The 230,686-nt window shown below is 40.3% G+C and carries 172 protein-coding genes, 5 tRNA genes and 5 rRNA genes (2 of these 182 cut by a window edge); 82 read left to right on the forward strand and 100 right to left on the reverse strand.

Annotated features, from left to right (window positions below; translation table 11 throughout):
* The 9 genes from H6541_00935 to H6541_00975 all read left to right on the forward strand — a co-directional run.
* Positions 1-151: ribosomal RNA gene (locus tag H6541_00935) — 23S ribosomal RNA — on the forward strand (it extends 2,750 nt beyond the left edge of the window).
* 103 nt (positions 152-254) lie between these two features.
* Positions 255-366 (forward strand): 5S ribosomal RNA (gene rrf, locus H6541_00940).
* A 1,896-nt stretch (positions 367-2,262) separates the two neighbouring features.
* Positions 2,263-3,792 (forward strand): 16S ribosomal RNA (locus tag H6541_00945).
* Between the two features lie 142 nt (positions 3,793-3,934).
* A tRNA-Ile gene (locus H6541_00950) sits at positions 3,935-4,008 on the forward strand.
* A gap of 25 nt (positions 4,009-4,033) precedes the next feature.
* Positions 4,034-4,110: transfer RNA gene (locus H6541_00955), tRNA-Ala, on the forward strand.
* A 204-nt stretch (positions 4,111-4,314) separates the two neighbouring features.
* A tRNA-Ser gene (locus tag H6541_00960) sits at positions 4,315-4,388 on the forward strand.
* 152 nt (positions 4,389-4,540) lie between these two features.
* Positions 4,541-7,441 (forward strand): 23S ribosomal RNA (locus H6541_00965).
* Positions 7,442-7,544: 103 nt separating this feature from the next.
* A 5S ribosomal RNA gene (rrf, locus tag H6541_00970) occupies positions 7,545-7,656 on the forward strand.
* Together the 16S, 23S and 5S rRNA genes with 3 tRNA genes alongside form the textbook arrangement of a ribosomal RNA operon.
* A gap of 176 nt (positions 7,657-7,832) precedes the next feature.
* The gene (locus H6541_00975) at positions 7,833-8,447 is read left to right on the forward strand and encodes a hypothetical protein (protein MCB9014335.1); all 615 of its coding nucleotides are present in this window, start codon (positions 7,833-7,835) and stop codon (positions 8,445-8,447) included.
* A gap of 20 nt (positions 8,448-8,467) precedes the next feature.
* Here the strand turns inward: H6541_00975 and H6541_00980 are convergent, their stop codons facing one another.
* A complete protein-coding gene (locus H6541_00980) occupies positions 8,468-9,235 on the reverse strand; it encodes a DeoR/GlpR transcriptional regulator (protein ID MCB9014336.1) in 768 nt (255 codons plus the stop codon).
* Between the two features lie 287 nt (positions 9,236-9,522).
* On the opposite strand from H6541_00980, the gene H6541_00985 reads away from it, so the two are divergent.
* The 5 genes from H6541_00985 to H6541_01005 all read left to right on the forward strand — a co-directional run bounded on the left by H6541_00985 (position 9,523) and on the right by H6541_01005 (position 16,307).
* On the forward strand, positions 9,523-11,088 hold the full coding sequence (locus H6541_00985; GenBank protein MCB9014337.1) for a glycerol-3-phosphate dehydrogenase/oxidase: 1,566 nt from the start codon (positions 9,523-9,525) through the stop codon (positions 11,086-11,088).
* Between the two features lie 259 nt (positions 11,089-11,347).
* Positions 11,348-12,700 (forward strand): glycerol-3-phosphate transporter, encoded by a 1,353-nt coding sequence (gene glpT, locus H6541_00990; GenBank protein ID MCB9014338.1) that lies wholly within the window; start codon positions 11,348-11,350, stop codon positions 12,698-12,700.
* Between the two features lie 6 nt (positions 12,701-12,706).
* Positions 12,707-14,008, forward strand: coding sequence for a glycerophosphodiester phosphodiesterase (locus tag H6541_00995; GenBank protein ID MCB9014339.1), 1,302 nt, complete (start codon positions 12,707-12,709; stop codon positions 14,006-14,008).
* Between the two features lie 29 nt (positions 14,009-14,037).
* Positions 14,038-15,375, forward strand: a complete 1,338-nt coding sequence (locus H6541_01000; protein MCB9014340.1) for a hypothetical protein — start codon at positions 14,038-14,040, stop codon at positions 15,373-15,375.
* A gap of 239 nt (positions 15,376-15,614) precedes the next feature.
* Positions 15,615-16,307, forward strand: a complete 693-nt coding sequence (locus tag H6541_01005; GenBank protein ID MCB9014341.1) for a hypothetical protein — start codon at positions 15,615-15,617, stop codon at positions 16,305-16,307.
* 130 nt (positions 16,308-16,437) lie between these two features.
* On the opposite strand, the gene H6541_01010 is transcribed toward H6541_01005, so the two are convergent.
* Positions 16,438-17,157, reverse strand: coding sequence for a YebC/PmpR family DNA-binding transcriptional regulator (locus H6541_01010; protein MCB9014342.1), 720 nt, complete (start codon positions 17,155-17,157; stop codon positions 16,438-16,440).
* 268 nt (positions 17,158-17,425) lie between these two features.
* Between H6541_01010 and H6541_01015 the strand changes: the two genes are divergently transcribed.
* A complete protein-coding gene (locus H6541_01015; GenBank protein MCB9014343.1) occupies positions 17,426-18,562 on the forward strand; it encodes an amidohydrolase in 1,137 nt (378 codons plus the stop codon).
* A 393-nt stretch (positions 18,563-18,955) separates the two neighbouring features.
* Positions 18,956-20,173 carry a glycosyltransferase family 4 protein gene (locus H6541_01020; protein ID MCB9014344.1) on the forward strand — a complete coding sequence of 406 codons (1,218 nt, stop codon included), beginning with the start codon at positions 18,956-18,958 and terminating at the stop codon, positions 20,171-20,173.
* 107 nt (positions 20,174-20,280) lie between these two features.
* Here the strand turns inward: H6541_01020 and H6541_01025 are convergent, their stop codons facing one another.
* From H6541_01025 to H6541_01040, 4 genes are all read right to left on the reverse strand, one after another.
* Positions 20,281-21,030, reverse strand: a complete 750-nt coding sequence (locus H6541_01025; protein ID MCB9014345.1) for a queuosine precursor transporter — start codon at positions 21,028-21,030, stop codon at positions 20,281-20,283.
* Between the two features lie 322 nt (positions 21,031-21,352).
* Entirely contained in the window at positions 21,353-23,443 is a 2,091-nt protein-coding gene (locus tag H6541_01030) for an Omp28-related outer membrane protein (protein MCB9014346.1), read from the reverse strand.
* Positions 23,444-23,715: 272 nt separating this feature from the next.
* Positions 23,716-24,096, reverse strand: a complete 381-nt coding sequence (locus tag H6541_01035) for a hypothetical protein (GenBank protein ID MCB9014347.1) — start codon at positions 24,094-24,096, stop codon at positions 23,716-23,718.
* A gap of 79 nt (positions 24,097-24,175) precedes the next feature.
* The gene (locus tag H6541_01040; GenBank protein ID MCB9014348.1) at positions 24,176-25,411 is read right to left on the reverse strand and encodes a competence/damage-inducible protein A; all 1,236 of its coding nucleotides are present in this window, start codon (positions 25,409-25,411) and stop codon (positions 24,176-24,178) included.
* A gap of 368 nt (positions 25,412-25,779) precedes the next feature.
* Between H6541_01040 and H6541_01045 the strand changes: the two genes are divergently transcribed.
* From H6541_01045 to H6541_01065, 5 genes are all read left to right on the forward strand, one after another.
* Entirely contained in the window at positions 25,780-26,316 is a 537-nt protein-coding gene (locus H6541_01045; protein ID MCB9014349.1) for a sigma-70 family RNA polymerase sigma factor, read from the forward strand.
* Positions 26,280-27,614: an outer membrane beta-barrel protein gene (locus H6541_01050; protein MCB9014350.1), complete on the forward strand. Its 1,335-nt coding sequence runs from the start codon at positions 26,280-26,282 to the stop codon at positions 27,612-27,614. The genes H6541_01045 and H6541_01050 overlap by 37 nt, the downstream gene beginning before the upstream one ends.
* Positions 27,615-27,691: 77 nt before the next feature.
* A complete protein-coding gene (locus H6541_01055; protein ID MCB9014351.1) occupies positions 27,692-28,984 on the forward strand; it encodes a hypothetical protein in 1,293 nt (430 codons plus the stop codon).
* Between the two features lie 14 nt (positions 28,985-28,998).
* Positions 28,999-29,754 (forward strand): hypothetical protein, encoded by a 756-nt coding sequence (locus tag H6541_01060; GenBank protein MCB9014352.1) that lies wholly within the window; start codon positions 28,999-29,001, stop codon positions 29,752-29,754.
* Positions 29,755-29,789: 35 nt separating this feature from the next.
* Complete coding sequence (locus tag H6541_01065; GenBank protein MCB9014353.1) at positions 29,790-30,236, forward strand: hypothetical protein; 447 nt, start codon at positions 29,790-29,792, stop codon at positions 30,234-30,236.
* Between the two features lie 42 nt (positions 30,237-30,278).
* On the opposite strand, the gene H6541_01070 is transcribed toward H6541_01065, so the two are convergent.
* Positions 30,279-31,151, reverse strand: coding sequence for a universal stress protein (locus tag H6541_01070; protein MCB9014354.1), 873 nt, complete (start codon positions 31,149-31,151; stop codon positions 30,279-30,281).
* A gap of 79 nt (positions 31,152-31,230) precedes the next feature.
* Between H6541_01070 and H6541_01075 the strand changes: the two genes are divergently transcribed.
* The gene (locus H6541_01075; protein ID MCB9014355.1) at positions 31,231-32,112 is read left to right on the forward strand and encodes a nucleoside phosphorylase; all 882 of its coding nucleotides are present in this window, start codon (positions 31,231-31,233) and stop codon (positions 32,110-32,112) included.
* Positions 32,113-32,232: 120 nt separating this feature from the next.
* Positions 32,233-33,108, forward strand: coding sequence for a hypothetical protein (locus H6541_01080; protein MCB9014356.1), 876 nt, complete (start codon positions 32,233-32,235; stop codon positions 33,106-33,108).
* 117 nt (positions 33,109-33,225) lie between these two features.
* On the opposite strand, the gene H6541_01085 is transcribed toward H6541_01080, so the two are convergent.
* Complete coding sequence (locus tag H6541_01085) at positions 33,226-34,179, reverse strand: phosphoribosylaminoimidazolesuccinocarboxamide synthase (GenBank protein ID MCB9014357.1); 954 nt, start codon at positions 34,177-34,179, stop codon at positions 33,226-33,228.
* Positions 34,180-34,217: 38 nt separating this feature from the next.
* Complete coding sequence (locus H6541_01090) at positions 34,218-35,936, reverse strand: alpha-glucosidase C-terminal domain-containing protein (GenBank protein ID MCB9014358.1); 1,719 nt, start codon at positions 35,934-35,936, stop codon at positions 34,218-34,220.
* A 187-nt stretch (positions 35,937-36,123) separates the two neighbouring features.
* On the opposite strand from H6541_01090, the gene H6541_01095 reads away from it, so the two are divergent.
* The 3 genes from H6541_01095 (at position 36,124) to H6541_01105 (ending at position 40,278) form a co-directional block, all read left to right on the forward strand.
* On the forward strand, positions 36,124-37,308 hold the full coding sequence (locus H6541_01095; protein MCB9014359.1) for a PDZ domain-containing protein: 1,185 nt from the start codon (positions 36,124-36,126) through the stop codon (positions 37,306-37,308).
* Positions 37,309-37,504: 196 nt separating this feature from the next.
* Positions 37,505-39,388 (forward strand): glycoside hydrolase family 13 protein, encoded by a 1,884-nt coding sequence (locus H6541_01100; protein ID MCB9014360.1) that lies wholly within the window; start codon positions 37,505-37,507, stop codon positions 39,386-39,388.
* A gap of 122 nt (positions 39,389-39,510) precedes the next feature.
* On the forward strand, positions 39,511-40,278 hold the full coding sequence (locus H6541_01105; GenBank protein ID MCB9014361.1) for a glycoside hydrolase family 25 protein: 768 nt from the start codon (positions 39,511-39,513) through the stop codon (positions 40,276-40,278).
* 52 nt (positions 40,279-40,330) lie between these two features.
* On the opposite strand, the gene H6541_01110 is transcribed toward H6541_01105, so the two are convergent.
* Both H6541_01110 and H6541_01115 read right to left on the reverse strand, forming a co-directional pair.
* Positions 40,331-42,247, reverse strand: coding sequence for a sigma 54-interacting transcriptional regulator (locus tag H6541_01110; GenBank protein ID MCB9014362.1), 1,917 nt, complete (start codon positions 42,245-42,247; stop codon positions 40,331-40,333).
* Between the two features lie 45 nt (positions 42,248-42,292).
* A complete protein-coding gene (locus H6541_01115; GenBank protein MCB9014363.1) occupies positions 42,293-43,471 on the reverse strand; it encodes a putative C-S lyase in 1,179 nt (392 codons plus the stop codon).
* A gap of 366 nt (positions 43,472-43,837) precedes the next feature.
* Here H6541_01115 and H6541_01120 point away from each other — a divergent pair, with 366 nt between their 5' ends.
* Both H6541_01120 and H6541_01125 read left to right on the forward strand, forming a co-directional pair.
* The gene (locus H6541_01120) at positions 43,838-45,391 is read left to right on the forward strand and encodes a hypothetical protein (protein MCB9014364.1); all 1,554 of its coding nucleotides are present in this window, start codon (positions 43,838-43,840) and stop codon (positions 45,389-45,391) included.
* A gap of 38 nt (positions 45,392-45,429) precedes the next feature.
* A complete protein-coding gene (locus H6541_01125; GenBank protein MCB9014365.1) occupies positions 45,430-48,402 on the forward strand; it encodes a DEAD/DEAH box helicase in 2,973 nt (990 codons plus the stop codon).
* 222 nt (positions 48,403-48,624) lie between these two features.
* Here H6541_01125 and H6541_01130 read toward each other — a convergent pair whose 3' ends face one another.
* Positions 48,625-49,809 (reverse strand): HD domain-containing protein, encoded by a 1,185-nt coding sequence (locus H6541_01130; protein ID MCB9014366.1) that lies wholly within the window; start codon positions 49,807-49,809, stop codon positions 48,625-48,627.
* 153 nt (positions 49,810-49,962) lie between these two features.
* Here H6541_01130 and H6541_01135 point away from each other — a divergent pair, with 153 nt between their 5' ends.
* The 5 genes from H6541_01135 to rlmF all read left to right on the forward strand — a co-directional run bounded on the left by H6541_01135 (position 49,963) and on the right by rlmF (position 56,676).
* Positions 49,963-51,012, forward strand: coding sequence for a hypothetical protein (locus H6541_01135; GenBank protein ID MCB9014367.1), 1,050 nt, complete (start codon positions 49,963-49,965; stop codon positions 51,010-51,012).
* Positions 51,013-51,022: 10 nt separating this feature from the next.
* The gene (locus H6541_01140) at positions 51,023-52,627 is read left to right on the forward strand and encodes an ankyrin repeat domain-containing protein (protein MCB9014368.1); all 1,605 of its coding nucleotides are present in this window, start codon (positions 51,023-51,025) and stop codon (positions 52,625-52,627) included.
* A gap of 221 nt (positions 52,628-52,848) precedes the next feature.
* Positions 52,849-53,397 (forward strand): hypothetical protein, encoded by a 549-nt coding sequence (locus tag H6541_01145; GenBank protein MCB9014369.1) that lies wholly within the window; start codon positions 52,849-52,851, stop codon positions 53,395-53,397.
* Positions 53,398-54,047: 650 nt separating this feature from the next.
* Positions 54,048-55,436, forward strand: a complete 1,389-nt coding sequence (gene dgt, locus H6541_01150; GenBank protein MCB9014370.1) for a dNTP triphosphohydrolase — start codon at positions 54,048-54,050, stop codon at positions 55,434-55,436.
* 244 nt (positions 55,437-55,680) lie between these two features.
* Positions 55,681-56,676 (forward strand): 23S rRNA (adenine(1618)-N(6))-methyltransferase RlmF, encoded by a 996-nt coding sequence (gene rlmF / locus H6541_01155; protein ID MCB9014371.1) that lies wholly within the window; start codon positions 55,681-55,683, stop codon positions 56,674-56,676.
* 22 nt (positions 56,677-56,698) lie between these two features.
* On the opposite strand, the gene H6541_01160 is transcribed toward rlmF, so the two are convergent.
* The gene (locus H6541_01160; GenBank protein MCB9014372.1) at positions 56,699-57,613 is read right to left on the reverse strand and encodes a glutaminase; all 915 of its coding nucleotides are present in this window, start codon (positions 57,611-57,613) and stop codon (positions 56,699-56,701) included.
* A gap of 174 nt (positions 57,614-57,787) precedes the next feature.
* On the opposite strand from H6541_01160, the gene H6541_01165 reads away from it, so the two are divergent.
* Complete coding sequence (locus H6541_01165) at positions 57,788-60,781, forward strand: response regulator (GenBank protein MCB9014373.1); 2,994 nt, start codon at positions 57,788-57,790, stop codon at positions 60,779-60,781.
* 69 nt (positions 60,782-60,850) lie between these two features.
* On the opposite strand, the gene H6541_01170 is transcribed toward H6541_01165, so the two are convergent.
* The 9 genes from H6541_01170 to H6541_01210 form a co-directional block, all read right to left on the reverse strand.
* A complete protein-coding gene (locus H6541_01170; protein ID MCB9014374.1) occupies positions 60,851-61,669 on the reverse strand; it encodes a phosphate ABC transporter ATP-binding protein in 819 nt (272 codons plus the stop codon).
* Positions 61,670-61,674: 5 nt separating this feature from the next.
* A complete protein-coding gene (pstA, locus tag H6541_01175; GenBank protein MCB9014375.1) occupies positions 61,675-62,529 on the reverse strand; it encodes a phosphate ABC transporter permease PstA in 855 nt (284 codons plus the stop codon).
* Positions 62,526-63,368: a phosphate ABC transporter permease subunit PstC gene (pstC, locus tag H6541_01180; protein ID MCB9014376.1), complete on the reverse strand. Its 843-nt coding sequence runs from the start codon at positions 63,366-63,368 to the stop codon at positions 62,526-62,528. The genes pstA and pstC overlap by 4 nt, the downstream gene beginning before the upstream one ends.
* 48 nt (positions 63,369-63,416) lie before the next feature.
* Positions 63,417-64,355 carry a substrate-binding domain-containing protein gene (locus H6541_01185; GenBank protein MCB9014377.1) on the reverse strand — a complete coding sequence of 313 codons (939 nt, stop codon included), beginning with the start codon at positions 64,353-64,355 and terminating at the stop codon, positions 63,417-63,419.
* A 17-nt stretch (positions 64,356-64,372) separates the two neighbouring features.
* On the reverse strand, positions 64,373-65,650 hold the full coding sequence (locus tag H6541_01190; GenBank protein ID MCB9014378.1) for an alginate export family protein: 1,278 nt from the start codon (positions 65,648-65,650) through the stop codon (positions 64,373-64,375).
* Between the two features lie 118 nt (positions 65,651-65,768).
* On the reverse strand, positions 65,769-66,410 hold the full coding sequence (locus tag H6541_01195; GenBank protein MCB9014379.1) for a response regulator transcription factor: 642 nt from the start codon (positions 66,408-66,410) through the stop codon (positions 65,769-65,771).
* A gap of 41 nt (positions 66,411-66,451) precedes the next feature.
* Positions 66,452-67,408 carry a sensor histidine kinase gene (locus H6541_01200; protein MCB9014380.1) on the reverse strand — a complete coding sequence of 319 codons (957 nt, stop codon included), beginning with the start codon at positions 67,406-67,408 and terminating at the stop codon, positions 66,452-66,454.
* A gap of 218 nt (positions 67,409-67,626) precedes the next feature.
* The gene (gene aspA, locus H6541_01205) at positions 67,627-69,492 is read right to left on the reverse strand and encodes an aspartate ammonia-lyase (protein ID MCB9014381.1); all 1,866 of its coding nucleotides are present in this window, start codon (positions 69,490-69,492) and stop codon (positions 67,627-67,629) included.
* A gap of 190 nt (positions 69,493-69,682) precedes the next feature.
* The gene (locus tag H6541_01210) at positions 69,683-71,389 is read right to left on the reverse strand and encodes a tetratricopeptide repeat protein (GenBank protein MCB9014382.1); all 1,707 of its coding nucleotides are present in this window, start codon (positions 71,387-71,389) and stop codon (positions 69,683-69,685) included.
* Positions 71,390-71,608: 219 nt separating this feature from the next.
* Between H6541_01210 and H6541_01215 the strand changes: the two genes are divergently transcribed.
* The 3 genes from H6541_01215 (at position 71,609) to H6541_01225 (ending at position 74,192) form a co-directional block, all read left to right on the forward strand.
* On the forward strand, positions 71,609-72,160 hold the full coding sequence (locus tag H6541_01215) for a hypothetical protein (protein MCB9014383.1): 552 nt from the start codon (positions 71,609-71,611) through the stop codon (positions 72,158-72,160).
* Positions 72,161-72,294: 134 nt separating this feature from the next.
* Positions 72,295-73,524, forward strand: a complete 1,230-nt coding sequence (locus H6541_01220) for an insulinase family protein (GenBank protein MCB9014384.1) — start codon at positions 72,295-72,297, stop codon at positions 73,522-73,524.
* Positions 73,524-74,192, forward strand: a complete 669-nt coding sequence (locus H6541_01225; protein ID MCB9014385.1) for an O-methyltransferase — start codon at positions 73,524-73,526, stop codon at positions 74,190-74,192. Before H6541_01220 ends, H6541_01225 begins: the two co-directional genes overlap by 1 nt.
* 80 nt (positions 74,193-74,272) lie before the next feature.
* Here H6541_01225 and H6541_01230 read toward each other — a convergent pair whose 3' ends face one another.
* Together H6541_01230 and purE are read right to left on the reverse strand one after the other, a co-directional pair.
* Entirely contained in the window at positions 74,273-75,097 is an 825-nt protein-coding gene (locus H6541_01230; GenBank protein MCB9014386.1) for a universal stress protein, read from the reverse strand.
* Positions 75,098-75,245: 148 nt separating this feature from the next.
* Entirely contained in the window at positions 75,246-75,749 is a 504-nt protein-coding gene (gene purE / locus H6541_01235) for a 5-(carboxyamino)imidazole ribonucleotide mutase (protein MCB9014387.1), read from the reverse strand.
* 148 nt (positions 75,750-75,897) lie between these two features.
* Here purE and hpt point away from each other — a divergent pair, with 148 nt between their 5' ends.
* From hpt to H6541_01255, 4 genes are all read left to right on the forward strand, one after another.
* Positions 75,898-76,437: a hypoxanthine phosphoribosyltransferase gene (gene hpt, locus H6541_01240; GenBank protein MCB9014388.1), complete on the forward strand. Its 540-nt coding sequence runs from the start codon at positions 75,898-75,900 to the stop codon at positions 76,435-76,437.
* 49 nt (positions 76,438-76,486) lie between these two features.
* Complete coding sequence (locus H6541_01245; GenBank protein ID MCB9014389.1) at positions 76,487-77,656, forward strand: adenylate kinase; 1,170 nt, start codon at positions 76,487-76,489, stop codon at positions 77,654-77,656.
* Positions 77,657-77,743: 87 nt separating this feature from the next.
* A complete protein-coding gene (obgE, locus tag H6541_01250; GenBank protein ID MCB9014390.1) occupies positions 77,744-78,742 on the forward strand; it encodes a GTPase ObgE in 999 nt (332 codons plus the stop codon).
* A 12-nt stretch (positions 78,743-78,754) separates the two neighbouring features.
* A complete protein-coding gene (locus tag H6541_01255; protein MCB9014391.1) occupies positions 78,755-79,315 on the forward strand; it encodes a phosphatase PAP2 family protein in 561 nt (186 codons plus the stop codon).
* 54 nt (positions 79,316-79,369) lie between these two features.
* On the opposite strand, the gene H6541_01260 is transcribed toward H6541_01255, so the two are convergent.
* The 5 genes from H6541_01260 to panB all read right to left on the reverse strand — a co-directional run bounded on the left by H6541_01260 (position 79,370) and on the right by panB (position 85,106).
* On the reverse strand, positions 79,370-79,834 hold the full coding sequence (locus H6541_01260) for a pyridoxamine 5'-phosphate oxidase family protein (protein ID MCB9014392.1): 465 nt from the start codon (positions 79,832-79,834) through the stop codon (positions 79,370-79,372).
* Positions 79,835-80,029: 195 nt separating this feature from the next.
* On the reverse strand, positions 80,030-80,386 hold the full coding sequence (locus H6541_01265; protein MCB9014393.1) for a phage holin family protein: 357 nt from the start codon (positions 80,384-80,386) through the stop codon (positions 80,030-80,032).
* 179 nt (positions 80,387-80,565) lie between these two features.
* Positions 80,566-83,385 (reverse strand): hypothetical protein, encoded by a 2,820-nt coding sequence (locus H6541_01270; GenBank protein ID MCB9014394.1) that lies wholly within the window; start codon positions 83,383-83,385, stop codon positions 80,566-80,568.
* A 76-nt stretch (positions 83,386-83,461) separates the two neighbouring features.
* The gene (locus H6541_01275) at positions 83,462-84,133 is read right to left on the reverse strand and encodes an RNA pseudouridine synthase (protein MCB9014395.1); all 672 of its coding nucleotides are present in this window, start codon (positions 84,131-84,133) and stop codon (positions 83,462-83,464) included.
* Between the two features lie 145 nt (positions 84,134-84,278).
* Positions 84,279-85,106: a 3-methyl-2-oxobutanoate hydroxymethyltransferase gene (panB, locus tag H6541_01280; protein MCB9014396.1), complete on the reverse strand. Its 828-nt coding sequence runs from the start codon at positions 85,104-85,106 to the stop codon at positions 84,279-84,281.
* A 288-nt stretch (positions 85,107-85,394) separates the two neighbouring features.
* Between panB and H6541_01285 the strand changes: the two genes are divergently transcribed.
* From H6541_01285 to H6541_01295, 3 genes are all read left to right on the forward strand, one after another.
* Positions 85,395-86,441, forward strand: a complete 1,047-nt coding sequence (locus tag H6541_01285; GenBank protein MCB9014397.1) for a DUF4249 family protein — start codon at positions 85,395-85,397, stop codon at positions 86,439-86,441.
* Between the two features lie 234 nt (positions 86,442-86,675).
* Positions 86,676-88,592, forward strand: coding sequence for a molecular chaperone DnaK (gene dnaK / locus H6541_01290; GenBank protein MCB9014398.1), 1,917 nt, complete (start codon positions 86,676-86,678; stop codon positions 88,590-88,592).
* 130 nt (positions 88,593-88,722) lie between these two features.
* The gene (locus tag H6541_01295) at positions 88,723-90,276 is read left to right on the forward strand and encodes a hypothetical protein (GenBank protein ID MCB9014399.1); all 1,554 of its coding nucleotides are present in this window, start codon (positions 88,723-88,725) and stop codon (positions 90,274-90,276) included.
* Positions 90,277-90,653: 377 nt separating this feature from the next.
* Here H6541_01295 and H6541_01300 read toward each other — a convergent pair whose 3' ends face one another.
* Together H6541_01300 and H6541_01305 are read right to left on the reverse strand one after the other, a co-directional pair.
* Complete coding sequence (locus H6541_01300; protein MCB9014400.1) at positions 90,654-93,131, reverse strand: outer membrane beta-barrel protein; 2,478 nt, start codon at positions 93,129-93,131, stop codon at positions 90,654-90,656.
* A gap of 343 nt (positions 93,132-93,474) precedes the next feature.
* Complete coding sequence (locus H6541_01305; GenBank protein ID MCB9014401.1) at positions 93,475-94,014, reverse strand: RNA methyltransferase; 540 nt, start codon at positions 94,012-94,014, stop codon at positions 93,475-93,477.
* A gap of 168 nt (positions 94,015-94,182) precedes the next feature.
* On the opposite strand from H6541_01305, the gene mutS reads away from it, so the two are divergent.
* From mutS to H6541_01340, 7 genes are all read left to right on the forward strand, one after another.
* A complete protein-coding gene (mutS, locus tag H6541_01310) occupies positions 94,183-96,774 on the forward strand; it encodes a DNA mismatch repair protein MutS (GenBank protein ID MCB9014402.1) in 2,592 nt (863 codons plus the stop codon).
* 54 nt (positions 96,775-96,828) lie between these two features.
* Positions 96,829-96,901, forward strand: a tRNA-Gly gene (locus H6541_01315).
* Positions 96,902-96,940: 39 nt separating this feature from the next.
* Positions 96,941-97,025, forward strand: a tRNA-Leu gene (locus H6541_01320).
* Between the two features lie 416 nt (positions 97,026-97,441).
* Positions 97,442-98,071 carry a hypothetical protein gene (locus tag H6541_01325; protein ID MCB9014403.1) on the forward strand — a complete coding sequence of 210 codons (630 nt, stop codon included), beginning with the start codon at positions 97,442-97,444 and terminating at the stop codon, positions 98,069-98,071.
* Between the two features lie 6 nt (positions 98,072-98,077).
* Positions 98,078-98,659 carry a hypothetical protein gene (locus H6541_01330; protein ID MCB9014404.1) on the forward strand — a complete coding sequence of 194 codons (582 nt, stop codon included), beginning with the start codon at positions 98,078-98,080 and terminating at the stop codon, positions 98,657-98,659.
* A 110-nt stretch (positions 98,660-98,769) separates the two neighbouring features.
* Positions 98,770-99,600, forward strand: a complete 831-nt coding sequence (locus H6541_01335; protein MCB9014405.1) for a hypothetical protein — start codon at positions 98,770-98,772, stop codon at positions 99,598-99,600.
* Positions 99,593-102,247: a leucine-rich repeat domain-containing protein gene (locus H6541_01340; protein ID MCB9014406.1), complete on the forward strand. Its 2,655-nt coding sequence runs from the start codon at positions 99,593-99,595 to the stop codon at positions 102,245-102,247. Before H6541_01335 ends, H6541_01340 begins: the two co-directional genes overlap by 8 nt.
* 3 nt (positions 102,248-102,250) lie before the next feature.
* Here the strand turns inward: H6541_01340 and H6541_01345 are convergent, their stop codons facing one another.
* The 3 genes from H6541_01345 to H6541_01355 are packed head-to-tail and all read right to left on the reverse strand — an operon-like array spanning position 102,251 to position 104,684.
* Positions 102,251-102,817 (reverse strand): hypothetical protein, encoded by a 567-nt coding sequence (locus H6541_01345; protein ID MCB9014407.1) that lies wholly within the window; start codon positions 102,815-102,817, stop codon positions 102,251-102,253.
* A 45-nt stretch (positions 102,818-102,862) separates the two neighbouring features.
* Positions 102,863-103,912: an ABC transporter ATP-binding protein gene (locus H6541_01350; protein ID MCB9014408.1), complete on the reverse strand. Its 1,050-nt coding sequence runs from the start codon at positions 103,910-103,912 to the stop codon at positions 102,863-102,865.
* A complete protein-coding gene (locus tag H6541_01355; protein ID MCB9014409.1) occupies positions 103,899-104,684 on the reverse strand; it encodes an ABC transporter permease in 786 nt (261 codons plus the stop codon). The genes H6541_01350 and H6541_01355 overlap by 14 nt, the downstream gene beginning before the upstream one ends.
* Before the next feature lie 185 nt (positions 104,685-104,869).
* Between H6541_01355 and gmd the strand changes: the two genes are divergently transcribed.
* Positions 104,870-105,988: a GDP-mannose 4,6-dehydratase gene (gmd, locus tag H6541_01360; GenBank protein MCB9014410.1), complete on the forward strand. Its 1,119-nt coding sequence runs from the start codon at positions 104,870-104,872 to the stop codon at positions 105,986-105,988.
* 26 nt (positions 105,989-106,014) lie between these two features.
* Positions 106,015-107,124, forward strand: coding sequence for a GDP-L-fucose synthase (locus tag H6541_01365; protein MCB9014411.1), 1,110 nt, complete (start codon positions 106,015-106,017; stop codon positions 107,122-107,124).
* A 183-nt stretch (positions 107,125-107,307) separates the two neighbouring features.
* Here the strand turns inward: H6541_01365 and H6541_01370 are convergent, their stop codons facing one another.
* The 15 genes from H6541_01370 to H6541_01440 form a co-directional block, all read right to left on the reverse strand.
* Positions 107,308-112,938 carry a cadherin domain-containing protein gene (locus tag H6541_01370; protein ID MCB9014412.1) on the reverse strand — a complete coding sequence of 1,877 codons (5,631 nt, stop codon included), beginning with the start codon at positions 112,936-112,938 and terminating at the stop codon, positions 107,308-107,310.
* Positions 112,939-113,340: 402 nt separating this feature from the next.
* Positions 113,341-117,423 carry a cadherin domain-containing protein gene (locus H6541_01375; GenBank protein MCB9014413.1) on the reverse strand — a complete coding sequence of 1,361 codons (4,083 nt, stop codon included), beginning with the start codon at positions 117,421-117,423 and terminating at the stop codon, positions 113,341-113,343.
* A gap of 441 nt (positions 117,424-117,864) precedes the next feature.
* Positions 117,865-120,330 carry a polysaccharide biosynthesis tyrosine autokinase gene (locus H6541_01380; protein ID MCB9014414.1) on the reverse strand — a complete coding sequence of 822 codons (2,466 nt, stop codon included), beginning with the start codon at positions 120,328-120,330 and terminating at the stop codon, positions 117,865-117,867.
* Positions 120,331-120,338: 8 nt separating this feature from the next.
* Positions 120,339-121,103: a polysaccharide biosynthesis/export family protein gene (locus H6541_01385; protein MCB9014415.1), complete on the reverse strand. Its 765-nt coding sequence runs from the start codon at positions 121,101-121,103 to the stop codon at positions 120,339-120,341.
* 151 nt (positions 121,104-121,254) lie between these two features.
* Complete coding sequence (locus H6541_01390; protein ID MCB9014416.1) at positions 121,255-122,661, reverse strand: sugar transferase; 1,407 nt, start codon at positions 122,659-122,661, stop codon at positions 121,255-121,257.
* Between the two features lie 383 nt (positions 122,662-123,044).
* Positions 123,045-123,932, reverse strand: coding sequence for a glycosyltransferase (locus H6541_01395; GenBank protein ID MCB9014417.1), 888 nt, complete (start codon positions 123,930-123,932; stop codon positions 123,045-123,047).
* 177 nt (positions 123,933-124,109) lie between these two features.
* A complete protein-coding gene (locus H6541_01400; protein ID MCB9014418.1) occupies positions 124,110-124,859 on the reverse strand; it encodes a WecB/TagA/CpsF family glycosyltransferase in 750 nt (249 codons plus the stop codon).
* A complete protein-coding gene (locus H6541_01405; protein ID MCB9014419.1) occupies positions 124,856-125,767 on the reverse strand; it encodes a glycosyltransferase in 912 nt (303 codons plus the stop codon). Before H6541_01405 ends, H6541_01400 begins: the two co-directional genes overlap by 4 nt.
* Complete coding sequence (locus H6541_01410; GenBank protein MCB9014420.1) at positions 125,764-126,822, reverse strand: glycosyltransferase; 1,059 nt, start codon at positions 126,820-126,822, stop codon at positions 125,764-125,766. The genes H6541_01405 and H6541_01410 overlap by 4 nt, the downstream gene beginning before the upstream one ends.
* Positions 126,823-126,840: 18 nt before the next feature.
* Complete coding sequence (locus H6541_01415) at positions 126,841-127,731, reverse strand: glycosyltransferase family 2 protein (GenBank protein ID MCB9014421.1); 891 nt, start codon at positions 127,729-127,731, stop codon at positions 126,841-126,843.
* A gap of 9 nt (positions 127,732-127,740) precedes the next feature.
* On the reverse strand, positions 127,741-128,502 hold the full coding sequence (locus H6541_01420) for a hypothetical protein (protein ID MCB9014422.1): 762 nt from the start codon (positions 128,500-128,502) through the stop codon (positions 127,741-127,743).
* Positions 128,503-128,714: 212 nt separating this feature from the next.
* Positions 128,715-129,875 (reverse strand): glycosyltransferase family 4 protein, encoded by a 1,161-nt coding sequence (locus H6541_01425; GenBank protein ID MCB9014423.1) that lies wholly within the window; start codon positions 129,873-129,875, stop codon positions 128,715-128,717.
* A gap of 122 nt (positions 129,876-129,997) precedes the next feature.
* Entirely contained in the window at positions 129,998-131,227 is a 1,230-nt protein-coding gene (locus H6541_01430) for a hypothetical protein (protein ID MCB9014424.1), read from the reverse strand.
* Between the two features lie 223 nt (positions 131,228-131,450).
* The gene (locus H6541_01435) at positions 131,451-132,884 is read right to left on the reverse strand and encodes a hypothetical protein (protein MCB9014425.1); all 1,434 of its coding nucleotides are present in this window, start codon (positions 132,882-132,884) and stop codon (positions 131,451-131,453) included.
* On the reverse strand, positions 132,881-134,098 hold the full coding sequence (locus H6541_01440) for a glycosyltransferase family 4 protein (protein ID MCB9014426.1): 1,218 nt from the start codon (positions 134,096-134,098) through the stop codon (positions 132,881-132,883). The genes H6541_01435 and H6541_01440 overlap by 4 nt, the downstream gene beginning before the upstream one ends.
* Before the next feature lie 538 nt (positions 134,099-134,636).
* Between H6541_01440 and H6541_01445 the strand changes: the two genes are divergently transcribed.
* The 3 genes from H6541_01445 (at position 134,637) to H6541_01455 (ending at position 138,566) form a co-directional block, all read left to right on the forward strand.
* Positions 134,637-135,050 carry a hypothetical protein gene (locus tag H6541_01445; protein MCB9014427.1) on the forward strand — a complete coding sequence of 138 codons (414 nt, stop codon included), beginning with the start codon at positions 134,637-134,639 and terminating at the stop codon, positions 135,048-135,050.
* 187 nt (positions 135,051-135,237) lie between these two features.
* Positions 135,238-137,106 carry a carbamoyltransferase gene (locus H6541_01450; protein ID MCB9014428.1) on the forward strand — a complete coding sequence of 623 codons (1,869 nt, stop codon included), beginning with the start codon at positions 135,238-135,240 and terminating at the stop codon, positions 137,104-137,106.
* A gap of 5 nt (positions 137,107-137,111) precedes the next feature.
* Positions 137,112-138,566 carry a hypothetical protein gene (locus H6541_01455; protein MCB9014429.1) on the forward strand — a complete coding sequence of 485 codons (1,455 nt, stop codon included), beginning with the start codon at positions 137,112-137,114 and terminating at the stop codon, positions 138,564-138,566.
* A 55-nt stretch (positions 138,567-138,621) separates the two neighbouring features.
* Here the strand turns inward: H6541_01455 and H6541_01460 are convergent, their stop codons facing one another.
* The 8 genes from H6541_01460 to H6541_01495 form a co-directional block, all read right to left on the reverse strand.
* Positions 138,622-139,665, reverse strand: coding sequence for a GNAT family N-acetyltransferase (locus H6541_01460; protein MCB9014430.1), 1,044 nt, complete (start codon positions 139,663-139,665; stop codon positions 138,622-138,624).
* Between the two features lie 4 nt (positions 139,666-139,669).
* Positions 139,670-140,764 carry a DegT/DnrJ/EryC1/StrS family aminotransferase gene (locus H6541_01465; GenBank protein MCB9014431.1) on the reverse strand — a complete coding sequence of 365 codons (1,095 nt, stop codon included), beginning with the start codon at positions 140,762-140,764 and terminating at the stop codon, positions 139,670-139,672.
* A gap of 259 nt (positions 140,765-141,023) precedes the next feature.
* The gene (locus H6541_01470; GenBank protein ID MCB9014432.1) at positions 141,024-142,388 is read right to left on the reverse strand and encodes an oligosaccharide flippase family protein; all 1,365 of its coding nucleotides are present in this window, start codon (positions 142,386-142,388) and stop codon (positions 141,024-141,026) included.
* 159 nt (positions 142,389-142,547) lie between these two features.
* Positions 142,548-144,116, reverse strand: a complete 1,569-nt coding sequence (locus tag H6541_01475) for an aldehyde dehydrogenase family protein (protein MCB9014433.1) — start codon at positions 144,114-144,116, stop codon at positions 142,548-142,550.
* Between the two features lie 287 nt (positions 144,117-144,403).
* Entirely contained in the window at positions 144,404-145,372 is a 969-nt protein-coding gene (gene wtpA / locus H6541_01480; GenBank protein ID MCB9014434.1) for a tungstate ABC transporter substrate-binding protein WtpA, read from the reverse strand.
* Positions 145,356-145,739 (reverse strand): LysR family transcriptional regulator, encoded by a 384-nt coding sequence (locus tag H6541_01485; protein MCB9014435.1) that lies wholly within the window; start codon positions 145,737-145,739, stop codon positions 145,356-145,358. Before H6541_01485 ends, wtpA begins: the two co-directional genes overlap by 17 nt.
* A gap of 71 nt (positions 145,740-145,810) precedes the next feature.
* Complete coding sequence (locus tag H6541_01490; protein MCB9014436.1) at positions 145,811-146,092, reverse strand: pyrimidine/purine nucleoside phosphorylase; 282 nt, start codon at positions 146,090-146,092, stop codon at positions 145,811-145,813.
* Positions 146,093-146,166: 74 nt separating this feature from the next.
* Positions 146,167-146,919 (reverse strand): (S)-benzoin forming benzil reductase, encoded by a 753-nt coding sequence (locus H6541_01495; protein MCB9014437.1) that lies wholly within the window; start codon positions 146,917-146,919, stop codon positions 146,167-146,169.
* Positions 146,920-147,198: 279 nt separating this feature from the next.
* On the opposite strand from H6541_01495, the gene pruA reads away from it, so the two are divergent.
* Positions 147,199-148,839 carry an L-glutamate gamma-semialdehyde dehydrogenase gene (gene pruA / locus H6541_01500; GenBank protein MCB9014438.1) on the forward strand — a complete coding sequence of 547 codons (1,641 nt, stop codon included), beginning with the start codon at positions 147,199-147,201 and terminating at the stop codon, positions 148,837-148,839.
* A gap of 119 nt (positions 148,840-148,958) precedes the next feature.
* On the opposite strand, the gene H6541_01505 is transcribed toward pruA, so the two are convergent.
* Positions 148,959-151,112 carry an aldehyde:ferredoxin oxidoreductase gene (locus tag H6541_01505; protein MCB9014439.1) on the reverse strand — a complete coding sequence of 718 codons (2,154 nt, stop codon included), beginning with the start codon at positions 151,110-151,112 and terminating at the stop codon, positions 148,959-148,961.
* A gap of 274 nt (positions 151,113-151,386) precedes the next feature.
* On the opposite strand from H6541_01505, the gene thiF reads away from it, so the two are divergent.
* Positions 151,387-151,995, forward strand: coding sequence for a sulfur carrier protein ThiS adenylyltransferase ThiF (gene thiF, locus H6541_01510; GenBank protein MCB9014440.1), 609 nt, complete (start codon positions 151,387-151,389; stop codon positions 151,993-151,995).
* Positions 151,996-152,007: 12 nt separating this feature from the next.
* Complete coding sequence (thiS, locus tag H6541_01515; GenBank protein ID MCB9014441.1) at positions 152,008-152,214, forward strand: sulfur carrier protein ThiS; 207 nt, start codon at positions 152,008-152,010, stop codon at positions 152,212-152,214.
* A gap of 8 nt (positions 152,215-152,222) precedes the next feature.
* On the opposite strand, the gene H6541_01520 is transcribed toward thiS, so the two are convergent.
* The 5 genes from H6541_01520 to H6541_01540 form a co-directional block, all read right to left on the reverse strand.
* Positions 152,223-153,509 carry a bifunctional folylpolyglutamate synthase/dihydrofolate synthase gene (locus tag H6541_01520; GenBank protein MCB9014442.1) on the reverse strand — a complete coding sequence of 429 codons (1,287 nt, stop codon included), beginning with the start codon at positions 153,507-153,509 and terminating at the stop codon, positions 152,223-152,225.
* Positions 153,510-153,520: 11 nt separating this feature from the next.
* On the reverse strand, positions 153,521-154,306 hold the full coding sequence (locus H6541_01525; protein ID MCB9014443.1) for an energy transducer TonB: 786 nt from the start codon (positions 154,304-154,306) through the stop codon (positions 153,521-153,523).
* 58 nt (positions 154,307-154,364) lie between these two features.
* Positions 154,365-154,778, reverse strand: coding sequence for a biopolymer transporter ExbD (locus H6541_01530; GenBank protein ID MCB9014444.1), 414 nt, complete (start codon positions 154,776-154,778; stop codon positions 154,365-154,367).
* Between the two features lie 37 nt (positions 154,779-154,815).
* Positions 154,816-155,538, reverse strand: coding sequence for a MotA/TolQ/ExbB proton channel family protein (locus tag H6541_01535; protein ID MCB9014445.1), 723 nt, complete (start codon positions 155,536-155,538; stop codon positions 154,816-154,818).
* 410 nt (positions 155,539-155,948) lie between these two features.
* Complete coding sequence (locus H6541_01540; protein ID MCB9014446.1) at positions 155,949-156,311, reverse strand: hypothetical protein; 363 nt, start codon at positions 156,309-156,311, stop codon at positions 155,949-155,951.
* Positions 156,312-156,583: 272 nt separating this feature from the next.
* On the opposite strand from H6541_01540, the gene H6541_01545 reads away from it, so the two are divergent.
* From H6541_01545 to H6541_01570, 6 genes are all read left to right on the forward strand, one after another.
* Positions 156,584-157,156 carry an RNA polymerase sigma factor gene (locus H6541_01545; protein MCB9014447.1) on the forward strand — a complete coding sequence of 191 codons (573 nt, stop codon included), beginning with the start codon at positions 156,584-156,586 and terminating at the stop codon, positions 157,154-157,156.
* 53 nt (positions 157,157-157,209) lie between these two features.
* Complete coding sequence (locus H6541_01550) at positions 157,210-157,710, forward strand: hypothetical protein (protein ID MCB9014448.1); 501 nt, start codon at positions 157,210-157,212, stop codon at positions 157,708-157,710.
* Positions 157,707-158,249, forward strand: a complete 543-nt coding sequence (locus tag H6541_01555; protein MCB9014449.1) for a hypothetical protein — start codon at positions 157,707-157,709, stop codon at positions 158,247-158,249. Before H6541_01550 ends, H6541_01555 begins: the two co-directional genes overlap by 4 nt.
* Before the next feature lie 39 nt (positions 158,250-158,288).
* Positions 158,289-158,831: a Spy/CpxP family protein refolding chaperone gene (locus tag H6541_01560; GenBank protein ID MCB9014450.1), complete on the forward strand. Its 543-nt coding sequence runs from the start codon at positions 158,289-158,291 to the stop codon at positions 158,829-158,831.
* A gap of 282 nt (positions 158,832-159,113) precedes the next feature.
* Positions 159,114-160,115 carry an NADP-dependent oxidoreductase gene (locus tag H6541_01565; GenBank protein ID MCB9014451.1) on the forward strand — a complete coding sequence of 334 codons (1,002 nt, stop codon included), beginning with the start codon at positions 159,114-159,116 and terminating at the stop codon, positions 160,113-160,115.
* An 88-nt stretch (positions 160,116-160,203) separates the two neighbouring features.
* Positions 160,204-161,364 (forward strand): iron-containing alcohol dehydrogenase, encoded by a 1,161-nt coding sequence (locus tag H6541_01570; GenBank protein ID MCB9014452.1) that lies wholly within the window; start codon positions 160,204-160,206, stop codon positions 161,362-161,364.
* 159 nt (positions 161,365-161,523) lie between these two features.
* Here H6541_01570 and H6541_01575 read toward each other — a convergent pair whose 3' ends face one another.
* Positions 161,524-162,726, reverse strand: a complete 1,203-nt coding sequence (locus H6541_01575; protein MCB9014453.1) for an MFS transporter — start codon at positions 162,724-162,726, stop codon at positions 161,524-161,526.
* 196 nt (positions 162,727-162,922) lie between these two features.
* Here H6541_01575 and H6541_01580 point away from each other — a divergent pair, with 196 nt between their 5' ends.
* On the forward strand, positions 162,923-165,514 hold the full coding sequence (locus tag H6541_01580; GenBank protein MCB9014454.1) for a response regulator: 2,592 nt from the start codon (positions 162,923-162,925) through the stop codon (positions 165,512-165,514).
* 79 nt (positions 165,515-165,593) lie between these two features.
* On the opposite strand, the gene H6541_01585 is transcribed toward H6541_01580, so the two are convergent.
* Positions 165,594-166,955, reverse strand: coding sequence for a sigma-54-dependent Fis family transcriptional regulator (locus H6541_01585; protein ID MCB9014455.1), 1,362 nt, complete (start codon positions 166,953-166,955; stop codon positions 165,594-165,596).
* 265 nt (positions 166,956-167,220) lie between these two features.
* Between H6541_01585 and H6541_01590 the strand changes: the two genes are divergently transcribed.
* Entirely contained in the window at positions 167,221-169,812 is a 2,592-nt protein-coding gene (locus tag H6541_01590) for a glycoside hydrolase family 2 protein (protein ID MCB9014456.1), read from the forward strand.
* Between the two features lie 26 nt (positions 169,813-169,838).
* Here H6541_01590 and H6541_01595 read toward each other — a convergent pair whose 3' ends face one another.
* Complete coding sequence (locus tag H6541_01595) at positions 169,839-171,296, reverse strand: T9SS type A sorting domain-containing protein (protein ID MCB9014457.1); 1,458 nt, start codon at positions 171,294-171,296, stop codon at positions 169,839-169,841.
* A gap of 239 nt (positions 171,297-171,535) precedes the next feature.
* Between H6541_01595 and H6541_01600 the strand changes: the two genes are divergently transcribed.
* Entirely contained in the window at positions 171,536-171,994 is a 459-nt protein-coding gene (locus H6541_01600; protein MCB9014458.1) for a hypothetical protein, read from the forward strand.
* An 89-nt stretch (positions 171,995-172,083) separates the two neighbouring features.
* On the opposite strand, the gene H6541_01605 is transcribed toward H6541_01600, so the two are convergent.
* Entirely contained in the window at positions 172,084-173,493 is a 1,410-nt protein-coding gene (locus tag H6541_01605) for a HAMP domain-containing histidine kinase (GenBank protein MCB9014459.1), read from the reverse strand.
* A 404-nt stretch (positions 173,494-173,897) separates the two neighbouring features.
* Between H6541_01605 and H6541_01610 the strand changes: the two genes are divergently transcribed.
* Positions 173,898-174,902: a fatty acid desaturase gene (locus tag H6541_01610; GenBank protein ID MCB9014460.1), complete on the forward strand. Its 1,005-nt coding sequence runs from the start codon at positions 173,898-173,900 to the stop codon at positions 174,900-174,902.
* Between the two features lie 40 nt (positions 174,903-174,942).
* Here H6541_01610 and H6541_01615 read toward each other — a convergent pair whose 3' ends face one another.
* Genes H6541_01615 through H6541_01635 form a run of 5 tightly spaced genes read right to left on the reverse strand, consistent with a single transcriptional unit; the run spans position 174,943 to position 183,210 of the window.
* Positions 174,943-176,559 carry a hypothetical protein gene (locus tag H6541_01615; GenBank protein ID MCB9014461.1) on the reverse strand — a complete coding sequence of 539 codons (1,617 nt, stop codon included), beginning with the start codon at positions 176,557-176,559 and terminating at the stop codon, positions 174,943-174,945.
* 10 nt (positions 176,560-176,569) lie between these two features.
* On the reverse strand, positions 176,570-179,425 hold the full coding sequence (locus H6541_01620) for a hypothetical protein (protein ID MCB9014462.1): 2,856 nt from the start codon (positions 179,423-179,425) through the stop codon (positions 176,570-176,572).
* On the reverse strand, positions 179,407-180,996 hold the full coding sequence (locus H6541_01625; GenBank protein ID MCB9014463.1) for a cytochrome C: 1,590 nt from the start codon (positions 180,994-180,996) through the stop codon (positions 179,407-179,409). Before H6541_01625 ends, H6541_01620 begins: the two co-directional genes overlap by 19 nt.
* Positions 180,997-181,006: 10 nt before the next feature.
* Entirely contained in the window at positions 181,007-182,341 is a 1,335-nt protein-coding gene (locus H6541_01630; GenBank protein MCB9014464.1) for an NAD(P)-binding domain-containing protein, read from the reverse strand.
* Between the two features lie 2 nt (positions 182,342-182,343).
* On the reverse strand, positions 182,344-183,210 hold the full coding sequence (locus tag H6541_01635) for a hypothetical protein (GenBank protein ID MCB9014465.1): 867 nt from the start codon (positions 183,208-183,210) through the stop codon (positions 182,344-182,346).
* Between the two features lie 376 nt (positions 183,211-183,586).
* Between H6541_01635 and H6541_01640 the strand changes: the two genes are divergently transcribed.
* On the forward strand, positions 183,587-185,626 hold the full coding sequence (locus H6541_01640) for a M13 family metallopeptidase (protein ID MCB9014466.1): 2,040 nt from the start codon (positions 183,587-183,589) through the stop codon (positions 185,624-185,626).
* A 213-nt stretch (positions 185,627-185,839) separates the two neighbouring features.
* On the opposite strand, the gene H6541_01645 is transcribed toward H6541_01640, so the two are convergent.
* The 14 genes from H6541_01645 to H6541_01710 form a co-directional block, all read right to left on the reverse strand.
* Positions 185,840-186,679: a GntR family transcriptional regulator gene (locus H6541_01645; GenBank protein ID MCB9014467.1), complete on the reverse strand. Its 840-nt coding sequence runs from the start codon at positions 186,677-186,679 to the stop codon at positions 185,840-185,842.
* Between the two features lie 264 nt (positions 186,680-186,943).
* Complete coding sequence (locus H6541_01650; protein MCB9014468.1) at positions 186,944-187,825, reverse strand: hypothetical protein; 882 nt, start codon at positions 187,823-187,825, stop codon at positions 186,944-186,946.
* 3 nt (positions 187,826-187,828) lie between these two features.
* Entirely contained in the window at positions 187,829-188,464 is a 636-nt protein-coding gene (locus H6541_01655; GenBank protein ID MCB9014469.1) for a DUF5034 domain-containing protein, read from the reverse strand.
* Between the two features lie 37 nt (positions 188,465-188,501).
* On the reverse strand, positions 188,502-189,098 hold the full coding sequence (locus H6541_01660) for a hypothetical protein (GenBank protein MCB9014470.1): 597 nt from the start codon (positions 189,096-189,098) through the stop codon (positions 188,502-188,504).
* A gap of 49 nt (positions 189,099-189,147) precedes the next feature.
* Positions 189,148-190,512 (reverse strand): DNA repair protein RadA, encoded by a 1,365-nt coding sequence (gene radA / locus H6541_01665; protein MCB9014471.1) that lies wholly within the window; start codon positions 190,510-190,512, stop codon positions 189,148-189,150.
* Between the two features lie 83 nt (positions 190,513-190,595).
* Positions 190,596-191,087, reverse strand: coding sequence for a D-glycero-beta-D-manno-heptose 1-phosphate adenylyltransferase (rfaE2, locus tag H6541_01670; protein ID MCB9014472.1), 492 nt, complete (start codon positions 191,085-191,087; stop codon positions 190,596-190,598).
* Positions 191,035-192,093, reverse strand: a complete 1,059-nt coding sequence (locus H6541_01675; protein MCB9014473.1) for a flippase-like domain-containing protein — start codon at positions 192,091-192,093, stop codon at positions 191,035-191,037. Before H6541_01675 ends, rfaE2 begins: the two co-directional genes overlap by 53 nt.
* A 6-nt stretch (positions 192,094-192,099) precedes the next feature.
* The gene (locus H6541_01680; protein MCB9014474.1) at positions 192,100-192,447 is read right to left on the reverse strand and encodes an aspartate 1-decarboxylase; all 348 of its coding nucleotides are present in this window, start codon (positions 192,445-192,447) and stop codon (positions 192,100-192,102) included.
* 16 nt (positions 192,448-192,463) lie between these two features.
* Positions 192,464-193,303, reverse strand: a complete 840-nt coding sequence (locus H6541_01685) for a pantoate--beta-alanine ligase (protein ID MCB9014475.1) — start codon at positions 193,301-193,303, stop codon at positions 192,464-192,466.
* Between the two features lie 24 nt (positions 193,304-193,327).
* Positions 193,328-193,858 carry a thioredoxin family protein gene (locus H6541_01690; GenBank protein ID MCB9014476.1) on the reverse strand — a complete coding sequence of 177 codons (531 nt, stop codon included), beginning with the start codon at positions 193,856-193,858 and terminating at the stop codon, positions 193,328-193,330.
* A 136-nt stretch (positions 193,859-193,994) separates the two neighbouring features.
* Complete coding sequence (locus H6541_01695) at positions 193,995-195,230, reverse strand: ammonium transporter (GenBank protein ID MCB9014477.1); 1,236 nt, start codon at positions 195,228-195,230, stop codon at positions 193,995-193,997.
* 45 nt (positions 195,231-195,275) lie between these two features.
* Entirely contained in the window at positions 195,276-196,031 is a 756-nt protein-coding gene (locus H6541_01700) for a hypothetical protein (protein ID MCB9014478.1), read from the reverse strand.
* A gap of 181 nt (positions 196,032-196,212) precedes the next feature.
* Complete coding sequence (locus H6541_01705; protein MCB9014479.1) at positions 196,213-196,866, reverse strand: response regulator transcription factor; 654 nt, start codon at positions 196,864-196,866, stop codon at positions 196,213-196,215.
* Positions 196,863-198,623 carry a HAMP domain-containing protein gene (locus H6541_01710; GenBank protein MCB9014480.1) on the reverse strand — a complete coding sequence of 587 codons (1,761 nt, stop codon included), beginning with the start codon at positions 198,621-198,623 and terminating at the stop codon, positions 196,863-196,865. Before H6541_01710 ends, H6541_01705 begins: the two co-directional genes overlap by 4 nt.
* 344 nt (positions 198,624-198,967) lie before the next feature.
* On the opposite strand from H6541_01710, the gene H6541_01715 reads away from it, so the two are divergent.
* The 3 genes from H6541_01715 (at position 198,968) to H6541_01725 (ending at position 201,938) form a co-directional block, all read left to right on the forward strand.
* On the forward strand, positions 198,968-199,474 hold the full coding sequence (locus tag H6541_01715) for a flavodoxin (GenBank protein ID MCB9014481.1): 507 nt from the start codon (positions 198,968-198,970) through the stop codon (positions 199,472-199,474).
* 246 nt (positions 199,475-199,720) lie between these two features.
* Positions 199,721-201,508 (forward strand): M20/M25/M40 family metallo-hydrolase, encoded by a 1,788-nt coding sequence (locus tag H6541_01720; protein ID MCB9014482.1) that lies wholly within the window; start codon positions 199,721-199,723, stop codon positions 201,506-201,508.
* Between the two features lie 31 nt (positions 201,509-201,539).
* Positions 201,540-201,938 (forward strand): GtrA family protein, encoded by a 399-nt coding sequence (locus H6541_01725; GenBank protein MCB9014483.1) that lies wholly within the window; start codon positions 201,540-201,542, stop codon positions 201,936-201,938.
* 8 nt (positions 201,939-201,946) lie between these two features.
* Here H6541_01725 and H6541_01730 read toward each other — a convergent pair whose 3' ends face one another.
* The 8 genes from H6541_01730 to H6541_01765 form a co-directional block, all read right to left on the reverse strand.
* Positions 201,947-202,813 carry a ChaN family lipoprotein gene (locus H6541_01730; protein MCB9014484.1) on the reverse strand — a complete coding sequence of 289 codons (867 nt, stop codon included), beginning with the start codon at positions 202,811-202,813 and terminating at the stop codon, positions 201,947-201,949.
* Positions 202,814-202,961: 148 nt separating this feature from the next.
* Complete coding sequence (gene cdd / locus H6541_01735; GenBank protein ID MCB9014485.1) at positions 202,962-203,456, reverse strand: cytidine deaminase; 495 nt, start codon at positions 203,454-203,456, stop codon at positions 202,962-202,964.
* Positions 203,457-203,514: 58 nt separating this feature from the next.
* Positions 203,515-205,182: an O-antigen ligase family protein gene (locus H6541_01740; protein MCB9014486.1), complete on the reverse strand. Its 1,668-nt coding sequence runs from the start codon at positions 205,180-205,182 to the stop codon at positions 203,515-203,517.
* Positions 205,183-205,198: 16 nt separating this feature from the next.
* Positions 205,199-206,842 (reverse strand): S41 family peptidase, encoded by a 1,644-nt coding sequence (locus H6541_01745; GenBank protein ID MCB9014487.1) that lies wholly within the window; start codon positions 206,840-206,842, stop codon positions 205,199-205,201.
* 61 nt (positions 206,843-206,903) lie between these two features.
* A complete protein-coding gene (gene yidD / locus H6541_01750; protein MCB9014488.1) occupies positions 206,904-207,125 on the reverse strand; it encodes a membrane protein insertion efficiency factor YidD in 222 nt (73 codons plus the stop codon).
* Positions 207,106-207,489, reverse strand: a complete 384-nt coding sequence (rnpA, locus tag H6541_01755; GenBank protein ID MCB9014489.1) for a ribonuclease P protein component — start codon at positions 207,487-207,489, stop codon at positions 207,106-207,108. The genes yidD and rnpA overlap by 20 nt, the downstream gene beginning before the upstream one ends.
* Positions 207,490-207,540: 51 nt before the next feature.
* Entirely contained in the window at positions 207,541-208,296 is a 756-nt protein-coding gene (locus H6541_01760; GenBank protein MCB9014490.1) for a uroporphyrinogen-III synthase, read from the reverse strand.
* 65 nt (positions 208,297-208,361) lie between these two features.
* Entirely contained in the window at positions 208,362-209,288 is a 927-nt protein-coding gene (locus tag H6541_01765) for a DUF4271 domain-containing protein (protein MCB9014491.1), read from the reverse strand.
* 421 nt (positions 209,289-209,709) lie between these two features.
* Between H6541_01765 and pta the strand changes: the two genes are divergently transcribed.
* The 3 genes from pta to H6541_01780 are packed head-to-tail and all read left to right on the forward strand — an operon-like array spanning position 209,710 to position 212,952.
* The gene (pta, locus tag H6541_01770; protein MCB9014492.1) at positions 209,710-210,711 is read left to right on the forward strand and encodes a phosphate acetyltransferase; all 1,002 of its coding nucleotides are present in this window, start codon (positions 209,710-209,712) and stop codon (positions 210,709-210,711) included.
* Positions 210,712-210,747: 36 nt separating this feature from the next.
* Positions 210,748-211,716, forward strand: a complete 969-nt coding sequence (locus H6541_01775; protein MCB9014493.1) for a 3-hydroxyacyl-CoA dehydrogenase family protein — start codon at positions 210,748-210,750, stop codon at positions 211,714-211,716.
* 33 nt (positions 211,717-211,749) lie between these two features.
* Entirely contained in the window at positions 211,750-212,952 is a 1,203-nt protein-coding gene (locus H6541_01780; protein ID MCB9014494.1) for an acetate kinase, read from the forward strand.
* A 61-nt stretch (positions 212,953-213,013) separates the two neighbouring features.
* On the opposite strand, the gene H6541_01785 is transcribed toward H6541_01780, so the two are convergent.
* The 4 genes from H6541_01785 to H6541_01800 form a co-directional block, all read right to left on the reverse strand.
* Positions 213,014-213,757 carry a YebC/PmpR family DNA-binding transcriptional regulator gene (locus H6541_01785; protein MCB9014495.1) on the reverse strand — a complete coding sequence of 248 codons (744 nt, stop codon included), beginning with the start codon at positions 213,755-213,757 and terminating at the stop codon, positions 213,014-213,016.
* Between the two features lie 157 nt (positions 213,758-213,914).
* Positions 213,915-215,468 (reverse strand): DUF2807 domain-containing protein, encoded by a 1,554-nt coding sequence (locus H6541_01790; protein ID MCB9014496.1) that lies wholly within the window; start codon positions 215,466-215,468, stop codon positions 213,915-213,917.
* 275 nt (positions 215,469-215,743) lie between these two features.
* Entirely contained in the window at positions 215,744-216,901 is a 1,158-nt protein-coding gene (locus tag H6541_01795; GenBank protein ID MCB9014497.1) for a hypothetical protein, read from the reverse strand.
* Between the two features lie 23 nt (positions 216,902-216,924).
* Positions 216,925-217,410 (reverse strand): RNA polymerase sigma factor, encoded by a 486-nt coding sequence (locus H6541_01800; protein ID MCB9014498.1) that lies wholly within the window; start codon positions 217,408-217,410, stop codon positions 216,925-216,927.
* 166 nt (positions 217,411-217,576) lie between these two features.
* Here H6541_01800 and H6541_01805 point away from each other — a divergent pair, with 166 nt between their 5' ends.
* Positions 217,577-219,121 carry a PAS domain-containing sensor histidine kinase gene (locus tag H6541_01805; GenBank protein ID MCB9014499.1) on the forward strand — a complete coding sequence of 515 codons (1,545 nt, stop codon included), beginning with the start codon at positions 217,577-217,579 and terminating at the stop codon, positions 219,119-219,121.
* 28 nt (positions 219,122-219,149) lie between these two features.
* Positions 219,150-220,271 (forward strand): response regulator, encoded by a 1,122-nt coding sequence (locus tag H6541_01810; protein MCB9014500.1) that lies wholly within the window; start codon positions 219,150-219,152, stop codon positions 220,269-220,271.
* 21 nt (positions 220,272-220,292) lie between these two features.
* Here the strand turns inward: H6541_01810 and lepA are convergent, their stop codons facing one another.
* A complete protein-coding gene (lepA, locus tag H6541_01815; protein MCB9014501.1) occupies positions 220,293-222,080 on the reverse strand; it encodes an elongation factor 4 in 1,788 nt (595 codons plus the stop codon).
* Between the two features lie 269 nt (positions 222,081-222,349).
* On the opposite strand from lepA, the gene gap reads away from it, so the two are divergent.
* On the forward strand, positions 222,350-223,345 hold the full coding sequence (gene gap / locus H6541_01820) for a type I glyceraldehyde-3-phosphate dehydrogenase (protein MCB9014502.1): 996 nt from the start codon (positions 222,350-222,352) through the stop codon (positions 223,343-223,345).
* A gap of 72 nt (positions 223,346-223,417) precedes the next feature.
* Here the strand turns inward: gap and H6541_01825 are convergent, their stop codons facing one another.
* Positions 223,418-226,102, reverse strand: a complete 2,685-nt coding sequence (locus H6541_01825; protein MCB9014503.1) for a gliding motility-associated C-terminal domain-containing protein — start codon at positions 226,100-226,102, stop codon at positions 223,418-223,420.
* Between the two features lie 264 nt (positions 226,103-226,366).
* On the opposite strand from H6541_01825, the gene H6541_01830 reads away from it, so the two are divergent.
* From H6541_01830 to H6541_01840, 3 genes are all read left to right on the forward strand, one after another.
* Positions 226,367-228,601: a bifunctional (p)ppGpp synthetase/guanosine-3',5'-bis(diphosphate) 3'-pyrophosphohydrolase gene (locus H6541_01830; protein ID MCB9014504.1), complete on the forward strand. Its 2,235-nt coding sequence runs from the start codon at positions 226,367-226,369 to the stop codon at positions 228,599-228,601.
* A 189-nt stretch (positions 228,602-228,790) separates the two neighbouring features.
* Positions 228,791-229,291 (forward strand): transcriptional repressor, encoded by a 501-nt coding sequence (locus H6541_01835; protein MCB9014505.1) that lies wholly within the window; start codon positions 228,791-228,793, stop codon positions 229,289-229,291.
* A gap of 164 nt (positions 229,292-229,455) precedes the next feature.
* Positions 229,456-230,686 carry the 5' portion of an adenylosuccinate synthase gene (locus H6541_01840; GenBank protein ID MCB9014506.1) on the forward strand. The gene runs 65 nt beyond the window's last position, so only the first 1,231 of its 1,296 coding nucleotides appear in the window; its start codon is at positions 229,456-229,458; its stop codon lies off the right edge, out of view.

The raw sequence follows: 230,686 nt of genomic DNA on the forward strand, positions 1-230,686 counted from the left end.
AGATAAGCGCTGAAAGCATCTAAGTGCGAAACTCAGCTCAAGATGAGACTTCTTTTAAGGGTCGTTGTAGACTACAACGTTGATAGGTCACAGGTGTAAAGGCAGTAATGTCAAAGCCGAGTGATACTAATTACCCGTAGACTTTCTTAAGTACAAACGCTTTCACATTCGTTTGTTTTCATAATCGGATTTCTTCTTCCTTTAACATGTCGAATCATGGGCTTATACCCCTTGATTTAAAATACGCAAAGCATTAAGGTGACTTTAGCGGTGGTGTCCACCTCTTCCCATTCCGAACAGAGAAGTTAAGCCCACCAGCGCCGATGGTACTGCCATTCCAGGTGGGAGAGTAGGTCGTCGCCAAACTTTTACTTAAAGGCTATCCATTTTGGATAGCCTTTTTTGTTATCCGGTATTCTCTTATGATTATTCTATAGTTCTGTATTAAAATGTAGCCTCTCCAGGTTAAACAAATGTTTTGCCTTCATTTCCCTTCTTTTTTAGATTCCTTCTTAATCTGTTGTTCAGATTTTGTTATTATCATTCTTTGACCTATTTGATGGTTGATGAAATTATTATTTTTTTTGTTTTTTTATCCGTATTTGAATAAAAGCAATGCTGGTATTATTTGAATAAAAGCATTGAGCAAAATAATTTTAATACCTGGTGTAAGTATTTCAATATGCATAGATTCCTGATGCTCTACGTTTATTTGATTAGACTTGTAACTCTTTTTTACTTAATACTGAATTTTACAAAAGGGGATTGTTGTTTGAACATAATATATTGGATAGAAATATTGTATATCTGCAAAAGCAGATAATAAGATAGCTGCAAGAAAATATTTTACAATTTTGCGCTTGAGATCTATCATTGGTTTCAAAGACATTGTCGTTAAATTATGCACTAGCGGCTGTAGTATTCAAACGTTCTGAATTATTATCTGTAATCTTTAAGATGATCAAAATTTTAACCATCGAAGGTAAGCTTCATTTTGTTTGATGTTAAAGCATTCGTATGTACTGACATAATAGAAAGGTATAGTTTATGCTACGTTTTTCCTCTCCTGCATATGGAAATAGATGAAATTAATTGAAAAAGGTTTCATATACCGGAAACTCTGGTTCTCATCAAGTGCCCCCATAAGTTAGAAAAGTAGAATAATTGGAACAACTCTTAGATAAGAAAGAACTCGAGAACCAGTATTATGGTTTGCTATTGGATTACAGTATGCCATTGCCTGAATATAAAATATTAAACTGCTCGTTCTTCCTGAGTTAAATCGAAAAACTGCGCTTAAACCATAGAGAAAATTTGCCAACAGTGTTATTTATCATGATATGGCAGGTAAAAAAGATGTAAATTTTATAAAGAGTGGCATTACCTATAGCAATAAAATTAATCCCTATTCAATTGGAATTATTTTGACCTGTATTTTATTAACTGTAATGAAGCTCATGCATTTGATTAACATTTTATATTTTCAACCTAGTTCATCTAAATCCAGACTTAATTATGTAGTCTCAATAAAAGAAATTAAGTAAAGGTTCCCGATTTTGGCTGTTTGAGGAGCAATTATAATGAATAAATAGCAGTTGAGTTTCCCTTAATGAGACAAGTTGGACAAATGTGGCGTCAAATTTTTGCTTTGTTTTCACGAAGAGATTAAGATATGGGAGCAGAAAATTCAAGAAAAATCAATTAATGATAGGGTGAAAACGTGCTTGTCTTGAATAAACCGAGGTTTGGCAAACAGATGTGTTAAAAATTGATATAGTTGATAAACAGTGTATTGCTAAAAATGGCGTGGAATGAGTTTGGAGATATAACAGACGCTTAAAAAAAAAGATTAAATTTTATAGAAGTTATAAAGTGTTGGTAAATAGGCAGAATGGTTTGCGATTGAGGGGTAAAATGGAATAAAACTAAAAAATGATTTGGATGTAAAGAAAAAGGGTGTACTTTTGCACTCCCGTTCAACGCAAGAACTTTGAAGGAAAAGCGAAGGGACGGGTTCAGGTCTTTGAGAGAAACGTTGAGAAAAAATAATTTTCAAAAAATGTTGCAGAATTAAAAAAAGTAATTAATTTTGCAGCCCCAAACGCAGGGAATGAAAGAGTGGGAAAGCGGGGTTAAGAAAGAAGATTTGAAATAAAGACGAGTTCTTTGAACTATTGAAGCAAAACGAAAATAAGCAGCAATGCGATTTATTATGTGAATAATAAATTGGAATTAAATCTTGAGAACATTTAACTTTTCTATTACAATGGAGAGTTTGATCCTGGCTCAGGATGAACGCTAGCGGCAGGCTTAATACATGCAAGTCGAACGGGATTCGAGGTAGCAATACTTTGATGAGAGTGGCGCACGGGTGCGTAACGCGTATGCAACCTACCTTTAACAGGGAGATAGCCCCGAGAAATCGGGATTAATATTCCATAACATTGCAGTGTGGCATCACACAGCAATTAAAGCTCCGGCGGTTAAAGATGGGCATGCGTGACATTAGCTAGTTGGTGAGGTAACGGCTCACCAAGGCAACGATGTCTAGGGGTCCTGAGAGGGTTATCCCCCACACTGGTACTGAGACACGGACCAGACTCCTACGGGAGGCAGCAGTAAGGAATATTGGTCAATGGGCGCAAGCCTGAACCAGCCATGCCGCGTGCAGGAAGACGGCCCTATGGGTTGTAAACTGCTTTTGTCAGGGAATAAACCTATCTACGTGTAGATAGCTGAAGGTACCTGAAGAATAAGCATCGGCTAACTCCGTGCCAGCAGCCGCGGTAATACGGAGGATGCAAGCGTTATCCGGATTCATTGGGTTTAAAGGGTGCGCAGGCTGATTATTAAGTCAGGGGTGAAATCTCTCGGCTCAACCGAGAAACTGCCTTTGATACTGATAGTCTAGAGTATAGTTGAAGTTGGCGGAATGTGTCATGTAGCGGTGAAATGCTTAGATATGACACAGAACACCGATCGCGAAGGCAGCTAGCTAAGCTATAACTGACGCTCATGCACGAAAGCGTGGGGATCAAACAGGATTAGATACCCTGGTAGTCCACGCTGTAAACGATGATTACTCGATGTTGGCGATACACAGTCAGCGTCTAAGCGAAAGCAATAAGTAATCCACCTGGGGAGTACGATCGCAAGATTGAAACTCAAAGGAATTGACGGGGGCCCGCACAAGCGGAGGAGCATGTGGTTTAATTCGATGATACGCGAGGAACCTTACCTGGGCTAGAACGTAGAGAGACTATAGGAGAAATCTTATATCCCTTCGGGGCTGTCTACGAGGTGCTGCATGGTTGTCGTCAGCTCGTGCCGTGAGGTGTCGGGTTAAGTCCCATAACGAGCGCAACCCCTATCTTTAGTTGCCAACAGGTCAAGCTGGGGACTCTAAAGAAACTGCCTACGCAAGTAGTGAGGAAGGCGGGGATGACGTCAAATCAGCACGGCCCTTACGTCCAGGGCTACACACGTGCTACAATGGCCGATACAGAGGGCAGCTACCTGGTGACAGGATGCAAATCTCCAAAGTCGGTCTCAGTTCGGATCGGAGTCTGCAACCCGACTCCGTGAAGTTGGATTCGCTAGTAATCGCGCATCAGCCATGGCGCGGTGAATACGTTCCCGGGCCTTGTACACACCGCCCGTCAAGCCATGGAAGTTGGGGGGACCTAAAGTCGATAACCGCAAGGAGTCGCCTAGGGTAAAACCAATGACTGGGGCTAAGTCGTAACAAGGTAGCCGTACCGGAAGGTGTGGCTGGAATACCTCCTTTCTAGAGTAGATTTAATCACTTCGGTTAACCGGAGTCATTGCTTGCTTATTTGTTTGCTTCATAACTTACAGGATATATACCTTGAAGGATTACGCGTGAGGGCTCTATCCCTTAACACACTGAGGAATAGGACACTATGCAATACATAGTCCCGTAGCTCAGTTGGTTAGAGCACTACACTGATAATGTAGGGGTCCGCAGTTCAAATCTGCGCGGGACTACATCACAAAAGAAGAATCACTTCGAGGGGAATTAGCTCAGCTGGCTAGAGCACCTGCCTTGCACGCAGGGGGTCATCGGTTCGAATCCGTTATTCTCCACCATAATTTTTGGTTTTGCTAAAGAATCAGAGATTAGACAAGTTCTTAAAATATTGAATAGTTGAAATAGCTCACAAGATGTGGTTTCGACAAAAAAAGGAGTATCATCGGTTCGTCCCGATAGCTATCGGGACCGTTATTCTCCACCATAATTTTTGGTTTTGCTAAAGAATCAGAGATTATACAAGTTCTTAAAAATAAAGAATAGTTAAATTAGCTCAGAGGCAGAGCGGTTTCCTGGAATAGGGAACAGGGACAAGGTTCGATACCTGTATTTGGCGCAAAAGTTCTTAATCGGGCAACTGCATTAAGACAAAAAGTTCTTTGACATGTTGGAAGAAGAGAAACTATTATGGAGATGAGCCGATGTAAAAACGTCGGGAGTAATCTTCAGGTAGAAGAGTACAATCGAGTACAAATTTGAATAAAATAATTAAGAAAGTTAATAAGGGCGCAGGGTGGATGCCTTGGCTCTCAGAGGCGAAGAAGGACGTGATAAGCTGCGAAAAGCTTCGGGGAGGTGCAAATAACCTTTGATCCGGAGATATCCGAATGGGGCAACCCGGTACGTTGAAGACGTATCATCCCGATTAATCGGGAAGCAAACGCGGTGAACTGAAACATCTAAGTAACCGCAGGAGAAGAAAACAAAAGTGATTCCCTAAGTAGTGGCGAGCGAACGGGGAACAGCCCAAACCTAAGATGTTACGGCATATTAGGGGTTGTAGGACTGCAATAGTTGACGAATAATTTGTAGCAGAATCGCACTGGAAAGTGCAACCATAGGGGGTGATAGTCCCGTAGGCGAAACGAATTATTTACACGAGCAGTATCCTGAGTACCGCGGGACCGGAGAAATCCTGTGGGAATCTGGCAGCACCATCTGCCAAGGCTAAATACTCCTGAGAGACCGATAGCGAACCAGTACTGTGAAGGAAAGGTGAAAAGAACCGCGAACAGCGGAGTGAAATAGAACCTGAAACCGTGCGCCTACAAACGGTCAGAGTCCCGAATTTTCGGGATGATGGCGTGCCTTTTGCATAATGAGCCTACGAGTTACTCCTCTCTGGCAAGGTTAAATGCGTTGACGCATGGAGCCGCAGCGAAAGCGAGTCTGAATAGGGCGCGAAGTCAGAGGGGGTAGACGCGAAACTTTGTGATCTACCCATGATCAGGTTGAAGGTCCGGTAACACGGACTGAAGGACCGAACCAGTTGACGTTGAAAAGTCTTTGGATGAATTGTGGGTAGGGGTGAAAGGCTAATCAAACTGAGAGATAGCTCGTACTCCCCGAAATGCCTTTAGGGGCAGCCTCGAGGTTGAGTATCATAGAGGTAGAGCTACTGATAGGATGCGGGGGCTTCATCGCCTACCAACTCCTGACAAACTCCGAATGCTATGATATATACTCGGGAGTGAGGCGTTGGGTGCTAAGGTCCAGCGCCGAGAGGGAAAGAACCCAGACCATCAGTTAAGGTCCCCAAATGTATGCTAAGTTGATCTAACGAGGTTCGATTGCATTGACAGCTAGGATGTTGGCTTGGAAGCAGCCATTCATTTAAAGAGTGCGTAACAGCTCACTAGTCGAGCGATCGGGCGTGGATGATAATCGGGCATAAAGTATACTACCGAAACTGTGGATTTACGCTAAAAGCGTATCTGGTAGGGGAGCATTCCAGTCTGCACAGAAGGTGTGTCGTAAGGCATGCTGGAGCGTCTGGAAAAGCAAATGTAGGCATAAGTAACGATAATGAGGGTGGGAAACCCTCACACCGAAAGACCAAGGTTTCCTGATCAACGCTAATCGGATCAGGGTTAGTCGGGACCTAAGGCGAAGCCGAATGGCGTAGTCGATGGACAACATGTTAATATTCATGTACCGGCAATAACTGCGATGGGGTGACGGAGTAGTGAAAGGCATGCGTACTGACGGAATAGTACGTTAAAGGGTGTAGATAAATGCACAGCAGGCAAATCCGCTGAGCATGTCGAACCTGATAGTACCGCGAGACTTCGGTCAAGCGGATAATTGCCCTAAACAGACTTCCAGGAAAAACCTCTAAGCATCAGGTTATTGGCGCCCGTACCGGAAACCGACACAGGTGGTCGAGGAGAGTATCCAAAGGTGCTCGAGTGAATCATAGTTAAGGAACTAGGCAAATTAGTCCTGTAACTTCGGGAGAAAGGACGCCTCAGCAATGAGGCCGCAGAGAAATGGCCCAGGCGACTGTTTATCAAAAACACATGGCTTTGCTAAATCGAAAGATGACGTATAAGGCCTGACACCTGCCCGGTGCTGGAAGGTTAAGAGGAGATGTCATTCGCAAGGAGAAGCATTGAATTGAAGCCCCAGTAAACGGCGGCCGTAACTATAACGGTCCTAAGGTAGCGAAATTCCTTGTCGGGTAAGTTCCGACCTGCACGAATGGTGTAACGATCTGGGCACTGTCTCAACTATGAGCTCGGTGAAATTGTAGTTCCGGTGAAGATGCCGGATACCCGCAACGGGACGGAAAGACCCCGTGAACCTTCACTATAGCTTAACATTGACATTGAATAAACGATGTGTAGGATAGGTGGGAGATTGTGAAGCGGCTTCGCCAGGAGTCGTGGAATCAACCTTGAAATACCACCCTTTGTTTATTCGATGCCTAATCCCGCGCATGCGGGAGACATTGTTTGGTGGGTAGTTTGACTGGGGTGGTCGCCTCCAAAAGAGTAACGGAGGCTTTCAAAGGTACCCTCAGCACGCTTGGTAACCGTGCGTAGAGTGCAATGGCATAAGGGTGCTTGACTGTGAGACCTACAAGTCGATCAGGTAGGAAACTAGGACATAGTGATCCGGTGGTTCCGTATGGAAGGGCCATCGCTCAAAGGATAAAAGGTACTCCGGGGATAACAGGCTGATCACTCCCAAGAGCTCACATCGACGGAGTGGTTTGGCACCTCGATGTCGGCTCGTCACATCCTGGGGCTGGAGAAGGTCCCAAGGGTTCGGCTGTTCGCCGATTAAAGTGGCACGTGAGCTGGGTTCAGAACGTCGCGAGACAGTTCGGTCCCTATCTGTTGTGGGCGTTAGAAGTTTGAGAGCACCTGACTCTAGTACGAGAGGACCGAGTCGGACATACCTCTTGTGTACCTGTTGTTGCGCCAGCTGCATCGCAGGGTAGCCACGTATGGACGAGATAAGCGCTGAAAGCATCTAAGTGCGAAACTCAGCTCAAGATGAGACTTCTTTTAAGGGTCGTTGTAGACTACAACGTTGATAGGTCACAGGTGTAAAGGCAGTAATGTCAAAGCCGAGTGATACTAATTACCCGTAGACTTTCTTAAGTACAAACGCTTTCACATTCGTTTGTTTTCATAATCGGATTTCTTCTTCCTTTAACATGTCGAATCATGGGCTTATACCCCTTGATTTAAAATACGCAAAGCATTAAGGTGACTTTAGCGGTGGTGTCCACCTCTTCCCATTCCGAACAGAGAAGTTAAGCCCACCAGCGCCGATGGTACTGCCATTCCAGGTGGGAGAGTAGGTCGTCGCCAAACTTTTACTTAAAGGCTATCCATTTTGGATAGCCTTTTTTGTTTATTTAAGTATCCTTAATGACTGCATCCAATCTGCTTTTATTTTATATTGGATATTTTGGAATCTCTTTTACATTGACTTTTGCAGTCGAAAAGATTATCTTTGGATAACATATTTACAATTAATATCTTTATTTATGGCTGGTTTACCTTTCCCTCAGTTTCTGAAAAGATATGGTATTACACTTCTTTTTGCAAGTGATCCCGGTGTTGTCCCTGGTGCCATTATTGAAAAAAGAAAGCGTGGATATTTTTGCGCTGGTAAACTCGAGCAAATTTTTAAAGATCCTCCTCCTGCATGGGATACAGAACTTCAACCTGCAAATCTCGTTTATGGAAGTGTCGAACGAAGTTTAAGCCTTTCAGGCAAGGCTAGTATGGATGAGTTTGGAATTAGTGTCGGAGGGGGACTCAGTAAAGCTCGTTCTGTTAATTTTCTTATTTCCGGTGTCAAATGCAGGGTGTTTAAACACCAATCTAAAATTTTGCTTATTCCGCGTCTTCAGGAGTTGCGCAGATCCAATAAGGATTTATGGAAATTAATTAATAATAATACGATTGCTGACTATACGTATTATGCAACAGAAGTGACGGTTGATTTTGAGGTGGAAGGTGCTGTTGATTTGAAGACTGAAATAGAAAATCAAATTGTCGTAACTGGCGATGCTTCGGTTGAGTGGAAATCAAAATCAAAATTTGTAATTTCAAACAATGACCAAATCCCATTTGGATTTTCTGGTTGGACTGTTTAAGAAAAACTTTGGAATGGCCGTTAAACGATAATTACTTCCACTCCTTTTTCCTCAAGAATTCTTAAAATACCTTTATCTGCTCCATTGTCAGTAATAATTATATCCACCTGATCAATATCACATATTTTTCCGAATCCTTTGCGATTTATTTTAGTTGAATCAGCCAGCACAATAATTTTTTGTGAAGCATGAATCATGCTCTTATTCAGTGAGGCTTCCATTGCATTTGTGGTAGTTAAACCATACTCAGGATCAATCCCATCAACCCCTATAAATAGTTTGTTAACAGAGTAGCCTTCAAGCATTTTTTCAGCCATAGGACCAACGACTGAAGAAGAGCTTTTGCGAACCATCCCCCCTAACTGAATAATTTCTATCCCAGTATAATTGGTTAAAACCTGGGAAGCAATGAGTGAAGCTGATATAACTGTTACATTCTGAACAGATTTTAATTGCCTGGCCAACTCATTGATCGTGGTTCCTGAAGCTAAAATTATATTGTCATAATCTTCAACCATTGATGCTGCTCTCAATGCAATGTGCTTTTTTTGATCAGCCATAATTTTTTCTTTTTCATTAACGTGCCTATCCGTTACGTAGGGATTTTGTACCGTTGCACTCCCGTGAGAACGAAAAAGAAGGTTTTTTTCTTCAAGTAGTTTCAAATCCTTTCGTATTGTTACCGCTGAAACATCTAGCTCTTTACTGAGGTCACTAACATTTACATACCCCTTTTCGGTTAACTTATTAAGGATTAGTTGATGGCGTTCGGTTATATTTAATGACATAAACGTTGAATTTGGTTTCACAAAGATATCTAAATTGAGGAGAATGAATGCTAAATTTTGATTTTTCTCTTCTTTTTTCACTCTCTGTCGTAGGTAATTTACTTAAATTATACTAGGGCGTTGGCTGTAATGTCGTGAAAAACAGGTTAATAGAATTTTTTTGATGTTTTTCTATTTCTTTTTGTTTCGAAAACTTGCTTTTTAAGTTTTGAATGTTTTATATTTGCGCTTTCGATTGCTTTTGAAGTGACCGATATTAGTTTCGCTGTAATTGAAAAATAAAATAAATGGAAAGAAATAGAATGATTGAATTAATGAAAAATCAGACTGATGGTTATGATTTTATCATTATAGGTGGAGGTGCAACGGGAATCGGAATTGCGCTTGAGACAATATCCCGTGGCTATAAGACATTGTTGGTTGAAAAGTCAGATTTTACCAAATCAACTTCAAGTAAAAGTACGAAACTGGTTCACGGAGGTGTGCGTTATTTGGCGCAGGGCGATATTGCATTGGTGAGGGAAGCCTGTGTTGAAAGAGGTCGGTTATTAAAAAATGCCCCACATTTGGTTAAAAATCAGTCATTTATTATTCCAACTTCTGGTTTATTTGATGAATTGATGTATACAGTGGGTTTGACATTTTATGATCTTTTAGCCGGGAAATACAGCCTTGGCAGATCATTACACATCTCAAAACGCAGAACTCTGCAAAGAATCCCTACGCTGAACCCAAAGAAATTATCTGCCGGCGTTATTTATCATGATGGTCAGTTTGATGATTCGCGGTTAGCTGTGAATGTTTTACAAACAGCTGCTGCCTTGGGCGCGCACTTAATGAATTATATGGAAGTCGAAGCTCTTACTAAAGATGATGCCGGGAAAATCAACGGTGTTCGTTTGCATGATGTAGAGTCAAATGAAAATTATTTAATCAAAGGGAGGGCTGTTATTAATGCAACCGGCGTTTTTGCTGATGAGGTTATGCAAATGGATAAGCCGGAGATGAAGAAGATTATTCGTCCAAGCCAGGGTGTGCATATTGTGTTGGATAAAAGTTTTTTGCCTGGTAACGATGCTATCATGATTCCCAAAACTGATGACGGCAGGGTGCTATTTGCAGTTCCATGGCACAATAAAGTGGTAGTGGGTACTACTGATACTCCATTAAATGAAGCTTCACTCGAACCGGTTGCACTTGAGGATGAAATTAACTTTATTCTGAATACTACCGGACGTTATCTTACAAAAGCGCCCGCAAGAAAAGATGTGTTGAGCATTTTTGCCGGACTTCGCCCTCTGGCAGCGCCCAAAGGTGATAGTAAAAAAACAAAGGAAATTTCGCGTAGCCACAAGATTTACATTTCAGACTCAGACTTATTTACTATGATAGGTGGCAAATGGACCACTTTCAGGAGAATGGCTGAAGACATGGTAAAGAAGGTTGAGGAAGTAAAATCGTGGAAGAAAACGCATTCAAAAACAAGAACCATGAAAATTCATGGTTACATGAAAAAGATTGATTTGACGGATCCACTTTACTTCTATGGAACCGATCGTGAAATGTTGATAAACCTCGGGAAGAATGAACCGGGAATAAGTGGAGTCATTAGCGAGAAACTGGGACTATATAAAGCACAGGTAATTTGGGCTGTGAGAAATGAAATGGCCCGATCTGTTGAAGATGTGCTGTCGCGCAGGACCCGTTGTTTGTTGCTTGATTCACGCGAAAGTGTTGCCATAGCCCCGGTTGTTGCTGAATTAATGGCTATAGAGCTTCAAAAAGATACAGCTTGGGTTAATTCGCAAGTTCAAAGCTTTAAAGAAGTGGCTGCAAATTATATGCTTAATTAACGCCTGGCTAATATTAAAAAATCTTTAAAAGTTTTTTAAGGATTTGAAGTTTTACCAATGCATATTTGCAGCTCTAAAAAAATGAATTGTCGGGAAGGATGTTAAGGTGAATAAATTGGGAGGGAAAAACCGGGAAATCCCTCTTATTTGAATGGAAAGATTGATTTTCTTCAACGGAAAAGTCATCCTGACTTCAAGGGGAGGGATTAAATACTTTAACACTTGATTTGTAATAACGCAATTAACAATTACTAAAACTATGATCTCATTTTTAAAACCGGCTCCTCACAAGCCCCTGATTGACGACAAGAGTGTTATTGACAAAGAATATTCTAAGCAGCGATTAAAGGTTTTTATAGGAATCTTTATTGGTTATGCCGGATATTATCTTGTTCGAAAGAATATTTCATTAGCAGCCCCTCATCTGCTCGAGCTGGGTTATGATAAAGGTCAGGTAGGTATTGCCATGTCGGGTGTGGCTATCGCTTATGGATTAAGTAAGTTCATCATGGGCGGTGTTTCTGACAGAAGTAATGCAAAATATTTCTTGCCATTGGGCCTGATTTTGTCAGCTTTAACCACTTTTTTTATGGGCACTGCTGTAGGGCTCTCCTCTTTGGCCATTATGTTTGCACTTCAGTTGCTGAATGGATGGTTTCAGGGTATGGGATGGCCTCCCAGTGGCAGAATTATGACCCACTGGTTTTCTATTCGTGAACGGGGGACGAAAATGGCATTTTGGAATGTGGCCCATAATGTTGGAGGCGGTTTGATTGGCCCGCTTGCCACGCTGGGTATCTTGATATATGGAGCATGGCAATTTGGTGTGTTTGTATTTCCTGCTATTATTGCCATACTTATCGCTTTAGTTGCCTTTCTTTTAATTACTGATACCCCTCAAAGTGTTGGACTGCCTTCAATTGAGGCTTATAAGAATGATTATCCAAAGAATTATTCCGAGGAATTTGAAAAGGAACTTTCAGCCAAAGAGATATTTTTCAAGTATGTGTTGAATAATAAGGTTCTTTGGTATGTCGCATTTGCCAATGCTTTTGTATACATGGTCAGGTATGGTGTGCTGGATTGGTCTCCTACTTATCTGAAAGAAGTTAAGGGATATTCTATCAGTGAAGTTGGCTGGGCTTATTTTGCTTACGAATGGGCTGCTATTCCTGGTACTATAGTTTGCGGATATATTAGCGATAAGCTCTTCAAGGGGAGAAGAACAGAGACCACAATTCTCTTTATGCTGCTGGTACTGATATCTGTGATTGTTTATTGGAAAAACCCTCCCGGACATGTATTGGTCGATAATCTGGCCTTAATCTCGATTGGATTCTTTATTTATGGCCCTGTTATGCTTATTGGCGTGCATGCGCTTGACCTGGTACCCAAAAAAGCGGCTGGTACAGCGGCAGGTCTGACTGGGCTCTTTGGATATCTGATTGGAACTTCACTGCTTGCGAATATTGTAATGGGCTATGTTGTTGAGAAATACGGGTGGAATGGTGGATTCTACCTGCTGATTGCCTCAGCTGTACTGTCGATTATTCTGATTTTGTTTACACGTAATGCCGAATTGAAAATAAAAAGTAACCAAACACTAAATTAATCAACTATGAGAAGGAAAGCTTCAGTTTTGTGCGCTGCTTTATTCAGTGCATTCATGATTTCCTCGTGCGAAACAGACAATTTTGCTGATGACACGCAGGATTACAAAAATGTTAAAGTTTCAGAATTAACTCCTGCCATGCAAACTGTCAGGGATTATGTTCCGGTAAATTCAGTTATTGCTCACCGTGGTTCAACTTTTTGGGTTCCGGAAGAAACCGAGGCTGCATTCAGATGGGCCAGAAATATTGGTGCTGACTACATGGAAGCAGACCTTCAGATTACCAAAGACGGCGTTATTCTTGCACTTCATGACTACGAACTTAAACGTACAACTGATATTGAGAATATTTTCCCTGACAGGGAATACTTGCCTGCCAGTTCTTTTACCTACGAAGAATTGATGCAGCTGGATGCTGGTTCATGGTTTAATGATGCAAAACCAGAACAGGCCCGTGAGTCTTTTTCATCGCAGAAACAATATATCTCTACATTGGAAGATATGATTATGATTGCACAGGGAATGAGAATAAAACGCGATCCTGTTACTCAGGAAAGGATTTATACAAAAGTAGAAAATGCTGACGGAACTGTAAAATATACTTTTGAATATGAGCCAGATCCGATGGATAATGGTAACAGGCCTGGTATTTATATTGAAACAAAAGAACCTTGGGTTAATCCTGGAATCGAGCAGGCTTTATATACAGAGTTGGATCGCCTTGGCTGGAATATTATGACACAGCCTGAGACCAGTACCGAACAATTTTACACTGATGGAGCCGGCATGAAAAAAGTGAATGTTGGCAATACAAACGGAAAAGTGATTATTCAAACTTTCTCACTCGAAAGTCTGCGTATTCTCAATAGTATTTTTGCCGGTAAAATCCCTACTTGTTTCCTGCTGTGGTTAGGTAATGGGCCAACAGATATGCCAACCGATGATCCAAGAACTTATGCAGAATTTATCAATTTTGGTCTTGAAAACAATGCAGTTTTCATGGGACCAAGTATTGCCGGAGCTCCCAATAAATATCCTGAACTTCTTAAACCCTGGCAGTCAGAACTTATTCACAAATCAGGTGCTGCAATTCATGCTTACTCTTTTGACACCAGAGAGCAAATGGGTCAGTATTATGGTGAGTATTTCTACAACAATACCGGTTCTTCTATTCCTAACAGACCATTGGTTGATGGAATGTTTACAAACCGCTCTGAAATGACACTGAATTTCTATAAAGAACAGGGTGTTAGACCGGTAGGCGCAGAAGGAACTGCTCTGGAAATCCTTACACAACTTGGTTATTGATTAAGTTTCAACTCTAAAAACAATTGAAAATGAAAAAGTTTTCTCACTATATTATTTTGTTGGTATTCCTTTTAAGCCCGGCCTTTATGATGGCTCAGGAATCCGATGCCGGAAAAACCATTGTTAATAACAACGATCTGAAAATTTCTGTTGGTGCGCGTGTTTCAATGGATGGTGCTGTTTATCTGCAGGATTATACTCCTTTAAAATCGGGGGCTTCTATTTCTGATGCCCGAATTCGTTTAACCATTGTTCAGGGTAAATGGGATGCTTATTATGACATTGATTTTGGTAAAGGTGTTCTGACTCAGAAAAATGCGTTTGTACGCTATAATTTTACTGATGAAAATTCTTTAAGATTGGGTTATGCTGCTGAGCCTTTTTCAATCAGCTACAATACCAGCCAGTCAGATATTCATTTCATCTCAAGATCAACTCCGGTGAATGTTCTTGCTCCCGGCAGAGCTTTAGGTGTTACTTTTAAACATGCTGGGAATAAGCTTTTTGCAGAAGCTGGAGTTTATTCTGAAAATCTCTATAATAACCAACACGAAGGCGATCAGGGATTTTCCGCATCAGGCCGCTTCTTATATCGTGCAGTTCAAAACGAAGATATGAATGTTCATGTTGGTCTGATGGGCCGATACAAAAAAATCGGAACAGGCTATGTTGAAGGTACTCCTGAAATTTTTGTAAGAAATATGCACATGGGTGCTCCACTGGAAACTACAGTTGATAGAAGTGTGCAGTTTATAGGAACTGATGTAAAATGGGCAAGCGAAGAAATAAAATATGGTTTTGAGCTTCTTGCTGTTGGTAAAAAGACTTTTGTTCAAGGAGAGTTTATTGGTTCACACATTGTTCGTGACAGGCCAGACCAGTTGTTATTTGAAAACCAGCTTGGCGGATACTGGAGTTGGACAACTCTAAAAAGCTGGCTCAACGGTAACCCATCTCTGACAAATCTTGATTTTTACGGAGGTTATGTTGAATTTGGTTACTTACTGAAAGGGTCTTCCTATAAATATGATAAAAAGAATGCTCTTCTCGGAAGACTCAGAGATCATAATGCTCTTGAGCTTGTCGGACGTTACAGCTTTACTTCATTGAATGACATTGCTGAGGGAGACTTCTTCTGGAAAGGCCAAAACAGGTTCTTCCCCGAATCTACTGGTATTACTGATTATCCACCTGTTTCCACTAGTCTGGCCGGAGGTATTGTTCAAACAATTACTGTTGGTGCTAACTACGATTTTACCCCTAACACAAGACTAATGCTTCACTATACCCATACGCTTATTGACAGCTACTATTTTGATGATGAAAGTGTTGGCATGTTGCAAATGAGACTCCAATACAGATTTTAAAGGTGGTTTAATGTGTGTTTAATTGGTGTTCAAGTGGTACCCCATCGGGGTGCCACTTTTTTTTATTTTGATTAAAGAGTAGTTTTAAGCTCATTATAAGGAATGAATGAAATGATGATTATGCAAGGGGGTGTTGCTCATTTCAATTAAGCATGAAGTTCATAATGCTTTTTTAGGAACAGTCTATACTTTACATATGCTATAACTTAAATTTGTACTTTAGCAGCAAATGTGTATCCATGAGACATCTGTTTTTTCTTTTAGTATTTTTACTGAATGGCCATTTCCTGTTTGCTCAGACTTCACAGCTGCAGTTCTTGCTGCAATCGGGTGTTAGTGTTCCATTGTCAGATTTTGCTGGAACCAATCTGGAAACCGGAAGTTTTGCACTTCCCGGGTTCTCAGGGGCAGCAGAAGTTAAATATGTGCGGAATAATCATTGGGGCATTCTCATTCAGGGTGGTTTAAGCTTAAATCCCATTGATGTTGGATATCTGGGTTATCAAAAAGTGCAGGCAGACCCTTTTCTTGATGATGTTTATATACGGAGCGATCCATTTAAAATAATACATCTGGTTGCTGGCCCATCCTATTTAAAGCGTATCGGTAAGCCTTTTCTGCTGGAAGGGCAATTGATGGCGGGTGTCTTTTTTGCTTCTACTCCGTATCAGCTCTACAAGGCTGAATATGCTTTGATTGGTCCGGTTAATTTTGAAATTACAGCGTCAAGGGATAATTGTTTTGCCTATGGGGCTGGCTTGCGTCTGATATATGAGTTTAATACTCAATACCAGTTCGGAGTTGCAACACAGTATATGCAGTCAAGGGCTGAATTTGGTTTTCTTACTGATCAGGGAATTCGTACTGATGTAAGAAATATCAGCCAATGGACAAGTTCATTTACTTTGATTCTTAAATTGTACCCAAAATGATTATTCAAACTAAGCAATAATATTAAGAGCCGATATTTTGTGATAAATAAAAAAACCTTCCGTTTTTTCTGCGGAAGGTTTCTTTTGATGATAATATTATAATAGACAAAAACTGCCCGATGCCGGCGTTTTATTCTGCTGAGCGCATATTGTGAAAAACATTTGTAATATCGTCGTCGTCATCCATACGTTCCAGCATTTTGTCAACATCGGCCTGTTGTTCAGGCGTCAGTGTTTTAGTGTCGTTGGGAATGCGCTCAAATGCAAAGGTTTTTATTTCAAAACCATTGTCTTCCAGGTACTTCTGTATAGGGCCGAAGTTTGTGAATTCAGCGTAAATCATAATCTCGCCTTCATCAACAAAGACCTCTTCAACACCATAATCAATCATTTCAAGTTCCAGATCTTCGGTGTTAATTCCTTCTTTCATAGCGACTTTGAATGAGCATTTACGCTCAAATAAAAAGTCAAGCATCCCCATGGTTCCCAGGCTTCCGCCATTTCTTACAAAATAACTTCTGACATTGGCAACTGTACGGGTTGGGTTATCGGTAGCTGTTTCAACTACAACTGCCACACCGTGAGGTGCATAGCCTTCATAAACAACTTCTTTATAGTCTGAGGAGTCTTTTGAAATAGCACGCTTGATGGCACGTTCAACATTTTCCTTAGGCATATTTTCGCTTCTGGCATTTTGTATGAGCAGGCGAAGTCTTGGGTTTAGAGCAGGATCAGGACCGCCTGATTTTACAGCGATTTCAATGTCTTTTCCTAATCGGGTGAATACTCTGGCCATATTGCCCCAGCGTTTCATTTTTCTTGCTTTGCGAAATTCAAATGCTCTTCCCATTGAACGATATTTTCTGAAGGATTAATTTAATGTTGATTTTAATAATTCAATCAACTGCAAAATTAACAGGATTCCATGAATAATGAAGAATCAATCGCTGAAATTGCTGTTTCAGGAAGGTATTAAACGACCTGAATCACTTTTCGAAAATTTCCGGCTTGTTAAATGGGTGTTAACCAGTGTTGTATGGTTGTTTTGCTAATGTTGTTTTTTTTGCTTCTGCTTTATGGCAATCTGATAAGTATCTTTGTCAAAAAAAAATATCAGCATGGAAGATGCTTTATTTGACTTTCGACGTGAATTGCATCAGTTTCCTGAATTGTCAGGGATGGAAGTGCAAACAGCCCGAAGAATAATAAATTACTTGAAGCCCTGCGCACCGGATTTATTAATTGAAGAGGTTGGTGGTCATGGGGTTATGGCTGTTTTTGATAGTGGGCGCAAAGGTCCTGAGGTGCTTTTTAGAGCTGATATGGATAGTTTGCCAATCCATGAGTCAGGATTGATGAGACACAGTTCAAAAAACGATGGAGTTTCACATAAGTGTGGGCATGACGGACATACAGCCATTCTTGCTGGCTTAGCCCATTTTATCTCAGAACATCGACCTGTTAAAGGTAAGGTATTGCTTCTGTTTCAGCCGGCTGAAGAAACTGGTATGGGAGCACGGGCGGTATTAAACGATATGAAATTTGCTCCTTTTTCACCCGATTATAGTTTTGCCCTTCATAATTTGCCAGGATACCCTGAGAATGCAGTAATAATTCGTACTGGTACTTTTGCTGCTGCATCGCGAGGTTTGATTATTAAACTTAAAGGCCGGACTTCACATGCATGTGAACCGGAAAAGGGGAGGAGTCCTGCTGCAGTTATGGCTCATTTGATGAGTGCATTACCCCGTTTGGCCGGTGATGGGGCTTCCAGAGATTACCAGGACTTTATTTTGCTGACACTCATTTATGCAAGTCTGGGAACTCCGGCTTTTGGAACAACCCCCGGTGAAGCAACCCTTATGGCAACACTCCGCGCTTATCTGGATTCTGATATGGAATCATTAACGGCAGAAGCTGTGGCTTTGGTCAAACGCCTGGCTAAAGAAAGTCAACTTGATTCTGAAATCAGTTTTACAGAGGAGTTTCCGGCAACAATGAATCATCAGGATGCTGTAGACTATGTCCTTCATGCGGCTGCTGACCTTAACCTTGAGATTATTGAGGCTGGGCTCCCTTTTCGCTGGTCAGAGGATTTTGCTCATTTCGCAGGCAAATCCAAAGCGGCTCTTTTTGGTATTGGTGCTGGCGTTGAGCATCCCTCACTGCATCACCCTGATTATGATTTTCCTGATAACATCTTAAAGACAGGGGTGAATTTATGGAAATCTGTTTATCAAAAACTCAACCTGTAAGGCTTAATTCAGGATTTTTACAAACCAATCAGCTGCCTCAATTTGTTATAGGGCTGCTATATGTTTTTCTGATTGTAATTTTTGCCTTTTTTACACCTGCAATGGTTTGTGCTTGTCAACCCAAGTGGTATTTGTAAACTTTTATACAGCTGTCTTGCTGATTTTCAGAGTTGTTGTAATTGTTTCGGATAGTGAACAATCATTCACCTGAATTGTTTGCTTTAAGTTAAACCGATAAAAAATCAGCGCATTATTTTCGTGTTACGTTGTCGTTTCTGACAATTTTTTGGTGGTCATTTTACTTACATTACAGTATGATTGGCATTCTGAAAAAGGAGATGCTGGTGCAAGTGTTTTAAATTTTCAAATCTAAACCAATAGAGCACAGGTAAGATGAGGTTAATCATCAATACTGTTAATATTCGCGTAGGAGGAATGTTACAGGTCGCACTTTCGTTTATTGATGAGCTTCGGGAGATTCCTGGGAATGAATATCACGTATTCCTTTCTCCGGAAGTAGAACGCCAGGTCAGAAAAGATAAGTTTCCGCCAAATTTCAGGTTTTATAGTTTTATTCAGTATTCAGGATATTCAGCTCGCCTGATGCGCAAATGGATGAGTTTTAAAAAACTCAGAAGAATGAAACTTTTAGAAAAAATGATTAAGCCTGAGGTTGTTTTTTCAGTGTTTGGGCCTACTTACTGGAAGCCGGGAGTGCCTCATGTGGCTGGCTTTGCTACGCCCCAATATATTTATCCTGAATCTCCTTACTTCAGACAAGTGCCTTTTTCTCAACGAATAAAATATACTCTTTTTGACAGGTTGAGATTGCTGTTGATGATGCGTAATATTGATTTTTTAATAGCTGAAACCGTTGAAGTCAAGCAAAGGCTTACAACATATCTGCGGGTTGATGCAAAAAGGGTTTTTCATGTTTCTAATACTTTAAATAGCATTTATTTTCAGCCGGAAAAATGGGCCTACAGGGCAAAGTTGCCTCCCCGTGAGCCGAATGAACTTAGACTGGTTACAATCTCAGCAAACCATTTATTTAAAAATCTGAAAATTATCAATGAAGTGATAAATCAGATAAGAATACTCCGACCTAAACTTAATGTCAGGTTTGTTTTAACTATACATCGGCGTGAATTTAAAAATCTGGGGACAAACCGAAAATATGTATATTTTACCAACAGATTAAATGTTAATGAATGCCCCTATCTTTATTCGCAGTGTGATTTCATGTTTTTGCCTTCCTTACTTGAGTGTTTTTCTGCCTCTTATCCTGAAGCTATGAAAATGGGCCTTCCTATTTTGACTTCAGATTTGAATTTTGCCAGAGAAATATGCGGGGATTCGGCTTTGTACTTTAACCCGGTTGATGCCCGCGATATTGCAGCCAAAATAATTTTTTTGTATGATAATCCAGAGCTACAGAGGAAAATGACAGCTGAGGGTTTTAAAAAATTACCTCAATTTGGAAATTCTCACGAAAGAGCTGTAAAATATCTGGATGTAGCGCAAATGGCGTCTAAAAGTTCGGCCATGCAAACCCGGGGCTTGCATAATTCTGTTATACTGCCTGCTTTACCTGATGGCGCTGCTTTTTAATTTTACAGCATATGATGTTTAAAGTTCTGCAGAAGCAGTGTCAGCGGGCTTTTGATTGAATATGTTTTGTTGTTAGAAGGCGAGCAGAATGCTTGTTTATGACGTGATTACGCTGATTTGCCAAGATATCGATCGATGATCCAGTGAGCTATGTAAATTAGCGGTGTGAGTAAGATGGCAAGTGCGACTTTATAAGTATATTGTACTAATCCCACCTGAAAAACCTGTTGCAGGCTCCAATTTCCAAGCATAAAAAATGCGATAAACAGGATTACAAAACTATCAATCAGTTGTGACACGATAGTGGAGCCGGTTGCTCTTAGCCAAAGCCGTTTGTGGCCGGTCAATCGTTTCAGATAGTGAAAGGTATAGGCATCGATAAGCTGACTTACCAGGAAAGCGGTGAGCGAGCCTGCAATAATACCCATGCCGGCCCTGAATATGCTGCTGTATGCAAAATTGATGTCAAAAGCATTGCCTGCAGGATCTGTGTTATTGAGGTCAAGCCAGAATTGTGCAGGAGGGAGTTCTGTGCCGGCTAATATTACCAGAAACGACCAGGCTATCATTCCGGCGGTTATAAAGCTGATTTTTCGAACGCCTTCTCTTCCAAAATATTCATTGATGAGGTCGGAAATAAGAAATACAAAAGGCCAGATTACAACACCCACACTCAGGTTGAAATCCAGTTTTTGGCCTCCCCAAAATGGTATTTGAGCGGGCATAAACCCAAGTAATTTTTCGAATGAAAAAATTTTAACGCCGGCAAATTCGGCCACCATTGCATTGGTGAGGAAAATGGCTGAAAGAATCAGGTAAAGCTGTTGTTTCTTTGCTGAGGATTGGTTTGTGTTCATCCGAAAAAATGAAGGGGTGCTAATTTTCTTTAAACAAGCTCATGACTGTAAAGTTCAGAAATCATCTGGTTTTAATTGCAAAGTATGAGATGAAATACCAGACGCCAGAGTCGTTGTGTTAATTTATGATGATATTACAAATTCAGGGAAAGTTTGTGATTATCACATATAAAAAATCGGGCAGTGTAAACTGCTGTTTTTTTATTTTGGCTGAGAAAAGGGAGGAGATTTCCCCTCAAAACCGGGGTGTCATATGATTTTGTAGTTAAGCAAAAAAAAGGTGGCCTTTAAAGCCACCTTTTTCAATTTATCTGTAAATTAATTACTTAATAACTGTAAGCTTGCGGGCTTCCGAAACTTTGTTTCCAGCTACAATGCGGTAAGAGTACAACCCGGAAGAGAGATTACTCAAATCGATGCGTTGAAGCAGGGTTTTGCCAATTTCCTGTTGTAAGACCATATTTCCACTCAGGTTGTAAATTTCGAGTAAACCACCTGCAGCAGCTTCAGTTACTTTAATGTAAGTAAAATCACTTGCCGGGTTTGGATAGTTCTGTCCATTCATCAAAGTGTTAACAGCGGCATCGTATTCAACGCCTGTCATTTCATTGGTGAGCCACTCGTGAGTGAGGCTTATAATTTGATTTCTTACAGCGACATCGCTCAACATCTCAAGACCTACGCCGAAATAAACCGAACGGTAATTGGTTGCATTATACTTTACAGCGGCTCCCAGTGATGTGGTGTTGTAATTAAAAATAATGTCAGCACCTGTCCCTGCGGTAATTACATCCGGATACATATTTCCGCCATAAACGTCAACAATGTTAGTTTGAGCTACAGTTCCATAAATCGGATCTTCGGTGTTGGCGTTCAGTTTGTTGTTGGCGGTGGAACCGTCATTTGTAAAACCAGCATTCAGGTAATTGGTGTAAAAGCCGCGGGTAATTGCATTGCCATTCGAGCCGCTGGCTCCGCTCATGATATCCCATCCGATGTCTTGTCCGCCAATAAAAAGGCTGTGACCGGCATCCATAAAGTCCATTACAGCTTCGGCCTGATCATCAGTAAGTGTAGGGAATGTCCAGGCAATGTTTAACCAGATGGTAAATACATCCTGAAAAGCATTTGCATTGATCATGTCGCGCATCACATTGGCGTTTGTAACAGCATAAGAAGTAATGCCGGAAGCTGCGAGTCCGTCAAGGTAAACTCCCTGATGAGTTGTAGCTTCGGGTCCTCCGGTTGCATTAACAACCAAATCTGTAACCCCTGCGATGGCCATTACCCTGTAATATTTTTCAGGAGCGCCGGGATAGTTGGCAGATCTCATTTTTAAAACATACCCGGGAAATCCTGCGCTTTCTCCTGCTAAAACTTTAATACTAATGTTTTTGGGAGTGCCTTTGGTAAGGTCAATAGTTGCAGCACTGGTGTATTCTTCGCCATCAATGATGAATGAAGCTGACCAGTCGGCTGGCGCATTTTCAGCCTCCAGGGTGAAATTAAATGGCTCGGATCCTTCTATTCCGCTGGTAGCCTCCACATTGAATATGTTTTCAAAGCCCTGATAACCGCGTTGAATGTAAGGCTCTTCTGAAGCTATACTGCCAATGTACATATTTGACCCGCCGATGGCATCAACCTCGTCGCCAGTATATATTTCCTGGTGATCTTTGGTGACAAAAACCACGACTTTCATATTGGGCACAACGGCCGGTACATTGTTGATGGCATCGGGAACAACATATGAATATGAGCGGGTTACCAGCGTTCCGGCTGTAGTAGTTGTAACTTCATCGCCCCATTGACCTGTAATCATATGGCGCAGCATGTGCATGTGAAGGTAATTGTTTCCTGCACCTCCATTTGTTTGAGGACCGTAAATGCTGTCCTGAATCAACGCAACATTTATAAAATTGGATGCGGTTGGAGCATCGGCAGTGTAATATAACTCTACCTGTACGGTTATACGGCGTGTTAAAGGGTCGAAAGTTGATGCAATGCCAACATTCACAGGAGAATTTTGTGTAATTATCTGTCCAACAGCACCTGACCATGAGCCACGTCCCAGTGCTGTATTGGATCCGGAAAATACATGGCGGTTTACTGTTCCTGAAGGATAACCGGTTAAACCTGTCTGACCTGCAATGGCATCGCCAAAGCTGGTGCGATAATCAGGTTCACTGCCCGAAGGGACCGCAAAAGAGCCCTGATGAATGGCTATAACAAAGGCCCTGCCTGGATTGGCCTCTAAAATTGATTTTGCTATGGCATGGCCGTCAGGGCAATACTGGCAGTGTATGCCTGTAAATTCTTCTAAAACTGCATTCTTTAACATGGGCTCGGTGCTTACAAGTACCTGAGCTGAAAGTCCGATGCTTAAACAAATGCCAAGAAAGAAAAGAGTCATTTTTTTTCATTTCAATTGTCGTTTTTGGTGATTAATAGGATTGATTATTGTGTGCAGATGCAAATGTGCAAAAAATATAGAGAAATATTGAAAAGAAGAGTTGTGTTTTGAAATTTTATTAAAAATTAGGTTCGTTGTTTTACTATTAAGTGTACCAAATAATGCCCGGATTGATTGAATTTGGTGCAGGATAATTGATTATGCTGTCATTGATTTGACAATCGGAAAGGTAATGTATGGTTACCCAAATAATTATTGTTCTTTCCGGGAGGTTAATGCAATGCAACAATTACAGCGCCGGTAATATAGGCAACGACCCACCATATGTACGCATACCTGGAGTAAAGATGTAGTTTGGAAGTTACCTGAACAGGGCCGTTGGCTGATAGTTTAAGTTTCCATAATAAAATGGCGTCAATCAACATTGCAGCCAAAGCCAGGTAGCCAATAACTCCATGGAAGGTGATAAAAGAATTGGCCGAACCAATAATCATACATGCAGTGGCGGTGATATCCAGTATAACTCCGGCAGTCAGAAATGTCAATACAAAAGGGGTAACAATTTTTCTTCTCTGTTCGGTGATAATAGCAACCGAATAAAAAACAAGGGCGAGGTTTACAATAATAACCCCGGCAGTCAGGATTGGATTCATGGGAAAAATTTTGATTATTTAGCCCAAAAATACAAATTGTTTGACCTTACTCAACTAAATATTCACATATGGGGATAAATTATTGTTTAATTTGTTTCATGAGCATATCGAGCGCTGCAAGTGCGGCCCTGCGAATATTCCGGCCACGATGTTCGCCGAAGGTAAATTTTTTTGTTTCAGCTCCATTGGGTGAAAGTACACAAATCCATGTTGTGCCTACAGGTTTCTCTTCTGTGCCTCCATCGGGGCCTGCAATGCCTGAAACAGCAATGGCACATTTAACATGAAACAGTTTAATGAGGCCTGCAGCCATTTCAAAAACAGTTTCTTCGCTAACGGCTCCTTTTCTGCTAATGGTGTCAGAAGAAACGCCAAGGATATTTTCTTTGATTTCGTTTGAATAGGCTACCACTGACCCTTTAAAATATGATGAGCTTCCGGCTATGCTGGTAAGCAGGTGTGCAATGTACCCTCCGGTGCAACTTTCGGCAGTTGCAAGTGTGTAATTTTGTTGCTTCAAATAATTTCCCACAACAGCCTCAAGTGTATCCTCATTTTCACCAAAAATATATTCAGGAATTAGTTCGTAGAGTTTGTCAATTTGAAATTCAACCTCTTTTTCCAATTTTGCTTTGTCTTGCCCTGATGCGCTGAGTCTTAGCCTTACAATACCCGGCTGTGGAAGATAGGCCAACTTGATAAAGTGAGGCAGATTGTTTTCCCAGTTTTCAATTTTAGCGGCCAGAAATGATTCACCGACGCCTTGTGTCAGAATTGTACGATGTACCAGGGCGATTTCACTGAAGTGCTGCAGGCGGGGCAGGATTTGTTCTGTCATCAGCGCTTTCATCTCAAAAGGGACTCCGGGGACTGAAACAAAAATTTTCCCGTTTTTATTAAACCACATACCGGGGGCGGTGCCATTCACATTCAGCAATGGGGTGCAACTTTCAGGGACCTCAGCCTGCGCCCTGTTGACTGGTGTCATTTTAAAGCGCCTGAGGTCAAATAACCTTGTTATATTATCGTATGATTCCTGATGAAAGACCAATTTGGTGTTAAAATACTCACAGAGGGTGGCTTTGGTAATATCGTCGCGTGTTGGGCCTAAGCCTCCTGACATAATAATAATATCTGCACGTGTTTCTGCATCCCTCAGTGTGTTGAGAATGTGCTCGCGATTGTCTGAAATGCTGGTTATTTGAGCAACTTTTATGCCCGAAAGATTAAGTTGTTCGGCCATCCAGGCTGAATTGGTATCAATTACCTGTCCAATCAGAAGTTCATCGCCTATTGTTATGATTTCAGCTTTCATCAGAGATTTGGGGTGAGATTATAGTTAATTGTGTCTTTTTGTAAGCAAAGTCGGATGTTCAATGATGGAACAAATTTAGGCCAATTATGTATTAAGTGTTCTTTAATTCTCTGTAAAATATTGAATGTTTCGCAACGATACGGACTATGAAAATTATGCACTATTAAGGGGATGTATCAGATGTTAGCTTTTTGATGAGGTGTATTGATGTGCAGGTTTTAAAGGATATAATGGAACGTGCTGCAGGAATTTTATTTACATTCGTGCATGTTTCTATAATTTGCAAGATTTTGTAAAAAATTATGCAACCATTTGATAGCCCCTGCATCTTAACCTAGTTCCGGACTTAACAGCGCTTCTGATTATTAATGGATGAAAAGCAACTTCTGAAAGATTGTCTTAATGGCAATGTACATGCACAGAAGCGTTTGTACGAAATGTATTCCCGAAAAATGTTCGGGGTATGTCTTCGTTATGCTGCTGACCCTGGTATGGCCGAAGATTTTTTACAGGAGGGCTTTATAAAGGTGTTTTCAAGGTTGCATAGTTTTAAGTTCCAAGGGTCGTTTGAAGGATGGGTCAGGCGCATAATGATTAATACTTCACTGGAAATGCTCAGAAAGCATGATGTGTTGAGATATAGCCAGGGAATTGACAGTTCAATGCCTTTGCAGGATGATGCGACAGATGATAATGAAGCAATGGAGATTGATTCCGAAACATTATTTAGCGTTTTTCAGGAGATGCCTCCTGGTTTCAGAACCGTGTTTAATCTTTATGCAATAGAGGATTATTCACACAAGGAAATTGGAGCTATGTTGAAAATCAGCGAGGGAACGTCTAAATCTCAGTATGCCAGGGCAAGATTATGGCTTCAGAAAAGATTAGCGGAAATAAAGCTATGAATGGATCTCACAAACATAATGATGATATTAAAGACTTTGTAAAATCAAGTCTTTCACAGTTCGAAGCCGAGCCGCCTGCTGATTTGTGGGATAAAATTGAACTCCGGATGCGAAGGCGCAGAAGAATTGTTTTTTATAGAATATCGGCCATTGCCGCCTCTGTATTGTTGCTATTCTCGCTTGGTTTTTTGTTTGTTCCCCGTTATTTTGCTGATTTGAATCAACCATCTGTGGGTGCTCTTCAAAAAACAGATTCTGGTCATGTGCAAAAAATTCTTTCAAATTTGCCATCTGCTAATCTGAAAAAAGAAGATGATCGTTTTGTTGAAGAAGGCTTATCGCTTGTTGTAACACCTGGTCAGCATCATTTGCGGCCTTTGACTCCTGAAACAAACAAGCATTCGGAACCCATTGAGTCAAAAAAGAATGAATCATTTTTGCTGTCAGGTGAAAACCAGGAGATTCAGCACATTCAACTTTCAGGCAATGATGCCACAAATGATTCAATTGAATTAATGGCTGACAAAACGGAAGTCATTCCTGAAAAGAATCAGGCCATCCAACTTCTTATTACCGATGGTAAAGGGAGTTTGATTTTGGATTCACCTGCTGACAAAAAGAAAATTATTTCAAAATGGTCAATGGCAGTGGGTTATGGAACCACTTCTTCAATTGAATTAGCTCAAAAAGCTACGGAAATGAGCTCGCCTGCAGGTAATTATACATTTGATGCATTTTCATCGGAACTTGCCAATGAAACGCTTTATTTTGAAGAGGTTGAGGCCACAACTCATCAATCGCCTGTTACATTTGGCGTTATGTTAAGCAGGAGATGGGGAGGGAAATGGAATGTTGAAACCGGGCTTGTTTACACACAGTTGGGCTATATGGTAAAAACACGCGAATTCAGCAACTCTTACCGCGAATATCACAACGAGTTATACTATTTGGGAATTCCGATAGGTGTCAGGTTGAGCATTTTAGATCGAAAAAGGTATGGTATTTTTGCCTCTCAATCTTTGATTTTTGAAAAGGGGATGGCTGGCCGGACCTCTATCCAAACCTACACAAACAATGTGATTTCTTCTACCGAAAATGATTATCTGGGTATCAGAGGTGTGCAAATATCTTCCTTGTCGGGGCTGGGAGCCGAGATTAAATTTGGGGGAAATCTGTCGGTTTATGGCCAAACCGGGGTACAGATATTCTTTTTGAACAGAACTCAGCCTTATAATATTCGCAGCGCCCGCATGGCATGGCCTTCATTTCAGGCGGGCCTGAGAATCCAATTAGATTAATCCTGATTATTTTTCACCCGGGAGTGCAACCATTCAAGGGGTTCTTCATCTTTCTTTTGATTTTAAAACCAAAACACATGAAAGCAAACTATTTTTCTGTGGCAGGATTATTTTTTCTGTTATGCATGGCTGTTTCGTTCAGCTCTTGTCAGGATAAAACATTTGAGGAGGTTACCTATACGGCCAATGTGCCTGTTTACATGGGCTTTGATGAATTCAGAAGTGCAGTAAAAAGGACTTCGCCTCACGAGCTTGTTCATCCGGGAAAAATATACTTTAAGGATAATTATTTATTTATTAATGAATATCACGAAGGTGTTCATGTAATTGATAACAGTAATCCTGCATCCCCACAGGCAGTTGCATTTATTGAAATTCCAGGGAATGTTGATATTGCTATTCGCAACCATACACTTTTTGCTGATAGTTTTATCGATCTGGTTGCTATCGATATTGCCGATCCGAATAATCCGGTTGAAGTCGACAGAGTGGAAAATGCATTTCCAAATGTTCTACCTCCGGTTGATTACTCATTGCCGGTTTATGGGCTTGACTTTGAAAAGGGGGTTGTAATCGGATGGGAAACCAAAGATGTGACAGAAGTTATTGAAAAGGGAGCTGACTATAACCGTGAAATCCTTTATTACGATGGGTTGGGGGTTCCTGCTATTGGTAACAATGAAGTTAGCATCGGGCCTTCTGCTTCAGGAATCAGCGGCTCAATGGCGCGTTTTACGCTCAACAGTGATTATTTGTATGCTGTTCATAATAATACGCTTAAAGTTTTCAACATTGCTGCAACTCCGGGCATTGTTACCGGACAGCCAGTGTCTCTTGATCGGCAGGTTGAGACAATTTTTCCTTACAATAATAAATTATTTTTGGGAACCACCACCGGAATGATGGTTTATGATTTAAGTTCACCTGCTACTCCTGCTTTTGTTTCGGTTTTTACACATATTAACTCGTGCGATCCGGTAGTGGTTGAAGGAAATCTGGCTTATGTTACACTCAGGTCGGGTACGCAATGTAACGGTTTTACAAATCAACTGGATGTAATTGATATTTCTTCAGTTTCAAATCCATTTCTGATAAAGTCTTATCCATTGTTTAACCCTCATGGACTTGGAATTGATAATCATATTCTATTTATCTGCGATGGCGATGCAGGTTTGAAAATATATGATGCAACCGACCCTTTGAATATTCATATGAATCAGATTGCTCATTTCCCGGATATTAAAACGTATGATGTGATCCCATACAACGGCTTACTGATGATGGTAGGCAGCGATGGTTTGTATCAATATGATTATTCCGATTTGGCAAATATTTCACTTATTAGCCGGATTCCGGTAGTTCAGCCATGATAATAATGACTAAAATGAGTTTTATCAGAAGTCCAAGGCAATTGTTATTTTTAACTGTGTTTCTGGCGTTGTTGCCTGTTACCCATCTTTGGGCTCAGCACAAAAATCGTGATGCAGTTTATCTCCGGCAAGGCTCTGTTGTAACCGGTGTTCTTACCATGTACGATAGCATTCAGGGTATTAGTATTACAAACAAATGCGGGATTTGGAAATTTAGCTTTGCCGAGGTTGACAGTGTGAAGCTATTTGCCCGTGTTCAAAACGCAACCTGGTCAAAATCCGGTTATTATAACCTGAGTTCGGTTGGCTTGTTGTTTGGCGAAGGTTCTGATGGGTATAAGCCTTATGTTTCACTTACCATGGTTAATGGTTGGCAGTTTAATCAGCATTTGTATGCAGGAGCCGGAATTGGCTATGAATTTTACGAATGGGGTGTAATGCCTTTATTTGCTGATGTAAAGTATATTTTGAACTCCAACCCTGTAACTCCGGTGTTTTCATGCAGAGTCGGATATGGTTTTCCGCTTTCAAAAAGTAACAATAATTCTGATTTTTATGAGCCCGCAGGTAAGACCTTTGGCGGCGTTTTGCTGAATCCTGAAGTGGGAATAGGTATTCCAATAGGGCAAAATGCGTTGCTTATCAGTTTAGGGTATCACTATCAGGAACTGTCTTATGAAGAGCAATTATACCAATGGTCTTATTATCAATCAAAGCGGGTTTATACCCATTTTAACCGTATTTCGTTAAGATTGGGGTTTGTTTTTTAGGTGATATGAAAGTAAATAATTCAAAAAGAACTCAAATGAAATCAGATACCTTTAAAATTCTGTTACTCCCGTTGATTTTGATTTTTGCCATTGTTTCCTGTTCAAAGAAATCAGAAGAAACGTTTGAAAATAAGATAAATGGCAAGTGGGAACTGGTAAGAATGACCGGTTCATTTGAAAATACAGAAACGGCAGGTGCTGATATGGAATGGAATGAGACTTACACTTTTAATGCCAACGGCACATTTGCCAAAACCAGAACAGCAGCGGGCGTGCAATCATCAGCAACAGGAAAATATTCATTATTCACTGATGCTCAGGGAGTGCATTATGTGCAGTTGGAATATGATAGCGCCAGTCCATTGGTTGGAGGCTGTTACTCTGATGTGAATGAGGAGTTATATTTTACGGCCGATCATTTGCTTTCAAGCACCTGGCGCAATTGTGATGGTCCTGGCCTTGATTACAGGAAAATAGAATGAGAAAGACTTGATGCGTCTTCAGGAAGGGTTTTCTATAAGCAATTATCCGTTGTCGTTGTGGCTTTCCTTGGGTATAACTGACATTACCGGTATTTCTGACAATCGGATGAATTCCTGAGCATGAGAGCCTATGAAAAACTCAACCAGTGAAGATTCCTGTTGAGTCATTACAACAATTAAATCAATGTCTTTTTCATTACAGGCATAGTCGAGAATGGCAGGAACCGATGTTTTAGCTCCTGAAGGAGTTTCAATCATTTGAGTGAAGCATTTCAGACCAGCCAATTCAATGGTATTTTTTACATGCGACATCTGTAATTCAAGTTTTGACCGGATTTCAGGATTGTGTGTTGACCACAGGGCTGAGACTGCTTTGATTTGTGCATCGTAAATTTTTGCCATTTTTATAGCCATTCCAATTTTTTGCCTGGTTTCTTTTGTCAAATCAAGTGGCAAAAGTATGGCCCGGCAGCCATTGTAATGATTGGTGCCGCCCACTGTAATTACAGGGCAGCCTGCCATTCTTATTACACGCGAAGTGTTACGCCCTACCATGGGTTTGGTATTGTCAATCAAGGAGTCTTTGCTGCGTGTTCCCATTACAATAAAATCGGCCATAAGCTCATCAGCCACCTCAACAATGGTTGAAAAAGTACGTCCTTGCTGGATGCGGATGTCAGTGTTTATCCCGCTTTTAAATGAAATTTTTGCAGCTACAGTTTCAAGCTCCTCACTTATTTTTTCAAGTAATTCTTCATCCTGATGTTCCTTAAATAAGGCTGAAACAAAACCCGGGAGCTCATGCACGTAAAGCAGGGTTACGTTACTGTGTGTCTTTTGAGCCAGATGAATGGCCTGATCAAGAGCCCGGACTGACTGTGAATTGAAATCATAAGGCACAAGAATATTCTTCATATCACGTTTATTAATACTTACCTTTGTTGTCTAATGGTATTTATTGATGTCTGAATATATTAACAATTAAGAATAGATTATGTCACGAATTGGTGAATCGGAATTGATTTTAAATCCTGATGGAAGTATTTATCACCTGAAGCTTAGACCTTCTGAACTGGCTGATAATATTATTGTAGTAGGCGACCCTGGTCGTGTTCCTGCAATTTCGAAATATTTTGATCGGATTGAAACTGAGCGTCAGAATCGCGAAATTGTAACCCATACTGGTTATATCGGAAACAAAAGAGTTACCGTGCTTTCTACAGGCATGGGTACAGATAACATTGACATTGTTTTGAATGAGCTGGATGCGCTGGCAAATATTGATCTTGAAAAACGGGAAGCCAGGCCGGTACATAAAAGCCTGAATATTGTCAGGCTGGGAACTTCAGGGGCTCTTCAGGCAGGTATACCTGTCGACTCTGTGGTTGCATCTACACATGGAATCGGACTTGATGGTATGTTATATTATTATCAGGGACTGGCGAATGTTATGGAACGCGATATAACCGAGGCATTTATTACCCAAACAGGTTGGCCTGCTTTTTTCCCTCGTCCTTATGCGGTTGCATGCAGTCCATTGTTACTAGCTCACTTTGCCCGTGAATTTCATCAGGGAATGACAGCTACTGCTCCTGGTTTTTACGGACCGCAAGGCAGGGTGCTCCGGCTGGCAACTACACATCCTGATATTAATGGAGCTATTGGCAGTTTTAATTTTAATGGACACCAAATTGCCAATTTTGAGATGGAAACATCAGCTTTGTATGGGCTAAGTAAAATGCTTGGCCACAATGCGCTAACTGTTTGTGCTATCGTAGCCAACAGGGTGGATAAAACCTTTAGCAAAGATTATCATCCGGCAATTGAGTCTTTGATAAAACATGTTCTTGAAAAAATGGAAACACTTCCTGAATAATTTTTGAACAGTAAAACAGGCATCTGTTCTCATTTTGAACGAAACTTCAGCTTCATATGTTGAAAAGTAATGGCTTAAATTAAGCTTTTATTGTCGATATTTGTGTTGTAATCAGGTTTTATGACCATATTCGCAAAATATGACCCACAGCTTGAAGCGCTGATCAGTTTGCTTGATGAACCGGATCCGGGCGCTTTTTCCAAAATCCGGAATCAAATTTTTGCTTACGGTACCAGTGCTGTGCCTGTACTTGAATCGGCATGGGAGCATACGTTTGATCATATGTTGCAGCAGCGAATCGAAGAAATTATTCACAATATTCAGTATGACCAGCTGTTTCTTGACCTGACCCAATGGACACACTACGGGAATGATGATTTGCTTGAAGGATATTTGTTGTTTACAAAATATCAGTATCAAAGCATAGATATTGAAGCCCTCAGGCTCCAAATTCATGTCATTTGCCGCGATATTTGGCTTGAGCTGAACGACAATCTTACTGCACTGGAAAAAGTAAAGGTGCTGAATCACATTATTTTTGATCTTCATAAATTCCAGTTGCCGTTGCGACAAACCACGGAACCACGCTATTTGTTTTTGAATAATTTACTTGATTCGCATACGGGGTACGCTATTTCAATCGGGATACTTTATACTTTGCTTGCTCAAAGGCTTGATTTGCCTGTTAAAGGTATTGTTTTACCGGGCGAACGGTATATCATGGCATGGTACGATCAGGCTGGTATCCGTCAGGGAAAACCAGAAAGAGCGATGTTTTATATCAATCCTGAAAACAGGGGAGGTGTTTTTACCCGTAACGAAATTATAGCTTTGTTCAGAAAACTTAAGATCTCTCCCGATGAGTCATATTTTAAGCCATTTAGCTCGGTAAGGATAGTTGATAAGCTGTTCGAACTGTTATTGTATCTTCGAACTGCAGTTGGTGATGAGAGTCACAATAGCGAAATTGAACATTTGCGTTCAGCATTAAGTTAGCTTGATGGCTTTTTTACCTGAAGGCTGAATTTCAGAAATGGTTGGATGATTTGAAAAAGAAAAGGGCGGTTGAATATTTACATTCAGCCGCCCTCTGTTTTTATAACTTTTTTCAGGTTACCTGTAATATGCAGTTATAAATTTCAAAATATTGTTCTCGACTCTTGCCGGAACATTTGAAATGTCAGCACGATCAAAAGGAGTACCGGTAATGCTTTCAAAAAGCTCAATATATCGCTCTGAAACCTGGTTCACAAATAAATCGGTCATTTCAGGCATTGCCTGTCCTTCCTTTCCCTGGAAATTATTGGCAATCAACCATTCTCTGACAAATTCCTTTGAAAGCTGTTTTTGAGCTTCTCCGGAAGCCTGGCGACGCTCATATCCTTCAAGGTAGAAATAGCGTGATGAGTCAGGAGTGTGGATTTCATCAATCAGGAAGATTTCCTCTCCATCTTTTCCAAATTCATATTTTGTGTCAACCAGAATCAGGCCCATATTTGCGGCCATTTCAGACCCTCTTTGGAAAAGTTTTCTGGTATAATCTTCCAGTTTCAGGTATTCTTCCTCGGTCACAAGTCCGGTTCTCAGGATTTCTTCGCGGGAAATATCTTCGTCGTGACCAACGCTGGCTTTAGTAGTTGGTGTAATGATGGGTTCTGGGAAACGGTCGTTTTCTTTCATTCCATCGGGCATGCTGATGCCGCAAATGGTGCGTTTCCCTTCTTTATATTCTCTCCAGGCATGTCCTGAAAGGTATCCACGGATGACCATCTCCACCTTGAAAGGCTCACAAAGCCTGCCAACCGTAACCATTGGATCAGGAGTGGCAATTTTCCAGTTAGGAACAATGTCGCTTGTAGCGTCAAGAAATTTTGCCGCTATCTGATTCAGAACCTGTCCTTTATAAGGGATTGCGCGGGGTAATACAACATCAAAGGCTGAAATTCTGTCGGTTGTAACCATAATGAGCAGTTCATCTTTGATTTTGTAAACATCACGTACTTTCCCGATATAAAGATCCGTTTGTCCGGGAAGGTTGAAATCGGTTTTTGTGATTGCATTTGTCATGGGTGATATTTTGGTTGATTGATAATTAAAAAGAAAAATCAGGCTTCAAGCCAGACAAAGCCGAATGGAGGCAAAGTTATGGGTGCTTCAACCGGCTTTCCATTAAACAGATTAACGTAGTCAATGTTTGGATCGTCTATGGCATTTATTGTAACTTGTTTGTCTGAAAGATTGTTGAGTATCAGCACTCTCTGTCCGGGCATTGATCTGAAAAAGGCAAGCACAGGTTTTTGATTGCTGGTTCTGTCAGCTATTTCAAACTGCGCCCACTGACTGTCGCCACGACCAAAAACCGGCCATTGATTGCGAATGCTCAGCAGGTTTTTTAAAGTTTTATTAACCTGAGATGTCAATGAATCAGGATTGGCAAGTTCAGCTTCAATGGCATCCCAGTTAAGCGGGCCTCTTACAAAATAGCGGGTATCATCTTTGCCGGTTTCCTTTTTGAAGTTTTCGTAGAACGATTCGTCGTTTAGCCTGGCAAATTCATCACCATAGTATATAATGGGAGTTCCCGGCAGGGTAAGCATAATGCTGTATGCCAATGCAATTTTTTGCGGGTTTCGGTCAAGCAGTTCTGAAATTCTGGCTGAAATCCCTTCGCCAACCCTGAAATCCCATCGGGGATCTTTGCAGTAATGGCCGTGTATGATGGCCCTGTCTTCCGGGGTAACCATTTCAAGTGTTAATTCGTCGTGTAGCCTCAGGAAAGTAAACCATTGGTTATCGCTTGCAATCCGGGGCGTTATAGACGGATGTAAAATTTCATGAACAGGGCTGGCATCCTGAATGGCCAGTGATTTGAAAATCATGGGCATAAGAGGAAAATGATAACCTGCATGACATTCGTCTCCATCGCCAAAATATTTGACAACTTCATGAGGAGGCTGGCAGGCTTCAGCAAGCAATAAGGTATTAGGCCTTACATATTCTAAAACAGCCCTGAAAATTTTTATAATTGTATGGGTTTGAGGCAGGTTTTCGCAGTCGGTGCCATCTTCTTTCCAGATATATGGAATAGCATCGGCCCTGAAACCATCAAGCCCCTGACTTAACCAGAACAATAATATTCTTGAAATTTCAATTAAAACATCAGGGTTCTTGTAGTTTAAGTCAGGCTGAAACTCAAAAAATCTGTGAAAGAAATAGTAATCACCATCTTTTTCCCAATTACTCGGACACATGCCCTTAAACAGCAGGCGGGTCTCTTTATATTTATTGGTGTCTTTGTTCCAGATATAATAATTGCGGAAAGGATTATCAGGCCCTTTTCTTGATTCAACAAACCATGGATGCTCTTCTGAAGTATGATTCATGGCAATATCAAAAATAACACGTATCCCATGTTTGTGTGCTTCGTCCAGAAAGTCGCGGAAAGCTTTTTGTTTTACTTCCATGCTGGTTTCAGCTGGTAATCCAAGCAGTTCGGCTCTGATATTCCGGTAGTCTCTGATGTCGAAACCGGCATCACGCATAGGTGAGTCCAGGATGGGAAGTAACCACAGGCAGGTAATGCCCAGTTCTTTCAGATGGTCAAGTTTTTGTATTAATCCACTGAAGTTACCAGCATAAAAATCGACATAAAGTGAATAAACAACAGCATCTTTATACCAGCCTTCTGGTTCGGGGCTAAATTTATTCTGATTACGTGCATTTTCGAGTTCGTTCAGAAATTCTTCAAGCTTTTTAACACTTTGTTCTGCAGGGTATAATTCTTGCCAGGCATTTCTGATTCTTTCTAATGGGTTGATATTCATGGTTTAATGGTTTGGTGTGCATAGAAGGGTGTTCTATGCAAATTTAATTTTTATTGTACTTTATCTGAAGCCCAGCAATTGTTTTTTATCTTCGTTGTATGAATTTCTTGTAACAATCGATTGCATGAGGGCATTGTATCAGATATTTTTATTCCGTTGTGCGTTTCTGATGGTAATATTAGGGTCGATGACTGTATCAGCCTCTGCTCAATACAACTATTTTGACCTTCCTTTTAATAAAAATAAGTCCACGTTGGACTTTGAGAATTTTGATAACATAGTTATTGTTAAGGCTGTGTTTAATGATTCTATTCCTGTCAGGCTTATTCTTGATAGTGGGGTTGAGGGATTGATTATTACAGATATGAATCTTGTTGGCCAACTTGCGGGCCGTTGTATCCGTAATTTCAGGATTTCAGCTCCCGGCACAATTGAAATTCTTGAAGCTTGTGTTACCAGCCCGGTTAAAGTTAAAATAAAGGGCTTAAATTCTGCGCTTACCAATCTTATTTTGCTCAACGAAGACTATTTTTCACTCGAAGGTTATATCGGAACCAAGGTTGATGGTCTTATCGGGCTTGAGAAGTTCAGAAATCTTGTTGTAACAACAAACTACGATAGGAACGTACTTACTTTTACCAGGCCTTCACATTATAAAATTCCGGCCAAAGCTGAAGTTATTCCTATAAGCATTAGCAGGGGCAAACCGCATATGACAGCCCGAGTAGAGCTTGACAATTTGTCGATTATTGATGTGTGGCTAATGATAGATTCCGGAGCCAATCATCCGTTACTGCTTGAAAATGAAAGCCTGGGCGGATACAAACCCGCCAAATCTATTGAAGCAATTATTGGGAAAGGACTTGCCGGAAACATGAAAGGTTCTTTTGCAAGGACTGGTTGGCTGATGATGGGCAATTACAGACTTGACAATGTATTAACTTCATTTACTGATGACTACTTGCCCGGAGGTGCAGGTCTTAGGCTTAATAGAAATGGGACGCTTGGTGCCGGAGCTTTAGCCAGGTTTAAAGTTACCTTTGATTATTCCAATGAGCATATGATACTGCAAAAGGGAGGTAAATTTCGCGATCCTTTTGAATACAATATGAGTGGGATAACTCTTCGGTCAATGGGGGCAATGTTTAATGTGTTTGAAATCAGCGAAGTAATCCCCGGCTCTCCTGCCGACGATGCCGGAATTAAAGCTGGTGATATACTGGTAGGGATTGATGGTCACTTTACCTTTAATATGAATCTGGGGGAAATTAACCGGAAATTAAGTGCAGGTGAAGGGGTTAAAGTTAACTTACTGCTAAGTCGCAATGGCAAATCGCTTGACTTCAGGTTAAAACTCAGAAAATTGATATAGCCCTATAAGGTCTGGATGAATGCAGTTCATACAGGCAACTACCGTAAAAGGCTTTTTTCTTATCCTGATTATCTGTTTTGCAGTTGCTCGTCAAGTATTCATTTCGAGCCATTCTCACTTGTATTTTTTTGTACTTTTGATGTCAGAATCGTTATTTTAGTAAGTTGCTAACAATTAATTAATAAGCTGTTTATTTATGCAAAACGCTCGCTCAACAAATATTCAAAAGTCCATCGTTTGGATTTTTCTATGTATTTTTTTACTTGGTCCTGCACTGGTTAAGGCTCAGAATTCAGCCGAATTGCGCGTTGAGCCACCATTTTGGTGGGCAGGCATGAACAATAATAAAGTTCAATTATTGGTGCATGGAAAGAACATTGCAGGGTTAAGAGCAGAAATCAATTATCCTGGAGTGTCTGTTCAGGAGCAGATTTTGGTTGAAAATCCTAATTATATTTTTTTGAACTTGTTGCTCGATAAGTCGGTTCAACCGGGGGCTTTTAACCTTGAGCTTACGGCCAAAGGGAAAACAGTTTATTCGTACAGGTATGAAATCAAGCAACGCTCAGAAGGTTCTGCCGGGCGTAAAGGTTTTACTGCTTCAGATGTGGTTTATTTGCTAATGCCAGATCGTTTTGCCAATGGAAATCCTGATAATGACAATATGCCGGGGATGATTGAGAAAGCCGATCGCTCCAACCCTTTGGGCAGGCATGGGGGCGATGTTTCAGGAATCAGGAAACATCTGGATTATTTAAAAGATTTGGGCGTTACTGCACTGTGGATAAATCCACTGCTGGAAAACAACAACAAGGCTTTAACTTATCACGGTTATGCCATTACTGATTTTTACAAAATTGATGCACGTTATGGAACCAATGATGATTATGTTGCCTTGGTAAATGAGGCGCATCAGAAAAACATGAAAATCATCATGGATATGGTCTTCAACCATTGTGGTATCAATCATTGGTTTATCAACGATTTACCTATGAAAAACTGGATTCATCAGTTTCCTGAATATACCCGCTCTAACTTCAGAGCTGAATCCCTGACAGATCCTCATGCATCTGAAGCCGATAAAACACTTATGTTGCAGGGTTGGTTTGATACCAATATGCCTGACCTTGACCAGCGCAATGCATTGTTGAAAGAGTACCTGATTCAAAATAGTATCTGGTGGATTGAATTTGCCGGTCTTGATGGTATTCGCCTTGATACGCAACCCTATCCCTACAAGGAGATGATGACCGAATGGTCAGAAAGGGTATTTGACGAATATCCTGACTTTAGCCTGGTAGGCGAAGCCTGGTTGCAAAAAGAATCAATGACAGCCTATTATCAGAAAGATGCAATAGTAGGCGATGGTTATAATTCGGGAGTGCCTTCTGTTACTGATTTTCCATTGAGTAATGCTATGTCTCAGGCTTTTACCGAAAATGAAGGCTGGTCGGAAGGAATGGCCCGATTGTATTATGTGTTGTCGCAGGATTTTTTATACCACGATCCCTACTCAAACCTTATTTTTCTCGATAACCATGACCTGAACAGGTATTTTAACTCTATTGGAAAAGATTTGCCTGCTCTTAAAATGGCTCTGACGTTCTTATTGACTACCCGTGGAATTCCTCAGATTTATTATGGTACTGAATTGTTAATGGATGGAAATATCGGTGTGAATCATGGAGAAGTCAGAAAAGACTTTCCGGGTGGCTGGCCGGCTGATACCATCAATGCTTTTACCCGGGCAGGAAGGACAGACCTGCAGAATGAGGCATTCGATTATATGCAAAAACTGTTGCAATGGCGTAAAAATAACAAGGCTGTTACACAGGGAACGCTTAAACATTTTGTACCAGAAAACGGGGTTTATGTTTATTTTAGAACTGCCGGTGAGCAAACTGTTATGGTTGTAATTAACCGGAACACCCAGGAGCAGACGCTTGCCACCCGGCGATTTGCTGAGTGCATGAGTGGTTATTCTGCTGGATTTGATGTTTTAAATGGTCGAACAGTAAGTTTAAGCACTGAAATAAAGCTACAGCCCCGTTCGGCCATCGTTCTGGAGCTGCGAAAGTAACAGGTGCGATTTTCCTTTTTTCTTTTCAGTCGCCATGCATGCGGCTTTGTTGAATTTTATTAACTTCTGCCAAATTGATACCAAAGCCAAGAAAAAAAAGCAGGAAAAAAGTTTCAATCAAGTTGCTACTGTTTGCCGGGTTGTTTCTGATTTTGGCTATTGCTGCCGGTCCTTCTGTTTATCGTTATTTGTTTACCCTTTATAAAAGCGGATTTTCATTTTCGGAGGCTGAGCAATATCATAATCTTAAGAACTTCGGAGTGCCTGTTCCTGCTGGCTATGAGGTTCATGGTGTTGATGTTTCTCATCATCAGGGGCGCATCAACTGGGCCGAAGTTGATACAATGAATGTGAATGGCATTACCATCGATTTTGCTTTTTTAAAAGCTACGGAAGGTATCACAAGGCAGGACAGGGAATTTGCCAGAAACTGGAAAAAAACAAAAGACGCTGGTATTCTCAGAGGTGCCTATCATTTTTTTCATCCAACACGGGATGCTGCTGAACAAGCTAAAAATTTCATAAATCAGGTAAAACTGGAGCCGGGTGATTTGCCTCCCGTTCTTGACATTGAAGTGAGTAACCGCAGGTCAAAAAAGGTCATCGTGGATGGCGCTCTTAAATGGTGCCAACTGATTGAGGAACACTATGGAATAAAACCAATTATTTATACAAGCCCGGGGTTCTACAATAAATATCTTGCCGATGATTTTGAAGATTACCCCTTGTGGATTGCTCATTATTATAAAGAAAAGCCTAGTATAAGTCATCGCAAATGGCAATTCTGGCAACATACCGATAAGGCAAAAATTAATGGCATTACCGGTGGTGTGGATTTAAATGTTTTTGTTGGCAGCTTGTCAAAACTCAAAAAATTGTGTGTCGATTAGAAATTTCCTGCTAAAACAAAGAAGAGTTTTTGTTTAACAGTTGTTCTATTCATTAAACAGGCGTAATGCCATGCCTTTTCATTTTCTCATACAGCGCATTTCTGCTGATACCGAGAGCTTTGGCAGTGTGGCTGATGTTGTTGGTGTATATGGTAAGTGCTTGTTCAATAGCATTCTTTTCGGTAATTGCCAGGCTTGAAACAACATTTGATTTGCTTGTCTCCCTTTCAACCGGAGAATGATTACCCGAAGTTTGCATGGAGAAAGAGTTGGGGTCAAAGGAAAGATCTCCGCCCAGGTTTACAAATTTTTCAATAAAATTTTCAAGTTCTCTGATGTTGCCTGGCCAGTTATAGTGAGTTAATTCAATAAACAATTGTTTTCCGATTTCAGGAACAGCTTTTTTAAGTTTAACTGATTTCAGATGCAGAAAGTACTGGATTAAAATGGGGATGTCTTCTCGCCGTTCACGAAGAGCCTGAATGTGTATAGGAATGACGCTTAGTCTGTAAAAAAGATCGCTTCTGAAATTTCCCTTTTCAATTTCTTCTTTCAGGTTCTTATTTGTTGCTGCAATAATGCGTACATCAACAGGTATTTGCTTGTTTCCGCCAACCCGGGTAATGGCTCCTTCCTGAATGGCTCGGAGCAGTTTCACCTGCATCTCAACAGGCATTTCACCAATTTCATCTAAAAAAAGAGTGCCTCCATGAGCCAGTTCAAATTTGCCCGGACGCCCGCCTTTATTAGCTCCGGTAAAAGCTCCTTCGTCATATCCAAACAGTTCACTTTCAATAAGAGAAGGCGAGATAGCACCACAGTTGAGAGCAACAAAACCATTGTCAGCACGGCTGCTGTAATTGTGCATGGCCTGGGCAATAACTTCTTTGCCGGTTCCGCTTTCGCCGGTAATCAAAACTGTTGAAGGGCTGTCTGCCACTGTTCGGGCATATTCGGCCACGCGTTTCAGTTCGTCACTTTCTCCTATTAAATCTTCAAATGTGTAACGGGCATTCATGCCCATATATTTGTTTACTATCTTGTACACACGTTTCATCTCCCGGAAGCTGATAACCATTCCGTCAATGCGGCCATCGGGTAGTGTAATCGGATAGGCATTCATGCTAAAATCCTCTTTGCCTGCGGATGTTTTCAGGTTAATGTCTTCATCCATGACAATCCGGTTTGAACTGACCATGTTGAGGTATTTTTGCCATTCAGGCAGAATGACCGAAAATTTTATCCCCGGCAGGCTGTCGTTAGGCTGTTTAAGTAGTTTGTGAGCCATCTTATTGGCTGAACGAATATATCCTGAATCGTCAAGCGAAATTACGGCCAGTGACAGGCTGTCCATAACAGTGTTTATAAATCTGACCGATTCTTTCAGCCTTTGTTCATTGAGCTTGTTTTGAAGTTCATTTTCGATGGATGTAACTGCTGCTACAACAAGTCCCAATGTATGCGGGTGGACAAGTTCGCTGCTTCCGGTCAGGTTGACAGTGCCAATTATCTGGCCGTCTTCATTGTGAATGGGAGCAGCAGAGCATGTCCATTGGTGGTAAGCGTTGATAAAATGTTCGGAAGATGAAAGCTGAACAGGAGCATTTTCGCTGATGGCCACTCCCATGGCATTGGTGCCGATACTTTTTTCGTTCATAAAGGCGCCAACCACCATGTTTAGTTTTGCGGCAGCTTTTACAGGTGTTTCATCTCCTGTAATACGCAGGATACAACCTTCGTAGTTGGTAAGTACTGCAATAAATCCTGAGCCATCCAGAAATTTGTACAGGAGGTCGAGAAACGGGCCTGCTACTTCAATCAGATGCTGGCTTTCTCTCAACACTGCCTCGCGCGCTTCTCCCTGAAGTATTTGAGATGGATAAACCTGTTCTTTGTTTATACCGAACTTTCTGCTTCGCTCATGCGATTCGCGGATAATATCTTCCTGTTTCCGGTTTTTGCGTGCCATAAACGGCTTATTTTTTTACAAAAATAGGCAAAATTGCAAAAAGTGTCATTTTTCTGAGCAGTTAAATGCCGTTTTAAGCTGTTCAAGCGCCTGAGTAAGGGTTGCACGAGGGCAGGCGAGATTTATCCGCATAAAACCTTCCCCGCCAATGCCAAATTGAACGCCTTCGTTCAGGCCGAGTCTGGCTTCTTCGATCATAAACTTTTTCAATTCCTTGTCATTCATGCCGGTGCTGCTGAAATCCATCCAGGCCATATAGGTTGCTTCCGGACGAATTACTTTGATGCCGGGAAGATGTTTTTGTGTGAAATTGATAAGTGTATTGATATTGCCATCAATATAATCGAGCAGTTGTTCAAGCCACGCATCGCCATGTGTATAGGCAGCCGTGGAAGCCACCGTCCCAAAAATATTGCCCATGTCGATGTGCAGGGCGTCAAGTATTTTCCGGAACTTTTTCATTAGCTGAGGGTTGCTGATGATAACCGATGATGTTGCCATTCCGGCAATATTAAATGTTTTGCTGGGCGCATTCATGGTGATGGTTCGGGCTGCAATTTCAGGAGAAATGGATGCCAGAACAGTGTGTTGATAACCTCGGTTTACCAAATCACTGTGAATTTCATCTGAAATTATCAGCACATTGTATTTAAGACAGATGTCGGCCATTTTTTTGAGTTCGCCGGCTGTCCATGCATTGCCGCCCGGATTATGAGGATTGCTTATAATAAGCATTCTGGCTCCATCGCGACAAAGCTCTTCCAGGTTTTCATAATCCATTCGGTATCGGCCGTTGTCCATGATTAACGGATTGAATACCAGCTTTCGCCTGTGTTTTTTTACAGCATCAAAAAACGGGAAGTATACAGGCGGCTGAACAATAATTTTTTCTCGTTGCCGGGTAAATGCAAGCACAGCCATGTTTACAGCGGGGACGATCCCTGGCGAAAAAGCAATCCAATCTTGTTGAATTTTCCAGTTGTGGCGGCGTTTTATCCATTCAATCAATGAAGTGTAATAGCTTTCAGGACGGATGGAGTACCCCAGAATTTCATGTTTGGCACGTTCCCGAATGGCTTCCATAATAAAATCAGGCGTGCGGAAATCCATATCGGCAACCCACATGGGAATCAAATTTTTATCGCCAAAAAACAATTGCCTTAAATCGTATTTTACACATGAAGTGTTGCTGCGGTCAATAATTTCATCAAAGTTATATGTCATGATCTAGTAGCTGATTGATTCAAATGTTAAAATGGATAGTTTCCTGTTCCATGGCTCACAAAATTAGTTATTCGTTTGCTCAATCATGATTTATTCCGAAATTTCATATTTTTATTATTGGGCTTGTCATGCGGTTGCCGGCTCATTGCTTTGATTTTTTTTATCTTTACCGGTGATCAAAAAATGTAAATTTCGGATTAACTTATTCATTCACTGCCTCAAATTGTCGGGCAGGCCAGTTTATGGTTGTCTTTTTGGTTCTAAATCAATACCTGGTAATTTATAAAAGTTGAAATGTCGATAAAAAATAGATTGTTTTCGGGTATAAACAGCCTTTGTTTATTTCTATTTGTGTTTTTGTTTCCAATGAACTTGAATGCACAAAAAACATGGAGTTATGCAATTGGATTTGAGGAAATTCATATTCCTGGTTTGCCCGGATTACATTCTTATGCTTATGCACAACATAATGGTAAATGGCTGGTTGTGGGCGGCCGAAAAGATGGTATTCATGCGCGGCAACCATTTAATGCTTTCCCTGAGTCGCAAGGCAATGCCGATATTTATGTGATTGATGTGGCCTCAAGGCAATTTTGGGTTGCTCCTTTAAATGTATTGCCAGCCGGAATTTTTGAACAGTTGCAATCAACCAACATTAATTTTTATCAGGATAGCGATACACTTTATCTTATAGGAGGTTATGGGTTTTCACAAACAGCCGGAGGCTATATCACTTTCCCGAACCTTACTTCCATACAAGTTTCATCTGTTGTTAACGCTGTAATCAATGGTTTGCCATTCAATAACTATTTTAAGCAAATGGCTGATAGTGTTTTTGCTGTGACCGGCGGAGGATTGGGCAAAATAGGGGATAGCTTTGTACTGGCTGGTGGTCAGCGGTTTAATGGCCGTTATAACCCAATGGGACATCCCAGTTACGTTCAGAAATATACCAATCAGGTGAGCTTTTTTGAGCTTAATAATCATAATGCGCTGCCCGGTTTCAGCAATTATTCAGCATTGGCCGATCCGATACATTTGCGGCGTCGCGACTATAACCTGCTTCCCCGCATTTTCCCTGATGGAACAAAAGGATATATTATTTCGTCAGGTGTTTTTCAGGTTAATGCTGATTTGCCTTTTTTTCATCCTGTCGAAATTACAAATAGTGCCATTAAACCCAGAACAGACTTTAATCAATACCTGAGCAATTACCATACAGCAAAAGCCAGCTTTTTTAACTCAGGCAGTCATGAAATGAATTATTTGTTTTTTGGAGGCATAGGTTATTACTTTTATCGAAATGACACTTTGTATCAGGATAGCCTTTTGCCTTTTGTAAATACGATAAGCCGCTTAAACTGTAAGGCTGATGGTTCGTTCCAGGAGTTTCAGTTGCCTTTTGAGATGCCTGATTTTAATACAACGGGTGCTGAGTTTATATTAAACCATGATTTGCCTCACACCGAACGCGATATCATTTTGCTTGACGAAATACAGGCTGATACCTGCATTGCCGGATATGTGTTAGGTGGTATTGGCAGCCCGCTTTCAAATCCTTTTAGTTTTAACCAAACCAGCGAAACCAGCGCGAGTGAAGTTATTTATGCTGTAAAACTTTATAGAAACGATTCTGTGGATGAGCAGGAGATCAAAGGCGATAATCCTTATGCATGTGCATTGAAATATGATGTTGAGAACAACATAGTTACTGCTCTTTTTGAGCTGAGAGATGTTGTGCCGGTTAACTATTTTGTGTCAACTGAAGCCGGGATAATCATTGATGAAGGCGAGTTACATAATCTTACCTCCGGGAGAAATGAGCATGAATTTACTGCCATGATGGGGCCGAAAATGCTCATGATTACCCTGGTTTTTGATCACCGGTTTTTCGTTACAAACCAATTGATGATTAAATAGAACGATATAGTTACTTTTTTGCTGAATTACTTTTTTGTATGGTTGAAGATGATGTGCTGGTTGGAATTCTCAAGACAGCAATTCCGTTTGGATTTACTATTTATCCCTATGTGTGCGTTCAGAATAAGGCCGGTTATTATACTGTAAAAGAACGACTTACTTCTCAAAGTAAGGATTTTCCTGTGCAATTTAAAGCGATAGCAGAGGAAATGGTAGCATTATCAGAGTCTATTGAGCCTCAGAAACTGGTTTCAACATTTTCAAAGAAAGCTGTTTCACCAGCAGTTTTTTTTGAAAAGGTGGATAAGAAACTGAAAGAAGAGGTTATCCGGACTAAGGTTGATAAAGCGCTGTTTCGGATGATTAGTTTAATGCAAGAGCATCAACTGCAGTTGTTTGACAGCAGGCAAATGCCCAATCTTTATACCGAAGATCAGATACATATTTACCAGGAAGTAGCTGAAGCACGATTGAAATTCAAACAGACTGAAAATGGGACACTTTACACGTTCGAAGCTTTTTTAAAAGGTCATCAGGTAAACCTTCAGCATCCCTCAAATATCATTCTTACCCGTGAACCTTGCCTGTATATTTCAAACAACCGGTTATTTGCATTTGATGAAAGTATCAATGGAAAGTTACTGCTGCCTTTTCTGTCAAAAGAGTTTATTGAAATACCCAAGCGCATGGAAGCGCAGTATTTTGGTACATTTATTAAGAAGATTGTAAATCGGTGTCAGATTGAAGCTGAAGGCTTCAGTATTTTCGAAAGTGATATTTTGCCCCAGGCCCGGTTGTTGCTTGAGAACGACTGGCAGGGAAAAACAGGTTTGATACTCATGTTTGGCTATGGTGAAAAGCAATTATTGGCCAATTATCCTCAACAGGTTATTACTGAGCTTAGTTCTGATAAAAAGGGTTTTGTGTTTCATCGCCTTCATCGCAAGTCTGCAGTGGAGAAACAAAAGATTGAATTTTTAAAGTCGCTTGGTCTTCTGCAGTTTGAGTCTGTTTTCAGGTTGAATTCAGCAGGCGGGCCTGCGACCATTTTTGACACGGTAAATTGGATTATACAAAACAGGCAAATACTTGCCGTGCATGGGTTTGAGATTATTCAGCCGGGAGAAGAGAAATACTGCTTTGAGCCTGTTTCTTTCAAAGCATCGTTGCAAACAGATAATGACTGGTACGATTTAAATGCTATTGTTCAGACAGGTGCTTTTTCTATTCCTTTTTATAAATTCAGAGAACATATTTTATCAAACCGCAAGGCTTATCTATTGCCCGATGGCGCATATTTTGTAATACCCGATACATGGTTTTCGCGTTATCGTGAAGTAATGCTTTTTGCAAGGATACGAAATGAAAAACTGAGTCTTCAAAAACATCATTACCGATTGTTGCGCGGGTTTAATTTTCCGGAAATTGATGATTTGATTTCCAATGAAACCCTTCAGGAATCATTCACCCTTCCTCCGCTTCAAAATGTGAGTTTGCGCCCCTACCAGATATATGGTTTTGGATGGATGAAAAGGCTTGGTCGTCAGGGTTTTGGATGTTTGCTTGCTGATGATATGGGTTTGGGTAAAACACTCCAGATTATTGCATTACTGGTTTCGTATTATGAGCCATGGATGGACAAAAACTCATGTGATGATATTCTTTTGCCTGCTCAATCAAAAGGAAATGGAACGCAGCTTGATTTGTTTGGCGGGCAGCAGCCAGCCGGTTTTCATGTTATTGTTCCAAAACCGCAGGTGAAAGTGTCTTCAGAAAAACATCCATGCAGCCTGGTGGTGATGCCGGCTTCATTGATTCATAATTGGAGATATGAAATTATGCGTTTTGCGCCCGGACTTAAAGTGTATGTGCACACCGGAGCCGGCCGAAAGCTTTCGGCTGATGTACTCAAGCGAAACAATATAATATTGACAACTTATGGCACTTTGCGCAACGATATCGGTTTTCTTGAGGGTTATAAGTTTGGATATGTTATTCTTGACGAAAGTCAGAACATTAAGAATGCGCTCTCAAAAACGGCCACAGCAGCTTTCAGGTTGAATGCTTATTTCAGGGTTGCGTTAACAGGTACACCTGTTGAAAACAGCCTGACCGATCTCTGGTCACAAATGGATTTTCTGAATCGGGGGTTGCTGGGAAGTCTTCACGATTTTACCAATCACTATGCTGCTGTTCTGGCTGATAATCCTGAGCATGAAATTGGGGCTGATTTATTGAAAATAATTGAACCATTTTTATTGCGCCGAACCAAGGAAGAGGTTGCTGCCGACCTGCCGCCGGTATCTGAAACCGTTAGTTTTTGCAACATGGACGACGGACAACAGAAAATGTATGAACGTGAAAAATCAAAAATACGCAATTACTTCCTCTCAGGAGGTGATGATATCAATGTTGAGAATCCTTCCGTTATGGTTTTGAGGGCTTTGATGCAACTGAGGCAGATTGCTAATCACCCCAAACTTGTAGATGCATCGCTCAACACGGGCAGTGGTAAATTTGATGAAGTAACCGAAAAGCTTCAAACGGTTTTGGCCGAAAATCACAGGATTCTTGTTTTTTCCTCATTTGTAAAACACTTAAAACTGATTGAAACCTGGTGCAACGATATGGGTATTCGTTATGCATTGCTCACGGGCAGCACTCATAAGCGTGAAAAAGTAGTAAATGAATTTAAAGCTGATAAAAGTATCCGTTTGTTTCTTATATCATTAAAGGCAGGCGGAGTAGGGCTTAATCTGGCTGAAGCCGGTTATGTTTTTATACTCGACCCATGGTGGAATCCGGCAGCTGAAATGCAGGCTGTCAGCCGGGCGCATCGTATAGGCCAGGACAAAAACGTGTTTGTTTACCGTTTTATTACCAAGGATACAGTTGAAGAGAAAATATTACGTCTGCAGGAACGGAAAACCAGTCTGGCGCAGGCTTTTGTTAAAGCTAACAGTGCTCTTTCCGGACTGAGTGCCAGCGAAGTAATGGAGATGTTCGAGTAATTTTTTTATAGTACTGTGTTGAAGTTTGGAATGGTTGCATGCTTACAGTGTCTCATTCTGAAGAGTCTGTAAAGAGTGGCGTAAATTCTTTCGTTTTCTATGTCTGAGACCTGGAATTGGTTAAAACATAGCAGTAGTTTTTCCTGCTGACCATAAAAGTGCAAAAAGGTAAAGCACTCAAGCATTTCAGCCGTTTGATTGAAGTGTACGAACCACTGCGACCTATGCAGTCGCATTCATAAAAACAAGGTTTGCCAGAAAAACAATGACTGTAATTATGATGCCAATCATAAATACATTGTAGGCGATTTTAACGAGCCTGAATTTTTTTGCCAGAATTTTTCCCAACGAATACTGGTTCTTTATCATGGTGGAATAAAGATGCTCATCGTCTTTAAACATATTTTTTAAGGCTTTATGATACTCTTCGTATTCCATATCGATAAAGTTTCCGAAGAAAATCAAATCAACATTGTTATTGCGCAGGTCTTCTTCAGTAAATTTTGTTTTCACAATATTGGGCCGGGTTGATAAAATAGCAATGATAATGGTGATTAAACAAATAACCAGAAATACAAGAATTGGCAGAATATCTGATGCCATGTTGCCAATATTACCAGCCAGCATCGTGATGATAATTGATATTATAATGGCATTTACTGAAATGAGGATATTGGATTTGTTGTCTGCAATTGAGTTCAGATTGATTTGATTGCGGGCGGTCAAACGGAATAAGGTTTCAACTCCTCTCGAATAATTAACGCTCTTTTTTTCCGTAGTCTCCTTTTTAATTTCAAGCATCTTTCTTCGTTTCATTCTTTCTGAAAGCCGTTTTGAAGCTGATTCTTTTAATGGTTGAAGAATCGTCTTCCCATATTCAGTAAAATAGGTGTGGTTTGCCAGAAATTCTAAACATTTTTTTTCATGCCCCTGGCGTCGGGCCATATCTGGTTGCTGAAGAGCGGTTTCTTCAATCAGTAAATCAAATTGTTCAATGGCACTTTCAGTGGCAATATACATCATGTCCGCGTCACAAAGTACCTCAGCTACTTTATCTGTTGGTTGCTGAGGTGTTTGCGTTGATCTGATAGTTGCTGAAATATATTCACTTGTTTCTTTGTCGATGCCATTTTCAGATAAAAACGATTCAGCAATCTTTACACTTTCCTCTTTGTTTGTATGATATGAATTGACGTATCCCACGTCATGAAACAATGAACAAATTTTGAGAGTGTTCATCTCGTCAGTAGTAAAGCCGGCATGGTTGCCGATTATTTCGGCATATTTTTTTACGAGCTGGGCATGGTTGAAATTATGAAAGATGATCTTTTCAGAAAGTTTTTCAGCCATTATTGACGAAATGTAATTTTCTGCTTCAGTTATCAGAAGTTCATTAATTTTCCCCATATTGCAAAGAAGTTTTATGGTCAAAAATAATAAAAATAAGTTCAGTAAAGAGGGCTTTTATATTTTTGAACAGTTCATTTTCAACTTTTTAGCCAGCTAACGGTTAATATTATGTTCATCATTCAAATAAGAACTAGTTTAAGGGGTTTGTTTATGAATAAAACTTTAGGTTTAATTGTGTTAGCCGGCTTTGTTTGCTTTGGCAATATAAAAGCTCAGCAAGAGAAGACAGGGCAAGCTATGATGCTGTTTCAGTCTGATGAAATACTGAACCTGAGGTTAGAAGCTGATTTTAAAACCGTATTTTCGGTGAAGGATGATTCTACTTACTTTCCTGCAGAAATTACGCTAACCGATAATGCAGGATTTACGCGTAAGATGGATGTTAAGATACGGACCCGTGGAAAAACCCGCCGTGAAAACGATGTCTGCCGTTTTACCCCGCTTCGTGTTCAGTTTCCCAAAAAGGAGACCGCCAACACGCCTTTTGAGGGGCAAAGGGCTATTAAACTTGTAACCCATTGTAATAAGCCTGATTTTAATGAACAAAACACAATAATCGAATATTTAATTTACCGCGCCTTTAATATATTGACCGATAGCTCTTTCAGGGTGCGACCAGCAATTATCGATTACATTTATACTGACAAGAAAGCTGATTCAATCAGAAAATTTGCCTTTTTTATCGAACGTGAAAAGCATCTGGCAGAGCGGCTGCATGCAGTTGAAATCGAGGAAAAAAAGATAAATCCATTCCGGTTGAATCCTTTCCATACCTGCTTGATGGATATGTTTCAATACATGATTGGCAATACAGATTATTCAACTTATGAATTACACAATATTATCCTAATCAGTGATTCATCACGCAGTTTACCTCCCGTGGCTGTACCCTATGATTTTGACTGGAGTGGTTTGATATCGGCTGTTTATGCAGTTCCTCATCCATTAATTCATACTGAAAAAGTAACAGAAAGGGTTTACCGGGGATTTAAAAAACAACCTGAAGTCATTCTTTATGCTATTCATCAGTTTAAGACCAGAAAACAGGAGATTTATCAATTGTTTGAAAATTTTGAAATGCTTGATGGTGACAGAAAAAAGCAAATAATCAGTTATCTGGATGAGTTTTATGATATTATAAATAATGACCGGCTGATTAAAATGGAATTTATTGATCGTGCAAGGGTGTTGCACAACTAAGTTCAGGAAGATGAAACAGGTTGTTGCCGGAATATGGATAGTTTTTTTGCTGTTTTGCGTCACAAGTTTGGCATTGGGGATGGAAAAGGATGAAAAATATGCAATCAAAGCCATTAAAGAGGGGAATGTAGAGCTGTTGCAGCTCTACCTGAAAACCCATTCAGACCCGAATTGTGTGTTTAGCAACGGTAAAACCGGTTTGTTTTATGCCATTGTTTTCGATCAGTTTGTAATCAGCGAGTTTTTGCTCAAAAACGGAGCCGACCCGAATTTTTTGTCAGGGGCGCATTCAACGCTTATTTGGGCGGTAAAATACCGGCGCAGCAGAATTTTAAGATTGCTGATTGAATACGGGGCTGATGTAAATAAGTCTGATGGCAAACGCAATACTCCGTTGATTTATGCTGCAGAATTTGACAATCCTGAGATTTGTAAAATTCTTATTGACAGAGGCGCTAATCCGCTGCATGAAAATTTAAAAGGGAAAAAAGCCAGCGATTTTGCGTTCCTTTCCGGTTTATCTCCCTTGTATAACTACCTGCTTTTAATGGAGAAGAAAAAGAAAATGGAGGTGTCCGTTCCTTCCATGCAGGATGGGCCTTATATTTTTTGGGAAAACAGTTCACGTCTTGTTTTGACTTATTATGAACGCATTCAGCCCCAAAACCTAACCCGCCTTATTGAGAAAACCATTGAAACAGGAATTACAGATACAGTCGCCGATGGAATAGGATGGGACTCTAATACATACCCGTTACGACATGCATATTCGGCAAATCCATGGAATATAAAAACTTCCGGCGATATTTTTGTTATTGGCGATATCCATGGCCAGTACAAGGCCCTTCTTCATCTTTTGATTAATAATAAAATAGTTGATTCGGATAAAAACTGGATTTTTGGAAATGGTCAGCTTGTTTTATTGGGTGATATTTTCGACAGAGGGGAAATGGTTACTGAAACATTATGGTTCTTGTATATGTTGGAAATTCAGGCCCGTAAGGCTGGAGGTAATGTGCATGTTTTGCTTGGTAATCATGAAATTATGGCCTTAATAGGTGATCATCGGTATTTGAATTATAAATACAGTTATTTTACTGATTATATGCAGATGTATTATTTTCAGCTATATGAGAAAAATACTGTGCTGGGCAAATGGTTGCGCAAACAAAATGTTGTGGCGAGGATTAATGATTACTTGTTTCTGCATGCCGGAATTTCGCCCCGGTTCAAAGCCTTGGGCATTGCTGTTTCAGAGGTAAACACAATCGTTCAAAACTATTTAAATTCCGATTATTTGATAAAATCCGGGAGCCCTGAAGAGGCTGTACTGGGCTCTTTTGGTCCACAATGGTACAGAGGGTATATGAATCCGGAAGGCGCTGATAATGAGTTGACTCAGGGTTTTGTTGATAATTATTTAAGCACAAATGGGCTGAAGAGAATGGTTTTAGGGCATAATGAACAAGTGATGATCAATACTTCCTTTGACGGGAAGATAATTTCAGCTGATGTGGAAATCCGTGAAGACGGTAAAACAGCCCAGGGATTGCTTATCTCAGGCGACAACTTATTCAGATGTTTGTCAGATGGCACCCGGGTTCCTGTTGAGTAATTTATTTCGGAAAAGTTTTTGTAATGCTTAAATGTTTAACCCTGTGTTTACATTTTCCAGGGGTCGCCTCTATTTCTGTCCTTAATTAGTGCTCAGTTTTTTCTTTTTCTATCCGGTTTGTTTAATCCGATTTAACATCATTTAATCTAATTTTCATTTAGTTAACATTTGCGGGTTAGTGGTTAGACTAATTTTAATCTGATAATCTCAAAATTTAACAAATGGAAAAAAATTACTCACTTTTAGCAGCTGTGCTGTTGTTGGTCACGGCAAGCAACCTTAGCGCACAGATTGATTCAGCGCAATCATCGAAAAAAAACCAATCCTGTCAGCAATTTAGCAAAGGGAGCAGTCAGATTGGTCTTGAACATCTTGGGGTTCACTATGCATATGGCAGAGTTTATGGAACCATAGGCCTTCGCTATGGCTATTTTATAGCCGACAACAATCTTCTGTTTATGAATGCAGGTATTGATTCATACGATACATTCTACAGAAAGTACAGATTAGGGCTAAATTACAGACATTATTTCATGTCTGGTATGGCTAAACCTTTTGTGCAGGCCGGATTAAGCAGCATTTGGGAAGATTATAAATATCAGAATACCGGCGAATTTCAGCACAGTTTTCGTAAATCGATTGAAGGGAATATTGGCGGGGGAGTGTCATTCCAAATCAGGAGGTTTGGATTTGAGGCAGGTATGCAGCTTCGCATCAATGGTGATAATACCAGTTTGGCTCCAAAGGTGGGTGTATCTTTTACATTTTGACGGGTTATTGTAAAGGTCGAATTTAGTTTTAGGCGTAGCCTCCAGAAATGCTCGTTCTTTTGAAACCCATCATTAATGTATGGTTGTATAATTTATGCTATGGGTGAACGTTGAATAATCCCAGGGCTGAGAACAAACCCGGCGTTTATCTAATTGGAGAAATTAAACCTCGAAAGTAAAAAAGCGTGATTAAGTACATCCTTTCCATATTTTAAAGGGAGGGATTGCCTTCTTATTATTTTCGTGTCTGGGTGGTGCTTAAATGTTAGACCCACGTTTATTTATTAAACATTTCCAGATTGGTTAAGGATAAACCCAATGAGTTAAAATATATGAACCCCGGGCTCCAATTTAAAGAGATGTATCTTAGCATCTTGGAAAACTATTTATCGAATGAATGACCTGCTTGCAAGCTGGTTTTATTTTGATTTGCTGTTGCGTATTGCCTTATATTGAATCTGTTATGGTAAATCTGCATGATAAATGCCATGAGAGATGATGAGATGATTGGAACGGGTACTTTGATATATTTACTTAACCTCTTTTATTTTCGTTTTATTAATCCCGATTCAATCTGACAGAAATCATCCTGAATGCTTATTTTCGTGCGTCGTTAGCCAATCAAAACTAACGCAGATTTTAGCAGCATGATGAACTGGATAAATTGCTTTTCGGACGACAGGTATGGTAAAAACAGCACCGATAAAGGTATTCGCTCTGAGTTTGAGATTGATTGGGACCGTATAATATTTTCAAGCCCGTTTCGCCGTCTTCAAAATAAAACACAGGTATTTCCTTTGCCTGAAGAGGTTTTTGTGCATAACAGGCTGACTCATTCGCTCGAAGTGGCCAGTGTTGGCCGGTCATTAGGGGCGATTGTAGGGCAGGGGCTGGTTGATCAATGTGCAGAAATTCAGTATCATAAAGAAGCCGGAGATTTTTACCGGAATGATCTGAAGCATGTGATTGCAGCATCCTGTTTGTCGCATGATATGGGAAATCCGGCTTTTGGCCATTCAGGAGAAGACGCCATCTCTAAATATTTCCGCGACAGGGTTTCTGACAAAACAGCCGATTTGGACTTCCGAAATCTGTTTAATGATGCCGAATGGAGCGATTTGACCAACTTTGAAGGCAATGCCAACGCTTTGCGCGTGCTCACCAAACAACCTTTTGGCCGGCTCCCGGGTGGGTTCCGGTTAACATACAGCACCCTGGGAGCTATGCTTAAATATCCTTGCGAATCGTTGGCATCTGTTAAAAAGGGGCCTATTCATCGTAAAAAATATGGCTTTTTTGATATTGACAGGCCGGTTTTTTTGGACATTGCTCAAAAGTTAAATATGATTCCTGAACATGACGGCTCGCTTTTGACATTTAAAAGGCATCCTTTTGTTTTTTTGGTGGAGGCTGCTGATGATATTTGCTATAATGTGATTGATTATGAGGATGCACATCGCCTGAAAATATTATCTTATGATGAGGTGGAAAAACCTTTGCTCGCAATTATTGAGAATTCTGAAAAAGAGCTGATTGATAAAACCAAGGATAATCTGAAGGCCCTGAAAAATGATAAAAATGAAGCAGTTGCCTACCTCAGGGCAAAATCAATCAATTGTCTTACCCGTAAATGTGCTGATTCATTCCTGCAGCATCAGGATAAAATTATTCAGGGGCAGTTTAACCAATCATTGATTGATTCTTTGACTGATATTTCTGAAATACTGAGCGAAATAAGTGCAAATTCTGTCAGTCGGATTTACAATCATGAGTCGGTAGTGCGTATTGAACTTGCCGGTTTTCACATTATGTCGGGACTGATTGAGGATTTTGTGGAATCTGCCCTGATAGAGAAAACCAAACGCACTAAGCGACACATCAAAACCTTGAATCTGCTTTCATCACAATATAGATTTGAAGAATCTGCCACGCCTTATGTGAAAGTGATGCATATTATCGATTTTGTTTCCGGTATGACCGATTTATACGCTTTAAAACTTTATCGGAATCTGAGAGGAATTGAAATGCCCCACATTTAGCTGTTTGACCATATTTGTCGCTATAATTGATTGAGTGCAATTCATGGTATTGTTAAATTATTTGATTTGTTTTGAACTGAATGTTGGTTTAATGCACTGAGAATTATAACAATATTGATATCTCTTTTTACTGTCAGGCTATTTACATGATAAGTCCCTTATCTTTGCAGCCAATCAAATTTGTTTTCCGGTAACATTTTTCGTCAGGTTTATTATCGGAACAAATCTCCTCAACCCATTTACTATGTCAGCCCCCAAAAAGGTTCATCCTGTTGTAAAAGACAGACTCCATCCGCTAAACAAACACCGTGCGCGATACGATTTTAAGGTATTGACCGAAGCCTTACCAGAGCTGGCTTCTTTTGTAACCATGAATGTTTATAACGATGAATCCGTTGATTTTTCAAACCCTGAAGCTGTAAAAGCACTGAATAAAGCACTTTTAAAATACTATTATGGTATAAATTACTGGGATATTCCCGAAGGATATCTTTGCCCGCCTATTCCGGGCCGGGCCGATTATATTCATCATATTGCCGGGTTTTTGCGAAGTAAAAATTATGGTAAATTGCCTTCGGGTAGCCATTTTGTTTGTTTCGATATTGGTGTTGGCGCAAATTGTGTTTATCCGCTTATCGGGCATCAGGAATATGGCTGGTCTTTTATTGGCTCTGATATTGATGCAGTTGCCATTGAGTCTGCACAAAAGATTGTTGATATGAATCCCGGCCTTTCTGAAAATATTTCCATCAGGTTACAGCCAGATAGCAGAGAAAAATTCTTCAGGATTATTCAAAAAGATGAATTGGTGGATTTAACGGTGTGTAATCCGCCTTTTCATGCCTCAATGGCAGAAGCGCAAGCCGGAAGTATTCGAAAAGTTACCAATCTGAAGCTGACAAAATCGGGGGAGGCTTTGCTTAATTTTGGAGGCAGGCATCACGAGTTGCTTTGCGAAGGAGGTGAAAGCAGGTTTATAGGTGATATGATTAAGCAAAGCAGGCAGTTTGCCGAGTCTTGTTTGTGGTTCTCAACATTGGTATCAAAGCAATCCAACCTTAAAGGTGTTTATGGCGCTTTGGGTAAAATTGGTGCGGTTGAAATTAAAACCATCCCTATGGGGCAGGGAAATAAGTCAAGCCGGATGGTTGCGTGGACGCTTCAATCTGCTGCACAACAGAAGAAATGGATGGATTTGCGCTGGAATTCCAATCATCATGTGAGTACGAGCGATCATTAAGTTTGTAATTTCAGGCGTACGACTAAAAAATAGACCTGGCAGTATAGGTTGTAAACAATTCAAGAGCCATCATTCCGGCAAGTGAATTTCCTGCATGATTTAGGCCCGGTGACCAAACAGCAAGCGTTAATTCGCCCGGCATAATGGCTACAATTCCACCGCCTACGCCGCTTTTTCCGGGAAGTCCAACACGGTAGGCAAACTCACCGCATTCGTCGTATAATCCACAAGTTTGCATCAATGCGTTTATACGTTTTGCCTGTCTTGAGTCGCAAATGGTCCGACCACTTTCGGGATCTTTTCCGCCATTGGCCAGAAAAAGAAATGAACGGGCCAGATCCACGCAATTCATACTTAATGCACACTGATGGAAGTATACGTCAAGCACTTCGTCAACCTGGTGATGAATGTTGCCATAGCTTTTTAAAAAATTGGCCAGGGCGGCATTCCTGTGCCCGGTTTCTTTTTCTGAAAAAGCTACTTCATTGTCGTAATTTATAGTTGAATTGCCCGAACAATTTCTGACAAAATCCAACAGATCGTCTAATGCGCAATGGCCGTTTCGGATGATACAGTCGGTAATTACCAATGCACCTGCATTGATAAAGGGGTTTCTGGGGAGTCCGTTCTCATATTCAAGTTGTACCAGCGAATTAAACGGATTGCCTGATGCTTCCCTGCCAACTCTTTTCCACAATTCATCGCCCAGTAAATCCATAGCCATTGCAAGGGTAAATACCTTTGAAATACTTTGAATGCTAAAATTTTCCCGGGCATCGCCTACAGTAAATATGTCGCCTTGAGTGGTGATAACTGCCATCCCAAACTTCCGGGGAGAAACCCTGCCAAGCGCCGGAATATATGAAGCAACTCTGCCATGTGACAACAATGGCGCCACTTCTTTATTTATCCGCTCAATAATTTTCTGATATTCCATAAACAATTGGGTGTCTGAAGTGCATCAAAAATAGCCATAAGTCTTGGGCTAATTTTCGGTATTTGAAATTAAGTTTGATTGAGTGCAAACTACCTTGGTTTTGCGATGTTTCATTAAACCTAACCATGCAAAATTACAGGAATATTCTATTTTTGTGCTTACAACTAATATGTCATGATAAATTCTCCCTACGCACTCCTTTCGAAAAAATTTCATTTTGATGATACGGCTTTTACCAGCCTGATGAAAAAGCGAATCTATAATGTATTGCTGATTGCCAGCAATTACGATAGTTTTGTTCTGGAAGGCGATGGCCGCATTGATGAACAAATATTTAATGAATATGTGTCGCTCAGTTTGCGGTATCCACCCCAGTTTATTCAGGTGTCGTCAGAAAAAGATGCTTTGGTTGCCATTGAAAATCAACATATAGATTTGATAATAACCATGCTTAGCATGGGTAAAAGTGACAGTTTCGATTCAGCACGAAGGCTTAAGGAACTTTATCCCTCAATTCCGATTGTGGTGCTTACTTCCTTCTCGCGCGAAGTAACTATGACAATTGCCAAGGCCGATTTGTCAGCCATCGATTATGTTTTTTGCTGGTTAGGAAATGCCGATATCTTGTTGGCCATCATTAAACTGATTGAGGATAAAATGAATGCCGAGCATGATATGAAAGAAGTTGGTGTTCAGGCGATTTTACTTGTGGAAGATTCTATCAGGTTTTATTCCAGCTATTTACCCAATATTTACAAGATTATCTTTAAACAGTCGAAGGCCTTTATGACCGAAGGTATCAACGAGCATCAAATGATGTTGCGTATGCGCGGTCGGCCTAAAATTTTGCTGGCTAACAATTATGAACAGGCTGTTGGCTATTACGAAAAGTATAAAAATAACCTCATCGGGATTATAACCGATACTTCATATCCGCGTAATGGGAAAGAAGATAAAATGGCCGGAATTCGCCTGATTGAAAAGATTAAAAAGGAGGATGCGTTTATTCCTTTACTGATGCAGTCGTCAGATATTTCGAATCAGGCATTGGCGCGCGAAAGGCGTGTTGGTTTTATTCACAAGCACTCCCAATCGCTCTCTCTTGAACTGCGCAACTTTATTATACAATATTTTGCGTTTGGCGATTTTGTTTTTATTGATCCTGAAACCAGGCTGGAAGTGGCACGGGCAGCCGACCTGAAGGCTCTTCAGCAGCGTATTTTTGAAATTCCTGACGACTCACTGGCTTATCATGTTTACAGGAATCATATATCAAAGTGGTTGTATGCCAGGGCATTGTTTCCGTTAGCAGAGCTGTTTCGCGATTTGCGACCCGGCGATTTTCAGGATTTGGACGAAATCCGCAGATTCATTTTTGATGCCATCGCCACTTTCAGGCTCAATAAAGCCAGAGGTATTATTGCTGAATTTAACCGCGAAAGTTTCGACGAATACCTGAGTTTTACCAGGGTAGGTCAGGGATCTATTGGCGGAAAAGCCCGTGGACTGGCCTTTCTCGATTCCATGATAAAGCGTAACAGGCTTTTGAATCATTGGCCCGATGTAATTGTAACAATTCCGCGTACGGTAGTGCTTGGCGCCGATATTTTTGATGAGTTTATGGAGGAAAACAGCCTTTATAAGCTGGCTTTATCGGGTGTAAGCGATGAAGAAATTCTGGATAGTTTTGTGGCAGCCCGCTTGCCGTTCAGACTGCATGAAGATTTGTATACTTTTATCAGCGTGGTAAAAAAACCGATAGCTGTACGCTCATCCAGCCTGCTCGAAGATTCATATTACCAGCCATTTGCGGGGATTTATTCAACCTACATGGTGCCGAATTTTGTAAATGATGAGCGCCTGACTATCGAAAATCTGAGCAATGCCATTAAAAGTGTTTATGCTTCGGCATTTTTTAAAGATTCCAAAGCATACATGAAGGCCACTTCCAATGTGATTGATGAGGAGAAAATGGCTATTGTGCTTCAGGAAGTTACCGGAACTCCTTATGGCGAAAAATTTTATCCAACGCTTTCAGGAGTGGCCCGTTCTATTAATTTTTATCCCATTTTGCCTGAAAAACCCGAAGATGGAATTGCCAATATCGCTCTTGGGCTGGGCAAATATATTGTTGATGGAGGACTTACACTGCGCTTTTCACCTAAATATCCACGCAAGGTGTTGCAATTGTCAACGCCTGAACTGGCATTGCGTGAAACCCAAAAGCATTTTTATGCGCTCGATTTAAGGCCTGGCAGCTTTACCCCTGCAGTTGATGATGCATGTAATTTGCTGAAAATGAATATTTCAGAAGCTGAAAAAGATGGCTCGCTTAAGCATGCTGCATCTACTTTTGACTATGAAAGCCATATGCTCAGAGAAGGAATGATGGGCGAAGGCAAACGGATTATTACCTTCTCTAATATCTTGTCTCACAATGTGTTTCCTCTGTCTGACATTCTTGCTACTTTATTGGAAACCGGACAGCGAGAGATGAGCAAACCCGTTGAAATTGAGTTTGCTGTTGACTTGAATCAGCCCAAAGGACTGCCTGCCATTTTTAATGTATTGCAAATCAGGCCTATTGTGGATAATCGTGAGGCAATTGAGGCTCATTTGGAAGATGTAAAGGAAAAAGATACTATTATTTATGCCCATTCTGCCCTGGGTAATGGTATTGTTCGTGATATTTATGATTTTGTGTATGTAAAACCTGAATCTTTTAATCCTGCTTCAAATCTCGAAACAGCCATCAGGGTTGGTGAATTGAATGAAAAATTTCTAGCAGAAAATAAGAATTATGTTCTTGTCGGCCCCGGCCGGTGGGGAAGCAGTGATCCTTGGTTAGGAATACCGGTTAAATGGCCTCAGATTTCAGCCGCCCGTGTTATCATCGAATCTGGTCTTGAGCATTATCGGATTGATCCCAGCCAGGGTACACATTTCTTTCAGAACCTTACCTCTTTCAGGGTGGGCTATTTTACCATCAATCCGTTTATTGATGATGGCTTCTATGACCTTGATTTTCTTGCAAAACAGCCGGTCGTATATGAAGATGAGCTGATCAGGCATATTAGGTTTCAAAATCCCATAGAGATTATGATTGATGGTAAGAAAAACCTGGGGGTTGTGATGAAGCCCGCAAATGATATTGAAAAAGGCGGATAATTGAACACGATTGCTTAAGACATGTGTTGTTTTTTGCTTTTATCAGGCCTTTTGCTACTGATGATGATATTAATTCCCATCAACCAGATAGGCCCTGAGTTTATCTGTTTGAGGATTGTTGAAAAGTTCGTCAGGACTTCCCTGCTCAATAATTTCGCCGTCATACATAAAAATAACATGGTCGGCCAGGCGTATAGCCTGCCGCAGTACGTGGGTAACCAAAACTATGGTGTAATGTTTTTTGAGCTCTTTGAATAGGTTTTCGATGATTTTACTTGAAATAGGATCGAGTGCAGAAGTTGGCTCGTCTGCTAGTATTATACTGGGTTTTACAGCTAATCCCCGCGCCAGACACAGCCTTTGCTGCTGACCGATGGAAAGGCTTGTGGCCGGTGCATTCAGCCTGTGCTTCACTTCTTCCCAAAGGCCTACTTCGCGCAGGTGTTTCTCAACACTGAATTCAATCAGTTTTTTGTCACGAATCCCTTTCAATTTAAGGCCGTAAGCCACATTTTTATAAATAGAAACTGGTAAAGGATAAGGGCGTTGCGAAAGTAAACCCATTTTCTGTCTGATAGCTGGTGTATGGGTTGTGGTATTCAGGATGTTATCTTTTTCAATATAGATATTGCCTGTAACAATTAACTCTTTATAAAGGTCGGTTAACTTGTTCATGCACTTGAGAAGCGTGGTTTTACCACAACCTGAAGGCCCGAGCAGGACAGTGATTTTATTACGAGGTATCTCTATGTTAACATTTTTAAGAATGTGATGATTTCTGGCATGAACATTCAGATGCTGAATCTTCAGAATCGGACAGGTATTTACAGCAGGGTTTATGTTTGTTGCTATTTCCCTGATAAGGGTTTCAGTTTCTGGTTCGGGCATGTTCATTATTTTAAATTGGTTCTTGAATATCGTTTTGAAAGGAAACGTGCTCCAAGGCTGATTATTAATATGATAGCTGTTAAGATTACAGCTGAGGCAAAGGCCCTTTCTCTTACTTCCGGAATGGGGGAGCCTAACTGAAAAAAAATAGCCAGGGGTAAGGTTGCTGCTGGTTCATCGAGGGTAACCGGCACATTATCAGTGTATCCGGCAGTAAAGAGGACCGAGGCTGCATCGCCAATGCCTCTTCCAAACGAGAGCAGGATAGCTGTAATGAAACCCGAAAAGCCTTGTTTGAATATGACATTGAATGCTGTTTCGGTGCGTGTTGAGCCCAGTGCCAGCGATGCTTCGTGCAGTCCTTTGGGAATTGTGCATAATACTTCATCAAAGGTGCGGACCATAATTGGTGAGATTAAAAGTGCAACTGTGATAATGCCAGCCAGCAACGAAGCATTCATGCCAAAGAACAGCATGAGTGCGAATCCAAAAGCTCCGTAAACAATGGAAGGTATGCCCCACAAGGCGTCAAGAAAGTAGCGGATGGTGTTTTGTGTGCGCTTGTGCCTGATGAGTTGTACATTGAGGTAAAGCGCAGCAGGCAAACCAATGGAAACAGCAATCAGAGTAGCTCCAACAGCGATGTAAAGTGAACCCATGATTGCATTCAGAACTCCGCCTTCACCACCGTAGTAATAACCTCCCTTGGGCGTTTTCAATATCATGTCGAAGTTAAGGGCATGAAAGCCTTTCACAAAAATAACGAGGATAATAAAAGCCAGAACGACTATAAGCGAGTAAGTCATAAACGCTGAAAGAAAAACAAAAAATCTTTCTTCTATGATTTTAATATGCCTCATTGCCTTTTGGTTTTATGTATCAGATATCTGAAAATAAGGTTAAACGCCAGGATAATTACCAGCAGCAAAAATGCTGCAAACATCAAGGCGGCATCGTACATGGGAATAGAGAGCATTTCTCCGTAGTTATTGGCAATTAATGCCGGAAGAGGATAGGCAGCATCTAATGGATTAATGGATACCTTAACCAGATTGCCCACAACCATCATCACTGCGATAGTCTCGCCAAATGCTTTGGCTATTCCCAGCCCGTAAGCTGAAATAATGCCCGGGTAGTTTCCCCTGATGACTACATGTTTCACTGATTCCCATTGGGTTGCGCCCATTGACAGGGCTGCTTCTTTTAATCCGGACGGGACAGTGTTAAAAACTTCAATCAGCATATTTAAAGTGTAAGGAATACACATAACCGCCAGAACAATGCCTCCGGAAAGGATTGAATAGCCTGATGAAGTCGTGTTGAACAACGGAGAAATATAATCGCTTACCAGAGGAACAATGATTAAAATTCCCCAAACTCCATATATAACTGAAGGAAGCCCGGCTAGTACATCAATTACCGGATGCATCACTTTTATCAGTTGTTTGGATGAGAATTGTGTGAGGTAAATAGCTGCCAGCAAACACACTGGCGCTGTAAAGAGGAATGATAATACAGTTACATAAAGCGAGCCAGCAATAAATGGCCAGAATCCGAATGCTCCTTTTGAAGGAGCCCATTGCGATGAAAATACCAGATGAATAAAACTATGCTGGTCAAACAAAGGAGCTGCTTTCAAATAAAGTCCGGTGCCAATTATCAGGGGAAGCAATAGTATGGTTATCATGGATGTAATCATCCATATACCGGTAATTTTATCAAAAAGCAGCCTTCTGATTTGCATGTGTTACTTTATTTTGTTCAGGTAGTTGTTGATTTTCTCCTGGTCAATGGGCACATAACCAGCCTCTTTTACAAATTTTTGTCCATCGGTGAGCACCCATTGTATAAAGTCGAGGGTTGCTTGTTTCTGAGGCTTCCCCTTTGAAACAAAATACAGTTCGCGCGCTGGTGGCGATGGGTAAACTCCATCAGCAATTGCTTTAAGTACACCATCAAAAGTTTCATAAAAATCTTCTTCTGGATCTATTTTTCCGTTGCCATTGATGTCAATGGGGATGATTTCCATACCCGGACGTTTTTTCCCGGTATTGATGTCGTAGGCAAAAATGGTGTTGTTAAAGCCGACCCCCAGTTTATCCTGGGCTACAGCATCGGCAAGGCCAGGGTCGCCGTAAATGCCTATCCCAAGTAAGTCTTCCTGCTTTCCGCCAAGGTATTTAGCCCAGGTTTCAGCAGCACCGCAAGCATCCGAACGGGTGTAAATGACAATTTTTTCATCCTGATCTTTTTGCAATAACTGACCCCAGCTTTTTACATTTCCATCAATAAAAATGGATTTAAAATCTTCTTTTGATAATCCTTTTTGTTTGATGTCGTTCAAAAAAGGATTCTGAACATTAATGGTTGGCACAACTGCATCAATCGTTAGGCCAACCCACCATACACCCTGGTTGATTTCTTCCTGTGATATTTCTCTTGAGAACATTCCCAAATCAACTGTTCCAGCCAAAGCATCAGCCATGCCTTTGCCGGCGCCGCCTCCCGATACGTTAAACCTGATTTCAGGATGAATTTTCTGATATTCTTCAGTCCATTTTACAGCCAGCGGATATAAGGCAAAAGCGCCTGAAAGACTGATGGTACTGTCCTTTTTTTTCTGTGAAGCACAGGATGAAAACATGATAGCTGCTGTTACGAAGCCGATGAAAAATGCTTTTTTCATATCATTGGTTTTATGGGTCAGTTAGGTTTGTTTTGCTTGAAAATATTCGGGGTTATGGTTAGTTGCAAGTAAAAAAACTGAGAAAATTTGTTATCCGGCACATTCTGAATTGTTTTCAGCGTTTGAGTCGGTAAAAAGAAACAATAACCGCTTTCAAGATCGCCCCATTCATTGAATTTGTATTTGAGAATCAGATCATTTTCAACGCCGAGTCCTTTGTCATTTGGTGTTGCCGGGTTGGTTTGAGCAAGTGCAAAACTGTGAAGCGTATTTCTTATGCTTGTTTTCTTTGAAAATTTGTAATCGAGCCACAGGTAATAATCAGCCAACCCGCCTTGTTTTGTATGAGTGGTAAAAGTTCTGAAATAATCAATGAAGCCAAAAAAACGGTGTCGGTTGCCATAAAGCGGATCGAAAAGTTTGTCGGTTTTGTCGGTTGTAATTGTTTGGTTATTTCCCGAGAGATAGCCTAACCCAATTCCAGTCGTAAATTCTCCTGTTTTGTAACTGGCATCCGCGTCTATCAGATATGCACTTACATGATTGCCTTTCTGGCTGCGGCCATACTGATAATAGGCATTAGCCCATACGTTGAGTTGTTTGGTTTTATACTCAGCGTAAAACCCGGTAGTATGCCGGAAATGAAGAGAAGAGGTGGTGTCGGTTTTGGTTATACCAGATGAAATATGTAAAAGAGACAGGTTTAGCCTGTCGTTTATTTTTTTGTTGAGCCAGAAAAAATTGAGATTTTTGATTCTGGACGAGGGGTACAGATTTTCTGACAGCGATTCTGCCATTGTATTCCAAACGATTCCGGTATGCAAATTCCAATGGTTGAGGTTTAATTTCATTACCAGTGCGTCATAGGCTATTCCATTTTGGTTCCAGTTGCGGTCGCCCAATAGTCGCCGGCTATCGTATACCAGCTGCTGACGGCCAGCCGAAATCCAGCCTGCATTTCCGATTTTTAATTCTGCATAAGCTTCAAGCAGATCGAGCGATGGGTTATCGCCAACGCCAGTTGAGTTGAGCGTAGTTTGGTCGCCCCATAACCTCACATCCTGGGGGGTTAGTTTTATTTTCAGATAATTATTCTCAAAGCTAAATGAAAGCCTGGTTCTCTGAGAAATCAAGGCAGTAGGGGATGAGCCTGCCGCAGCCAGTTTCTGATAGCCATCGCGTAATTCAAAGCGATTGCGTAATTGAGCATCGATACTGAATTGAGCATTACCATGTTGCACAAACAAAACAGTGAACAGCACAATTGAAATCAGATTTACGGAAAAGTGTTTCATCAATGGTGATTTTTTCAGAACAAAACTATAACCATTGATGGTGCTGAAAAACAGCTTTTAAACGTAAGTCTGGCTTACGTCTTTAGGCGCATGAATACGTTTTAATACTTAGCGTGGATTAAACTTCTACAATGCCGTTTCTGATGGCAAACATTACCAGGCCGGCAGTATTTTTTGAATCAGTTTTTAGTAGAAGGTTTTCGCGGTGTTTGTCAACGGTGCGTTTGCTGATGCGCAATATGTCTGCAATTTCCTGATTGGATAATCCCTGGCAAATGCGATAAAGAACTTCGAGTTCGCGTTCTGATAATTCTCCGGCTTTAACTGGCTTAGGTTTCCGGCTAATATTTTTTAATATACTGTCGAGGATTTCAGGTGAAAAGTAATTGTGACCAGAGATAACATTCCTTATGCAATCTTCCACATCCTGAATGCCTGAATTTTTCAGAATAAACCCTTTTGCTCCGGCATTGATCATGCGGGTGTAATAATCTTCTTCGGCATACATTGAAAGTGCAATAATTCTCAGATCCGGATTGAGTTCAATGGCTTTTATCGTTGTTTCTATTCCGTCAATTCCGGGCATATTGATGTCCATAAATACCAATCCGGGTTGTACCTGTGGTAGCATAGCTAAAAAATCACCTCCGCCAGAAGCTTCGTAAACCTTGCTGATGTATGGCAGGTTGCCTAACAACAGGCTAAGGCCTTCTCTGAAAAGTTTGTGATCATCGACCAAAAATACCGGAAATGCTTCCATACCTGAGTGGGGTTTTGTCATAGTGATTTGACTGATATGTTTTATCTTGAACCGGCTTTTAAATTTATAATGACATTGACCCTTACTCCTTCATTTTGTTTGGTGTAAATTTCAAAAGTGCCATTTAAGGACTTTATCCTCGATTTAATGTTTGAGAATCCCATCCCCTTGTCGCTGTATTCAGCCACTTCAATATCAAAACCAATTCCATCGTCGAGGTAATCCAGCGCAATTGTTTGCGCATCTGTCATCAACGATATAAAAACATTTTTGGCTTCCGAGTGCTTTAACGAATTAGATATCAACTCACAGATGACGCGGTATAGTATAACTTCAATATTATATGCAAATCGCTGATTGTCAATGTTGGTGTCAAAATTAATCCTTAAATTGCCGGTATAGGGGAGTTTTGAAATAAATGATTTGACGGCTTTTTTTAGTCCGAAACTATTTAGAATGTGAGGGCTCAGATTATTAGAAATTTCTTTGAGTGAAGTAATCGATTCATCTATCAGTTTACCGGCATTCGCCATCACTTTTTCATTTATCTCTCCATTATTGTCGCGACAAGCTGAAATGGCCATTTTAACTGAAGAAAGCAGGGGGCCGAGGCCGTCGTGCAGCTCTTTTGCAAAATTAAGTCTTTCGTTTTCCTCTGTTCGCACAATGGCCGAAAGTACTCTTGATTCATTTTCCTTGCGCAATTCTTCCATTCTTTTCTGAATATTGAAGATGCGTTTAATGAAAATCAGGCTGCCTAGCATGAGAATGGAAATCAAAACGCCTGTCCATGTACTAAGGAGTCCGGTTATCAGTTTGCTGTGTGAATCCATTAGCTGGAAAAACTCAAAAACCCTGCGGATGGCCATCAGTAAAAACGCAATAGAAATAAGCCACCAGGCTATATTTGTTTTGGTTCGGCGGGTGAGCGAAAGGGCAATAATGGCTGCTCCGAACTGCAATATAATGGATATAATCAGCGCGATTTTAATGGGCATGATCTGCTGTTTTTGCAAATTTAACAAATGCCTCCCCAATGGCAATAAAAGTGATGGGTTATTTGAAAAGTATTATTGCTGAAGGTAAAGCTTTTGTATCAATGGAAATAAAGGAGTGGCGGGTTGTTTTTCTCTTGATTAGATATATCACGATTGGCATAAAACTTACAGGGCAGGCTCGATTTGAGTCCTGCCCTGTAAGTTTTTTTATTCAATGATTAATTCATTTTTGTCATAATTCGGGGTGCAATCATGTTTTTCGGGTCAAGAATCTCATCAAGCTGCTCTTTGGTCAGTAGTTTATGTTCCAGTACCAGATCGTACACTCTTTTACCCCCCTCAAGGGCTTCTTTGGCCAATTTGGTTGAAGCTTCATATCCTATTACTGGATTTAATGCAGTAACCAGGCCAATGCTGTTGTACACCATTTCGCGGCACACCTGCTCGTTGGCTGTAATGCCCTTGATACAACGATGGTTAAGTGTGTTCATGCCATTTTTAAGCATTTCTATTGACTCGAAAAGGCTGTAAACAATGATAGGTTCCATTACATTCAGCTCGAGCTGTCCGGCTTCAGCGGCCATGGTCACCGTGAGGTCATTGCCAATTACTTTAAAGGCAATCTGGTTCACAACCTCGGGAATTACCGGATTTACTTTACCCGGCATAATGGTACTTCCGGGTTGCATGGGAGGCAGATTGATTTCATTCAATCCGGCTCTGGGGCCTGATGACAACAAACGAAGATCATTGGAAATTTTGGAAAGTTTAACAGCCAGACGTTTAACGGCTGATGAATACATAATAAAGGCTCCTGTGTCTTGTGTAGCTTCTACCAGGTTAGTGGCCAGTACTACTGGTTTTCCTGTAATTTCTTTCAGATGCTCAATAACAATTCCGCTGTAGCGGGGATCGGCACAAATTCCCGTGCCGATGGCAGTGCCACCCATATTTACTTCCAGAAATAACTCAACATTCTGATTCAACCGCTGAATTTCTTCTGATAGCATTACTGCATATGCTTCAAATTCCTGACCCAGGGTCATAGGCACTGCATCCTGTAACTGGGTACGACCCATTTTTATTACAGGAGCAAACTCTTTGGCTTTGAAATTAAATGAAGCAATCAGTTCACTTAAAACGGTAACCAGTTTCTCATTGCTTCGCAGCAGGGCAATTTTTATTGCAGTAGGATAGGCGTCGTTGGTAGATTGTGAGAGGTTTACATGGTTGTTCGGATGACAATATTCATATTGGCCCTTTTCATAACCCATAATTTCAAGCGCGCGGTTTGCAATAACTTCGTTGGCATTCATGTTTGTAGAAGTGCCCGCACCACCCTGAATCATATCTACAACAAAATGGAATGAAAATTTACCGTTGATGATTTCATTGCAGGCTGCAACAATAGCATCTTTTAAAGGTTTGTCAAGTAAACCAAGGTCATAATTGGCTTTGGCTGCAGCCAGTTTTACCATGGCCAGCGACTCAGCAAATACTGGATAAAAGTTAAGTTGAACTCCTGATATGTTGAAGTTTTCCAGCGCCCTTAATGTTTGTATTCCATAATAGTATTCATACGGAACTTCCCTGAATCCGAGCAAGTCATGCTCAGTCCGGGTGCGTCCTGACTCATATTGTGCTGCCGAACTTACCATACGGGCATTGGCATGGCGCATACGACGTGAAATAACCCTTGAAATATTTGAAAATATTTTGAGTGCTATCGGGCCGTTTTGCTCAAAAAACGCTTTGGGTAATTCTAATACCGTGGTTTTTTGTTTAACACGTGCACTTGTGCTGTGTGGTGAGTCTTCGGTGAGCGAGCCTTCACCTAAAAAATCATAACGACTGAAGTAGCTTAATCTTGTTTCGGCGCCAAATGGTGATTTCTTGAATAGCTCAACTTCTCCTTCGTAAATAATGTAAATGACTTCACGCGGACTGTTTTCATAAAACAGGTATTCCCCCGTTTTAAATACTTTTTCTTCAACAGCGGTAGCCACTGTTGTTAATTCCTGTGTGCTGAGGCCTTTAAAAAGCTCAATGTCAGCAATGAATTTGTTTACTTCTTTGGTTTCCATTTTGTGTAATTTATAGTGTTTGTAGTGGCATTGGTATTACTAATTCCTGTTAAAGTTTTTTTGATTTAAAATTTTCTCCAGGTTTTCGTTTTTGTTTTTTTGTTGGTAAAAATTTAAAGTTGTTATAATGAAAGTGCAAAAGAGCACGGGTATTTTGTTGAACATACATTCACGATTTCATGGCTTTGCTTTAGAGTGATGGTCTGCCGGGTTCAGTTTTTCCGAAATCAGGCATTATATTTTTATGACAATATTGCGTAATGGCATCACCGGCAGGTTTAAATTTTAGTTTGTAGGCCATAGTCCAGTCTTCACAGGCTAAATCTGATTTACCAGTCTGGTAATAGGCTACACCCCGGTTGTAATAAGCTTCGGCATAATCAGACTTTATCTTTAGTGCATCATTGAAATCGTGTATGGCACTTAAAGGATTACCGGCTTTTGCTTTAAGAATGCCGCGGTTGTTGAGTGCCAGCAGATAGCGCTGGTTGCGGCTGAGTGCAAGATCGTAGTATTTCAGGGCTTCTTCAGCACGATTGGCTGCGTCGTAGTAGTTGGCCAGATAAAAATATCCATGAGCCATATCGGCATCTGACCGGCGCTTTTCTATAACATCAGTAAGTAATGTGGGTGTGTCTTTCCATGTTTTGACACGCTTGAAAGTAGCCACACTTAGCAGGCCCGTTATAAGCAACAATGATACAATCAGCATCTTACGGTTGTTTCGTTCAATGCTTTCTTTCAAATCATAAATGTTGCTTACTAAACGTCCGGCAATCATAAACAAACCAATATATGGAATGTAGGAGTACCGATCGGCTGTAATAAATATTCGCGACCAGAAAAGTGGCAAAACTATGGCAATGCTTGCCAGAAAAAATAAAATGCCTGTAATGAATTCTCTGCGGTTTTTGCCTGAAAACCACACGGCAGCGATTAACCCCAACGGTACAATTGCGGCACTGTAAACATAGTTTGGGAGATTCCCATTTACTATTTCAGGAAATGCATAAATGGCTGATAAATTGGTTGGAATAACTGATTTGATAAGGTAAAACGAAATGCCATAAATCACCAGAAAAATGCGCTCAATCCAATTGTAATCATGCTCCAGTACGGTAATATGACCAAATGAAGATGCTGCCTTTATAGCAATTAAGCCAAAAATGAGTGAAAAAATCAGGAAGGGTATTTTTTCAAATATTATTCTGAAACTGAATTTACGGCCTTTATAAAAATCCATCAAAAGTAAAATCAGCGGAAAGCTAACAGCCATTGATTTAGAGAATAGCGACAAAAGTGCAAACCCTAATGACAGCATATAGTATTTGTTTTTAAAACCTTCGTCCAAATATTTATCCCATGCCAACAGGCCTGACAGGAAAAAAAAGGAATAAAGTCCTGAACTTCTGGTTGATATCCAGGCTACAGCCTCAACATGCATGGGGTGAATAGCGAATAAAAGCGCAACAACTGTGGCAGGAATAACTCCCTTCATCCAACGCTTCATAAGCTTATAAACCAGCAATGTATTTATAAGATGCAGAAGGATATTGGTTAAGATGTAAGGCCATGCTGTATCTCCAGCCATTTTGTAATTCATGGCAAAACTTAATACAGCCAGGGGCTGGTACATTCCCAGATGAAAATCTGAAAATATGGCAGCTGTCTGAATAGGGCCGTTGCCGCTTACAACCTGGTTTGACAAGTATTCTCCATCGTCCCACCCAATCAGAAATTGATTCGACAATGCGCCTGAATAAATCAGAAAAGTGAAAAACAAAAGTAATCCGATAGTAAATTTCTCAGCCGAAATACTTAGATTTCCTGGCAAGTATAGGTGTACTTGTCCGGTTTTTAATTTCTCTGTTTTGATATACTTGAACGAGCCAGCCATATGTAATTCGCTGTAGGTTAAACGGGCTTAATGATACTGCAAAGTTATAAGTTTACTTGTGATCCGAGATGATACCGGTATTTGTTTTCTTTGTGTTTGTTTTATTTATGCTTGTTGCGAATTTTAGTGCCAATTTTTTTCTTTTCTAACCAAACGGCCATTTCTATTTGTAATTTTGAGCTGACTTTGTCATAATCATGAACCAACCCGAAATAACAGATGACGAAAAATGCATTCATTTCATTAGCAGCAGCATTGTCCTTACTTATCATTACTTCATGCGGAAATAATAAGGGTAAATTGCTGACAGATCGTATTCAGTACGATGTTACAATTAAAACACCAGATGTGGATTTGGAGTGGTTTGTACAGAATCTGGAAGGGCCCAAACGTGAAAAACTGGTTCAGGCCATTATCAATACGGCAAATTCAGGCAAACTGAAGATGTATGATGTGATGACCAATAAACCAATGACTCCTGCTGAGTTGAAAGAGCGGAGCACACGCAAGGAGCTGATAACTCTGCAACGTGCCTATGCTCCGTATGAAGATTATGATTCTATTGTTAGTACTGAGCTGCAGCTTTCAGATATTACAAGGGTGAGATTTCTGGAAGAGTGGTATTTGAATGAGAAAAATGGTTTGATAACCAAAAAGGTTATTGCCATTTGTCCTTTGGTTGAAAGTTATACAGAAACCGGTGAATTGCGTGGCTACAATCCGCTTTTCTGGCTCTCTTTTGAAAAAAACTTCCCGCTCGAAGCCAAGTGATTTTCTTTGTGAAATCAATTTTATTTTGTCTTGTCATGTAAATCGGGTAATCAATTATTCGTTTTGCCTGATTTAAATGTTCTGATTTTTCGCCTGTTAATTTTAACTAATTTTGCAACCCTTAATTCTGGCGGATGCAATATCTATTTCATACTCTTCCCAATGGCATACGAATCGTTCATCGTCATTCCGACATGTTGGTCGGGCATATGGCCGTAATGATCAATACTGGATCCCGGGATGAAAACCCAGGAGAAGAGGGACTGGCTCATTTTATTGAGCATGTGATTTTTAAAGGTACCACCAAGCGCCGGCTTCATCAGGTATTGGGCCATCTCGAAAATATTGGTGCAGACCTCAATGCTTATACTACCAAGGAAGAAACATGCATTCATGCTTCTTTTCTCAATACTTTTTACCCGCGTGCCATTGACCTTTTTGCCGATATTCTTTTCAATTCTACATTTCCTGAAAAAGAAATTGCCAAAGAAAAGGATGTGGTACTCGACGAAATTAATTCCTATAAAGATTCACCTTCAGAATTGATTTTTGATGAGTTTGAGGAAATGCTATTCAGTGGCCACCCGCTGGGGCGTTCAATTCTGGGCTCCCCCTCTTCAGTGAAACGAATCAGCCGCAAACGCATTATCTCATTCCTGTCCAATCATTACCACACCGACCAGATTGTAATCAGTTCAGTAGGCAATATTCCTTTCAAACGTCTGATTAAACTTATAACAGCTTCATTCGGGCAGGTTCCTGAAAATCTCCGGACACAACCACGGGTTAATTTTTCCCCCTTGCCGGCACAGCAGATTGTTCAGCCCCGGCGGGTGTTTCAAACCCATTGCATTCTGGGAAACCATGCCTTTAGTTATGCCGATTCACGGCGTACGGCATTGGCTTTGTTAAACAATATGCTGGGTGGCCCGGCCATGAACTCGAGGCTGAGTATGGCCCTGCGTGAGCGCAACGGTATTGCCTATAATATTGAATCAGTTTATACGCCCTATGCTGAAACAGGTTCTTTTATGGTATATCTGGGAATTGATAATGGATCGCTTGACAAGGCAGTGGCTATTGTGCACAAGGAATTAAAGAAATTTAAAGATAAAAGCTTGGGCGTGCTTCAGTTACATACTGCCAGACAACAGTTTATTGGGCAATTGGCTATTTCATTTGAGTCAAACCTGAATGATGCTCTTTCAATGGCCAAAAGTGTGCTCGTTTACGATACAGTCGATACTCATGATGTACTGATTTCAAAAATCAACGCAATTTCAGCCGCTCAGCTTCAGGAGGTCGCTTGTGCAATTTTCGATACCAATCAACTGAGTATGCTGGTGTATCAAAAACGAAAATGATGAAAGAACTTTTTGAACGTCCGCAGTATCAGACAACTACGCCTGCTTACGAACAGTATGCTGTTGAGCATACATCTCCTGAAACGGATTTAATGCAGCAACTGATACGCGAAACCCATCTTGCGGTGACTACACCCGGTATGCTGTCAGGGCTTTTGCAGGGAAGGTTACTTCAAATGTTGAGTCATATGATTCAGCCTGAATTGATTCTTGAAGTTGGGACTTTTACGGGTTATTCGGCCATTTATCTGGCCTCAGGACTTGCTCCGGGCGGAAAACTGCATACCGTTGATAACAATCCTGAAGTTGCTCATATAGCAAAAAAATACATCAGCGAATCAGGTTATGAAGACCGAATTGTTACTCATCAGGGAGATGCCATGCAAGTAATACCAACTCTTCAAGGTCCTTTTGACCTGGTTTTCATTGATGCCGATAAAGAAAACTACTTAAATTATTACCTCACTGTTTTGCCAATGGTGCGTAAGGGCGGTTTTATTCTGACTGATAATGTTCTTTGGTATGGCAAGGTGTTGAATGAAAATGCCCTTACAGATAAAGAAACCCGTGGAATAGTTGCTTTTAACAGTTTTATAAAGGAAGATACATCAGTTGAGCACCTTCTGCTTCCGGTAAGAGATGGCTTGATGATGGTCAGGAAAAAGTAAGTGCTATTCAGCCTATTGCCTGAAATGATTATCAGTGCTTTAAAAAGTCTTGTGCATACTGAAGCCGGTTATTCTGCTTGTCAGATGTTTTTTAACCCGCTGTGACATAAAACCGGAATGGCTGAAAGGTTGTTAATCAGGGTTTCTTTGTCGGCCTGAGCCAGATAGTAGTGTTCTTCTGATTTAACTGACATAATTGAGATAAGACCAGCGCCGGTTTCTTTTGCATATTCCGCCGTTTGGCGGGCAAACCCGATTGAAATTACTCGAAGGTCATCAATAACGCGTTTGAAAGAGATGGAGTTTTCAGTAAAAATTTTCTCTGCTAAAGCAATGTTTTCCTTTATTTCATCAGAAATGGCTTCACCTTTTAATGCGACCGAATAAATGTGCACTTCGGCTTTATAGAGCTTGGCCAAGTCAGCAGTGGATTTGATGAGAATGTCAAAGTTTTTGTGCCCTCCAACCGGAAAAACTATTGGACTAAAGTGGTGATTTTGGCATTGTTCCTGCACAATCAGGCAGGGAATAGAGATTTTTCGTACGAGTTTGAGAATGTCAGCTCCAAATAATTTTTGCCTGAGGCCTTTGACACCATGTGTGCCGATGACCAAAATAAAATTCTCTCTGGAATTGGCAATCAAAGGAATTTCATCAAAAATGCTTCCCTCCTTTAAGATAAAGTCGCTGTCAATTCCATGAGAGGCAATGCTTTTCGCTAAAACATTCAATTTGTCTTCAATTGCCAGCGGGGTTTCATCTATATCCCCCTGCGTGTTGTTTTCGAGGAGGTGTAATAGCCGGATTGAACACATTGACTTTTGAGCGATGCTTATGGCCTGTAAAATTGCTTGATCTGAAGCTGGGGTAAAATCTACAGGTACTATAATTTTTTTCGATTCCATTTTTCTGTCTTTTAGTTGAAATCCGGTTAGTCATAACTGTAATTTATCGCGACTTCAGTTTTTTACCTTAAAAAAGAGAAGCATCATTATGGTTGAAAAAGCATGACATTTAATGTTAGCTTAATCAATTGTTGAATACCAGCAGGTGTCAGACCCTGAATTCGTATTTAACAGTACTTAACTCTTCATTGGCTTTAACAATCTTGGTCTTCAACTCTTCTTTAAAGCTGAGGAGTTTATTGTAAAGCTCTTCATCGCCTGTAGCCAGCATCTGAACAGCCAGAATACCTGCATTGCGGGCGCCATTGATAGCTACGGTGGCTACCGGGATTCCGGGAGGCATTTGTACCATGGCCAGCAGGGAGTCAAGACCATCAAGTGAAGCTTTGATTGGTACTGCAATTACCGGTACTGCAGTCATGGCAGCAATTACTCCTGCCAGATGTGCAGCCATACCGGCTCCGGCAATAATAACTCTGATGCCTTTTTTATGGGCTGATTTGCTGAAAGCTTCAACTTCATCAGGCGTCCGGTGTGCCGATAATGCATTGATTTCGAATGGAATTTTAAATTCGTTCAGAATCTCAGCAGCCTCTTTCATTACCGGTAGGTCAGAAGTGCTGCCCATAATAATACTTACTTTTGGTGTCATATTTTTATTGTTTTCTGCAAAATAAACAAAAACAAGCCTTACTTGTTTCCACTATTTGTTATGAAATAAAGCTTTTTATAACTTATCGGCGATATATTTTGCTATAAAGGTATTTGTCGTATTTTTGAAGATTATTAAAAAGCCCGGGATGAAAAACAGAGTAAAAGTAAAAGACAAAGAATTTGAAGTATTTATCAAGGCAGAAGATATTGATAAAGCAGTGGCCAAAGTTGCCCAGGGAATAAATGCCGACCTTAAAGGCCGTGTGCCCCTTTTTCTTGTTGTTTTGAATGGTGCATTTATGTTTGCATCTGATTTGATGAAGAAAGTTGAAATTGAAAATAATATTTCATTTGTAAAACTTTCATCCTACACAGGAACACGAAGCTCTCAGGTGGTGAACGAACTTATCGGGCTGAACGAAGTTGTGAAAGGAAGAACAGTGGTTATTATTGAAGATATAATTGATACAGGCTTAACCATGCGCCGTATGCTCGATATTCTTCACAATCAGGAAGCTGCAGATGTAAAAATTGCAACGCTTTTTTATAAACCAGAAGCCTTTAAATCTGATTATAGTATTGATTATGTAGGTATTGAAATTCAAAATGATTTCATTTTGGGCTATGGCCTCGATTATGATGGCTTTGCCCGAAACCTGCCTGATATCTATAAAATTGTTGAATAGAAGGCCGATGTTTTTAAATCAATCTGAAACATAATATAACTTTTCGTTTATGCTCAATATTGCACTTTTTGGCCCTCCTGGAGCCGGTAAAGGTACTCAGTCGGCGCTGTTGATCGAAAAATATAAACTTGCCTACATCTCTACCGGAGATTTGTTGCGTCAGGAAATTGCGGAGGAATCAGAGCTTGGTAAAAAGGCAAAAGATATTATTGGCCGTGGTCAGCTTGTTTCTGATGAGCTCATTGTGCAACTTATTGAGAAAAGAATTATTATGAGCAATGATACTAACGGGATTCTGTTCGACGGATTTCCGCGTACACTTGTTCAGGCATATATTCTTGAAGGACTTCTCTTGAAACTAAACACTTCGCTGGCTTGCATGTTGAGTCTTGAAGTGCCCCGCGAAGAGTTGATTACCCGTTTGCTTGAAAGAGGAAAAGTGTCGGGCCGCAGTGATGATACAGCTGAAGTTATTCAATTCAGGCTGCAGGAGTATGAAAATAAAACCAAACCAGTTGCTGAGTTTTATCGTTTTCGCGATAAATATATTCCCATTCATGGCGTTGGGTTAATTCCTGAAGTTTTCGGGAGATTGACAGAGTCTATTAACCGTACACTTCAGAATGTTTGGTTTAATCTTGTTCTCACAGGAGCTCCGGGCTCAGGTAAAGGTACTCAGGGCCGGCTTTTAGCTAAAAAATATGATCTCTATTATATCTCCACCGGTTCTTTACTGCGCCGTGAAATAAAAGCAGGGTCGGAAATCGGCTTGAAAGTGAAAGACTTTATGGAGAGTGGGGGGCTTGTTTCTGATGAAATCGTTATTCAGCTCATCGAACGCGAAATTCAACAGCATAACACGGTTAAGGGATTCGTTTTTAAAGGTTTCCCGCGTACAATTGTTCAGGCATATATTCTTGACGGACTGTTGAGAAGGCTTGACTCTTCTGTTTCTTATTGTATTGAATTAAATGCTTCAACCCTTGAATCGATAAAACGTTTAAGTGCGCGGGCAAAAACACCTCAGGCCCGGTTATACGATATGAATACCGATGTAATCGTGCACCGATTGGAGGAATATACTGAAAAAACAATGCCGGTCGCTGACTTTTACAGCAAGCAACAAAAGTTCTCAACCATTGATGCTGTTGGGGATCAGGAACACGTATTCAACAGGTTATGTACCAAGGTGGAAGAAGCTATGCGTATACTGAGGTAGTTCGTTTTTCGCCCTTTAAATTATGCAGCCGGCTGGTCCGGCTGTTTTTATTATCTTTGCAGCCCGGTAAAATCCGGCAAATCAGCCATGTCATCATCAAATTTTGTAGATTACGTCAAATTGAACCTGCGTTCCGGTAAAGGAGGAGCCGGTTCTGCTCATCTTTTACGAACCCGGGGTAACGCTAAAGGCGGCCCTGACGGAGGCGACGGAGGAAGGGGAGGGCATATCATCATTAGAGGGAATGCCCAGCACTGGACTTTGCTCCATCTGAAATATACCAAACACATTAAAGCCAGCGATGGCGTTAGTGGAGGAAATAACAGACGAACCGGCGCAGAAGGGGAAGATGTCTATATTGATGTGCCTCTTGGAACTGTGGTTAAAGATCCGGAAACCATGGAGCAACTGGCCGAGATAACTAAGGATGGTGAAACATGTATCATTGTGCCGGGCGGCCGCGGCGGACTTGGTAATGATCATTTTAAATCTTCTACTTTTCAAACACCTCGTTTTGCCCAACCCGGCGAACCTGGTATGGAAGTCTGGCGTATTCTTGAATTAAAAGTTTTAGCAGATGTCGGACTTGTAGGCTTCCCTAATGCCGGAAAATCAACCCTCTTATCTGTAGTTTCTGCTGCAAAACCTGAAATCGCTGATTACCCATTTACTACACTCAGGCCAAATCTGGGCATCGTCGCTTATCGCAATGATCTTTCCTTTGTCATGGCTGATATTCCCGGTATTATTGAAGGCGCCTCTGAAGGACGTGGACTTGGCCTTAGATTCCTCCGCCATATTGAGCGTAATTCAGTTTTGTTGTTTATGATTCCTTCCACTTCTCCTAATATTCGCAAAGAATACCAAATCCTGTTAAACGAACTGGAACAGTTTAATCCTGAGTTGATTGATAAAGCAAGGGTGCTGGCGATAACTAAATGCGATTTACTGCCTGAAGAAGAGCTTAAAAAACTGAAAAAGAGAAAGATGCCTGATATTCCTGTGGTATTTATTTCTTCACAAACCGGGCTTGGGGTTGTTCAACTTAAAGATGAGGTCTGGAAAGCACTGCATGGTGAGTTCTAATCTGCTACACAAATGATAGAATGGATTATTCAGTTTGATCAGCATCTGTTCCTCCGGCTCAATGGCCTGCATTCGCCTTTTTTTGATTTTTTTATGTTCTGGATGAGCGATAAGTTTATCTGGATTCCTTTGTATGCCTGGCTTTTATTTTTGATGATAAAAGAAAACCGTAATAAAGCCTGGCTGGTAGTTTTGATGATTGTTTTGTTGGTTTTACTCACTGATCAGTTATCAGTGAGGCTTTTTAAAGATGTTTTTCATCGTTTGAGGCCTTGCCATGAGCCTGCTTTGGAAGGAATGGTTCGCACGCTATTTGGCCATTGTGGAGGGCAGTATGGGTTTATTTCATCACACGCCTGCAACACAGCCGGTATTGCTGTATTTGCAGGGTTAATGTTGAGGTCCCGAAAGTGGTTACTCCCGCTTTTGCTGAGCTGGTCGATTACAATCTCCTACAGCCGTATTTACCTCGGTGTTCATTATCCGGGTGATGTTATTACTGGTATGTTGTTTGGAGCTGCCCTGGGGTATTTGATTTATCGTCTCTTTATTCTGATCAAGAAAAAATGGTGAACAAATCTTCTCCTTCTTTTACCCGAAGCAAGGTTTGAGTTGTTTTCTGATTCGCTAGTAGCCGAAAGCTTTAGCTTCAATCTTTGTGGCCTCTATTTTCATTACAGTAACATTCTTCACTGACGGTTCGCTGTATGAAAAGTCGTCGCGTTGCGTGTATTGCTTCATAATCAGGTTCAGAATGCTGATTTTTTCATCATAGTCTTCCACAAATTCAACCCTTCCTCTTATCAGTACACTTTTGTACCGCATGCCATAACTGCAGGCTACATTTTCTGATTGCTTGTAAAGTTCGTGCGAGTTGCTGAAGGTAATGCACACGTTGGGATTGGCTTTTAAAATTTCAATCTTCTTACCTGCAGGTGCAGAATGCAGATAAACAGTGTTGTTTTTATAACCAAAGTTAAATGGCAGTGTGTAGGGCAGGTTATCCTGGTCAACCATGCCAACATTGCATACTTCACAGGATTGTATGATTTCTTCAATGGCTGAAATCAGGGTGATCATTCTACTTTTCATAAATCATCTTATTTTTCTACGAAAGTACAAATTGGTTAAATACCTTGTCATATTTTTGATGGATTGAGCGAATTTCCTCGCATGTTTTAATGGAAGTAAAATCAAATATTGCGCTTCATCAATTTGAAAGGCGTTGTAAATAAGGGGAATAGAGTTTACTTTAGCAGTAAACTATGGTGGGTGTACTTGGATGTTTTATGCTTTTGGCTGAGAATCTGATGCTACCATTGAACTTAATACAGTATTGACTGCAGAAAGAATAATGCTAAAAATTAATGCATACCAGAAGTTTTCTACATAAAAGCCATTAAGCAGATTGGATGCCATCATGATGATTGTTGCGTTGATAACCAGCAGAAAGAATCCAAACGTAAGCAATGTAACGGGTATGGTAAATATGATAAGTAAGGGCTTTACTATTGTGTTTAAGAAAGCTATAAGCAAAGCAGTTGAAAATGCTGAAAAAAATGATTCAAGTTCAACCCCTGGAAGTATGTATGACGTAATAATAACTGAACATGTTGAGATAAACATTCGCAGGATAAATCGCATAAAGAATTGATTAGATGATTTTTCAGTAATGATATTAGCTAAGTTAGCAGGTTTTGTATTTGCAAAATAAGCCAAACAGTATTTTATTTTTAATTCGATACAATGTAATGCCTGTATTGGCATTATTTTTTAAGATAATTTTTAAAGGGACCCCTTGTTTTTTGTTGTTAAAGCAAGGGTTAGTATTGGTATAAATTCATCGAGAAAAGTAGTTCAAAAGCTGTTTGTTTACTGTTTAGCAAATACATTGTTCTGATTCCAAGGCTTACGGGTGTGCTTAAGCCTAATAAATGTATATCGGAAGTCAGATCTGCTCCTGCAGAATTATAATACGTTGTTTTGCCTGAAGATAAGGCACTGGTGAAGTCATAAAATGCAGCAGCTCTGATGCGTTTGATAAACAGAAGCCCTCCCAGGTGTCTGTCAGGGTAAAATAGCGGTAGCCTGTAAATGGCTTTCAGGCTGCTCACTTTATCGGCATTGGGAATTATGAGATATCCCCTGCTTACACTAATAATATTGGCAAACCTGTAGGTTTCGGGATTTGATTGCTGAAAACCGGAATATATTTGAAATGAGTGATTGGCTGCCAATCCGGGAAGATACACCTGAGCTGCAACAGCTGCAATATTTCCGGCTTTTATCTGGCCGAAAGGTGTATGCCTGTATTTTAATTCTAAATTAAATCCCTTTTGTGGAGCCAAATCGCGATAAGCCTGCCTTTTATAGTGGTAAAAAAATGTCCGGTAGGTTAAACCGGATAAGTCTCCTTTTGTAAATTCTATGGGTGTTGACACGTCATGTTCCAGATGTGTTAGATTATGTGATATCTCGGCAAACAGACCTGTGCTATATGGCCCTCGTGATAAATTAAGCGATTGCGAAATGCTGAAATCAAAGTTGGTTTCATTCCAGGTGAAACGCCTTGGGGTTTCATTTTGCTCATTGGTCATTGATGCCCTTTTCCCGGTTGAGAACTTAGCACTGAAAACAGGGAACCAACCTTTCCATGTGATCTCGCTGCGTATCATCCCTTCCTTTTCATCCATATTATAATCATATCCGGCTGATATGCTCAATGTACTTAGTAAATTCTGACTCATTACAGAAATGCCCGGCCTTACAGTTTCTCCCCCAATGTCAACAAAAACGGGTGCCCAGCTGTGAATGCCAAACAGATTCAGCCCTTTTTTATAAGTTTTCGCTTTATAGGGAGAGGTGGTAATTGAGTCGGGGAATGAAAAATGGTTTTCTTGCTCAGAAAGTATTTCGGCCAGAGGGAATTCCGGCGCTTTTTCAGGCTCATATGCAAATTCGTTGCTTTTTGTCAGATCAACGTTGGCAATCCTGTACCCATCTGCAGTGTAGGTTGCGTATAGCATTTGATGCTGAGCAATGGAGGCCTGTGTTGCACCAAATGGCTCATTTGTGCAAACAAAAAGTGATTTTGTAGCCGGGTTGAGTTTAAAAATCTGACTTTTCCCCGAAAATGTACCTGAGAAAAATATCAGGTCATCTGCAAATGCGGGATTACTTATTTCTGAATAGGAAAAAGGAGTAAGAAAGTGGATGTCTGTCTTTCCCGGGCTTGCACAGGCCAGTGCTTTTCCTTTGTTGCCGGTTAGTATAAAAATTATTTGCTTTCCATCGGGCGACCACTGCAACGATGCAGCAAACAACCCGGCTGGAAAAGGAATGCTTTCTGTTTTCTGGTCAGATTTTATGATCTTAAGGTAACTTTCGCCAAGGGTTCCGATTGTAATTACGGCGATGTCTTTCCCGTTCGGAGCTGCTACAGGTGAAAAATTTCTGTCGGAAGTTTTTAGTTTGCGAAGTTCGCCCGTTGTGGGGTTAAGCATGATGATAGTGGTAAAGCCGACTGTTTCCCATCTTACATGCGGGCGGTTTTCTATCCAGGCAAGCCATCCGCCACTGTATGAAATTCTGTCGTCAGGCATATAACCAGGCGTATATATAATTTGTTCCCGGCCTTTTTTATCAATACTTACGATGCGGGGTATGTCTTTATATGATGTTTTCAGGGCAACAATCAATGTATCGTTGATGAAATGTGGATGGTTGTAATTTGTATAATTATCGGGCTCATGCAGCAATTTTATCTGATGGCTTTCTGTTGCCTGCCCTTTATGCCATAAGCTGTCAAGATAAACCATGCTTTCGAGGTAAATCCCTTTTTTGTTTAAACCGGATACTTTTTTAAGCCCGTTATTAAATGGGGTTATTGTATAAGGACGCCGGGCTGTAAAATTCAGTGCGGTATTCCAGAGATTATTTCCGTATTTTTTTCTGGCTGCTGCTACAATGTGATATCCTGTAATGTATATGTCCGGCACGAAGTCTTTGTATGAACCCAGGCTTGCTTTCGCATAACTGTATGTTCCTTTTTCTTTTAACTGAGCGCGCAAAGGCATTTCAAATGCAGGTACTCTGCCTCGCCCTGATTTTCCCAATGCAGTTTCTGCTACAACTGCATCACCTTCAATAAACCATGAGGGAACAAAAAGGCCTGTTGAAACAACAACAGCCTGTTCTCCAAAGACTATTCCCAGGCTTTTGGTGATGCCCTGGTTTAATTTTGATAGCTGAGCAATGTGCCTGTATTCATGCAGGGCTAATTGTTCAATCCATGGTTGCGGATATAAGTCCTGTGGGGGTGTTGTAAGAAATTCTATTCGTCTTGGAGCCCATATTGAATAAGCATTTGAAACTTCACTTTCGGTGTGAAATATCAAAGGCGTTTTACGCACATTTGCCTGTAAACCAGAGGAAACTTTGTTCCTTGCATACTCAAATAAAACTGCAGCTTTCTGGGCTTCCGGTTCGTAATGTGACGGGAAAATCAATCTGAATCCGGGTGTTTCAATCTGTTTCCATTGATGGGATGCCCTGGCCTGACCTATATCGTAATATTGAGCCTTCGCCTGAGGCAATGACAGAAATGCCAGAAGAAGTATTATTAATTTTATGGGTTGTTTCACGGTGTAAGGTTAGAATCTAATCATCAAACAAGATTCATTCGGTTTTGTCTCAACCACATTTATTTTTTTGTACGTTTTACAGATTGAAATACAGCCATTCAGGTTTGTCAGGAACAGGAGCTGTTATAATTGTACTTTGTTTTGTAACCGGATGGATAAATTCCAGCCTTCGGGCGTGTAAACTGATAGAGCCATCCTCGTTTGATCGGGCCGCGCCATATTTGAGGTCACCTTTTATATGGCATCCTATGGCCGAGAGCTGAGCCCTGATTTGATGATGGCGTCCGGTTATCAGATTTACTTCAAGCAAAAAGTAAGTTTTTCCTGAGCCAATCAGTTTGTAATGTAATTCAGCCCTTTTTGCACCTGATGTCCCTTCTTTAACTTTATAGGACTTGTTCTGTTGCTCGTTTTTTTTTAAAAAATGAATCAGAATTCCTTCTTCCCTTTCGGGTCTTTTGTCAACTATTGCCCAGTATGTTTTGCTAATCTCACGTTCTTTAACCATTTGCGTGAGGCGGGTAAGTGCCTTTGATGTTCTGGCAAAAATAACAGCTCCACTCACAGGGCGATCGAGTCGGTGAACCAATCCCAGAAAGACCTCGCCCGGCTTATTGTATTTGTTCTTAATATATGCCTTTAATGTTTCAGTGAGAGGGATGTCTCCCGTTTTATCGCCTTGCACAATATCTCCGGGCCTCTTGTTTACAATCAGAATGTGGTTGTCTTCAAACAATATTTCGGGCATGTTTTCCATAGGAAAATGCTGATTTATTACAGAATATGATTACTGTCAGAAAAATACTGTCTATATGACAGCCCAACTAAGTGATGGCTTTTGATGAAAACAGCTGATTTGGCCTGAATCTGAATAACCCAGGCCTGTCACTTTTTCAATACTGTTCTCTTTCATTCGGAAAGTCAACAGTTTTTACATCTTTGATATAGGCTTTTACTGAACCTTGAATTTCTTCGCTCAGATTGTGATATCTTCTGAGAAACCGCGGAGAAAATTCCTGCGTTATGCCGAGCATATCGTGCAAAACCAGCACTTGTCCGTCAACTTCTGAGCCAGCTCCGATTCCGATAATGGGAATTTTAATTTCGCTGGTAACCTGAGCTGCAAGTTTGGCGGGTATTTTCTCCAAAACAATGCCAAAGCAGCCTGCCTTTTCAAGCAAATGAGCATCTTCAACCAGCTTTCTGGCTTCATTCTCTTCAGTAGCCCTGACTACATAGGTGCCAAATTTATGAATTGATTGCGGTGTTAAGCCAAGATGACCCATAATTGGAATTCCTGCGGAAAGAATGCGATCTACTGATTCAAGGATTTCACGGCCTCCTTCTAATTTTACAGCATCTGCTCCTGATTCCTTCATGATTCTGATGGCCGAACTCAAAGCCTCTTTTGAATTGCCCTGATAAGTGCCAAAAGGCATGTCGGCAATTACCAAAGCCCGTTTTACCCCCCGAATCACGGATGTGGCATGGTAAATCATTTCATTCAGCGTTATCGGAAGCGTAGACGTGTGCCCGGCCATCACATTTGAAGCAGAATCGCCAACGAGAATCACATCAATCCCTGCCTTGTCAATTAGTCTGGCCATGGAATAATCGTAGGCAGTTAGCATGGCAATTTTCTCATTCTTCAACTTCATTTCCTGCAACACATGGGTGGTTACTTTTGTAACATTCGAGAATTTTGATACCTGGGAATCCATCAGCGCTGGTTTTTAATTTAGATTAGTGAAAATTCATTCGCCTGTAGTCCAGAATGCTGATCTTTAAAAAAAATCAGTCAGTCTGTCCGTTTTTATTTTGCAAAACTACAAAAGAAATCGGGATACAGGCCATGAGGCTGTTGCAGGTATGCCACTAAAAGCTTTAGTATTGTATAAAAATATACAAATGCTGGAATTGAAGTCTTTGATTTTGTATGATTGAATGCTTAATTACATTAATTTTGCTTTTCTGATTACTGTATTTATTAACTGCCAATGCTATTGTCAATGAAACGAAGATTCTTTCAGTTACTGGTTGCTGTATTCCTAACCGGTTGTTTTGTTTCTTGTGAAACAGATTTTGATGTAACCGGTGAGTGGAAAGATATTACTGTAGTTTATGGGCTGATTAGTCAAAATGATTCGGTTCATTACCTGAAAATAAATAAAGCTTTTCTTGGTGATGGTAATGCACTTACTTACGCTCAGATTGCTGACTCCAGCAGTTATGGCGATAATCTGGAAGTCGTTGTTACCGAAAAAGGGTTGAATGGCAGTTTCCGATCATTTACATTCGATACAACTTCTGTATATAATAAGGAAGCAGGGCTGTTTTATTATCCCGGTCAACTTGTTTATAAAGGAGAATTTAAAGTTCCTTCAAATCTTTCTGATAACGATTATACCTATACCGTTACCATTACGAATAAACTCACAGGTAAGGTGGTGTCAGCCGATACGAAACTTGTTAAAAATTTTACTGTGGAAACTCCCCGTCCCGGTCAGCAGAGTATTAATTTTACGATGGAAAGTAACCAGAGAATAAAATGGAACTCTGCCAAAGACGGAAAGAGATATAATGTGGCCATTCGATTCTGGTTTGATGAGGATTTGAAGCAAAGTACTGATACACTTCACAGGTATATTGACTGGGAATTCAGTTCTGTAAAATCAAGTTCAATACAGGGTGGTGAACCTTTGGAAATCGTTTATACTCCGGGTAACTTCTTTAACGTATGCAAAAACTTAATCCCATATAAGGATGGCGATGCGCTGAGTGAAGACAATGTGCAGGCAAGGCTTGTCAACCGGATTGAGTTTCTTTTCTCTGTTGCCGGTGATGAATTGAATACTTATATGGAAGTAAATGAGCCTTCATCTGGCATTGTTCAGGAAAAGCCTGAATATTCGAATATTACAAACGGAATAGGCCTGTTTTCCTGCCGGTATACAAAAACAACCGAAACCTCTGCCGTGAAAATGAAGGTAGGCCCCTCTACCGAAGAGCGGTTGATGAATGAAGGCCTGAAGTTCGTTAAAAAAATAGGCAATTAAACTTCTGCATTGCCTTTTTAGTCATTTGCTGACGAAATGTCAGAAAAAATGTCATAAAGCCATAAAGGACCGATAATTATTTATCGGTCTTTTGTTTTTGTATAACATTGAATAACAAGGGTATAGATGAATTTAGGGTGAGAAGTGCCTGTCTTTTGTGTCGCATTGGCAAGCTTGGCATAATCCTTGAAAACAGGCATGAAACAAAAAGATAATTTTAAAAATTCAGATAAAATGGGTAAAATAATTGGAATTGACCTTGGTACAACAAATTCGTGTGTAGCCGTAATGGAGGGGAATGAACCGGTGGTAATCCCCAATAGCGAAGGACGCCGCACAACTCCATCTATTGTTGCGTTTACCGACAATGGCGAACGTAAAGTGGGAGATCCTGCTAAAAGGCAGGCTATCACCAATCCTGAACGTACGGTATTTTCTATCAAACGTTTTATGGGCGAAACATTTGACAGAGTTACCAAAGAAACCGGACGTGTTCCTTACAAGGTTGTAAAAGGTGACAATAATACATCAAGAGTTAAAATTGACGACAGACTTTATACACCTCAGGAAATTTCAGCAATGGTTCTTCAAAAAATGAAGAAAACCGCCGAAGATTATCTTGGACAAACAGTGAGTGAAGCCGTTATTACTGTTCCTGCCTATTTCAGTGATTCACAGCGTCAGGCTACCAAAGAAGCCGGTGAAATTGCTGGTTTAACAGTTAAGCGCATTATTAATGAACCTACTGCAGCCGCTCTTGCCTATGGCTTAGACAAAAAAAATCACGATATCAAAGTTGCAGTATTTGACCTTGGCGGCGGAACCTTCGACATTTCAATTCTTGAACTTGGTGAAGGCGTTTTTGAAGTTAAATCAACCAACGGTGATACACACCTGGGAGGTGATGATTTTGACCATAAAATTATTGACTGGCTTGCCGATGAGTTTAAGAATGATGAAGGAATTGACCTTCGCAAGGACTCAATGGCATTACAGCGCTTGAAAGAAGCAGCTGAGAAAGCTAAAATTGAACTGTCAAGTTCAACTTCTACTGAAATCAACCTGCCTTACATTATGCCGGTTGACGGAATTCCCAAACATCTTGTTCGTACGCTTACACGTGCTAAATTTGAACAAATTAATGATCAATTGATTCGTTCAACAATTGATCCTTGCCGTCAGGCATTGAAAGATGCCGGTTTGAAGGTTTCTGATATTGACGAGGTGATTTTAGTAGGAGGTTCAACCCGTATTCCTGCAATTCAGAAAATTGTTGAAGAGTTTTTTGGAAAAACACCTTCTAAAGGGGTTAATCCTGATGAAGTGGTGGCTGTTGGTGCTGCTATTCAGGGAGGCGTTCTTACTGGTGAAGTAAAGGATGTGTTGCTGCTTGACGTCACACCTCTGTCTTTGGGTATCGAAACAATGGGTGGAGTCATGACCCGCCTCATCGAATCAAACACCACCATTCCTACAAGAAAATCTGAAGTATTTTCAACTGCCAGCGATAATCAGCCTTCTGTTGAAATTCATGTTTTACAGGGTGAGCGCCCAATGGCACGCGACAATAAGAGTATTGGCCGCTTCCATCTTGATGGTATTCCTCCTGCACCAAGAGGTGTGCCCCAGATTGAAGTAACTTTTGACATTGATGCCAACGGTATTCTTAATGTTTCAGCAAAAGATAAAGGAACTGGCAAATCCCAGCAGATCCATATTGAAGCTTCATCCGGACTGTCAGACGATGAAATTAAAAGAATGAAAGATGAAGCTGAAGCAAATGCTGAATCTGATCGCAGGGCAAAAGAAGAAGTGGATAAGCTCAATAGTGCTGATACAATGATTTTTCAAACTGAAAAACAGTTGAAAGAATATGGCGACAAGCTTCCTGCTGATAAAAAAATGCCTATCGAAAAAGCATTCAACGATTTGAAAGAAGCACATAAAAACAAAGACTTTGCCGGAATTGATGCTTCATTGGCAGCGTTAAATACTGCATGGCAGGCAGCCAGCGAAGAGATGTATAAAGCTACTCAGGCGCAGGAAGGACAACCCGGCGCCGGACCAGATGCTACAAACGCTCAAGAATCAACAGGCAAAAGTCAGTCTGATTCTGAAGTTACCGACGTAGATTTTGAAGAAGTAAAGTAAGCTTCTGTATTATTAATTAATTTGCATGAAATTTGCATAAAAAAGCAGGCCGGACAGCCTGCTTTTTTATTTTTAGTTCTTTTCAGGCTTTTGATAATTCGTAAATTTACATTTTACTTAAGATAGTATTATGAAACGCAATTTCTCTTCATTTATACTTTCAATCTTGTTTTCTGTTACTTGTTTTTACTCATTTGCACAGGACAGAAAACCTATAAGACTTGAAATCCCTGTAAAGGACGATACCGAAATATATAAAGTCGTACCCTGTAGCAATAATGGGCTCATGATTATTTACCTGAGCTCTGATTCTGACGAAGCTGGTAATATGCTTTGGATTACAGCTATGCTTGATGTAAACCTCAAGGAAATTTGGCGAAAAAGTTACCCTTTGCCAAAGGGATTTGTTCTTGAAGATGCTCTCTATGCCAATAATCATCTAATAGCATTTTTTCACCTCGTTAGAGGCGGAGACGAAAATAATTTCCGCATTCTGGATGTAATGATTAATGAGGCTTCATTAGTAGAAGCCAGATATACTATACCTGAAAGATCAGGACTTTCTCACTTTAGCATCAGTAAAAATTTTGCATTAGCCGGTTTAAACAATAAAAATAACGAATCGCTGCTGTTGCGTTATGACTTTAACCGGAAGGATATCGTATCTATTAACCCGGGCATTGATGGAAAAGTGATCATCGAATCTTTGAATATTGACAAGGAAACAGGCCTTACAACCCTGATTTTACGTACAACCGGTAGTTCGGCCAAAAAACGTTCTTATTTTCTGGTCAAATTAAACAGCAATGGGGGCAAAGTGAGCGATCTGGCTTTAAGTAAATTCGATGATAACAATATGATCAACACGGCCTTTGCTTATAGTATTGATGCTAATACTGAACTGGTTATTGGCTCCTATGGCCGTACAAACCGAACCAGGGTCATTGATGGTTATGAATCGATAGGGGTTGCTTCTACAGGTTTTTTCTCTGTATTGATTAAAGACAACCAGGAGGTGAATTCAGGATTTTATGATTTTACCAACTTTCAGAATTTTTACAGATATCTGAGGCGCCCGTCTGATTTAAGCATCAGACGTGGCTCAAACAGAGCCGAGCGAACAAATTCAGTGTCTGTTGACCATGATTTGCTCACACACGAAATCTTTCAATGGAAAAATGACTATGTATTTGTAGCTGAAGCATATTATCCTGAATATCGGACAGTTACTACTATGGTGTATGACTATTATGGCCGCCCTTATCCGTCTACCTACTCTGTATTTGAAGGATACAGGTATCTTACTACTTTTATAGCCGGATTTGATTCAACAGGAGCCATCAGGTGGAATAACGATCTGGAACTTCGCAATATCCTTTCGCAAAATCTAAAGCCCCGCGTAATAGCCTGGGAAGACTCTGACGGGTTGGTGCTATCATATACTAACGATGGCAAAATTGCCTCGAAGCTAATCGATGGAGGAACTTCCATTGACAATATTTCATATACTGATATTGCTACGCTGAGTCCGCGGGATAGAGTTTATAGTGATTCAAACAGCTCGCTTGAGTTTTGGTATAATAATTACTTCCTGGTTTATGGGTATCAGAATCTGCGAAATAGTTACCAAAATGATCGTAATAACAAGAATATTTTCTACATAAATAAAATCGCCTTCCGCTAAGGCGGCGTATCGCTTCTTTGAATCTCATAGAGATGTGAAAGTATGCGCTGTTACATAATGCGAATAAGGGTATTTTAGTAAAACGACAATTTATTGTACTTCAGAATAAATAATTGGTCATAGTTTTAGTGCTTTGCCAGTGACTTTTGCTATGGGATTGTACTCAAACTCACTTTAAAACCTACAGGTTGTATTTCAGTTTAAAATGTCAGCCATGTATGTTTTTTTGTAGCAACAATTCAGCCTACTTGCAGGAATTCTATTTCAAATAATTTTATACAATGTCAAGTCTTCTTTTAAACAGAATGCTTTTTAAGAAGATGACATAAATAAAAAAGGCCGGCAATTTGCCGGCCTTTTTTATTTATGTGAAGTGATTACTTAACGAGGTTCATAAATTCTGCATTGCTGAAGAATTTAATGAATTCTCTGTCTTCAGCAGCCTGAACCTTCAGTGAAGGATCTTTTTCAATTGCTTTAGTCAGATTTTCGATAAGCATTTTAGCGTCTGCGTTGCGAGCACCGGCTACTGCCATCAGATAGTAGTTGTGTGCTGATTCAGGAGCGCATTTTAAAGAAGCTGAAGCGTCTGAGTATTTACCTGTCATAATCTGGGCAAGAGCAACGTTTGAGTTGCATTTTTTGCCACTCATCAGGCTCAGCGCTTTGTCATAATGGTTCATGCCCAATTCAACGATGCCCATATTATAGTTAACATCTGCACCAAGACCTTTAGCTTTTTCATACTGAACTTTAGCGCCTTTGTAATCAGCTTTCTTAGAAGCAAGAGCTCCAAGGTTGTTTACAACTTCTTTATTGTTTGGAGTTAACTGATCGGCTTTCATCAGGTGTGATGAAGCTTCTCCAAGCTGTCCGGCTTCAAGCTCAAGAACTGCTGCATTGTTGAATGCTTTGTAATTGTTGGCAAATTGAGTTGTGCCAGCTTTGTAGATGCGCAGTTTGGTAGCGTTATCGTTGGTAAGAGTAGCAGCATAAAGCAGTTCCTCGTTGGTAAGTTTTGATGGATCGCTGATGGCAAGCGCTGCAATCTCTTCGTCGGTCTTTTTAGGCTCAAAACAGTTTACCTTGATTTCAACCCTGCGGAGTGGAGGAAGAATTTCGTCTTCGATTTCTTTATAAACAACGGCCATATTGCGAATTTCCTGCTCACGTTTAGTAACATCGCTTTGTGAGTTTACAACATTCATAATGATGCGTTTGTCACCGATGTTTGAAGCTTCAACAGCTTGCATAAATCCGTTCCAGTCTTCGCCATTGGCATATGAATTAAATTTGATAGCCTGCTCTGGATTAGGAATGTTGATAACGGCATTTTTCTCTTTAGCCATTTTTTTGAACATATCAACAACCTGTTTCTTTCCGGTTTGGGCACGGCGTTCTGACAGTCCCTGGTTGAAACTTTCTTCTCCTTCTGGTGAAGCCCATGCATTGATATCAATATCGCGGATTGTGTATCCTTGTTTGATAAAACCTTTTAACTCCTCAATTTTCTCCTTAACCATATTGCTTCTGTTAAGCGGAAGATTCCAGTTGAGGTTGTGAAGATTAACCTGGAAGTAAATCTTGGCATCTTTGCTGATAATTGTTTCTTTCTGATAACCATGATCTGCAATCATCAGAGCTTCGTCATGATGAATACGAGTGCCAGTAATGATAACACCATCGGCTAATTTGCGTTCAGGAAGGTCAATTACAGTGTATTTGGCTCCGATTTCTTCCGGAGTTGCATTTAAAGCAACAGGTTCTTTTGGTGAATAAAGTGATGGAGAAACAACCAAATCAGATGCATTCATTCCTGGTTCGTAAGGAATGCAATCAACGTAAGTATATGAACCTCCGGTTTTGTAGTTGATAACAATACCATCGCCATTAACTTCTTCGCCCTGGAAATTTACAGCTTTAAGTTTGCGGGTTGTTCCGGCATACTTAATTTCAGGCTGGAAATTCATAGCTGCTTTTTTAGCAAAATATTTTTCAGGGAAAATAACTTTAACATTTACACAAACGGTGTCACCTTTCTTAACTAAAGGATCAGGAGTGGTTTCATATTTAACCAAACCGTAGTTCTTTTCCATCGATTTTAGGTTGGCACTTGGTTTGAATTTATAAGTCACACCAAGCATCAGAGTAGCATAAGCATCATTCTTTTCAGATTCAATAACGTCCATATCATCTTTGAATGTGAAACGCTCGTTGAATTCCAGGTTCAGATCCCATTTTTCAGCAAGGCGCATATTAACACCAGCACCAACCGGAAGGCCGAATGCAGTGTGAGCACTTGTTTCAAATGGAGCTTCAGCTGAAGGGCCAAAACGGTCAAGAATCATGTCATCTGAAAAATCATCAGTTCCCTGAGTGTTGTAAAGAATTGATGAGTAAGTTGAATAAACAGCTCCGGTAAACACATAGAAGTTTAAGAAGCGCTCAGGCTTGTATCCAAACAGAAGGTTGGTGAGACTGGCAGTCAGGTTTAACTGACCATCCCAAACGCTGGACGACATTCTCAGTTCAGCGGGTACTTCAATTGGATTTTCGCGGGTACTGACAACCCATCCGTTGTTAAAAGTACCACGAACTCCAAAAACCGGGCTAAACTGATAACCTAAGCCAATTCCATAAAAGAAGTTGGTTTTTTTGTTCAAAAAATCGTCATTGTTAACATCACCGTAAAATTGTGACAAACCTCCACTTGCCTGCAGGAAAAAATGTTTGTCAAATGATGATTTTGTTGCCGTTTTATCTTGTCCTGATTCCTGACCTGTAACAAGCACAGGAGAAATACCTAACATCAGAATCAACAGCAGCAGAATCGATTGGTAGCTTACCTTTTTCATAATGGTTAATTTAAGTTATCAGTTTTTGTTGTTAATATTCAATTACTTGGTCAGATCAAAAAGTTTTGACAAATATAGGGCAGTTTTCCTTTATTTCAAACTAAATGCCTTGAAAATTGCCTGTTTGCAAATCTTTTATAACGAGAATTCCATTTTTGATTATTTTTTGATTTTTGCCTTAATAACGCTTATTGTTTCAGATTGTTTGGTGTAGTGCCCTGAATTTGTTACAGACATCGATTTTTGCATCATTAATGATTTTTGTTCAAATAATGATTGGAGGTATGTTCGCGATTGTAAAGGCCTGGTATACAAGAGTATAAAAGGCTAATAGTTTGAGGCTTTACAGTTTAATGTCTTTTAATTTGCGGTAAAAGGTCCAGAGAACTATTCCTGCAGCAACGGATACATTTAATGAATGTTTTGTCCCTTCCTGTGGAATTTCAAGGCAATAATCTGAGGAATCAATGACATCGTCATCTACACCATGAACTTCATTTCCATAGATTAGTGCGTATTTTTTTTGTAAATCTGGAATAAAATCGTCAAGTGCTATGCTTCCTTCGGCCTGTTCAATGCTGATGACAGTGAAATTTTGTGCTTTAAGTGCCTGTATAGCTTCCATGGTCGATTCAAAATGTTCCCATTTGACTGATTCGGTGGCCCCAAGTGCTGTTTTCTGAATTTCGCGGTTAGGCGGAGTGGCTGTTATCCCGCATAAGTATATTGCTTCCAGTCTGAAGGCGTCTGCCGTGCGGAAAACTGAGCCTATATTGTGCTGACTTCTGATATTATCAAGCACAATAATCACTGGTATCTTTTCGGCTTCCTTAAATTCGTTGACTGTTAGTCTCTTAATTTCATTTGTGGCTAATTTCTTCATGCTTTTTATGGCTGCAGGTATTTTTTGCAAAGGTAATAAGCCCTGACAAAAATCATTTTTTAAATGTTGATTTAATGTAATCTGCCTATTTTTGTTTTTTTACAATCAATAGATAATACAACATTGGCAAAAGAAAAAAAAAGCGATGCGGTAGCTGAAACACCGCTGATGAAGCAATATAATTCAATAAAGGCCAAATATCCTGATGCGCTTTTACTGTTCAGGGTGGGCGATTTTTATGAAACCTTCGGGCAGGATGCTGTTCGTACTTCAGAAATTTTGGGAATTGTACTGACACGCAGGGCCAATGGAGCTGCAGCCTATATCGAACTTGCAGGGTTTCCGCATCATGCGCTCGATACCTATCTTCCCAAACTTGTCAGGGCTGGTCTTCGGGTGGCTATTTGCGATCAGTTGGAGGATCCTAAGCTTACCAAAAAAATTGTTAAACGTGGCGTTACTGAACTCGTAACTCCGGGTGTATCATACAATGATAAAGTACTTGAGAATAAGCAGAATAATTTTCTTGCAAGTTTGCATTTACTGCCAAAATCAAGTGGTATTGCTTTTCTCGATATTTCAACCGGGGAGTTTTTGGTAGCTCAGGGAAATAATGATTATATTGATAAACTCCTGCAAACATTCAGGCCAAGTGAAATAATTGTTCAAAAGTCGAAACGCAAAGAGTTTTACAGCCTGTTTGGTGAAAAGTTCTATACCAATACGTTTGAAGACTGGGTGTTTACTTTTGATTTTGGGCATGATATGCTGCTTAAACATTTCAATACCACATCTCTCAAAGGATTTGGAATCAGTGAAATGAATAATGCCATAATTGCAGCCGGGGCTGCTCTGCATTACCTTGCCGAAACTGCTCATGATAAAGTAGGGCATATTTCCCAGATTTCGCGCATTGAGGAAGACCTGTATGTCTGGTTGGATAAATTTACCATTCGAAATCTTGAAATTCTTCATTCGCCCAATGAGGAAGCCACAACCCTGATTGGAATTTTGGACCAAACCATCTCGCCCATGGGTTCACGGTTGATGCGCCGATGGCTGGTCTTGCCTTTAAAGGAAAAGCAGCCTGTAAATGAAAGGCTTGATGCTGTTGAATTTTTTGTAAACCAACCAGCTGCATCTGAAAGCCTGAAACAGCAAATCAGGTTAATGGGCGATCTCGAACGTATTATTTCTAAAGTGGCTGTTGGAAGAATTAATCCGCGGGAAGTAGTGCAATTGCGCAGGGCGATGCTGGCGCTGGCCCCTGTAAAGGAGATATGCAGCTCTTCGCCCATTGTCTCATTGCAGCAAATGGCTGATCAGATAAACCTTTGCACCCTTATGACAGACAAAATAGGCAGGGAGCTGAATGCGGATCCTCCTGTAGCTGTTAATAAAGGCAATGTTATTGCTGCAGGAATATCCGATGAACTTGATGAGTTGCGCGATTTGGCTCATTCCGGTAAGGATTATCTTCTCAGATTACAGCAGCGCGAGTCAGAGCGAACGGGAATCCCTTCTTTGAAGATTGCTTACAACAATGTTTTCGGATATTATCTCGAAGTAACCAATACGCACAAAGATAAAGTTCCACCTGAGTGGGAAAGAAAGCAAACCCTTGTTAATTGTGAAAGATACATCACTGCCGAGCTCAAATCATATGAGGAAAAGATTTTAAATGCAGAAGGCAGAATGCTTGAGCTGGAAACAAAGTTATATAATGATTTGATTCTTAGTTTAAATGATTATATAAGCCCTGTTCAGGTAAATGCCCTGGTTGTTGCCCGGCTCGATTGTTTACTTTCATTTGCAGAAGTATCATTAACCAATAAATACAACCGTCCTGAAATCAATGAAGGATACGAGCTGAATATTGTTGGTGGCAGACATCCGGTGATTGAAAAAAATCTGGCCGTCGGTGAGCAGTATATTTCAAATGATGTATTTCTTGATGATCAATCACAGCAGATTATGATGATAACCGGGCCCAATATGTCAGGAAAATCTGCACTTCTGCGGCAAACTGCGCTCATTGTCCTGATGGCACAGGCAGGTTGTTTTGTTCCTGCAGAATCGGCACAGATTGGATTGGTTGATAAGATATTTACCAGGGTAGGAGCATCTGACAATATTTCATCAGGAGAATCCACCTTCATGGTTGAAATGAACGAAACTGCCAGTATTCTTAACAATATCTCAAATCGAAGCCTTATATTGCTTGATGAAATCGGCCGGGGTACAAGTACCTATGATGGCATCAGCATCGCCTGGGCTATTGCTGAATTTCTGCACAAACATCCGCTTTTCAGGCCCAAAGTTTTGTTTGCCACGCATTACCATGAGCTAAACGAGATGGCTAATGGCCTTCAGCGTATCAAAAATTACCATATTTCGGTGAAAGAGGTTGGCAATAAAGTTATTTTTATGCGTAAGCTTCAGCCCGGAGGGAGTGAACATAGTTTCGGAATTCATGTGGCAAAAATGGCCGGAATGCCCCAAAGCGTGCTGGAGCGTGCACACGAAATGCTGGATACACTTGAGAAATCTCATGGCGAAGGCCAATTGCAAAGCAAGCAAAACAAGAGAAAATCAACAAAAGGAACCGGAGATCCTTACCAGCTGAGTTTTATTCAGCTAAATGATCCTCTTTTAGAGCAAATCAGAGAGGATATCCTAGATACTGATATTAATACACTTACGCCGGTTGAGGCGCTGATGAAGCTAAACGAAATAAAAAATCTTTTAAAAAAATCGTAAAATTGTTTGGTGTTTTAAAATCAGGTCGTATATTTGCAGCCGCTAAAGCGATAAGCGAAAGTAGCTCAGTTGGTAGAGCATGACCTTGCCAAGGTCAGGGTCGCGGGTTCGAGTCCCGTCTTTCGCTCGAACCCCGGTTAAACGGGGTTTTTTTTTAACAAAGGCCGCCCGAGTGGTGGAATTGGTAGACACGAAGGACTTAAAATCCTTTGGCCATCGCGGCCGTGCCGGTTCGAGTCCGGCCTCGGGTACGTTGATTAACATAAAAAGGTGATTCTCAAGGATGTGGGAATTGCCTTTTTTAATTTTACCAATTACTGTTGGACGATTCAATTCCTGTTTGATAGGTAAAGCTATTTGGTACGAACTTTAAATTGCAACCATTACAATTTAAATAAGTGAATTTCGCTGATGGAAAATAGTACTCTGTTGACTGCCATTTAAACATTAAATGATTTCTGAATTATTTGTTTGAATGCTTTACTTTTGTAAAAAGCATTATATGTGTTGAACGCATAATGTTGTTATGACATATTTTTCTTATTTCAGGTTTTAGCACACTTTTTGATAAGATTTGCAGTTATTAATCAAAATAATCTCCACAATTATGATGAAAATTAGGTTCGGAAATTTAGCTTGTATTCAAGGCAGGTTAAAATTTGCAGTGATGATGCTGCTGGTTGTTTCTTTGGGAACTGGTTTGAGTTCCTGTAATAGTCAGAAAAAGCTGGCAAAAAAGAAGGCTGAGCAAGAGCTGGCAGATAAAACAGCTAAAGCTAAAGCTGACTTGCTGGCAATTATCAACGACGAAGGCAGGATGACACTGGAAGAAAAAGAGTTTAAACTGGCCTCAGTTAAAAGAATGAATCTTGACAATGCCGAAATTAATGATCTTATATCTCAGGCTGAAGCAAAAATTTCAGCTGAAAGAGCTGCTCTTGACAAAAAAAGAGAAGAAGAACGCTTGCAAAAGGAAAGGGAAGCCAAAGAACGTGAATTGAGAGAAGGTGGCCCTTATAAGGCTATTGAAACCTCATTTTCTGCCATTGCCAATGCAGGCGATGTGAGCACTGCCAATATGAAAATACGCGAAGCCCTGCTTGGATTTGCCAATGAGGATGTACCTGTATTGATTCTTATCAGCAGCGATGGAGATATTAAGGACTACGACAGGCCCACTACCATCAAAAAATATCTGGAATTTATCAAAGACCAGAAAAAGTCGCCCAATAAAGTGCTGAATGCTGTTTTGGATGCAAATGGGAAAATCAAAGAATTGGAATTAATTAAAAAATAGGGAGTTATGACAAAATTTAAAATATTTCTTTCTGCACTGGTACTGTTGGTTTCAACAACCGGATTGTTGGCTCAGAATGAAATCAGTCCTTCGCGCAAGCTGGCGATTGATTCACTGGCCCTTGAAAAAGTTCGTGATCTTAGTAAATATATCAGCATTATTGGCAATAAAGATACTCCCTGGTCAGAAGCCAACAGGGTTATTGAACGGACACTTGAACTGTTTGCTGATGGTGCTTTGATGGGCGTTTCCAGCATTAACCGTGAGGAAGTAAATTACTATGGTGTTCGCGAGTATCTGGAACGGCTCATGGCCCTGAACTATGATAAAGTCACTATCCAATGGTATAATATTCAGTATATCAGCGATCTTGAACGTCAGCCTGATGGCAGGTATGTGGGAGTAATCACCATTTACCAGCGTTTTGAAGGAACAACAAAAGAGGGCTTGAAATATGTGGATGTTACGAAAAAAGATGTGACAGTGTATGTTGAACGTAAAACAACCCAGATTTCAGGGCGGATTATCGGTTTCTGGGATGTAATGCTTGGCGATATTAGAGTTACTGAAACCAAACCTGGTCTTTAACGAAATTATAATCTGAATCTGGCTGTATCCTGTTTATTAACAATAGGGTACAGCCTGATTTTGTAATATTGAAATGGCGAATTGTTGTAAAAAGACTAACTTTTTAATTCATGAAGTATATTCAATGGTTTCTTTTACTGGTTTTGGTTCAGGTAGTTACACAACTTCCTGCACAATCATTCAATTCGTTGCTCGGCGATGAGAGTATTCTTTATGCCCAAACCAAGCAGGTTAATCAGTTTTTTCGACGATTTAACGGAGAGGAAAGCACAAAGGGCGACCGTTTTAACCCCGGCGACAAGGATTATAGAAATGCAGATCTAAGAAAGAAATATTTAAATATTCTTTTTGACAATCAGAATGCTTCCATCACCGACCCTTTGAAAGATCAGTTTATAGGAGCAGTTATAGGAGCAGGAAATCCTGTGTTTCTTGATTTCCATGGCGGACAATGGTTTGCCGAAGTTGCTACTACATTTATATATCAGGGTAAAGAAGAGGCGGTTACACTTTACATGAAGCTTGAGCAGGAAAACCTTGGTTACAAATGGGTCATTTCCAATGTGTATTTCCGGCCGTTCCATCAAATGTTCAATGTTCATTCCAATGATGATTCTAGGTTTCTGCATCCTCTCAGCCATGAGCTGGATTTTATGAACCTTGTAAGGGTTTTTAAAGAAAAGGATTATGTTGAACAATATACCGATAAGGATTATCAGCCCGATTATCTTACTTTGTTTTTATATGAGTTCAAAAAAGGAAGCCTGAAGTTCAAAATGGTGAATACCGTGAAATTTCACTTTTTTCAGATTCCGGGATGGTATTTTGAATTATCTGACTTTAACCGGTCAGGAACGAACTCTGGCTGGTTAATTTCAGGATTGTTAAAGTTAAAAGAAAACGATAAGGAACTTTTGCTAAAATATCTGTATCATGAATAAATCTATACGCCATATACTCATTTTCTCGCTTTTTGTTCTGGTTTCGATTCCGGGTTATACACAAACTTCGGGCTCAAAAACTGCTGCAGCTGAAAAACAGCCTGTTTCCAGTGATGATATGGAAGCTTATCAAAAGCAGGCTGCTCAAATGGTTTCATTTATGGAGTTTGCTTTTAATACCATTGGCAGCAGTAAGACTGAATACAAGGAGAAAGATATCATTATTAACCAGTCATATCTGAAATTTTTTAAAGATTCAAAAGTGCAGGTTGAGGATGACCTGGCTGAACAACGCGATGTTGTTACCAATAAGGATATTCAGGCTTATTTGAAGGATATTGACTTCTTTTTTAAAGATGTGAAATTTAAATTTACCATTGAAGAAATTTCACAGGAGATGAGCGAGAGTGGTAATGTTTTTTTTAAAGTTAAAACGAGCAGAAATCTGAATGGAATTACTTTAGATGGAAATGTGGTTAACAATAACCAACCCCGTTTTATTGAAATTAATCTGGACGAAGCAAACCGGGCACTCAAAATTGCCAGTATATATACTACAAAAGGCGGTGAGGAACAGGAGTTAATGTCATGGTGGAATAATCTTGACACCGGATGGCGTAATTTTCTGGCTGATAATGTGGTTGTCGCAGATAGTATTCCTTTGAAGGATGTTTTATCCTTTGGTGCTGATTATTTGATGAAGGCAAATGGGTTAATTCATCCGGAAGATTCAACACTGGCGGCTGATACTGTTAAAGTGCCCGGCTCAGTTATGTTTGCTGAAATCAGACGGATTTTAAGAACTGAGCAGATTGATTTATCCGGAATCAAGGATATTTTTGGGCTTGAGCCACTCAGCGCATTCCCGTCATTAAAACGATTGAACATTACTGGTGCTAAAGTTTCGGAATTGGATCCTGTCAGAAATTTATCAAAACTTGAAACCCTTATTGCTTCTGGCAGCATGATAAGTTCTTTAGCGCCTCTTAATTATACTACAAGTATCCGTTATCTTGACATTTCAGAAACGTTCGTCAATGATTTGTCTCCGGTTGGCAATTTTCATCAGCTTGAATTTTTGAATATCTCAGGGATACCCGCTGACAACCCTGAGCCGTTGTCAAACCTTGAAATGCTGCATGAATTCAGGATGAATAATGTTTCATTCAGATCTCTTGATTTTTTGAAAAATCTGGTGAGCCTTGAAGCACTTGAAATGTCGGGAACTGCTTTTGCAGATATGAAAGAGGTGAGCAATCTGAAAAACCTTAAACGGATAAAACTGGAGAGAACCTATATCACCAATATCAGTCCTCTTGCTTTACTGGCCGATTTGCAATATGTTTATATGGATAATTCACCAGTTAGTGATTTAATGCCTTTGGTTAATATTCCTTCGTTGAAAATAGTTTACTGTGATAAAACGATGGTGAATAAGACTGCGGTTTTGGCTTTTATGAAGCAAAAACCCGGCGTGAAAGTTATTTTTGAATCTGAAGAGCTGATTGCCTGGTGGGAAAAATTGCCCTCAGAATGGAAACAAGTTTTTGGTAAGCTGGTTGAATTAAGCCCGATTCCTGAAAAGGAACAGTTGCATGAAGTGATTTATCAAAAGAAAATTGACCTAACAGGTATTGCTGGTATTCAGGATTTTGTGCCTCTCAGGAAATTGTCATCACTTGAGGTTTTACTGGCGCAGGGTACCGGAGTTCGTGAAGTAATGCCCCTGAAAGATCTTGTGAACCTTCAGGTCCTTAATCTGCAGTCTACCAAAATTGTAGATATTTCGCCATTGACGTCACTTTCAGGTTTGAGAGAGCTCAATCTGTCGGGTACGCTGGTGGCCGATATTTCACCAGTTGGGGGTTTGCGCGATTTGCAAATGCTGGCTATTGATAATTGCCCGGTATTATCACTAAGCCCGGTTTTGAATCTGAAAAGACTTGAAATTCTTTATGCTGATGGTGTGGGCGCTGTTGCTGGAGTGATTGAACAGATAAGAGATAGTATTCCGGAAGCCCTGATTGTATATCAAACTGAAGCATTGACAACCTGGTGGAATAGTCTTACCAATGGTTGGAAGGCTGTATTTAATCAATTGGAAGCTGTTTCAGCTGAACCTGACAGGGTGCAATTGCATCGGTTGTCGTCTTTGCGAAAAATAAATCTGAGTGAGAGTCGCGATATTACTGATATTGGCCCGTTACGTATGCTTATCTGGCTTGAATCAGTAGATATTTCCCGATTGCCTGTAACCGGAATTATGCCGCTCTCATCTCATAAGAGAATCAGGGAGTTTAACTGCTCCAATACCCCGGTTGAGGACTTAAAACCATTGGCATTGAATGTTGGTTTGCAATCACTGTATTGTTCCAATACGCAAATTAACGATTTGGATGTTCTTGAAAAATTTACTGATTTAAAAGTTTTGGATATTTCCGGCACCCAGGTAACCAGACTAAACGCATTGTCGTCGTGCCGTAAATTAAGACAATTAGATTGCTACAATACCAGAATCAGCAATATCAAGGCTCTTGATGACCTTGTGGAACTCACGACATTGCGCATTTACAATACGAGGGTTTCATCGCGTAACATTGAAAAATTCAAGGTGGCAAATCCTAACGTAGAAGTCGTATTTTATTGATGATTAAGTCTTTAACTTCCAGGTTTGACCGTTCCAGATAATAGCCTCTGTTTCTTGGGCTGTATTTTCTTTTTCCTGGTGCATCGTGATAGTCAAATCGGCTAAAGCTTCCAACTGGCTGAAACCTGGCTTGATAAATGCCGGATTATAATGTTTCAGCAAAACAAGTAATCCTGGTTTAACTACAGCTCTTAGGCTTCTCGATTCGCAGATGATAGGGCTATGGTCCGATTTGAGTGAGAGGAAATTTTTAAAGGCTTCGTCCAGATACTGCTCTGTTGTTTGAATGTAAAAAACTCTTTTGGCTCCTGCAGCCAGCATCCGGCATGTGTCTTTGTCTCCCTGGAAGTTTGTTTCTTCGTAAATCGTGAATTTTGCTTCGTTAATAACATCCTCATGCCGCCCGTGATATTCTTCCTCTCCGCGGCGTATGCTTGTAACCTTCAGCCCGGTTATGGAATGTTCTTTAGCATATTTTTCTATTAACCTGACAGCGAGGCTGGTTTTACCGGTGTTTCTTGACGATCCGCCAATGATGAGCAGCTCTGGCAGCGAATATATTGGATTCATGATTTGTGAAGCTTTTTGAGGAATTTTCAGTTGAAAATTAGCCTGTTATGTAATGACATCAATGGCTGAGGCTTTAAAGCAAGCCCATATTTCCATGCCTTGTTTAATGGCCATCTTTTCAAGCGATTCTCTTGTAATTCTTGCATAAATATCAATACCTGCTTTTATACAGACTTCAAATCCTTCCCTTGAAGGATTGATACTTGCAATTTTCCCTTTAAAATTGTTAATGGTGCTGATTTCGGGTTTGTTGAGCGAGATAACTACATATTTACTTCTGATGAGAATGCTTGCCGGCCCTTGTTTATATGTGTCATCTAGCTTGAGTTGAATGTTTGTTTTTGAGTGGTAGTCGTTTAAAATATGGGCAATGTTACCTTCTATTTCAGCCTTATAAAAGTTATGTTCGCCGGTAAATCCTGCTGCAAAGCCTGATTTGGGGCTGTTTATTATTTCGTGCGGTGCGCCGTTTTGTATCAGCGAGCCATTCTCGATAACAGCTATTCTTGTTGCTAATGCAAAAGCCTCTTCAAAGTCGTGCGTAACATGAAGAATTGGAAGGCCAGATTTGTTAAGCTCTCTTAAAACTCCCCTTAACTCTGATTTAAGGGGTGTGTCAATAGCCGATAAGGGCTCATCAAGCAGCAACATGACAGGATCAGAGGCCAGCGCCCTGGCAAGCGCAAGTCTTTGAAGTTCGCCTCCTGATAATGTTTGGGTGCTTTGATTCAGCAGGTGGTCTATTTTCATCTGACCGGCTAATTGTGCTACCTTTTGGTTTCTTTGATTTTTGGGCAAATGGTAAATCGGATAGGCAATATTTTGACTAACATTAAGGTGTGGAAAAATAGCTGGTGATTGAAAAATAAGTCCGGTTTTCCTTTTATCAACGGGCAGTTCGGTAATGTCTTTGCCATTAAGTAAAATTTGACCGCTATCGGGTTTTACCAAGCCGGCAATTAATTCAAGTAATACCGATTTGCCTGCACCTGAAGCTCCCAGCAATATAAAATAATCCTCTGCCTCAATGCGAAGATGAATGTCTTTCAACATAAAACGGCCAAATGATTTATTCAGGTGCTTAATTTCTAGCATTGTCAGGATCTTTAGAGAGAAGTCGCATCAGGAGAAATAATAAAACAGAAATGACAATAAAGATAACTGCCACTGGCCGGGCATATTGCAATCCAAATGAGCTGAATCGTTCAAAAATGAGCACAGGCGCTATCATTGGGTGGTAGGCAATAATAACAACAGCTCCGAATTCACTCATGCCTCTGGCAAACATCATAACACTGCCGGTAATAATGTGTCGCATAGCCAGCGGCACCGAAATACTGATAAATACTCTGAATGGTTTTGCGCCAAGGTTAAGTGCTGCTTTCTCAAGCCTTTCCGGTACGTTGGCAAATCCATCAATGGCAGAATGAATGAAAAACGGCAGACTTACAAAAGCCATGGCAATTACAATTCCAGCGGGATGTCCAATAAAGCTAAAGCCCAAACTATCAGCCGCTTTGCCAACCATTGTGTCGCGCGATATAACACCAAGCAGAGCTATGCCAGCTGCCGTATGCGGAATGACTATCGGCAAGTCAATGATTCCCAGGATCAATCTCTTGAATATAAATTTTTTTCTGGCAAGAAGCCAGGCAAAAGGCAAGGACAAGATCGCAAATATAAGAGTGGCAGCAATGGAGGTGAAAAGAGTTAACCAAATGCTGTTTATGACCTCGGGGCTGATAATTGACTCTTTTATCTCTGAAAATGAAGTAGAAAAAAAGAGTCCTGCCAGTGGCGCGGCAATAAATAATAAAATGAGCCCGCCAAAAAGGTTGGTAATCAGATGAAAAGTCCTGTATCGCATCCGGCGAAGTTAATAAATACGGTTTTATTTTTGCAAAAGTAATATTTTAAGCTAACTGTAGTCACAGTGTTTCGGATAGCTTTAAGCCTCAGATTTGGATATTATTTGCGGGGAGGCCAAACCATTGTTGAAGTTTTTTGTTTTTTTATAACTTTGTTGGTAATTGTCATCTAATAAAATTATATATGTCGCAAAAAGTAGCACTTATTACAGGTGTAACCGGGCAAGACGGAGCCTATCTTGCTGAATTTCTATTGCTAAAGGGTTATATTGTTCATGGTTTAAAACGGCGTAGTTCTTTATTTAATACTGACAGAATTGATCACCTGTACCAGGATCCGCATATTGAAAACCGTAATTTTATTCTTCACTACGGCGATATGACAGATTCCTCAAATCTGATTAGGATAGTTCAGGAAGTACAACCTGATGAGATATATAATCTTGCAGCCATGTCGCATGTTAAAGTGAGTTTTGACTCGCCTGAATATGTTGCAGATGCAGATGGAATTGGTACTTTGCGACTGCTGGAAGCCGTGAGGCTGCTGGGTCTGGGAAATAAAACCAGAATTTATCAGGCTTCAACCAGTGAGTTATATGGTTTGGTACAGGAAGTTCCGCAAAGTGAGAAGACTCCTTTTTATCCGCGTAGCCCATATGCTGTGGCAAAATTATATGCATACTGGATTACGGTGAATTATCGGGAAGCTTACGGGATTTTTGCTTCCAATGGTATTTTGTTTAATCATGAATCTCCAATCAGAGGCGAAACTTTTGTAACCCGCAAGATAACCAGGGCTGTTGCTCGCATAGCATTGGGCATGCAGGATAAGCTTTTTCTGGGAAATCTTTCGGCAAGACGCGACTGGGGGCATGCCAAAGACTATGTAAAAGCAATGTATCTGATACTTCAACAGGACAAGCCTGATGATTTTGTCATTGCCACCGGTGTGACTACCGAAGTTCGTGAATTTGTAAAAATGGCTTTTCAACAAGTTGGGATTGAACTTGATTTTATTGGTGAAGGAGTAAACGAAAAGGCTGTGGTTAAATCATGCATGAATCCTGAATTTAATTTGCCTGTTGGAAAAGAAGTTTTGGCTGTTGACCCATCTTATTTCAGACCCACAGAAGTGGAATTGCTGATAGGAGATCCATCCAAATCAAAATCAGTTTTGGGCTGGGAACCCGAATATGATTTGAAAGGGCTGGTTAAAGATATGATGGAAGGAGACTTGCAGCTGATGAAAAAAGATAAATACCTTCAGGATGGAGGTTACAATACATTGAGTTATTTCGAATAGATTATTACGATTATTAAAACAACCTGATGAATAAAGAAAGTAAAATCTACATTGCAGGGCACCGGGGCCTTGTGGGTAGTGCAATTGTCAGAAATCTCAAGTTAAAGGGATACCACAATCTGCTTCTGCGCTCGCATGCAGAGCTTGATTTGGTTGATCAAAAGGCCGTTGCGGAGTTTTTCAGGCAGGAAAAGCCTGAATATGTTTTTCTTGCTGCAGCTAAAGTTGGAGGCATTATGGCCAATAATACCTACCGGGCTCAGTTTATTTATGAGAACCTGCAGATTCAAAATAATGTTATTCACCAATCTTATGTGAATAATGTGCACAAGCTGCTTTTTTTGGGAAGCAGTTGCGTTTATCCTAAAAATGCACCTCAACCCATAAGTGAGGATTCATTGCTCGGAAGTGAGCTTGAATATACCAATGAGCCCTATGCCATTGCAAAAATTGCAGGAATGAAAATGTGTGAATCATATAACCTGCAATTCGGTACTAATTATATTTCAGTAATGCCCACTAATCTTTACGGGTATAATGATAATTATCATCTTGAAAATTCTCATGTTCTTCCTGCACTAATCCGGAAAATGCACTTAAGCCATTGTCTTGAGTCTGGCGATTTTAATGCTATCAGGGCTGATTTTTCAAAATATCGTGCCGATGGTGTAACCGGCAATTCTTCAGATGAGGAAATAATTCTTTATCTTAATAAAAAAGGAATATTTCAACATGTGTCAGATGCAAATCCTTCGGTTAAACTTGAACTTTGGGGAAGCGGCTCACCTTTGCGCGAATTTTTATGGAGTGATGATATGGCCGATGCATGTGTTTTTATTCTGGAAAACTATAATTTCTCGGATCTTGTTTCAGGTAAAGAACTGAATCCGAAATCTGAAATCCGTAATACCCATATCAACATTGGGTCTGGCCTTGAAATAACTATTCATGACCTGGCCTATCTGGTTAAAGATGTGGTCGGATTTAAGGGTGAGATTGTATTTGATAAATTAAAACCTGATGGAACTCCCCGTAAACTGCTGAATGTTTCAAAACTCAATAATCTGGGCTGGACTAGTAAAATGAGCCTTGCTGAAGGGATAAAAATGGTCTACAAGCATTATATAGGCGAATAAACATTTTTTTTATCCTTTACGCTATTTATTAAGCTCTGTTGTTAGATCAGCAGAGTTTTTTAATTTTTGGTGTCATTTCCCCGAATGGGAGGGAAGCTGCAGCTCAATTCTGTTATTTCACAAAAAAAGGGCTGACCCCGTGTGTCAGCCCTTAACCGAATAATCATCGGCGCTGGTTTTGAATTATTGTTTAATTAATTTAGTCGTTTTGGTATTTGTGCCATCACTGATTCTTAACAAATACATGCCAGTGTTCATGTTACTTAAATCAATGGCCTGTTTAAGGTTGCTTTGTTCAGAAGTTTCAGAGAATACTACTCTTCCCGATAAATCGAAAACTTTAATTTCAGCCGGGTTGGTCAAACTGCTAAATTCAACTGTGAACTGACCATTTGACGATGGATTGGGATAAACATTATACTGAATTATAGCTGCATCGTTTTCTTCAGCTGCTATTTCATTTTCACCATCTTTTTTCTTTACAACTCTTATGGTCATTGTGCCATCTGAATAGCGGGTTGGGCTTCCATTGTCATACACCCTGATTCTAAGATAAAATACAGGATTGGTGGCTGGATTAATAGCACCTGCATTGTTAACCGTGATAATACCTGTAGCTGCATCTACTCTGAATGCACTGCTGGTGTTGCCTCCTGCAATGGAATAGCTGAGCGTTTGTCCTGCGTCAGGGTCATTTGCTATTACTTGGCCAACAAAGGTTCCAACTCTTGAGCGTTGAATTACGTTGAAGGTTGAGTTGGTAACAACCGGAACTTCATTGACATCTGATAATTGTATGGTTATTATGGCATCTGTATAGAGATGCTCAGGGCTGTTGTCAGTAGCGCGGATGGTCAGTATAATAACCGGGTTGGATTCATAGTCAAGAAGGTCAGAGTTAATTACTGATATTCCGCCATTGTAAAGCGCTACAGAAAAGGCATTGCTGATGCTGCTTTCTATAAGCGAAAATGTAACTCTTTGGTTGATGTCAGGATCTGTTGCTTCAACTCTTCCGGGAGATGAGCCAACAGGGCTGTTTTCTGCCATCGAGAACGATTGATTGGCAAATTCAGGGGCTTCGTTTATGTCCTGAATGTTTATAACGATTAATGCAGATGCAGAGCCCGCCGGTGTACCATTGTCAGTAACATTTACAGTTAGGTTGAATTGTGTTACACTTTCAAAATCAAGTAATTGATTGTTGATTACGCTAAGTTTGCCTTGCTGATTGAGAGAGAAAACGCCTTGCTCATTTCCTGCTGTAATATTCCAGCTCATGGTTTGCCCGAAGTCAGGATCTGTTGCAATCAGCTGTCCAACCAATGAACCGTTGGGAGTGTTTTCAAAAATGGTAAATGTTTGGTTGTCAATAGACGGGGCTGAATTTCCTGAATTGAGTGTAATATTTACCTGAGCACTGGATGAAAGCGAGGGGGTTCCATTGTCCTGCACTGTTACAGTTAATGCAAAAACAGGTGTGGTTTCCGGATTAAGAGCCTCACTATTGGCTACTGAAAGTAATCCTGTTGCCGGATTTATAACAAAAGCCCCATTATCGTTTCCGGATGTGATTGAAAATGCGAGATTCTGATTAAAGTCAGGATCTGATGCTGCTATAATGGCTACTTCAGTTCCGTTGGATGCAAAGGCTTGTAAATCAATGTTTAAATTGTTGATGACGGGCGATTCGTTAATGTCATTTAGCTGGATGTTTACCACGTTTTGTGTGTACAATGAAGGAGTTCCATTGTCACTTACTTTTACCGTCAAGTCATATTGGCCACAGTTTTCAAAGCAAACAAACCCATTAACACTGATTTTACCAGTTGATGGTTCAATTATAAATGCGTTGTTGGTGTTTCCGGCCATTATACTGAAATTAAGCAACTGTCCTGCATCCTGATCTTCTGCACTTACATATCCCACCATTGTCCCCGCTGAAACATGCTCATTAACGGAAAGCGTTTGATTTGCAGGGAGCTCCGGATTTTCATTCAAATCATTCAGTGTAACTGTTATGATGGCTGAAGCTGATTCAGATGGCGTGCCATTATCAGTAACATATATTTCCAGATTAAAAATGGCATTGGTTTCAAAATCAAGCATGCTGGCATTAGCAACAGAAAGCAATCCCCCGATTCCGATCTGGAATGCATTTCCGGTGTTTCCTGAGTGGATAGCATAGGTTAATATTTGTCCTGGATCAGGGTCAGAGGCTACTACCTGGCCTATGATATATCCATTGGCAGGATTCTCATCTGTCTGATAAGTTTGATTGGCGATTTCAGGTTGTGAGTTTACAGGATGAATGACGATTGATACCTGGGCCAATGACGAAAGTGAAGGATTGCCGTTGTCCTGTACTTTTATAGTAAGTTCAAATAGTGGGTGAGTAATATAGTTAACAGCACTGCTATTTGAAACTGTCAAAATGCCGGTTGCAGGCTCAATGCTGAATGCGTTACTTAAATTTCCACTTTCAATTGAATAAGAGAGCATCTGATTAAAGTCAGGATCACTGGCTAAAATTGTACCTACAATGGTGCCAGCTGCTGCATAACTTTCCACTTCAAACATTTGATTTGATATCAGCGGATTTTCGTTCACATCGGTAATCATTACCACAAATGTTTGTTCACTCCATAAAGCAGGAGACGCATTGTCAGAAACACGAACCACTAAAGCGTATTGTGGGCAGGTTTCAAAGCATACATTACCTGAAACCGATAGTACTCCTGATGATGCTGAAATAGAGAAAGCATTGCCGGTATTTCCGCCTACGATACTGAAAACTAATGATTGTCCGGAGTCAGGGTCGGTTGCTGAAACAATACCCACCTGTGTGCCTTCACTTACATGCTCAGCAACTGAAAATGAAGGGTTGCCAGTAAAGACCGGTGCTTCATTTACGTCTGAAACTGAGATAGTTATTAAAGCAATGGCAGATAAGGATGGTGTACCGTTATCGGTCACTTCAACCGAAAGTTGAAAACTCTGAATTGACTCGTAATTCAGGATTTCTGGGTTGGCAATGGTCAATAATCCTGTAGAACTAACTTGAAAGGCTTCGCCTGTGTTGCCAGCGGTAATTGCGAAGTCAAGCATTTGTCCCGGATCAGGGTCGCTGGCAGATATCTGTCCTACAACCGTATTTAAAAGGCTGTTTTCGTTAATGCTAAACGATTGGTTTTGAATTTGAGGGGCATTGTTTACTTCGCCCACATTTATAGTTACAGAGGCATAAGAGGCAAGTTGAGGTGCGCCGTTGTCCTGTACTTTAACAGTGAGGATAAACTGTGGATGAATCAGATAGTTTACTGCTGAGCTGTTTGCCACAGTTATATTACCATTGGCTGCATCAATGAAAAAAGCGCCACTGATATTGCCATCAGTAAATGAATAACTGAGAGCCTGATTAAAATCAGGATCTTCAGCGAGTACTGTTCCGACAAATGTTCCGTTGGGAGAGTTGCTTTCAACGCCGAATGATTGATCGGCTATCACAGGGTTTTCATTGATGTCAGTTAAATGAATTGCTACAGTTTTTTCATCCCATAAAACGGGCGAACCATTGTCAGTAGCTCTGATGGTGAGGGTGTAGCTGCTGCAGCTTTCAAAGCAAATAAATCCATTTACTGAAATCATTCCGGTGGATGGTGCAATGGCAAATGCATTATTTGTATTGCCGGAAATAATTGAAAATGTCAGCGATTGTCCTGCATCCTGATCTGTGGCAGCAACGATTCCCGTTTGTGTACCTGCAGGCGAATGCTCATTGATTAAAAAGGATTGACCGGCTGTAATAACGGGTGCTTCATTCTGGTTAAGAATGTTGATTTGAGCATTGGCTGTTGACATCAGGGAGGGCGAACCGTTGTCGGTTACCCTTATGCTTAAGGTAATGCTTTGAACAGCCTCGTAATTAAGCGCCTGCGAATTGCTTACACTTATGGTTCCATTCGTTGCATGAATCGTAAAAGCATTGTTAAGGTTTCCCGAAACGATTGAGAAGCTTAAATTTTGGCCCTGGTCAGGATCAGTTGCACTCATGGTGCCTGCAATAGTTCCTGCTGCTGCATTTTCGTTAACAGTGAATGTTTGCGCGTTGATTACCGGTGCTTCATTAACATTTGAAAGGTTGATAGTTATGTTTGCCGAAGCTGAAAGGTTACCAACGCCATTGTCCTGAACTCTGATAACCAATTGAAATACCGGAGTTAATTCGAAATTCAGAGCTGCGGGGTTTGCAACGCTTAATGCCCCTGATGAAGCATGAATTGAAAAGGCATTATTGGTATTTCCGCTTACAATGGAAAAACTCAGTGTTTGATTGGGATCGGGGTCCGAAGCTATTACATTTCCGACCAAGGCTCCTGCCTGGCTGTTTTCGGCAATGCCAAAGGTTTGATCAGATATTACCGGTGGTAAATTTGAGCTGCCACTTTCAATTTTCTCAAATGCGCCTATTTCAGGGATATTTCCTTGCGGAACAGGATTGCCATCCATATCTTCAAGCATGATGGTCGAGGTGCCGTGATTGATACAGGGCGAATTGCTTTGTAACCTGAAATTTCCATTAGGGGCATCAATAAAAAGTGGATTTCCTATAACCGAGTTGTTGCCGCCCTGCCCCGATGAGTAACAGTTATTGGTTTCTGACAAGGCATAGGGATAGTATTTGTAAATGGCAACATCTCCGGACTGAGAATAAAAGAATGTATTGTTTTTTACATTGATGTTGGCGCCTTTTATGTGGGTTCTGATGTTGTAAAAAGTATTATTGATAATCATACATACACTGGAGCTGTTGAGTGTGTTAACACCCACAGGAAGGTTTTTAAAAACATTGCCCAGTACCCGCAAGTTTGTTGAATGATTGTAAAGGCCATCCAGCTCTCCTTGAACAGTATTGTGTTCAACAAGGATGTTGTCACCGGTTCCGATGTAAATTCCGGCGCCTCCGTCAGGTGCAAGCAAAGGAGTGGTAATTGTATTATGGGTAATTCTTCCTGTGGCGGTGTTAGGTGCTGTGCTGTTTACAATAATCGCAAATTTGTTGCCTGAATTTGACCTGTCGATGGTATTGTTGTGAATGATAAAATTATTGCAGTTTCCAAGCAGCTGAATTCCGTCTCCGGCAGCTTGTGACTGCGATTGGCCAACATAATACCAGTTCATATTCACATCATGAATGTTACAGTTGGATATTTCAACATTGGTTACATCCTGAATAAAAACACCATCATCTGCTGTGGTGTGAATTTCAGTATTCAGTAAGCTTAACTTGTCAAAACCTGCTGTAGCCCTGAACCCCCATTGCGAGTTGCGTAAGATACAGTTGTCTATGGTGTTGTTGTAGCTGGTACTGCCTGCAAAATATACACAAGTGGTGGCATCGCCCGATGAGGCAATTTCCATATCGCGTACGGTACAGTTTTGAGTAAATCCCAAATCAACAACCTTGTTGCCACTACCACCGGTTGAGTAAAACAATGGCCTGGCGCCTTCACCGTAAGCTCCGATAGTAATGTTTGATTTTTGATAAAGAAATAGTTTTCCAGAGGTTACAAATGTTGTTCCTCTCTTTTGAAGATAAGTGTTTCCATTGGCAAATGATACCTGACTCCAGGAGCTGTATGGGTTACTTACTGTACCATTCTGAGGTGATCCTGAGAAGGAAGGGTCAATGTAAAAAGTTGTCTGGGAAACAACTGTTAATTGAACTACCAGAATTAATATTGCAATACCGGCAGCACGAAGTCCTGTAAAACCATTAAATTTTCTGGCTTTAAAAAAAAGTGAACTTTTCATCTTTCTTTTCTGTTAGTTGAAATTTTTACTTGGTTGAGTAGTTGTAGTGTTTCACTCCTCATTTTAAGATTTTCGCCCGGGTTTTTAATCCGAACTGAATCATAGTTTTATCAAAAAAAATCTAAAAAGTAATTTGGAAATTTTGACTTTTCTTTTCTTTAGAATGAATATTGATAAATTGTGGTTAGCCAGGCTGAATTAAAAATGAAGTTTTAAAATGGTGTAAAACAATAAGTTGAGATAATTATGTAATTTTGTAACTAAGTAAATGGTATGAAAGTGTATGTTGGTGTAAATGACAATATAAATGTTGTAAACGTGTATAAAACATAAAAAAAATAAAAAAAGCGGCTGCTCTGTAATCGCAGCCGCAAAAGGAAAACATATAAAAGGGAGGTCGATCTAGTTCTTTATAACCTTATGTGTAAACGAACTGTTTGGTGAGGAAATTTTCAAAAAATAAGTTCCTTTTGGTTGACCCGATAAATCAATTGTGTTGGAAGTTGCTGTTTGAAATTTCATGAGGCTAATCATTTTCCCTGAAATGTCAAATACCTGAAGGCTATATGAATCAGTAAGCTGTTCTGCATCAATATGGAAAATTCCGTCAGGAGAAGGGTTGGGGAAAATTTTCAGATTTTCAGGTTGGATGTTTTCAATCGCCATGGTTACTCCCGATCCCGTATTTTCGTCTGAAATAACAGCTATTTTCAGGTTTACAGTGCCTGAGTATTCATCATTTTCATGGTCTGTTACGCTGATAATAAGCGTAAACTCCGGATTTTCAGAAATATTTAAAGCTGCACTGTTATTTACCGATACGACTCCTGTTGATGTGTTGATGTTAAATGCATCAGCTGTATTCCCCTCAATAATGCTGTATGTCAGGTTTTGATTTAAATTGATGGGTTCAATCCGGTAAATTTCTGTATTTACTGGAGTAAATTCTGCAATACTGATACTTCCTGGGCTTATGAAGGGTGATTCATTTACATTTGTCAGATTAACGGTTATTGTTGCATCACTGTATAAGTGCTGAGAACTGTTGTCGGTTGCCCTTACCCTTAGGTTAAACACAGGATTTGTCTCAAAATCAAGCGCTGCTGAGTTTTTTACTCCCAGACTTCCTGTATAGGCTGCCAGCTCAAAAGCATTATTGGTATTGCCTGATATTATCTTAAAGGTTACGGATTGACCAGCGTCGGGATCAGTTGCATTCACATAGCCAACCCTCGCCCCGTTAAACAGGTTTTCAGGGATTGTAAAGCTCTGGTTTGCAATTTCAGGAGCTTCATTTACATCCGTTAATTTTATTGTTACAGTAGCCTGTGACCATAAATTTCCGGAACCGTTATCTGTAACTCTTACTATAAGTCCAAATGATTGTGTTACTTCAAAATTCAATGCTGTCGAATTATTTACACTTAATCTGCCATTGGAGGTGTTGATGGCAAATGCATTGCTGATGTTTCCTGCCACTATACTGTATGATAGCGTTTGTCCCTGATTGGGATCTGAAGCCAATACTGTTCCTATGAAAGACCCATTGGATTTGTTTTCAGCTGTAATGAAACTTTGATTTGTTATTACCGGTGGCTGATTTGACTGTGAGCTTACAATTATTGTAATTGTAGCCTGGGCATAAAGAGCTGGATTTCCATTATCCGTTACTCTTACTGTTATGTTATAACTACCGGGGTTGAGGGCCCCTGAATTGGCAACTGTCATTTTGCCATTTGTAGTATTTAATGCAAATATGTTGCTATTATTGCCAGCAGTAATTGAATACCTCAGCGTTTGTCCATTGTCAGGGTCTGAGGCAAGCACTGTTCCTATGAATGTTCCATTAGGCAGGTTTGCAGTAGTATTGAATGTTTGATTTGCAATTACAGGAGGCTGATTGCCGGTTGGCTCAACTGTAATTGTGACAATGGCTTGTGAAAATAGCGCCGGAATACCGTTGTCAGTTACACGGACGGTGAGATTGAAATTCCCCGGACTCATGTAGCCTGAATTGGCAACCGTTAATTTTCCGCTTGTGGAATTGAGTGAAAATGTGTTGTTTGTATTTCCTGAAATGATTGAAAATGTTAATGTTTGATTTTCATCAGGGTCTTTTGCAGCAATATTTCCAATAACTGTCCCATTTGAAGCATAGGCTGTTGCAGTAAATGTCTGGTTGTCAATAAGTGGGGCTTGGTTTCCTTGTTGTGAAACTACAATTGTTATTGTTGCCTGTGCATAAAGTGCCGGACTGCCATTGTCTGTCGCTCTTACTGTCAGATAGAAATTTCCAGGGGTTAGCGCACCTGAATTGGCCACAGTTAACCGTCCGGTTGAGGCGTTAAGCAGAAAAACATTGCTGGTATTTCCTGATATTATTGAATATGAAAGAGATTGACCGGCATCGGGGTCTGTAGCAACAACGGTTCCAACCACTGTTCCATTGGGTGCATATCCCTGAACTCCAAAAGTTTGGTTAGCAATTACAGGCGATTGGTTGCCTTGTTGCGTTACTGTTACTGTAACATTTGCCTGAGCGTAGAGTGCCGGTGTGCCGCTATCGGTAGCTCTTACAGTTAATGAGAATGTTCCCGGGTTTAATGCAGCAGAGTTTGATACACTTAATTTGCCATTAGACGCATTCACGGAAAATGCATTGTTCGTGTTGCCTGCCATTATTGCAAATGAGATGGTTTGGTTGAGGTCAGGATCGCTAGCAATGATTGTTCCCACTATTGTGCCATTTGTTGTGTTCTGGATAACCGAAAAAGATTGATTTTGAATAACGGGTGTTTCATTGACGTTATTGAGTGATACAGTAACCGTAGCCTGGGAAGACAGGTTGCCAGCCCCATTATCAGTTACTCTGATGGTAAGAGAGAATGAAGAAATACTTTCAAAATTTAATGCCGCACTGTTAGCTACGGATAATTGACCGTTGACTGTATTTAAAGTGAAAGCATTGTTGGTGTTGCCTGAAATTAAAGTAAAAGCAAGTGTTTGGCCTGCATCAGGATCAGAAGCTGTTACTGTTCCAACAGCAGTACCAGACTGACTGTTCTCATTGATTGAGAAAGTCTGATTGTTGATGACTGGTGGGTTATTGCTTGTTTGTCCTCCTGAATACTCAAACGCACCCATGTCCGGTGCATTTCCCTGCGGCAATGAAATATTGTCCATGTCATACTGCATTGGAGTGGCTGAACCATGGTTAATGCAGGGTGAAGTGCTTTGTAGTCTGAAATTTCCTGCAGATGCATTGATAAACATGGGGTTTCCAACAATTGAATTATTCCCGGGCTGGCCACTTGAATAGCAATTGGTGTTTTCTGTTAAAATGTAAGGGTAGTATTTGTAAATAGCCACATCGCCGGTTTGGGTAAGATTAAAAATATTATTGACGACATGAATGTTGGCTCCTTTTATTTGAGTTCTTACATTGTGAAATGTATTGTTTGCAATGTAAATAGTTGAAGTGCTGTTTAATGAATTAACCCCAACCGGCAGGTTTTGAAAAACATTTCCAAGAATTTTTAAACCCGGAGTGTGATTGTATATACCATCAAGCTCCCCTTGTATGGTGTTGTGCTCAACTAAGATGTTATTTCCTGCACCCAGATATATTCCTGCCCCGCCATCACCTTCAGATAATGGAGTGGTGACGATATTATGAGTTATAACCCCTGTGGCATTATTGGGAGTGTCACTGTTGACAATAATACTGAATTTGTTTCCCGAATTGGAGCGGTTGATTATGTTGTTGTGAATGATGAAGTTGTTGCAATTGCCCAACAATTGAATACCATCGCCGGCTGCCTGAGATTGCGAATGGCCAACATAATACCAGTTCATGTTTACATCATGAATGTTGCAATTTGAAATTTCAACATTGGTCACATCCTGAATGAAAACTCCGTCATCTGAAATGGTGTGTATTTCAGTATTGGTAAGTTTAATTTTATCAAACCCTGAAGTTGCTCTGAACCCCCACTGACAGTTTCGAAGTATACAATTATCAATGGTGTTGTTGTAACTACTTGCTCCTGCTATAAGAATGCAGGTAGTGGCGTTGCCCGTTGAGGCAATTTCAAGATCTGAAACTGTGCAATTTTGTGAGAACCCGATGTCTACCACTTTAGTACCAGATCCCCCCGAACTGATAATAATGGGTCTGGCTCCGCTGCCATAAGCCCCAATCGTAATGTTTGATTTCTGATAAACAAATATTTTTCCTGAAGTTGTGTAGGTCGTTCCTCGTTTTTGCAGGTATGTATTACCATTGGCAAAGCTTACCTGGGCCCATGAGCTGTAGGGCGTTTGAATATTGCCGTTTTGTGTAGTTCCTGAGTATCCCGGGTCAATGTAAACCGTGGCACTAAATAGCAGTGATGTGTAAAAAACTACAAGGAACAAGGTTAAAACTATAAATCTCAATTTAACTTTGTATTCATTCTTCATTGAGTTAGCAGTTCTGTCGTTCATTTTAATTGTTTTTTTATTAATCCCCGATTGTTGCAAATTGATGTGTCATGAAGCGCCCTTTTTTATTGTTGGCATTTTCCCAGATAGATAGTCAGGCCAAAATTCAACGATTGTTCATGGATACTCAGAATGCATTGATTTTTTGTCGGTATCAAAATGTGTTGATGATTTCATACCGGTCACATATGCTTATTGAAAATTGTGCCATTGGTATCCTCTTTTTTCAAAAATTGGTCTTCTCTAAACTTAAGGCAGATGTACAGGCGGGCAGGGTAACGAATTGAGCTAATCAGGTGCTTAAATAGATTTAGTAATTTAAAATTAGTCTTAATAGGATAGAGGATTTTCGGGTCAAATCATTCCCCGTATTGGGGAATTTGTCTACATAAAAAAAGCCTTACTCAATTGAGAAGGCTTTTATAAAAACACAGATGAAGTTATCTATTTTTTTGTTGACTTGCTTTTTTTCTTGTTTTGGCTTTTGCGGAAAAAATCAAGAAATGATTTTTGATTTTCCTCGTTATAATAAGTGTATTCATAACCATAATCATACATCATTCCCCTGGCTTTTACGTCGTTGATTACAACACTCACATGTTTGATGTTTTTTTGTTGCATTTGTTTGGTGTTATTCAGGAAAGCTTCTTTGTGCGTGTATCCTTGCCTGACAACATAAATGTTAACATCAGAGTATTTCATCAGCAGGTAAGCATCAGATACTACTCCAACAGGAGGTGAATCGATAATGATGTAATCGTAAATTTCCTTGAGTTCGGCAAATACTTCATCGGTTCGCTCTGAAGCTATTAATTCAAGCGGGTTAGGTGGTACAGGCCCTGCTGAAATATAGTCCAGGTTCTGAATGTGCGTTGGTTGTATGATATTGGGAATGGCAGCCTTGTTAATGAGCGTTGTGCTCATGCCTGTCTTGTTCGATAAGTTGAAATCCTGATACAGTTTCGGTCTTCGTAAATCAAATCCTATTAAGAGTGTCTTTTTCCCAAATAAGGCAAAAACTGAAGCTAAATTCTGGGAAACAAATGATTTACCTTCGCCACTGTATGAAGATGTTACCAGAATAACCTGTTTGTCAATACCTTTTGTGTAAAACTGTAAATTGGTTCTTATACTTCGGAATGATTCAGATATTGGAGAGTTAGCGGCATCGGATATGACAATTTTTTGCTTGCTCTCGTTGTGAAATACATGACCAAGTATAGGGAAATTTGTTAGTGATTCTACTTCCTTTTTACTTGAAATTTTCATGTTCATAAAGTCCATTATCAGAATAATGATAAACGGAATAGCAAGTGCAGCAAGTAAAGCAATGATGTAGTTGAGTTTTTTCTTGGGAAAAACAATGCTACTGGTCACGTGCCTGGCCGGATCTATGACTTCGTAATCAGGAGCATTAGAGGCGCGGGCTATCTGAGCTTCAGAACGCTTCTGCAAAAGGTAAGTGTAAATGGCGTCGTTAAGCTTAAATTTTCTTTCAATGCCAAATAGTTGTCGTTCAGTCGATGGTAACCTCGACATCTCACTGGATATCTTGGCTGTCCTGTTTTCAATGTCCTGAAGTGCAATATTTGTAGTGGCCCTATTGTTGGTTATATTCTCCTGAATGGTCTTTTTTAAGTTGGCAATCTGAATCTCAATATTGTTCAGAAACAGATTTTTGGTGTTGCCCCTGTTGAGCAAATTTGTTCTTTCTGAATTTAAAGTGATCAGTTGCGATATCAATTGATTTAAAAGTGGCTCCTGAATTCCCATTGAAGAGGGGGCAATCAAATCAGACATGTCGCGGTTTTTATCAAAATATTCGCTGATATAATCATAATATTTTTTTTGCATGATAAGTATAGCGCGCTGATTTTCAAGTTCATTCATCTTTTCAAATGATTTTTGCCCTTGGAAACTTAAGTCCATTACCCTGTTTGATGTTCTGAAATTCTGCAGTTTGCTTTCGGCATAGGTGAGCGAGTCAGATACTTCAGTTATCTGGCTGTCAATAAACTTAACCGTATTGATAGCTATCCGGTTTTTCTTTTCCAGATTTCGCTCAAGATAGGCGTTTGATAGTGTATTCAAAAAGTCCGTTATTTTATACCTGTTGTCACCTACCATTGATATTTCAACCAATGATGATGTTTTTGAGGTGTTCACTGCAGAAATAGAGCGGAGGTATTGTAGCGTAAGGTCGTTAAGATTATTGAAGGCAAAATAGGCTTTTTGGTCTTTCCATTCGTTTATGGCGTTGTTGTTGGCCAAATGAACTTTAAAACTGTAATTTTTACCCTTTATTTCTTCTCCGAATTTATAGATGCCTTTGATTCTGAATGTGTCAGCTAAAAATATGACATCCTCCTGCAAATAGTCGTATATGGGTACATTCAGACCAAAAGCGTCTATCATTATTTCCTTGTCATTCAGTATTCTGAAGTTAAAAGGAAAGTTAATCGGTTGAACACTGGATTTGTCAATACTTATTTTTATGGGAGGGTTGGGGTATATTTCTTTATCGCGGCGAAAAAATTCATACTTAAGAAGATTCCCATATTTGTAGTCTTCCTGGTAAATGCTGCTTTCAAGGTTAAGCTCAACTATAGCATCATTGATTAAAGTAAATGAATTCAGAACTCCAAGTTCGTTCTCAATATTCTTGTTGCCTGCAAACATGCCAAAACCCTTCATGATATCCTGCGATGTCAGAAATGAGTTTTTCTCGTCGTCGTTAAGCAGGAGCACAGTTTGGTTTCTGAAAATTGTGGTTGCTGTTTTGTTAAACAGATAAGCTGCACCCAAAACAAGAACAGCAGAAATTACAAACCAGTATTTATATCTTATTAATTTAAATATCAGGTCTTTGTAGTCTGTTTTTTGCTGAAATATTTCCTCTGATTTTTTCATGGTGTTATTTATCTGAAAAAGTACAAGATGGTTACAAGAGTTGTGGCTGTTGCCAGTAGTGTGGAATATGTGAAAGTGCGCAGGTTTCTGAATTTGGTTTTGATAGGTTCTACAATAACTATATCGTTAGGCTGGAGATAAAAAAAGTCTGTTTCTACAATGTTTTTATCGGTTAAATCTACTGAATAATACTGGATTATTCCATTTTTCTCTCTCACCAGGGTAATCTTGCTTTTGTCGCCGTAATCTGTTATACCCCCGGCAAATCCAATGGCCTGAAATATGTTAAGCTGGTCTTTAAAAAACGGAAATTCTCCCTGGTTTTTCACTTCTCCCAATACGGTGATGTTGCTGTTGACAAATTTGATTGTGATGGATGTGTTGCTCAGATACTGGCTAAGCTCCTTCTCAATTTTTTCTTTGGCTTCCTTGAGGGTTAAATTGTTGACATTAATTTCTCCGACAAAAGGGAAGTCAATATTTCCCTGCTCGTTAACCGTATAGCTAATCAGGTTAATGTTAAGCCCGCCCGTGAGGTTGCTTTCATTGCTGAATATTCTGGCCGTGGCTTCTTCTATGCTCAGCACTTTAATGTAAAGATTGTCGAAAGGCTGAATTCGTTTAATGGGCCGGGCGTGGTTGTACTCCGATTTAAGGATGGTTGTTGTTTCGTCCTGAACATATTTCAGTTTTTCCTGAGGCACGCATGAACCCAATGTGAGCATGGCAAGCATAAATATCAGGAGTGAACGGGATTTGATACTGTTATTCATCTTTTTACTTAAATTAAATTTGTTTGAACTCTTGTCTGATTGCTCAGTATTTTTTTTAACTGTTTGGCGTTTTGATGTTTATTGGTAAAGATAAAAAATATTGTTAATGACTGAAAAACAAGTGTTTATTGGTTTGTTGCAAGGGCTTGTTTTACTGTCCTGAGCCTCTGACAACCGTTTGAACGGTTTTAATTAAAAGTAAGATATCCATTTTAAAAGACCATGAGTCGATATACTGAAGGTCGAGTTTCATCCACTCTTCAAATGAAATGTTATTTCTATTGGGCGCAATTTGCCAGATACATGTTATGCCAGGACGCATGGAAAGTCGTCTGAGCTGCCAGCGTTCATATTGTTTTACCTCTTTGGGCAGTGGTGGCCGGGGTCCAACCAGCGACATGTCGCCTTTGAGTACGTTAAAGAACTGTGGAACTTCATCAAGCCCTGTTTTTCTCATAAAACGCCCGATGGCAGTTACTCTGGGGTCATTCTTAATTTTAAAAACCGGGCCATCCATTTCGTTTTGCGCTTCAAGCAATTCCCTGAGCTTTTCAGCGTCCTGAACCATTGTTCTGAACTTGTAAATGTTAAATTCACGTCCCCTGAGTCCGATGCGCTTTTGCTTAAAAATTACCGGGCCTTTTGATGTTAATTTTATGATGGCTGCCAAAATCAATAACACGGGTGACCATATCAGCAAAATAAAAAAGGCAGCAATTAAATCAACTACAAATTTCCATTGATGAGCAACCCTGTTGGCTGGTGTGTTCATGAATGACAAAAAAGGGACATCATCAAAATAACTTAAAAAGGTTTTGGTAGCCGACATGTGGAAAAATGACGACTGCATCCTGAAAATTACCCCAATTTCTTCACAGGCGTAAACCATTTTCTTGATCTCTTCCTGATTTATGTCGTTGCGGCAGTACAAAACTTCATCCACTACATGAAATTTGATGAGGCATGGCAGACTTTTGGTTTGTTGTATCACTTTAACCCTGCTCCCAAATACTTCTGAAATTAATTCGGAATCCGAAATAATGGCCATTATTCTGAATCCCCATTCTTTATGGAGGTAAAGTCTTTCAATGAAGTCTACACAGTTTTGGTCTGCTATCAGTATAATATTACGCGTGTTCATCCCCTTGTCAAGGAGATTTTTATGGTAGCGGTATGAAAGCATGATGATGATATTCAACAGCACAAAATCAATTACAGCAAATGCAATTAAAACTGCACTGTTTATCTGTTTTAGATTCAGCAATATCATCAGCAATGCGAGAAATCCGGTGCCGGTGGCTACAAACAGCAAGCTCTCAATCAAAATGACGATTGAGTCTTTGGCCCTGTAAAATTTGGTGAGATTGGTTTGGTAAACGCCCAGGTACCACAGAGGGATGATAAACATGCCCAATGTTAAATACTGGCTGTTGTATGAAACTGCCCCGCTAAAGTATATGCGAATAAACTGAAATGCTCCGATAAAAGCAAATACTGAAACTATCGTTATGATAATTCCAAATATTCGGCTTCCTAAATCTTCGCGTTCGCTTATCATTAGTTGAGGTCTGTTTTTAGATTAATGTCAGGGCATACAGACTGTAACTTGTTTAGTCGTAGTTTTTAACAATTACAAACAAGCATTGTTTAATTTTTTTTGATTAAAATCAATACGGGTATGTTGCTAATGCTGCCATTCAGAAATTTCTGAGTTTCCTTTTGGGCCAAGAGGTGGTTTGCGTTCATTTCTCTTTCTGATTTAAAAGAGGTGTGAATCTTTCCTTTTGCCTTACAATCAATTGAATACATTCAAATGTAAACTTTTTCTATATAGCATTGACTGATTTATTGCTATTGACAATTATTTTTTTACCCATAAAAAGAAGGCATTATTACTGACTAGCTAAACTTAGCAAGTCTTATGTAAAATGGCAGTAAAAGTTATAGAGTGAATGGTAGATTTCTGGCATTCCAGCGGCCATTATCATAGTAGATATTTTTGTATGCGGCGGCTGCAAAGGTTTTTGGAATAAAGTAATTACTTATCATTTTAGAAACGGGATATTCATGAAGAAAAGAGTTGCCAACTAAACGATTGACAAACCTGAGCTTTTTGTAATTATGAATGATATCAGATGAACATTTAGTTTTCATGATATTGATGGCTGTGTCCATTTCGTTAATACAGGTATCATAGTAGTTTTTTGCCCGATTTTCTGAGTGAAATCTGTACCCACTTAAAATGCAGTCTACTGAGTATAGTTCGCTGTGTAAAAAGAATCTTGTCCATAGTTCTCCGTCAACCATGAATTTGTAGTCTTCATTGATAAATCCACCGCTTTTTTCCCAGAGACTCCGGCGCCAGAAAACAGATTCTTGTTGGATCCAGCCATATTTTCCTAGCAAAAAATCATAAATATTTTTTGGCACACGCGAAGCGTTTGTCATTGCTCCATTTTCATTCCACCACGAATTAAAGCCAACAATCCATTCAACTTCAGGAAAAAGGTTGAAGATTTCAGCTACCACATTTAATGACCAGGGTGTTAGCTTATCGTCACTGTTAATCCAACCCATTATTTCTCCGCTGGTTTTTGAGAAACCTTTATTGATTGCATTCCCGTGGCCTGTATCTTTTTCACTTGTCCAATAATGCAGCCTGTCTTCGTGTTTTTTAATGATATCTGCCGAACCATCAGTGCTTCCGCCATCAATAATTACATATTCAAGATTAGAATAATTCTGATCCAATACTGAATGAATGGTATCGTCAAGAAATCTTGACTGATTAAAAGATGGCGTAACGATGGAGATTTTTGGAAGACCCATTATGTATTGTTTCAGTTCGGAGAAAACAAAAACAGTGCCGCTTGTGAATTGTTCATTATTTGCATGCTATTTAAAGATATTGGGAACAATCATTGAAAATAAAGAACCTGCAAGATGGCCATAGTTAGGTTTAGTGTTGTTCTCCTTGTTAAGCAATTCTTTGATGCTGAGAAAAAGTTAGTGCCGATCCCGGCTTTTGCTCAATGAGAATTTCAGAATATTTGCAAAAAACACAAAGTTTCCGATAAAATACCTGTTAAAGAGCCGGGCTGGCTCATGAAGAAATCTGTAAAACCATTCAAGACCAGAGGTTTGCATCCACCTGGGAGCTCTTTTGATGTTGCCTGACATAAAATCAATAATGGCACCACCTGCAACTGCCAGTTTTACGTCAGGCAGTTTATGGATATGCTCACTTATCCACAATTCCTGCATGGGAACACCCATTCCCAAAATCAGCAAACCAGCCTTACTTTGCCTGATCGAATCAATGATTTCGGATTCCTGATTTTGATTAAAATATCCATCGCTATAACCAACAACAAGCTTGCTTTTTGCCCGATTGTTTATTTTTTCAGCAGCTATGGATGCTATCCCCGGTTTAGCTCCAAGCAGATAAACACTTGTAGAAATTGAATGAGCCTGGTCAATTAATTTAGGAATAAAATCAGTACCATTCATATTTTCTTTAAAACGGATACCTGCAAACCAACTTGCTATTTTCATGCCAATACCATCGTTCAGAAGCAGGTCGGCCTGTTGTAATGAATTGTAATATTGCTTGTTGCGGACTGCAATATTAAAACAATGGGCATTTATAAAAAAGAGGGTGCTGCTTTTAGGCCCTTTAAGCAAGGTTGAGCAGGTTTCAAGCGCCTCCCGGGTATTAAGCAAATCAATGTGGACGAAGTAGAATTTCTGTTTCATGCTTTTCCTGATTGTGATGTGTTTGAAAAAAGCTGGAAAATAAAGAAATTTCTGTTTTTTAATCGTTGACTGAAACTTTGCCACATAAGCTTGCGCAGTAATTTTTGCTGATTATGGTTAACCGTTTTGGGCATTTTTTTTAGTTTGCCTTCAAAATATCCTGAAAGATAAAACCACGATCCTGTGATAAAAGGCGGTTTAACCAAATCGTGCAGAACTTTAAGTGTTAAATAGCTCCAGCTATATCCAAGCTTATAAGCTCCCAGTCCCTGCCTTTTTCTGCCTTTTTTAGATGAAAATCTGCCAATGGGCCTGTTTTGTTCGTAGTTGATATCTCTGAAAGCTGCAGTCGAGAATCCTTTTTCAATAGCCAGCAAGTTATCGGCGCAATCCCACCCGAGGTCTTTGGGAAAATTTTCAGATGATTCAAGAAATTTCCTGTTATATATTTTGAAATCGCCGTTCGTATGCCATTCTGGACTGATAATGAAAACTTTACGGTCATTTTCAATCGCAAATGGAGTCCCGGATACAATCCCAAAGTTGTCGGACTTGACTTTAAGGGCAATGGCCTCCATAAACTGCGGGCCAAACCGAATATCAGCATCCATTTTTACAATGAAGTCGTATTCAATGTTCTGACTGTCTATCAGCGATTTGCCCTTTAGAAATAGTTTTACAATTTTTCCGCCAAGCACGTAGGTTGTTTCACTCTGCTCATTAAAATAATATTGAATCAATGACGATTTAGCCATGTAATGTTCGATTACACTGCGCATTTGATCAGTTGAACCGTCATCAAGTACAAGCACACTTTCAGGAAGCAGGGTTTGGCTCAGAATAGAGTCAATGGTAACTGAAATGCCTTCAGCTTCGTTTTTTGCAGGAATAACAATTACATATTTCATGGCTTTTTTTTTGAAGATATGGCGTTGGGGGAATTCAGATGATGGTGGAATGCCCGGGCGAAATTGTCCCAGCTATAGCGGGTGATAAAGCTGGTAAAAATGTCATTTGAAACCGAGGGAGCATTGGTTTTTTCATTTATGATACTGATAAGTTCAGGATACGAACTGAAGGTTTTTACAATACCTTCCTTTTCAAGGTCCGAAAATGCTCCTGTGCAGGGGCCTACCGAAAAACCGCCCTGTGCGATTGTGTCCATTAATACACCCGAACTTAAAACATATTTACTTTCGTAAGTAAAAAGTATTATCGACGATTGATTAATTAATTCAGACAACTCAGACTGTGTCGCAAAACGGTTTTCAATGATAATCTTGTCGTTGGCATATTTCATTATAACATCTGCATAATCAGGGGAGTAAATCTTGCCAATAATGTGTATGGCATATTTGTTCTCCAATTTTTGCTCATACAAATAGGCCAGAAATTTATCAATAGCTTTGTGCTCTGCTATGGTCCCCCATATCAGTATGTCAATTGTGGGTTGATTGTTTTTTTTGAGATTCATCCGGTTTTTAACAGGATGTGGGAAATACATTACTTTATGACCCATTCCCGGAGCTATGGTTTCAATATAAGTGATTCCTTCGGTGGAGTGGGTGATCATTTTATCAGTTTTTAAAGGGAGAAGCCTGAAAAACAGGTTTTTCATAAATTGCCCCCTGTTATTGTGCGATTCTTTATTATGAACTGTCCAGATTACTTTTTTGCCGGAGAGTTTGTAGGCATAAAGCAGCAGAATAAATAATGCAGATTGAAGTGTTCCGAATCGTTTATCGGGCAGGTTTTCAATCCAGTTCAGGAAAAGTATATCGGTGCGGCGAAAGTAAAAAAGCATGTTTAATATGCCTTTGTTTGTTTTGTCGCCAGCATTTAAAAAGTGGAAGTAATTTCCAAAAGCCTGCACCAAATCGTCAATATAAGGATTGTATAACTCTTTGTTTACCCTTATTTTGGTATTTGGATAGATGTAAGCATTTAATTTTTTTTCTCCCATGTTTGATTGCTGAATTTATTAATGCTGCTTTTTTATTTTGAACAGGCCTAGTAATTTCCATTTCAGGAAACCGCCGATGTATTTCGAATATTTCAACAGCAGTGCACGATATGCTTTAATGGATTGAGCGTGTAATTTGTAAAATTTCAGTTCCTTCTTTACATTGTAGTTTGAACGGATACTGATGAGGGATTCGTAAAGTTTACTCCAATGCCCGTTGTGCATTAATCCTGAACTGCTTTTGTCGTTCCATATTTTCAGATTTGGATGAACTACTATATTAAATCCGGCATAAAGGGCTCTGAGCGTGTAGTCACTATCGCCGTGATATTGTGGAAAATCAGTTTCATTCAGCAGCCCTGTTTTGTTAAAAATTTCCCGGCTGATAATGGTGCCCATTCCAGGGAGCCAGTCGGCACTGAATGGTTTGCAGTATTCTTCTGAATCAGGCTGGTTAAGGCCAAACATGTCCTTATCACCATTTATTCTGTTGAAGAAACCTCCCATTGACCAGATGATATTCTCTTTGCCGGAAATATATATTTTTGAACCAAGAACAGTATGTGGCCCATATAGTTTTGTAAGAAGTTCAACCTGTTCCATATAGTCGCTGGCACAAATAATGTCGTTATTCCACCAGATGACATAGGTGCTGTACAGTTGCCTGAAAGCATATTCCATTCCTTTATTGATGGAGCCGCTCCACCAAAGATTCCCATTGCCTTTTAACAAATGAACCCATGGAAAATCGGCGGATATGCGCGTGCTGGTTTCGTCAGACGAACCATCATCCACCACAATAATGTCAAATTTTGAATTAAAGGGCTGCAGATTCAACAAACACTTTTCAGTAAAGCTGTATTTATTGAAAACAGGAATGATAAATGCCGCTTTTTCTGAGTTATCCATAAGCAGGGGTTATTGGGGGATTTCAGGAATTTTAAATTCAGCTTTTAGTTGGTTGTCAGGTGTTTTACCGGGTGTAAGCCATCGCAGGATGTGTCTTTTAAAGCCAGTGGAGCCAGCCATGTAATTTTCACCTGTGTTAATCACATACATGGCTCCTCTGAAAGGAAGCGGCTTGAGTATTTTTCCCGCTTCCTGAAATTTCGTAAGCCATTCGTTATGACCGTGATCAAACAGGTATCGGTTTTCTCTTTTATAACCGTTAAATTCCCATGTTTGAGGTAATTCGGATGGTTTAAAGTGTATGATATAACTGGTACCGCAAACTCTGTAGAATTTTGGAGCTTTCTTTGCCAGATTTTTATCGTAATGAAACTCATAGCCATTCTCAAAATACCAACCGTCATTATTGTTATTGGCTTCCTGGTGAACAAATGCGGCCAGCCGGTTGCTAATCAGATCGTCAGCATCAGTGAACATTACATATCCACCCTGGTATTGCTGCATTTCCTTCATCATCAGGCGCTTTTTGTAATATTTGTCAATCATTTGTTCTTCTGACGTAACAGGGGCTGGATAATCAACCTGAAATACACTTACCCTGCTTGCAAATTCGCTGCTGATATCAGGTTTTTCGTGACAGGCTATCATTACTTTAAATTCAGCACTTGTTTGATTAAAAACTGACGCAAGTGTTAAATTCAGCAGATGCTGAATCTTGGGCCAGTCAGAAGTGGTTTGGGCTGAACGGAGAGGAATGAGAAAATGAATCATATGTTTTGCAGGTTAAAATAATTTTTTGCTCTGTTTAAATAAGCTTTTACGCTGTGCTCTGTGCTGTCAACATAAACACATGAAGCCTGCTGTTGTTTGAATTTTCTTGATGATTAGTCAATATGCTGCTATAGCAACCCTGTTTTATTTTGGTTTTGCATCTGCAAATTAAACGTGCGTGTGTGGGTGAATTCAGGATGCCTGGTGGTGGGTTAGGAGCTTGTTTCTTTTTTCAGCAAGGTTTCAAACTCTTTCATCATAGCTTTTCCGGTTACATCCCAGTTTAAACGCGTGGCAAATTCACGATAAGATGACTGAGCCAGTTGTTCGTATTTTGATCGGTTTGAAAATGTTGTTTTGATATAATCGGCATATTCATCAACCGGGGCATCTAACGGAAATCGTTTGCCATTTACATCGTTTTTTATCAGAGTAGGAATTCCTCCTGTTTCTGTTGTGATGCAGGGAAGCCCATAGGAGTTAGATTCGGCAAAAACCATGGGTGTGCAGTCGGCTTGTGTTGGTAAAATAAGGAAATGGCTGTTTTTAAGCAGATGGTCGAGTTTTTGACGGCCCTCTTCAGTTGCTTTACTTACAAAGCCATGGTAATTTACAAATGAAGGGATGGTTTCCAAAGGAAGATTTTTAATGCCTACAATGTGAAGTTCTACTGGAAACCCTTGTTCATGAAGTCTTTGAGCAATCTTTAACGATAAGGCCCCGCCTTTTCTTATCCAGTCAACACCCATAAATAACAAAGTGCATTTTTCGGTACTTCGTCCGCTGATGTATTTCTGAACGCTATCTGCATCATTCGTATTCTCTATGTTTGTACCAAAAGTAATGACCTTGACTTTTTCAGGATTGGCATGGTACAATTCAATGGCTGATTGTGCTGCCCAATCTGATGAATAAAACAGCAAAGACGCATTGTTGATGGCATTTTGTTCCAGTTTTTCAGCGTTTTTATAAGAACTTATCCACAGGTTGCTGAACTTCTCGTAGTATCCGACCATTGGTCTGAAAGTGGCGTCAGTGTAAATAACCATCGGAATTTTTGTCTTCACATAGCCCAGTGCAGCAGCGCCCGGACTAAACACTATATCTGGCTTCAATTCTGCCAGTCGGGCTTCAATTTGCCGGGCATAGTTTTTTGCAACACCTGGCTGTCGGTCGGGGAGATAGTTTTTACCGAAAAGTTTTTTCAGTATTTTTCCCTTAAGGCGGTGATATAGATTGTTTTGGGTTTTTAATGACCCGATATACACTAAATCAGCGCCTTGCCTTATTAAAGATTTTGAAAGAAACAAGCCGGTCCCTGACCAGTTGTGAACATCTGAGGCGTCATAAATTGTTACATAGGCAATCTTCATAGAAAATAGCGTTTTATCAGTAAATGAAAAAAACAGCAAAATGTTCAATCCATGACGGCTTATAACATTCAGCAGTGCTGATTTATATTTGATTGAAGATTGTTAACAGGAACCCCGGAAGATTATGGAACTCCTTCTGTTGAAATTTCTTCTTCTGTTTCTTCTTCCTCATCGGTTTCTTTAAATTGTTGATCATGTTTGTGCACATCAATAAAGTAGAAAACAAAGCATAGGGCTACTATTGAATCGCTGGTGCCAAAAGCACTTGAGCCTGTAAACAGCGTAAGCAACATGCTGATGAAAAGGTATTTTAAGAAGGTATATTCAGAGCCGAGTTTGCTTTTAAGTACTGAAATAAAGGTGGCTATAATTGTCAGAACCATCAGGATTCCAAATCGGGAATATTCACCGATGAGGCCTACATCTGATTGGTAAAAACCTAAATAGTCCTTATAAGACTGAACCAGAACGCCATAATTTGAATTTTGACTGCTCACTCCGTTTCCAACTATATAGGCAAACCGATTGGGATTAAAAGTTGTAAGGAAAAACGTGGCTGAGCGAACACGGATGTCGTCATCTGATTGACTGCCCTGCTCTTTGGTAACTGCAAAGAGTTGCATGAAAATATCCTGAAATATAAAAAAGACAGGAATAAAACTGAGTAATACCAGCGTTACCAGAAGGAACTTAGATTTAATCTCTTTATTAAGTAAAATAAAAGCTATGGTGAGAAGTGCTATTGTAAAAAGGACTTGCCGTGTACCCATTAAAACAAATATGGATAAAAATAGCATCAGAATGCCCAGGTAAAAGAATTTGTATTCTTCAAAAAACTTTTTGAGCGAATAAAAATAGGTAATGATAATGTAAGAGAACCCGGGTAGAAATATGCGCAAAGTCCCCCTGTCTTCACTTATTCTAACATTAAAAAGTACATTTGGGTAAGCAAAAAATTGAACAATGTAGAAAAAAGCATGAATGATGGAAATGGCAATTATAAGATGAATAATAAACCGGGTTGGAATTTTAAGGGCGTGAAGCGTAAAATAAAACAAGTAATAATACATAAATCGTTGAGCTACCAGCGTAATCTTAAAGCTCTGCCCGTGCCCCTGATACGCCATGAACATGCTAAGAAATACCGCTATGAATATGGCATATACATGATATCTGAAATTTAGTATAAAGCCTTCTCCTTTGTCATATATAAGAGAAAGAACAATCGTTAATATCATCAAACCTATTCCTGAAAGCTCAATTAACTTCACCAGGCTGTCACCCAGATAAACAAAGTTAAAATAGCTGAGTGAGGCAAGTGCTATGTATATAACAATCAGCTTCTTAAACATAAATTTAAAATAGAGGATGGATGTTTGGTGTCATTGAGTTCGGTAAGAATTAAGTTGTGAAGTTAAGCAATTATTAAAACTTCAGGCCTTCACTTGTTTTAATTTATTCCAATGGGAAATGGTCAGTTGTGTTTGTTGCATTTTATACATTTTATTTGTGGTTGATTCATTCAGTTCTGGAGACTTAAAGTTTCAAACGCTTATTTGTGAGGTTAGCCTGCAGTTACTTGCGCAATGTTGCTTTTTTGATTAAAAATGTAAATCCAAAAGTATTTACATCTTTAAGGTAACGGGTTAAAGGCCAGTCAAGTAACCTTAATGAGAGGTAAACCGGATACCAGTTGTTGAAAGACAACTGAACAACAAACTGCACCAGTACTATTCCCAATATTCCCCACACGGGCATAGCCATAAAGCCCATCACCAGAATTAATACTCCGCTGATCAATGTGGGCCATAAAAAAGGAACTTCATTGGTCGAAATATAAAGGTTGGAATGAAATCCGGCATGCATTTCGGCGAGCACAGTAATACTCATGATAAAAAGAATAAGAGGCGGTACCAGTCTGGTTTCAACATTTAGTACATTTAAAAGCTGATTTCCGCTTAATCCGAATACCAGGAGTGCAAAAGCAAGAATAAACAAGCTGGAAAAAATGTATTCTGAGGTTTTCAGCTTTAAGACTATATTATTCTTTTGGGCAGTAAGATTGTAAATTTTCGGTACGTTGGCATAGAAGGGAGCCTGCGAAATGTTTCTGATAAAGTTTACTATACGCTGGGTAAAAAGAAAACTCGCAATCATTGCCGGATTGTTGCCCTGAGAAATAATGATTGAGTTGCCATAATTTATCATATAGTTTCCCCAGAAAATACCTCCCAGTTTCCAGGTTGATGACCAGATTACCCTGAATATGGGACGGTCAAAAACAGGTTTATTGTCAATTTTGTAACCATTGTTGCTAAACCAGGATCTTACAAAGTTTCTGACTATAAGGAATCTGACAACGGTTTCAAACAGCATATAGGCCATTAATGCAGCAATTCCGGCATTGGCAATCAGCAAAATGATAAAAACAGTAATTTTTATTCCGCCAATTAAACTGTTAATTCCACCCAGTTCTGCAACATAGTCAAGCCCTTGCATAAAAGAGGAGTACCTGATAGTGAGAAGCAGAAAGTATGCATTGGCCATAAGTAAGGCATATGAAATCCACAGATATTGCCTGTGGCCGGCCATGTCCATAATGTTCCAGATGAGAGCCACTCCTGCCGTAAGTAAAAGCACAATTAGTATAATGCTGATAATCATATAAATGCGGCCCGATGTTTTCAGCAGGACTACAAGTTGATTGTAATTGATTTTTTTATCAATGATTGATTCTTTGGCCAGGTAATCTTCCTCGTTTTCCGGAAGTGTGTCGGCGCCTGCTTTAAAATACGATACTGCTCTGATAAGTGTGGGACCAAAACCCGAATCGGCAAGTGTAGCCAGCCCGATAAGCGTTGTGACCAATAGCCAGAATGAGACATCAACTGAATCAAATTTGATGAGAATTAATGGAAGAACAAAAATGCCACTGCCCAGCTGTGTCAGGTATGACATCCAGGTCATCATTACCGGGTTTTTAATGAAAGATAATAAAGTACGCTTCATTGAATTGGTTTGGCAGAAATTGCTTGTCTGTAAGCGAAGATGAATTCTTTCTGGTAATTATTTACGGTGAGTGATTGAATTCGTTTGATGCTGTTAGCCTTGTTTTTCTCCAAAAAATCGTCATTGTTCAATGCCTCCCTGATAAGCTCAGCAATTCTTGATTTGTCCAGAGGATCAAACATAAAATCATTACATCCGATTGTGTCAGGCAATGAGGTTACATTTGAACAAATAACAGGTGTGCCATAGCGCATAGCCTCTATTAATGGCCCCGACCCTGCCTCATAAAGTGTTGGTATAACTACCAGTTTAGCAATTCTGTACAGACCTTTTAAGTCGGCATCAGGAACAACTCCTGTGAATTTAACCTGGTCATTTAGTCCCATTTTTTCAACTTTTTCTTCGAGTTTGGAGTAAAAGCTGGTTTTATGCCCGGTAGAAACCCAAAATATTTTTTTGCCTTCCTGTTTCAAAAGGAGCAGAGCTTCAAGTACTGATATGTGATTTTTATGCTCCCAGGTTGCAGCGGGTGTAAGGATAAATGTTTCCGGAATCTGATATTTTTCTCTGAGCTCTTCAGCAGGCGTTTCAGGTGTGTCGGCGGCCCAGTCTTCATCAATGGGCACCGGACAAACTGTAACCTTGTTCTTAACACTCTCAAAATATTTCAACAAATCATTTTTTACATGATTGTACGATACTATTACATGTTCGGCTTCTGAAATACTGATGTAGTAATTAATTGATTTGTAAATTCTTTCAAGCGGTGTAAAGAACTCGGGGAAGTGAAATTGCTGTACATCATGCATTGAAATGATTACAGGGAAATGAAGACGGTATGCCGGAGCGTGTTGTTTAGGAACATGTAGAAAATCAATTTTGAATTTGTTCAGATATTGTCGTTCAGGACTTAAAAATTTGTAAAGTAACAGGGGAAACTCACTTTTATGTTTTTTTAAATAATACCGTGTTAAATAAAACTCGGCCAATTTTCGCCTGAATTTTTTAATCCTGCCATCAGGATTGTAAATTGCACTTTTAACCTTGGGGTTGTCAATATATGTCTTCAAATCATCAATTTGACCTGCTGAATGAAACAGCACTACCTGCTTGATTTCTTCGCATTTTATAAGCATTCTAAGTAAATATAAAGCATATTGGTATATTCCACCTTCTTTTTGGTCAATTTTTGTTATGTAAAAGCCAACTACCATATATTTATTTTTTAAGTGTCAGATTTTTGTCCTTCAGGGGGGCGTTTATAATATATTTTCAGGTGATTGCTCTGTTTGTTATATTTCATGTTATTAATGCAAAACAAGGACTATTGTTCATTTTTAATCAAAATAATTATTTCAGTAAGTACAACAATAATTAGCACAATTTATGAATTTTTTAATGTAGTAACGTACTCTTTCTGAACAGTGAATGAATAAAACTCATCGCTGGAGGTGAATTGTGGTAAATGTTGTCATGCATTTATTAATGAAGTTTAACCGATGGTATCATGCAAATATATTACTGATTGCTTTATTTGATAAGGCTTCTTGTTGGATTTAAGTTGCTGAATATACAATTTGTTACTATGTAGAATTTTTTATTACTGTACATTAATGCTGGCTTTGAACATTTTAATTCATGGGCTTGTTAATTGGCAGATGATAAAACGTCTGCCGGGTTTTTATGGCCGTCCGGAGTGGTTTAACAGAAAATCAGTTGGTTTAATTTTTTAATTTTTGAAATAAGCGAATTATGTCAAAATCTAAAAACGGAAGTATTAAGGCGTTTGCTGCCAATATTACAAAAGAGCAATCTAAGGATACCGGACTTGCCATGATGTTGATTTTGCTGCTTGCAGGATTTTTGACAGGAAATATACTTTTCTATAAACTGTCATTACCTGTTTTACTTGTGGTTATGATCTTTCCCGGATGGTTTTACCCGTTGGCAATAGTTTGGTTTGGTTTTTCCCATCTTTTGGGAACTTTTATGTCACAACTGATTTTGTCGGTTGTTTTCACGTTCATTGTTGTACCGGTTGCATTAGTCAGAAGAGCTTTTGGCTACGATTCTCTTAAACTCAGGCAGTTTAAGAAAGGTACTGGCACTGTTATGAAAATTCGCAATCATCTTTTTGCTGCTTCAGATATCGAAAAACCTTACTAACCGAAAAATTTGTATTATGGAATTTATCAAAGACCTGTGGTCATTTTTACGAGTCAGAAAAAAATTCTGGCTTCTTCCTGTAATATTGGTTTTACTATTGTTTGGAGTTTTGATTGTTTTAACCAGTGGTTCTGCAATTGCTCCTTTTATTTACACTCTTTTTTAAATCAGTGCAAAACTAGTTTCTATGTCAGAAGCAATTTTAGGAATTTCTGCCTATTATCACGATAGTGCAGCAGCTATAATCATCGATGGGAAAATCATTGCGGCTGCCCACGAAGAGCGCTTTACCCGTAAAAAGCATGATCCCGGGTTTCCTTATCATGCGGCCAGGTATGTTATGGATGAAGCGGGCATTTCATATAACGATTTAAAAGCTGTGGCATTTTATGATAAGCCCTATATTAAATTTGAGCGTTTGCTTGAAACTTATCATGCATTTGCGCCTAAGGGATTGTTGAGTTTTAAATCGGCTATTCCTGTCTGGATTAAAGAGAAACTCTTTATGAAGGATATGCTTAATAAGGAACTTGACCGTTTAGGCAGAACCAAAGGCCACAAAGTGCCGGTTTTGTTCCCAGAACATCATTTATCGCATGCTGCCAGTGCTTTTTATCCTTCACCATTTGACGATGCAGCCATTCTTACACTCGATGGAGTTGGAGAGTGGGCCACTGCCATAATTGGACATGGAAAAGGGAAAAATATTGAGATATTGCGTGAACTTCATTTCCCGCACTCTATTGGATTGCTTTATTCTGCATTTACTTACTACTGTGGGTTTAAAGTTAATAGCGGTGAATACAAATTAATGGGCCTGGCTCCTTATGGCAATCCTGATTCGTCTGAAACGCACGAGTTTAAAAGAATTATTCTTGACAAACTTGTTGACATCAGAGAGGATGGTTCTGTTTTACTCAATATGGAGTATTTTGATTATGCCACAGGGCTTACAATGACCAATAACCGTAAATGGGAAGCTTTATTTGGTATACCACCGCGCCCTGAAGAAGTGCTGTTAACACAGCCATATATGAATATGGCACTGGCTATTCAGCAGGTAACTGAGGAAGTTATGATAAAAATGGCCAATACAGCCAAAGAGCTTACCGGAAGTAAAAATCTGGTTATGGCCGGAGGTGTGGCGCTCAATAGTGTGGCCAACGGGAAACTATTGGCCAGTGGTTTATTTGACGATGTATGGGTTCAGCCTGCCTCTGGTGATGCGGGTGGTGCTCTTGGAGCTGCACTGGCTGCCTGGCACATATGGGCTGGCAAGGAGAGAACGCCCGAAACCGATCCTGATGCTATGCAGGGCGCATACCTGGGCCCCGAATTTTCAGGCCTCGATATTGAACGCACTGCCCGTAAATACAATGCGAAATTTGAGCATTACGAAAATTTTGATGAATTATCAGCCAGAGTTGCCGGGCATATTGCCGATGGGAAAGTTATTGGCTGGTTTCAGGGCCGAATGGAGTATGGCCCGCGTGCTCTTGGCAACCGGTCGATTATTGGTGATGCCAGAAGCCCTGATATGCAGAAGAAAATGAATCTGAAAATTAAATACCGTGAAGGGTTCAGACCATTTGCCCCCACTGTGCTTGAAGAAGATGTTTCAGCATTCTTTGAACTCGACAGACCTTCGCCATACATGTTGCTTGTCGTTCCGGTAGTTGAAAGCCGCCGCATTCCGCTTCCTGAAGGCTATCACAATCAGAATCTCTCTGAGAGGCTGTATTTTTTAAGATCTGATGTGCCTGCAATTACACATGTTGACTACTCTGCACGTTTGCAAAGTGTTTCCAAAAAAGTGAATCCACGCTACTGGCAGGTTATTAACGATTTTAAAAAACAAACCGGATACGGCATTATCGTTAATACCAGTTTTAATGTCAGAGGTGAACCCATTGTTTGTACTCCTGATGATGGCTACCGCTGCTTTATGAGAACTGAAATTGACTATCTGGTTATGGGTAATTATATTTTTGATAAAAAGCAGCAACAGGATCTCAGAAATGATGTTAACTGGAAAGAAGAGTTTAAACTAGATTGATTCTGATGGAAAATAAAAACAATTCCCGGATATATATTGTGGCCGGCTCATTATTTGTGGCCATAGGTCTCATTGTTAATCCTTTTGTGCTTCAATTTGTCAGAGGGGGGGCTTTTTCAACTTCAGTGCTGGTCGTCTTATTGATGATCAGTCTGCTGATGGTTGTTTCCGGTATTGTTCTTATTCGGAAAAAGAACGGGTTTTTGTCATGGGCAGGTAAAAAATACCATGATATGGCTGTGATTGTGTTTAATATGATTGTTCTTTTCCTGGTCATTAATGCAGTGGCAGCTTTCTTTGTTAAAAAAACGCAGGAAATAAAGGCAGACACCTCCTATTTTTATGCTCCTCAGGATTTACTCATTGATTCTATCGGCTTTTTAAGAAATATTTATCCGGACAAGTCCGATGAGGATATCAAAGAGTTGCTTCTTCTTACCAGCCCCTATGCTAATCATCCGGTTTTAGAATATATGGAGCGTGTGCAGGAGTCAAAACATTATAATGTTGGTTATGAGGGAGTAAGATTTGATCAGGAAGTTACGCCTCGAAATGTCAGGGAGAAAATCAATGGGGCAGTTTGGGTCTTCGGGGGATCTACCACATTTGGACAAGGTGTAAGCGATAATGAAACTATTACTGCCTTTCTCAATAAAATTGACTCATCCGGAACATACATCAATTTTGGTGTACATGCATATCACCAGTCCAATGAAATTGATAAAATGCTCCTTCTGTTGCGCAAAGGCTACCAGCCCTCTGCAGTTGTTTTTATTGACGGATTAAATGATTTAATCCGTATGGTTGAAACCAATTTTCACCCTCTTGAAACTCCAGCTTTAGCTAAAAGTGCCTATACCAGCGACTACAATATAGCCACTCGCGTAAAAGAAACCTCTTTTCTTCGAAAGCTGCCCGTTGTAAAATTGCTTTGGTCTGTTTTAAATGAAAATGACGAAAATAATGTAGCGACAGAAGTTTCATGGACGAGATATGACAATGTGTATGATGCTGAAAATCTATACAATAAAGATCCCAAAAACCATTTTGCACAAATGTTGCTCCGAAGTCCGTATAATGAAGTCGATTCTGCCGGTTTAAATTATATGGTTTGGAAACTCGATGAAATGTACAAGGCAAATAACCAGTTTCTGAAAAAAATAAGCGAGGCATATGGGTTTAAAGCATTTGTGTTTTACCAGCCGTTGGGAGTTTTATCTGACAATAATCCTTTCTGGAAAAACCATGCTGCCCGTAAAGAAACACCATTATTCCGTAATTTTAATGCTGTCGCCCCTGTAATTCAATCATATATTAGAGAGGGGAGATATGATTTATTCTATGATATTTCAGATGTGCAGCGTATCTGTCCTGATTGTTATGTTGATCTTACTCATTACAATCCTCAGTTGAACAAGCTGATTGCTGATTCTATTTATCAGAAGCTGCAAAATAAATAGCCTTCAAATAACAGCTTCATTCATTAATAGTTGTGACTTTCGGGCTTGGTGTCTGTTAGCAGGTTTGCCTGTATTTTAAAAAGAAATGTTTATACTTGTCGACCAGCTCAGGGTATCTGATTGACCATTGCCTGATGAGTTCATGGTAAATTTCATGGTTATGGACTTTTTTTCCGGCCATAACATCTTTATAAATATTGCTGTACTTACTTTTAAACCTGAACAAACTGTCGTCTTCTCTGGTTGAAGTGCCTCCTCCAATAGTAAGTATAGATTTTCCCATGCTAATTGATTGGTTTATAGCTCCCTGATATAAAAGGTCATTAATACGATAACTTTGATAGGAAATGTCGCTTCCTGCCAGATGCATTGTACCTTTGTCGCCATAATGCATAAATAAATTACTGGCTACAATTTTGTCCTCAAATACAATATGAATCAGTAAAGCATGGTCTGATAATAAATTCTTAACGCTGTAAAAATACTCTTTATCGAAAAGGTAATAAGCATCCATATTTAATCGTTCGGCGGTCAATTCATATAGCCTGATGAATTCATCTATATGGTCCATCTTATTGTCAACGAATATTTTAAGATCATTTTTAAGCGCTTTGGCAATATTTTGTCGGGCTTGCTTGTCAGGAATGGTATAACCGGGTACGGTGGGAACATAAACGTTACGGCGCACAGGAAAGTAACTTGCATCACGCCTGAAATGGTTGAGAAGCGGGTGCTCCCGAATAAACTCAGCCACTACATTTTGCTCTTCAAACCACTTATCAACAGCTCTGTTAAATTGTGCTGCAACGGATTCGGGAATATCACATGAACTGGTAATAACACCTCCATAACCGTAAGCACTCTGCACGTCATAATAGTTGTTATGCAGCGAATATTCTTTAATCTGATGCATGAAAAACGGGTAAACAAAATAATACCCGTCAATTTCAGCAACAATGCATTTAGGAGTGGCTTGCTCGTGCTTTTGCCAGCTTAAATACCATTGGGGCAGGAAGTTTATATCACTGTTTTTTGCCGGTATGTGTGACAAGCCGTCAGTCCATCCTGAATCAAGTGCGTCAAAGACTTCAAAATTCATGCAGTTATTTTTGAAGGTATGTCCTGATTAAATTGCAGATTTCCTCAACATTTTCCCGTGTAAGGTCTGGGTAGCTGGGTAGATTTATTCCACGCCATCCCAGACTTTCGGCGACCTTAAACTGACTGTAATTGTTGCTGTACATCGGCATTGTATGAACCGGGTGAAAGGCTGGTCTTGTTTCAACGCCATTGTCTCTCAGGAAGTTTCGCAACTCAACCTGCTCCTCGTTGGATTCAGTCAGAATTGAATACATCCAGTAGGTGTGAACTACATCTCCAACAGGATGGTGAGGAGTGACAGGCAAACCGCTGAGCAATTCATTATACCATTGCGCAATTTGCATTTTTTTGGCAATCAGCTCATCGGCCCGTTCTAGTTGTGCCAACCCAATAGCAGCTGCTATATTGGTCATGCGATAATTAAAACCTACAACTTCATGCCAGTATTCACGATATCTGGCAAGACCTTGACCTTTATAAAGATACGCGCGGTCGAAAATGGTTTTATTATTGGTTACAACCATGCCGCCCTCTCCTGTAGTGATGGTCTTATTTCCGAAAAAGCTGAAAATGCTGACATCGCCGAATGAACCGGTGTATCTTCCCTTATATTTTGAGCCAAAGGCTTCAGCCGCATCTTCGATAAGAAACAGGTCGTGTTCCCTGGCAATTTCTTGTAAAGTATCCATTTCGCATGGATGGCCATAGATATGCACAGCCATTATTGCCTTTGTTCTTGGGGTGATTTTTTTAATTACATCTGAAGGATCAATTTGCCATGTGTCGGGCAATGAATCTACAAATACCGGCTTGGCACCACAGTAAACAATCGCATTGGCTGATGCTACATAAGTAAATGTTGGCACAATTACTTCGTCATCGTGTCCGATTCCTAAGGCTACAAGTGCAAGATGAAGCGCCACAGTTGCATTACACGTACCTGTTGCATACTCAACTCCAATGTATTTGGCAAAGTCATTCTCAAATTGTTTGACATATTTCCCTTGCCACGATAACCAATTGGTGTCGAGACAATCGTTTACATAGAGTTTTTCATTTCCTTTCAGTGAAGGCTGATAAACGGGGTATTTGTACATGAGCTTGAGTTTCCGGTTATTATTGATGCTTTAAACAAATAATATTCTAAATGGTTTCCCTTCTTCAGGTTCTTTTGACAATTTTTGCAGTATCTTATCTGCGCACGTTCAGAAGATTATCAAAAGATGTCAAAGTTTAGCGCTTTTTTCTGCTGATTTAATTCAATCATTGTCTTTTGCTCTCATCCCGGTTCGGTAAATTCAAGCTAAAAACAAGGACATTAAGTAAATTCCTCGTTAATTCTGGATGATTTTTAATTTATTTTCCCCAAATTCCCTTGTCATTTTTATGAATAATCTTAAAATACTGAATGGGGGCAAGTATACTTCCGGGGAAAAGGCAAACACAGGTGGCCAGGATAACACCAGCAGTTCCGAGACCTAAATTTTTCGCAAAATAGATGGAAACCGGAATATTTACTGCTGCTGCAATGATTGAGCTATACAACTGAAGCCTGATTTTTCCGGTTCCGTTTATAAAGTAAACATAAACGTTATTCCATGTGCTGATAAGGATAAACAGTCCCATAAAGATGGTTAGTAAAATCGGTATCTCTATCTCATCTCCAACCCAAATATGATAAAACGGGCCGGAAATCAGAATCATCAATATAACACCGGCTAAAATCAGTAACCAGAATTTGGTAAGTTTTGTGGTAATATTTCTTATCCAGGGAATGTCATTTTTAACATAAGCCTGTGTATATGCCGACCATAAAGGGTTCATGATAATGGCAAATACCATGGTGATTGAGTTAAAGTACTTATAAGCAATGTTGTATGCCGGTACATGTTCAGGGCCAAGGGCCTGGGTTATAATCATGTTATCGGTGGCAAAAATGATCAACACTGCAATTTGAATGATAAAAAACTGAATCCCGATACCGGTAAGTTCTTTAAACTGGCTCATTTTAACATAAGAAAGTGCAGGCCGGTAATCTTTGTAATCTCTGCCAAAAAAGATAACAGAAGCGACTACCAGCACCAGTACAGGTGTTGCAGTTACAGCAAGTGCCAGGTACATGAGTGAGCCTTGCGTAGTCAGTGTTAAAATATAAATGACAATGAGCGACAGTACATTAGATATTGGGTCAAATGTATTGCTGATGGCCGGGCGTTGATCGGCTGTAATAATGACGGCTAATAGCTTAAGTACGAATCTTACTATAAATAGAGTGAAAACATAAACAATCAGTGTTTGAAGATTTTGCGCGTTTTCTAAAGGAACATTAAATATTGTGTTCCAGTTTACGAAAAAACTAGCTGCAATAAAGATGACCCATATGGTTCCAAATATAATGGTGAGCCCAAAGTATGTTGTACTAACATATGAACGTGCCAGCTCTTTATTGTTCAATGCCAGTGCTTCAGCAAATTTATTGCGGAGCCCGTTGCCTAATCCGATATCAAAAAAGCCAAACCAGGCAACCACTGAACTCAAAGTTAACCAGATGCCATAATCGGTAGCTCCCAGATAATGAAGAGTTAATGGAACAAGCAGAAAACTAATAATAATGCTTCCTCCTTTAATAAAGAAGGAATAGAGAATATTCCTTTTAATGTTTTGACTGCGTTCGTGCCCCCTGTTGAGTATTTCATTAAGCCAGCTAACGGGGTTTTTCATATGACAGGTTTAGAGACTTTAAAGTATTGGCTGTTAATGCGCAATTAACGCTCCGAAGGCCTGAATTGTTCAGCAATTTACAACTTCAGGAACAATAAAAAAATGGCCGGAAAAGAGTGTGAAATTATCTTTTCCGGCCATGCTGATTGCTGAAATAGCTTAATTGCGGCTGAACGCCTCAAACTTTAAGCCTTGTGCAAGCGGCAGTTCTTTTGAGAAATTAATAGTGTTCGTTTGTCTCCGCATATATGCTTTCCATGCGTCGGAGCCTGATTCGCGCCCGCCTCCGGTTTCTTTCTCGCCCCCGAAGGCTCCGCCTATTTCAGCCCCATTGGTTGCTATGTTAACATTGGCTATTCCACAATCAGACCCTTCATGCGAGAGGAAATATTCGGTTTCAAGCATATTTCTTGAAAAAATAGATGATGAGAGTCCCTGCGGAACATCATTGTGCAACTCAATCGCTTCCTCCATTGTTTTATACCTGATAAGGTAAACTATTGGAGCAAAGGTTTCTTCCTGAACGATAGTATAATGGTTTTCAACTTCTGCAATACATGGTATTACATAACAGCCTGATTCATAGCCTTCGCCTGAAAGAACCTGGCCTCCGTATGCAATTTTACCACCTTCTTCCAAAACCCTTTTCTGAGCATCCTGAAAAGCTTTTACAGCACTTCGATCGACTAATGGTCCAACTACAGTTGAAGGATTAAGCGGATGCCCTATCTTCAGAAACTGATATGCATCAATCAACCTTTTGCGAAATGAATCATAAATGCTGTCATGTATCAGCAACCTGCGAGTTGAAGTACATCTTTGACCTGCTGTAGCTACTGCACCAAAAAGACTGCCATTAAGTGCCATATCCAGATCGGCATGCTCTGAAATAACAATTGCATTGTTTCCTCCCAGTTCCAAAATGGTTCGTCCAAGACGTCCGGCTACAATTTGAGCTACATGCTTACCCACACGTGTTGAGCCAGTTACCGAGATCAAAGGGATGCGCTTGTCAGCCAGAAAATCATCACCAATGTATTTTGAACTGCCAGCAACAAGATTCAATACACCCTCAGGTACATGATTGTCAACTAAAACCTGCTCAATAATTTTGTGAACGGCAACAGCACTCAGCATTACCTTTGATGATGGTTTCCAAACTACTACATCGCCGCTGACGAGTGCCAGCATGGCATTCCAGGCCCAAACGGCCACCGGAAAGTTGAAAGCAGATATAACGCCCACCACTCCTAAAGGATGGTATTGATCATACATGCGGTGGCGTTCGCGCTCTGAATGCATGGTTGACCCATATAATTGACGCGAGAGTCCCACCGCAAAATCTGCAATGTCAATCATTTCCTGGACTTCACCAAGTCCTTCCTGATAAACTTTGCCCATTTCGTAGGATACCAAACGACCCAAAGGTTCTTTAAATTCGCGTAAGCGGTTGCCAATTTGTCGTACTATTTCACCTCGCTTCGGGGCCGGTATCATTCGCCATGTTTTGAATGCTACGGTTGCCTTTTGCATGATGAGTTCATAATCATCCATTGTTGCCTGCTGTACCGAGGCAATTAGTTTGCCATCAGCAGGAGAGTAGGAGTGCAACAACTCTCCCTTTGTATGATGCCAGTTTGTTCCTGATGTCGCACCATTATTGATAGCTTCTATTTTTAAACTTGCCAGAATCTCTTCTATTCTGTGCGTTTCATTGTGTTTTGTCATTAGAAATTTAAGTTTGACATAGAACAATATAACTATCTAAATGTTTGGCGTCTGTCTTGTTTCAAGTGTTAAAATTGTCTAAATCAGGCCTTCACCATTCATGTGAGGATATTTGTAATCAGTTGGAGGTGTAAATGTTTCTTTAATGGTTCGGGGGCTGGTCCAACGCAATAAATTGAGGTAGCTGCCTGATTTGTGATTGGAGCCTGAAGATATGGCTCCTTCACGGAGTTTCCGGCCTGCAACTGCCCCTGATGGCTTATTATTGAAAATAGATGGAGTTTTTTTTAATCAGGTTCTTTTAATTCATCCGGGAGCATTTCAGGATGTGTAACAACGGGTGGATCAAGGATGGGTTGTCCCATCTTCTTCATGATGTTTTTGCCTTCATGAATGATAAAGCGGATAAAGGCTTTGGCTGCCGGGAGATTTTTGCTGTTTTTGGGTATGGTAAGCCCGTAAACCATGGCTTCTCCTTTTTGATGAATGGTTTCGCCCGGTTTGTTCCCGGCAACATCTGTTGAAACAGTGTGGTAGAAATCAGCAAGAGATGGGTTTTTCAGATTGATGCTGTCAGGTAGTGTCAGAAAAGACAAATGATGCTGAATGGCCACCGATTTATAGATAAAGATATAATCGAGTGTGCCCGATTCGAGTAATGCGAGCAGATCAACTTCCTTGGGACGGATAAAACGCACATCTTTTTCAAGAAAATTCTTCGTAAGCCCCGGGTTATGATAATATTGTTCTGCAAGTTTTAAAGAGAGAATGGTGCGGTATCCGCAAGGATCGGAGTTGGGGTCGGAGCGACCATATGTTATTTCAGGCAGCAATAATAAATTGTACCAGTTGTCTTTGTTTATTTCACTGGATTTGCGCGATTGTGGCCGATACACGAGTGCCATTTCATTGCCAGCAAATTTCATGTTCCAGCTTGCATATTCAGGAATCATCAGTTTGTCAATCAGGCTATAATCGGCCGATGCCAATATGTCGCAGTTTCTGTTGAGGTCAGTAATTTTTCTGATACTTGCCAGGCTGCCGGCAGATTCAGATTTTATTGTGACTTCCGGGTATTTCAATGCAAAAGAATCTGCCATTGCTTTGAATGGCACCGAAAGACTTCCGGCATGAAAAATGATGAGATCGCCGGAAATCTGATTTTGGCTGATTTTTTGTTTAGAATTACAGGACGCTGCTACAAGCAGTGTAAGTAATCCGAAAAGAAAGAAGATACGTTTAGTTGTTGTTTCCATTAACGGTTAGTTCAGAAATAAGAGCTTTGAAATGTTCCTGCATCAATAAATCCATTTTTTCATGGAAATGGTCAAATGCAGTTATTAACCGGTGCCCTTCGATTGTAAGACTGGTGCTGCCTCCATCAGCTCCTCCCCGGTTTTTTTCAAGCAAGCAGAAGCCCAGCCGCTGCTCAATTTTTTTCAAATCATTCCATGTCCGGCGGTAAGTAATGCCAAGTTTTTCGCAGGCAGCTGTCAAAGACCCCGTTTCGTCAATAGCTTTCAAAATTTTCCATTTGCCATCGCCAAGCAATCCGGCTCCGTTTTCGTCGGTAAACCATATTTTGTAATGCAAACGGAGGTTTTCGTATTTTTCTTTGTCCATAATTGCGTTATGATGCAATATTCATATCGTTTATTTGAAAAAAATAGCAGTTTGAGCTGCTATTTATTAAATTACCTGTACAGGCAGCAATATGATGTATCGCCTGTTACTTTTACATTAAACTTCACATTTGCCTGCACAATAAATGTTTCGAATGGTTTAAAGGTGTTCCACTCTGTTTCGCCGGGAAGCAGCACTTCCATTTCGCCGGATGTTACTGTCATGTATTCAATTGTAGAGGTGCCAAATTCATACTCACCGGCAGCCATTACCCCAACTGTTGCAGGGCCTTCAGTTGTTGAGAATGCAATAGACTTAACTTTTCCGTCAAAATATTCGTTAGTTTTAAACATGATGTGTTGGTTTGTGTTTTTTTCGCAAAGCTAAAGAATTTTGGCGGTACGAAAAATGGGCATTGACATTTGATTTAAATATTTCTCAGGTCAACTATCTGCCCTGACTCCGGAGTATCAGCGCAGGCGATCTGAATAATCTTTTCAGCCACTTCAGCCGGATTACTTAACAGGTTGTCGTTGTAAAGCTTTTCAAATTTACCTCTTTTTATAAAATCTTCCTTTTTGCTTTGTCTAATTTGAGCCTGCATGTTTGTGTTTACAATTCCAGGGGCCACTGAAATAATTCTGACAGGATATTCAGCATGTTTTTGTTCGAGTGCTGTTGTTTTTGTGAACATATCAAGACCTGCTTTTGAACTGCAGTAAGGGCCCCAGCCTTCGTATGGCGAATTGGCTGCACCTGAACTAATGTTAATTACATTTTTTGCAACGGGAAAATCTCTGGTATGTTTGATAAATTCGTTGGTGATGAGCATCGGAGCGAGCAAATTTACGTGCAGATGTTGCGCTAATGCTTCAGGGCTATAATTTCCGGCAAATGTCATAGGTTCAAGGATTCCGGCATTGTTGATGAGTGAGATTTCTGTAATGTTCTGCCGGGCTATTTTGTCAAAAATATCTTTTATTAGTTGAGGAATTTGTAAATGGTTTCCTAGATCCGTTTCAAAATACCACATCCTTATTTCAAGCGACAAAGCCAAATCTGTCAGTGATTCATTTACTCTTCTGGAGATGCAGAATACCGCATGGCCTTCAAGGATAAGTTTGCGTGCCAAAGCTTCGCCAATACCCGATGAAGTGCCGGTAACGATAAAGTATTTCATATAGCAGTTTTTATATTAAACACCGTCCCGAATGAAGTGTTTGTTTAGTGAGGCGCTATTTGTTATGAGCTTAATGGCCATGCAGGTTGTGGTTGTATTCTTATTTTATACCAATAAGACAGTTTATTGATATTTTTAATGCTCAAATAACTGAAACAATGAGCCCCAGACCTTTTTTTAGGCTAATTTGTTTTTACCGGATTGTTTTTTGAACAAACAATTTTCGCAGATGTTTAGCAGGCAATAATTTACCATTCATATTTTAATTTATTTCACCACATGAACAACGCTATATTTGTTTTCGATTATCCGGAAAATGAACCGGTAAAATCATATTCACCTGGTAGTCGCGACCGGAAAGATTTGCAAACAGAACTTGATACTTTATCGGCTGTTGAGGCTGATATTCCGTTAATTATCGGAGGGAAGGAAGTGAGGACAGGTGATACTGAGAAGATCATTATGCCCCATGATCATCAACATGTGCTGGGGCATTATCACAAAGCAGGCCCTGCCGAAGTAAAAATGGCTATTGAAGCTTCACAGAAAGCGCACAAGGAATGGGAATCATTCTCATGGGTTGAGCGCTTGTCAGTTACCCTAAAAATTGCAGAGCTGATTTCGAAAAAATACAGAGCCAGGCTAAATGCTTCTACTATGTTAGGGCAAAGTAAAAATGCTTATCAGGCTGAAATTGACAGTGCCTGCGAAACTGTTGATTTCCTTCGTTTTAATGCACATTACATTTCTGATATCTACAATGAGCAACCCCACTCTGATGCCGGAATAATAAATCGTATTGAATACCGGCCGATTGAAGGGTTTATTTTTTCGCTTACGCCGTTTAATTTTACTGCCATTGCATCCAATCTCAATATGTCGCCGGTTGTCATGGGAAATACAGTGCTATGGAAGCCAGCATCCACATCTATCCTTTCTAATTATGTATTGATGGATATTTTTAAAGAAGCCGGATTGCCCGATGGAGTGGTGAACTTTATTCCTGGTTCAGGTTCTGTAATTGGTAATGCCGTTTTTTCTGACAGGAATTTTGCCGGATTGCATTTTACCGGTTCGAATATAACATTTAACCGATTGTGGCAATTGGCGGCAAAAAATCTGCATAATTATAAATCCTATCCTAAAATTGTAGGGGAAACCGGTGGCAAGGACTTCATTCTGGTGCATGCATCAGCCAATGTTGATGAAGTGGCAACAGCTATGGTAAGGGGTTCATTTGAATATCAGGGTCAGAAATGCTCAGCAGCTTCACGTGCTTATATTCCGCGTTCGTTATGGCCATCTGTTCGCGAAAGAGTGGGAGATATGCTTTCGCAGGTTACCATTGGCGATGTGCGTGATTTCAGCAATTTTATGAATGCCGTTATTGACGAGGCTTCATTTGATAATATAATGAATTACATTGGAATAGCCCAAAATTCATCGGATGCTGAAATTATTTTTGGTGGGAAAGGGGATAAATCAAAGGGCTTTTTCATAGAACCAACGGTTATTCTTACCACCAATCCTCATTTTATTTCCATGGAGGAAGAAATTTTCGGCCCGGTTCTTACGGTGTTTGTTTATGACGATAAGGATTATGATGATACAGTGAAGCTGGTGGATGAAACATCGCCTTATGCACTTACCGGAGCAATATTTGCCCACGATCGTCATGTGCTGGATAAAACCAGTCAGGCATTGAAATATGCTGCCGGAAATTTATATTATAATGACAAACCAACCGGAGCAGTTGTCGGACAACAGCCTTTTGGAGGATCACGTCAATCAGGGACCAATGATAAGGCAGGCAGCCACTTGAACCTGCTTCGTTGGACAAGTCCGCGAACTATCAAGGAAACCCTGCTACCACCAACCGATTTTAAATATCCGTTTATGAAGGAAGACCGCTGTCATTGATATTTATAATGTTGAGTGATGCTCTTTGGCTATTGGTTTTTGAATAGCTGAAATAAATATCCGATGAGGTTTACAATAAAAAAGCCCCTTCAAGGGGCTTTTTTATTGTAAAAATATGATTACTGAAGAGGAGTTACAACTTCGAGTAATTCCGGAAGATCCATTCCGAGGCTTTTCAAATGCTCAATTGTAGGAACTCCGTTTTTGTTCCAGCCCCTGCGGAAGTACACAGCGTCGAGCAATTGTTCATACCTGTCTTCGCGGTATTTTCGGGTGGCGTCCATTTTTTCTTCAAGTGTCATTTTCAGTGGGTCCAGTCCCAGGTTTTCAACCAGTTGTTTGTCATAACGTTCCTGTCTCGACAAGTATTCTTCCTGTGTTACAGGCCCGGCTGCACGGTATGGCTGAGCATCATGTATGCGTAATCCATAACCACGGCGGATATTGAAGATGCGTTGGAAATTATAAACTCTTTCAGATTGACGGATGATTTCATGTTTGTCGATCTTGTTGCCGGTCACTGCATTATAGATGGTAACATAGTTGTCAACATGTTCAGGCACTTTAGCGGGTTCATCGCTGAGAGCATTGCTTTCGGGTTCTACATCGTTCCATGGCAGTTTGCACAATCCCTGAAGCCCGAACCAGGTGCGGAACATTGGGAAATAGTGCAGCGCTTCGGCTTTCTTTTCAAACGTAGGAATCTGGTTGTTAACCATATCCATAAAAATCAGCCAGGCTTCATCATGCTGCGGGCCTTTGTTGGTCATGGCATAACCGCCCTGCTGTGCCAGCGATTCTTTGGAAATATATTGAGAATATTCAAGGCCTTTGTTTTCCATGGCAATATCCTGAAGGAATTGAGGATCGCCCCAGCCTTTTTCAATAAACATTTCTTTCATTTTGCGAACACCCAAACCGGCGATTTTTCCAAATCCCTCGCCGCGTGAAAGCTGATGAAGCAGTTCCATTGCGGTGTCAGAATTGCCAAAATTCAGTTTTAAACCACCGGTTCGCTCTTCATTCAGGATTCCGGCTTCAAAACATTCCATCACAAAGCCAAGAATTGTTCCCCATGAAATGGTGCAAACCCCGTATGTGTCGCAATAGAAGTTGGCTTCAATGGTAAATTCAACATCAAAAATGCCTGCACAGGAGCCCAGTGAAGCAGCTGTTTCGTATTCAGGTCCGTCAACAATTACTTTGGAACCAGCGTATGGACCAGTGCGTAATTCATAATTATCAACTCCTTTGGCGCATGACATATTGCATCCAATCCAGCAGCCATCGGGAACACCCTGGGTAAATTTTTCCTTGTAAACATTGGAATGAATTTTTCCTGCATCAGGGTGATTGCCAAATTTGAAATTATGGGTTGGCAGAAGGTCGTAATCATTCATTACATTGGTAAGGTGGGCTGTCCCCTTACTTCTCATTTCAGCCTGACTGTCGTCCAGTTCGCGCATTTCGCGGTTAAACCGGCGGCCACGTTCCATGATGGCTTCCAGCTCAACAACATTATTCAGGTTCCCTTTTACGCCTTTGGTTTTACCAACCAGTGCTCTGATTCCTTTGTCTCTGAATACAGTGCCAATTCCACCACGACCAGCTTGTTTCAGACGGGCAATTTTGCGTTTTGAATCGAAAAAGCTAAAGTTAAGCATACCAATCAGAGAATGGTCTGCAGCTGTTCCGGCTGAAACAACTGATACATTTTTGCGGCCACTTTCATCTTCAGCAAATATTTCAGTGAGTTTTTCGGCAAGTAAGTGGCTGTCTTCCGGAAGATCAAGGGTTTCATAAATTTCAATGACTTCGCGGGTTTCGTCAAAAACAACTACCAATTCTTTGTCGGACTTGCCTTGAAGTTCAAGTGCGTCGAATCCGCAAAATTTCAGGAACGGACCAAAATAACCGCCTACATTACTGTCAATAACAATGTCGGTTTGTGGCGAAATGGTTACTACCAATGATTTTCCTGTTCCGGAGTACTGGGTAATTCCACAGATTGGCCCCATTCCGATAACGATTTCGTTGTCAGGGTCATTCCATTTTGTGTCAGGCTTGGTCGCATCCCACAAAAGCCTCAATCCAAATCCTTTTCCTCCAATGAATTTTTCTTTCATTACAGGCGTAACTGGCTTTTCGATAACTGAATAATCGGATACATTTACATAAACGGTCCGGTTATTATACCCTTTCTCAATTGGAGCCCATGTGTATTTGTATTCCTTTAACAGTTTGAGCGAATTTCTGATTTCTTCAGTTTTCATAATATGAATTTGCTTGATTATTTGCTGTTAATTGGTTCACAAATGTACAAATGTTTACCATTAAGTCTACCCTTATGCACTGAAAAATAACGTTATGACGCAGCATTCATAACACTATCTGCTATGCAGTAACTTAGATTGTAAAAATTCATGTTGAGGGTGTCAGTATTTGAATATTCCCTGTTTTTTGTTGTTAAAAGTTTGGCTTTTGTGCATAAGATGGTAATTTTCCTATTTTTGCAATAACCTGTTTAATGGTTTAATATATTTCAATATGCCAATGACAATTTCTGAGCAAATAAGTAATTATCTGAAGCAGTTTACAGTTGGTATTGCCGGATGTGGTGGCTTAGGTTCAAATTGTGCAATTGCTTTGGCCAGATGCGGAGTTGGTAAGTTGGTAATTGCTGATTTTGATATTGTTACAAAACAAAATCTAAACAGGCAATATTATTTCCAGGACCAGATTGGTCGTTTAAAAGTTCATGCTCTTCGCGAAAATATTCAACGCATTGATGCATCAGTCAACGTTAAAGCGTTTGATATGAAATTATGTGTATCAGATATTGTTGAATTGTTTGCCGGATGCCATGTAATAGTTGAAGCTTTTGATAAAGCCGAGATGAAACAAATGATTATTGAAACAGTGCTCATGCAAATGCCCGGGAAATATCTGGTTACAGGTGTAGGCATGGCTGGCTGGGGGAAAACAGACATTATTCATGCCCGCAGGTCTGATCAACTGATTATTTGCGGTGATGAGGTGTCTGAAGTTTCTGAACAGTTGCCCGTGTTGGCTCCCAGGGTAAATGTTGTTGCCAATATGCAGGCAAATGAGGTGCTGGATATTTTGCTTGCGGATTTTAAACCGGCAGCTTTTTGAAAACAAGGATAAATGATGAAAATTGTTCTGAATAACAGAGAAGAAGTTTTTGAGGCTGATCAAATGACCATTACAGGCTTGCTTGCTGCCAAGAATTTTACTTTTAAAATGTTGGTTGTAAAAGTAAATGGTGTGCTTGTGAGGAGGCACGAATATGATTTGAAAACCATTTGTGATGGCGATGATGTAATGGTGCTTCACCTGATAACAGGCGGCTGACAGTTAATTTATACAACCTCCGCTACCGTAAAGGCACTTCCTCCTATAAATACCAAATCATCTTTTTCTGCAGCAGCCCATGCTGCGTTAAGTGCATTTTTTACTGAAGGGTAAACCTGGCCGATTAACTTATGCATTTTTGCAGTTTCCTGCAATTGATGAGCGTCAAGCCCCCTGGGAATGTCGGCTTTACAAAAATAATAGGTTGCATTTACCGGTAATAAAGCCAGCATTGATTGTATGTCTTTGTCATTTACCACGCCAAGTACAAAATGAAGGTGACTGTATTTAAGTGACTTGAGCTGATCGACAACGGCTTTTATCCCGTCAGCATTGTGCCCTATATCGCAAATGGTAAGAGGCGATTGCCTGAGCGTTTGCCACCTGCCGGTGAATCCGGTGTTTGTAAGTGTTTTTTTTATTCCGTCTTCTATTTTTAATGATTGAAATGCAGGGTATTGACTACTCAATACGTGGGAAGTGGCCAGTACAGTGCTGATATTATTTAACTGGTAATCGGCAACCAGCGGGCTTTCTATTTTTAATTCCTGATGATTGATATGAGCAGAAAGATTCAGTAATCCATTTTTTATTTTAGGGTCATCAGCTTTAAGCGTGATTTTTTGATCTGCAAAAATCAATTCTGATTGATTGTTTGAAGCATGAGAAATAAATACTTCGGCAGTTACAGGATGTGTTTCGCCTATAATTACAGGTATTCCGGGTTTAATAATGCCTGCTTTTTCTGCCGCAATTGCCTGCAGGGTGTCTCCCAGGAACTGTGTATGATCAAATCCAATATTCGTAATTACTGAAACAAGAGGTGAAATAACATTTGTGGAATCGAGACGGCCGCCCATGCCGGTTTCAATTACGGCTATTTCAATTTTGCTTTCGCTGAACCATTGCATGGCCAGTCCAAAGGTCATTTCAAAAAACGAAGGTTTTATGATTTCAAAATCCTGTTTGTACTGCTCAACAAATTGAACCACAAATGATTCGGGAATCATTTGTCCGTTAATTTTTATTCTTTCTCTGAAATCGCGCAGATGAGGAGAAGTGAATAAGCCGGTTTTAAAACCACTTTCCTGCAAAATTGAAGCTAACATATGCGTTACAGAGCCTTTGCCGTTTGTGCCTGCAATGTGAATGGACGGAAAGTTGTTTTGAGGTTGGTTTGTAAGTTTACTGATGGCCAGGGTGTTGTTCAGGTTAGCTTTGTAAGCTGCAGCACCAATTCGTTGAAACATGGGCAGGCTGCTGAAGAGAAATTCCAGCGTTTGTGGATAGTTCATGCCGGTTAAACTCAGTTTAATTCAAAAATATACGTAATAGTTCCTTTTTGCTCTTCCGGTGCATCTTCTTTCGGGCTGAATTTAGCCAGGCGGGCGGCCTGTTCAGCCAATCGTCTGAGTTCAAGACTTGAAGTTGTGGTTCCTTTGGCTCCTGAAATTACACGGGTAACGTCTCCGTTTCGGTTTACAAATATGGTAACCACCACAATGCCGCGTTCAGTAAAGTTGTTGGAGGGTTTCGGTATTTGTCTTTTACTGCGGCCGGCTAAGCTAAATGATATTCCACCTCCTGAACCGCCATCTCCATCATAATTATCAGCTCCGGGTGTGCCATTGGGTTTGCCCTGGTCGCCGGGATTACCGGTTATTCCCTGGTTTCCTCCGCCGGTATTGCTTCCTGGCTTTCCTTTGTAAAGGGCATTGGGGTTAACCACGGGTTGGGGTGCGGGTTGGGGTGCGGGTTTCGTTGCGGGCTTTGGTTGTGGTTTTTCAGAAGGCTTTGGCGTAACTTTTTTTACGGGTTCAATTGCCGGAGCTTCTTCATTGTTATCTGTAACGATATCGTCTTTTGAGGGCTGGGATGCCGATGGAGCGGCATTTTGAGCCGCTGCAGCTATCTGTTCAGGCTGAATCATGCCCATGCCTTCGTCTGAATTGCCTATATTGACCTCTACTCCGGCTTCTTCAGGTAAAGGCAAAGGAGTGCGAAGTGCCATCAAAAGCAATACAGCCAGCAATAAGCCATGAAACACAATGGTTCCGGTGATTCCTTTTATATTGTCTTTATTAATCTTCATCGGTCTGTTTTTTCAGGGATTATCCAAAAATCCGGCCATTGTCTCCTGAATCAAAAGATTATTTTGCTGGTTTGGTAGCAAGTATAACCTTGTGCCTGGTGTTGGTGAGTTCATTTACCTTATTAACTGCATCAATCAGTGTAACAATGTATTGAACCGGCACCGTTTGATCAGCTCTTAATACCACCGATGCATCATTCTGCCCTTGCAGACTGTTGCCAATGCTTTCTGTCAGAAATTCCGACATTACCGGCTTCTCTTCTACGAAGTAATTGTAATTGGCATCAATATAAACAGTAAGCGATTGCTTGGCCATGGTTTTACTACTGCTTGATGGTAACAGTAGTTTAATGGCATTGGGGCTTATCAGTGTGGAAGTCAGCATAAAAAAGATAAGCAACAGAAAAACAAGGTCAGACATGGATGCCATGCTGAATTGAGTGCTTATTTTATTTCTTGATTTTATAGCCATGTTCGGAGTCTTGAAATGATAATTGCTGTAAGCTGATTCAGGATGCAGGTTCGTGGAGCAAATCCATAAACTCAGTGGCTCTGGCTTCAAGTATAAATACCACTTTTTCTACTCTGGCAACAAGGATATTGTAACATATATATCCAATAATTCCAACTATAAGACCTGCAACAGTTGTAATCATTGCCTGATAAATTCCTCCTGACAGCATTGCAATATCAATATTGTTGCCGGCCATTGACATATCGTAAAAAGCCTGTACCATGCCAATTACTGTACCCAGAAAGCCAAGCATGGGTGCAGCTCCGGCGATGGTAGCCATAGCTGCCAGGTTCTTTTCCAGTTTGGCAACTTCCAGTTTCCCTACATTCTCAATTGCTGCATTGATGTCGTTCAAAGGTTTCCCAATCCGGTTGATGCCTTTTTCTATCATTCGGGCAATTGGGGTGCGGTTATTTTTACACAGCGACAAAGCTGAATCAATTCTGCCATTATGTATAAAATCACGGATGTTATTCATAAAGTTATGCTCATCGCGTGAAGCCCGGTTGATGACAATATATCGTTCGGTAAAGATATAAACAGCTATAACCGACATCAATGCGAGTGGTATCATTATCCAGCCGCCTTTTAATGCCAGTTCCCATATTGAAAGACTTATTTCCGTCGGTTGTGCTGCATTTTGTGTTAAAGTTGCTGATAATGTATCTGCCAGATTTGTAGCAGGCTGTGTAATTTGAAGAAGAAGTCCTGAAATCATTTGCTTTAGGGTTAATTCACTGTAAAATTAATACTAATTAAGGACGGGTAACTTGCCTTATGTTTATAACTATCAACAAGCAGGTGTTAATAATTAACTCGATTTTTAGATTTATATTATAACTGTTTTAATTAACAAGGGCAGATTATGGTATTGGTCATCTGCCCTTGTTTGTATGTGGTTTTAATACAGTGTGTTACATGATTAGTGAAATCACGATTTTAAACACAATAATCAGTGCTGTAAGTGCAGCCAAAATGATTATAAAAGGTTTAAACCCTGACATGCCGGTGTTTCCGGTTTTTTCTAGTGCCATTTTTTTTGAGTATTAAAGAATTAACAAAATTGTGCAAAACCTTAGTTAAAGGTTGTGCAGATAAACTTCAGAATATTAAGTTTAAAGGCTAATGCTAAATTCTCAGATAACGATATGCGATATCGCGCGCTTTTATGGAATGAGGTTTTTCATTGTTTTGCCTGACTATGAATAAACATAATGGAACTGAGCGGGATGTCCATAGCGCATTGATTCCAAATTCAGGAAAGATGTTGCAAGGAAATAAATTTACAGGAGCATGCCTGATATGGCCATTTTGTTCCTGAACAGGCAGAATATTAATGGTTTGCTGCGATAAAATCTGCTGATTACTTTCAACCGGTATCAGTTGATTTGCAGTTGCCTGTATTTGGACGGATAAATAAAAAGCTGAAGCATAAAGGAAAGCAAGTAATAACTTATTCAGGTTGTCCTTTAATCGGGTGTCTTTGAGCATATTCCGTCAAGAATCAGAGGTGCAAATGTAGCTTTTTTGCAAGCAAGAATCAAGCCTCTTCACTAGTTTTTTGTCTGAATCTTTAGGATGACAAAGGCTATGGTTTTTTATTTTATTTAGCATTTTTTTATTTTTATAACTCAAAGATAATCAGATGATAACATTTTTAGTTGTGGTTAAGTAATGTGATTTTTTTTACTTTTTGCGAAGGTTTTTCAAATTTTTGTGTCAAAAACAGTGTATTTTAACTGAAAATTAACCGTTATCTGTGCATGACTGATATTGAACTACTGAATGGAATTGCGAAAGGCGACCCTTTGGCAGGCCGTATTTTTGTTGACAGATATCAGCTTCAGGTATACAATGTATGTTATAGTTTTTTGCACAATTCGCATGATGCAGAAGATTTGGCACAAGAGGTTTTTATTGAGGCCATCAGGAATGCATCCAAATTCAGGGGTGATGCTAAATTAAGTACATGGTTATACCGGATTGCCACCAATCGTTCTCTAAATTTTATAAGAGATAACCGCAAACGGAGATTTCGTATTGAAATAGATGCATTATTTGGACTTTCGGGCAATGATGTTCCTAAAACAGGTGTTGAAGAACCCTCTGTTTCAGATGATGCGCTGGAGCAGAATGAACAAAAAAATATCCTGGCAAAGGCTATAGCATCTCTTCCATTAAACCAGCGTACAGCTTTCACACTCAATCGGCTTGATGATCTGTCGTATGCTGAAATTGCTGAAATTATGGAAGTTAGCTTGTCGGCTGTTGAATCCATGATACACAGAGCCCGGTTAAACCTGCGAAAAAAACTGTCTGTTTACTATCTGCAGTAATTTTTTCTGCAAGAAATTCAATCTTTTTGTGTCAAAAAAGCAAAATGAACCTCATGAAATGCAACGACGCTCATCTTTTGATTATCGATCAACTCAGGAAAAGCAGGTGTGAAGAACTTTCACCCGCTTTAAAGGAACACCTGAGCTCTTGTAAGTCATGCAGCACATTTTATACGCAATTTGCTGCAGATGTCAGTAATTTTTCATCAGGGTATCGAAATACAAATGATGCTGAATTCTATAATAAACTGCTATTGCGTAGCCGTGAAAAAAGAACTGAGGTTTCGGCTGCGGCTAAACCGAAAGTAAAATATCTTCAATTGACTTCTGCTGTTACTGCCGCCGCTGCCGCTATTTTTGCAGGAGTGTGGCTGGGCGGGCAATTGTTGACTTTTGCTTCAGGACCATCTGCTGAGTCAATTGCCGGAAATCAGGAGCTGTCATCCAGAACCAGCATGTTGCAATCCTTTGCTGAGGATATTCACTTAACCAGCAGCTCTGAATTATTTCTTGAAAATTACCTTGCTGAAAACGAAACTGAATCAATGCCATGACCCCAACTAAAACAAGGATTTTTATTTTTACTATTGTTGTGCTGACCATTATTAACCTGGCTGCAGTAACTACTGTAATATATAAAATAAGACACAACAATTTCAGTCCTTACAGAAGCGAACTTCCGGTTCCGTCTGATTCACTGGCAGAGCCACCCGGTCCCTCCTTTTTTATCAAAGAAATGGATTTTAATCCTGAACAAGAGAAGCTTTTTAGGGAGGCTCGTGAGGATTTCAGGGAGGTTTCAAAACCTTTGTTTTTGCAAATGAATAAAGTAAATACAGCCATTATTGATGAAGTGACCAATCCGGCAACAGATACAGTGGCACTCAGGCAGTTGTGCAATCAGGCCGGGAATTTGCAGGCGAGAATAAAAATGAATACTGCTTTGCATCTGAAAAAAATAAGCAACATTGCAGGCCCCGATAAACAAGATCACCTGAGTTATTTTTACAGAGAAATGATTTCACGCGACAGCGGACCTAATGATAAAGGCCGGCAGCACAGATACAGGCATGGCCGGAACAACCGCAACTAATCAAGCAAAATTTCCTTATTAACCATAAATTTTAATCTTATGAAAACTACAAGAATTAAACTACTGACCATCCTCACTGGCATACTGATGATTGGGCTATTGCCAGCAACGTCGAATGCACAAAGACCATGTCGTGGTAACGGACCTGGATATGGCCAGGGAAGAGGCGATTGTATCGCTGCCATTCCATCATTGACTGATGAGCAGAAAACAGCTATTGAGCAATTAAGGATTGCCCACATCAAAAAGGCAGATTTATTACGTGCAGAAATCGGCGAAAAACAGGCCAGATTAAATACCTTGCGTTTGAGCGAACCTGCTGACGAAAAAGCCATTGATCGTACAATTGATGAGATTTCAAAGTTACGTGGCGATTTGATGAAAGCCCGCGAAAATCATCAGCGGCAAATCAAGAATCTTTTGACGGATGAACAAAAAAGCTATTTCGATGCTAAGTCCGGCAGAGGCAGAGGAGGTAAAGGATATGGCCCGAATGCCGATAAACCTGGCAGACCTGACAGACCAGGCAGAGGTAATGGCCGTCATTACAGAAATGGTGGAAATTGTCCATATGCTGGATAATGTTGATGAAGTTTTTTGATTGCTGTTTTTCTAATTGATTTAATAAAACAAACTGCCCTGCTTCTGGCTAGCATCCTGAGGCAGGGCAGTTTGTTTTTGCAATTATCTCTAATACAGGTATATATTCCCTTTAGTTTTTTCATTATAGCTTAACTAATCTCATCACATATTTTTATTGACGAAACTTTATAACCACCGGGAACTTCCCCCTGTCAATTCGTCAAGAAAAGGATGAATGGTATGTTTATTGTCACTGAGCTTTAAATTTTAATCTTAAAAACAATGAACAGACAAATTATATTGAAATCGAGGCCCGTTGGAGTGCCTGGAATTGAGCACTTTGAGTTGAATGAAGTTTCGGTTGGTTCGCCGGGTGAAGGAGAATTGTTATTGAAATCACTTTATGTTTCTGTAGATCCTTACATGAGAGGCAGGATGAGTGATGCAAAATCCTACATTCCTCCATTTGAGGTCGGAAAGCCTGTAAATGGAGGAGTAGTTGCCGAAGTCGTAGAAAGCCGGCATCCCGATTTTGCTGTCGGAGATGCGGTCATAGGGCAGTTGGCATGGCAGGAAATTCAGATTGCGAAAGCCGATACCGTCAGGCTGATCGATAAAACATCCGTGCCATTGAGTTATTACCTGGGTATCCTGGGAATGCCCGGGTTGACTGCTTATTTTGGACTGCTGGATATAGGAATGCCAGTAGCGGGAGAAACTGTCGTAGTTTCTGGAGCAGCTGGTGCTGTGGGGATGATTGTAAGCCAGATTGCCCGCATTAAAGGGTGCAGGGTTGTGGGTATTGCTGGCAGTGATGAAAAGGTTAATTATCTGAAAACTGAAATAGGACTGGATGAAGTTCTCAATTATAAAACAGAAAATGATTTGAATTCAGCCATTGCCCGTGCATGCCCCAAAGGTGTGGATATTTATTTTGACAATGTTGGGGGTGAAATCTCAGATGCAGTTATAACCAATATTAATAAAGGAGCCCGTATTATTCTTTGCGGACAGATTTCGCTTTATAATAGCAGGGAAACACCGGTTGGCCCGCGTATTCAAACAACATTGCTTAAAAAGAGTGCGTTGATGAAAGGTTTTATTGTGTCTGATTATTCGGACAGATTCAGCGAAGGAATAAAACAGCTGGCACAATGGATTAAAGAAGGCCAACTGAAGTCACAGGAAACAATACTGCATGGATTTGAATCATTGCCAGAAGCTTTTATCGGTCTTTTTCAAGGAAAAAATACCGGGAAGTATCTTGTGGAAACCCGCAAATAAGCAGTAATCTCTTTTTTGTTATTGTTTTTGCGACCATTTTAATTTCTAATTGTTAAGAACGATTAAATCAATATTAAAAACAGAAATCATGAACAATTTTAATTTTTATAACCCTGTAAAAATACTTTTTGGGAAGGGTAAAATTCAGGAACTTGGAAAAAACATTCCTGAAAATGCAAGAATTTTAATGACCTACGGTGGTGGCAGTATTCATAAAAATGGAGTGTATGAGCAGGTAACTGCCGCTTTAAAGGGGCATGAAGTGGTTGAGTTTGGAGGCATAGAGCCTAATCCCAGATATGAAACACTGATGAAAGCCGTAGAAATCGTCCGATCGCAGAATATTAACTTCCTGCTTGCTGTTGGAGGTGGTTCGGTGCTTGACGGGACTAAGTTTATTGCTGCAGCAGCAAATTATCAGGGCGAATTTGCCTGGGATATTGCTGCTAAACAAATACAGGTTAAGGAGGCTTTGCCATTGGGAGCTGTGCTGACATTGGCTGCAACCGGCTCAGAAATGAATAGTGGAGGTGTTGTAACGCGCGAAGCCACACAGGAAAAGTTTGCCTTTGGCTCGCCGGTGTTGTTTCCTAAGTTTTCAATTCTTGATCCTTCTATTACATTTAGTCTTCCGCAACGCCAGGTTGCCAATGGTATTGTTGATGCTTATGTACATGTTATTGAGCAATATCTGACATATCCGGTGAACTCTCCTGTTCAGGACCGCTTTGCTGAAGGCATACTGCTTACTTTAATTGAAGAAGGTTTAAAAGCCGTAAATAATACTGAGCCTGATTATGAAAACCGCGCTAATTTGATGTGGGCTGCCACAATGGCATTAAATGGATTGCTGTCAACCGGCGTTCGGACCGATTGGGCAACTCATATGATTGGTCATGAGCTTACAGCTTTTCATGGCATAGATCATGCTGTTACGCTGGCAATTGTACTTCCAGGACTGATGAGGTTAATGAAAGATAAACGCCGCGAAAAATTGCTGCAGTACGGTACCCGTGTATGGAATATTACTGAAGGCACTGACGAAGAACGAATTGAGCTTACGATTCAACGTACTGAAGAATTTTTCAGGCAGGTAGGAATAGAAACCCGCCTGCATAATCATCAGGTAGGGCAGGAGACCATCAACCGTATTGTTGAAAGGTTTACCAGCAGAGGAATGCGTGCAGTAGGCGCCCAGCAGGATGTAAGTATTCCTGATGTTGGCGTAATTCTTCAATCACAATTGTAGTCATTGGTCTTAAGCTTTTTTGTGGTTAATTCATAGCAACCACAATGTTTTATTTTGCAAAAAGCCGGTTTATCTCATCATGAGAAAACCGGCTTTTTTTAATGATTGTTTTTGAGTTATTTGCTGTGTGGCGATTATAATACTTCAGTTTTCAAATTCTCAATTTACCGCAGGCGTAAACTTTTTTATCCAAAGCAGATAAAATGCAGCAATCAATACGCCGCTTCCGGAAACAAAAAACATGGCAGATGGCCCGAAATTGTACCAGATTAATCCTGCAAGGGTACTGGCAAGCATGGTACAAATACTGGCCAGTGCGTTATAAAATCCCAAGGCCGTTGCTGTATCTTCTTTGCGACAGATATTTGTAATCAGCGCTTTGGATACACCTTCACTGGCAGCTGCATAAATGCCGTAAAGTAAGAATAGCAGGCCATAATGCCAAAGTTGTGCCGCGATTCCCATTCCAAGATAAACAATAGCGAAAACGACCAGTCCGCTGACCAGTGTGCGGTGGAGGCCAAATTTATCGGCAATTACACCCACTGGATAAGCAACCAGCGCATAAATCAAATTGTAAAAAATGTAAAAACCAATCATAAGGGTATCGCTCATGCCACTTTCTTTAAGCCCAAGCAGCAAAAAGGCGTCGGAACTGTTGAAGAGCGTGAAAAACAGCAGTCCGCCTATCAGGAGCTTGTATTGTTTGCTGGCGACATGCCTGTAAGAAAGGAAACTAAAGAAGCCTGGTTTTGAATTAATATTAGTTTTTTGTGGTTTTTCGTGAATCAAAAATGTAATGATTACAGCTATCAACCCCGGGATAAAAGCAATTACAAACAACCATTTGTATTCACCAGGCCAAATGCTTAAATAAATCAATGCAAGTATGGGGCCTATAGCTGCGCCCAAGGTGTCAAACGCACGATGAAATCCGAATACACGGCCTTTATTTTCGGGGGTGGTTTCGTCGCTCAGCAGGGCATCGCGGGCGCTGGTGCGGATACCTTTTCCAAGCTTGTCTGTTGTACGCGCTGAGAAAATCCACCATGGCCATGTAAAAGCAGCCATCATAGGTTTGGAGATGGCACTCAGTAAATATCCGAATCGTACAAAGGGCATACGCACGCCTTTTTTATCAGAAAGATGCCCGAAATAACCTTTACTTAACCCTGCTGTTGCTTCCGCAAATCCTTCAAGCAGTCCGATGAGTACCACCGAAAAGCCAATAGACCTTAAGAAAACAGGCATAACAGGATATAACATTTCGCTCCCAATATCGTTGAAAAAACTGACGAGGGAGACAAGAAGTATACTGCGTGTAATAATACCGTTGGTCTTGAATCGATTTAGAATAGACATACAAAATGGAGTTAGCCCTGCAAATATCGGGAGTTAAATGATTCCGGCAGACTAACCTGATGATAAAAAGTGAAACGCGTTGAAGAACGGGGATGTTTTGCATGATTGAAGGTTAAACTTAAACAGTTTTAACGTGTTATATAAGAACATTTTGTTCAAATAATGTTTGTTCTGACAGGGAATCCAAATAGTTTATATGACACTATTGCGTAAATGGGGGCTTCAATTTAAAGTGCTACTGGTATTTGCCATTGCTATTCTGGCTGTTGTATCGGCCGGATATATTGTCAGGCAAAATACTAAAACGCTGCGTCATACACTCGAAACACTTTCCCAACCTGATACTGAGTTGCATACACTGCGCAACCTGCTCTCAAATTTGTCGGCAGCTGAGAATGCCATCAGGATATATGCGCTGACCAATGATGCTGCATATTTTGATGAGTACACTTTTTTGATTGAAAATGTTGCAAAGAATCTGGATTCGTTGACAGTAATAGCCTGGGGAGACGAAAACAGGATGGCCAGACTCGACAGTGTTTCAAATTTACTTGTTCAGCGGCAGGAAATGATCAATGCTTATCTTATCTATAAATCGAAACGTGAGCGTTTTGATTTTGCTGAGAAAGCTATCAGGCAGATAAAATCAGGCCCATTAGACACCATCCCCAACCGATTACGTACATCTACCCGTGTGATTACTGTGTTTGATACGATAAGACCAGAACCCCTTCCTGTGCCTGAACCAGAACAAAAGCCGCGAGGCCTGTTTGGAAGTAAACGAAAGAAAACTTCATCGAAAAAGAATGCGCAGCCGCAAGAAATTACCGATACCAGGCCTTTGGTTTTGTCAACCACACGTGTGATTACAGATACAGCTTTAATCAGGCCGAGCGACTCTCTGATTCTTACAAATGTTCAAAAAGCTTTATCAAATGTCAGGAAACTTGACCTGGCTACATATAAAGGCTTACAGGAGCAGGAGTTGAATATGTTGCGTAATAGTTCACTCATTATTGATCAGGTAACCCGCATTTTCAGGCAACTGGAAATGACCAAAACCTTACTGGCTGAACGCAGAGCAAAATTGGCCAGCGAAGAGGCTAACCGATCTGTGTTGGTTATTGGTGCCATCGGATTTGTGTCCCTGGTGCTGATTCTGTTTTTTCTGGTGTTGATTTTGAGTAATATACGTAAGAGTAATAAATATAAGCAGGAACTTATAAAAGCCAATCTTGAAACGCTTGAAATGGCCAAAGTTAAGGAAGAGTTTCTGGCAAATATGAGTCATGAAATCAGGACACCTCTCAATGCCATTATCGGGTTCTCTGAACAGCTGACCAATACCCAGCTGAATCAAGTGCAGCAGGAGTATCTTGGAGCAGTAAGAAGATCTTCAAGGCATTTACTTGAAACTGTAAACGATATTCTTGATTTGTCGCGTTTGGGCGCAGGCAAACTACAATTGGAAAAAATCCCTTTCAGGCTTCAGGATGTACTGGAAGATGTACTGATTACATTTAAGCTTACGGCTGCTGAAAAAGGAATTGAGTTTGAGGCTTCCTGTAAGACAGGAGAGCATGTTGTACTTGAAGGTGACCCGCTCAGGTTTCGCCAGATACTTTATAATCTTTTGAGCAATGCAATGAAGTTTACTGAGCACGGAGGTGTAAAAGTTGAGTGTGATCTTGAAAACCAGGGAAATTCATATAAAACTATCATCAAAGTGATAGATTCAGGCATTGGCATTCAACCCGACAGGCTTCATGATATTTTTGAAGACTTTCGTCAGGCCGACTCCTCTTCAGCCCGGCGTTTTGGTGGCTCTGGTCTTGGACTTGCCATTAGCCGGCGTCTGGCCAGGCTTCAGCATGGAGATATAACGGTGGAGAGTACCCCCGGAATTGGTTCGGTTTTTACGCTCGAGTTGCCATTCGATTTATCAGAAAACGAACCGGCAGTAAATGAAATGCTGCAATTGCCTGGCGATATCAACTTAACCGGTCGGCGACTTTTAGTTGTGGATGATGATGTTTTTAATATTTTGCTCGCACGCATAATTGCGGAGAATGCAGGTATGGTTGTTGATGTGGCTGCCAATGGTCGTGAAGCCATAGAAATACTGGAATCTAATGAATATGATGTAGTTATGACTGATGTGCAGATGCCTGAAATCAGTGGAACTGAGCTGGTGAAACACGTCAGAGCTCATCATAATCAGGCTGTTTCGCTTGTTCCTGTAATTGCATTTACAGCTGCAAAAGTTGAACGTTATGACCCGGAATTTATTGATGCCGGGTTTAATGAAGTATTGCAAAAGCCATTTAGTGAGTCTGATTTTCTTTCACGAATTGGATATTATGTAACAAATGCTATTCCTGTTGTTAAATCCGGTGTGCTAAAGAAAGAAAAGGATGGCCAGCTTTATGATCTTACGCAGGCTGAGGTTTTTGCCGCCGGCAATCCAATACAAATGGCCAGTATTATCAGATCATTTATTCAAAGTTCAAACCTGACGGTTCAGGAGTTGTGGAATATGTGCGATGTTTCTGACTATCAGGGCATAAAAATGTTGGCCCATAAGCTGCTTACCGGATATGGTCATATGGGCGTATCGCAGGCTCTCCCGGTGCTCTCTCAACTTGAATCGCTGAATACCGAGTTGGTTCATCAGGAAGATATTAAATCATTGCTGTTGAAAATTACGGCTTTGAATAATCGCCTTTATCCTCTGCTGGAGAATGAGTTGTTGCGCTTGTCGGCAAACGAAAAGAAATTGCCTTCATAAACTTTGCTATCGTGTTTGTAGTAACTTAAGTTGAGCGTCGTCAGATACAACCTGTAATTGCCATGCACCATACATTCGTTTACCCTTCAATATCGTAAAGTTTCATTTTATTATAGAGCGTTTTGCGATCAATATTCAAAAGTCGTGCAGCCTTTGTTTTGTTGAAGTGGGTTTTTTCCAGAACACTTATGATGGTTTGTTTTTCGTGTGTTTCTGCCAGTGATTTAAGGTCGGTAGTGCTTTTAGAACCATTATTGACGGCCTGAGCAGGCTTTGTGAGGATTTCAGCCGGGAGATTGTTTATGGTTACATAATCGGTGGTTGCAAACAATACACTCCTCTTTATTACATTCTTCATCTCCCTGATGTTGCCGGGCCACGGGTAGGCAAGTAGTTTTTGGATGACTTCTTTGTCAAAACCTGTCACATTTTTGTTTAGTTCCTGATTGGCAGACTGTAAAAAATAATGAGCGAATTGCAGAATATCTTCTCCTCGCTGCCTTAAAGCCGGTACAGTTATTTTAAATTCATTAAGCCGGTGAAACAAATCTTCTCTGAAACTTCCTTTTTGAACATTGGCTGCCAAATCTTCGTTGGTTGCAACAATAATTCTAACATCCACGTCCACATCTTTGATACTTCCAATTTTTCTGACCTTGCGCTCCTGTGTTGCTCTTAATAGTTTGAGCTGGTTTTCGTAGGATAAATTTCCTATTTCATCCAGAAAAAGTGTTCCTCCGTTTGCTTGCTGAAACTGACCTTCTTTGTCAGCATGAGCATCGGTAAATGAACCTTTGGTATGTCCGAAAAGCTCGCTTGCTGCAAGTTCATTGGTTAATGCGCCGCAGTCAACTGCTACAAATGGCTTGTTGTGTCTGTGGCTTTTTGTGTGAATCATTCTGGCTACATACTCTTTGCCAGTTCCACTTTCGCCCTGTATAATAACCGACATATCTGTGGTAGAAACCAGTGAAATATATTGTTCAACCAATAATGAAGTTTCACTGGTGCCTCTTAAATAGTTGTAGCTTCCCGGAAGGGCTTCTGTTCTGATTCCAATCTTTTGAACAGATGCTGACTTGGGCTTGCCAATGGCTTTATTAACTGTAAGTAACAGTTCGTCAGGGTTTACCGGTTTGGTGATATAATCAAAAGCTCCTGACTTAATGGCAGTTACAGCTGAACGTATATCTCCGTAACGGGTCATAAGAATGGCTGGAACTCCCGGCGCAATGGTTTTTAACTCATTCATCAATACAAGCCCGTCAAAGTCGGGTAAACGGTAATCTGTCAGAATAATGTCAAATGGCTGCTCTTTTGCAGCTTTCATGGCACTACCTGCACTGAATACTTCTTTTACTTCAAACCCTTTGTTGCCTAAATATGATTTGAGCATCAGACAAAAGGTTGGATCATCATCAACAATTAATACCTTATACATACCTGGTAAATATCATGGTATTGATTTAACAAACAGACTGGTCAAAAGTTGCCGTCAAAGTGAACGGTCCTTTAACATTGATGTGCTAACAAGCGCCAGTGATGAATGATTAAACTTACATAAATATTTGTAATGTGCAGTAATTCAGTCGCTAGTGCGGAAATTGCGCTCAAATGACAAATTGACTGATTGGCTGATTTAAATTTTCCATAAGTTTACTGCTGATTACACCAGCCATTCTTATGTATCATTTCATTCAGGTTATATGACTTCGTTACGGTTTTACTTTCTTGTGTGCACACTTTTAATCCAGCAATTTGTTGTTGCACAGCAATCTTTAAGTTCAAAACAAATTTCAGGGAACTGGCAGTTTCGGCAGGTAGCAACACCTGACTGGATGCCTGCAACTGTTCCGGGTACTGTTCATACCGATTTAATGGCTGCAGGTAAGATTGAAGATCCATTTTACAGGCTGAATGAGCGGGATGTTCAATGGATTGATAAGGTAAACTGGGAGTATAAAACCAACTTTAATATTGATTCCCGCGATGCAGCGATGCAAAATATACAGCTTGTTTTTGAGGGGCTTGATACATGGGCTGACGTTTTTTTAAACAACCAGCTGATTTTGAATGCTGACAATATGTTTGTTGTATGGAGGGTAGATGTAAAGGGATTTTTGAAGGAAGGGGATAATGAACTCCGGATTGTTTTTCACTCTCCTTTGATGAAAGGACTGGCCAGGCAGGAAGCTTTTGGATTTCCATTGCCGGCATCCAATGATCAATCGGCCGCCGGAGGGATGGGGAAAAACCAGGTAAGTGTTTTCAGCCGAAAGGCGGGATATCATTTTGGCTGGGATTGGGGTCCCCGCCTGGTTACTTCTGGTATTTGGCGCCCAGTTTATCTTGAATTATGGAACGATTGCCGAATAACTGATCTTAACATAATTCAAAACCGTGTAACTAAAAAGTCAGCAGAACTGACTGCCGAAGTTCATGTAGAATCATCCTTAGAAATGGACTTTCTCCTAAATCTTATGGTTGACAACAACCCGATAGCTACTAAAAGTGTGCACGTGTTGCCGGGAAAAAGCAGCCATCAGCTGAGTTTTAATATTGCTGAACCCCGAATCTGGTGGCCTAATGGCTTGGGGAATCAGCCTTTATACAGGATTTCAGCAGCTTTAACCACCGGTCAATCTCAATTGGATTTCCAATCGGCAGTTATTGGTCTGAGAACAATAAAGCTTGTGAGGAAGCCTGATAACAAAGGGAATGGTGAGAGCTTTTATTTTGAAGTGAATGGTCGTCCTGTATTTGCAAAAGGGGCCAATTATATTCCAAATGATGTATTCCTAACCCGCGTTAAGCCTGAAACCTATGAATTTATAGTTAAATCAGCCGCCGAGGCCCATATGAATATGCTCAGGGTGTGGGGAGGAGGTGTTTATGAAAGCAATCTTTTTTATGACCTCTGTGATAAATATGGCATAATGGTTTGGCAGGACTTTATGTTTGCTTGTAGCATGTATCCCGGTGATGCTGATTTTCTGAATAGTATTCGCCATGAGGCTGAGGATAATGTAAAACGGTTGCGTAATCATGCCTGCATGGCTTTATGGTGTGGCAATAATGAAATTGAAACTGCCTGGGCGCAGGGATTTGAAGATAAAGGCTGGGGCTGGAAGAAGGATTATAATTCAAGTCAACGTGAAGTGATTTGGAAAGCATACGATACTATTTTTCATCATATTCTGCCCGATGTGGTTGACCATTATGCCCATAACCAGCCATACTGGCATTCGTCCCCATCAGCGGGAATGTATAAACTGGCGTCTTATGAAAATAATTCAGGCGATATGCATTATTGGGGTGTCTGGCATGGATTACATCCTTTTGATGATTTTAAAAAATATAAGGCACGATTCATGAGCGAGTATGGCTTTCAATCATTTCCTGAATTCAATAGCGTAAAGAAATATACGCTGCCTGCCGATTGGAATATAGAATCTGAAGTTATGGCATCGCATCAGCGCAGCGGTATTGGCAATCTGAGAATCAAACAATATATGGCTCTGGATTATCAGATTCCCGATGATTTTGAACAGTTTCTTTATGTAGGACAACTTTTACAGGCCGAAGCCATAAAACTTGCACTTAAAACACACAGGAGCGATATGCTTTATTGTATGGGCTCGTTGTACTGGCAGTTAAATGATTGCTGGCCGGTGGCTTCCTGGTCGGGTATCGATTATTATGGTCAGTGGAAAGCGCTGCATTATTTTGCCAAAGAAGCCTGTAAAAACGAAATTATAAGTGTGTCTATTGCTGATGATAAACTGGTCATTCATGGTGTCTCAGATTTGCCTGAGAAAACAAGTGCTGTGCTCAGGTTAAATCTGATGGATTTTTCAGGGCTTTCTGTTTGGAATCGCTCGGTTAAAGTGTCTCTGAATGCAAATGGTTCTCATGAAATTTTCAGCATTGACCTAAAGGATTTGCCTTTGAATTATCGCGAAAATAAACTGGTTCTTTCAGCCACCCTGGTTTCAGGAAAAAGAGAAATTGATAAAGAGTGTTTTTATTTTGTAAAGCCTGCAGCACTTCAACTCCCTGTTCCAAATGTTAAAACACGCATTAGCCCGAAGGACGGCCTGTTTGTTATAGAAGTGTCGACAGATAAATTATGTAAAAATCTGATGCTGATTAGCGACAATACTGACGCTCAGTTTTCTGACAATTTTTTCGATATGTTGCCTGGTGAAACCAGATTGATTACCTGTAAAGCAAATGTCAGTTGGGAAGAATTTGAAAAGGGATTCAGGTTTATTCACCTGAAACAAACGATGAAGTAGAAAACAGTTTTACGGCAATAGTTTCGCTATAATTTTACAAGTTTTTTTGTGATAGACTGATTTGAGGTTGAGAACCTGAGAATGAGCAGGCCCTTATTTAAATGGCTTAAATCCAGTTGGGCAGAATTGCCACTGAGTGAAAAGGACGTTACTTCCCTGCCTGAAGTGTCCAGAATCTGAAGGCTGTATTTATTGGTGTTCCCCCGAAAACGGATATTGATTTTATCTCTGATCGGATTGGGAAAGACTGAAATCAATTCGTCTGAAGGGTCATTTGGTTGTAACTCTGTATTTACTGTATATTCAAGAGGTACTCCCCATTCATTGCCATTTTTTTTGAAATATACCAATTCGCTCAGGCTGGTTTCAAACACTTCTTGACAATAAAAGTAAGGCCCGCCAAGTCCATCATAATAATCATAGTTGGTAAAACATCCATCAGCAATCATATAACGATAGCAGGTGTCATTTTCCCAGCCGTAAGAAATGCCGGGACCCCCGTCTAAAGCTTTTACTACTCCATGCACATTCTCTTTCATTATAGTGGTCATGAAAATTTCACTACTATAAAAGTTATTGGCCATTCCCGGAAGCAGATCAAATTCGGGATTGGGGTATATTTTTTGCAGAAGTGTATCAATTCTGGCAGTAAAGGTGTTGTTTCCATAGCCTGAAATGGACGATTTAAGCTTTTGTTCAGTATGGTAAATGATCGTGTCTCCGGAAATGATTCTATCGAGAAACCGCGTAATTGTTTCATTCCTCATTGAATAATAAATGGAAGTATATTCATAAACGGTGTGAAGTTCATCGCCGGGCTGGTGATTGTTTACTTCTTTCCAGGTGAGATTTTGTATACCCGTAGCCGGACTGTCGAATCCGCATAACGTCAATGCATCCAATTGCTGCATGATATAGCCCAGCGTAATATCAGGGAAGTTGAAGAAGTTTAATGTTTTGATAATTCCGTGATTTTTTGAAAGGAGGAGGCTGAAGTTGTTTATCTCGTGATTAACGGGCTCTCCGTTGCTATTCAGCGCCTGAAATGAGATGGTTTTTACAGAATCTGTCAAGGCCAAAATGGTGTCAGTTCCCAATGCGGTGATGCCTGCCCTGATACTAAGTTCCGGCCGTGAAAAACAAATCCATTCCTCATTTAGGCCAGCCAAAGGCTTTATAAAAATGGGCTGACTGTATGCATTGTAAAAAACTGTTTCTCCTTCTGATGTTAGGGTGACTTTGTCGCCCATCCATGAGGAACCTTCAATGTCAAAACAATCCCAGCTCTTTTGCTGAAGATTTTTTAGCAGAAAAAAAGTGGTGTCAGATGCAAGTATTTTCAAGGAATCTACCCGTAAACCAAAAATAGTCCCGTTTGTGTTTTTGTAAAGGGCGGTTACTTCGGGTTGTAATACCTTGTAGTTTTGGCCATTTGCAGCTAATGTAACAGCGAGGGTAATAAGTGCCGTAAGCAATTTGCTCATGAAGGGTGATTTATTTCAATAAATGTTTACTCAAAGTTAATGATTTTATTACCCGGGGCGTTACCGGGGCGTTATTTTATGAATGAATGATGTTGAGCAAACGACTTGTTGCTTTAATTGGTTTTACGCGCTAATAGATTGGTAAAGTTAATATTATGTTAATGTTTTGTTTGGAAGGGTAGTATGATATTATCTTTGTTTAAATCAGTTCCAAATAAGTATTCACAAAATCAGGGAAAATGAAAAAGTTTATTTATGCAACAGCAGTTGGTTTCTTGTTGTGCTTTTTGGCAACACCTCTCAACCTTAGGGCACAATCTGATTTGTATGAACAGGGAACTGTTTGGGAATTGACTTTTGTTAAACTGAAAGCCAATATGGGAGACGATTATCTGAAAGGCCTGAGCAAAACCTGGAAATCATCCATGGATATGTTGGTGAAAGAGAATTTAATCAAGTCCTATAAGATTTTGATGGGGAGTGCAGCCAATAAATCGGACTTTGATCTTTTATTGATGGTTGAACATGAAAATTTAGCTTCATTTGATCCCGATCCTGCAAGAGATAAGAAAATAATGGATTTGGAGAAGAAAATTATGGATGGAATGGGTGATGAGTACAAAAAAACAATTGTTAATTATGAAACCCTGCGTGAAATTACCGGGAATAAAATGATGAGAGAGATTTTTTTAAAATAGTGCTTGTTTTTAGTTTTAGTGTTAGTGATATAACTGCGGGAGCCTTTAACGGCAAAGGCAACCGCAGTTTTATTTATCATAGATGAAATTTATTTTTCGGGCGTAGCCTGATGGTGTTTTATCAGAGGAATGCTAAAACAGAAAGTGCTGCCACTGCTTGATGTACTTTCCAGTTTGATTTTTCCACCGTTTTTGTTTATAAAATCCTGACAGAGAATCAACCCCAAGCCAGTTCCTTTCTCGCCTTTGGTTCCTGAAGTTGAAAAGTTCTGGTTGCTGAATAACAAGCCAATTTGCTCAACAGGAATTCCTGTTCCGTTATCCTGAATGTAAATATATAAGAAGGACTCATTCAGTTTGCTGTAAATGTGTATTTTACCTTCTGTTTTTGAAAATTTTATGGCATTTGATATTAAGTTGCGAATAACAACAGCAATCATACTTTTGTCTGCCAGGACAATCGAACCTATATCGACCTGGTTTGAAATATCCAGACTTTTACCTTTTATCTGGCTGTGATAGAGCTGAATAATTTCATTTAAAAGGTTGGCAATGTCAAATTCTTCCCGTTTTATAATATTACCTTTTAAATTGCTGTATGACCAGCTTAGCAAATTTTCCAGCAAATCGTTGGTTAAACTGGTTTGTTTTGAAAGCTCCGGTAAGATATCCTTAAAATCTGTTTCAGTTATATCCTGCTTTTGCAACATCTTAAGTATTTCGTCAAGATTTGACAGTGGACCTCTGAGATCGTGCGAAATAATGGAGAATAGTTTGTCTTTTGTTTGATTGGCTTCACTTAACTCATTCGCAATTATTTTAAGTTGAGCGTTTTGCATTTCCAGCTCTGTTTGTTGGTTGTTGATTGTCCATGATGCCCGGAATCTGACCAGGTAGTTTCTCCACAAAGTAAGGGATAGAAACCAACTGATAGAAATGATGGTAAATCCATTTACATAATTTGATAACCGGATTTCATGATTTAACTGAAAATGGTTCATTCCCAGAAAAAAAACCGTAAAAATCAGTAGGTAATAAATGGCAGAATATAAGGGGTTTATATAGATAATCATAGCGGCCATAAGGCAGACAATAACAAAAGGAGTGATTGCATTGGTTACTGATTGATCAATTCCGGCAATGATTGTTCCCAGGAGCAGGATGATGAAAAATGTGATGTGAGGAATGGTTTTAGAAACCCTTAAATGAAAGAGTTTCTTTTTGTGGATGTAAAAAATGACAGAACCAATGATAAGGAATGAGATAAAAGCCAAAGAGTGAGCAATTATTATTCCTTTTCTCCATTTAAATTCCGCGGGCAGGGCTTCATCAATTTTATATAAAAAAAGCAGAATGTGAAAAAGTGTAACCGGTAACCCTAAATAGACCAGGAACGTTAAACGGCCCAGGTTGTTCTTTAATATTTCATCTTTTCCCGATGATTTTTGATCGTCGGAGAAACTTAAATCTTTGAAAAAGTTTAAAATCAAATTCCTCATTTAAAACCTTTTTCGGGTCTTTATTATTTGATAATTATTAATTTAAAGGTTGTTGCAAAAATACTATGCAAAAAATTAATGATAACCCTCCGGGTCAATCTTTGTGATAAATTTAATTCAAAAATAAACGATATTTCTCAATAATGTGTGATAAATGTTGGTGCGAAAATACTTGCCCTTTTCGTTGAGTGTTAAAGTGTTTGTGTTCAGTGTTGTAGTGTATATTTATGTGCGTTCGAAAAATGAATTCTTAACGTGTTCTTGTAAATAAATGAGTATGCGATGATAGTTCAGATGGTCTTGGGCGGGGTGATGTTGTTAAATCTATACATCTGTTATTCAGTGGTTTTTATTATGTTGGATATTGAAATTTTGTAAGATTTTTAGTACTTTTGTAAGAAAAGATGCTTCCAAACAATCATAAACCCAATGTTGATAAATCATGGTTAAAGCTGATTTCAGCTTATAAGACCCCGTCTGTCCGCAGCAGTATCTGGCAATTATTAAATACACTTATCCCTTACATAGGTTTGTGGATTTTAATGGTCTACCTTATAACCATCTCGTGGTGGTTGGTTTTGCCGGTATCTATTCTGGCTGCGGGCTTTACTGTAAGGTTGTTTATTATTTTTCATGATTGTGGTCATGGCGCTTTTTTTAAGTCGAAATCAGCTAACGATTTTGTAGGTATTATTCTGGGCATTCTTACATTCACCCCTTATTTTCGCTGGCATCACGCACACTTAATTCATCACCGCACTGCCGGAAATCTTGATAAGCGTGGAGTGGGAGATGTATGGACCTTAACAGTAGACGAATATAAAAGCCTGTCGCGAAACAAACGATGGATGTACAGGGTTTACCGTAATCCGCTGATAATGTTTGGGCTGGGTGCGGGTTTGGTCTTTTTGGTCATGAACCGGTTTACCCGAAAAGGATTCAATCGCAAAGAGCGTTTGAGTGTTTACATTACCAATTTGGGAATAGCGGGGCTGGCTACAGGAATTAGTTTGCTGATTGGGTTGAATTCCTACCTGTTGATTCAAATTCCTGTCATGTATTTTGCTGCTACTGCGGGCGTATTTCTTTTTTATGTGCAACACCAGTTTCCCGATGTACACTGGTATCGCGATAATGAGTGGGACTATTCCACTGTGGCCATCAACGGGGCTTCATACCTTAAGTTCCCGGCACTCCTGCAGTGGTTTAGCGGAAATATAGGGTTTCACCATATTCATCATTTAAGCTCTAAAATCCCGAACTATAAACTGGAAAAATGTCATAAGGAAAATGAAGCCTTCCAAAAGGTAGTGCCTGTTACATTTCTGACAAGTATGAAGTCTTTGCGTTTGCGTTTGTGGGACGAGGAACGAAAACAATTGGTTACCTACCGTCAGGCCGCCGGTTAAATTAATGCACTATAGTGCTCCCCTTTTTGAATAATAAGTTTTAGAAACTTTTTGACACCTGAATGTTAAAGCGGTTGTTTATATACCTCATGTCAAATGTTCCTTCATAATAAAAGGTGCAGTTTAGTTTTTTTAATATTCTCCAGTTCAGACTGATTTCACCAGAATGCTGCATTTGGTTTATTTGTGTGTTGGCAAACCGGTAATCGATAAACCGGTAGTTAAATGTTCCACTTAACTTTTTAGGAATCAGATCTTTGGTAAATCCAAAGCTGAAAATGTTCCCGTTTAAAAAGCTGGTTTCCATTATGGTAGCAGAAAGGGTAGTCGAAATGTTCAAAAAAGGAATCTGACTGTAAGTAGCATAGGCATACATGTTTTTTGATGCTTTTATGTCACTTTTTCTGAACCGGTATCCTCCGGTTGCGCCAACTGATAGTTTTTTGGCCGGACGATAACTGACCTGAAGCAAGTATCCTTTCTGAGTCTCTGATTCAAGCAATTGATCAATAAAACTTTTATAGGTTTCGTAGTAAATAATATTCTGCCGTTCGCTGTATGACAATGAGACAGAACCCAGATTTTTATATTTGTATCTTAAAGAAAGGTAAAGGTTTGAAAGTTGAGGCGAGTTATCCTGTACTTCTTTTACATATCTGTAAAGGTCAAATTCAGCAGAGCCAAAAAAGCTGATGTTTTTAATTAAGGAGTTTGAATGTTGTAAATATGCAAACCGCCTGTCGGTGAATCCGGCATTTTTTTGTTCAACCAGCGCAATGGTGGTTTGAAGATTACTTTTGTTTATTACTTGTTCGTGATTTAAAAATACGCCATATTGCAATAAGGATGTATTGAAGCCATAATCACTGTAATCAGGTCTTGAGCCGGCCAGAATACCTGTAGTTATAGAATTGGTTTTTATTTCAAACTGAAGGCCATCCACAGCGCCCATATTCGAGATTTTGGGGTTAATTTTTCTGCCGGCCCATATGGTAGCATTTTTAGCTACTTCATATTTCAGGGCCAGATTATATATTTTCAACCCTTTGAAAACATTATTCTGAATTTCGCTCCACTGTTTGTTGCGATGAGCAAATGAAATGTAGGTTTCGCCTGAGAGTCTTGAGTTTGCTATGTTTTTGGCATTTAACGAAATCGTATAACGCATTCTTTGGGTGTTGGACTGAGGGGTATTTGAAAGGTTTGTATATGAGGCTACTGATAATCGACCATTGATAATTTGTTTTCGTTCAGTTTTCGATATATCATTGTTTGTAGTAGTATCTGGTATTGTGGCCGGCTCTTTTTTATCAGGTTCAACAGGTTTTATTTTATTTTCAGCAAGGCTATGCCCACTTTTAGCTGTTGCTATTGTTCCGGTAAAAATCTTGTCAGATGGTTTAAATATGAAGCCTGCAAGTGGGGTGCATACGCAGGATGTTGACGATAAATTTCTTACCAGCAATGCAGCTTGTGTTTTTTCGTTTATAATTGTAAAAAGAGTGTCTCCCTCAGAAATAGATTTTGTTGATTTAAACTTAACGTAAACACTTTGTGAGGTTACGTATGAAACCACACCTTCAAGAGGCTCGGAAAGCGTTTGGGCGCTTAGAAAAGTTACCGAAAACGCAAAAATCAGCAGAATGGTTATCCTCATGGTTTCGTGCTTAGTTTTCCCTGATATTCAATCTGATACTTTTTTTGTCGCCATTCCCGTTTGGGTGACAGTTGAAGCAAGCAATGCTGTTATATGCGTAGCCGTTCACACCCTGATGCTCATTGTTCATGTCTGACTGATTATGCTCATGACAATCAATGCAGCTGAAAATAGCATAATTTGAAGCATTGGTATGGCAATCGGCGCAAGTTGTCCATTCGCCATTGTGCTTTCCTGAATAAATGGGGAAATATTGAGCATCGTGGTTAAAGTTTGCCGGCGACCAGGCATTCTCGCTGTGGCATGTCAGGCATTCAGTTGAAAATTGAGCCGAGGCATGCGGCGGGTTGGTTGTTTGGTTATAATTATCCAAATGGCATCCAACGCAGGTGTTAGGTGTGTTGTTGTAGTTGCCGTTGTGGCAGGTAGCGCAGTTGCCCGAAATAGCTGCATGTGCTCCGTTTAGCGGATAAACCTGATTATGAATCGGGAATGAGGCAGGTTGCCATCCCGGTTCAGTGGTGTGGCAAGTGGCACAGGTATTGGGAATGCCAGCTGTTGTATGATTGGGATTTATCGCCTGGTTAAAATCAGCCTGATGGCAATCGCTGCAAATGCTGGTGGTGCCCTGATAACCATTGGTGTGACAATCCTGGCAAACAGTGGTTGTGTGACCTCCTGTCAATGGAAATGAAGTGGTGCTGTGGTTAAAGGCTGCCGATGCGTCGCCGGTTGGGTGGCAGGCAAAACATGCAGGGCTGTTATAAGCGTATCCGTTCACGCCCTGATGCTCATTGTTCATGTCTGACTGATTGTGCTCATGACAATCAATACAACTGAAAGCCGGATAGTTGGAGGCATTGGTATGGCAATCGGCGCAAGTTGTCCATTCGCCATTGTGCTTTCCTGAATAAATGGGGAAATATTGAGCATCGTGGTTAAAGTTTGCCGGCGACCAGGCATTTTCGCTGTGGCATGTCAGGCATTCAGTCGAAAATTGAGCCGAGGCATGCGGCGGGTTGGTTGTTTGGTTGTAATTGTCAAGGTGGCATCCAACGCAGGTGTTAGGCGTGTTGTTGTAGTTGCCGTTGTGGCAGGTAGCGCAGTTGCCCGAAATAGCTGCATGTGCTCCGTTTAGCGGATAAACCTGATTATGAATCGGGAATGTGGCAGGTTGCCATCCCGGTTCAGTGGTGTGGCAAGTGGCACAGGTATTTGGAATGCCGGCTGTTGTATGATTGGGATTTATCGCCTGGTTAAAATCAGCCTGGTGGCAATCGCTGCATAGGGTGGTAGTGCCCTGATATCCATTGGTGTGACAGTCACGACAACTGGCACCGGTATGAGCTCCTGTTAAAGGGAATGCTGTTGTATTATGATCAAATGTTTCAGATGCATCTCCGGTTGGATGGCAGGCAAAACATGCATCACTGTTATATACATATCCGCCTGTGTTAGCGTGTTGAATATCGGTGTCTTGTAAGTTGTGGGCGTGGCAGTCTATGCAACTGAATACGGTATAATCAGATGCATTGGTATGGCAATCGGCACATGAGGCCCATTCGCCATTGTGTTTTCCTGAATAAATGGGGAAATATTGAGCATCGTGATTGAAATTGGCTGGTGACCAGGCATTCTCATTGTGACATGTGAGGCACTCAGTTGAAAATTGAGATGTAATATGCGGTGGATTGTCTGTTTGATTGTAATCATCTAAATGACATCCAACGCAAGTGTTAGGCGTGTTGTTGTAATTGCCGTTATGACAGCTTGCGCAATTGTTTGAAATTGCAGCATGTGCTCCATTCAGTGCGTATATTTCATTGTGTATTGGGAATGTTGCCGGCTTCCAGCCCGGTTCAGTGGTGTGGCAAGTGGCACAGGTATTTGGAATGCCGGCGGTTGTATGACTGGGATTTGATGATTGGTTAAAATCAGACTGGTGACAGTCAGCGCAATTTGTTGATGTACCTGCATAACCTGAAGAATGGCACTCAAGACAGGTTGCATTGGTATGAGCCCCAGTTAGAGGAAATGCTGTTGAGTTGTGGTTAAAGCTTCCTTCGCCTGAACCTGTTGGGTGGCAGCCATAACAAGCGATACTATTATAACTGTATCCTGAAACACCACCATGATTACTGTCCATGCTTCCCCGATTATGCTCATGGCAATTGATACATTCAAATTCTCCGTAATTGGATGGGTTGGTATGGCAATCAGAACACGAACTCCAAACGCCATTATGTGTTCCGGTATAAATTGGAAAGAACTGAGCGTCATGTGTATTAAACTCGAGCCATGAGTAACTGCTAACGAAGTGGCATTCGTTGCATAATGTAGAATATCCGGCAACGGAATGGTTAGGATTACTGGTAGCTACATAATCTGCCTGATGACAATCAAAACATTCAATCCCTACTGGTTCAAACTTTAGCAGTGATTCTGACGGATGGCATGCCGAGCAGTCGGCGTTTTTGTGCGCACCCAGTATCGGAAACCGGGTTTGCTCATGTAGCCGGGCAATATCCTGAATAATCCATGCGTCAGAATTATGGCATCTGGCGCAGTCAGGCCCTGTTGTTTGCTCATGCATATCTGTATGACATGAATTGCATTCGGTTTTTGCATCCTTAAAAACAAGTGAAGTGTGACATGATCTACAACTGGTTTGTTTGTGTTGGCCAGTGAGCGGCATGGCAGTGGTATCATGATTGAACTGTATACTGTCTGTATTTACTTTCCAGCTTTCAGAATTATGGCAATTGTCGCAACTCACCCTGAAATCCTTGCCATGAGGCGAAGAAACAATCATTGTGAGTGAGGTTAAGATTACCAGTGTGCCGATGATTAATGACAGTTTTCGCATTTGATCTTTCCGGTTTTATATAAAACATAGGATTTGCTGGCGTCATCAATGCTTGGATGACACTTGACACAAGCGACACTTTTATGCTTACCATCCAGTTTAAATCTGGATTGGTTATGATCAAATGGTTTTGATTTCCATCCGTCAGGTATATGGCATTTGGAACATTCCGTTTTATTGTCTACATTAAATTGTCCTGAGTGCTCATCAGGATGGCAATTCGTACATGTTGAAGTTAATCCGGTAAACTGCAGATTGAGGTCGGTTTCTTTCTGCTTTTGCGCATGGCATGAGCGGCAGGTTTGTGTTTGGTGTTTTCCGGTAAGAAGGTATTTGGTTTGGTTATGGTCAAAACTCACTTCTACCCATGAGGCAACTGAGTGGCATTTAAGACAATTGGCCTCAGGATAATACTTTGAGTCAAGGTATGACTTGTGGATATCCTCGTGGCAATCTTTACACTTAAGCCCGATTTTTTTAAATGCCCAGGTTTCATTCTTTTTATGACAGGCTATGCAGGGTGTTGCGATGTGTGCGCCTTCTAATCTGAAAATGTTGTTCTGATGGCGCTCAATGGTGTAATTTGATGGCTGAAATCCATCTTCATTGTGACATTCTTTGCAATCAGGCGTTTGATTCTGACTGATCATCTCACCATTGTGATAGTCGGCATGACAATCGGAACATCTGCTGTGTTTAATTGGGTTGGTGTAACTTCCTTTATGACATTTGGCACAGGTTAAATTCGCGTGCCTGCCATTTAAATTAAATCTGGTTTTACTATGGTCAAACCGGTCAATGCTTTTAATAGTCCTGAATGATTCTTCGGAGTGACATTCTACACAGTTTTGACCAAACTTATTTTGATGAGGATCGGCATGACAATCGACACAATTTTTAAATTTCAGTCCTGTGAAGTTTTGAAAAGCTTTGCCGTTCAGTGTTTTAAGCTCATGGCATTTAACACATTCAACGGTTTTGTGTTGGCCTTTTAACGGAAATTTTGATTTAGAGTGGTTAAACCTTGAGGCTGGTTTAAATTTCTCATTTGTATGGCAGTCTGCGCAATTGCCCGAAAGTGTTTTCTGGTGATAATCGGCATGACAGGAGAGGCATTGCGTATCGAGGCCGAGGTATGTTTTCTTTTTCTTTTTAATTGCCGGGTCAACAATGTTTTCAGCCTTATGGCAGTCTTTGCATTCTTTTTGTGCATGAGCGCCTTCAAGCTTATAGCCGGTCAGATTATGATCAAATTTTGTGATGTCGAAATGTAATATGTCGAATTTACGGCCATGGTGGTCGCTATGGCAAATGGTACAGGTTTTTTTATAAAGTTTTGGAGAGGAATGGTATCCTTTTTTTTGATCTATGCGTGCTTTAAGTTCAGTGTGGCAGGCAAGGCACTTTTCATCAGAAACCTGAGCTCCAAGTGAATGACATTTGGTGCAGTTTGACATTCCCTCAAGGTGAGCATGTACTTCTGCCAGATCGCCCGGTGAGATTTGTCCTGAAGCACAGAAACTCAGAGCTAAAATCAACAAACAGGTGTAAATATATTTCAACTGCTTCATAGTTTGCTGATTAGTTGTGCTTTAAAATTGCTTCGCCAAACTTTTTAGTAATCTGAATTCCTGATTTAATCAGAAATTGAGTTGGAAGTTCTCCTCCGGCAAATATGTATACTAAATCATTTTCAAACCGTTTTATTTCACCTGTTTTGTTGTTCTCAATGGCAATGTCATCTTTTGTGATTTCATGTACCTGAGTGTTATAAAACAACTGAATTTTTTTCTTCTCGGCTGCTTCGTTTATCAATTGGCTGTTTTTAGGTTTCAGGCGGTTAAAGGCTTCGCTTCTGTACGAAAGCATCACATTATTTTGCCCGGCCAGCAACAAGGTCGATTCAATGGCAGAATCGCCACCGCCCACAACAACAATGTTTTTGCCTTTTATTTCTTCAGGTTCCAGTAATCGGTAAGCCACTTTTTCGAGATTTTCGCCAGGTACACCCAGTTTACGGGGAGTGCCTCTTCTTCCGATAGCCAGCAAAATATTTTTTGCCGTGAATTTCTGACCCGATAAAGTGTTTACTTCGAAAATATTTCCTGATGCTACAATTGTTTCAACTTTTGAGTTTTCGGTGATGCTTATGTCATTTTTTTTAAGAGCCTCCATCCAAACAGACAGAAGTTCAGCTTTACTTGTTTCAAATAGTTTTACCTTTCCATATAAAGGCAGGTCCATTGCCGATGTCATAACCACTTTGGAGCGGGGAAAGGTAAAAACGGTTCCTCCCAGTGTGTACTGCTCAAGAGTGAGGCATTTTAACCTGAGCTTTTTAGCAGTAAGTGAAGCTGATATTCCTGCTGGCCCTGCACCAACAACAATTAAATCGTAAGTTGCATCATGCTGTATTTTTGAAGTTTTAGCAATATTTTCAACTGCTTGTTTCCCTTGCTCAACTGCATTTTTTATGAGCCCCATTCCTCCTAATTCTCCAGCTATGTATATTCCGGTGACATTGGTTTCAAAAGTTTGGTTTACATGTGGCAGCTCAACCCCTCTTTTTTCGGTTCCAATACACAGTGTTATGGCCTGGGTAGGGCAGGCATGGAAACATGCTCCATGACCTATGCAATGTGATGCATTAATAGTTGTGGCTTTGCCATTGACAATGCCAATAATGTCCTTTTCAGGGCAGGCTGCAACACAGGCTCCGGTTCTGATACAGCTATTTGTGTCAATAACCGGGTGTAGTGATACGGGTTCAAACAATCCTTCAATTTTGGCCTGGGCTATTTTTGCCTCAACCGCTTTTGATTTTTTCTTTTGATTGCGGAAATACCAAAAAATGATAAGCCCGCTGAGCAGCAAGGTTAATGAATAAACCAGAATATTTTCTATGAGTAGTTCCATGCTCAGAAAATCCATTTATAACCGAAAGTAATGGTAACAATAACATGTATTATCATGATAATTAACATGATAATGGCAAAAGGAAGATGGGCAACATGCCAGTATTTAAAAAGGTTTTGCATGAATAAAAGCCGGTCAATTTTGCGATTGAGCGACAATTCATTTCTGACAAGATTACTTACTTTCTTGATGTCAGATTTTTCAAGGCCATTTTTTCGTAACTGGCTTTTAATGGTTTGAATGGTATTAACGTCTCTGAAATAATTTTTAGTATATGTCCAAAGAAGCGAAGCTCTTTGTATTTCAGCCTTCCGGCGTGTCGACTCTATTATCAGATTGTAGATATGTTTATCCAGTTGGTAAGTCGAGGATAAAATATCACCGATGTCACTTTTCATGTCTCTGACTTCACTCAGGCTTAGTTCCCGGCCTTCTATGGTGCGTGGTATCTGAATGTAAATGAAACGGCCTATAATTCCGCTTATAAAAACGGCCACCATGCTCCAGAAACTTATGGCAACAATGCCTCCAAACTTGAATGAAGTATGAAATAGAACCAATACAGGCCCCAGTGTACATAAAAATATATGAAATTCAAGCCAATGCTTAAGAACACCTACTCGCGATAATGACCTCATCCGTTTGCGGGCAACATAAATTGCAACGCCGGCCATCATCAGCAGTGAACCTGCAATGCCCAGTCCGTGACCCCATATTCCACTGGGTTTGAGTTGTTTGTAGTCGGGGTGAAAAAATCTCTCTTCCAGGCTCACTCTATAGTATGAATATCCTTTTACAGAAAGAAAAACAAAAGCTGAAACAACGATAATTGACAGGATGAAAATGTAGAGTTTATGTGCTTTTGTCATACAAGTTCAGGTGATTAACCAGTAAGTGTGATTGGTGAATTCGAACAATGAATCAGGTAAGCTTTCCAGATTAACAAATTTAAAAATAAATTTGACCGTTTTCAAGAATGGCTTCAGTTTGAACATATTCTAAATAAGATGGGCAGAAGTTAATTGTCGTTTAAGACCATTATAAAAATAATGAAAATGCCTCTATTGACCCAACTGTGAAAGCTAATTTGAAACATGACTAATTGTTATTTTCTTATCAGCAATCTGGTTAAACCTGTGTATGGCAAGAGTTTTTTGAGTGGAACTTCTTTACATTTGTGCACTGTTTAACTATTATAAAACTTGTTTAACAATGAACATGAATTACGCTAAACTTAAAAGGGTGATGCAGGCTACAGCTGGAAGTGCTGTTTTACTGCTAGCTGCATCGGGCTGCTCACCTAAAAACACCGCTAAAACCGAAGTTATGCCTGCCATTGATGCTGCCAACATGGATACCACTGTAAATCCGGGCGACAATTTCTATCTTTATGCCAACGGATCGTGGTTAAAAAATCATCCTATCCCTGACGAATACAGCAGATACAGCGCCTTTGAAGCACTGGGAGAGGAAAATTACAAACAACTTCAGACTTTGATGGAGGAAGCGGCTGCTGATAAAAATGCAGTAGCTGGTAGTGTCAAACAAAAAATCCGTGATTTCTATAACACAGGTCTGGATACTGTAAAAATAGAGCAGGAAGGGCTTACTCCGGTAAAAGCAGAACTGGATCGGATATCTGCTATTGCCACAATTGATGAGGTTAAAAATCTGATTGCAACAAACCATCTTACAGGTGCTTATCCGCTTTTCTATTTCTTTGGCTCGTCTGATGAAAAGAACAGCAATATGGTTATTGCCCAGCTTTATCAGGGCGGCCTGGGCTTGCCTGATCGTGATTATTATCTGAACAATGATCAGCGCTCGGCTGATATCCGCAACGAGTATGTGAAGCATATTGCCAGAATGTTTGGCTTTTTAGGTTATAACGAAGCAGAAGCCAGCCTTTGTGCAACAAATGTTATGCAACTTGAAACGGAGCTTGCCAAAATTTCTTTAACACGCAAGGAGCTTCGCAATCCGGTGGCTAATTATAACAAAACGAATCTGGAAGGTTTGCAAAAAATCGCTCCCGCGATGAACTGGGCTTCTTATTTCAATACCTTAGGTCTTGATAAAAATACCGAAGTAAATGTGGGACAGGTCAGTTTCTTTTCCGGAATCAGCTCCTTACTGAACAAAATTCCAGTTGATCAATGGAAAAACTATCTTACCTGGAATCTGATAAACGATGCAGCATCTTATTTATCATCCGATTTCAATCAAGAGCATTTTGCTTTTTATGGCACCATGCTGTCTGGTACAACCAAGCAAAAGCCCCGCTGGAAAAGAGTGCTTAATGAAACAAGCGGATCATTGGGCGAAGCAGTTGGCCAGCTTTACGTTGAAAAGTATTTTCCGGCTCAGGCCAAACAACGTATGATTGAACTGGTAAATAACCTGAAAGCAGCCCTGCATGAGCGTATTCTCAATCTGGCCTGGATGACCGACGCTACGAAAAATGAAGCGATTGCAAAACTTGATAAGATCAATGTTAAGGTTGGATATCCTGATAAATGGATTGACTACAGTTCGTTGGTGATTGGAACTGATTCCTATTATGAAAACATGAAGAATGCAAGGGCTTTTTCAGTCAAACGCGAATTGGATAAAATAGGAAAACCAGTTGATCGGACTGAATGGGGTATGACTCCTCAGACAATTAACGCCTATTATAGCCCCAATATGAATGAGATAGTATTTCCGGCTGCTATTCTGCAACCGCCGTTTTTCTATCTTGATGCCGACGATGCTGTAAATTATGGAGCTATTGGTGTCGTTATCGGACACGAAATGACACACGGATTTGATGACCAGGGACGTCAGTACGACAAAGAAGGTAATCTGCATGACTGGTGGACACCGGAAGATGCAGTGAACTTTGAAAAGCAAACACAGGCTTTGGTTGCCCATTATAACAACTATACGTTGCTCGATTCTCTCCATGTTGATGGCAGCCTTACCTTAGGTGAGAATATTGCTGATTTGGGAGGGGTAAACATAGCTTACACTGCTTTGCTTAAAGCGATGACAGGTAAAGATATGAATGCAACGATTGATGGATTTACTTCTTCTCAGCGCTTTTTCCTCTCTTATGCCCAGGTTTGGCGGAACAATATCCGCGATAAAGAGCTTATGCGCAGATTGCAGGAAGATGTCCACTCACCGGGAGAAGCCCGCGTAAATGGTATCGTTTACAATATCCCTGCATTTTACCAGGCTTTTGATATTAAACCCAGTGGTAAAAGGTATATTGTTGAGGATAAGGTAATTAAAATCTGGTAGCCGATTGTTCTATTAGGCAATAATGCTGAAGGTTTGAGCTGTCTTGTGCAATATTATTAATTTAATAATGGCCCAATTGCTCAAACCTTCGCTTTTTTATGTTCTAAAATAAGCGCAATTTAAACTGGTGTATAATGCTTTATTTACGGGGAATAAATGAGCTTGCATGGCCGGTAGTTAAGGTTAAGCAAGCAAAAGATGTGTGACTATGAGTTAAACTTTCTTATTCAATCTTATCCCATTTTCTTCGATGGTAATCAATCTTTGTTTGAAAAGGCCTCCAATGGCTTTTTTAAAAGTCTTTTTGCTTACGCTGAACAGCAGATAAATTTCTTCTGCCGGACTTTTATCATTTACCCCCATAAAGCCTTTATTTTGCTCAAGCATTCCAAGTATTTTTGCTGAGAATTCATCTACTTTTTCAAAACCCGGTTTCTGCAGGTCAAGGTCAATTTTTCCATCTTCGCGCACTTTAATCACATAACCCTTCATACGCTGGCCGCGCTCCAACTCTTGAAAAACGCTGCTTTCATAAATCAGACCTTCATATTGATGATTGATAATGGCTTTGTAACCCAAATCTGATTTTGCCCAAATCAGCAGGTCAACTTCTTCGCCTGGAGTAAAATCGGCAGGTTCAGTGTCAAAAAAACGCTCAAGTCTGGCCGAACCTGCAATTCTGCCGGTTTGCGAATCAGCATAAATATACACGATGTAAAACCTGTCCTGAATCATTTTGGCCTTTTGTTCGCGATAGGGTACCAATAAATCTTTGTCAAGGCCCCAATCCATAAAGGCTCCCACATCGTTTACAGCTTTTGCCCTTAGCAGGGCAAATTCGCCTACCTGAGCATAGGGTTTCATGGTAGTAGCTATCAGTCTGTCTTCTGAATCAAAGTAAATAAATACATCAAGACTGTCTGATGGCGTTGTACCCTCAGGAACCCATTTCATCGGGAGTAAAATTTCACCAAGTTGTTCGCCATCAAGATATACACCAAAGTCAACTATTTTGGTTATGTTCAGTGTGTTGTATTTTCCGGGAATGGCCATAAAAGTGTTGATAAGTAGAAACGTTTGGATGTGTCTGTGACAAATAAAAGATTCTTTTGAATGCCAGGTATACAATAAAATTGATTGAATTAAGCAGAGAATGTAATCTGTTCAGGCTTCATTCCTGATGTCAGTTTAATTTATTCCTGAGTTTTTTTTGTAAAAAAAAAGTGCAACTAAATTGTGAACTGAGCCGGTTTTTTAATTGCCAATGATTCTTTTACAGCTTGTGCAAAAGTACAACTAATTGTCTTACTGTTTCTCTCAGAAGGTGATATATATGCCTCCCTGGAATTCTGTCTTGCTGTATGATTGCTTTGGTGGCTTTATATTTTCAATAATTGTGTTTTCTGCAGTCCAGGTTGCAGTGGTTTGTGTGAAGTTGACTGAACGCTTTGCAATTAGATGACTGGCCTTGATTACCATGCCAGCTTCCATCCTGTCGGAACTGAAAATCTTAAAACATATTTCGGCTTCTGTGTTAAAAAAAAGAGCCGGGCTGTATTTTGTGGTGTAGTTTATTTCACGCATCAGGTTGCCATCAGTCTTTTTTTGAAGGATAAGTTCATTGAACGGAATAAATCCGCATATGCCAGCATTTAACTTGAGTGCTGATTGTAAATATTTGTTTCTGAATGAAATATATGGGCCTGAGGCCAGGCATATGTCGAAGATAGTGCGTTGTCTGAAGTTGGAGTTTAAGTCGGCTGTATATCCTGTGTCACGAATCTGGTGAAAGCGGTTAAATTCCTCTAAATACTGTGGATAAACAGAGAGGGAGTTATTTATTCCCCAGCTTATGAATGAATTTATACTGTCGAGCTGTATCCGTGTGCCGAAATCCAGCTGATTAGGAGCAAGATTGCTGAGCATTACGGCTGTCACGTCAAATTCCAGGCGCGGGTTAGGAGCCAATCTGAATTGAAGTGAGATAAAACCATAATCAGGGCCTTTTTCTGCCTGGTACAGATAATTCAAAAAATCAGGATGCGCTGTATTGTGCATGCTGTCTCTTTGAATAATCCGGCCTCCGAACTGAAGTCCAAACCAAAACTTCTCAACAGGGACAACTGTACCGGCAAAAATTGCTGAGTTAGTCCAAATAATAAGCAAAAGGGTGGTAAGCTGCCGATAAATTCCTGACATAAACTAGCGGTTTAATATGGTAATAACCTTTGTTGTATCGCTAAGTATCCTGTTGTCTGATAGTTTGGCAGAAATGATAAATGCAGCCCGGCTGTTTTCAACCGGGACGGTCAGATATAAGCCGAAAGATTCTACTCCGCTGTCGTAATAATTTTTGCCTTGCGTTTGGTTGCAAAGCGCAGGCAGGGGGATATAAAGGTTACTTCCCGTGGAGGAGTTATTGGTCAGCTTGGCTACAAAAAGTTCAGTTACATCGCTTTGCGCTGAATATTGTGCATTGAGCGCATATAAACTGGTTATTTTAAGCGAAGAGAGGTGTTGAATTGCACGAAGTGGATAAGAACAGTCGCAGCTCATGGCGGTGGCATTGCTGAACCCGGTATTTGTCGAAAAGAAGCTCTGAGCCAGATGGTAATATCCGGCCGAATCAAACAAAGCCACTTCAAAAGCTACAGCTTCGGGCTTCATAGAGTCGCTTTGCGTTATGACGGCCCAATCTCCCGAATTGTCGATATTGGTAATGTCAATTTTGTTAAAGCTAAAAGGAATTGAGCTCTCATCGCATTCGCAACAGCCGGGAATCAGGCGCAGGATATTGGCTACAAAAAGTATGAGCAGCGTTTTTGAGAGGGTTTTCATTTTTTTGGCAGAAACATTTTTTGAATCAGAGCTAAATTTAAAATGAGAATCCAACACAAAAATTCATTCCCGATTCTATCAGATGCTGATGATATCTTTCAGGGCTGAAGGCTGGCATTGAATGTACTTTAGCAAATGGATTTACTTCAAATATCAGCCGGTGCATTTTTATTTTTGCGCCTATACCCAACTCTATTCCTAAACCTGATTGTGCATCAGTCCCCGAATTTAAACTGTTTAATTCCAAATCTATGATTGGCCCCCCTTTTAGAAAAAGAAATTTTAAAAAGTCTACTTTAACTTCCATAGGGATAGACATCAACTGGATTTCTTCTGTCCGGGATTGAATTTCAATGCCAGGGAAAAATTCAGGTGTAACTTTAATGGAATGCTTTGAATAGATCAAGCCGGTTGAAAACCACAGTTTTGAGGTGAGTTTTTCGTTAAATTGAAGCCCTGAATGCCATGAGCCTTCATTGTCATAAGAGGCGCCTCCTGCCAAATGAGCAAAATAAACAAGGCTGTTTTCAGAGAACCCTCCGGTAATGCAAATCTCTCTTTGCTGCGCCGAAACGCTTAAAGTACAGAGGAATGGCAATATAAGGAGATATAGCTTTTTTCCTTTTCTGAGCATTGGAGATTGTATTATTGTTTGATGAAAACTGATGGTAAAAATAGCTACATCAGGCGAATAAGTATTTGAAAATATCTTCAATTTTACCAACAGCTATAACTTTGATTGATTTTGCAGTGCTTTTAGCTGCGGTCATGTTTAATCTGGAGATGACGATATTTTCAAAGCCGAGTTTTTCGGCTTCCGAAACCCTTTGTTCAACACGTGTAACTGGTCTGATTTCGCCTGAAAGCCCTACCTCTGCTGCAAAGCATGTTTTTGAGCTGATAGGGATGTCAATATTTGATGATAAAACAGCGCTCACAACAGCAAGGTCAGTTGCTGGGTCATCAACCCTGATGCCCCCGGCTATATTCAGAAAAACATCTTTAACACCCAGTTTAAATCCACTTCTTTTTTCAAGTACGGCTAGAAGCATGTTTAACCGGCGGGTTTCAAATCCTGTACAGGAGCGTTGTGGAGTTCCATATGCTGCTGAGCTGACAAGGGCTTGTGTCTCTATCAGCATAGGTCGCAAACCTTCAATGGTCGCGGCAACTGCAGTTCCGCTCACAGGTTCCTGGTGTTGTGTTATCAGTATTTCTGAAGGATTGGATACTTCGCGAAGACCTCCACTTTGCATTTCATAAATTCCTAATTCAGAAGTGCTTCCAAATCTGTTTTTCACGGAGCGCAGTATTCTGTAGCCATAGTTTCTGTCACCTTCAAACTGCAGAACGGTATCAACCATGTGTTCCAGTAGTTTAGGGCCTGCCAGGGTTCCTTCCTTGGTGATGTGTCCGATTAAAAAAACTGGAATATTTACCGTTTTGGCAAGTCGTTGCAACTCAGCGGCTGTTTCGCGAATTTGAGAAATACTGCCTGCCGAAGCTTCTATGTTGTCGCTGGTCAGCGTTTGTATGGAGTCAATGATCACAATACCCGGATTGAGTTTGGCAATGTGACCAAGTATTTCAGTGGTCAGAGTTTCAGTAAGGACATAACACTCATTCTGGCCCAATCCAAGCCTTTCGGCCCGCATTCTGATTTGCTGCTCACTTTCTTCGCCTGAAACATACAATACCTTCAGATGCTGGATGGTAAGGGCTACCTGGAGCATCAGCGTCGACTTTCCGATTCCCGGTTCGCCTCCTACAAGGACTACAGAGCCTGGTACCAATCCGCCTCCAAGCACCCGGTTAAGCTCGTTATTGCCTGTGTCAATGCGGTTTTCGCTGCTCAGTTCAATGTCTGTGATGAGCGTTGGAAATGCCTGTTTGCGAGGAGCTAAAATTTGAGGTATTCCTGTTTCTGAACGTTGAATAACTTCTTCAACATAAGTATTCCATTCACCGCACGAGGGGCATTTACCAATCCATTTTGGTGATTGCGCTCCACAATTCCTGCAAAAGAACGCTGTTTTGGTTTTAGCCATATGATTGGATTCAGGTGTTCAGAATTTATTTATGATTGGCTTGATGCAATTAGTTTTATATCTCTTGTAAAGCGTGAGTTGTGTTAAAATGCCCGTATTCTCTTTTCAATCATGCTGGTTGAATAGCCGGGCAAATATTCAAGTGTCACCACCTGCCCCCCTTTAGCGGTTACAATGTCGTATCCGACTATATCTTCGGGTTTGTAATCGGCACCTTTAACCAGGATGTCAGGTTGTACTTTACGGATGAGTTCGTATGGAGTGTCTTCGTCAAACAATACAACGGCAGAAACGAAACTCATGGCAGCCAGTACCATGGCTCTGGCATATTCATCGTTAATAGGTCGGGTTGGCCCTTTTAGCCGGTTAACAGAAGCATCGGTGTTCAGTCCTATAACCAGCACATGACCAAGATCGGCAGCTTTGGCTAAATAATCAATATGTCCGCGATGAATAATATCAAAGCAACCGTTGGTAAAAACGATTTTCTGTTGCTGAAATCTCCAGTAGGCGAGCAGTCTGTCAAGTTCCTGTTGATTGGGTATTTTCCTGAGCAGTGATTCCGTTATGTTCATGAGCGTTTTTATTGTAAACAGGTAGTAAAAGTAATGAAAAAACGCCAGCAAGAAGAATCATAATTGTTTGCGAAGCCCATATCAGCCATCCGAGGGCATAGCCGGTAGTATTGGCAATTGCATAAATAAACAGGGTTTCTGCCACAATGGCCGGATAGATTCCAATACCTCCCTGGACCACCATTATACCAATAGAGCCAAATATCAATACTGCAAGACCGGCATCCAGCCCTAATTGTGAAGTTTCACTTAAACTGAAAAATACAACATAGGCCATCAAAAGGTACATGATCCAGATAAAAATGGTATGAGCAATAAACTGAAAAGGTTTTTTTATGCGGGTAAGAGATTTGATGCCTTCAAGCAGGCCATGTAGAAGATTGTATATTTTTTTATAGAATGCAGTGTGCCTGTATTTTCGGTTAATAAAAATAATGAGTGCTGTTCCTGCAATTGTCATCCCGATAATCAGCAGAATAAAAGTACTGTCCATATCAGCACTGAAGTTGAATTTTTGCTGCAATGGCCCGTAAACTTTTTCACTCAGATAAATATGAAGTTTATCAGATTGGGTTACAATCAGCATAAAAAACAATAGCAAAAAAGTGAGCATATCAAAAGCTCTTTCGGTGATAACTGTACCGAACGACTTGTTAAAAGGGATTTTTTCGTAGCGGGTGAGAATGCCGCAACGGCTTACTTCACCTAATCTTGGAAGGGCTAAATTTGCCAGATATCCGATGAGCACTGCCATAAAAACATTAGTTGTTTTAGGTTTGTAGCCCATGGGTTCCATCAGTATTTTCCATCGCATCGAGCGGCTCAAATGGCTGAGCAGGCCCAAAACAATAGCCACAGCAATCCAGCCATAGTTGGCAATCTTTAATGATTGAAAAATCTGGTGCTTTTGGTCTGTTGTAAGGTTGCGCATAAACAACCAGATGAAGAAAATGCCAATTCCCAGAAAAAAGCCGGTTCTGAGGATGGTGCCAATGTTTTTTTTCAATGTATGCTATACAAGTTTGTTATGGCTGTCAGGAAATACAATAGACGGTTTAAAGGTGCGGGCTTCTGCGGGTGTCATTTGGGCATAAGCTGCTATGATAACCAAATCTCCGGCTTCTGCCTTGCGGGCAGCTGCTCCGTTGAGTGTAATCATTCCGCTGCCGCGTTCTGCTTTTATAACATAGGTTTCGAGGCGCTCGCCATTGTTGATGTTAAGTACCTGAACCTTTTCGAACTCAATAAGATTGGCTGCGTCCATAAGGTCTTCATCAATTCCGATGCTTCCAATATAATGCAAGTTGGATTCGGTGACAGTTGCCCTGTGGATTTTTGATTTTAATAGTTCTATTGTCATGATGCTGCAAAGATACTCAAATTAATCTTATATTGTCAATCAGCCTTATTTCGCCGGCAAATACAGCAATAAACCCGTAGCTTTCCGGCTTTATTTCTCCTTTGATGGCTTGCAGATTTTGTGCATGGTTAATGGAGAAATATTCAAGTTTTAACAAGGGATGGTCTTCAAATTTTTTGTTGACAAAGCCGATAATTTGCTCGGCAGTATGAGCAGTTGCCAGATTTTTAGCTTCTTTCAGCACCATATAAATATAAGGAGCTGCTTTGCGCATCTGGGGTGTTAGGCGTTCATTGCGTGAGCTGCGGGCAAGCCCGTCATCTTCTCGACTGATAGGGCAGGGGACTATCTCTACATCAAGATGCTCATTTTTTACCAGAGCCTTAATGATTTGAAGCTGCTGAAAGTCTTTTTCGCCAAAATAAGAACGGGTGGGCATTGTAATGTCGAACAACCGGTGTACTACTACAGCTACTCCATTAAAATGGCCCGGCCGGAATGCGCCTTCCATAACGGTGGCTAATTCTCCAAATTCATATTGTTTCTCCACTTTTTCAGGATACATTTCATCCACCGAAGGAGCAAATACAACATCGCAACCTGCTGATGAAAGTAATTCCACATCACGTTCAAGTGTTCTTGGGTATTTTTCCAGATCTTCGGGGTTGTTAAACTGAATGGGATTTACAAAGATGCTGGCCACAACCCTGTCGTTGTTAGCTCGTGCTTGTCTGATTAAAGAAAGATGTCCTTCGTGTAATGCTCCCATCGTTGGCACAAAACCGATACTGTGACCCGATTGCCTCATAGATGAAGCCCAGGCTTGCATTTCTTTAATCGTCTTGTAAATTATCATGCTGAATAGATTGAGTGTGGCTGTTTAGTTTCCTTCCGGGGCTGATATTCTTCCGTTAAGAATGTCAAGAAAATCCTTTTCAATATTTTGAACGGGAGTTTCAATAATTCGCCCCATTTCATCTCCATCTTTGGTTATAATAAAGGTTGGAACCAGTTTGATGTTATAGTCTCCAACACAAAAGTTGCCCGCTTTTTTGTCGCGGTCAACAGCTACCAAAAATATTTGCTCTTTAGGGTATTGCAATGCATCCATCACTTTAAAGAAATGTGGAACCTGTTCGCGGCTGTCGCCACACCAGGTGCCTAAAACAATGAATACCCACGGGTAATTTGAGCTGTGTGATTTAATGAGTTCAACGGTGGTTGAATCAGGTGTGTAAGTGTCATATGACTGTTGAAACCAATCGCCCATTGACATTAATCCTTCACGGGTAACGGTTCCGATAAGGATTTCTTGGCCTGTTTTAGCATCTGTAGTCCGCTTATTGTCATCCTGGGCTTTCGCCTGGAAAGCAAAGAAAACAGCTATTATAATCAATATAATTTTCTGCATAGGTGATGAATTTTAAAACAGGTTAAACACGATCCGGGCAAATAAGTTTACGTGTGATTCAGGGGTGCAAAAATAGCAAAGGTTTTGATGTCTGTCAAAACCTTTGCTATCAAACAGTTTATTTATTTGAAATTGATTACATTGAACCGGAGTCGTAAGCCTGTTCACCATGTATAACATTATCAAGGCCTAACATTTCATCGCTTTCGCTAACCCTTACTGGTGTTATTTTGTTGATTAATGCAAGCATCACATAGGTGAAAATAAAGGCATAGGCTGATGCACCTGCAACTGCAACCAGTTGTTTAAAGAAGAAAGACCATTCTCCATAAATGACTCCTTGTGTGGTAATCATAGGGTTAATGGCACTGGAAGCAAAAACGCCCAGCAGGATAGTTCCTAAAACACCGCCAACACCATGCACACCCCATACATCGAGTGCATCATCCCAGCCAAGCTTGTTTTTAAGCGATACGGCATAATAACAAACAAGTCCGGCCATAATGCCCATCAGTGCAGCTGCCCATAAAGGAACAAATCCGGCAGCAGGAGTAATAGTGGCCAAACCTGCAACAGCACCGGTTAATAAGCCGATAAATTTAGGTTTCCGGGCTCTGATCCATTCAATAATGAGCCACGTAACAGTAGCAAATGAAGCAGCAACATCGGTATTGGCAAAAGCCTGTACAGTAATATTATCTACTGAAAGTTCGCTGCCGGCATTAAATCCATACCATCCAAACCAAAGTAGTCCTGTTCCGATAGCAACCAGGGGAATGCTGTTGGGGGTAGAGTCTTTATCGGATCTGGCTCCTACATAAAATACAGAGGCCAGTGCTGCAAAACCGGCAGTTGCATGTACAACTATTCCACCGGCAAAGTCAAGTACACCCCATTGAGCAAGCAGTCCGCCACCCCATACCATATGTACAAACGGATAGTAAACCAGCACCTGCCAAACAACAAGGAAGAACAAATAGCTTTTAAAAGTAACGCGGCCAACAAATGCACCCGTAATAAGCGCTGGCGTAATAATAGCAAACATCATCTGGTAAAGGAAGAATACCAGTTCAGGAATTTTACCATTTCCGGCATACACACTGTTCAGGTCAACTCCGTTGAGGAACAATTTGTCAAGGTTTCCTATAATAGCGCCATCACCGCTAAAGCAGAGTGAATAGCCAAAAATAAACCAGAGTACAGTTGTTACACCCAATGAAACAAAGCTTTGGATCATAATTCCAAGGATGTTTCTTTTTGTTGCCAAACCTCCATAAAAAAAAGCAAGGCCAGGTGTCATTAGCATTACAAGGCTGGTCGCCAGCAACATAAATCCGGTATTTCCGGTTTTGGCTGCTTCATTTAAAATCATTTCAGGTTCCATTTTTTGCGGTATTTATTTGTTCAACATTTTGTTTCAGAGGGAAATTCCAAACACGAGAAATACATTTTCAGCTTGTGGGTTAACGATAAAAGAGGTTGAAACGGGCAGGCTGAAATGATCCGTAATCTTAATCTCTTTTGAAGCTGTAATTCCTATATTTATGACTCCGGCTTCTGGTCCGTAATAACCGGTTTCTTCTTTTTCCTTGTCAGGATTGGTAGGAGTAAGCCCCATAAAAATGTTATAATCCACATCCTTGCAGCTTCCGTTGAAACCGAGCTCCAGATAAGTTGAGTATTGCTTTTTTCCATCAGCTTTGCGGGCATCAGCTCCCCAAAAGTTGACTGCAGCTAAAAAGGTAAAAGGAATTTTTTCTGTGCCGTTGAATGATGCTGAAGCCTCAAAGAGGTGGCCGGTTTCATCTTCGGTAAAATCGAAATACTTGTTGTTTTCAAGTGTTTCGTCCGGAAGAAAATAATCGGTTACAGTCAGGCTAAACATATCTTTAATGTTATAAGAAAGATATAAGTCGGTTTCCTGAATACTTAACCCATCACTCATTGAAAAAGCACCCCATGTGCCTATTGTAAAGTTGCCCACTGTATATTCAAGTGTTGGCTGAATGCTGGGGGATGAACCTCCAAGGTTCATGCCGCGCCATACATACCTGCTCATAAGGTCAACTCCGGCGTTGAGTGAAGTTTCTGTCTGAGCTGTTAACCAGCCCGGAATGGCCAGCATGATGGCCAGCACAAAGCCCGTAAGCAGTTTAGTTGATTTTTTTTTCATCTTTGGTTGGTTTTGATTGGTTTGACGGATTTCCCACTCCGCAAAAATTGGAACTATAATAGTGTTGAACAATGCAGCATTAACTGATTTTATGTAAGATAATCACTTATTTTGAAATAAGTGATTCACCTAACTGCAGGAAAGAAAAGCTTTTTACTAAAAAAAAGGGAGGGCGCCAGCTTCAGAGCTCAATAATCTGATGCTTGATTGCAAATTTTACCAGGTCTACCGTTGATTTGAGGCTCAACTTTTGCATGATGTGGTTTTTATGAGACTCAACCGTGCGTGTACTAATAAATAGTTTTTCAGCTATTTGCGGATTGGAATGGCCTTCTGCAAAGAGTTTAAGAATCTCAAGTTCGCGTTTTGAAAGGCTGTTTTCCGGGTTCAGGTTTTCGTCTTCCTTGTCCTTAGCCTTTTTTATGTAACTTTTTAAAATGATGTTTGATATGGATTCGCTGAAATATTCATGGCCATGGCTTACAGTGCGAATGGCCTCTAATAGTTCAGATTGCGATATGTTTTTGGTGAGATATCCCTGAGCGCCTGCCTTGATGGCGTTAAAAATATATTCTTCACTGTTAAACATGGAAAGGAACAAAATGTGTATTCCGGGATATTCCCGTCTTATGATTTCGCACAATTCAATTCCCGAATGGTCGGGCAGTGAGATGTCGAGCAAAATTACATCAGGTTTCGCAGATTTGAGCAGGCTCAGCAAGTCGCGCCCATTACAGGCTTCTCCAAGTATAAAAATATCATCCTGACCTGATAACAAGGCTTTTATTCCATCACGAACAATGGTGTGATCGTCAACAAGGAATACGTTTATCATAAAATGCTTTTGTTTAATGGAATTTCAATTCTGATTAATGTACCTGAACCCGGGCTGGATTGAATGGTTGCCTGGCCTTTTAACAGATTGGCTCTTTCGACCATATTTCCAAGGCCATGTCCGCCAGAGGCGCAAGGCGATTCTACGTTAAACCCTTTGCCATTATCGGTAATGGTAATGATGAAAATGTGGGCATCAGTTTTAGTTTCAATTTTCAGATGGGTTGCTTCGGAATGTTTGGCAACATTGTTGAACGTTTCCTGAAAAATCCGAAAAATATAAAGTCTTGCTTTTCTGCCTAGTTTTTGTCCGGGGATTTCACCTGTGAATTCGGTGGTGATGCCTGTTGTTTCTGTCAGGTTACTGCATAAATTGCGTATGGCAGTAGTAAGTCCAAACTCCGCCAGTGCGGGTGGCATAAGGGCATTTGAAATGGCTCTTACTTCATCAATTAAACTGTCGGTGAGGGTTATCACTGACTGAATTTTTTGGTTGAGCTTGTCAGGTATATCATTTTCAAGTGCCCCAAGTCTCAGCCTGATGGCAATCAGATTTTGTCCGATTCCATCGTGCAGCTCTCTTGAAAGCCGCTGTCTTTCCATGTCCTGTCCGTCAATAGCTGATTTTAGCCGGTTAATTCTTTCAGCTTTCAGCGCTTCGTCTTTTTCGCGAAGACTTACAGCCATAGAATTAAATGCCTCAGTAAGTTCACCTATTTCATCATTGGATTCAATACCCACAAGAGTATCAAGCCTTCCTTCACCAAGTTCAATGGCTGCATCTTTGAGCCGGATAAGAGGTTTTGTAATTTTCCGGCTAATTGCATAGGTTAAAATAAAAAATGCAATGCCGGTAAAAACTGTCAGAAGCATAATGTTGTTTCTGATTCCATAAATTGAGGCTGTTGCTTCTTCGTAATCAATTTCAGCCAAAATTACCCAATTTAATCCGGCTGTTTTCACAAGGCCATATGAACTTAATACTTTCAGTCCACGGTAATCTGTTACCTGTGCAGTACCTGCGCGGTTATTCAAAGCTTCGGTAACAGGGCGTGTTTTTACATAGGTTTTCATGATTGATTTCTCAATAAACCTCGATTGGCTTCGCATCAGGAAATCGGGGCCAACAAGATAGGTTTCGCCGGTATTACCAAGCCCGTTTGCCGGATTTACCTCAAGCATAAAGTCATTGATTTTGCCAGGCTTAAGAATAAGTACAAGATACCCGGCAATTCTATTGTCGTTGTATATGGGTGCTGCCGAAAGTAACTGTTTTTCATTTTCGGTTTCTTCCTGAGTGTAATCAACAATAAATGCTTGTGGCTGAATATCATGAAACGAATGTCTGATTGGTATTTGGTCAGTTATGTTTGACTGATTGGTAATTTGCTGATAAAGATTCCGACCTTCTTTGTCAAGAAGCATGAAGCCTGAATAATAGGCTGAACTTAAGAATGAAACCCTGTAAATGCTTTGGGTTTTTGTTTTCTGATGATTTGCGGCCAATTTTACTTTACCCAACAATTGCTTGGTTTCTTCAGTTGAAGCATAGTAGGCTGTTTCACTTAGTCTGTCTGCAAAAAACCGCTCAATTTGGGCTTGCCGCGTTAATCGTATGGAAGTGAGCTGATCGTATGTGCGATCAAGGATTGCATTGCGGGCTGTAAAAAATGAAAAAATACCGGTCAGTACAATGGAGCCAATGCCCAAAGTGAGAAAATATAAAATCATTTTTTCGGCCAGTAGTGTTCTTTTCACAAGCAATCTTTTATTTTTCAAACCTACATGTTTTTTTCAAACTGAGAATATTTTTTTTGTCAGAAATGTATTTTCAAGATGCTTGTTTTAAGCCCTCTACCCGCAACTTCTTCGCTCGTATCCGAAGTTTATAAATATTGTTGAACATTTTTTCTTTTTATAGGTTTTCATATGGCTAACTCATTGGAAATATGGTTAGATAAATAGTTTAATTATTAAAAATGCTTGTTTATCAGTTGAATATCAATGGCTGTAAACTTGTTAACAGGGCTTGCAATCCTGCTTGTTCAGGTTTATATTTGCCATCTTTTTAAAATTTTTCTGATAAGAGCGAGGAGATAAAAATGACAAAAATTGGAATTTTTTACGGGGGGAGCCCCAAAGGGAGTACGTTTCAGGCTGCACAGGATATTGTGAGGCATTTTGGTGAAGATGTAGCAGCCATGCACAATGTAAGCAATGCTACCCGCGAAGACCTTGAGAAGTGCGATTATCTGATTCTTGGTACATCGGCATGGGGTATTGGTGAAATGCATCAGGATTGGGAACGTTTTATTGATGTTTTGGTTGATGCTGAAATCAAGGATAAAAAAATAGCTTTGTTCGGGCTTGGCGATCAGCATGAGTATCCTGAGAGTTTTGTTGATGGCATGGGAACAGTTTACTGCAGGTTGCCTTACAAGGAGAATGTTGTGGGATTCTGGCCTACAAAAGGCTATTCTTATTATTTTTCAACAGCTGAAAGAGATGGTAAATTTGTTGGCCTGGCAATTGATGAAGACAGCCAGCCTGAACTTACCAGTGAGCGCATCAGTAAATGGGTTGAACAGTTAAAAACTGAGCTGCTTTAGGGTGGATAAACCTGTGAAATATGTTAATTGTATTTAATTTAGCTGTTCGGGAGGCTGAATTAGATATAATAAAAGGCTTTAATGATCATGCCGGATTCTGCAACCGCTATTTTTAATACTTTTGCAGCTATCCGGTTTTTTGTCTTGTATGGTTTGTGATTTGAGTTTCAAATAACAACATAAACACATGGCTTAAATTGTTTTACCGGCAACTAAAGATGAATTTTAACAGATAAACTGCTGCAAATGAAAAAAATATTCTTCCTGCTTGTTTTGTTATTCCCCATTTCCTTAACAACTGCATTCGGCCAATCAGCACTGCCGTTAGTCGAGAAATTAAAGGCTGGTATTACTTATCTGGCTTCGGATGAGCTGGAAGGCAGAAAATCAGGAACAGTAGGCGATTCATTGGCGGCCATTTTTATCAGAGAACGCTTTGCTGAAAATGGTGCAACCCTCATGGGCTACAATGGCTTTCAGTATTTCGGAGTTATTTCTGATGTGGTTGCCGGAAGCAAAAACAGCTTAACTGTGGTAAATCATGATTTTGTTGCAGGTAAAGATTTCATGCCATTTTCCTTTTCTTCCTCAGAAACAGTTGATGCAGAGGTTGTTTTTGCTGGTTTTGGAATTTCTGGTGTCAGTGGCGATTTAGCCTGGGATGACTTTGCTGGAAAAGATGTAAAAAATAAGTTGGTTCTTGTGCTGCGCGGTGATCCGGAGCCTGATAATCAGAATAGTGCATTTATTCCGATGGCTACCGACAGGGCTAAAGCTTTGGCTGCTCATGACAGGGGGGCGGCTGGTATTTTGCTGGTTTCTCCTTCTTCTTTTGATAAAAAAGACCAACCTGTTGATATAACTTTTGATAAAACAGTTTCAGATGCCGGTTTGCCCGTTATAAGTATTACAAGAAATCTGGCAGGCGCCATACTCGGTTTGCCTGCTACTGCTGTTGATTCACTTGAAAAAGTGATGATTTCAGCCCGGTCTACAGCCAATGTAAATGGATTGAACAGGGTTAAACTAACCGCTGACGTAATTCGTAATAAAGTAACCACGCGCAATATTATAGCTATGATTCCGGGTAATGACCCGGTGTTAAAAGATGAATTTGTTGTAGTCGGGGCTCATTATGATCATTTGGGAATGGGTGGCACAGGCTCAGGTTCACGTGTGCCTGATGTGCATGCTGTTCACGGCGGAGCAGATGATAATGCTTCCGGAGTAGCTGCTATTATAGCCCTTTCTGAGTATTTTGCCAAAGAGGCAAATCGCCCTTCAAGAAGTTTGCTGTTTGTGTCGTTTGGTGCTGAAGAAATGGGAATTTTAGGCTCCAGGTACTTTGTTGCTAATTGTCCGGTTGCAATCAAGTCGGTAAAAGCCATGGTAAATCTTGATATGGTCGGCCGTTTGAAATCACAGGATCCTGCATTAACTATCTCAGGAACAGGAACATTCACAGTGGCCGATTCTCTGATCGATTTGTTGGGAAAAAATCGTTCTTTTGTTATCAAAAAATCGCCCGATGGATATGGCCCTTCTGACCATGCAGCTTTTTATGGGAAGGACATTCCGGTGCTGTTTATAACAACCGGTGCTCACGAAGATTATCACACACCTGATGATATGGCCTCTCGTATTAATTATAACGGGGTTGAACAGGTAATTGACTTCACCGCTGACCTGGTCGCAGTTTTGTCTGATATGCCGGTTGCCCCTGTCTTTCGTGAAGCCGGAAGTCGCAAAGAGTCGGGCAACTATGGCCGGAATTTAAAAGTGACACTCGGAATTATGCCTGATGTTTCCGGTGCTGAAACTTCAGGAGGAATGAAGGTTGAGGGCACCCGTAAAGATGGACCCGCTGCCTCTGCCGGTATGCTTAAAGGTGATATTATTACGGCCATTAACGGAATGCCGGTTACGAATATTTACGACTATATGAGCCGCTTAGGTAAACTCAAACCAGGTGAGGTGGTAAATGTGGAAGTTATCCGTGAAGGGAAAAAAGAAGTTTTAATTATTCAGTTATAAACGCAACAGGAGCGTATCTGCTGTCAGTCAAATGGTTGATATTATTACCCGTGACGTTGCCTACAAATTTGTTAAGTTTGGAATTGTAGGCTTTACCGGTGTCTTTATTGATTTTGGTTTTACTTATATCTGTAAAGAGTGGTTTAAAATTCAAAAGTATGTGGCCAATGCAATTGGTTTTACCATTGCAGCAAGCAGCAATTATTATTTAAACCGAATCTGGACTTTCAATAGTCACAACCCGGAAATTGCCGTAGAATTTGGACGGTTTTTCTTTATTTCTCTTATTGGGTTGCTTTTGAGCACGCTGGTTATCTATCTGCTGGTGTCAAAAGTGAAGATTAACTTTTACTTTAGCAAGTTGTTTGCCATTGGCGTTGTAACTATCTGGAATTTTGTAATTAACCTGAACTATACTTTTCTGGCCTGACGCTGCTTTTAATTTGTTTTGGTCATCGTCTCCGGCGTAATAATTATAAAATCAGCTTTGGAGCTGTTCTCTTCTTCAGGCTTGTCAATATTTTTTTGTTCTACAGCGCTGATGGTGAGAATTTTAAGATTTGGGTTCAGGTTTTTTAAATACCAAACAATTCCTTCAAAGTTGTCAGAATGGTAGGTGCCGTTAAAATGAAGGAAAGTTTCACCGGGGTTGAGGTTTTTATTGATAAAATATGCCATGGTGGCATCTTTAACGGCTTGTGCTTTGGGAAGATTTTCATTTACATGCCCGCCCTGGCCTCCCATCATTTCAATCATGCTTTTATAGCCGGGCAATTCAGCATCATAAGCAACAGGCAAAGGAGCGATATATGTTTTAGCAGCCGCGTCAAGCGAATCAAGCCCTTCAAATCCATTGCGGTTCACAATTGAAGCATACCTTCGTGGAATATTTGTTGCAATGAACCTTAAACTGCTGTCGCGGGCAAAACTAACCAAAGGCTTGTAGTCTGTCTTGTAATTCGGCCATAGTTTAGCCTCTGATTCAAAACTCTTTTCGGTTATAGCTCCTGAGAGATATTCATTCAGCAAGAGCGCATTGTCTGATTCAAACATCTCGGCGCCTAATACCAGTCTTTTCCCCTTTTCAGCATAGAGGGCTTTAGTGAGTTCAAACTGAAGCCAATGATTGATTGGATTATTGTGTTGCTCACCAAAAAATATTACATCCGCCTCTGATGCTTCTTTTAGCAGTTTCGAAAAATCAGTTTCTTTGTCTTTTTTGTTAAATATTTTATAGGCAGGCAGGTCGGCACTCATCGATGTGAGAAGTGCCAGACTTAAAATTAATAGCGTTAATCTTTTCATTCATTGAAGATGTTGAGAATGGTGAAGCTTGTTGATTTGACAGAATTAAATATCATCAGAATTGCTGAATAACAATACTGATCAACAAGGCAGACTGAATCTGGTACTTTTATGAAAATCCCGATTGGGTTTTCTATTAACAACAATCTTACTTAAGATGTTCCAGGTTATTTGAATTAAATGTCATCGGAAGCAGTGACTCAATACCTTCCATCTGAACAATGTGGCCGGTTTCTCCGGCAAAAATAACTCTTATTTTTTTCCCTTGTTTGTGCTCATATTCTGCAATTACCTGTCTGCATGCTCCACAAGGAGGAACCGGGCTGGTAACTTTCTTGTCGTCAGTATTGATGGTAATGGCAATACATTCAATGGTTTCACCGGGATATTGAGCCGAAGCGGAGAATATGGCAACTCTTTCGGCACACAAGCCTGATGGGTAAGCTGCATTTTCCTGGTTGTTGCCATCAATAATTTTCCCATTGGCCAGTCTGAGAGCAGCTCCTACTCTAAAGCCTGAGTAAGGGGCGTATGCTCTTAAAGCTGCGCTGCTTGCATTGTCAAGTAACTGGCTGTCAGCAGGGCTCAGATCTGATTGGTTGTCTGTTTCTAAGTATTGCAGGGTAATTTCTTTTTGTATCATTAAGCGTTGTATTACGGGCTCTAAATGTAAGAATTTTATAGCAGATAATGAGCAATTGCTACGAAGCGGTTTTGTTTAGTTTACGCCCAAAGAGTAAAAGTGCATTGAAAAAAGCAAAAAACGTTGCACCTGCCTGTGTCTCGAGTGTATCTTCCGTGAGCATCGACATGAAGATAATGGTGAAAAATACAACAAAGAAGTAGTCATTAAACTTGCCAAGTTTGAGGGGAGGATATAACAAACTAAACAGAAACCATAAAAAACCCAGTATCCCAAAGGCTATGAAAAAAGCCATAAACTGGTTGTGCGATCTGTTCCTGAAGGCGTTATCAAGCTTTGACCCCATTTCAGTATACGCTTTAGAGAATTCAAGATTCAGGTCTCCTGTTCCCACCCCTGTAAGCCAGTTTTGTTTTATGATATGTGCTGAAGTTTTCCAGTATTCAACTCTTTGCATAACTGATGAGGCATTGGGATCTCCATGTCGCACATAGTTGGTATAGCCCATGGCAATCTGGTCAATTCTTGACCGAAGGTTAAAGCTCTCAATATAAGTTACGTTAGCTACTCCTTGTTCAATGTGTTTTATTTCGCTGTCGGTCAGTGCTTTAACGCCTTCAGCGTCTTTGCGCAAGCCTTTGGAATTTAAGAAACGGATAAGTGTGTAACTTAGTTCCTGACCTTTTTTATCTAACCCATCATAGTCCAGTTTGCTTCTTCGGTTCCATTCTTGCCTTAGCTCTGCCGGCGCAAGATATATGCCTACATATTTGCCATTGTCAATACCGTAAGTACAGGTGTCATGAATATATGGTGTGCCATATTTGGTGTATTTGTCGAGCTTGCTGTAATCAAATTTTTCAGCATTGCTAAATTCTCTGACAGAGGAAACAAAATAATACCCAAACAATGCAGGGAAAAGCAGGGTGATGAGGATTGTAGGAATGCGGTATTTTACCGGATTTATCTTAAATATCAGATAAAATGTAAAAATAAGGGCAAGTATTCCGGTTATAACCAGTCCGGTAATTGATTCAAGTATAAATAAAAAGAGGAGAAACCATAAAACACCAATGGCAAGAATAATCTTTGAGGTAAGTGATTTATAAATATTAAACCAAAGGAAGTAAATCAGGATAAACACTGAAAAACAAATGGTGAGTCCAAATCTGATGTGAGAAATAAAAATGCTGATTTCTCGTGGGTCGCTGATTTGCCTGGTTATCAGGACAAAAATGCTGGCTATGGTACCCGCAAAAACCGCAAAGGTAAAAAAGAGTAAAAGCTGGTTAAGTTTTTTGCCTGATAAGGATGCTGATGTTGCTATAATCACCGGTAAACTTAACAGAGGTAACTTTATTCGTAAATCCTTAAGTGCATAATTCAGGTCGGAAGTGTATATGAGTCCGATGATATGCATCAGATACAAAGAGATAACCACCATGGCTGCGCGGTTATTGTATAGCATTCTGAATTTGCCGCCAATGTTAATAAACATGGTGGAAAACCAGGCCTGAAGTTTTACCATGAAGTTTTTTCCGGCCGCTTTTTGCAATTTTGAGTAGTCAGCTCCTTCCCATGCCCACAGCCCAAGCAATAAAAACTGGGAAATGCTCATCCCGAATTCCGACAAAGGGATGGACATAGCCAATAAAATCATGGCATAGAACATGAGCGAGGAAACATCTGTTTTAAAGAAACTTTGATTCTTAAAAAGAGCTGTCATCTGCGGCGTTGGCAAATTAGGGTTTGGTATTTGTGAGATTGCTGCTTCCGTCGAGTATTGCCTTGTAAGCTTTTATGTCATTTAAAACATGAATAGCAGAAACAATTTCCTGATCTTCGGTCAGCATTGCTTTGATGCGGCCTTTCTGAAAATAGTACCTTGACACTATCTCACTTCGCAACATGGATTTAATCTCATCTTTGAACTTTACCAGATCTGTCTGTTTATTATGTTTCATTTTCGATTCCAGTAAATCAAATTCTGCCTTCAATTCGGCATAGTATTGTTCAGTTTCCGCCGTTTTTTTGAGATCAACCAGCATTTTTTCACTTCGGGTGGTGTAGTCATAATCTTTATCGCGAAGCCAGTCAGTAAAACTGGTGTACATATCGTCTGTAATGATGAAGTCTTCAGGCTCCGGGATGGTTGGGTGCTCACGTTTGAATTTATTGGCATAGTCAAAAATGAGATTTTTCGAAATCAGGCTGATGGCAATATTACTGGCCAGAGGTTGTTCCGCTTTTATGTCAGGTTCAATTCCTCCTCCATCATAAACGGTTCTGCCAGTAGTGGTTTTAAAGCTGTTGATGAGGGAGTCAGGAATGTGTCTTGAAAAACCCATACTGTCTCTGTTGGCGTAATCTATTGCCTGAATACACCTCCCGCTGGGGATGTAGTATTTGGCAACTGTAACTTTCATCTGAGTGTTATAACTGAGCGGAATAATATTCTGAACCAGACCTTTACCAAAGGTTCTTTCTCCCAGTATTACAGCCCTGTCAAGATCCTGTAAGGCTCCGGCTACAATCTCAGATGCTGATGCACTGAAATCGTTGACAAGAACAACTATCGGAATTTCAGGATCTACCGGTTGTACAAAAGTTTTATAGGTTTTATTTCTGTCGGGGGTTTTACCTTTGGTGCTTACTACCACTTCTCCTTTTTTAACAAACAGATTGGTAATACTAACTGCCTCATTCAGCAATCCACCGCCATTGTCGCGCAAGTCAATAATTAAAGCTTTGAACTTTTCGTTTTCACGTAGTTTCAGAAAGGCATCTTTTACTTCCTTAGCAGAATTTTGCGTAAACCCGGTTAACTTAATGTAGCCAGTGTTTTCATCAACCATTGAGGAAAATGCGACGTTTGGAATGGCTACATTTTCACGCATTACTTCGATGTCGATGGGAGAATGGGAGCCTTCGCGCTGCACCAGGATGTTAATTTTAGTTCCCGGTTGTCCTTTTAAAATAGCACTTACATCGCTCACTGATTTTCCTTTGGTGTCTTTGTTGTTGATTTTCAGAATCTGGTCGCCAGGAATTAGTCCGGCTTTCTGTGCCGGGGAATTTTCGTAAGGTTCTGAAATCACAATGTAATCACCCTGCTTATGTATTAAAGCGCCAATGCCACCATATTGCCCGGTAGTCATGAAAGTGAAATCCTCGATCTCGGCTTCTGAAATAAAAACAGTGTATGGGTCAAGCTTGTCTAGTATTGCATCAATTCCAGTTTTTGTCAGGTCGCCATAGTTTATTTCATCAACATAATTGTTGTTGAGCTCTTTAAACATGGTTGCGAAGATGTCGAGGTTCTTTGATATTTCAAAGGATGACGAGTTTTGCGCATTTACGTTGAGGTTGACCAACAGGCCAATCATGAAGGTAAATAGTAATTTGTACACCTGTTTCATTTAACCGTTTGTTTGATTAGAATGTAAATCAGGGGACAGGGTCATAACCACTGCCTCCCCAGGGATGACATGATAGCACTCTTTTTATAGTAAGCCAGCCTCCTTTAAAAGGCCCGTGTTTTTTTATAGCCTCAACTCCATAGGCAGAACAAGTTGGTGTGTAACGACACGATGGAGGTAAATAAGGAGAAATGGCCCCCTGATACAACCTGATGATACCAATCAAAATGTTAGCCAGTAGTTTTTTCATGTGCAGAAACTAAACGCTGTAATAGCTGAATTATTATAGGTTCAAGCGAATTGATATCTACAATTTCTTTGCCCGCATAAATGAAGGCCAGATGGCAGCTTTTGCCATTCAGGCCTTCCATAGCAATATACTTATTTTTTCGATAACATTCTCTCAGCAGGCGCTTGATTTTGTTACGGTCAACAGCATGCCTGAAATTCCGTTTAGGGACAGATAGCAACACTTTGATGCATGGAGTTTTTTCGCAATCCGTTGGCAGCCAAAGCATTTTGACCGGGTATTTAAAAACAGCATTTCCGGTTTTAAAAAGCCTGTCGATGTCTGATATATTACACAAATGCTCCTGCTTTCTAAATGTTTGCATAGCACCTGTTGTTATGTTAGAATGCTTTCGTCAAAAGGAAAGCAGCTGTGATTATTTGCTTTTATTATTTACAGCCAGAAACTGTTCAATTGCTTTTGACATTGAAGGAGCAGTAGGAGTAGGGGCCTCAATGGTGATGGTTAAGCCGGCTTCACGCGCAGCCAGGGCTGTTGTTTGTCCGAATACACCAATGGCTTTTTCGCCTTGTTTAAAATCAGGAAAGCTCTTAAACAGCGATTTAATGCCAGAAGGGCTGAAAAATACCATCAATTCATATTTGTTTACATCAAGAAATGTCATATCACTCGAAACGGTGCGATACATAATGGCTTTCGAGTAATTGATCTTGTGTATGTCGAGTAAATCAGACAACTCGTTGTTATGCTCTTCATTGCATGGAAGCAAATACTTCTCAGTTTTATGCTTTCTGATAATGTCGACCAGCTCATTGAGCTCAAGTTTACTGAAGAAAATTTTCCGTTTTCTGTATTGGATGTATTTCTGCAGGTAATAAGCCGTTGCTTCCGAGGCGCAGAAATATTTCATGGTCTCGGGTATGTCGGTTCTTAATTCCCCTGCTAACCTGAAGAAATTATCAACACCATGCTTACTGGTGAAAATAACAGCTGTATAGTCAGATAAACGAACTTTGTTTTCTTTTCTGAATTCTATTGAACTAAGACCCTCAATCTTGAAGAATTTGTGAAAATCCAGGTTCAGGCAGTATTTCTTTATGATATCCCCATAAGGTGATTTCTCCAGTTCGGCCGGTTTAGGCTGCGAAATAAGTACGTTCTTGATTTTCAATTTTAATCCTATTTTAAAAATTAAACTTAATCAGAGTTACCGGTGTATGTATTCGCAACGCCCTGTTAATCAGAAGTTGTTATTATTTTGAATAATATTAGTACCGGTAAAATTTCGAGGGTGCAAAGATACAAAAATAAATAAACAAGCGAAAACGTTTGCGAGGTGAAGCTTATAGAAATACTTCTTAAAAATCGGAAAACAAGTCCTGTTATAAATACTGCAACTGCCAGATAGGTAATAATTGTACTTCCGGAATAATAACCTGCGACGGTCAAAGGAAACGCAATAATGCCGGTTGCAAGGTTGAATATGAGGCTGGTAAGTATATATTCAGCTGCTTCATGTCTGGTTCTGAAAAGGCTGCCCATGGCTTTTACCAGTAAAACTTTGGCCATCCAGAAAGAAACTACTGCTCCAAAAATTATATAATAAATCCTGAAAATATTTGTTATCCCAATAATTTCGCTGAGGTATCCCGAACCGAACTGATAAATTACAGTTGTTATGCTGGCTATGTAAACAAAGGCAAGTGCCGGCGTAATTCTTTCGTTGGTTACATTGCCTTCCCTGATAAGCTGGTTTACATTGTGCTTGGCGATTGTTGCCTTAAATAGTTGTTTAATCCGACGCGAGTAGTAGTATCTGACCCATGCTAAAATAATCAGACAAACCAGGAATGTTGCCGTCAGCCAGTCATCGCTGGGTTGATGCCTTACTGTCGGGGTGATTTGTTGAGATAAGTGGGCTGTGGTTTTAAAAATTGAGCTTTTGTCGTATACGGGGCCAATTGGAATGGCGCTTGTGCTGTCTTCCTGAAAAACAATTTCTTTAAGTTCAAACTTAAATTTATCTGCCGGCTTCACCGGATTCAGGCTGTCTGCCAGATAACCGGCATAGCTTGAGATAGAATCATGCTTTACTTCCTGTTTTTTTGCAACAGGTTGTAAATAGAAATTGGTATAAGTGGTTTGGTGCTCTGCGCTTCTCATTCAGCCTGCAAAATTAATACTTTTTGAGATGTACTGATGGGTTGTTTTTCAAGTCAGAAACAATATTTCAACAACCCTGATGGTTGGCAGAACTCAGGTCTTTTTTGATTTTTATGCCGTTTTTACTCGTTTGAGAATGAATCTCCGCTGCTTTATGGTTAAAAAAATGCTTTAGATTGAATGACAGATTTTTATAACATTGGCAGTATTGAAAATACCGGGGTTAGATATGGTGTGCTGATGTGTAAAATAACCCCTGGTAACAGCCGCCCGATGTAATGGCACAAAATGAACAGCCATAAGGATAGGCGCTTTAACTGAAAAATAACATATGATTAATTTAAAACACCGGTAAATAAGTTATAAATTTGCGGGCTGAAACTCAACTTGTTTAATACAATTCAGCCAATCTTTACTTACCATGTCATTGATGAAAGCCATCAGGGAAAATGCACAAAAGTTAAATAAGTGCATTGTACTACCCGAAGGAACCGAAGAACGGACGCTTAAAGCAGCCGATTTTATCCTCAAAGAAAAACTTGCCAGAATCATCCTTATCGGAAATAAATCCGAGATTCAGAACAAAGCGAATGAATGGGGACTACAGTTTATTGTACAGGCAACAATCATAGATCCTGTTGATAATCCCGATAAGGAACGTTATGCTAAAATTCTTTTTGAAATCAGAAAATCAAAAGGGATGACATGGGAGGAAGCGCTCAGGCTTACTGAAGATCCGTTGTATCTTGCCACCTTGTTGATTAAAGCAGGTGAAGCCGACGGAGAAGTGGCAGGTGCGATGAATGCAACAGGTAATGTATTGCGCCCGGCTTTTCAGATTGTTAAAACTCTTCCGGGAATCAGTGTGGTATCAGGTGCATTTCTGATGATTTTTAAAGACAATCCTTATGTGCCGGGTAATATTCTGGTTTTTGCTGATTGTGCTGTTCATCCTGATCCAACTGCTCCAGAACTGGCAGAAATAGCTGTGTCAACGGCCTTGACAGCTAAGGCTATTGCCGGGTTAGAGCCCCGCGTGGCTATGTTAAGCTTTTCAACCAAAGGCAGTGCTAAACACGCACTTTGCGATAAAGTGGTTGAAGCAACAAGAATTGCACGGGAAAAGGCTCCATGGCTAGAAATAGACGGCGAGCTGCAGGCCGATGCAGCTATTGTTGAAGCTGTGGGTATGTTAAAAGCCCCCGGAAGTCAGGTGGCCGGCAAAGCCAATGTGCTGGTTTTTCCCAGTCTTGAAACAGGGAATATTGCTTATAAGCTGGTTCAGCGTTTAGCCGGTGCAGAAGCCATAGGCCCGGTGTTGCAGGGAATGGCTGCACCTATTAATGATTTGTCAAGAGGTTGTTCAGTAAGCGATATTGTTAATTTGGTCGCTATTACTGCCAATCAGGCTGGTGGCATGTAATTTATCCTAAGAAAACTTAATAATACCATCATAAAAATGTCAGAAAGATTAGAAGATTTTAGCCTTGGAAAAACCATGCAATCCAAAGGCTCATTGCAAAAAGTGGGCGTTGTTGGCTGTGGGGCCATGGGCCAGGAAATTTCTGTGCTGGTCAGTCAGTCAGGAATCGAAGTTGCTTTTGTCGATATCAGCGATGAACGGGTTGCCGAGGTCTTTAAACGTATTGAAAACCAACTTGACGATCGCATTAGTAAATGGGGCCTTACCGGAAGTGAGAAAAAATTAATCCTGTCCCGCATCAAAGGTTCAACTGATTATTCAAGCCTGTCTGATTGTGATATTGTTATTGAAACAGTAAACTCTAAAAAGAAAGGAACCAGCCTTGAATTAAGAATGGAGATTTTCAAAAAAATTGAATCTGTGGTTTCAGTTGATACCGTTATCGTGTCGAACACTGCAACACTTATGATTTCTGAAATTGCTTCAGTGCTCAAACGCCCTGACAGAGCCATGGGCTTGCATTTCTTCTCACCGGTGAGCAAGGTTAAAGTGATTGAAGCGGTTCGCTCTGTTTATACCTCAGATGATACTTATAATCTTGTTAGTAAACTTGCTTTGTTGATTGGCAAAAAGCTGATCAATGTGAATGAATCAGCAGGAAATATCAGTACCCGCATGCTTGTTCCCTTGATTAATGAAGCTTGCGAAATTTTAATGGAAGGCGTTGCTTCGGTGATGGATATTGATGAAACCATGAAAGAAACTTCCGGTCTTCAGTTGGGCCCTTTCGAAATGGCAGATAAAATCGGTCTCGATAAGGTGCTGAAATGGATGGAAAATCTGTACATTGAGTTTGGAGAACAGAAGTATAAACCATCGCCTGTGCTGAAGCGCATGGTAAGGGCCAATATAGTGGGTCGCCGCGTTGGTGAAGGATTTTATCTGTACAAAGGTTCTAAAAGAATTCCAAAAACAGGTTCTATCATTAATTTAGGTCGCGAATAGTTTTCTTCAACATTTTTACGAAAAAATTTTAAAATGAAAGTAATCGTTTTGAACTGCGGAAGTTCATCCATAAAATACCAGCTTTTTGATTTGCCTTCCCGTGAAGTGCTGGCTAAAGGCCTGGTCGATAAAATTGGCCTCAAAGGTTCACTAATTAAGCATTCACGCAACGATGGTGTTGAAGTAAAGCTCGAAGGTGAAATTCTTGACCATCAACTTGGAATAGAATATTTACTCGGCGTCCTTATCAGCGAAAAATACGGAAGTATCAAAAGTCTGGATGAAATTCAGGCTGTTGGACACCGTGTGGTGCATGCCGGTGAAAAGTTCAATGGTAGTGTTTATATTACGGATGATGTAATTAAAGCTCTCGAAGAATGTATTGATTTAGCACCTCTGCACAATCCGCCAAATCTTAAAGGAATTTATTCAATTACCAGGTTATTGCCCGAGGTGCCTCAGGTTGGCGTATTCGATACTGCTTTCCATCAGACAATGCCCGATTATGTTTATTTATACGGGATTCCATATTCTTTGTATGAAAAGCACAAAATCCGCCGCTATGGTTTCCATGGTTCCAGTCACAGGTATGTTTCTCAGCGCGCATGTGAAATACTTGGAAAAAATATTGAGGATCTGAAAATTATTACCTGCCACCTTGGCAATGGCGCTTCTATAGCCGCCATTCAAAATGGGAAATCGCTCGATACTTCCATGGGTATGACCCCTATTGAAGGTTTGATGATGGGAACCCGTACCGGTGATTTGGATATCGGAGCTTTTATTCAGATTATCAATAAAGAGGAAATAGATGTGCCTGTTGCCAATACCCTGGTGAACAAACATAGTGGTATGTTGGGCGTTTCCGGAGTATCTTCTGATATGCGTGATGTTGAACTTGCTGCCGAAGAAGGTAACAAAAGAGCAAAGGTAACGCTTGAAATGTACTATTACCGGATAAGAAAGTATATCGGAGCATATGCTGCTGCCATGGGTGGTGTCGATTTAATTATCTTTACTGGCGGAGTTGGCGAAAACGATTCTGTTACCCGATATCTTACTACCAAGGATATGGAATTTATGGGCGTAATTTTTGACCAGAATAAAAATCATGGCTTACGTGGTAAAGAAGCTGTGCTTACTGCTGATGATTCGCGGGTAAAGGTGATGGTTGTTCCAACCAATGAGGAACTTGTAATTGCCCTTGATACCTATGATATTGTTACTTCTTTGTAAAACAATATATGAATAAAAAAAGGCAACCCATCGGGTTGCCTTTTTTTATTTGTCAGATTTCTTAGTCTAATTCATCCATAAGCTCGTCGGTTAACTCAAGGTTGTGGAATACGTTGTTAACATCATCGTCTTCCTCAAATAAATCAATAAGCCGCATTATTTTTTTTGCTGCTTCCTTATCAACCTTGACTGTGTTACGGGGCAGGCGCTGTAGCTCTGCATTTTCCGGCTCAATTTTTAATTCTTCAAGTTTTTTTATCATGGCGCCAAAATCTTCCATGGCTGTAGTAACTGTAATCGTTTCGTCTTCCAGCTGTATGTCTTCTGCTCCGGCATCAATAAGCTCCATTTCGAGCTCATCCATATCAATTTCTCCTTTAGGGATGGTAAAAATGCCTTTGCGGTCAAACAGGAATCCAAGTGAACCATTGGTGCCAAGGCTGCCCCCGAATTTATTGAAGTAAGAGCGAACATTGGAAACGGTTCGCTGGACATTGTCAGTGGTACATTCAATAAATACAGCTACTCCATTTGGTGCATAACCTTCATAGGTGGTTTCGGTATAATTGGCACCATCCTTGTCTGAACCTTTGTTAATGGCTCTGGTAATATTATCTTTAGGCATACTGGCACCCTTGGCGTTGGCAATTGCCAACCTGAGTCTGGGGTTTCCATCCGGGTCAGGGCCACTTTCTTTAACAGCTACTGTTATTTCTTTGATGATTCTGGAGAATATTTTTGAACGCTTTGCGTCCAGAGCGCCTTTCTTGCGTTTAATGGTTGACCACTTATTATGTCCCGACATATATTTTTGTTTTTTTGTTTTTGCTTCATTATCTGATGTCTGGCAAACTCACATCCAACATATCATCAGATTTTCGTGGTAAAATTACTAAAATTTTTAGAAACGAAAAATGCTGCCGTTTTTTGGCGGCAGCATTGGCAGAAACAACAACGGCATATTACCAGCTTGCGAGGGTAATTCCCACTGCAAAAGGATAAAGTTCAGGGCCGCGGTTATCTTTAAATAAGGTGCTGAGCGAATAGTTGGCAAATAAATTTATTTTACCCCATCCAATTCTGCCCATTAACTCAAATTTAAAAGGATTGGTGTCATATCCTTTATTGTCATGGTTTTTGTCCTTTTCTTTACTTCCGTCGTCGTAAACCATTTTTGTGTGTGAACCAATACGTAACCCGGTTAATAATCCACCCCCAATGTGAAAGCTGTTTTTCTTTGAAAACCTGTTTGTCTGGTATTCAAGAAGTATGGGCAGGGTCAGGTAGTTAACAACCAGTTTGCTTTTTAAATAATTGGTTCCCTCTGCATTCATATTTATGCCGTCAATTAATCCGGCTTCGTTTCTGACAATGGCTACATTGTTCTCAAATCGATAGTTGTTCCATTCAAATCCGAGCCCTGTTGTAAGGCCAAAGTTATTGCTGATAAGATTAAAATTTTGTTCAAAAAAGTTGATTGAAACGTTAATGGATTTTTCCATACGAAGGTCAAGAAATTCATAGCCTGCAGGCATATCGAACTTCATGTCTTTATTCACATATCCGTTAATTCCCATGTCAAAACCACCCCAATGACCGTCAAATCTTTCATTTCTGTGGCGTTTAAATCCTACATTCCCATCTTCATCAATCTCCAGTTCATTGCCTCCGATTTTTACTTTTGTCGGGTTTCCTTCAACTACTTCAACCTTGAGGTTGCCAATATTTACGAGTGTTGAATCTCCTGCTTCAGAAGTTATAACCAGACCTTCTAATTGGTCAGTATTCACTGTTTCCGGATTGTCGAGCTGTAGATTGTAGTTTCCGGTCTTGGTTATCCTTTTAACCTGTCCGTTGTCAATATATGACATGGCACCGGCTCCGCTTACCTCGGCATTCAGGCTGCTGCTGGCATACACCTGTGCTTTAGCTGCTCCACTTACTTCAGCAGTTGTGGAAATGGTGCTGAGTTTGTAGGCGTCGAGCTTTGCTGCACCTGATACACTTGTCGTGTGTTCAGCTGCTTTGCCCGATATAATGGCTCTGGCTGCGCCGCTAATGTCGCTTTTAAGTACTTGCGATTCAATTTCTATGGTGGTTTTTGATGCGCCGCTGGCATCAAGGCTCAGGTTTGAAAAGTTCAGATTTCCTGTCGATTCAATTTTTGCCGCGCCACTGATTTCTATATCTTTTAAATCAGGCACTGTGATATAAACTTTGAGAGCACTCGGGTTGTTTAGCCCGCTCGAGGTAATTTCCAGTTTGTCGTTGTTAACTTCAGTTATAACTTTATCAATGTAGTTATCATCTGTTTCAACAGTGACTATGGTCGGGCTCCCCTGGTTCAGCTTTACATAAAAAGCGCTGCCAACTTCAATAGCGGTGAAGTTTGGAAGTGTTCTGTCCTGTTTTACGATGTTTCCGCTGCCTTTAGATTGTGCGTAGCCGGCGTTGAATGAAACAAGGAAGCAAATCGCTATAGCGGCTAGCTTCAGAGATGTGGCAGTTGTTTTCATAATATTAAGGATTAGTTTTGTTTTGTTGTTTTGCTTTTTCTTTGTGACGGGCAACTGTATGAGTTTGTTACAGAAGTTATCTTTTTTTTTGCTGTTGATGACTCAAAATGGGGAAAGGGAGGGTGATGGTCTTAAGTTTAACTTAAAAGTGTGTAAATGAAGCTGATGGAAAAGTTTAATTACATGCTCAACCAATTCGGTTGTAACAATGAACTTGTCTGATACAGTCAGGATGAAAGTATAGGAATGAATGGATTGATAGCAGAAAGGGCTAGCTAATTGTTTCTTCTTCTTAAAGAGTAATTTTTGCCACCTTCTGAAAGCCTGATATTACTGACTTCGCCATTTGTATTAACATCTCTCTGGAGTTTGAGGTCGTTATCAGTGAGCATATTTATTCCACTAATTCCAATATCTGCCAGAAGCCAGCCATTTAAATTTTCAGGAATTTGCGATGCAATTTGAGCACCGGAGCTCAACAAACTATTGGCTCTTCTGCCCGCCTTGAATCTGGTCAGTATTTCCGGCTGATTGTCATTAACGTCATCGGATTCTCTGGTCTCAAGTCCTGCTAACATTATTTCCTGCGAAAGTCTGATATCTTCATAAAGATCAGAATAAAAATTGCGTTGCTGACTTTCTGGTGTAGGGCTTGATACATTGATGAAATGTTTTTGAGGAAGCGGGCTGAGGTTCTCTTCAATAGGTTTATTGCCGGCATTTGCCTTAACGGTTTCTTTTATTATTGTTTTTTGGCGAACAACTCCGTGGGGCTTTGGTGCATTTTCTAATATATCAGCCTGTTTTGCTGATGGCAATATTTCATTTTCCTTTTCTGAATTTTCAATACGGGCAGTAGCCTTTATTGTTGGTTGTTCAATTCCGCCAATGGTATCTTGAAGTGATTTATCTGACTCGGGTGAAATTCTCAAGTAAATAGAAATAAGAATCAGGATTGAAGCAGCAGCAGCACCATAATAGAATATGTTGCGCCATGCAGCAATCACCTTTCTTTTCAATTCAGCTTTGGCAGGATAGTAAATTTCCTTGTTAGGCCTGAGGCGGGCTGCTTTGTATAAATTAAATTCATGGCGTAGCTCAGCATGTTGATTTAAAAATTGTTCAACAGCGACAGTCCCTTTTTCAGATAAGTCGCCTTCATGGGCAGCGATGAAATAATGTTCGTAATTGCCGGTATTTAAATGAATAGCATCATTATCGGCGGGTTGTTTTAATGCTTCGGCAAATTCAAAGGTTAAACGGGCTTCAGGCTCAAGTGTAAAGAGCCCTATTTCAGCAGCTTCTTCTTTTAAATCGGGATTTTGCTCAAAAAAAAGCAGTAGCTCTGCCACCTCCACTGTGTCAAGCTTACCATCGAGGTAGTCAATGATGAATTCTTCGTAATTCTGAAGACTAATTCCTTTGTTTTTCATGGCATCTCTCTCCTTATGCCTTGTTAAATTACCCGGTCGGGGCTTCCAATGTAGTTTTTAAGACTCACTCGTGCACGATAAATATAAACTTTTACCTGCGATTCATTTAATCCGGTAATTTGTCCGATTTCTTCATATGTGTAACCTTCATAATCACGCAGGGTAATTACCGCTTTTTGCATTTCAGGCAAAGTTTCCAGGGCAAGGTTCAGCACTTCCTGAAGATCGGAGTAACTGTTGTGCACAGAAAGTCGGTTTTCATGCTCTTCTTCTAACCTTGACATCCTTTTTTCGCGTCTGATTTCATCAATCATGGTGTGATAAGCTGTGGTGAACAGATATGATTTGGCTTTTACGTAAGAAATTTCTCCTGATTTTTCCCACATCTTTGAAAAAGAGTCCTGTACTACATCGCGCGCACGCTCCTGATTCCCAATGTTTTTGAGAATAAATCTGTATACGCCATCCGCGTACCTGCTTACACATTCATTGTATTCCGCTGTTGTCATCTGCCCTGATTGGTTCAGTCGGTTGCTTATATGACAATTTACTGGCTGAAATGTTACAAGATTAATAATTATTTTTCATTGCCTGTGAATTTTCAATTCATTCTGTTTCTTTAAATAATTAACTTTGTTATTATTTTGATACTTTTCTGACTAACTGATAAATAATATGATGCCTCGTGAAACATCTAATGACTTGCTAATGAATGGTGTAGCTTATTCTAATGTTGCTGAGAAGGTGTATACTGATGAATCCGTTTTTTCATATGTATGCAATCGTAAAGGACAAATGAGCTCCTTTATGTTTAATGGCAAACGATTATCAGATACGGGTAACTTGAAAAATGACGGCCTCCCTGCATTTTGGCTTAAAGCCCTTGAAGTTTTTTTGGACGGAAAAAGCGTACAAGATCTGGAACTGATCAATAGTGATGCACCTGTTGAATGGACATCTGAAGTTTTTTTTCAGGGAGAAGTTTTTCGGTTTAACATAAGTAAACTTCCGATTGATATTGGCAACGGAGACAAGATTTTACTGACAACCATAAAAAACAGTGCTACAACACAAGCGCATTCGGATGAAGTGGCTATCAGAAGAATGTTGTTTAACCTGGTGGCTGATAATATGTCTGATGTGTTTTGTGTTTTTGATTTAAACGGGAAACCAATTTTCATAAGCTCTTCTATCGAAAAACTAACCGGATATACATCGGCCGAACTGTTTCAAATGCCTATGGCTGAAGTACTCAGGCCGGTTTCATACGGGGTTCTTAAATCTGTTTGGGATAAATTTACCGGTATTGTCGAAAAATCTGAGATTAAAAGAGAAGCTTTAAAGTCTGAATTGTTTGAACTCGAGTTTGAAAGAAAGGATAAAATATTATGCTGGGCAGAGGTTTCTGCTGCTTTATTTTGTGACGAACACGGAAAGACGCGTGGTATTCATTGTCTTATCAGGGATATAACAGAACGCAAAGAAGAGCAGGAAACCATGCACCATACTTTGCAGCACGAAATAGAGCTAAGTATGGTAAAGTCTAAATATATTTCTACCATTTCGCATGAATTCAGAACGCCCTTGTCAATTATCTACAGTAATCTTCAATTGCTAGAAAACCATCGTTTTCAGCTTGATGAGGAAACCATTGGTGATGCTTTTGAATTGAGCCGCATGGCTGTGAAGTCCTTGCTCAGAGTGCTTGATAAAGTTACTGTAATTGATGCTGTTAATAAAAATAAACTCGAATTTAAACCTTCATCTGTCAATTTGCCGGATGTGTGTCATCGGATTGTTAAAGATTTGAATGAAATGGAAATGTATCCCGACAGGATAGAGCTTATGATTGATGCAATTCCTGATGAAGTGTGGATTGATGAGAGTTTGTTTAACCATATTTTCATAAACCTTCTTCATAATGCACTTAACTTTTCGGATAAGAAGAAGAAAATTCAGTTTAAGGTAAGTCTAATTGACAGCCGGGAAGCTTTGTTTGTTATTTCAGATAATGGAATTGGAATTCCTGAAGAAGAGTTCGGTTATATTTTTGAACCTTTTTACCGCGCAAGTAATTCTCGCAATGCACGGGGCTCAGGATTAGGACTGGCAGTTGTCTCTGATTGTCTGCGACTTCACAATGGCAAAATCAGTTTTGAAAGTAAAGTTGGTGAAGGTTCAGTTTTTAAAGTAATTTTGCCAATTATACCAGAAGGCTAACTTAAATTTAGTATATAAAAGTTGATATATGAACGGTGAAACCAGTAATATTAAAATTTTACTTGTAGAGGATGATAAAGCTCTGGCAATAACTATATCCAACTTGCTCAGGGTGAAAGGATATGAGGTGACTCATGCCGGCGATGGAGCAGCTGGTATTCAAAAAGCATTTGCTCTTTTGCCCGATTTAATTCTTTGTGATATTTCTATGAATGAAATTAGTGGCTACGATGTTTTTAATGTATTGAAAGAGAGTTCGGCTACAGCAATGATTCCTTTTGTTTTTCTAACAGCCAAGTCTGATTTAAAGGAAATCAGGTTTGGCATGCAGTTAGGCGCCGACGATTATATAGTAAAACCTTTTGAATACGATGAATTGTTAACCTCAATTGCCACCCGGCTCAATAAAGCTGAAGCTCATCGCAAGGCAAACGAAGAAAAATTTATTGCCTTGTCGATGATTTCGCCATATGGGATTTACATTTATCAGGGAGATAAATTTATTGAAACCAATCCCAGCCTTTCGTCTGTAATTGGCTATTCGCGCGAAGAGTTGCTTGGAATGGGTTTTAGCGATATCATTGTTGAACAGGACAGGGCCGCTGCTATTGATAAAATTACAAGATGTCAGCGGGGATTTGAGAAAGAAATTCATATCAAGTTTAAAGTAAGACATAAAGACGGGCACATTATAAATATTGAACTATACGGAATTGAAGGATTAAAGGTAAAAGGGCGCTCCAGTTTATTGGGAGTTTTTAATGTTCTAAAGCCTGATGTTCAGGAAAAGAAAGGGCTGGAGAGCTTAAGTCTTAAAGATATTGAAGAGTTTGAAAAGGCTGTTGACCTGATTTCAGGAAACCGTAGCTATGTTTCTACCGAGCTGATTAACCGGCTGATTGCTGTATTCAAGGATAATGAAACAATCAAGGAAAAAAGCACAGAAGATGTTATTTGTTTCTCAAACAGAGAACTTGAAGTGCTGGGCCTTGTTTGTAAGGGGTTGTCAACCAAAGAAATAGCTGATAATTTGTTTATCAGCAGCCGCACTGTTGAAAAACACAGGGCAAATCTGATGACCAAAACAGAAGCAAAAAATATTATAGAAGTAATAATCTATGCTGTTAAGCATAAGCTAATCGACATATAACAAAACAGGTGCAGGGTTGTACTAATCAAGTTTAAGTACAGCCAAAAAAGCGGTTTGCGGCACTTCAACATTGCCTACCTGACGCATTCTTTTCTTGCCTTTTTTCTGTTTTTCCAAAAGTTTACGTTTACGCGTGATATCACCTCCATAACATTTGGCTGTAACATCTTTTCTTACAGCTTTAACAGTTTCACGCGCAATTACTTTAGCTCCAATCGCAGCCTGAATGGCAATGTCAAATTGTTGCCTTGGTATCAGTTCTTTAAGTTTGGTACACATTCTCCGGCCGAAGTCATAAGCATTATCCTGATGAATAAGTGTTGATAGTGCATCTACAGGCTCACCGTTCAGAAGAACATCAAGCCTCACCAGTTTGGCTTGCTTGTAGCCGGTTACATGATAATCAAATGAAGCATAGCCTTTAGAAATGCTCTTGAGTTTGTCATAGAAATCAAAAACAATTTCACCCAGTGGCAGCTCAACAGTCAGTTCAATTCTGTCGCTGGTTAAGTAAACCTGATTTTTCAATGTGCCTCTTTTGCCAATACAAAGAGTCATAACAGCTCCAACATAATCCGATTTCGAAATTATCTGAGCTGTAATGTAAGGTTCTTCAATAAATTCAAGATAGTTGGGGGCAGGTAATCCTGAAGGATTATGTACTTCGATGATTTCGCCCTTGGTAGTATGTGCTTTATATGAAACGTTAGGAACCGTGGTAATGACATCCATGTCAAATTCCCGGTCCAGTCGTTCCTGAATAATCTCCATATGGAGCAAACCCAAAAAGCCACACCTGAATCCAAACCCCAGCGCGGCCGATGATTCCGGCTCAAATACCAAAGAAGCATCGTTCAGTTGAAGTTTCTCCATTGAAGCCCTGAGCTCTTCATAGTCATCTGCATCTACCGGGTAAATACCGGCATATACCATGGGTTTTACATTGGTAAAGCCTTCTATAGCTTTGAGACATGGTCGTTTGACATGGGTAATGGTATCGCCTACTTTTACTTCTTTTGAGGTCTTAATGCCCGAAATAATGTAGCCTACATCGCCGGCCCGTAATACGTCTCTGGGCTGTTGCACCAGTTTTAAAACACCAATTTCATCGGCATAATACTCTTTTTGGGTTGCAAAAAATTTAACAAAGTCACCTTTTCTGATTTCTCCGTTAATAATTCTGAAATAAGCAATTATCCCTCTGAAAGAGTTGAATACTGAGTCGAAAATTAATGCTTGTAGCGGAGCTTCAGGATCGCCAACCGGAGCTGGAATGTTCTTGATAATAGCCTCAAGAATCTGTTCAATTCCCATGCCGGTTTTGCCACTGGCCCTGATAATGTCGTCGGGTTTACAACCGATTAAATCTATAATCTGTTCTTCAACCTCCTCAGGCATGGCATTATCCATATCCATTTTATTCATAATGGGGATAATCTCCAAATCATGTTCTAATGCCAGATAAAGGTTCGAGATTGTTTGCGCCTGAATGCCCTGTGTGGCATCAATAATAAGCAAAGCTCCTTCGCAGGCAGCTATTGACCTTGATACTTCATATGAAAAATCAACGTGTCCCGGAGTGTCAATCAGATTCAGTTTGTAGTTTTCTCCTTCAAACTTATATTCCATCTGAATGGCATGACTCTTAATGGTGATTCCGCGTTCACGTTCCAGATCCATATCATCGAGCACCTGGTTTTGTTGTTGTCTCTCCGATAGAGTACCTGTGAATTCAAGGAGTCTGTCAGCAAGTGTGCTTTTGCCGTGATCTATATGGGCAATGATACAAAAGTTACGGGTGTTTTTCATCGGTGCAAAGGTAAGACGAAAATACGTATGTTTTTATATGCAAAATGATAGTTCATTACATTTGATTCAAATCTGTTTGAATGCTTCTGTTTTCAAGCCTTTCAGTAGTGTTTGGATTCTTTATTTTCAGGCTGAAAATACTGTTGTTCAATAAATTTGACTGCTTTTTTACAATAAGGAGGCATTTTGCAATTAAGCAATTTAATCAGTACCTTTGCACCGTTTTTTTCAGAATAATTACTAACCTAAGTAAAAGTAAAATGGCAAAAATTAAATTAGCGATTAATGGATTCGGAAGAATCGGCAGAAATGTGTTCAAACTGGCTCTTGAAAGAGAAAACATTGAAGTTGTAGGTATCAATGACCTTACCAGTACAAAAACACTTGCTTATTTGCTCAAATACGACTCAACTCAGGGTCGGTTTGCCGGAAAAGTTGAATTTGACGAAACTTCGCTTATTGTTGATGGCGTTAAATATGCTGTAACAGCAGAACGTAGCCCTGTGAATATTCCCTGGGCAGTTACTCCTGATGTAGTTGTTGAAGCAACCGGTATTTTCCGTGCTAAAGAAAGTGCAAAAGGCGGATATGGCGATCACCTTAAAAATGGCGCTAAGAAAGTTATTCTTACCGTTCCTTCAAAAGATGCAATTGACCGTACGATTGTTCTTGGTGTGAATGATCATGATTTAAAAGAGTCAGATCAGTGCATTTCTAATGCTTCCTGTACAACCAATTGTCTTGCACCGGTTGCCAAAGTGCTTAACGATAAATTTGGTATCGAAAACGGGTTAATGACAACCATTCACTCATATACCAACGACCAGACTATTCTTGATGCTCCTCACAGCGACCTGCGCCGTGCCCGCTCTGCTGCCGTCTCTCAGATTCCAACAACTACCGGTGCTGCAAAGGCCGTAGGAATTGTTATTCCTGAGCTTAAAGGTAAACTTGATGGACTTGCAGTTCGCGTTCCAACCCCAACCGGATCTCTTGTTGACCTCGTGGTTAACCTCAAAGTTGAAGTTACCAAAGATCAGATTAACGCTGCTATGAAAGAAGCTGCTGAAGGTCCGATGAAAGGTATTCTTGAATATACAGAGGATGAAATTGTTTCTGTTGATATTGTTCACAATCCTGCTTCTTCAATCTTTGATGCACAAAGTACAATGGTTAACGGAAAAACTGTAAAAGTTCTTTCATGGTATGACAATGAATGGGGATATTCAGCCCGCGTTGTTGACCTCGCTGAAAGACTCTTCTAAGGAATAAAGCTTTATTTTTCAAAAAGGGCTGCCTTTTATGGCAGCCCTTTTTTGTGTAGTATCAGGATATCATCACCTTAACAGATGTATGCTGTCTGTGAGCGTTCGTTTTTGTATCCGCTTGTCGTCAGGCGTTTCAGGTGAGCCTACTACTTCATATACATCACAAACGTAAAAATAAACGCCATCAGCACACTCTTTGTTTGAGCTCTTGTCACGACCATCCCACTTTATCTCAGGATCATTGGTTTCAAATACCACGACTCCCCATCGGTTAAATATTTTCATATCAACTTTCTCAACTGATGTATAACCCGGAAAAGGAACAAAAAAGTCGTTGAAACTATCACTGTTTGGCGTAAAAACATTCGGTAACCGGTACCTGGGGCAATTATCAATGCTAACACAAACTTCAGTATAGTTTGTTGTATCTGCATTGCCGTTCAAATCTTCACCCACCAGGAAAAAGCATCCGGCAATAGTCTGCAGGTTGTTGTACACGAAACTTGTTGTTAAAGCATCAAAAGTGCCTATAAGTATATGTGGTGAACCTTTTCTGTACAGATAATATCTTTCTATGTCGGGTGCGCAGCTTGTTGATAAATCATTCCAGCTGAAAGCAAGGGATTGATTGTCACAGTTGACTTCCACTTCAAGCACAGGGGGGCATGGTGCAACATTGTCTTTGGGCTTTTCACAGGTCTCCTGCGAAAAATTTATAATCGGGTCGATATAACCCGGAGTGCCATAAGTACCCGATGTTCTGACCTTGTAGCAGTATTCCTGGTCGTTTATCAATTCTTTGTCAGTGAAAACTGGTAAATTGCTGGTTGCAATGGAGTCAAATAGTTGAGTAATGTCGTTTTTTCTGAAAATGGTGAATTCCTGATTAACCCAGGGTACATTATATTGGATAGTTACTTTTATTTCTTTGTCGGATGGGGCCGTTTTTATATAAACGGATGATGCAGGCACTGCAAACCCGATAGAGAAAGTGTTTCCCGGGGTGTTGTTGATAAATTCTATCGAATAGGTCCAGGCAGTATCCCGTGTATTCAATCCGGTATCTGTAAAAGTTGTGTCGTTCAAATCAAAAAATTCGGCTACCAGCTGACTGTTTGCACTGTTAAAACCCTGAGATCTGTAAAGCCGGTATATAAAAGGGCCGGGTGTTTGAATTAAATCAAGTTCAGTTGGTTTCGACCATGCTATATAGATGTTACCATCGTTTGTTGAAGTATTGTTAACGCTTACATTGGTAATGACAGGGAGATCTTTTTTCAGACTGGCACAAAACTCTTCCGATGCAATGCTTTCTGCCCCGTCTTCAAACCATGAAGTAACGATATAACAGTAACGGATTCCACGTACAAGGCCTGCTCCGTTATTGTTATCAGTATAGGTAGTGAGATTTGCCCCCGAGGTTTGAGCAATAAGGCTGTAGCCAGTTTCAGGAGGAACTCCTGTTTCACAATTTCCCGGTAAATAGCCCGTAGAGCCTGCTCTGCGATAAATTCTATAGCCTTGTGCTTCAGCACAAATGTGCTGATCCCAGTTCAATATAAGGCTGTTGCCCAAAGGAACAGCGCTTGGATTTAAAACGGGAGGTGCTATTACGGAAATGTTGGTTGTTTTGAGGTCGAACAGATTCACGGGGCTGCCATTGTCAATGGCCTTAAAATAAATCTGATAAGGCGATTTTCTTATATGCTGGCAAACTGTAGGCCAGATTAATGTCTGACTAACCTGTCCGGCAGAATCGCCGGGCTGTTCAAAAGTAGCAGGGCTGACAGGAAGGATAAGCGGGCCTCCGCTGGCCGTAAGTCTGATATTATTATTGTCGGCATCAGTAGCTTTTACAAAAAGCCTCAGCGTGTCACCGGCAATTACACAGGTGTCTGAAATTACTTCGAGCACAGGCGGGTTGTTGTCACAGGCACTGATGTTCACCTGCATATCTCTTGTAACATATCCAACCCTGATGCCATTTCGCCATTCTTCAATAATAAAGGCAAAATTGTATTCGCCTTGCCGCGTAGGTTTATCCCAGTAAATGTCTCCACTTACAGGATTTATGGTAAAAGTGCCCGGATTTTCAGTGTCAACTTCACTTGGAAGTTCATATCCCGGAATGTCTAATCCGCCAGCTCCTTTACAATTCACGAGCCTGTATGATAAGCTGTCGCCATTCGGGTCATAAGCTCCGGCGTTATGCAGGTATGGCAATCCAACACATCCATTGTCGATAGGAGGGAGCAGTAAAACGGGCGAACTATTGCTGCCCAGAAAAGGATTAATAACCAGCAGTGTTTCAATGTAAAGCGGTACATCAACTGAGTTTGGAATGTTCTGAATGCCCAGGTTTCGGTTAGGATCTTCAAGCCAGATACGATAGGTACTCGCCGCAGCATAAGTGTGAATGCCTTTATAAATGTTTAACCTGATTTCAACAGAGATGTTTTCACCGGTATGTTCGCAAAATATACCAGCAGGTGTTTGTCCTGATGGCCCGTTGGATCGGGGAAGCACACTGCTCTGTCCATCTCCCCAGTTAATGGTGAGTTCGCATCTGTCAGCAGCACTGGGCGCAAAAGTATATGTTGTGATGGTAACCTCATATGTCAGGCCGGAAATCTGCCGGTAGGTGATTTCCCCGGCCCGCTGATGGGTTGCCATTGCTGAAAAACTAAATATCAGGACTGATATAGCAGGGAATAAAACGCGAAAAAGCCTGAGTTTATACATGCCTGAGTTCATTGGGTTGGTTTGGTGCAGAACAGCCGCACAATTTAATATGTTCAAAAGTAGTCAAAATTCAGTAAATCCTTCCATTTTGCACAAAAACAATACCGAATCTTTGTCTTATGCTCAAGAATTGCAGCAGGTATTCAGGTTATTTGATCAAACACGAAATATTTGCTTTGCAAATTTGTTATTTTCGCTGAATTATGCCAGTTTGCAGTGTTCTTTTAATGATTAACTTTGTTTTGCTTATTACTCCATTAAACCAGTTTTTACCGCATGTATACAATCAATCCTGAACAGGAACGTAAGGAAATTCTTAAACGATATCGTGAGCTTTTAAATGCCTGGAATACTGGTGCGGGAGAGAGAAATCAACGTATGGTTCGTAAGGCTTTTAACCTTGCAGCAACCGCACACAAAGATATGCGCCGTAAAAGCGGGGAGCCCTATATTTATCATCCAATTGAGGTGGCTCGCATTGTTGCCGGCGAAATAGGACTGGGCGAAACTTCCATTGTATGTGCCTTACTGCACGATGTGGTTGAAGATTCCAATTATACCAACGATGATATCAGGCGGATGTTTGGCGATAAAGTAGCCCGCATTATTGATGGCCTGACCAAAATTAAAGAACTTTTTGACCATACCACAGCCTCGGCGCAAGCAGAAAACTTTCGCAAGATGCTCCTTACCCTTTCTGATGATGTTCGGGTAATCTTGATCAAACTGGCCGACAGGCTGCATAATATGCGCACCCTCGATGCCATGCCGCCAGAGAAACAACTGAAAATCGCTTCTGAAACCATTTACCTTTTTGCTCCTCTCGCACACCGACTCGGCCTGTATGCCATAAAAAGTGAACTTGAAGACCTGGCACTTAAATATACCGATCCGGAAGTTTATGCCACTATCTCCAGAAAACTTGCTGAAACCGAAGTGTCACGAACGAAGTTTATCAATAAGTTTATTTATCCTATCCGCAAAGCACTTCTTGAAAACGGAATGGAATTTGAAATTCTGGCACGCGAGAAATCAATCTATTCTATTTGGAATAAAATGAAATCTAAACAGGTGCCTTTCGAGGAAGTGTTTGACCTGTTTGCTATCAGAATTATTATTGATACAAGTTTTGAAAATGAAAAATACCAATGCTGGCAGGCTTATTCCATCGTAACCGATTATTATAATCCTAAACAGAACCGTTTGCGCGATTGGATTTCTACTCCTAAAGCCAATGGATACGAATCATTGCATACAACTGTGATGAGTCAAACCGGCCAGTGGGTCGAAGTGCAAATCAGGACCAAGCGAATGAATGAAATTGCCGAAAAAGGCTATGCTGCTCATTGGAAATATAAGGAAAAATCAAGTGTTGAAAGCGGACTGGATCGTTGGCTGAATAAGATTAAAGAGTTACTGGCTTCGCCCGATTCCAATGCGCTTACCTTTCTCGACGAGTTTAAACTCAATCTGTTTGCTGATGAAATAATGGTGTTTACCCCTAAAGGGGATGTGAAAACACTTCCATCCAATTCCACCGCGCTCGATTTTGCTTATAATATTCATTCCGAAATAGGCAATCATTGTATCGGAGCCAAGGTTAACCATCGGTTGGTGCCTCTTAATTATCAGCTTAAAAGTGGCGATCAGATTGAGATAATAACTTCGCGGAAACAGAATCCACGTGATGAGTGGATCAATTATGTTGTTACCGCCCGAGCTAAATCTTTTTTGAAAGATGCACTCAAAGAACAGCGAAAAAAATATGCCGATGATGGCCGTGCAATGCTGGAGGGTTATTTCAAAGAGCTGAAAGTGGAAATGACCCGTAACAATTTATTGCTCTTGCAGGAATGCAATCGCATCAATTCAACCATTGACCTTTATTATAAAGTAGCGCTCGGAGAATTGGGACTGAAAGAGCTGAAGGATTGTATGCAACAGCACGATAAAAGCGGATGGTTTAATATCATTACCCGGCCATTTGTCAGATCTAAACCCAATATCCCGCAGCGAATCTCTGAACAGGTGCGGAATAAAATTCCCGAGAAAAAAGGCATCGTATCAGAAAATGAAGTTGAATATCGTATTTCTGAATGTTGCAACCCAATTCCGGGAGATGATGTGCTTGGCTTTGTGGCCCAGGATGAAAGCATTTGGATACATCGCACAAATTGTCCCGAAGCCATTCAGCTAATGTCCAAATATGGTAACCGAATCGTTAAAACCAACTGGTCAAACCGTGAGGCTGCCACATTTTTAAGTGGCATCAGGGTTGAAGGATTTGACAGGCTGGGGCTGATTAATGAGATGGTTAAACTCATTTCTGAACAAATGAGCCTGAATATAAGGTCGTTTCATATAGATTCAACCGGAGAAGTTTATGAAGCTACTATACTTTTAATGGTGCATGATACGGATGATTTGAATCGTTTAATGAACGAAATGAAAAAATTGCAGGGAATAAGTAGTGTATTTCGTATCAGCAGAATTTCTGATGTAGCCCGATAAATTTTTATTAATCACTAAAAATGCATGTAAGTCGTTGATAAGCAGTTGAATATATTATTTTTATTTATTCCAAATATTAATAAGGATTTTTATTACTTTTATACCCGATTCAGAAGTAAGCCTGTTGCTGCCTGAATTTTTGTATTTTGCTTGATATGAATTATTAGGCCGTTAAAATATCCAATCGACATGAGAGATAATGACAGACTGAATTTTGACACGGTAAAAGGTATTTTTACTGACTACCTTGAAAGTCACGGACACCGTAAAACGCCCGAACGATACACTATTCTGAGGGAGATTTATGCTACCGACGGGCATTTCGACATTGAAACCTTGTATATTCAGATGAAAAACAACAAATACAGGGTTAGTCGTGCCACGCTGTATAATACAATTGACCTGTTGCAGAACTGCAATCTGGTTACAAAGCATCAGTTTGGTAACAATTGCTCGCAATTCGAGCGATCATTCAAATTTAAACAACACGACCATTTTATCAATATTGAAGATGGTACTGTCCTGGAATTTTGCGATCCGCGGCTTCAGGAAATTCAGGCTTCTATTGAAAAGATGCTGGGTGTTACTATCACCAATCATTCTCTTACATTCTACGGTTATCTGAATAGTCAGTCTAAATCTGGTAATAAAGAGACGGATGCTGCTAAAATAGAAACAGAAACAGTTTAAGTTTTCTGATGTAAGATGAGATTTCGGAAAGATTAATTCCTGATTTGCCCGATTTTTACTATCATTGCACAACCATTGAAAACCAATGGAATAAATCGGAAAAAAGGTGAAACCTTGTAGCAAAGGCTTCACTTTTAGTGTGTTAAGATGTAACCTAATTTATAATGAAAGTTGACGTACTACTTGGCCTGCAATGGGGCGACGAAGGAAAAGGTAAAATTACGGATGTTCTGACACCGGAGTATGATATTATTGCCCGTTTTCAGGGAGGGCCCAATGCAGGTCATACGCTGGAATTTAACGGAATGAAACATGTACTTCATACCATCCCTTCAGGTATCTTTCATGCCGATAAGATGAACGTGATTGGCAATGGGGTGATTGTTGACCCCTGCATTTTTGCCCGTGAAATTCTCAAACTTCGCGAAAGAGGTGCCACTCCTGAGAAAAATCTGTTGATATCAAAAAGAGCACATCTTATTTTACCTTCACACAGATTAATCGACAGCGTTTATGAAGCTGCAAAAGGTAAATCTAAAATTGGTTCAACCCTCAAAGGCATTGGCCCTGCTTATACTGATAAAGTTGCCCGCAATGGTTTAAGGGTAGGAGATACTGTTCTGCCTGATTTTCGCAGCCGGTACGAAGCTCTTAAATCTGAACATTTTAGAATTATTCGCTCCTATAATCCCGACCCTGAATTACTTAAAATTGAAAACCTCTCATTTGAAGAGTATGAGAAAAACTGGTTCGATGGATTGAATTATATAGCAGATATCAAGCAGATTGACAGTGAGTTGTATATAAATCAAAGCTTGAAGGAAGGCAAAAGGATTCTGGCAGAAGGTGCTCAGGGAGCCATGCTGGATATTGACTTCGGAACCTATCCTTTCGTCACTTCTTCCAATACGATCAGTGCCGGCGTTTGCTCCGGTCTTGGCATCTCGCCACAAAGTGTAGGTAAGGTCTATGGAGTGTTTAAAGCATATTGTACCAGAGTTGGTAGTGGCCCTTTCCCAACCGAACTGAATGATAATACAGGAGAAAAAATGCGAACCAACGGCAACGAATTTGGTTCCACAACAGGACGCCCCCGCAGATGCGGCTGGATTGACCTGCCTGCGCTCCGCTATGCAGTTATGCTTAATGGAGTGACAGACCTTGTGATGATGAAAGCTGATGTGCTTGACGATTTTAAGGAAATTGGTGTTTGCAACCAATACAAAGTTGATAATGACTTGTTTGATTTTCCTGGTTATGAAACGCTTAACCAGAATATTGAGCCGGTTATTGAAAACCTTGAAGGATGGAATACCAACCTTTCGGGTTTTACGGAATGGAATAAACTACCTGAGAATTTCCGTAGTTACGTGAAATTTATTGAAAATACACTTC

It is taken from the genome of Lentimicrobiaceae bacterium (assembly GCA_020636745.1).
In the GTDB taxonomy this organism is placed as follows: domain Bacteria; phylum Bacteroidota; class Bacteroidia; order Bacteroidales; family Lentimicrobiaceae; genus Lentimicrobium.

What these genes read in the sequence shown, in the direction of transcription:
- H6541_00975 (MCB9014335.1), top strand. Translation starts at nt 7,833, where the DNA reads ATGGCTGGTTTACCTTTCCCTCAGTTTCTGAAAAGATATGGTATTACA.
- H6541_00980 (MCB9014336.1), bottom strand. Translation starts at nt 9,235, where the DNA reads ATGTCATTAAATATAACCGAACGCCATCAACTAATCCTTAATAAGTTA.
- H6541_00985 (MCB9014337.1), top strand. Translation starts at nt 9,523, where the DNA reads ATGGAAAGAAATAGAATGATTGAATTAATGAAAAATCAGACTGATGGT.
- glpT (MCB9014338.1), top strand. Translation starts at nt 11,348, where the DNA reads ATGATCTCATTTTTAAAACCGGCTCCTCACAAGCCCCTGATTGACGAC.
- H6541_00995 (MCB9014339.1), top strand. Translation starts at nt 12,707, where the DNA reads ATGAGAAGGAAAGCTTCAGTTTTGTGCGCTGCTTTATTCAGTGCATTC.
- H6541_01000 (MCB9014340.1), top strand. Translation starts at nt 14,038, where the DNA reads ATGAAAAAGTTTTCTCACTATATTATTTTGTTGGTATTCCTTTTAAGC.
- H6541_01005 (MCB9014341.1), top strand. Translation starts at nt 15,615, where the DNA reads ATGAGACATCTGTTTTTTCTTTTAGTATTTTTACTGAATGGCCATTTC.
- H6541_01010 (MCB9014342.1), bottom strand. Translation starts at nt 17,157, where the DNA reads ATGGGAAGAGCATTTGAATTTCGCAAAGCAAGAAAAATGAAACGCTGG.
- H6541_01015 (MCB9014343.1), top strand. Translation starts at nt 17,426, where the DNA reads ATGGAAGATGCTTTATTTGACTTTCGACGTGAATTGCATCAGTTTCCT.
- H6541_01020 (MCB9014344.1), top strand. Translation starts at nt 18,956, where the DNA reads ATGAGGTTAATCATCAATACTGTTAATATTCGCGTAGGAGGAATGTTA.
- H6541_01025 (MCB9014345.1), bottom strand. Translation starts at nt 21,030, where the DNA reads ATGAACACAAACCAATCCTCAGCAAAGAAACAACAGCTTTACCTGATT.
- H6541_01030 (MCB9014346.1), bottom strand. Translation starts at nt 23,443, where the DNA reads ATGACTCTTTTCTTTCTTGGCATTTGTTTAAGCATCGGACTTTCAGCT.
- H6541_01035 (MCB9014347.1), bottom strand. Translation starts at nt 24,096, where the DNA reads ATGAATCCAATCCTGACTGCCGGGGTTATTATTGTAAACCTCGCCCTT.
- H6541_01040 (MCB9014348.1), bottom strand. Translation starts at nt 25,411, where the DNA reads ATGAAAGCTGAAATCATAACAATAGGCGATGAACTTCTGATTGGACAG.
- H6541_01045 (MCB9014349.1), top strand. Translation starts at nt 25,780, where the DNA reads ATGGATGAAAAGCAACTTCTGAAAGATTGTCTTAATGGCAATGTACAT.
- H6541_01050 (MCB9014350.1), top strand. Translation starts at nt 26,280, where the DNA reads ATGGCTTCAGAAAAGATTAGCGGAAATAAAGCTATGAATGGATCTCAC.
- H6541_01055 (MCB9014351.1), top strand. Translation starts at nt 27,692, where the DNA reads ATGAAAGCAAACTATTTTTCTGTGGCAGGATTATTTTTTCTGTTATGC.
- H6541_01060 (MCB9014352.1), top strand. Translation starts at nt 28,999, where the DNA reads ATGAGTTTTATCAGAAGTCCAAGGCAATTGTTATTTTTAACTGTGTTT.
- H6541_01065 (MCB9014353.1), top strand. Translation starts at nt 29,790, where the DNA reads ATGAAATCAGATACCTTTAAAATTCTGTTACTCCCGTTGATTTTGATT.
- H6541_01070 (MCB9014354.1), bottom strand. Translation starts at nt 31,151, where the DNA reads ATGAAGAATATTCTTGTGCCTTATGATTTCAATTCACAGTCAGTCCGG.
- H6541_01075 (MCB9014355.1), top strand. Translation starts at nt 31,231, where the DNA reads ATGTCACGAATTGGTGAATCGGAATTGATTTTAAATCCTGATGGAAGT.
- H6541_01080 (MCB9014356.1), top strand. Translation starts at nt 32,233, where the DNA reads ATGACCATATTCGCAAAATATGACCCACAGCTTGAAGCGCTGATCAGT.
- H6541_01085 (MCB9014357.1), bottom strand. Translation starts at nt 34,179, where the DNA reads ATGACAAATGCAATCACAAAAACCGATTTCAACCTTCCCGGACAAACG.
- H6541_01090 (MCB9014358.1), bottom strand. Translation starts at nt 35,936, where the DNA reads ATGAATATCAACCCATTAGAAAGAATCAGAAATGCCTGGCAAGAATTA.
- H6541_01095 (MCB9014359.1), top strand. Translation starts at nt 36,124, where the DNA reads ATGACTGTATCAGCCTCTGCTCAATACAACTATTTTGACCTTCCTTTT.
- H6541_01100 (MCB9014360.1), top strand. Translation starts at nt 37,505, where the DNA reads ATGCAAAACGCTCGCTCAACAAATATTCAAAAGTCCATCGTTTGGATT.
- H6541_01110 (MCB9014362.1), bottom strand. Translation starts at nt 42,247, where the DNA reads ATGGCACGCAAAAACCGGAAACAGGAAGATATTATCCGCGAATCGCAT.
- H6541_01115 (MCB9014363.1), bottom strand. Translation starts at nt 43,471, where the DNA reads ATGACATATAACTTTGATGAAATTATTGACCGCAGCAACACTTCATGT.
- H6541_01120 (MCB9014364.1), top strand. Translation starts at nt 43,838, where the DNA reads ATGAACTTGAATGCACAAAAAACATGGAGTTATGCAATTGGATTTGAG.
- H6541_01125 (MCB9014365.1), top strand. Translation starts at nt 45,430, where the DNA reads ATGGTTGAAGATGATGTGCTGGTTGGAATTCTCAAGACAGCAATTCCG.
- H6541_01130 (MCB9014366.1), bottom strand. Translation starts at nt 49,809, where the DNA reads ATGGGGAAAATTAATGAACTTCTGATAACTGAAGCAGAAAATTACATT.
- H6541_01135 (MCB9014367.1), top strand. Translation starts at nt 49,963, where the DNA reads ATGAATAAAACTTTAGGTTTAATTGTGTTAGCCGGCTTTGTTTGCTTT.
- H6541_01140 (MCB9014368.1), top strand. Translation starts at nt 51,023, where the DNA reads ATGAAACAGGTTGTTGCCGGAATATGGATAGTTTTTTTGCTGTTTTGC.
- H6541_01145 (MCB9014369.1), top strand. Translation starts at nt 52,849, where the DNA reads ATGGAAAAAAATTACTCACTTTTAGCAGCTGTGCTGTTGTTGGTCACG.
- dgt (MCB9014370.1), top strand. Translation starts at nt 54,048, where the DNA reads ATGAACTGGATAAATTGCTTTTCGGACGACAGGTATGGTAAAAACAGC.
- rlmF (MCB9014371.1), top strand. Translation starts at nt 55,681, where the DNA reads ATGTCAGCCCCCAAAAAGGTTCATCCTGTTGTAAAAGACAGACTCCAT.
- H6541_01160 (MCB9014372.1), bottom strand. Translation starts at nt 57,613, where the DNA reads ATGGAATATCAGAAAATTATTGAGCGGATAAATAAAGAAGTGGCGCCA.
- H6541_01165 (MCB9014373.1), top strand. Translation starts at nt 57,788, where the DNA reads ATGATAAATTCTCCCTACGCACTCCTTTCGAAAAAATTTCATTTTGAT.
- H6541_01170 (MCB9014374.1), bottom strand. Translation starts at nt 61,669, where the DNA reads ATGCCCGAACCAGAAACTGAAACCCTTATCAGGGAAATAGCAACAAAC.
- pstA (MCB9014375.1), bottom strand. Translation starts at nt 62,529, where the DNA reads ATGAGGCATATTAAAATCATAGAAGAAAGATTTTTTGTTTTTCTTTCA.
- pstC (MCB9014376.1), bottom strand. Translation starts at nt 63,368, where the DNA reads ATGATTACATCCATGATAACCATACTATTGCTTCCCCTGATAATTGGC.
- H6541_01185 (MCB9014377.1), bottom strand. Translation starts at nt 64,355, where the DNA reads ATGAAAAAAGCATTTTTCATCGGCTTCGTAACAGCAGCTATCATGTTT.
- H6541_01190 (MCB9014378.1), bottom strand. Translation starts at nt 65,650, where the DNA reads ATGAAACACTTTTCCGTAAATCTGATTTCAATTGTGCTGTTCACTGTT.
- H6541_01195 (MCB9014379.1), bottom strand. Translation starts at nt 66,410, where the DNA reads ATGGAAGCATTTCCGGTATTTTTGGTCGATGATCACAAACTTTTCAGA.
- H6541_01200 (MCB9014380.1), bottom strand. Translation starts at nt 67,408, where the DNA reads ATGCCCATTAAAATCGCGCTGATTATATCCATTATATTGCAGTTCGGA.
- aspA (MCB9014381.1), bottom strand. Translation starts at nt 69,492, where the DNA reads ATGGAAACCAAAGAAGTAAACAAATTCATTGCTGACATTGAGCTTTTT.
- H6541_01210 (MCB9014382.1), bottom strand. Translation starts at nt 71,389, where the DNA reads ATGGCTGGCTCGTTCAAGTATATCAAAACAGAGAAATTAAAAACCGGA.
- H6541_01215 (MCB9014383.1), top strand. Translation starts at nt 71,609, where the DNA reads ATGACGAAAAATGCATTCATTTCATTAGCAGCAGCATTGTCCTTACTT.
- H6541_01220 (MCB9014384.1), top strand. Translation starts at nt 72,295, where the DNA reads ATGCAATATCTATTTCATACTCTTCCCAATGGCATACGAATCGTTCAT.
- H6541_01225 (MCB9014385.1), top strand. Translation starts at nt 73,524, where the DNA reads ATGAAAGAACTTTTTGAACGTCCGCAGTATCAGACAACTACGCCTGCT.
- H6541_01230 (MCB9014386.1), bottom strand. Translation starts at nt 75,097, where the DNA reads ATGGAATCGAAAAAAATTATAGTACCTGTAGATTTTACCCCAGCTTCA.
- purE (MCB9014387.1), bottom strand. Translation starts at nt 75,749, where the DNA reads ATGACACCAAAAGTAAGTATTATTATGGGCAGCACTTCTGACCTACCG.
- hpt (MCB9014388.1), top strand. Translation starts at nt 75,898, where the DNA reads ATGAAAAACAGAGTAAAAGTAAAAGACAAAGAATTTGAAGTATTTATC.
- H6541_01245 (MCB9014389.1), top strand. Translation starts at nt 76,487, where the DNA reads ATGCTCAATATTGCACTTTTTGGCCCTCCTGGAGCCGGTAAAGGTACT.
- obgE (MCB9014390.1), top strand. Translation starts at nt 77,744, where the DNA reads ATGTCATCATCAAATTTTGTAGATTACGTCAAATTGAACCTGCGTTCC.
- H6541_01255 (MCB9014391.1), top strand. Translation starts at nt 78,755, where the DNA reads ATGATAGAATGGATTATTCAGTTTGATCAGCATCTGTTCCTCCGGCTC.
- H6541_01260 (MCB9014392.1), bottom strand. Translation starts at nt 79,834, where the DNA reads ATGAAAAGTAGAATGATCACCCTGATTTCAGCCATTGAAGAAATCATA.
- H6541_01265 (MCB9014393.1), bottom strand. Translation starts at nt 80,386, where the DNA reads ATGCGATTTATCCTGCGAATGTTTATCTCAACATGTTCAGTTATTATT.
- H6541_01275 (MCB9014395.1), bottom strand. Translation starts at nt 84,133, where the DNA reads ATGCCCGAAATATTGTTTGAAGACAACCACATTCTGATTGTAAACAAG.
- panB (MCB9014396.1), bottom strand. Translation starts at nt 85,106, where the DNA reads ATGGATTCCCAGGTATCAAAATTCTCGAATGTTACAAAAGTAACCACC.
- H6541_01285 (MCB9014397.1), top strand. Translation starts at nt 85,395, where the DNA reads ATGAAACGAAGATTCTTTCAGTTACTGGTTGCTGTATTCCTAACCGGT.
- dnaK (MCB9014398.1), top strand. Translation starts at nt 86,676, where the DNA reads ATGGGTAAAATAATTGGAATTGACCTTGGTACAACAAATTCGTGTGTA.
- H6541_01295 (MCB9014399.1), top strand. Translation starts at nt 88,723, where the DNA reads ATGAAACGCAATTTCTCTTCATTTATACTTTCAATCTTGTTTTCTGTT.
- H6541_01300 (MCB9014400.1), bottom strand. Translation starts at nt 93,131, where the DNA reads ATGAAAAAGGTAAGCTACCAATCGATTCTGCTGCTGTTGATTCTGATG.
- H6541_01305 (MCB9014401.1), bottom strand. Translation starts at nt 94,014, where the DNA reads ATGAAGAAATTAGCCACAAATGAAATTAAGAGACTAACAGTCAACGAA.
- mutS (MCB9014402.1), top strand. Translation starts at nt 94,183, where the DNA reads ATGAAGCAATATAATTCAATAAAGGCCAAATATCCTGATGCGCTTTTA.
- H6541_01325 (MCB9014403.1), top strand. Translation starts at nt 97,442, where the DNA reads ATGATGCTGCTGGTTGTTTCTTTGGGAACTGGTTTGAGTTCCTGTAAT.
- H6541_01330 (MCB9014404.1), top strand. Translation starts at nt 98,078, where the DNA reads ATGACAAAATTTAAAATATTTCTTTCTGCACTGGTACTGTTGGTTTCA.
- H6541_01335 (MCB9014405.1), top strand. Translation starts at nt 98,770, where the DNA reads ATGAAGTATATTCAATGGTTTCTTTTACTGGTTTTGGTTCAGGTAGTT.
- H6541_01340 (MCB9014406.1), top strand. Translation starts at nt 99,593, where the DNA reads ATGAATAAATCTATACGCCATATACTCATTTTCTCGCTTTTTGTTCTG.
- H6541_01345 (MCB9014407.1), bottom strand. Translation starts at nt 102,817, where the DNA reads ATGAATCCAATATATTCGCTGCCAGAGCTGCTCATCATTGGCGGATCG.
- H6541_01350 (MCB9014408.1), bottom strand. Translation starts at nt 103,912, where the DNA reads ATGCTAGAAATTAAGCACCTGAATAAATCATTTGGCCGTTTTATGTTG.
- H6541_01355 (MCB9014409.1), bottom strand. Translation starts at nt 104,684, where the DNA reads ATGCGATACAGGACTTTTCATCTGATTACCAACCTTTTTGGCGGGCTC.
- gmd (MCB9014410.1), top strand. Translation starts at nt 104,870, where the DNA reads ATGTCGCAAAAAGTAGCACTTATTACAGGTGTAACCGGGCAAGACGGA.
- H6541_01365 (MCB9014411.1), top strand. Translation starts at nt 106,015, where the DNA reads ATGAATAAAGAAAGTAAAATCTACATTGCAGGGCACCGGGGCCTTGTG.
- H6541_01370 (MCB9014412.1), bottom strand. Translation starts at nt 112,938, where the DNA reads ATGAAAAGTTCACTTTTTTTTAAAGCCAGAAAATTTAATGGTTTTACA.
- H6541_01375 (MCB9014413.1), bottom strand. Translation starts at nt 117,423, where the DNA reads ATGAACGACAGAACTGCTAACTCAATGAAGAATGAATACAAAGTTAAA.
- H6541_01380 (MCB9014414.1), bottom strand. Translation starts at nt 120,330, where the DNA reads ATGAAAAAATCAGAGGAAATATTTCAGCAAAAAACAGACTACAAAGAC.
- H6541_01385 (MCB9014415.1), bottom strand. Translation starts at nt 121,103, where the DNA reads ATGAATAACAGTATCAAATCCCGTTCACTCCTGATATTTATGCTTGCC.
- H6541_01390 (MCB9014416.1), bottom strand. Translation starts at nt 122,661, where the DNA reads ATGATAAGCGAACGCGAAGATTTAGGAAGCCGAATATTTGGAATTATC.
- H6541_01395 (MCB9014417.1), bottom strand. Translation starts at nt 123,932, where the DNA reads ATGGGTCTTCCAAAAATCTCCATCGTTACGCCATCTTTTAATCAGTCA.
- H6541_01400 (MCB9014418.1), bottom strand. Translation starts at nt 124,859, where the DNA reads ATGAAACAGAAATTCTACTTCGTCCACATTGATTTGCTTAATACCCGG.
- H6541_01405 (MCB9014419.1), bottom strand. Translation starts at nt 125,767, where the DNA reads ATGAAATATGTAATTGTTATTCCTGCAAAAAACGAAGCTGAAGGCATT.
- H6541_01410 (MCB9014420.1), bottom strand. Translation starts at nt 126,822, where the DNA reads ATGGGAGAAAAAAAATTAAATGCTTACATCTATCCAAATACCAAAATA.
- H6541_01415 (MCB9014421.1), bottom strand. Translation starts at nt 127,731, where the DNA reads ATGGATAACTCAGAAAAAGCGGCATTTATCATTCCTGTTTTCAATAAA.
- H6541_01420 (MCB9014422.1), bottom strand. Translation starts at nt 128,502, where the DNA reads ATGATTCATTTTCTCATTCCTCTCCGTTCAGCCCAAACCACTTCTGAC.
- H6541_01425 (MCB9014423.1), bottom strand. Translation starts at nt 129,875, where the DNA reads ATGAAGATTGCCTATGTAACAATTTATGACGCCTCAGATGTTCACAAC.
- H6541_01430 (MCB9014424.1), bottom strand. Translation starts at nt 131,227, where the DNA reads ATGTTTAAGAAGCTGATTGTTATATACATAGCACTTGCCTCACTCAGC.
- H6541_01435 (MCB9014425.1), bottom strand. Translation starts at nt 132,884, where the DNA reads ATGAAGCGTACTTTATTATCTTTCATTAAAAACCCGGTAATGATGACC.
- H6541_01440 (MCB9014426.1), bottom strand. Translation starts at nt 134,098, where the DNA reads ATGGTAGTTGGCTTTTACATAACAAAAATTGACCAAAAAGAAGGTGGA.
- H6541_01445 (MCB9014427.1), top strand. Translation starts at nt 134,637, where the DNA reads ATGTCAAAATCTAAAAACGGAAGTATTAAGGCGTTTGCTGCCAATATT.
- H6541_01450 (MCB9014428.1), top strand. Translation starts at nt 135,238, where the DNA reads ATGTCAGAAGCAATTTTAGGAATTTCTGCCTATTATCACGATAGTGCA.
- H6541_01455 (MCB9014429.1), top strand. Translation starts at nt 137,112, where the DNA reads ATGGAAAATAAAAACAATTCCCGGATATATATTGTGGCCGGCTCATTA.
- H6541_01460 (MCB9014430.1), bottom strand. Translation starts at nt 139,665, where the DNA reads ATGAATTTTGAAGTCTTTGACGCACTTGATTCAGGATGGACTGACGGC.
- H6541_01465 (MCB9014431.1), bottom strand. Translation starts at nt 140,764, where the DNA reads ATGTACAAATACCCCGTTTATCAGCCTTCACTGAAAGGAAATGAAAAA.
- H6541_01470 (MCB9014432.1), bottom strand. Translation starts at nt 142,388, where the DNA reads ATGAAAAACCCCGTTAGCTGGCTTAATGAAATACTCAACAGGGGGCAC.
- H6541_01475 (MCB9014433.1), bottom strand. Translation starts at nt 144,116, where the DNA reads ATGACAAAACACAATGAAACGCACAGAATAGAAGAGATTCTGGCAAGT.
- wtpA (MCB9014434.1), bottom strand. Translation starts at nt 145,372, where the DNA reads ATGGAAACAACAACTAAACGTATCTTCTTTCTTTTCGGATTACTTACA.
- H6541_01485 (MCB9014435.1), bottom strand. Translation starts at nt 145,739, where the DNA reads ATGGACAAAGAAAAATACGAAAACCTCCGTTTGCATTACAAAATATGG.
- H6541_01490 (MCB9014436.1), bottom strand. Translation starts at nt 146,092, where the DNA reads ATGTTTAAAACTAACGAATATTTTGACGGAAAAGTTAAGTCTATTGCA.
- H6541_01495 (MCB9014437.1), bottom strand. Translation starts at nt 146,919, where the DNA reads ATGAAATACTTTATCGTTACCGGCACTTCATCGGGTATTGGCGAAGCT.
- pruA (MCB9014438.1), top strand. Translation starts at nt 147,199, where the DNA reads ATGAACAACGCTATATTTGTTTTCGATTATCCGGAAAATGAACCGGTA.
- H6541_01505 (MCB9014439.1), bottom strand. Translation starts at nt 151,112, where the DNA reads ATGAAAACTGAAGAAATCAGAAATTCGCTCAAACTGTTAAAGGAATAC.
- thiF (MCB9014440.1), top strand. Translation starts at nt 151,387, where the DNA reads ATGCCAATGACAATTTCTGAGCAAATAAGTAATTATCTGAAGCAGTTT.
- thiS (MCB9014441.1), top strand. Translation starts at nt 152,008, where the DNA reads ATGATGAAAATTGTTCTGAATAACAGAGAAGAAGTTTTTGAGGCTGAT.
- H6541_01520 (MCB9014442.1), bottom strand. Translation starts at nt 153,509, where the DNA reads ATGAACTATCCACAAACGCTGGAATTTCTCTTCAGCAGCCTGCCCATG.
- H6541_01525 (MCB9014443.1), bottom strand. Translation starts at nt 154,306, where the DNA reads ATGAAGATTAATAAAGACAATATAAAAGGAATCACCGGAACCATTGTG.
- H6541_01530 (MCB9014444.1), bottom strand. Translation starts at nt 154,778, where the DNA reads ATGGCTATAAAATCAAGAAATAAAATAAGCACTCAATTCAGCATGGCA.
- H6541_01535 (MCB9014445.1), bottom strand. Translation starts at nt 155,538, where the DNA reads ATGATTTCAGGACTTCTTCTTCAAATTACACAGCCTGCTACAAATCTG.
- H6541_01540 (MCB9014446.1), bottom strand. Translation starts at nt 156,311, where the DNA reads ATGCTCAAAGACACCCGATTAAAGGACAACCTGAATAAGTTATTACTT.
- H6541_01545 (MCB9014447.1), top strand. Translation starts at nt 156,584, where the DNA reads ATGACTGATATTGAACTACTGAATGGAATTGCGAAAGGCGACCCTTTG.
- H6541_01550 (MCB9014448.1), top strand. Translation starts at nt 157,210, where the DNA reads ATGAAATGCAACGACGCTCATCTTTTGATTATCGATCAACTCAGGAAA.
- H6541_01555 (MCB9014449.1), top strand. Translation starts at nt 157,707, where the DNA reads ATGACCCCAACTAAAACAAGGATTTTTATTTTTACTATTGTTGTGCTG.
- H6541_01560 (MCB9014450.1), top strand. Translation starts at nt 158,289, where the DNA reads ATGAAAACTACAAGAATTAAACTACTGACCATCCTCACTGGCATACTG.
- H6541_01565 (MCB9014451.1), top strand. Translation starts at nt 159,114, where the DNA reads ATGAACAGACAAATTATATTGAAATCGAGGCCCGTTGGAGTGCCTGGA.
- H6541_01570 (MCB9014452.1), top strand. Translation starts at nt 160,204, where the DNA reads ATGAACAATTTTAATTTTTATAACCCTGTAAAAATACTTTTTGGGAAG.
- H6541_01575 (MCB9014453.1), bottom strand. Translation starts at nt 162,726, where the DNA reads ATGTCTATTCTAAATCGATTCAAGACCAACGGTATTATTACACGCAGT.
- H6541_01580 (MCB9014454.1), top strand. Translation starts at nt 162,923, where the DNA reads ATGACACTATTGCGTAAATGGGGGCTTCAATTTAAAGTGCTACTGGTA.
- H6541_01585 (MCB9014455.1), bottom strand. Translation starts at nt 166,955, where the DNA reads ATGTATAAGGTATTAATTGTTGATGATGATCCAACCTTTTGTCTGATG.
- H6541_01590 (MCB9014456.1), top strand. Translation starts at nt 167,221, where the DNA reads ATGACTTCGTTACGGTTTTACTTTCTTGTGTGCACACTTTTAATCCAG.
- H6541_01595 (MCB9014457.1), bottom strand. Translation starts at nt 171,296, where the DNA reads ATGAGCAAATTGCTTACGGCACTTATTACCCTCGCTGTTACATTAGCT.
- H6541_01600 (MCB9014458.1), top strand. Translation starts at nt 171,536, where the DNA reads ATGAAAAAGTTTATTTATGCAACAGCAGTTGGTTTCTTGTTGTGCTTT.
- H6541_01605 (MCB9014459.1), bottom strand. Translation starts at nt 173,493, where the DNA reads ATGAGGAATTTGATTTTAAACTTTTTCAAAGATTTAAGTTTCTCCGAC.
- H6541_01610 (MCB9014460.1), top strand. Translation starts at nt 173,898, where the DNA reads ATGCTTCCAAACAATCATAAACCCAATGTTGATAAATCATGGTTAAAG.
- H6541_01615 (MCB9014461.1), bottom strand. Translation starts at nt 176,559, where the DNA reads ATGAGGATAACCATTCTGCTGATTTTTGCGTTTTCGGTAACTTTTCTA.
- H6541_01620 (MCB9014462.1), bottom strand. Translation starts at nt 179,425, where the DNA reads ATGCGAAAACTGTCATTAATCATCGGCACACTGGTAATCTTAACCTCA.
- H6541_01625 (MCB9014463.1), bottom strand. Translation starts at nt 180,996, where the DNA reads ATGAAGCAGTTGAAATATATTTACACCTGTTTGTTGATTTTAGCTCTG.
- H6541_01630 (MCB9014464.1), bottom strand. Translation starts at nt 182,341, where the DNA reads ATGGAACTACTCATAGAAAATATTCTGGTTTATTCATTAACCTTGCTG.
- H6541_01635 (MCB9014465.1), bottom strand. Translation starts at nt 183,210, where the DNA reads ATGACAAAAGCACATAAACTCTACATTTTCATCCTGTCAATTATCGTT.
- H6541_01640 (MCB9014466.1), top strand. Translation starts at nt 183,587, where the DNA reads ATGCAGGCTACAGCTGGAAGTGCTGTTTTACTGCTAGCTGCATCGGGC.
- H6541_01645 (MCB9014467.1), bottom strand. Translation starts at nt 186,679, where the DNA reads ATGGCCATTCCCGGAAAATACAACACACTGAACATAACCAAAATAGTT.
- H6541_01650 (MCB9014468.1), bottom strand. Translation starts at nt 187,825, where the DNA reads ATGTCAGGAATTTATCGGCAGCTTACCACCCTTTTGCTTATTATTTGG.
- H6541_01655 (MCB9014469.1), bottom strand. Translation starts at nt 188,464, where the DNA reads ATGAAAACCCTCTCAAAAACGCTGCTCATACTTTTTGTAGCCAATATC.
- H6541_01660 (MCB9014470.1), bottom strand. Translation starts at nt 189,098, where the DNA reads ATGCTCAGAAAAGGAAAAAAGCTATATCTCCTTATATTGCCATTCCTC.
- radA (MCB9014471.1), bottom strand. Translation starts at nt 190,512, where the DNA reads ATGGCTAAAACCAAAACAGCGTTCTTTTGCAGGAATTGTGGAGCGCAA.
- rfaE2 (MCB9014472.1), bottom strand. Translation starts at nt 191,087, where the DNA reads ATGAACATAACGGAATCACTGCTCAGGAAAATACCCAATCAACAGGAA.
- H6541_01680 (MCB9014474.1), bottom strand. Translation starts at nt 192,447, where the DNA reads ATGACAATAGAACTATTAAAATCAAAAATCCACAGGGCAACTGTCACC.
- H6541_01685 (MCB9014475.1), bottom strand. Translation starts at nt 193,303, where the DNA reads ATGATAATTTACAAGACGATTAAAGAAATGCAAGCCTGGGCTTCATCT.
- H6541_01690 (MCB9014476.1), bottom strand. Translation starts at nt 193,858, where the DNA reads ATGCAGAAAATTATATTGATTATAATAGCTGTTTTCTTTGCTTTCCAG.
- H6541_01695 (MCB9014477.1), bottom strand. Translation starts at nt 195,230, where the DNA reads ATGATTTTAAATGAAGCAGCCAAAACCGGAAATACCGGATTTATGTTG.
- H6541_01700 (MCB9014478.1), bottom strand. Translation starts at nt 196,031, where the DNA reads ATGAAAAAAAAATCAACTAAACTGCTTACGGGCTTTGTGCTGGCCATC.
- H6541_01705 (MCB9014479.1), bottom strand. Translation starts at nt 196,866, where the DNA reads ATGATAAACGTATTCCTTGTTGACGATCACACCATTGTTCGTGATGGA.
- H6541_01715 (MCB9014481.1), top strand. Translation starts at nt 198,968, where the DNA reads ATGACAAAAATTGGAATTTTTTACGGGGGGAGCCCCAAAGGGAGTACG.
- H6541_01720 (MCB9014482.1), top strand. Translation starts at nt 199,721, where the DNA reads ATGAAAAAAATATTCTTCCTGCTTGTTTTGTTATTCCCCATTTCCTTA.
- H6541_01725 (MCB9014483.1), top strand. Translation starts at nt 201,540, where the DNA reads ATGGTTGATATTATTACCCGTGACGTTGCCTACAAATTTGTTAAGTTT.
- H6541_01730 (MCB9014484.1), bottom strand. Translation starts at nt 202,813, where the DNA reads ATGAAAAGATTAACGCTATTAATTTTAAGTCTGGCACTTCTCACATCG.
- cdd (MCB9014485.1), bottom strand. Translation starts at nt 203,456, where the DNA reads ATGATACAAAAAGAAATTACCCTGCAATACTTAGAAACAGACAACCAA.
- H6541_01740 (MCB9014486.1), bottom strand. Translation starts at nt 205,182, where the DNA reads ATGACAGCTCTTTTTAAGAATCAAAGTTTCTTTAAAACAGATGTTTCC.
- H6541_01745 (MCB9014487.1), bottom strand. Translation starts at nt 206,842, where the DNA reads ATGATTGGCCTGTTGGTCAACCTCAACGTAAATGCGCAAAACTCGTCA.
- yidD (MCB9014488.1), bottom strand. Translation starts at nt 207,125, where the DNA reads ATGAAAAAACTACTGGCTAACATTTTGATTGGTATCATCAGGTTGTAT.
- rnpA (MCB9014489.1), bottom strand. Translation starts at nt 207,489, where the DNA reads ATGCAAACATTTAGAAAGCAGGAGCATTTGTGTAATATATCAGACATC.
- H6541_01765 (MCB9014491.1), bottom strand. Translation starts at nt 209,288, where the DNA reads ATGAGAAGCGCAGAGCACCAAACCACTTATACCAATTTCTATTTACAA.
- pta (MCB9014492.1), top strand. Translation starts at nt 209,710, where the DNA reads ATGTCATTGATGAAAGCCATCAGGGAAAATGCACAAAAGTTAAATAAG.
- H6541_01775 (MCB9014493.1), top strand. Translation starts at nt 210,748, where the DNA reads ATGTCAGAAAGATTAGAAGATTTTAGCCTTGGAAAAACCATGCAATCC.
- H6541_01780 (MCB9014494.1), top strand. Translation starts at nt 211,750, where the DNA reads ATGAAAGTAATCGTTTTGAACTGCGGAAGTTCATCCATAAAATACCAG.
- H6541_01785 (MCB9014495.1), bottom strand. Translation starts at nt 213,757, where the DNA reads ATGTCGGGACATAATAAGTGGTCAACCATTAAACGCAAGAAAGGCGCT.
- H6541_01790 (MCB9014496.1), bottom strand. Translation starts at nt 215,468, where the DNA reads ATGAAAACAACTGCCACATCTCTGAAGCTAGCCGCTATAGCGATTTGC.
- H6541_01795 (MCB9014497.1), bottom strand. Translation starts at nt 216,901, where the DNA reads ATGAAAAACAAAGGAATTAGTCTTCAGAATTACGAAGAATTCATCATT.
- H6541_01800 (MCB9014498.1), bottom strand. Translation starts at nt 217,410, where the DNA reads ATGACAACAGCGGAATACAATGAATGTGTAAGCAGGTACGCGGATGGC.
- H6541_01805 (MCB9014499.1), top strand. Translation starts at nt 217,577, where the DNA reads ATGATGCCTCGTGAAACATCTAATGACTTGCTAATGAATGGTGTAGCT.
- H6541_01810 (MCB9014500.1), top strand. Translation starts at nt 219,150, where the DNA reads ATGAACGGTGAAACCAGTAATATTAAAATTTTACTTGTAGAGGATGAT.
- lepA (MCB9014501.1), bottom strand. Translation starts at nt 222,080, where the DNA reads ATGAAAAACACCCGTAACTTTTGTATCATTGCCCATATAGATCACGGC.
- H6541_01825 (MCB9014503.1), bottom strand. Translation starts at nt 226,102, where the DNA reads ATGAACTCAGGCATGTATAAACTCAGGCTTTTTCGCGTTTTATTCCCT.
- H6541_01830 (MCB9014504.1), top strand. Translation starts at nt 226,367, where the DNA reads ATGTATACAATCAATCCTGAACAGGAACGTAAGGAAATTCTTAAACGA.
- H6541_01835 (MCB9014505.1), top strand. Translation starts at nt 228,791, where the DNA reads ATGAGAGATAATGACAGACTGAATTTTGACACGGTAAAAGGTATTTTT.